183 protein-coding genes, 3 pseudogenes and 2 riboswitches (2 of these 188 only partly in view) are annotated in these 230,686 nt (G+C 56.4%); of the genes and pseudogenes, 151 read left to right on the forward strand and 35 right to left on the reverse strand.

Annotation, left to right across the window (positions count from 1 at the left end):
• The 8 genes from ACFSKT_RS01900 to ACFSKT_RS01935 all read left to right on the forward strand — a co-directional run.
• Positions 1–507, forward strand: the 3' end of a protein-coding gene (locus ACFSKT_RS01900; protein WP_377720113.1) for a GGDEF domain-containing protein. It extends 579 nt beyond the left edge of the window; the window shows 507 of its 1,086 coding nt (coding positions 580–1,086); its start codon lies off the left edge, out of view; its stop codon occupies positions 505–507.
• A 64-nt stretch (positions 508–571) separates the two neighbouring features.
• Positions 572–3,472, forward strand: coding sequence for a bifunctional diguanylate cyclase/phosphodiesterase (locus ACFSKT_RS01905; RefSeq protein ID WP_377720114.1), 2,901 nt, complete (start codon positions 572–574; stop codon positions 3,470–3,472).
• A 1,273-nt stretch (positions 3,473–4,745) separates the two neighbouring features.
• A complete protein-coding gene (locus ACFSKT_RS01910) occupies positions 4,746–5,657 on the forward strand; it encodes a hypothetical protein (RefSeq protein ID WP_377720115.1) in 912 nt (303 codons plus the stop codon).
• Positions 5,658–5,685: 28 nt separating this feature from the next.
• Positions 5,686–6,429 carry an ABC transporter ATP-binding protein gene (locus tag ACFSKT_RS01915; RefSeq protein ID WP_377720116.1) on the forward strand — a complete coding sequence of 248 codons (744 nt, stop codon included), beginning with the start codon at positions 5,686–5,688 and terminating at the stop codon, positions 6,427–6,429.
• The gene (locus tag ACFSKT_RS01920) at positions 6,422–7,186 is read left to right on the forward strand and encodes an ABC transporter permease (RefSeq protein ID WP_377720117.1); all 765 of its coding nucleotides are present in this window, start codon (positions 6,422–6,424) and stop codon (positions 7,184–7,186) included. Before ACFSKT_RS01915 ends, ACFSKT_RS01920 begins: the two co-directional genes overlap by 8 nt.
• A 101-nt stretch (positions 7,187–7,287) precedes the next feature.
• Positions 7,288–8,814: a sensor histidine kinase gene (locus ACFSKT_RS01925; RefSeq protein WP_377720118.1), complete on the forward strand. Its 1,527-nt coding sequence runs from the start codon at positions 7,288–7,290 to the stop codon at positions 8,812–8,814.
• Positions 8,811–9,512 carry a response regulator transcription factor gene (locus tag ACFSKT_RS01930; protein ID WP_377720119.1) on the forward strand — a complete coding sequence of 234 codons (702 nt, stop codon included), beginning with the start codon at positions 8,811–8,813 and terminating at the stop codon, positions 9,510–9,512. Before ACFSKT_RS01925 ends, ACFSKT_RS01930 begins: the two co-directional genes overlap by 4 nt.
• 176 nt (positions 9,513–9,688) lie before the next feature.
• Positions 9,689–12,649, forward strand: a complete 2,961-nt coding sequence (locus ACFSKT_RS01935) for a carbohydrate-binding protein (protein WP_377720120.1) — start codon at positions 9,689–9,691, stop codon at positions 12,647–12,649.
• Positions 12,650–12,798: 149 nt separating this feature from the next.
• On the opposite strand, the gene ACFSKT_RS01940 is transcribed toward ACFSKT_RS01935, so the two are convergent.
• A complete protein-coding gene (locus ACFSKT_RS01940) occupies positions 12,799–14,598 on the reverse strand; it encodes a cache domain-containing sensor histidine kinase (protein ID WP_377720121.1) in 1,800 nt (599 codons plus the stop codon).
• Between the two features lie 16 nt (positions 14,599–14,614).
• A complete protein-coding gene (locus ACFSKT_RS01945; RefSeq protein WP_377720122.1) occupies positions 14,615–16,189 on the reverse strand; it encodes a response regulator in 1,575 nt (524 codons plus the stop codon).
• Between the two features lie 306 nt (positions 16,190–16,495).
• Here ACFSKT_RS01945 and ACFSKT_RS01950 point away from each other — a divergent pair, with 306 nt between their 5' ends.
• The 12 genes from ACFSKT_RS01950 (at position 16,496) to atzF (ending at position 37,047) form a co-directional block, all read left to right on the forward strand.
• Positions 16,496–17,380: an ABC transporter permease gene (locus ACFSKT_RS01950; protein WP_377720626.1), complete on the forward strand. Its 885-nt coding sequence runs from the start codon at positions 16,496–16,498 to the stop codon at positions 17,378–17,380.
• A gap of 31 nt (positions 17,381–17,411) precedes the next feature.
• Positions 17,412–18,302, forward strand: a complete 891-nt coding sequence (locus tag ACFSKT_RS01955; RefSeq protein WP_377720123.1) for a carbohydrate ABC transporter permease — start codon at positions 17,412–17,414, stop codon at positions 18,300–18,302.
• A gap of 154 nt (positions 18,303–18,456) precedes the next feature.
• Positions 18,457–20,109, forward strand: coding sequence for an extracellular solute-binding protein (locus ACFSKT_RS01960; protein WP_377720124.1), 1,653 nt, complete (start codon positions 18,457–18,459; stop codon positions 20,107–20,109).
• A 72-nt stretch (positions 20,110–20,181) separates the two neighbouring features.
• Positions 20,182–22,254 (forward strand): alpha-galactosidase, encoded by a 2,073-nt coding sequence (locus ACFSKT_RS01965; RefSeq protein ID WP_377720125.1) that lies wholly within the window; start codon positions 20,182–20,184, stop codon positions 22,252–22,254.
• A 219-nt stretch (positions 22,255–22,473) separates the two neighbouring features.
• Entirely contained in the window at positions 22,474–23,022 is a 549-nt protein-coding gene (locus ACFSKT_RS01970) for a hypothetical protein (RefSeq protein ID WP_377720126.1), read from the forward strand.
• A 553-nt stretch (positions 23,023–23,575) separates the two neighbouring features.
• Positions 23,576–25,807 (forward strand): Calx-beta domain-containing protein, encoded by a 2,232-nt coding sequence (locus ACFSKT_RS01975; protein ID WP_377720127.1) that lies wholly within the window; start codon positions 23,576–23,578, stop codon positions 25,805–25,807.
• Between the two features lie 480 nt (positions 25,808–26,287).
• Entirely contained in the window at positions 26,288–28,021 is a 1,734-nt protein-coding gene (locus tag ACFSKT_RS01980) for a S41 family peptidase (RefSeq protein WP_377720128.1), read from the forward strand.
• A gap of 341 nt (positions 28,022–28,362) precedes the next feature.
• Positions 28,363–28,467: riboswitch (guanidine-I (ykkC/yxkD leader) on the forward strand.
• Between the two features lie 119 nt (positions 28,468–28,586).
• The gene (locus ACFSKT_RS01985) at positions 28,587–29,945 is read left to right on the forward strand and encodes an APC family permease (RefSeq protein ID WP_377720129.1); all 1,359 of its coding nucleotides are present in this window, start codon (positions 28,587–28,589) and stop codon (positions 29,943–29,945) included.
• Between the two features lie 98 nt (positions 29,946–30,043).
• Positions 30,044–30,172, forward strand: a riboswitch (guanidine-I (ykkC/yxkD leader).
• Positions 30,173–30,224: 52 nt separating this feature from the next.
• The gene (locus ACFSKT_RS01990; protein WP_377720130.1) at positions 30,225–30,941 is read left to right on the forward strand and encodes an urea amidolyase associated protein UAAP1; all 717 of its coding nucleotides are present in this window, start codon (positions 30,225–30,227) and stop codon (positions 30,939–30,941) included.
• A 21-nt stretch (positions 30,942–30,962) separates the two neighbouring features.
• On the forward strand, positions 30,963–31,613 hold the full coding sequence (locus ACFSKT_RS01995; RefSeq protein ID WP_377720131.1) for an urea amidolyase associated protein UAAP2: 651 nt from the start codon (positions 30,963–30,965) through the stop codon (positions 31,611–31,613).
• A gap of 32 nt (positions 31,614–31,645) precedes the next feature.
• The gene (gene uca / locus ACFSKT_RS02000) at positions 31,646–35,290 is read left to right on the forward strand and encodes an urea carboxylase (protein ID WP_377720132.1); all 3,645 of its coding nucleotides are present in this window, start codon (positions 31,646–31,648) and stop codon (positions 35,288–35,290) included.
• A complete protein-coding gene (gene atzF / locus ACFSKT_RS02005; RefSeq protein WP_377720133.1) occupies positions 35,287–37,047 on the forward strand; it encodes an allophanate hydrolase in 1,761 nt (586 codons plus the stop codon). The genes uca and atzF overlap by 4 nt, the downstream gene beginning before the upstream one ends.
• A gap of 109 nt (positions 37,048–37,156) precedes the next feature.
• Here atzF and ACFSKT_RS02010 read toward each other — a convergent pair whose 3' ends face one another.
• On the reverse strand, positions 37,157–38,320 hold the full coding sequence (locus ACFSKT_RS02010) for an ATP-binding protein (RefSeq protein ID WP_377720134.1): 1,164 nt from the start codon (positions 38,318–38,320) through the stop codon (positions 37,157–37,159).
• Positions 38,321–38,653: 333 nt separating this feature from the next.
• Here ACFSKT_RS02010 and ACFSKT_RS02015 point away from each other — a divergent pair, with 333 nt between their 5' ends.
• The 12 genes from ACFSKT_RS02015 (at position 38,654) to pelA (ending at position 54,082) form a co-directional block, all read left to right on the forward strand.
• Positions 38,654–39,349: a Na-translocating system protein MpsC family protein gene (locus tag ACFSKT_RS02015; RefSeq protein WP_377720627.1), complete on the forward strand. Its 696-nt coding sequence runs from the start codon at positions 38,654–38,656 to the stop codon at positions 39,347–39,349.
• Between the two features lie 117 nt (positions 39,350–39,466).
• Positions 39,467–41,185: a hypothetical protein gene (locus ACFSKT_RS02020; protein ID WP_377720135.1), complete on the forward strand. Its 1,719-nt coding sequence runs from the start codon at positions 39,467–39,469 to the stop codon at positions 41,183–41,185.
• A 258-nt stretch (positions 41,186–41,443) separates the two neighbouring features.
• On the forward strand, positions 41,444–42,190 hold the full coding sequence (locus tag ACFSKT_RS02025) for a YheC/YheD family protein (protein WP_377720136.1): 747 nt from the start codon (positions 41,444–41,446) through the stop codon (positions 42,188–42,190).
• Positions 42,191–42,322: 132 nt separating this feature from the next.
• Positions 42,323–43,489, forward strand: a complete 1,167-nt coding sequence (locus ACFSKT_RS02030; protein ID WP_377720628.1) for an NAD(P)/FAD-dependent oxidoreductase — start codon at positions 42,323–42,325, stop codon at positions 43,487–43,489.
• On the forward strand, positions 43,467–43,760 hold the full coding sequence (locus ACFSKT_RS02035; RefSeq protein ID WP_377720137.1) for a hypothetical protein: 294 nt from the start codon (positions 43,467–43,469) through the stop codon (positions 43,758–43,760). Before ACFSKT_RS02030 ends, ACFSKT_RS02035 begins: the two co-directional genes overlap by 23 nt.
• A gap of 131 nt (positions 43,761–43,891) precedes the next feature.
• Positions 43,892–44,857, forward strand: coding sequence for an acetylxylan esterase (locus ACFSKT_RS02040; protein ID WP_377720138.1), 966 nt, complete (start codon positions 43,892–43,894; stop codon positions 44,855–44,857).
• A gap of 144 nt (positions 44,858–45,001) precedes the next feature.
• A complete protein-coding gene (locus ACFSKT_RS02045; RefSeq protein WP_377720139.1) occupies positions 45,002–45,229 on the forward strand; it encodes a hypothetical protein in 228 nt (75 codons plus the stop codon).
• A 204-nt stretch (positions 45,230–45,433) separates the two neighbouring features.
• Positions 45,434–48,241, forward strand: a complete 2,808-nt coding sequence (locus ACFSKT_RS02050) for a glycoside hydrolase family 2 TIM barrel-domain containing protein (protein WP_377720140.1) — start codon at positions 45,434–45,436, stop codon at positions 48,239–48,241.
• Positions 48,242–48,474: 233 nt separating this feature from the next.
• Positions 48,475–49,092 carry a stalk domain-containing protein gene (locus tag ACFSKT_RS02055; protein ID WP_377720141.1) on the forward strand — a complete coding sequence of 206 codons (618 nt, stop codon included), beginning with the start codon at positions 48,475–48,477 and terminating at the stop codon, positions 49,090–49,092.
• 208 nt (positions 49,093–49,300) lie between these two features.
• Positions 49,301–49,477, forward strand: a complete 177-nt coding sequence (locus tag ACFSKT_RS02060) for a hypothetical protein (RefSeq protein ID WP_377720142.1) — start codon at positions 49,301–49,303, stop codon at positions 49,475–49,477.
• Between the two features lie 288 nt (positions 49,478–49,765).
• Positions 49,766–50,644 (forward strand): helix-turn-helix domain-containing protein, encoded by an 879-nt coding sequence (locus ACFSKT_RS02065; RefSeq protein WP_377720143.1) that lies wholly within the window; start codon positions 49,766–49,768, stop codon positions 50,642–50,644.
• A gap of 81 nt (positions 50,645–50,725) precedes the next feature.
• Positions 50,726–54,082 (forward strand): pectate lyase, encoded by a 3,357-nt coding sequence (pelA, locus tag ACFSKT_RS02070; RefSeq protein ID WP_377720144.1) that lies wholly within the window; start codon positions 50,726–50,728, stop codon positions 54,080–54,082.
• A 195-nt stretch (positions 54,083–54,277) separates the two neighbouring features.
• Here the strand turns inward: pelA and ACFSKT_RS02075 are convergent, their stop codons facing one another.
• Entirely contained in the window at positions 54,278–55,369 is a 1,092-nt protein-coding gene (locus ACFSKT_RS02075) for a PRK06851 family protein (RefSeq protein ID WP_377720145.1), read from the reverse strand.
• A gap of 352 nt (positions 55,370–55,721) precedes the next feature.
• Here ACFSKT_RS02075 and ACFSKT_RS02080 point away from each other — a divergent pair, with 352 nt between their 5' ends.
• From ACFSKT_RS02080 to ssuD (ACFSKT_RS02110), 7 genes are all read left to right on the forward strand, one after another.
• Entirely contained in the window at positions 55,722–56,750 is a 1,029-nt protein-coding gene (locus tag ACFSKT_RS02080) for a leucine-rich repeat domain-containing protein (protein ID WP_377720146.1), read from the forward strand.
• A gap of 70 nt (positions 56,751–56,820) precedes the next feature.
• Complete coding sequence (locus ACFSKT_RS02085; protein ID WP_377720147.1) at positions 56,821–58,002, forward strand: serine hydrolase domain-containing protein; 1,182 nt, start codon at positions 56,821–56,823, stop codon at positions 58,000–58,002.
• 214 nt (positions 58,003–58,216) lie between these two features.
• Complete coding sequence (locus ACFSKT_RS02090) at positions 58,217–58,795, forward strand: TetR/AcrR family transcriptional regulator (protein WP_377720148.1); 579 nt, start codon at positions 58,217–58,219, stop codon at positions 58,793–58,795.
• A gap of 223 nt (positions 58,796–59,018) precedes the next feature.
• Positions 59,019–59,837, forward strand: a complete 819-nt coding sequence (locus ACFSKT_RS02095; protein ID WP_377720149.1) for an ABC transporter permease subunit — start codon at positions 59,019–59,021, stop codon at positions 59,835–59,837.
• A 24-nt stretch (positions 59,838–59,861) separates the two neighbouring features.
• A complete protein-coding gene (locus ACFSKT_RS02100) occupies positions 59,862–60,944 on the forward strand; it encodes a taurine ABC transporter substrate-binding protein (protein ID WP_377720150.1) in 1,083 nt (360 codons plus the stop codon).
• A gap of 35 nt (positions 60,945–60,979) precedes the next feature.
• Positions 60,980–61,825: an ABC transporter ATP-binding protein gene (locus ACFSKT_RS02105; RefSeq protein WP_377720151.1), complete on the forward strand. Its 846-nt coding sequence runs from the start codon at positions 60,980–60,982 to the stop codon at positions 61,823–61,825.
• 30 nt (positions 61,826–61,855) lie between these two features.
• Positions 61,856–62,983 carry an FMNH2-dependent alkanesulfonate monooxygenase gene (ssuD, locus tag ACFSKT_RS02110; protein WP_377720152.1) on the forward strand — a complete coding sequence of 376 codons (1,128 nt, stop codon included), beginning with the start codon at positions 61,856–61,858 and terminating at the stop codon, positions 62,981–62,983.
• A gap of 81 nt (positions 62,984–63,064) precedes the next feature.
• On the opposite strand, the gene ACFSKT_RS02115 is transcribed toward ssuD (ACFSKT_RS02110), so the two are convergent.
• Positions 63,065–63,685: a TetR/AcrR family transcriptional regulator gene (locus ACFSKT_RS02115; RefSeq protein WP_377720153.1), complete on the reverse strand. Its 621-nt coding sequence runs from the start codon at positions 63,683–63,685 to the stop codon at positions 63,065–63,067.
• Between the two features lie 269 nt (positions 63,686–63,954).
• Here ACFSKT_RS02115 and ACFSKT_RS02120 point away from each other — a divergent pair, with 269 nt between their 5' ends.
• From ACFSKT_RS02120 to ACFSKT_RS02135, 4 genes are all read left to right on the forward strand, one after another.
• Positions 63,955–65,409, forward strand: a complete 1,455-nt coding sequence (locus ACFSKT_RS02120) for a 4-hydroxyphenylacetate 3-hydroxylase family protein (protein ID WP_377720154.1) — start codon at positions 63,955–63,957, stop codon at positions 65,407–65,409.
• An 18-nt stretch (positions 65,410–65,427) separates the two neighbouring features.
• Positions 65,428–66,594 (forward strand): FMNH2-dependent alkanesulfonate monooxygenase, encoded by a 1,167-nt coding sequence (gene ssuD / locus ACFSKT_RS02125; RefSeq protein WP_377720155.1) that lies wholly within the window; start codon positions 65,428–65,430, stop codon positions 66,592–66,594.
• Positions 66,595–66,650: 56 nt separating this feature from the next.
• A complete protein-coding gene (gene sfnG, locus ACFSKT_RS02130) occupies positions 66,651–67,727 on the forward strand; it encodes a dimethylsulfone monooxygenase SfnG (RefSeq protein ID WP_377720156.1) in 1,077 nt (358 codons plus the stop codon).
• 169 nt (positions 67,728–67,896) lie between these two features.
• Positions 67,897–69,216 carry an O-acetylhomoserine aminocarboxypropyltransferase/cysteine synthase family protein gene (locus ACFSKT_RS02135; protein ID WP_377720157.1) on the forward strand — a complete coding sequence of 440 codons (1,320 nt, stop codon included), beginning with the start codon at positions 67,897–67,899 and terminating at the stop codon, positions 69,214–69,216.
• A 27-nt stretch (positions 69,217–69,243) separates the two neighbouring features.
• On the opposite strand, the gene ACFSKT_RS02140 is transcribed toward ACFSKT_RS02135, so the two are convergent.
• Entirely contained in the window at positions 69,244–70,599 is a 1,356-nt protein-coding gene (locus ACFSKT_RS02140; protein ID WP_377720158.1) for an LLM class flavin-dependent oxidoreductase, read from the reverse strand.
• A 338-nt stretch (positions 70,600–70,937) separates the two neighbouring features.
• On the opposite strand from ACFSKT_RS02140, the gene ACFSKT_RS02145 reads away from it, so the two are divergent.
• The gene (locus tag ACFSKT_RS02145) at positions 70,938–72,677 is read left to right on the forward strand and encodes a CocE/NonD family hydrolase (RefSeq protein WP_377720159.1); all 1,740 of its coding nucleotides are present in this window, start codon (positions 70,938–70,940) and stop codon (positions 72,675–72,677) included.
• Between the two features lie 16 nt (positions 72,678–72,693).
• A complete protein-coding gene (locus tag ACFSKT_RS02150; protein ID WP_377720160.1) occupies positions 72,694–73,434 on the forward strand; it encodes an HAD family hydrolase in 741 nt (246 codons plus the stop codon).
• On the opposite strand, the gene ACFSKT_RS02155 is transcribed toward ACFSKT_RS02150, so the two are convergent.
• On the reverse strand, positions 73,403–73,678 hold the full coding sequence (locus ACFSKT_RS02155; RefSeq protein ID WP_377776296.1) for a hypothetical protein: 276 nt from the start codon (positions 73,676–73,678) through the stop codon (positions 73,403–73,405). The two genes, ACFSKT_RS02150 and ACFSKT_RS02155, sit on opposite strands and share 32 nt — an antisense overlap.
• Positions 73,679–73,799: 121 nt before the next feature.
• Here ACFSKT_RS02155 and ACFSKT_RS02160 point away from each other — a divergent pair.
• The 6 genes and pseudogenes from ACFSKT_RS02160 to ACFSKT_RS02185 all read left to right on the forward strand — a co-directional run.
• Positions 73,800–74,315: pseudogene (locus tag ACFSKT_RS02160) on the forward strand (ABC transporter substrate-binding protein); the annotation flags it as partial.
• 85 nt (positions 74,316–74,400) lie between these two features.
• Positions 74,401–75,069, forward strand: a complete 669-nt coding sequence (locus ACFSKT_RS02165; RefSeq protein ID WP_377776297.1) for an ABC transporter substrate-binding protein — start codon at positions 74,401–74,403, stop codon at positions 75,067–75,069.
• Between the two features lie 18 nt (positions 75,070–75,087).
• Positions 75,088–76,026, forward strand: coding sequence for an ABC transporter permease (locus ACFSKT_RS02170; protein WP_377720162.1), 939 nt, complete (start codon positions 75,088–75,090; stop codon positions 76,024–76,026).
• A 12-nt stretch (positions 76,027–76,038) separates the two neighbouring features.
• Positions 76,039–76,848 carry an ABC transporter permease gene (locus ACFSKT_RS02175; RefSeq protein WP_377720163.1) on the forward strand — a complete coding sequence of 270 codons (810 nt, stop codon included), beginning with the start codon at positions 76,039–76,041 and terminating at the stop codon, positions 76,846–76,848.
• 11 nt (positions 76,849–76,859) lie between these two features.
• Positions 76,860–77,900, forward strand: a complete 1,041-nt coding sequence (locus tag ACFSKT_RS02180; RefSeq protein ID WP_377720164.1) for an ABC transporter ATP-binding protein — start codon at positions 76,860–76,862, stop codon at positions 77,898–77,900.
• Positions 77,869–78,882: an ABC transporter ATP-binding protein gene (locus tag ACFSKT_RS02185; protein ID WP_377720165.1), complete on the forward strand. Its 1,014-nt coding sequence runs from the start codon at positions 77,869–77,871 to the stop codon at positions 78,880–78,882. Before ACFSKT_RS02180 ends, ACFSKT_RS02185 begins: the two co-directional genes overlap by 32 nt.
• Before the next feature lie 57 nt (positions 78,883–78,939).
• Here ACFSKT_RS02185 and ACFSKT_RS02190 read toward each other — a convergent pair whose 3' ends face one another.
• From ACFSKT_RS02190 to ACFSKT_RS02200, 3 genes are read right to left on the reverse strand one after another with little or no spacing between them, the layout of a single operon-like run.
• Positions 78,940–79,947, reverse strand: coding sequence for a MetQ/NlpA family ABC transporter substrate-binding protein (locus ACFSKT_RS02190; RefSeq protein WP_377720166.1), 1,008 nt, complete (start codon positions 79,945–79,947; stop codon positions 78,940–78,942).
• A gap of 41 nt (positions 79,948–79,988) precedes the next feature.
• Positions 79,989–80,651, reverse strand: a complete 663-nt coding sequence (locus ACFSKT_RS02195) for a methionine ABC transporter permease (protein ID WP_377720167.1) — start codon at positions 80,649–80,651, stop codon at positions 79,989–79,991.
• Entirely contained in the window at positions 80,641–81,672 is a 1,032-nt protein-coding gene (locus tag ACFSKT_RS02200; protein ID WP_377720168.1) for a methionine ABC transporter ATP-binding protein, read from the reverse strand. The genes ACFSKT_RS02195 and ACFSKT_RS02200 overlap by 11 nt, the downstream gene beginning before the upstream one ends.
• Before the next feature lie 441 nt (positions 81,673–82,113).
• Between ACFSKT_RS02200 and ACFSKT_RS02205 the strand changes: the two genes are divergently transcribed.
• The 14 genes from ACFSKT_RS02205 to ACFSKT_RS02270 all read left to right on the forward strand — a co-directional run bounded on the left by ACFSKT_RS02205 (position 82,114) and on the right by ACFSKT_RS02270 (position 99,845).
• The gene (locus tag ACFSKT_RS02205) at positions 82,114–83,520 is read left to right on the forward strand and encodes an LLM class flavin-dependent oxidoreductase (protein ID WP_377720169.1); all 1,407 of its coding nucleotides are present in this window, start codon (positions 82,114–82,116) and stop codon (positions 83,518–83,520) included.
• Between the two features lie 498 nt (positions 83,521–84,018).
• Positions 84,019–85,371 carry an outer membrane protein assembly factor BamB family protein gene (locus ACFSKT_RS02210; RefSeq protein WP_377720170.1) on the forward strand — a complete coding sequence of 451 codons (1,353 nt, stop codon included), beginning with the start codon at positions 84,019–84,021 and terminating at the stop codon, positions 85,369–85,371.
• A gap of 252 nt (positions 85,372–85,623) precedes the next feature.
• The gene (locus tag ACFSKT_RS02215) at positions 85,624–86,469 is read left to right on the forward strand and encodes an STM4015 family protein (protein ID WP_377720171.1); all 846 of its coding nucleotides are present in this window, start codon (positions 85,624–85,626) and stop codon (positions 86,467–86,469) included.
• 2 nt (positions 86,470–86,471) lie between these two features.
• Positions 86,472–87,692 (forward strand): STM4014 family protein, encoded by a 1,221-nt coding sequence (locus ACFSKT_RS02220; protein ID WP_377720172.1) that lies wholly within the window; start codon positions 86,472–86,474, stop codon positions 87,690–87,692.
• Positions 87,693–87,703: 11 nt separating this feature from the next.
• On the forward strand, positions 87,704–88,480 hold the full coding sequence (locus ACFSKT_RS02225) for an STM4013/SEN3800 family hydrolase (protein ID WP_377720629.1): 777 nt from the start codon (positions 87,704–87,706) through the stop codon (positions 88,478–88,480).
• Positions 88,481–88,523: 43 nt separating this feature from the next.
• The gene (locus ACFSKT_RS02230) at positions 88,524–89,897 is read left to right on the forward strand and encodes an STM4012 family radical SAM protein (protein ID WP_377720173.1); all 1,374 of its coding nucleotides are present in this window, start codon (positions 88,524–88,526) and stop codon (positions 89,895–89,897) included.
• On the forward strand, positions 89,894–90,778 hold the full coding sequence (locus ACFSKT_RS02235; protein ID WP_377720174.1) for an STM4011 family radical SAM protein: 885 nt from the start codon (positions 89,894–89,896) through the stop codon (positions 90,776–90,778). The genes ACFSKT_RS02230 and ACFSKT_RS02235 overlap by 4 nt, the downstream gene beginning before the upstream one ends.
• Before the next feature lie 69 nt (positions 90,779–90,847).
• Entirely contained in the window at positions 90,848–91,690 is an 843-nt protein-coding gene (locus ACFSKT_RS02240; protein ID WP_377720175.1) for a helix-turn-helix transcriptional regulator, read from the forward strand.
• Positions 91,691–91,787: 97 nt separating this feature from the next.
• Positions 91,788–92,777, forward strand: coding sequence for a quinone oxidoreductase family protein (locus tag ACFSKT_RS02245; protein WP_377720176.1), 990 nt, complete (start codon positions 91,788–91,790; stop codon positions 92,775–92,777).
• Positions 92,778–92,981: 204 nt separating this feature from the next.
• On the forward strand, positions 92,982–95,585 hold the full coding sequence (locus tag ACFSKT_RS02250) for a putative bifunctional diguanylate cyclase/phosphodiesterase (protein ID WP_377720177.1): 2,604 nt from the start codon (positions 92,982–92,984) through the stop codon (positions 95,583–95,585).
• Positions 95,572–96,834 carry an ABC transporter substrate-binding protein gene (locus tag ACFSKT_RS02255; RefSeq protein WP_377720178.1) on the forward strand — a complete coding sequence of 421 codons (1,263 nt, stop codon included), beginning with the start codon at positions 95,572–95,574 and terminating at the stop codon, positions 96,832–96,834. The genes ACFSKT_RS02250 and ACFSKT_RS02255 overlap by 14 nt, the downstream gene beginning before the upstream one ends.
• Positions 96,835–96,982: 148 nt before the next feature.
• A complete protein-coding gene (locus tag ACFSKT_RS02260) occupies positions 96,983–97,951 on the forward strand; it encodes a DNA polymerase beta superfamily protein (protein ID WP_377720179.1) in 969 nt (322 codons plus the stop codon).
• A gap of 15 nt (positions 97,952–97,966) precedes the next feature.
• Entirely contained in the window at positions 97,967–98,773 is an 807-nt protein-coding gene (locus tag ACFSKT_RS02265) for a DNA polymerase beta superfamily protein (RefSeq protein WP_377720180.1), read from the forward strand.
• 91 nt (positions 98,774–98,864) lie between these two features.
• Positions 98,865–99,845, forward strand: coding sequence for an aldo/keto reductase (locus tag ACFSKT_RS02270; RefSeq protein ID WP_377720181.1), 981 nt, complete (start codon positions 98,865–98,867; stop codon positions 99,843–99,845).
• A 64-nt stretch (positions 99,846–99,909) separates the two neighbouring features.
• Here the strand turns inward: ACFSKT_RS02270 and ACFSKT_RS02275 are convergent, their stop codons facing one another.
• A complete protein-coding gene (locus tag ACFSKT_RS02275) occupies positions 99,910–100,386 on the reverse strand; it encodes a DUF2975 domain-containing protein (protein ID WP_377720182.1) in 477 nt (158 codons plus the stop codon).
• 325 nt (positions 100,387–100,711) lie between these two features.
• Between ACFSKT_RS02275 and ACFSKT_RS02280 the strand changes: the two genes are divergently transcribed.
• The 4 genes from ACFSKT_RS02280 (at position 100,712) to ACFSKT_RS02295 (ending at position 106,154) form a co-directional block, all read left to right on the forward strand.
• On the forward strand, positions 100,712–102,127 hold the full coding sequence (locus ACFSKT_RS02280) for an alpha-L-fucosidase (RefSeq protein WP_377720183.1): 1,416 nt from the start codon (positions 100,712–100,714) through the stop codon (positions 102,125–102,127).
• Between the two features lie 440 nt (positions 102,128–102,567).
• Positions 102,568–103,530 (forward strand): ABC transporter permease, encoded by a 963-nt coding sequence (locus ACFSKT_RS02285; RefSeq protein WP_377720184.1) that lies wholly within the window; start codon positions 102,568–102,570, stop codon positions 103,528–103,530.
• Between the two features lie 15 nt (positions 103,531–103,545).
• Positions 103,546–104,454, forward strand: coding sequence for a carbohydrate ABC transporter permease (locus ACFSKT_RS02290; protein WP_377720185.1), 909 nt, complete (start codon positions 103,546–103,548; stop codon positions 104,452–104,454).
• A gap of 35 nt (positions 104,455–104,489) precedes the next feature.
• Complete coding sequence (locus ACFSKT_RS02295) at positions 104,490–106,154, forward strand: extracellular solute-binding protein (protein WP_377720186.1); 1,665 nt, start codon at positions 104,490–104,492, stop codon at positions 106,152–106,154.
• A 71-nt stretch (positions 106,155–106,225) separates the two neighbouring features.
• Here the strand turns inward: ACFSKT_RS02295 and ACFSKT_RS02300 are convergent, their stop codons facing one another.
• Entirely contained in the window at positions 106,226–108,517 is a 2,292-nt protein-coding gene (locus ACFSKT_RS02300; protein ID WP_377720187.1) for a helix-turn-helix domain-containing protein, read from the reverse strand.
• 150 nt (positions 108,518–108,667) lie between these two features.
• Here ACFSKT_RS02300 and ACFSKT_RS02305 point away from each other — a divergent pair, with 150 nt between their 5' ends.
• From ACFSKT_RS02305 to ACFSKT_RS02315, 3 genes are read left to right on the forward strand one after another with little or no spacing between them, the layout of a single operon-like run.
• On the forward strand, positions 108,668–109,702 hold the full coding sequence (locus ACFSKT_RS02305; RefSeq protein WP_377720188.1) for a carbohydrate-binding family 9-like protein: 1,035 nt from the start codon (positions 108,668–108,670) through the stop codon (positions 109,700–109,702).
• On the forward strand, positions 109,699–112,353 hold the full coding sequence (locus tag ACFSKT_RS02310; RefSeq protein ID WP_377720189.1) for a transglutaminase domain-containing protein: 2,655 nt from the start codon (positions 109,699–109,701) through the stop codon (positions 112,351–112,353). The genes ACFSKT_RS02305 and ACFSKT_RS02310 overlap by 4 nt, the downstream gene beginning before the upstream one ends.
• Positions 112,350–113,387 carry a glycoside hydrolase family 18 protein gene (locus ACFSKT_RS02315; RefSeq protein WP_377720190.1) on the forward strand — a complete coding sequence of 346 codons (1,038 nt, stop codon included), beginning with the start codon at positions 112,350–112,352 and terminating at the stop codon, positions 113,385–113,387. Before ACFSKT_RS02310 ends, ACFSKT_RS02315 begins: the two co-directional genes overlap by 4 nt.
• 3 nt (positions 113,388–113,390) lie before the next feature.
• Here the strand turns inward: ACFSKT_RS02315 and ACFSKT_RS02320 are convergent, their stop codons facing one another.
• Genes ACFSKT_RS02320 through ACFSKT_RS02330 form a run of 3 tightly spaced genes read right to left on the reverse strand, consistent with a single transcriptional unit; the run spans position 113,391 to position 117,144 of the window.
• A complete protein-coding gene (locus ACFSKT_RS02320; RefSeq protein WP_377720191.1) occupies positions 113,391–114,515 on the reverse strand; it encodes a Ger(x)C family spore germination protein in 1,125 nt (374 codons plus the stop codon).
• Positions 114,512–115,615, reverse strand: a complete 1,104-nt coding sequence (locus ACFSKT_RS02325) for a GerAB/ArcD/ProY family transporter (RefSeq protein ID WP_377720192.1) — start codon at positions 115,613–115,615, stop codon at positions 114,512–114,514. The genes ACFSKT_RS02320 and ACFSKT_RS02325 overlap by 4 nt, the downstream gene beginning before the upstream one ends.
• Positions 115,612–117,144 carry a spore germination protein gene (locus ACFSKT_RS02330; RefSeq protein ID WP_377720630.1) on the reverse strand — a complete coding sequence of 511 codons (1,533 nt, stop codon included), beginning with the start codon at positions 117,142–117,144 and terminating at the stop codon, positions 115,612–115,614. Before ACFSKT_RS02330 ends, ACFSKT_RS02325 begins: the two co-directional genes overlap by 4 nt.
• 224 nt (positions 117,145–117,368) lie before the next feature.
• Here ACFSKT_RS02330 and ACFSKT_RS02335 point away from each other — a divergent pair, with 224 nt between their 5' ends.
• A complete protein-coding gene (locus ACFSKT_RS02335) occupies positions 117,369–118,409 on the forward strand; it encodes a DUF5667 domain-containing protein (protein WP_377720193.1) in 1,041 nt (346 codons plus the stop codon).
• A gap of 207 nt (positions 118,410–118,616) precedes the next feature.
• Positions 118,617–119,585 (forward strand): DUF1835 domain-containing protein, encoded by a 969-nt coding sequence (locus ACFSKT_RS02340; protein WP_377720194.1) that lies wholly within the window; start codon positions 118,617–118,619, stop codon positions 119,583–119,585.
• Positions 119,586–119,678: 93 nt separating this feature from the next.
• Here the strand turns inward: ACFSKT_RS02340 and ACFSKT_RS02345 are convergent, their stop codons facing one another.
• Positions 119,679–120,626: a sensor domain-containing diguanylate cyclase gene (locus tag ACFSKT_RS02345; RefSeq protein WP_377720195.1), complete on the reverse strand. Its 948-nt coding sequence runs from the start codon at positions 120,624–120,626 to the stop codon at positions 119,679–119,681.
• Positions 120,627–120,750: 124 nt separating this feature from the next.
• On the opposite strand from ACFSKT_RS02345, the gene ACFSKT_RS02350 reads away from it, so the two are divergent.
• The 5 genes from ACFSKT_RS02350 to ACFSKT_RS02370 all read left to right on the forward strand — a co-directional run bounded on the left by ACFSKT_RS02350 (position 120,751) and on the right by ACFSKT_RS02370 (position 126,696).
• A complete protein-coding gene (locus ACFSKT_RS02350) occupies positions 120,751–122,313 on the forward strand; it encodes a spore germination protein (protein ID WP_377720196.1) in 1,563 nt (520 codons plus the stop codon).
• The gene (locus ACFSKT_RS02355) at positions 122,310–123,527 is read left to right on the forward strand and encodes a Ger(x)C family spore germination protein (protein ID WP_377720197.1); all 1,218 of its coding nucleotides are present in this window, start codon (positions 122,310–122,312) and stop codon (positions 123,525–123,527) included. The genes ACFSKT_RS02350 and ACFSKT_RS02355 overlap by 4 nt, the downstream gene beginning before the upstream one ends.
• Entirely contained in the window at positions 123,524–124,636 is a 1,113-nt protein-coding gene (locus ACFSKT_RS02360; protein ID WP_377720198.1) for a GerAB/ArcD/ProY family transporter, read from the forward strand. Before ACFSKT_RS02355 ends, ACFSKT_RS02360 begins: the two co-directional genes overlap by 4 nt.
• A gap of 141 nt (positions 124,637–124,777) precedes the next feature.
• Positions 124,778–125,449 carry a C40 family peptidase gene (locus tag ACFSKT_RS02365; protein ID WP_377720199.1) on the forward strand — a complete coding sequence of 224 codons (672 nt, stop codon included), beginning with the start codon at positions 124,778–124,780 and terminating at the stop codon, positions 125,447–125,449.
• A gap of 581 nt (positions 125,450–126,030) precedes the next feature.
• Positions 126,031–126,696 (forward strand): pectate lyase, encoded by a 666-nt coding sequence (locus ACFSKT_RS02370; protein WP_377720200.1) that lies wholly within the window; start codon positions 126,031–126,033, stop codon positions 126,694–126,696.
• Positions 126,697–126,787: 91 nt separating this feature from the next.
• Here the strand turns inward: ACFSKT_RS02370 and ACFSKT_RS02375 are convergent, their stop codons facing one another.
• Positions 126,788–127,429, reverse strand: a complete 642-nt coding sequence (locus ACFSKT_RS02375) for a cysteine hydrolase family protein (protein ID WP_377720201.1) — start codon at positions 127,427–127,429, stop codon at positions 126,788–126,790.
• Positions 127,430–127,736: 307 nt separating this feature from the next.
• Here ACFSKT_RS02375 and ACFSKT_RS02380 point away from each other — a divergent pair, with 307 nt between their 5' ends.
• The 11 genes from ACFSKT_RS02380 to ACFSKT_RS02430 all read left to right on the forward strand — a co-directional run bounded on the left by ACFSKT_RS02380 (position 127,737) and on the right by ACFSKT_RS02430 (position 141,742).
• Positions 127,737–129,359, forward strand: a complete 1,623-nt coding sequence (locus ACFSKT_RS02380; RefSeq protein ID WP_377720202.1) for a response regulator — start codon at positions 127,737–127,739, stop codon at positions 129,357–129,359.
• On the forward strand, positions 129,356–131,146 hold the full coding sequence (locus ACFSKT_RS02385) for a cache domain-containing sensor histidine kinase (protein ID WP_377720203.1): 1,791 nt from the start codon (positions 129,356–129,358) through the stop codon (positions 131,144–131,146). Before ACFSKT_RS02380 ends, ACFSKT_RS02385 begins: the two co-directional genes overlap by 4 nt.
• Entirely contained in the window at positions 131,143–132,147 is a 1,005-nt protein-coding gene (locus ACFSKT_RS02390) for a substrate-binding domain-containing protein (RefSeq protein ID WP_377720204.1), read from the forward strand. Before ACFSKT_RS02385 ends, ACFSKT_RS02390 begins: the two co-directional genes overlap by 4 nt.
• A gap of 205 nt (positions 132,148–132,352) precedes the next feature.
• The gene (locus tag ACFSKT_RS02395) at positions 132,353–133,864 is read left to right on the forward strand and encodes a sugar ABC transporter ATP-binding protein (protein WP_377720205.1); all 1,512 of its coding nucleotides are present in this window, start codon (positions 132,353–132,355) and stop codon (positions 133,862–133,864) included.
• Between the two features lie 27 nt (positions 133,865–133,891).
• Complete coding sequence (locus ACFSKT_RS02400; RefSeq protein WP_377720206.1) at positions 133,892–134,899, forward strand: ABC transporter permease; 1,008 nt, start codon at positions 133,892–133,894, stop codon at positions 134,897–134,899.
• A gap of 78 nt (positions 134,900–134,977) precedes the next feature.
• Complete coding sequence (locus ACFSKT_RS02405) at positions 134,978–136,003, forward strand: ABC transporter substrate-binding protein (protein ID WP_377720207.1); 1,026 nt, start codon at positions 134,978–134,980, stop codon at positions 136,001–136,003.
• Between the two features lie 168 nt (positions 136,004–136,171).
• Positions 136,172–136,402 (forward strand): hypothetical protein, encoded by a 231-nt coding sequence (locus tag ACFSKT_RS02410; RefSeq protein WP_377720208.1) that lies wholly within the window; start codon positions 136,172–136,174, stop codon positions 136,400–136,402.
• A 211-nt stretch (positions 136,403–136,613) separates the two neighbouring features.
• Positions 136,614–137,216, forward strand: a complete 603-nt coding sequence (locus ACFSKT_RS02415) for a hypothetical protein (RefSeq protein ID WP_377720209.1) — start codon at positions 136,614–136,616, stop codon at positions 137,214–137,216.
• Complete coding sequence (locus tag ACFSKT_RS02420) at positions 137,209–138,915, forward strand: GMC family oxidoreductase N-terminal domain-containing protein (protein ID WP_377720210.1); 1,707 nt, start codon at positions 137,209–137,211, stop codon at positions 138,913–138,915. Before ACFSKT_RS02415 ends, ACFSKT_RS02420 begins: the two co-directional genes overlap by 8 nt.
• Before the next feature lie 68 nt (positions 138,916–138,983).
• Positions 138,984–139,529, forward strand: coding sequence for a DUF3231 family protein (locus ACFSKT_RS02425; RefSeq protein ID WP_377720211.1), 546 nt, complete (start codon positions 138,984–138,986; stop codon positions 139,527–139,529).
• A 158-nt stretch (positions 139,530–139,687) separates the two neighbouring features.
• A complete protein-coding gene (locus ACFSKT_RS02430) occupies positions 139,688–141,742 on the forward strand; it encodes a methyl-accepting chemotaxis protein (RefSeq protein WP_377720212.1) in 2,055 nt (684 codons plus the stop codon).
• Positions 141,743–141,878: 136 nt separating this feature from the next.
• Here the strand turns inward: ACFSKT_RS02430 and flgB are convergent, their stop codons facing one another.
• Positions 141,879–142,286, reverse strand: coding sequence for a flagellar basal body rod protein FlgB (flgB, locus tag ACFSKT_RS02435; protein WP_377720213.1), 408 nt, complete (start codon positions 142,284–142,286; stop codon positions 141,879–141,881).
• Positions 142,287–142,491: 205 nt separating this feature from the next.
• Between flgB and ACFSKT_RS02440 the strand changes: the two genes are divergently transcribed.
• A complete protein-coding gene (locus tag ACFSKT_RS02440; protein WP_377720214.1) occupies positions 142,492–142,974 on the forward strand; it encodes a DUF2975 domain-containing protein in 483 nt (160 codons plus the stop codon).
• Positions 142,975–143,063: 89 nt separating this feature from the next.
• On the opposite strand, the gene ACFSKT_RS02445 is transcribed toward ACFSKT_RS02440, so the two are convergent.
• Positions 143,064–143,789, reverse strand: a complete 726-nt coding sequence (locus ACFSKT_RS02445; RefSeq protein ID WP_377720215.1) for a C40 family peptidase — start codon at positions 143,787–143,789, stop codon at positions 143,064–143,066.
• Between the two features lie 274 nt (positions 143,790–144,063).
• On the opposite strand from ACFSKT_RS02445, the gene ACFSKT_RS02450 reads away from it, so the two are divergent.
• Positions 144,064–145,701, forward strand: coding sequence for a cellulase family glycosylhydrolase (locus ACFSKT_RS02450; RefSeq protein ID WP_377720216.1), 1,638 nt, complete (start codon positions 144,064–144,066; stop codon positions 145,699–145,701).
• Between the two features lie 82 nt (positions 145,702–145,783).
• On the opposite strand, the gene ACFSKT_RS02455 is transcribed toward ACFSKT_RS02450, so the two are convergent.
• Both ACFSKT_RS02455 and ACFSKT_RS02460 read right to left on the reverse strand, forming a co-directional pair.
• Complete coding sequence (locus ACFSKT_RS02455) at positions 145,784–146,176, reverse strand: DoxX family protein (RefSeq protein WP_377720217.1); 393 nt, start codon at positions 146,174–146,176, stop codon at positions 145,784–145,786.
• Positions 146,177–146,303: 127 nt separating this feature from the next.
• Entirely contained in the window at positions 146,304–147,203 is a 900-nt protein-coding gene (locus tag ACFSKT_RS02460; RefSeq protein ID WP_377720218.1) for an aldo/keto reductase, read from the reverse strand.
• A 241-nt stretch (positions 147,204–147,444) separates the two neighbouring features.
• On the opposite strand from ACFSKT_RS02460, the gene ACFSKT_RS02465 reads away from it, so the two are divergent.
• The 18 genes from ACFSKT_RS02465 to ACFSKT_RS02550 all read left to right on the forward strand — a co-directional run bounded on the left by ACFSKT_RS02465 (position 147,445) and on the right by ACFSKT_RS02550 (position 169,234).
• Positions 147,445–148,137 carry an ankyrin repeat domain-containing protein gene (locus tag ACFSKT_RS02465; protein WP_377720219.1) on the forward strand — a complete coding sequence of 231 codons (693 nt, stop codon included), beginning with the start codon at positions 147,445–147,447 and terminating at the stop codon, positions 148,135–148,137.
• Between the two features lie 266 nt (positions 148,138–148,403).
• The gene (locus ACFSKT_RS02470; RefSeq protein WP_377720220.1) at positions 148,404–150,659 is read left to right on the forward strand and encodes an ATP-binding cassette domain-containing protein; all 2,256 of its coding nucleotides are present in this window, start codon (positions 148,404–148,406) and stop codon (positions 150,657–150,659) included.
• A gap of 62 nt (positions 150,660–150,721) precedes the next feature.
• Complete coding sequence (locus ACFSKT_RS02475) at positions 150,722–151,093, forward strand: iron chaperone (protein ID WP_377720221.1); 372 nt, start codon at positions 150,722–150,724, stop codon at positions 151,091–151,093.
• Between the two features lie 235 nt (positions 151,094–151,328).
• Positions 151,329–152,105: an SMI1/KNR4 family protein gene (locus ACFSKT_RS02480; protein ID WP_377720222.1), complete on the forward strand. Its 777-nt coding sequence runs from the start codon at positions 151,329–151,331 to the stop codon at positions 152,103–152,105.
• 87 nt (positions 152,106–152,192) lie between these two features.
• Complete coding sequence (locus ACFSKT_RS02485) at positions 152,193–152,372, forward strand: hypothetical protein (RefSeq protein WP_377720223.1); 180 nt, start codon at positions 152,193–152,195, stop codon at positions 152,370–152,372.
• 204 nt (positions 152,373–152,576) lie between these two features.
• Positions 152,577–154,208, forward strand: a complete 1,632-nt coding sequence (locus ACFSKT_RS02490; RefSeq protein ID WP_377720631.1) for a glycoside hydrolase family 13 protein — start codon at positions 152,577–152,579, stop codon at positions 154,206–154,208.
• Positions 154,209–154,418: 210 nt separating this feature from the next.
• Positions 154,419–156,023: a response regulator transcription factor gene (locus ACFSKT_RS02495; protein ID WP_377720224.1), complete on the forward strand. Its 1,605-nt coding sequence runs from the start codon at positions 154,419–154,421 to the stop codon at positions 156,021–156,023.
• A 15-nt stretch (positions 156,024–156,038) separates the two neighbouring features.
• Positions 156,039–157,895, forward strand: a complete 1,857-nt coding sequence (locus ACFSKT_RS02500; RefSeq protein WP_377720225.1) for a sensor histidine kinase — start codon at positions 156,039–156,041, stop codon at positions 157,893–157,895.
• A 33-nt stretch (positions 157,896–157,928) separates the two neighbouring features.
• Positions 157,929–159,296 (forward strand): ABC transporter substrate-binding protein, encoded by a 1,368-nt coding sequence (locus tag ACFSKT_RS02505; RefSeq protein WP_377720226.1) that lies wholly within the window; start codon positions 157,929–157,931, stop codon positions 159,294–159,296.
• A gap of 191 nt (positions 159,297–159,487) precedes the next feature.
• The gene (locus tag ACFSKT_RS02510) at positions 159,488–161,137 is read left to right on the forward strand and encodes a type 2 periplasmic-binding domain-containing protein (RefSeq protein WP_377720227.1); all 1,650 of its coding nucleotides are present in this window, start codon (positions 159,488–159,490) and stop codon (positions 161,135–161,137) included.
• Between the two features lie 217 nt (positions 161,138–161,354).
• On the forward strand, positions 161,355–162,212 hold the full coding sequence (locus tag ACFSKT_RS02515) for an ABC transporter permease (protein WP_377720632.1): 858 nt from the start codon (positions 161,355–161,357) through the stop codon (positions 162,210–162,212).
• 22 nt (positions 162,213–162,234) lie between these two features.
• Entirely contained in the window at positions 162,235–163,137 is a 903-nt protein-coding gene (locus ACFSKT_RS02520; RefSeq protein WP_377720228.1) for a carbohydrate ABC transporter permease, read from the forward strand.
• Between the two features lie 205 nt (positions 163,138–163,342).
• Entirely contained in the window at positions 163,343–164,608 is a 1,266-nt protein-coding gene (locus ACFSKT_RS02525; RefSeq protein ID WP_377720229.1) for an FAD-binding protein, read from the forward strand.
• A 331-nt stretch (positions 164,609–164,939) separates the two neighbouring features.
• On the forward strand, positions 164,940–166,649 hold the full coding sequence (locus ACFSKT_RS02530; RefSeq protein ID WP_377720230.1) for a methyl-accepting chemotaxis protein: 1,710 nt from the start codon (positions 164,940–164,942) through the stop codon (positions 166,647–166,649).
• 17 nt (positions 166,650–166,666) lie between these two features.
• On the forward strand, positions 166,667–167,722 hold the full coding sequence (locus ACFSKT_RS02535; RefSeq protein ID WP_377720231.1) for a sugar ABC transporter substrate-binding protein: 1,056 nt from the start codon (positions 166,667–166,669) through the stop codon (positions 167,720–167,722).
• 184 nt (positions 167,723–167,906) lie between these two features.
• Entirely contained in the window at positions 167,907–168,227 is a 321-nt protein-coding gene (locus ACFSKT_RS02540; RefSeq protein WP_377720232.1) for a PadR family transcriptional regulator, read from the forward strand.
• A complete protein-coding gene (locus ACFSKT_RS02545) occupies positions 168,214–168,816 on the forward strand; it encodes a DUF2812 domain-containing protein (RefSeq protein ID WP_377720233.1) in 603 nt (200 codons plus the stop codon). Before ACFSKT_RS02540 ends, ACFSKT_RS02545 begins: the two co-directional genes overlap by 14 nt.
• Before the next feature lie 88 nt (positions 168,817–168,904).
• Positions 168,905–169,234, forward strand: a complete 330-nt coding sequence (locus ACFSKT_RS02550; RefSeq protein ID WP_377720234.1) for a hypothetical protein — start codon at positions 168,905–168,907, stop codon at positions 169,232–169,234.
• A 270-nt stretch (positions 169,235–169,504) separates the two neighbouring features.
• Here the strand turns inward: ACFSKT_RS02550 and ACFSKT_RS02555 are convergent, their stop codons facing one another.
• Positions 169,505–171,502 (reverse strand): methyl-accepting chemotaxis protein, encoded by a 1,998-nt coding sequence (locus tag ACFSKT_RS02555; RefSeq protein ID WP_377720235.1) that lies wholly within the window; start codon positions 171,500–171,502, stop codon positions 169,505–169,507.
• 367 nt (positions 171,503–171,869) lie between these two features.
• Between ACFSKT_RS02555 and ACFSKT_RS02560 the strand changes: the two genes are divergently transcribed.
• A complete protein-coding gene (locus ACFSKT_RS02560; protein ID WP_377720236.1) occupies positions 171,870–173,216 on the forward strand; it encodes an LLM class flavin-dependent oxidoreductase in 1,347 nt (448 codons plus the stop codon).
• 39 nt (positions 173,217–173,255) lie between these two features.
• A complete protein-coding gene (locus ACFSKT_RS02565) occupies positions 173,256–174,272 on the forward strand; it encodes an ABC transporter substrate-binding protein (RefSeq protein ID WP_377720237.1) in 1,017 nt (338 codons plus the stop codon).
• A gap of 71 nt (positions 174,273–174,343) precedes the next feature.
• Here ACFSKT_RS02565 and ACFSKT_RS02570 read toward each other — a convergent pair whose 3' ends face one another.
• The 3 genes from ACFSKT_RS02570 to ACFSKT_RS02580 form a co-directional block, all read right to left on the reverse strand.
• Positions 174,344–174,799 (reverse strand): DUF3231 family protein, encoded by a 456-nt coding sequence (locus tag ACFSKT_RS02570; RefSeq protein WP_377720238.1) that lies wholly within the window; start codon positions 174,797–174,799, stop codon positions 174,344–174,346.
• Between the two features lie 240 nt (positions 174,800–175,039).
• Positions 175,040–175,990, reverse strand: a complete 951-nt coding sequence (locus tag ACFSKT_RS02575) for a C40 family peptidase (RefSeq protein ID WP_377720239.1) — start codon at positions 175,988–175,990, stop codon at positions 175,040–175,042.
• Between the two features lie 497 nt (positions 175,991–176,487).
• The gene (locus ACFSKT_RS02580) at positions 176,488–177,684 is read right to left on the reverse strand and encodes a helix-turn-helix transcriptional regulator (protein ID WP_377720240.1); all 1,197 of its coding nucleotides are present in this window, start codon (positions 177,682–177,684) and stop codon (positions 176,488–176,490) included.
• A 246-nt stretch (positions 177,685–177,930) separates the two neighbouring features.
• Here ACFSKT_RS02580 and ACFSKT_RS02585 point away from each other — a divergent pair, with 246 nt between their 5' ends.
• Positions 177,931–178,866, forward strand: coding sequence for a putative bifunctional diguanylate cyclase/phosphodiesterase (locus ACFSKT_RS02585; protein WP_377720241.1), 936 nt, complete (start codon positions 177,931–177,933; stop codon positions 178,864–178,866).
• Between the two features lie 65 nt (positions 178,867–178,931).
• Positions 178,932–180,443, forward strand: a complete 1,512-nt coding sequence (locus ACFSKT_RS02590) for a sensor domain-containing diguanylate cyclase (RefSeq protein ID WP_377720242.1) — start codon at positions 178,932–178,934, stop codon at positions 180,441–180,443.
• A 58-nt stretch (positions 180,444–180,501) separates the two neighbouring features.
• Here ACFSKT_RS02590 and ACFSKT_RS02595 read toward each other — a convergent pair whose 3' ends face one another.
• Genes ACFSKT_RS02595 through ACFSKT_RS02605 form a run of 3 tightly spaced genes read right to left on the reverse strand, consistent with a single transcriptional unit; the run spans position 180,502 to position 184,129 of the window.
• Positions 180,502–181,602 carry a Ger(x)C family spore germination protein gene (locus ACFSKT_RS02595; protein ID WP_377720243.1) on the reverse strand — a complete coding sequence of 367 codons (1,101 nt, stop codon included), beginning with the start codon at positions 181,600–181,602 and terminating at the stop codon, positions 180,502–180,504.
• A complete protein-coding gene (locus tag ACFSKT_RS02600; RefSeq protein ID WP_377720244.1) occupies positions 181,599–182,699 on the reverse strand; it encodes a GerAB/ArcD/ProY family transporter in 1,101 nt (366 codons plus the stop codon). Before ACFSKT_RS02600 ends, ACFSKT_RS02595 begins: the two co-directional genes overlap by 4 nt.
• Positions 182,696–184,129, reverse strand: coding sequence for a spore germination protein (locus tag ACFSKT_RS02605; RefSeq protein ID WP_377720245.1), 1,434 nt, complete (start codon positions 184,127–184,129; stop codon positions 182,696–182,698). The genes ACFSKT_RS02600 and ACFSKT_RS02605 overlap by 4 nt, the downstream gene beginning before the upstream one ends.
• 123 nt (positions 184,130–184,252) lie before the next feature.
• Here ACFSKT_RS02605 and ACFSKT_RS02610 point away from each other — a divergent pair, with 123 nt between their 5' ends.
• From ACFSKT_RS02610 to ACFSKT_RS02625, 4 genes are all read left to right on the forward strand, one after another.
• Positions 184,253–185,374 carry a GerAB/ArcD/ProY family transporter gene (locus tag ACFSKT_RS02610; RefSeq protein ID WP_377720246.1) on the forward strand — a complete coding sequence of 374 codons (1,122 nt, stop codon included), beginning with the start codon at positions 184,253–184,255 and terminating at the stop codon, positions 185,372–185,374.
• A gap of 1 nt (position 185,375) precedes the next feature.
• Positions 185,376–186,962 (forward strand): spore germination protein, encoded by a 1,587-nt coding sequence (locus ACFSKT_RS02615; protein ID WP_377720247.1) that lies wholly within the window; start codon positions 185,376–185,378, stop codon positions 186,960–186,962.
• Positions 186,963–186,974: 12 nt separating this feature from the next.
• On the forward strand, positions 186,975–188,198 hold the full coding sequence (locus ACFSKT_RS02620) for a Ger(x)C family spore germination protein (RefSeq protein WP_377720248.1): 1,224 nt from the start codon (positions 186,975–186,977) through the stop codon (positions 188,196–188,198).
• A gap of 105 nt (positions 188,199–188,303) precedes the next feature.
• Positions 188,304–188,828: a hypothetical protein gene (locus ACFSKT_RS02625; protein WP_377720249.1), complete on the forward strand. Its 525-nt coding sequence runs from the start codon at positions 188,304–188,306 to the stop codon at positions 188,826–188,828.
• Between the two features lie 81 nt (positions 188,829–188,909).
• Here ACFSKT_RS02625 and ACFSKT_RS02630 read toward each other — a convergent pair whose 3' ends face one another.
• The gene (locus ACFSKT_RS02630) at positions 188,910–189,212 is read right to left on the reverse strand and encodes a hypothetical protein (RefSeq protein WP_377720250.1); all 303 of its coding nucleotides are present in this window, start codon (positions 189,210–189,212) and stop codon (positions 188,910–188,912) included.
• 245 nt (positions 189,213–189,457) lie between these two features.
• Between ACFSKT_RS02630 and ACFSKT_RS02635 the strand changes: the two genes are divergently transcribed.
• The 10 genes and pseudogenes from ACFSKT_RS02635 to ACFSKT_RS02680 all read left to right on the forward strand — a co-directional run bounded on the left by ACFSKT_RS02635 (position 189,458) and on the right by ACFSKT_RS02680 (position 200,961).
• Entirely contained in the window at positions 189,458–190,957 is a 1,500-nt protein-coding gene (locus tag ACFSKT_RS02635) for an alpha/beta hydrolase family protein (RefSeq protein WP_377720251.1), read from the forward strand.
• A gap of 122 nt (positions 190,958–191,079) precedes the next feature.
• Positions 191,080–192,312 (forward strand): NAD(P)/FAD-dependent oxidoreductase, encoded by a 1,233-nt coding sequence (locus ACFSKT_RS02640; RefSeq protein ID WP_377720252.1) that lies wholly within the window; start codon positions 191,080–191,082, stop codon positions 192,310–192,312.
• Between the two features lie 178 nt (positions 192,313–192,490).
• Positions 192,491–192,574 (forward strand): annotated as a pseudogene (locus tag ACFSKT_RS02645) (MarR family winged helix-turn-helix transcriptional regulator); the annotation flags it as partial.
• 95 nt (positions 192,575–192,669) lie between these two features.
• Positions 192,670–193,128 (forward strand): hypothetical protein, encoded by a 459-nt coding sequence (locus ACFSKT_RS02650; RefSeq protein ID WP_377720253.1) that lies wholly within the window; start codon positions 192,670–192,672, stop codon positions 193,126–193,128.
• 462 nt (positions 193,129–193,590) lie between these two features.
• On the forward strand, positions 193,591–194,877 hold the full coding sequence (locus ACFSKT_RS02655; RefSeq protein ID WP_377776298.1) for an IS110 family RNA-guided transposase: 1,287 nt from the start codon (positions 193,591–193,593) through the stop codon (positions 194,875–194,877).
• 1,351 nt (positions 194,878–196,228) lie between these two features.
• Positions 196,229–198,019 carry a hypothetical protein gene (locus ACFSKT_RS02660; protein WP_377720255.1) on the forward strand — a complete coding sequence of 597 codons (1,791 nt, stop codon included), beginning with the start codon at positions 196,229–196,231 and terminating at the stop codon, positions 198,017–198,019.
• A gap of 167 nt (positions 198,020–198,186) precedes the next feature.
• Positions 198,187–198,669: a hypothetical protein gene (locus ACFSKT_RS02665; protein WP_377720256.1), complete on the forward strand. Its 483-nt coding sequence runs from the start codon at positions 198,187–198,189 to the stop codon at positions 198,667–198,669.
• 259 nt (positions 198,670–198,928) lie between these two features.
• Positions 198,929–199,438, forward strand: coding sequence for a DinB family protein (locus ACFSKT_RS02670; protein WP_377720257.1), 510 nt, complete (start codon positions 198,929–198,931; stop codon positions 199,436–199,438).
• 145 nt (positions 199,439–199,583) lie between these two features.
• On the forward strand, positions 199,584–200,033 hold the full coding sequence (locus ACFSKT_RS02675) for a cell wall hydrolase (protein ID WP_377720258.1): 450 nt from the start codon (positions 199,584–199,586) through the stop codon (positions 200,031–200,033).
• Between the two features lie 253 nt (positions 200,034–200,286).
• Positions 200,287–200,961, forward strand: a complete 675-nt coding sequence (locus ACFSKT_RS02680; protein ID WP_377720259.1) for an SDR family NAD(P)-dependent oxidoreductase — start codon at positions 200,287–200,289, stop codon at positions 200,959–200,961.
• A gap of 252 nt (positions 200,962–201,213) precedes the next feature.
• Here ACFSKT_RS02680 and ACFSKT_RS02685 read toward each other — a convergent pair whose 3' ends face one another.
• Complete coding sequence (locus ACFSKT_RS02685) at positions 201,214–201,978, reverse strand: DeoR/GlpR family DNA-binding transcription regulator (RefSeq protein ID WP_377720260.1); 765 nt, start codon at positions 201,976–201,978, stop codon at positions 201,214–201,216.
• 240 nt (positions 201,979–202,218) lie between these two features.
• On the opposite strand from ACFSKT_RS02685, the gene ACFSKT_RS02690 reads away from it, so the two are divergent.
• Positions 202,219–203,262: an oxidoreductase gene (locus ACFSKT_RS02690; RefSeq protein WP_377720261.1), complete on the forward strand. Its 1,044-nt coding sequence runs from the start codon at positions 202,219–202,221 to the stop codon at positions 203,260–203,262.
• A 21-nt stretch (positions 203,263–203,283) separates the two neighbouring features.
• Positions 203,284–203,613 (forward strand): heme-degrading domain-containing protein, encoded by a 330-nt coding sequence (locus ACFSKT_RS02695; RefSeq protein ID WP_377720633.1) that lies wholly within the window; start codon positions 203,284–203,286, stop codon positions 203,611–203,613.
• Between the two features lie 237 nt (positions 203,614–203,850).
• On the opposite strand, the gene ACFSKT_RS02700 is transcribed toward ACFSKT_RS02695, so the two are convergent.
• Complete coding sequence (locus ACFSKT_RS02700) at positions 203,851–204,774, reverse strand: NADP-dependent oxidoreductase (RefSeq protein WP_377720262.1); 924 nt, start codon at positions 204,772–204,774, stop codon at positions 203,851–203,853.
• A gap of 202 nt (positions 204,775–204,976) precedes the next feature.
• Between ACFSKT_RS02700 and ACFSKT_RS02705 the strand changes: the two genes are divergently transcribed.
• From ACFSKT_RS02705 to ACFSKT_RS02745, 9 genes are all read left to right on the forward strand, one after another.
• Complete coding sequence (locus tag ACFSKT_RS02705) at positions 204,977–205,558, forward strand: TetR/AcrR family transcriptional regulator (RefSeq protein WP_377720263.1); 582 nt, start codon at positions 204,977–204,979, stop codon at positions 205,556–205,558.
• Between the two features lie 303 nt (positions 205,559–205,861).
• The gene (locus tag ACFSKT_RS02710; protein WP_377720264.1) at positions 205,862–206,848 is read left to right on the forward strand and encodes a sugar-binding protein; all 987 of its coding nucleotides are present in this window, start codon (positions 205,862–205,864) and stop codon (positions 206,846–206,848) included.
• Complete coding sequence (locus ACFSKT_RS02715) at positions 206,845–208,311, forward strand: sensor histidine kinase (protein ID WP_377720265.1); 1,467 nt, start codon at positions 206,845–206,847, stop codon at positions 208,309–208,311. The genes ACFSKT_RS02710 and ACFSKT_RS02715 overlap by 4 nt, the downstream gene beginning before the upstream one ends.
• Positions 208,304–209,875 (forward strand): response regulator transcription factor, encoded by a 1,572-nt coding sequence (locus tag ACFSKT_RS02720; protein WP_377720266.1) that lies wholly within the window; start codon positions 208,304–208,306, stop codon positions 209,873–209,875. The genes ACFSKT_RS02715 and ACFSKT_RS02720 overlap by 8 nt, the downstream gene beginning before the upstream one ends.
• A gap of 260 nt (positions 209,876–210,135) precedes the next feature.
• Positions 210,136–211,245 (forward strand): D-xylose ABC transporter substrate-binding protein, encoded by a 1,110-nt coding sequence (xylF, locus tag ACFSKT_RS02725; RefSeq protein ID WP_377720267.1) that lies wholly within the window; start codon positions 210,136–210,138, stop codon positions 211,243–211,245.
• Positions 211,246–211,333: 88 nt separating this feature from the next.
• Complete coding sequence (locus ACFSKT_RS02730) at positions 211,334–212,845, forward strand: xylose ABC transporter ATP-binding protein (RefSeq protein ID WP_377720268.1); 1,512 nt, start codon at positions 211,334–211,336, stop codon at positions 212,843–212,845.
• Positions 212,846–212,919: 74 nt separating this feature from the next.
• Positions 212,920–214,032, forward strand: a complete 1,113-nt coding sequence (locus tag ACFSKT_RS02735; protein WP_377720634.1) for a sugar ABC transporter permease — start codon at positions 212,920–212,922, stop codon at positions 214,030–214,032.
• A 157-nt stretch (positions 214,033–214,189) separates the two neighbouring features.
• Entirely contained in the window at positions 214,190–215,596 is a 1,407-nt protein-coding gene (locus ACFSKT_RS02740) for a hypothetical protein (RefSeq protein ID WP_377720269.1), read from the forward strand.
• A 420-nt stretch (positions 215,597–216,016) separates the two neighbouring features.
• On the forward strand, positions 216,017–217,681 hold the full coding sequence (locus ACFSKT_RS02745; protein ID WP_377720270.1) for a galactose-binding domain-containing protein: 1,665 nt from the start codon (positions 216,017–216,019) through the stop codon (positions 217,679–217,681).
• 256 nt (positions 217,682–217,937) lie between these two features.
• Here ACFSKT_RS02745 and ACFSKT_RS02750 read toward each other — a convergent pair whose 3' ends face one another.
• Positions 217,938–218,153 carry an alpha/beta-type small acid-soluble spore protein gene (locus tag ACFSKT_RS02750; protein WP_183601611.1) on the reverse strand — a complete coding sequence of 72 codons (216 nt, stop codon included), beginning with the start codon at positions 218,151–218,153 and terminating at the stop codon, positions 217,938–217,940.
• Between the two features lie 402 nt (positions 218,154–218,555).
• Between ACFSKT_RS02750 and ACFSKT_RS02755 the strand changes: the two genes are divergently transcribed.
• A complete protein-coding gene (locus tag ACFSKT_RS02755) occupies positions 218,556–221,081 on the forward strand; it encodes an Ig-like domain-containing protein (protein ID WP_377720271.1) in 2,526 nt (841 codons plus the stop codon).
• A 195-nt stretch (positions 221,082–221,276) separates the two neighbouring features.
• Here ACFSKT_RS02755 and ACFSKT_RS02760 read toward each other — a convergent pair whose 3' ends face one another.
• Complete coding sequence (locus ACFSKT_RS02760) at positions 221,277–222,134, reverse strand: AraC family transcriptional regulator (protein ID WP_377720272.1); 858 nt, start codon at positions 222,132–222,134, stop codon at positions 221,277–221,279.
• A gap of 179 nt (positions 222,135–222,313) precedes the next feature.
• Between ACFSKT_RS02760 and ACFSKT_RS02765 the strand changes: the two genes are divergently transcribed.
• The 7 genes and pseudogenes from ACFSKT_RS02765 (at position 222,314) to ACFSKT_RS02795 (ending at position 225,989) form a co-directional block, all read left to right on the forward strand.
• Entirely contained in the window at positions 222,314–223,057 is a 744-nt protein-coding gene (locus tag ACFSKT_RS02765; RefSeq protein ID WP_377720273.1) for a phytanoyl-CoA dioxygenase family protein, read from the forward strand.
• A gap of 56 nt (positions 223,058–223,113) precedes the next feature.
• A pseudogene (locus ACFSKT_RS02770) lies at positions 223,114–223,566 on the forward strand (sugar phosphate isomerase/epimerase family protein); the annotation flags it as partial.
• Between the two features lie 43 nt (positions 223,567–223,609).
• The gene (locus ACFSKT_RS02775) at positions 223,610–223,903 is read left to right on the forward strand and encodes a hypothetical protein (RefSeq protein ID WP_377720652.1); all 294 of its coding nucleotides are present in this window, start codon (positions 223,610–223,612) and stop codon (positions 223,901–223,903) included.
• Between the two features lie 167 nt (positions 223,904–224,070).
• The gene (locus tag ACFSKT_RS02780; protein ID WP_377720274.1) at positions 224,071–224,391 is read left to right on the forward strand and encodes a hypothetical protein; all 321 of its coding nucleotides are present in this window, start codon (positions 224,071–224,073) and stop codon (positions 224,389–224,391) included.
• Positions 224,392–224,476: 85 nt separating this feature from the next.
• The gene (locus ACFSKT_RS02785; protein WP_377720275.1) at positions 224,477–224,884 is read left to right on the forward strand and encodes a MerR family transcriptional regulator; all 408 of its coding nucleotides are present in this window, start codon (positions 224,477–224,479) and stop codon (positions 224,882–224,884) included.
• Positions 224,881–225,480: an NADPH-dependent F420 reductase gene (locus ACFSKT_RS02790; protein ID WP_377720276.1), complete on the forward strand. Its 600-nt coding sequence runs from the start codon at positions 224,881–224,883 to the stop codon at positions 225,478–225,480. Before ACFSKT_RS02785 ends, ACFSKT_RS02790 begins: the two co-directional genes overlap by 4 nt.
• Positions 225,481–225,572: 92 nt before the next feature.
• Complete coding sequence (locus ACFSKT_RS02795; protein ID WP_377720277.1) at positions 225,573–225,989, forward strand: copper amine oxidase N-terminal domain-containing protein; 417 nt, start codon at positions 225,573–225,575, stop codon at positions 225,987–225,989.
• 77 nt (positions 225,990–226,066) lie between these two features.
• Here the strand turns inward: ACFSKT_RS02795 and ACFSKT_RS02800 are convergent, their stop codons facing one another.
• Positions 226,067–226,399 carry a hypothetical protein gene (locus ACFSKT_RS02800; RefSeq protein ID WP_377720278.1) on the reverse strand — a complete coding sequence of 111 codons (333 nt, stop codon included), beginning with the start codon at positions 226,397–226,399 and terminating at the stop codon, positions 226,067–226,069.
• A 291-nt stretch (positions 226,400–226,690) separates the two neighbouring features.
• Here ACFSKT_RS02800 and ACFSKT_RS02805 point away from each other — a divergent pair, with 291 nt between their 5' ends.
• Positions 226,691–227,008: a hypothetical protein gene (locus ACFSKT_RS02805; protein ID WP_377720279.1), complete on the forward strand. Its 318-nt coding sequence runs from the start codon at positions 226,691–226,693 to the stop codon at positions 227,006–227,008.
• A complete protein-coding gene (locus ACFSKT_RS02810; protein ID WP_377720280.1) occupies positions 226,962–227,891 on the forward strand; it encodes an NAD(P)-dependent oxidoreductase in 930 nt (309 codons plus the stop codon). Before ACFSKT_RS02805 ends, ACFSKT_RS02810 begins: the two co-directional genes overlap by 47 nt.
• 416 nt (positions 227,892–228,307) lie before the next feature.
• Here the strand turns inward: ACFSKT_RS02810 and ACFSKT_RS02815 are convergent, their stop codons facing one another.
• Positions 228,308–229,699 carry an aminotransferase-like domain-containing protein gene (locus ACFSKT_RS02815; RefSeq protein ID WP_377720281.1) on the reverse strand — a complete coding sequence of 464 codons (1,392 nt, stop codon included), beginning with the start codon at positions 229,697–229,699 and terminating at the stop codon, positions 228,308–228,310.
• 120 nt (positions 229,700–229,819) lie between these two features.
• Between ACFSKT_RS02815 and ACFSKT_RS02820 the strand changes: the two genes are divergently transcribed.
• Complete coding sequence (locus tag ACFSKT_RS02820) at positions 229,820–230,257, forward strand: GNAT family N-acetyltransferase (RefSeq protein ID WP_377720282.1); 438 nt, start codon at positions 229,820–229,822, stop codon at positions 230,255–230,257.
• Between the two features lie 142 nt (positions 230,258–230,399).
• Positions 230,400–230,686, forward strand: the 5' portion of a protein-coding gene (locus ACFSKT_RS02825) for an isocitrate lyase/PEP mutase family protein (protein ID WP_377720283.1). Its footprint extends 484 nt past the window's final position; 287 of the gene's 771 nt are visible here — the first part of the coding sequence; it begins with the start codon at positions 230,400–230,402; the stop codon falls past the right edge of the window.

A 230,686-nucleotide genomic window follows, 5' to 3' on the forward strand; every position in this document is an offset into this window, starting at 1 on the left:
ATGGAGAAGCTGAGCCGGATCGATTCGGCGACGGGACTGTACAACCACCGTTCCTTCCATGAGCATCTGACCAACGTGCTGGCAGTGCCCGAGGCTCATACGCTCCACGTGCATCTCGTTCTGCTGGATATCGACAATTTCAAGCGGGTGAACGATACTTACGGGCATGCCGCCGGCGATACGGTCATTCAATACGTGGCCGGGCAGCTGCAGGCTTACCAGGATGCCGACGATTTCGTATCCCGATACGGAGGAGAAGAGTTCGCCGTGCTCAGCGTCGGCAAGCATGCGACCCGGGTCGTGGAGCAGATGGAGGCGATGCGGCAAGCCATCTCCGAACGAACGCACGAGCAGTTGAACGGAGAACCGGTGACGGTCAGCATCGGGGTGCGGAAGCTAGACGCCGGCATGAGCCGGGAGGAACTGTTCCATCAAGCGGACATGGCCCTCTACCAGGCCAAACGATCGGGCAAAAACCGGACGATCGTGGCTGGGAACGAACGATAATAGACAACCAGAACCATCGTCTCTTTCGCAGGCGAGAACTTCAGGGATAAGGGAGAATACCAACTTGCGCGTTCATCAACATGACTATCAGGATCAAGAACGCCTTAGCGAATGGATGCGGGCGCAATCGTTCGGCGAGACGAGCGCGATACTCGTTCAAATCTTCGCGTCCGCGTCCCGGAGTCAATCTCTCGAGCCCATCGCGTCGCTCATTGGATCGCGCTTGCCCGGGGCGGCGATTATCGGGTGCACGTCGGCTGGGGAAATCATGGATGGCGGCGTCCGTGAACAGGCAACGGTCGTGTCCATTACGGAATTCGAACGGTCGAGTCTCGTATCCGCATCGGTCGAGGTTTCGCCCGGCGCGAACGAGTATGAAGCCGGCCAAAAGCTGGCACGCCAATTAAGCCATCCGGACATGAAGGCGATGATCGTCTTTACCGGCGCCATGGACAATTCGGATGACTTCCTGCAAGGGATCGGCGATATCCACCCGGATGTCATACTCGCCGGGGGCGTTGCGGCCGAGTTGGACGGCGAGCGGATGCTGATTATCGGACCAAAGGCAATGCGAACAGGCGCAGTCGGCATATCGCTGGCCGGTCGGGACTTGCAAGCTGCGAACGCGTACAGTCTCAGCTGGAATCAAATCGGCAAGCGCTACACCGTCACGCAAGCCGAGGGCAAACGGCTCTATCGCATCGACCATAAGAACGTCATTCCGCTCTATCGCAAATATTTGGGCGAGGGCATCGCGGAACACATCGTGGAGAAGAGCAAAAACTTCCCGCTGATCGTGCAAAAAGAGGGCATCGAGATTTGCCGGGATATTATCGCGGTGCATGAAGACGGCTCCGTCACGCTGTCCGGCAACGTCCGGAACGGGGACGTGGTCCGATTCGGCTTCGGCGACCCCGAGCTCATCATCGATCGTTCGAAGCGGCTGGTCGAGCAGCTGATGGATATTCCGTCCGAGGCGATCTTCATTTATTCCTGCGAAGCGCGGAAGAACTTCATCTTCCATTCGATCGGCTATGAAATCGAGCCGCTGCAGCAGCTGGCGCCTTCGGTCGGATTTTTCACGAACGGCGAATTTTATCATCATCAGCAGTCCAACATCGTGCTCAACCACTCCATGACGCTGCTCATTCTGGCCGAGAACGACGAGCCTCGCCGGCATGCGCCGCCGGAGGAGGCGGCGCGTCCGCTGCAATGGGGAGAGCTGGACGTGCTTAAGGCCATGTCCAATCTGGCTCAAGTCTCGACGGATGAATTATTCGAGCTGAATGCCTATCTGGACGAGTCCGAGCAGCGCTACAAGTCGCTGGTCGAATACAACCCCGATATCGTGTATTCGGTTAACGCGAGCGGCGAGTTCCTCACGAAGAACCGGAAGTTCCAGGATATCCTCGGCTATCGCGATCATGAGGTGCAGTCGCTCTATGCGATCATAAGCGATGCGGATCAGTCTCCCATGAAGCAAAGCATCGCGCACGCTTATGCCGGCAAGCCGCACACGTTCGAGACGACGCTGATCCATCGGGGCGGGAGCGCCATTCCGTTCATGATCATCAATATCCCGATCGTCGTGAACGAAGCCATCGTCGGCGTCTACGGCATTGCCAAAGATATCTCGGCGTGGAAAGAGGCGGAGAAGCGCATTACGCACATGGCGTACTATGACACGCTGACTGACTTGCCGAACCGGATGCTGCTGCATCAACGGATGGACGAGCTGTTACTGCAATCCGATGCCGACGGCCGGATGTTCGCGTGCATGTTCCTCGATTTGGACAACTTCAAAGAAATCAACGATACGTTCGGGCATTTCGCCGGCGATCGGCTGCTGCAGCAATTCTCGCATGATCTGCTGCGCATGCTGAAGGAGCGCGGCATTGCGGCGCGTTTCGGCGGGGACGAGTTCGCCTTGCTCCTGCCGATCGCAAGCCCGCGGGAAGCGGAAGAGATGGCCAAGCGGATCATCGGTTATTTCGAGAAGCCCGTGGAGGTCATGGATGTCGAGCACTATATTACGGTCAGCGCCGGCATCAGCATTTATCCGCAGGATGGCGACACGTCGGAGAAGCTGCTGAAGAATGCCGACATGGCGATGTATAAGGCGAAGCAAGCGGGCAAAAACCGCTTCGAATTCTACAACAGTGAATTTTGCGACCTGATGGTGGAGAAGCGCGCGCTCGTGGGCGAGCTGCGCAAAGCGATCGCCGAGGAAGAGCTCGAGGTGTATTACCAGCCGCTGTTCGATCTCAAAAGCAAGAAGCTGATCGGCGCCGAGGCGCTTGTGCGCTGGTTCCACAAGGAGAGAGGCGCCATCGCGCCTTCCGTGTTCATCCCCGTCGCGGAGGAATATGGCCTCATTGACCAATTGGGACGTTGGGTGCTGAAGACGGCGTGCCATCAGCTTGTCGCGTGGCAGCACCGCTATTCCCCGGACCTGATCATGTCGGTGAACGTGTCGTATCAGCAGTTCGGCCGCTATGATTTCGTGGCGTGTGTCCGTGACGTTCTTCACGCAAGCCGGATCTCGCCGCAGACGCTGCATCTGGAAATTACCGAGAGCACGGCGCTGATCGATTTGACCCATACGAAATCCGTCCTGCTGCAATTGCAGTCCATCGGGGTATCGATCGCGATGGATGACTTCGGCACGGGATACTCGTCGCTCAGCTGCGTCAAGGATTTGTCGATCGACAAGCTGAAAATCGACCGTTCGTTCATTACGAATATTTCGACGGACGAACGGGATGCGGCCATCGTCAAGACGATCATCGCGCTGTCGCGCAATCTGCATATGAAGGTGCTGGCCGAAGGCGTCGAGACGCCGGAGCAGCTGGCGAAGCTGGCCGAATTCGAATGCGATGAAATACAAGGCTTCTTGTTCAGCCGTCCGCTTCCGGCGGAACGGTTCGAGTCGCAATTTCTAGGCCGGACCGAAAACCTTTCATGATGCAGGTTATATGCAGTAAATTGGATCAACCTAAGACCGTTCGAACCGAGCAAAGCGCTCCTCGAACGGTTTTTTCGTTTGGGGTCCGGAATCGCCAACGCATGAACATAATCTAAACAATCTCGTCAGAAATACGAGGCGTGACGCATACATATGAGATGTATTCCCCCATCACGGGCGCTGGGCGCCATGATGAAAGGAGAGATCAGCAGCCGATAGGCGAGGACAACGACGTTTAGTCTTGCAAGCGATTCCAAGCGAGTCCAACCGCAGCTAGCGAGGTTCTGGCGTCCCAAATACTTACAAAAGGTGGTTAAAGCATGAGCTACGACGAACTCCTTCTTCTATTCCTCAAGGCTCTGGCCGAATTGCTCGCCAACTAGCAATTGCAATCGGTGAACGGGATCGATCCAATTCGATGAGAGTTTAGCGCATGAACGATTGGTTTGAATAGGAAGTACTACCCAAGACCGCTTCGACGATCGCGTTGAAGCGGTCTTTTTGTTTAGGTAAATTGCCATGTGGTTGAAACATAGAGCGTGTCCGCGGGAGCGGACGAAAGCGAAGGGTCAGCACGCAACCGCATCAAGCGCGCAAGCCTGCAGGATACCGCCCCAAGGCAAACCGTAACGAACGAAGCTCGAACAAAAGCCTGTCCAAAGGACAAGCGGGCTGCGCACGATAGGACACATCGAAGACGGCCGCGAACCGAGTCACGCTTATTTCGGGAGTCCAGAGGGAAACGATCGGGTTGAAGTATCCGCAGCCTTCGGTTGTTGTGCAGACACAACGTTAGCTTTGTCCGTCAGGACAAAAGCGTGCTCCGCTCGAAAACGCCCGCCGTCCACTACCCCTGCATGTCTGCTCGAAAACGGGAGTCCAGAGGGCGAAGTCCTTTGGAACTCCCTCGGCGGAGGGGCAATGCTGTGAGGTTAAGAAATAACGTCGGGTGAAGCCACCCGTGACCTATAGTTGACAGGCTTATGTCCTAGGATGGACTTCAAAATCCACGGAAGCTTTGTCCGACAGGACAAAAGCGTGCCCCGCTCAAGCCAAGCCGCCGACCGCGAACAATTGAGGCTGCACGAAGAAGGGAGTCCAGAGGGCGAAGTCCTTTGGTTCCCCTCAGCGGAGGGGGAAGGGGGAGGAAGATTTATACTTTTTTAAGACTTTCCTTAGAGGCGCTTTAGAGGTGCCGGTTATTCTGTTAACAGCGGACGGAACGCAGAGCGCGCAACCGGACGCGGGATGAATAACGAGGAGGAAGGTATACATGAAGAAGAAATGGATGATCGGAACCGGAATCGGGATTGGCGCGGTCATGCTGCTGGCGAGCGGGTTATCGGCAAGCGCGGGCACGTCGGGGTATGAAGCGTACAAGGATGCGCTTAAGCAATCGGGCTCGATTACAAGCATCGCGGGCGCGGCATCGTTTCAACTAACGGACAACGGCGCGACGTTATTTAGCGCAAGCACGACCTTTAAAGGCGACAAGGCGAATGGTGCGGGCAGCGCGAGCGTGCAGATGACGAACGGCAAGGAAAGCAAGTCGATGAACGTCTATCATCAGGGCGGCCAGACGGTGCTGAAGAAAGGGGACAGCGAGATCTATCAAGTGATCGAAGACGATGGCGAGGAATCGGGGGATAAGGTCGCGCGCGAAGAACATGCCATGCACGGCAAGCACGCGGAACTGGCCGAGAATGTCATCGATACGCTGGTCGGCCAGCTTCGCAATCAAGTGACGCTGACCGAAGGCAAGGACGGCGGCAAGCAGGTGGCGCTTCACCTGAATAGCGCCCAGATCCCGGCCCCGGTTCAAGCCATCGGCTCCTTCCTGGCGACGGCAGCCGCCGAGCATCACGATGAGATGAACGAAGCGAACCGGGAAACCGGCACGGCGCATGAGCTGGACGTGGAGCTCCCAGAACTGGTGGATGACGTTCGCGTGACGGCCATCAATTTGGATGCGGGGATCGATAAAGACAACTACTTAACCGGCCAGACGGCGGAGATCGTCGTATCCGGCAAAGACGCATCAGGTAAGAGCCATGAGCTAAAGGTCGAGCTGGCGCTGGATGTCACGGATCGGGAGCAGGTAGTGCCGGATACGGTGGATTTGACGGGCAAGCAAGTCGAGACCGTGCAGCCGGATGATGCCGAGCATCACGGGCACGGCTGGTAATTACGCCTAAGAGAGGAGCGATTGCGGCATGGAACCGGTCATGATCATCAAGCAGGTCACCAAGCGATACAAGGGCGGCGGCGGCATCTCGGATTTTAGCATCCAAGTCGGCAAAGGGGAAGTATGGGGGCTGTTCGGCCCGAACGGAGCGGGGAAGACGACGCTGCTGAAAATCCTGACCGGTTTGTGCCAGGCGGACAGCGGCAGCGTCGAGCTCTTCGGCCATGACGTCCGGGACCGATTCGAGTCGGCGATGTCGCGCGTCAGCTGTTTGATCGAGACGGCCGACGCTTATGAATACATGAGCGCCGAGCGCAATTTGAAGCTTGCGGCCCGCTTTTATCCGGATCTCCCGAAGGAGAGGATCGGCGAGGTTCTCGAGCTGGTTGGATTGTCGAACGAGAAACGCAAGAAAGTATCCGGGTTCTCCCTGGGGATGAAGCAGCGTCTGGCTATTGCGTCGGCGCTGCTTGCAAGGCCCGCGCTCATCATTCTGGATGAGCCGACGAACGGGCTGGATATCGACGGCATGCTGTGGCTGCGCGGATTGATTGCCAAGCTGGCGCGCGAGGAGGGCACGACATTCCTTATTTCCAGCCATGGCATACAAGAGATGGAGCAGGTGTGCACACATGCTTGCATGATCGCCGGCGGTACGCTAATGAAGCAGGGGCCGATTTCGGAGCTGACCCATGGCGGCGTGACGCTTGAAGCGGCTTATATGTCGGCCATCCATCATCAGGCGAAAGGAGAGGCGATGGCCCATGTCTAGCTATACCGCGAATGTACGCAACGAGATCGAGAAGCTCTTCGCCATGAGGAAAGTCCGATTGCTAATCGGGCTCACCGCGCTCGTCCCGATTGCGGCGGGCGTGCTGCTGGGCGGACTGAACGGGCAGACGGGCGTCAGCTTCATCGGCTCCGGAGGGGCGGCCGGATTGCCGCTGCTCATGTTGGATCTGCTGGCCGTGCTATGGCTGCCGCCGGTGCTGTTCATGCTGACGGCCGATATCTTCGCCGGCGAGAAGACGGCCCGCACGATGAAGCTCGTCGTGACGAGGCCGATCGCCAGGTCGGCGGTCTATGCGTCCAAGTTGACGGCGGTCGCGGCGTTCTGTCTGCTCTTGCTCGGCGAAGTGTGGCTCGTCTCGTGGCTGACCGAGCTGTTCACCGGAATGGGCAGCGGCGCTTCTGCGCTCGGGCTCATGCACAGCTTGGGTGTGTATTTGGCGGCCTTCGTCCCGATGATGGTGCTCGCGCTCATCGCCTCCTTCGTCGCACAGTGGTTCGCAAGCGGCACGGGTGCTTTCTTGTTTCTCTTGTTCCTCTATCTCGGCGGGAAGCTGCTGCCGCTCGTCTACCCTTCGTCTTCGGCGTGGAACGTCTTCGCCCAAACGGATTGGTATCGGCTTTGGCTGGGCAGCCTTCCGTCGGTTCAACATGCGATCGCGCTATTCATGTTCTTGCTGGCGCACGGTATAATTAGCTATGCGGCGGGCTGGTACAGGTTCGAGAAGCAATCGTTCTGACGCCGCGGCTGTACCGGAGGAGGGTATCCGCCGATACGCAGCCCAAGAACGGCAACGAGACCCGGCACGCGGGTCGGCGGCCGCCCAAGGAGTAGGAACCTATGTCGATCCGGTTAAAATTGCTCTTGTCCTATATCGCGATGATTTTCGTGCCCGTCGCCCTGTTCGTCTTGGCGATGATGGGACTATTGATCATGCTGTACAGCGAGAAAATCGGCGTCGATCCTCCGTTCAAGATCGAATCCGTCGAGCGAATGAAGGCGTACCATGCGCGAATGGAGGAGCAGGAACGGCATTTTTCGGGGCTGTCCTACATGTTCGATTATGATCCCGTCCTGTTGGAGGACCGCGACTATTTGCGAAAGATCGGCGATAAGCTGCATGCGGTGAACGCCGTCATCATCATCGAGAAAGAGGGGCAATTCACGTATGTCTCTCCGCTCGTGAATAGCGCGGTACAATCCGAGCTGCTTGGCAAGCTGGGCACCGAACCGAAGGACGAGTGGTCCAATCCGGAGTTTACCTTGAATGATCGCGACTATTCGGTCTCTCGGGAGTCCGTCACGTTCCAAGACGGCAGCGCGGGCGAGGTCTACTACGTGGCGGATATTACCGAGTTCAACGGACTTATTCATTTCTTCTTCCCGATCGCGGCGCTGTCGCTGATCGGCGCCGTCGTGCTGACGAACGGCGTGCTCACGTATTTCGTCTCGCGAAGCATCATTCGTCCGATCAAGGCGCTCAAGCTTGCGGCCGAGCATATCAAGGAAGGCGATCTCGATCATCCGCTTCAGATGAAGAAGCGCCGGGATGAGCTGGGCAAGCTCGGCGGCGCGTTCGAAGAGATGCGCCTGCGTCTGAAAGAGTCGATCCGCGTCCAGCTGCAAGTGGAGGAAGACCGCAAGGCGCTGATCTCCAGCATCTCCCACGACCTAAAGACGCCGATTACGGCGATCGCGGGATGTGCGGATATCATGCGGGACGGCATAGCCGACACGCCGGAGAAGCAGTTGAAATACATCAACATGATTCACCGCAAAGCGGCCGACATGGACCGTATGATCGAGGAGCTGTTCTTGTTCTCGAAGCTCGATCTGAAGAAGATTCCGTTTCACTTTCTCCCGGTCGACCTGACGGCGTTCCTGGTCGATTGCACGGAAGAACTGCGGCTTCAGAACGAAGCCGGCACGGGTGACCTCGAGATCGCGTTCGAGCATCCCCGCGGCGGACCCGTATTCGTGATGGCCGACAGGGAGAAGCTGAGCCGGGCGATCATGAACATCGTCGAGAACAGCTTGAAGCATATGGAGAAGCCGGCGAGGAAGCTTGCGTTCAAGCTGGAGACGGGTCGAACCGCGAATAGCGGGGGCATCGTCACGGTCAGCATCGCGGACAATGGACCCGGCATCGAACGCGAGGCGCTTCCGCACATATTCGAACGATTCTACCGGGCGGACGAAGCTCGCACCTCCGAGCGCGGAGGGAGCGGCTTGGGGCTGGCCATCGTGAAGCAAATTATCGAAGAGCATGGCGGCCGGGTCTGGGCGGACAGCGTCCTCGGGGCGGGCACGGTCATCTCGTTCTCGCTGCAGATCCAGAACTACGACTTGCCGGGAGGGGCGCAATGAAGACGATACTGATTATCGAGGACGACGCGGTCATCGCCGAAGTGCAGAAGGATTACTTGGAAGCCAGCGGCTACGCCGTCGACATCGCGGCCACCGGCGAGCTCGGCCTTCAGAAAGCGATCGGCGGCGACATCGACCTCATTCTGCTCGATTTGATGCTCCCCGGCGTCGACGGCTATGAAATTTGCAAGCAGGTGCGCCAGGTGAAGCACATCCCGATCCTCATGGTATCCGCCAAGCGGGAGGAGATCGACAAGATCCGCGGCCTCGGCTTAGGCGCCGACGATTATATTTGCAAGCCGTTCAGCGTCGGCGAACTGGTCGCGCGGGTGAAAGCCCATCTGAACCGATTCGAGCGTCTCACGTCGCAGACGAATCCGGCCGCGTCTTCGCCCAAGGACGAGCTGCGGCTCAATGGCTTGACCATCGACAAGCTGGCGCGCAAAGTGTTCGTCCGCGAGCGCGAGGTGACGCTGACCACGAAGGAATACGACCTGCTGCTCTACATGGTGTCGCATCCGAATCGGGTGTTCCGGAAGGATGAGCTGTTCGAGCGGATCTGGGGCTTCGACGCCATCGGGGACAATGCGACAGTCACCGTCCATATCAGCAAGCTGCGGGAGAAAATCGAGCATCAGCCGTCCAAGCCGCAAATGATCGAGACGATCTGGGGCGTCGGCTACCGCTTTAACGTATAGCGGCGCAACGAGCGGTAATCGCAAGTAAATAGAGATGGCGCAAAGGAGTCTTGCTTCGGCAAGACTCCTTTATTTTGCGTTATGATTCGGAGGATTCTTGGATTGTCCGGGGGGATCGCGTTCCGTTACAGTTGACATGTAACAGGGAAGCACCAACCCACGAAAGGAGAAATCCCATGAAGAAAACGCTTACGTTGTGCTTGGCGCTGCTGCTAGCGCTCTCCGCGGCAATGGGGACGGCCGGTTATGCGGAAGCGCCGCCTGCGTCCGGCGAGGAAGCGGGTTCCGGCGCCGCCGAAGCTCAAGCAGACGCGATCGGGACCCGTTATGAAGCGGAGGCCGCGGGCAATGCGATGACCGGCAACGCTTCGGTAGCCGATTGCGCCTCCTGTTCCGGGGGCAAGAAGGTGGGCGGGTTGTATCAAGGCAGCTCGCTGCGGATGACGGGCATTGAAGTCGCGGAAGCCGGGTCTTATTATGCCGTCATCGCTTATATCTCCGGAGACCCGCGCAGTGCGGACATCAGCGTGAACGGCTCGGCCACGAAGCATGTCGAGTTCGCGAAAACGCAGGATTGGAACACGCTCGGCACCCAGACGGTCATGTTGGACCTGAAAGCCGGCGCGAATGAGCTGACGTTCGCGGACGGTAACGGTTATTCGCCGGATATCGACCGGATCACGATCGTTCCGGCCGCCCAAAGCTACGAGGGCGAATCCGCCTCGAACACGCTGAGCGGCAATGCCTCGGTCAACGATTGCGCCGCTTGCTCGGACGGCAAGAAGGTCGGCAATCTGTATCAAGGCGCAAGCGTGCGCGTGAACGGCATCCGCGTTCCCGACTCAGGGGCGTATGAGATTACCGTTCACTATGTGTCGGGCGATCCGCGCTCGTTCGCCATCAGCGTGAACGACGGGCCGGCGCAGAGCATCCTGTTCGCGAAGACGGCGGACTGGAATACGGTCGGCACCCAAAAGGTCAGCGTGACGCTGCAAGCCGGCGACAATAGCGTCCTGTTCGCCGACGGCGGCGGCTATGCCCCCGATTTGGATAAAATCACGGTCGCGCCGCTGGCCGGCGAAGTCGTGGCAGGCTGCGAGCAGGCGGCGGCCGACCCGCAGACGCCAGCCGGCGATCCGGTAAGAGCGCAAGCGTTCGGCGGCATCACGGTGAAGGAATATGCGGACCGCGTGCTGATCGAGCAGGGGGCGTACGCGGTTCTTTACGAGTTGGACAGCGGCCTGGCTTCCTACGGCTGGAACGGCAACACGATCGCCAAGGGCATCTACAGCAAATTCGGCGAGCTGGCGAGCAGCTGTTTCGGTGAGCATCGGTTCGCGATGGACGAGGTGAAGCCGATATCGGACGGCTTTGGCAGCGGCATCGAAGTGGCGTTCGCCAGTTACGAAGCGGGCAAGCCTACGCTGCGTCAGGTATACGCCTTTTATGCGGGGAAGCCGTTCTTCCTGACGCGCACGGTGGCGAAGGGAGACGCGGAGCTTGCGTCGAATTACTTCGCGCCGGTCGTCACGAACACGAAGGGCGGCATCGACATCGGCAGCGACGGAGATGGACGCGTGTTGGCCGTTCCGTACGATAACGATATGTGGGTGCGTTATCAAGCGGTGCCGATCAACGCGTCCGATACGAGCTATGAGGTGACGGCCGTCTATGACAATACGACCCGCGAAGGCCTCATCCTCGGATCGGTCACGCACGATACGTGGAAGACCGGCATCGATTTTATCGGCGAAGCGAACAAGCTGAACTCGCTTCGCGTATACGGAGGAGCCTCTTCCGCGAAGACGCACGACTCGCAGCCGCACGGGACGGTGTCGGGGGCCGAGCTATTGTCGCCAACCGTCTTCGTCGGCTATTATGACGATTACCGGGACGGCTTGGAGGCGTACGGGAAGGCCAACGCGGTCATCGCGCCGCCGCTCGCCTTCGCCTCCGGCGTGCCGCAAGGGGTGCCCGTCGGCTGGAACAGCTGGGGGGCTCGCGGCAGCTCGCTTTCCTATCAGGACGTCATCGATACGTCGAATTACTTCAAGAAACAGCTCAAGGCGATGAAAAACGACGGCGTCACCTATATCAACATGGATTCGTATTGGGATAATCTGAACGACCGGCAGCTGGCGGACGCGGTGGCCGCGATTCGCGCGAACGGCCAGAAGGCCGGCATTTACTGGGGGCCATTCGTCTACTGGGGCAATAATATGGCGCAGGTCGTGGAGGGCTCCTCCTATACGTACGGCGATATATTGCTGCGCGACGAGAACGGGAATTTGCTCCCGACGCTGGACGGCGCTTACGCGGTCGACCCGACGCACCCCGGCGCGAAGGAGCGAATGGATTATTTTCTCGGCAAATTCGAGCGCCTAGGCTTCGAATATATCAAGCTCGATTTCCTGACGCACGGCGCGCTGGAAGGGAAGCATTACGATGCCGCCGTGCAGACGGGCACGCAGGCGTACAACGAAGGGATGGCGTACGTAACGGACGCGGTGGGCGATTCCATGTTCGTCAGCGCCTCGATCGCGCCGCTATTCCCAAGTCAATACGCGCACAGTCGCCGAATCGCGACCGATACGTTCGGCAGCATCGGCGATACCGAGTACCAGCTGAACGCGCTGACCTACGGCTGGTGGCAGAACGGCACAATCTACCGCTATACCGATCCGGACCATATGACGCTCGCCCGGGCGGCGACGCTTGAAGAAGCGCGCAGCCGCGTCAATTCGGCCGTCATTACGGGCACCGTGTTCCTCGGTTCCGACGACGTGAACGATCCGAAAGCGCAAGGCTATATGCAGGCGCTCTATGCGAACAAAGCCGTGCTCGCGGTCGCGAAGAAAGGCAAAGCCTTCCGCGCGATCGAAGGCGACACGGGCGCGAAAGCGGCGGAGAGCTTCGTGCTGAAAGACGACGGCGCGTATTACGTGGCGGTGTTCAATTATGGCGGCGAGGCGGCGGAGAAGGCGGTTTCGATGGAGAGAGCAGGACTCGATGCCAGCCGAACGTATAAGGTGACGGACCTTTGGAGCGGAAGGATATCGAACGTCAAAGGAACGCTTAACGTCACGCTCGGCGCGGCCGAATCGAAGCTGTATAAGCTGACGCTTCGAACGGATTGAGGCTCACGCGCGAGTCCGAACGCTGGGAGATCGATAGAAGCAGCATGAAGCAGGTGTATGCTCCGAAGAAACGCGAAAAGGCAACCGATCCTAGGATCGGCTGTCTTTTCGCATATAAGGCTGCTGCGCGCGCGAAAGGGCAGTGTAGTTCACTTCAATCCGCTTAGCGGAATCCGGATCTGCACCGTCGTGCCAATGCCGAACCGGCTATAGATCTGAACGCCGTACGCTTCGCCGAAGGCGAGCTTGATGCGGGCGTCGACGTTGCGGATACCGTAGCCGGAGCTGCTCTCGCCGTCCCATTCGGGCTGCAGCAGCGCGAGCTTCTCCGGCCGCATCCCCATGCCGTCGTCGATGACGTGCAGGACGAGCACGTCGTCTTCGACGCGAGCCTTCAGGATGATGTTAATGCCGGCTTCGTCATCCCAGATCGCATGGTTGATGACGTTCTCGATGAACGGCTGGAGCATCAGCTTCACGACCGGATAGGGCGAAGCCGCCTCGTCGATCTGCTCATGAATATGGAGCAAGCCTTGGAAGCGCAGCTGCTGAATGGCGATGTACGATTTCGTCAGCCGAAGCTCTTCGCCGAACGTAATAATGCGTTTGCCCTTGTTGAGCGAGATCCGGTAGAACTTGGCGAGATGGCCGACCATGTCCTGGATGCGCGTATCCTGGCTGCGGATGGCCAGCGCCGAGATGGAGGCAAGCGTATTGTACAGAAAATGGGGGTTGATCTGCGCCTGCAGCATGTTCATCTCGGCTTCCTTCTTGGAAATTTCCTTCTTGTACACCTCGTTGATAAGCGCCTTCATGCGTCCGGCCATCTTGACCATGGCGAAGGAGAGCTGACCAAGCTCGTCGTGCGACGGGTTGCCCGGCCGGACGTCGAAGTCCTCCCGCTCGATTCGACGCGTCATGTGAAGCAGCCGTTCAATCCGCTTGGTGAACAGCCGGGCCATCGCATAGATGAGCAGGATGGCGACCAATCCGGTGACGAGACCGACTGCGGACAAGCGGGAGAAGGCGCGCTTCACGTTGCTCATCAAGCTGTCGTAGGAGACGACCGACACGGTCTTCCACCCGTTATCGACCGAGCTGAAGACGACGTAGACGCGCTCGCCGTCATAGGTGCCGAAGTAGCTCCCCGTCGCGCCTTCGCCCTGATCGCCGTGCAGCCGCTCGTACAGATTGCGGCCCAGCAGCGATTTGTCCTTGCCGGATATGATCGTCCCGTCGTCTCCGACGATGAAGACGTCCTTGTTGACGTTCTCCTTCTCCATGAGAGCGAAGATATCCGCCTCGGGGATATCGAGGGTCAAGATCCCGTAAGGGTAGTTCAGGCTGTTGTTGTCCAGCAGCCGGGCGAGCACGATCCGGTTCGGCTTGCGTTCCTCGATCCCCTGGGCGACCGCTTCCTTGGACGGATTCGTCTCGCCCATAACGGTGAAGGTCACGGAGCCGTAGGCTTTCTCGACCGCTTGATACCACGCATGCCGCTTCATCGCGTCGTCAGCTCGCCGGATGAACACCTGATCGGCCGGCAAGGTCGGATTGGTCGAATAAATGACGACGTCCGCGATGTCCGAATTCGTCGCGAGCACGTTATTGAACGTGTTGTTGATATATTCGTACGCCTCGAGATACCCTGTACCGCTGGAATAGTCGTTCGTCAGCATCGTTTGCAGCCGCCGGTCCAAATACAGCGAGGAGGAGATCTTCGAGTAGGCGTCGAGCTTCATCTTCAAATTCGCGCTCACCTGGCCGGTCGTGCCGGCCATGGAGTCGTACATTTGGCGGGTCAGCTCGGTGCGCATCGTCTCGTACGAATAGGCGGCGAACAGCAGGATCGGGCCGAGCGAGACGAGGCCGAGCAGCGCGAACAGCTTGTTCCGAAGGCGCATATGCCGAAAAGGCTTCGTTAACATGGCGATGAGGACGGGCGGCATAAGCGATTCCTCCGAATCAACAGATTTGTTTGCGGTAGCTGTTCGGCGTCAAGCCTGTCGTCTTCTGAAACACCGAGCAGAAGTAGGAGACGTTCTCGTAGCCGACGCGCGACGAGATTTCATGGATCTTCAGCGATTTGTCGGCGAGCAGGAGGGCGGCCTGCTTCATGCGCATGTCGGTGATCACCTCGAGGATCGTCTGCCCGGTCTTCTCCTTGAAGAGCGAGCGGATGTAGTTCGGCGACAAATACACGTCACGGGCGATGTCCTCGACGGTGAGCGGCTTATGGTAGGACGACGCAATGATCGCGCGAATGCGGCGAACGACCTGCTGGTGCCGGTCTTTGTCCTTCTCCGACAGCGCCATGACGAGCCGGTGACAGACATCCCGCGCGTGCGTCTCGATGTCCGACATCGTCACGTTGTCGTTCATGATCGTCCATTCGCTATTCGTCAGCGACAATGACTGCTCCTTCACCGCCGCGCCAAAATGCTGCAGCACGCCCGATACGAGCCTGACCGCCGCCGAGCGGACGAGATGCCGATGTACGCGTCGATCGCGCAGTTCCCGGAAAAAACTCGCCACCTCGGTTTCCGTCTCTTCGGTCTGCTGATGGCCGATCGATCGGCACAGGCGCGCCTTCGTCTCCTCGATGTCGATCTCCCCGGTGACGAGCTCCGGCAGTCGATCTGCCGCTAGCAGCGATCCGGCGCCTTCGTAGAAGACGTGCTCGTAAGCCTGCCTTGCTTCGCGGAACAAGGCGAAGGCGTCCTCCAAGCGTTCGCCCGACCGCGACAGTCCCACCGTCAGCTTAATCGGAAAATCCTCGGCCAGCAGCTGCTGCAGCCGCTCCCATACGGCCTCGTCCGCCTCGTCCGTTTCCGAACGGAAGAATGCCGCGTGCGAGCCGGCTTCCCAATCGAGACAGCGCCCTTGGAAGCCGAGCGCGCGCAAATTCCGGAAGAGCGCTTCGCGCACGCTGTCTCGAAGCGGATCAAGAACGGGTCTGCCTGCTTCGGTGGCTTCTCTAATGTCATCGTCATGATCGATCGTAAGAAAAGCGGCCCGGTAAGACGAGAACTGCGGCAGACCGGCGCGATCCAGCTGGTGCAGCCGGGCCGCAAGCAGGCTTCGCTGTTCCGGCGATTCCTCGGTCATCAGCTGGCGGAGCAGCTTGTCTTTGGCCATCTCCTCGGATTGCGCGTTCAGCTTCGCTTCCTCGCACTTGACTTTCACTTTCTCCATTAACTGCGTCAGTTCTTCCAAGTCGATCGGCTTGAGCAGGTAGCCGGAGGCTTCGACCGCGAGCGCCGTCTTAATATATTGGAACTCGTCGTGACCGCTCAGGAAGACGATCTTCACCTTCTTGTCATGCTGCTTCGCGCGCTTGGCGAACTCCAGGCCGTCCATGATCGGCATGCGGACGTCGGTCAGAATAATGTCGGGGGAGAGCCGCTGCATCAGCTCGAGCGCCTCTCGGCCGTTCTTCGCCGTGCCGATGACCCGAATGCCCATGGATGCCCACGGCACATTTTCTGAGAACGCTTCCAATTCGAGCTTCTCGTCGTCCACGATCAAGATCGTATACATCCTTTAAGCAGCCTCCTCATGCCGGAATGTTGGCGGTGGTATGTTCTCTTCATTGTAGTGCGCGTGCGGTATTTCAACAATGCCCGCCGGGAAACTCCATCGGTTTGGGGCATGATTCGGCGGATGTTTGCATAGAAGGCGCCTTCTTGCCTCCCCTATAATGAGAATCAATCCAGCACGCATCACACTACATAAGGAGGGGCGGCAATGAACACAGCGGCGAACACCGCGGCGATCAGGCCGAAGAAGACGCCGTCGGAAGGCGGCAAGCCGGGCGGCATCAGCAGGCGGCTCAGGCAGCAGAAAATGCTGTGGCTGATGATCCTGCCCGCATTCGTCTGCACGTTATTATTCTCGTACGGTCCGCTGTTCGGCCTGTACATGGCATTCATCAACTACCAGCCGGGCGGTCCGTTCCTCGAATCGTTCTTCAAGAGCGAGTTCGTCGGCTTGCAGTGGTTCGAGTACTTCTTCACGAACGGCGACTTCTGGATCATCATGCGCAACACGCTCGCGCAGAGCCTGCTCAGCCTGCTGTTCGGGTTCCCGGCGCCGATCCTGCTGGCGCTGGCGATCAACGAGGTGAAGAGCGGGGCGTTCAAGAAGATTTTCCAGACCGTCTCGTATTTGCCTCACTTCATCTCCTGGGTCATCGCGGCGAACATCATCATTACGCTGCTGTCCTCGGAAGGCTTGGTCAACAAGCTGCTCATGCTGCTGCATCTGACCGACGAGCCGATCGCGTTCTTCCAGAACGGCCATTATTTCTGGTGGATCATCGCGTCGTCGAACACGTGGAAGGACATGGGCTTCAACGCGATCATGTATTTGGCCGCGATCGCCTCGATCAATCCCGAGCTGTACGAGGCGGCCAAGGTCGACGGCGCTTCCCGGCTGCGCCAAATGCTGCACGTGACGCTTCCGGCGCTCAAGCCGACGATCGTCATTCTGCTCATCCTGGCGGTCGGCGGCGTGCTGAACGCGGGCTTCGACCAGCAGTACCTGCTGCAGAACGACTTGGTGCTCCAGTATTCCGACGTCATCGATACGTACACCTACCGGTACGGCTTGCAGAACGGCATGTTCTCCTATGCGTCGGCGGTCGGACTCTTCAAATCGGTCGTCGCCTTCATCTTGGTGCTGACGGTCAATCGCATCGCGAAGAAAGTGAACGATCAATCGCTGTTCTGACGCGACATTCGGCTACGAAAGGAAGAGAAGCATGAGAAGCAGAACTTGGGGAGATGCCGTCTATTCGGGCGTCGTCTACGCCTTCTTGATCGCGGTGCTGCTGGCGACGTTCTATCCGTTCTGGAACGTGCTGGTCTTGTCGGTCAACAGCGCGTCCGATACGATTAAAGGCGGCATATACTTCTGGCCGAGGGAGTTGTCCTTCACCAGCTACCGCGAAATTTTGACGGACAACGAAATATTGCATTCCGTCGGGGTGACCGTGGCCCGCACGTTGATCGGGACGCCGCTGACGGTGATCGTCATCAGCCTGCTGGCGTATCCGCTCAGCAACCGAGAGCTCGTGCTCCGCAGGCCGGTCACCTTGTATTTCATCTTCACGATGTATTTCAGCGGCGGCTTGATTCCCTACTACATGATTCTGAAAGGCCTTAACCTGATCGATTCCTTCTGGGTGTTCATTCTGCCCGGCTTGATGAACGTCTTCTACATGATCCTGATCCGGACGTATATCGAAGGACTGCCGGGCGAGCTGGTCGAGTCGGCGAAGATCGACGGCGCGAACGACCTACATATTTACTTCCGCATCATCCTGCCGCTGACGCTGCCGGTGCTCGCGACTATCGCGCTGTTCACGGCGATCGGCCACTGGAACGCCTGGTTCGATTCGTACGTGTTCACGTACAATCCGGATCTGAAGACGCTTCAGGCGGTGCTGGTCAAAATCCTGAATCAGTACCAGACCGGCAGCATGGTATCCGACGCGCAGAAAATGGCCGACTCCGCCAAGCGGCTGGCCGTCTCGTCGGATACGATCCGAATGGCCGCGACGATGGTCGCGACGCTGCCGATCGTGCTCGTATACCCGTTCCTCCAGCGGTATTTCGTGAAAGGCATGACGCTCGGCGCCGTGAAAAGCTAATGCCGCGGCTGTCTTGGACGTCTGGAGAGGGGGGATGCCGGCCGGTCGGCTAGCGCATAGTGGAACATGAATGGACACGGGGTCAGACGCCAAAGCTTGGCTTGGACACGCCTCGCGGAGGCTCAGCACGATATGAACAGGGGGATGAAAGCACATGACGAAATTACGGGTACTATCTGCCGTGCTCTCGGTTGCGCTGGTTGGCTCGATGCTGGCCGCATGCGGCAACAACGCAGGCAAAAACGGCAATAACGCGGGAAACAGCGGCGGGAACGCGGGGACGGCCAACAACGGGGCGGCTAATGGCGGGGCAAACGAGACAACGAAGCCGTCCGAGCCGATCACGCTCACGTTCTTCGATCAGAATACGGGCGAAGCGTTCACCAATCCGGTCGCCCAAGAAATTATGAAACGGACGGGCGTGAAGGTCGAGATTCAGCAGCCGACGGGCAATCCGGCGGAAAAGCTGAACCTGATGCTGGCCAGCGGCGACCTGCCGGACATCATTCTGATGAGCCGCGGCGGCGATCTCGTCAACAAGTACATCGCGGCAGGCGCCATCATACCGCTGAACGAGCTGCTCGATAAATACGGGCCGGACGTGAAAAGCCAATACGGCGATATTTTGAAGCAAACGCGGCACACGGACGGCAAAAACTACTACCTCTCCAACTGGTACGGCCTCGATAACGATCCGGTGTTCGGGGTGCAGATGCGCAAGGACATCTTGAAGGCGCTCGCGCCGGATAAGGCCGATGGCGGCCAGCCTTTCACGACCGACGAATTCGAAGCGCTGCTGCGGAGCTACAAGGAGAAATATCCGACGGTGGACGGCAAATCGTCCATTCCACTTACGCTGAACGGCGAGAATATGGGCGCGGTGCTCGGCACGTTCAAGGGTATGTGGGGGATGAAGACGTATTTCGAGGATAACGGCACGCTGAAGTTCGACGTGAAGGACCCGAAATATCGCGAGATGATCCTGTACATGAATAAGCTCTACCGCGATGGCTTGATCGACAAAGAATGGGCCGTCAGCAAGACGCAGACGTGGGAGCAGAAGATTGCCAATGGCATCGTCTTCTCCACGCCGGCCGCCTACTGGGATCTGGGCAACGCCAACGGCGCGCTCAAGAAAGCGGGCGGCGCGGACAGCCAGCTGTTCGCGTACAAAGTGGTCGCCCCGGGCGTCGATCCGGCGAAGACGACCTTCGGTCCGCGGAGTCCGCTCGGCTGGGACGCGATCGCGATCACGAAGAACAACAAGCATCCGGAAGAAACGATGAAGTTCATCAACTACCTCGCGAGCGAAGAAGGCCAATACCTGCTCATGTGGGGACTCGAAGGCACGAATTGGGACATGAAGGACGGCAAGCACGTGCCTCGCGAGGAGCTGCTGAACGGTCTCAAGGAAGACTGGGCGGCCACGACCAAATCGACCGGCGTCCGCTACTGGACTTGGTTCGTGAAGAACGGCGCCGGTTCGGACGGCACGCCGTACGACATCGGCCGCTACAACCGCGGCGAAGTCGATCAGATGGCGATCAAGAACCTGCTCGACTCCGTCTGGGATACGTCGCCGTTCGACAACCTCGGACCGGAGGGCGGCACGCCGGAATCGCTGAACTATCAGAAGATTCAAGACATCATGAAGCAGTCGCTGACGAAAATCATCATCGCGGGCAGCGAGGCCGATGCCAATGCCGGATTCGACGCGATGCTGGCCGCGATGAAGGCGGCGGGCGACGAGAAGGTGGAAGCGGTCATTAACGACAATTACAACAAGCGCTTGGAGCTGTGGAAATAAACGAATCGGGGGCACAAGGATTTCGGCTTGGCCCCTTTTTTATTCCGATAAGCCGCAGAGGAGGAGAAGCGTATGAGCAAGAACGGGCAAAACGCGGGTGTGGGCACGGTGACGGACGAGAACTCGGTCACGGTGAACAATGGCATCGTGAGCGTCACGGTCCGTCTGACCGAGGGGACGTACGAGATAAGCTGGCGTAACGGAGACCGGATTAAGGGAGCCGAAGGGAAGGTGAAGCTGAAAGAGGCGCTGCGTGGCACGACGGACTATGTGCGGCATGAAGCGCGTATATCGGAAAGCGAGGACGCGCTTGGGCGGGGGATAACGGTAACGGTGCTGCATGAAGAGACGGGCTTTCCGTCGCTGGAACAGCAGTTTACGGTATATGAAGGAGAGCCGTATGTCTCGGTTCGGATCGCCGCGATCGGCAGCGGTGCCGAAGCGCGTACGAATTACATGGCTCCGCTCGCCGTTCAGGGCAGCAATGGCGCCGAGGTGCGCGCAGCCGGCGGGGTAGAAGAGCTGCGAGCGCTTCGCGTTCCGTTCGATAACGACAAGTGGGTGCGGTACGAGTCGACGCCGCTGCTGTCTGGCGTAGCGATCGAGAGTTATGAAGCAACCGCAATCTACGCACCGGCTTCGCGGAAGGGGCTCGTCGTAGGTTCGCTTACGCACGACACATGGAAGACGGGCATCCGCATCGCGGCCGAGGAAGGCGCTTCGAGCGGTGCGATCGCCCTCGAAGCTTTCGGCGGCGCGTCGGGCGAGCTGACGCGGGATTCCATCCCGCATGGAGAGGTTGCGGGTGATCGCGTGAATTCGCCGCTTCTCTTCATCGGATCGTACGCGGATTATCGCGACGGACTGGAAGCGTTCGCGCAGGCGAACGCGAAGCTGGAACCTGCGCTCGATTGGGCGGGCGGCGTCCCGTTCGGCTGGAACAGCTGGTCGGCGGCGGCGGATAAGCTGGATTACGACTTGTATGTATCGACGTCGGATTTTTTGCGGACGCTCCATGCGACGGGCTTCCATAACGACGGCGTCGTCTACGTCAACTTCGACTCCTTCTGGACCAGCTTGTCGGAGGATCAGCTTCAGGATGCGGTCGCCCATGTGCAGGCGAACGGCCAGAAGGCGGGCATCTATTGGACGCCGTTCACGTTCTGGGGGCATGACGCATCGCAGGCGGTCGAAGGGACGAACGGCGCCTATTCCTATGACGATCTACTGCTGCGCGATCGAGAAGGCAGCGTACTGCCGAGCCTCGACGGCGGTCTGTCCATCGATCCGACGCATCCCGGCAACCTGCTGCGAACGGAATATCACCTCGCCCGATTCGTCGATTGGGGCTTCGAATACGTGAAGCTTGATTTCCTCGGACACGGCGCCGTGGAAGGGAACCATTACGATCCAGCCATCCGTACCGGCATCCAAGCCTATCATTTCGGCATGGCGGCTATTCGCGACAGGCTCGCGCCGGAGCGGATCGGACGTCCGTTCCACATCAATCTATCGATCGCGCCGCTGTTCCCGTATCAATATGGACATAGCCGCCGCATTTCGTGCGATGCGTTCGGGTTGATCGGCGACACCGAATATATGCTGAACGCGTTGACCTACGGCTGGTGGATGAACGATGCGCTGTATCGGTACAACGATCCGGATCATACGGTGCTGTACAAGAGCTTCAATCAAGAAGCGACGGCGCACCACGAAGGGCGCAGCCGATTAACGGCCTCCGTCATCGCCGGCACGGTCATGCTGCTGGGCGACGATTACCGGAACGAAGAAGCGCGGAAGCGGGCGGAAGCCTGGCTGGCGAATGAAGACGTACTCCGACTGGCTCGTCTAGGCCGCACGTTTGCGCCGGTGGAAGGCTGTGCCAATGCAGGCGCGGCGGATGCGTTCACGCTCAGGACCGCCGAAGGCGATTCCAGCGTCTTGTATGTTGCCGTGTTCAACTATGATCAGGATGCAATGGCGGAGAGTACGGTGTCGTTCGAGCGGCTGGGGCTGACGGACAAGACGGGGAACTATCGGGTTCGCGAGCTATGGTCCGGCGAGGAATGGATCGCGGCAGACGAGCTGCGCTTGTCCCTGGAAGCGATGGAAGCGAAGCTGGTGCGGATCGAGTTCGACAAGTAGGGAGGGTTTAGGGGCAAGGATCGGCTCAGAGGGTGTCTCGAAAGTCATCGCAAGATGGCGCCGGGACACTCTCTTTTTTTCTTGAGGCGACATGGTTTAATTCTACTATTCTCAACGCCGAATCCTATTCAGACAGAGGAAGTCATGCTATAAGTGTAAGTGAGCGCTGTAACGGGCTATTTATTCATCCGCCAAATGCTATAATAAGGGGCAAATGAAATGAGAAAAGCGATCTACCTCTTGGTGTTAGGACTTGTGGTTATGACGGTAGCTGCCTGTTCAGAAAAGGTTCAAGAAGGCGGGCCGAGCCAACTGGAGACCTATGTTACTTCACTTGAAGAGTTAACAGCTAAAGCTAGCGATATCGTCGAAGTGGAAATACTGGATCAACAGGAGACGATCGAATACGGGGGCGTTGTATTCACCGTTTCCTCGGCGAAGGTGATCTCAACGCAAAAAGGTCCCTTAGCTTCTGGGGCGATCATGAACGTGCTGGAAACGGGCGGGGTCATGTCCAACGGCCAAGAATTTAAATTCAACGGGATTCCGGTCGCCAAGAAAAAGGAGAAATTATTCCTATTCCTCGAAACTTATCAAGGACCCATTACGCAAGATGCCTACGTTCCAATTGGCGCCTATCAAGGGAAGTTCAAAGTCGAGAATGACAAGGTCATTCAGCTGACGCCATCGGAGGAGAAATTGAAAGATTACAAACCGGTCAAAAAAGAAGACTTTAAAATAATAATCAAGGAAATAATAGTAAAATAGCACGTCGCTGCAAATGAGCATCGACCACTCGGATGACCTGGAGGAGCAGCGTCCGTAAGGTCATTTTTTGTGCAGCGTAAATTTTTGTTAAACCTGTTGCGCTTTTCGAAAAGTATGCCATAATAGATACAAAACGTATCATTTTCTTGCTCACCTCGCAATTTACCCGTGGTTTATGATTGTTCTCGCTTGTCTCCCGCCGCTACGTGCCCATCTAGCAGATCACAGCTATTCCCAACGCTTTTTTCATTTGCTTGGTCCTCGATTTGTGCTCGCATGACTGCATGATCCCTCTTGATTCGCGTGACCTTCGATTGATCAATACCCGCACTATGCCCTAAATCTTCCTCCATCCCTTCTATATCTACGTCCTTAGCAAGTGCCAAACACTCGCATACCCGACATGTTTCATCGATCAGTCTGATCGATCCATCCCAATGGTTCAGCGCCGTCCCTATGAAAGGAGGTGGTATTTGTTCCGAGCACCTATTACGATTTCCGCGCTGCTGTCGTTGTGTTTATTTTTAACGAAATGAATGGAGGAGCTTGACTCATGCATCGGTTACCCCTGCTTCAACCTCGCGGAAGGTTCATCCGCAAACTCAGCACCGCCATGCTGGCGGCATCGCTTGTCCTGCCGGCATTCGCCTCGGCGGCGAACGCAGACGAGACGAACGGTCACATCTCGTTCGCGTACGGCGACTATGAGACGTTCGAAAATAACGGTTCCGTGGCCGTCACGATTACTCGCTCCGGCGGTGCCTCGGGCGAAGTGACCGTGGATTTCTGGGCGGAGAGCGGATCGGCTGCGGCTTATGATGATTTTTACCCGGCTGCCCAGACGATCACCTTCGCGGACGGCGAGACAAGCAAGACGGTATACGTGGATCTTGTCGATGACGGCGTGCCGGAGGACTATGAAGGATTCTCCGTCTATCTGGGCAATCCGACCGGCGGCGCGACGACCAATGAGGACGAGTACGCGTATATCAGCATTCAGGATGACGACAACTGGCTCCCTGACGGACCGGGCGTGCTCTCTTTCCAATCCGGCGCCTATACGGTCAACGAGAATGACGGCAATGTCAGAGTCGAAGTCGTGCGCACGGAGGGTTCGAACGGTTATGTCACCGTCAACTATACAACCCGAGGCGGCACGGCCGTTACGGACCAAGACTTCACCGAGACGATGGGTACGCTGACCTTCCAGACCGGAGAGGCCTATGCGTATATTGACATCCCGATCCATAACGATATCCGTTTCGAAAATCCGGAAACGTTCACCATCGAATTGTATGACGCGACCGGCGATGCCGGAATCGGAGGCGGCACGACGACGGTCACGATCAACAGCGAAGATCCGGACGTGCCTTATAATCCGGGCGTGTTCGAATTTGCCGTAGCGGAGACGCAAGTAAACGAGAACACGCCGGATGGCGGCGTATGGTTCGATATTACGCGGACGAACGGCTCGGACGGCTATGTCGAGCTCGATGTGACCTACAATAACGGAACGGCCAATAACGGCTGGGACTTTGAAGGGTACAACGAGACAGTCGTGTTCCTGCCGGGCGAAACGACCAAAACCGTGTCCGCTTCGATTTATGATGATTGGGATTCCGAGGGCAACGAATATTTCACCGCGACGCTAAGCAACCCGACTAACGACGCGACTCTCGGCGAGAAAGCGACAACGAAAATCCGCATTATGGACGACGAGCCGTATACGCCGAAATATGGGTCCTTCGAAGTGCGTCAGATTGACTCGAAGTTCCGCGAAGATGGCGGGCAACTGTATGTGAACGTCTTCCGTAACGGCGGCGCGGATAGCTACGCGACGGTCAACTACACGATCACCGGCGGCACAGCGGCTGGGCAGGCGACCGAAGGCTCCGACTACGAGGGCACGAGCGGGACGCTTGTTTTCCCGCAGGACGAAACGTTGCAGAACATCTACATTCCGATTCACGACGACCAGCGTTTTGAAGGCGACGAGAAGCTGACGATCACGCTCTCGAACCCGACGGGCGGCGCGACGATCGAAGCGGGAGGACCTGTGACTCGCACGATCGAGGACAATGACCCGCAGCCGGAGCATCCGGGCGAGCTGCAATTCGAAGGAGCCGAGTATAGCGTGAGCGAGGGGGATGGCTTCATCGACATCACCGTGCAGCGCGATAACGGCATTGACGGCGAAGTCGCGGTCGATTACGAGGTGGAGAACGGCAGCGCGATCGGCGGGGAGGATTTCGAGACGGTGAGAGGCACGTTGGTGTTCGGTCCCGAGCTTCGCTACAAATCGATTCGGATCCCGATTCATAACGATGCCGCGACTGAAGGAGACGAAGTATTCGCCGTGCACCTCATGAATACGAGCGGTGGCGCAACGCTTGGCCAGCAAGCTTCGGCTCTCGTGTCCATCCTCGACAACGACGCGCCGGTACCTAGTCTGATTCAAGTCGAGAAAGCAGGCGTCGACGCGAAAGAAGAAAGCGGCACGGTGAAAATCAACGTCGTCCGCACGGGCAACACGGCTGCCGCGGCAGCCGTCAACTACCGGACGGAGAACCTGATCGCGAAGGGCGGTCTGGATTATGTCGCCGCATCCGGTACGCTGCATTTTGCGCCGGGCGAGACTGCGAAGACCATCACCATTACGCTGAAAGACGATAAGCTGATCGAATACGTGGAGAATTTCCTCCTCGTCCTGTCCGGGCCGTCCGAAGGCGCGACGCTCGGCGAATCCAAAGCCTATGTTTATATTACGGAACGGGACTTCTATTAATCGCGTCGCCGCGATAGAGCCGTGACTTAACCGAGTTGGAACCCCGTCTGATCACCATTGACTGACGACAAACGTGCCGTTTTCCGGGGGGAATAGGCATGTTGTCCAACTGCACAGACCAGCTTCGACGTTCGCGTTGAAGCTGGTTTTGTTGTGAATTGGGACGCGAATGAAGGGGGGGAATCGATAAAGAGGCTAGGGTGCCACGGTCCGCGATATCTCGATAAAAGTCGTCCATCTACGATAATTAATGACATGAAACGATAGAGAGAGGATTCATGCTCAGATGTTATTAATGGCGTTAATTACCTGCCATTCATGACGCGAAAGAAGCGGTATTTAACAGTATTAATTATTCGAGTTGCGCGTGTAATGGAGTTTCCGCTTGCCATTGTCAGTCGGGAGACCGATGATTAAAGCGCCGTAATCCGTATAATCAGGAACAGATTGGATTTACGCGAAGGCGAGAGGAGATCCGATGTGACGACTATTTGGGGATTGGCCGACTCCGTGAAGTGGCTGACTGGTTACCAGGCCGCGATGATGTTGATCTGTCTACTGACGCTCGGCACGAACGCGTTCTCGAATCGTTCGCGCTGGCGGGTACTGGATTTCGTACCGCTTGCCGGATTACTGGCGGCGCTGCTCAGCTATGCGAGCGGGGATGCCACGCTGCCGTCGCTGGTTTTGTACGGGTTGACGATCCTTTTGTTTCTGTGCACGATGCGTCGGTTGTGGAAGCGCCCCTACGTCAACGCCAACGATGCGGCAGCTATGCAAAAGCAAAAACGTCGTATTTGGTCATTCCTGCGATTAATCGGCGCTCTTTGCGCCGTTCTGCTCCTCCTCCTCGTCCTTGCCGCAGCCGGGGAAATGCGTTTCAACGCGAAATCTGACTTTAGCCGGTTAACCTATTCGGTTGCTTTCGATCAGCTGCATGATCGATTAAAGCGGGAGTATCCGTTCGGGGAATGGAAGGGAATCGATTGGGACGCGATGCAGGCCGAATACGAGCCGCGTTTTGCCGAAGCCGAGCGATTAAAGGATTCCAAACGTTATTATCTTGCGCTTCGCGAATATTTGCACGAATATCGGGACGGCCATATCGAAATCGAAAATGACGAACTGCTTAAGAACAACCAATTCTTTCGGGAAGAGGCGGGAGGCGGATTGGGCATTAGCGCGCTGCAGTTGGACGACGGCTCCGTGCGCGTACGTCTTTTGTTGAAAGGCAGCGAAGCCGAACGCGCCGGTATCCGGCTGGGCGCGGAGCTGCTCAAGTGGAACGGCGAACCGGCCAAGGACGTCTACGCGCGCGCGGCATGGAGCGACATTCCGCCGTCTACGACCGACGTGCTGCGGGAGAATCAAGGGCGATTCATGACTCGGGCCGCAATCGGCCAGACCGTCGAAGTCGAGTACCGCAATATAGGCGATTCAACCCCGCGCATCGCCACGCTTACAGCATACGATGACGGCTATGAGACCTTGAAGCAGACGCGAAAGAAGCTGACGCCGGACGATCTCGCGAAGCCGTCGATCGAATGGCGCATGCTGGATAACGGATATGGTTACGTGAGGGTGAAATATTTTCTCGCTACGGACCGCTATCCGAAGCCATGGAAGCTGCTGGAGCAAGCGCTTCAGGATTTTCGTGAAGGGGAGGCGAGGGGCGTCATACTCGATCTGCGGAACAATCCAGGCGGAGATGACGAACTTGCGGCGAGAGTGGCCGGCTATTTTGCGGATGTACCCGATCATTACGAGACCGTGAGTTATTACAATCGCCACACAGGCTCGTTCGCTGTGAACCGCATGGAGTCGATCCGTATCGAACCGGCGGACGATTCCTATGACGGCAAACTCGGGATCCTGATTAATAGCAGGACGGCAAGCTCCGCCGAGGGGGTGCCGATGGCACTGAAAGGGCGGTCGAACGTCGTCATTGTCGGTTATACGGCCACCTCGGGGTCCTTCGGCGTCCTGTCGAGACCGATCCGGATCGTCATGCCCGGCGGGTACGAGCTGGTATTCCCTGACGGCAGATCGCTTGACGAGCGGGGGACGATTCAGCTGGAGAGCAACGGAGACGGCAGCGGAGGCGTTGCGCCGGATATTCGAATTCCGCTGGACGCGGACACCTTCGCAGAAAGCTACGTGCAAGGGCGGGACGTAGAGCTTGAAACGGCGATCCGGGCGCTCGAAGCGCGTTGAACCCTGTTGGATGCGTTGAACGCATCCAGACCGATCAAAACGCATCGATTCCCGTTGAGCTGCTTTCATTCTACGGCATTTGAACCTTGATTCACACAGATCCACAACCGCTGCCTAACCAATACCTTTTTAACGAACCCTCGATAATTCGAGGGTTTATTTGCGTTTGACTCCCGCAAGGAGTTGTATCGACCGGCCCCTCATGTCAGCTATAACTACATTAATGCGCACGAAACGAAAAATTAACGCTTGAATTCCGAAAAAAGTATGTTATATTAACTAACATGAATATTTAACCAGCCCGAATGCTTGTAAGCTTTCCTCATTCGGCCAACTGCATAATCATTGTTTTCTAGGGTTCCGCGGTCATTATTTGGCCGGTCAGGTCCGAGAGAAGACGCACGGCTTCGCGGCTGTGTCCACGGAGGGATAAAAGCCCGGGAGGATATGTTACATATCTTCCCGCGGCTTTTTTCTTTTTTCAAGAGTGGTGAATACGCGGGCGCAGGACACGGTATTGTGCCACTCTGTTAGAGAAGCAATAGATCGGAAGGGGAAATTGGGGATGAAACAAGAGGTTACGCTTCGTCAGTCGCTTACGCTCGTTCAGGTCGTGGCCTTGGGATTGGCCTGGATGACGCCGATGATTTACTTCTCGGTATTCGGCATCGCGTATGACGCATCGCAAGGCATGATTACCGAAGCATATTTGCTATCGGTCGTGGCGATCTTCTTCACGGCCTACAGCTACAGCATCATGGCGAGAATCTTCCCGGGATCGGGCTCCTCGTATACGTACGTGAAGCAGTCGCTGCATCCGATTCCTGGCTTCACGGTCGGATGGGCGATCCTGCTCGACTATCTGTTCTCGCCGATTATTGCGTGCTTGACGTTCGGCATCTATCTGAACGCGCAGTTCCCGGCTGTACCGGCCTACGTGTGGATCGTGCTGCTGAACATCGTGCTCGCGGTCGTCAACATCGCCGGCATTAAATTTTCCGCCAGCCTCAGCAAGCTGTTCGTGCTGTTTCAAATTCTGTTCATCGCATTCTTCTGTACGTACCTCATCCGCGGCTTCGACGGCTTCGCCGGCGTCGTCCAGCCATTCTCGAATCTGGACGTCGGGCTGCCGACGATTCTGGCGGGCGCCTCGATCATTTGCTTCTCGTTCCTTGGGTTCGATACGGTATCGACGCTAGCGGAGGAGACGATCAACGCCAAGAAAACCATACCGCGCGCGATCATGCTCATCATCCTCATCGCCAGCATTTTGTACGTGGCGACCTCGTATCTCATCCAAATCACGTATCCAAGCTTGACGTTCGTTAATCTGGATTCCGCGGGCTTCGAGCTGATGAAAATGGCGGGTGGCGCGACGCTCGGCGCGATCTTCACGACGGTGCTCATCTTCGCGATTTTCACCCAAGGGCTCACGTCGGTGACAAGCGTATCCCGACTGTTGTACGTCCTCGGCCGCGACTCCATCCTGCCGAAACGGTTCTTCGGCGCGCTCCATCCGAAATACCGGACGCCGGTCAACAACATTGTGCTCGTCGCGATCGTGTCGCTGCTGGCGCTGGTCATCAGCTTGGACATGGCGGTCAAATTCGTCAGCTTCGGCGCGCTCACGTCGTTCGCGTTTGTCAATATCTCCGTCGTCGCAGAATGTTACATCAAACGTAAGCTTCGTTCGCCCAAGCAGACGATTCAATACTTGATTTTCCCGCTTGCGGGCGCCTCGTTCATCATCTGGCTCATTACGCTGCTCGACGCGAACGCCTTGATGCTCGGTTGTATCTGGCTGGTCGCGGGATTGGCGTATTTCCTGTACCGCACCAAGCTTTCCGGGGCATTCCGCACGGGATCGCAGCTGTTCGATGGAACCGCGTCAATCTCCAATCACGAACAAAGAAAATCTGTGTAAAGTATATTGACACGAACGTAAGCCGCCCCTATACTAAACGCATGTTAGAAAATATGACAACTAAATCAAGGTTCTTGCCGGCACCATCGGTCAAGAACGCCAAAGCTGTCTAGGGTTCCGTTGACGCGGCGCGTCAAGCCTGGTCCGAGAGACGGCGTATGGGAAGCGCGCTGGCATTGCGGCGGACGCGAGACCATATGACACGGAAGGACAAAAGCCTGGGAGATCATTCTCCCGGGCTTTTTCGCATTCATTGGACGAATCCGAAAGGGGTAGAGGATGAACATGATCTGGAGCACGGTTATCGAGGCAGGGGGCAAATGGTCGGGACGGATCAGCCGCGGGAAGCTGATTCGCTTCACGGCGACGGAGGCCGGCGCCAATCTGGCGCTGATGCTCTACAATGCGGACGATCTGACGGAGCGCTACAACATGCCGGACACGCTGAAGGCGCAATATACGGCGCATTTGACGGCGGGGCATACGCTGATGAGCGACAACGGGCGCGTGCTGGCTGGCATCGTCCAGGACGATCTGGGCTGGCACGATACGATCAGCGGCTATACGACGAGAGCGCAGACCGACGCGAAATACGGTAAGACGACGTACCAGCAGCTTCGCAACGAGTGGCTGCGCAGCGGGCAGGAGAACTTCGCGGTCGAGCTGACGCGCAGCGGTCTGGGACTGCGGGATATGATGCCGGTCGTGAACTTGTTCTCGAAGGTGTACTGCGACGACGATGGCGCGATGCGGCATGTCCCGGATCATTGTCCGGCCGGCGCTTCCGTCACGCTGCGCGCCGACATGGACGTACTGGCGGTGCTGTCCAACACGCCGAACCCGCTCGATGCGCGGACGCGATATCCATCGGTGCCGGTGAAGATAGAAGTGCTGGAAGCCGAACCGATGCGGGATGACGATATTTGCCTGAATCATCGGGACGAGAACCGCCGCGCTTACGAGAATACATGGAGCTATTACGCGTTGATCAAATAGACCGATCAGGAGGGGACGACAATGGGAGCGTTCAACCGAGTTGAAAGCCATCGCAAGCCGGAGCAAGCCATTTACGAAGAGACGGTATTGGCCGGAGACGGATGGATGCGCGATCTGGAGCCGGGTCAGGTGCTGCGGATCGTGGATGTAGAAGGCAACCAAGCCGCGGATACGCTGTTCTACGACGCGGATCATCCGGAAGACCATTACGCGGCGGCCGCGACGATCGCGCGCCAAGGCAATATTTATTTGACGGCCGGCTCGGTGCTGATCGCGGAATCGGGCAAGGAGCTGGTGGAGATCGTCGCCGATACGTGCGGGCGGCACGATACGCTGGGCGGTTCATGCTCGGCGCAAAGCAACACCGTCCGGTACGCGCACGAGAAGCTGCATATGCACAACTGCCGGGATACCTTCATGCTTCAGCTGGCGAAGCGGGGCGGCGAATACGGGAAGCGGGACTTGTCGCCGAACGTTAATTTCTTCATGAACGTGCCGGTGACGCCGCAGGGCGGACTGAAGTTCGACGACGGCGTATCGTCGCCGGGCGCTTACGTGGAGCTGCAAGCCCGCTGCAGGACGACGGTGTTGATCAGCAACTGCCCGCAGCTCAACAATCCTTGCAACGCGTATAATCCGACGCCGATTCAAGTGCTCATCTGGGAACGTTAACCATCACCGCAGGGGAAGAGGAGAGGAATGCCATGTTTACAAAAGTACTGATTGCCAACCGGGGCGCGATCGCCGTCCGCATCGAACGAACGCTGCGCAAGCTCGGAATCTCGTCCGTTGCCGTCTATACGAAAGCCGACCAAGATAGCCTTCACGTGGATTTAGCCGACGAAGCGGTCCTCCTCGGCGACGGACCGGCCAAAGAAAGCTACTTGAACGCGGAGCTTATTCTTCAAATCGCGAAAGAGCGCGGCGCGCAGGCGATTCATCCCGGCTACGGCTTCCTGAGCGAGAACGCGGAGTTCGCCCGGGCGTGCCGGGACAGCGGGATCGCGTTCATCGGCCCTTCCCCCGAGCAGATGGAGGCGTTCGGCTTGAAGCATTCGGCCCGGGAGCTGGCCATGCGAGCGCAGGTGCCGCTGCTGCCGGGGACGCCGCTCATTACGGAGCTGGAAGACGCGATCTCGGAAGCGGCCGCCATCGGTTATCCGGTCATCCTGAAGAGCACGGCGGGCGGCGGGGGCATCGGCATGCGGGTGTGCGCGGACGAAGCCGCGCTGCGCGCCGCTTTCGACAACGTGCGTCATTTGGCGGAGACGAACTTCAAGAACGGCGGCTTATTCCTGGAGAAATACATCGGCAAGGCGCGGCACGTCGAAGTGCAAATTTTCGGCAACCGCTTCGGCGAGGTCGTTGCGCTCGGCGAGCGCGACTGTTCCGTGCAGCGCCGCAATCAGAAGGTCGTCGAGGAAAGCCCGGCGCCGGATTTCCCGCAGGAGGTGCGGGAGCGGATGCTGGCGAGCGCGAGACGGCTTGCCGCCGAAGCGGGCTACCGGAGCGCGGGCACGGTCGAATACCTCTACGATCCGGCCAGCCGCGAGTTTTATTTCCTCGAAGTGAACACGCGCCTTCAAGTCGAGCATGGCGTGACCGAAGAGGTGCTCGGCATCGATCTGGTCGAATGGATGGTGCGCGAAGCGGCGGATGAGCTGCGGGATCTGGAGTCGCTGGTTCCAGCCGCAAGCGGACACAGCATTCAAGCGCGCGTCTACGCCGAGGATTGCCTGCAGCAGTTCCGCCCGAGCGCGGGCCAGCTCGATCGCGTGCAGCTGTCCGGCTTGTCGCGGAACGAGACGTGGGTGCGGGACGGCATCCAGGTGACAACGCTGTATGATCCGATGCTCGCCAAGATCATTGTCCATGGGCAAGACCGGTTGGACGCGATCGAGAAATTGAAGCAGGCGCTTGCGGAGACGCGGTTCTACGGGGTGACGACAAACCTGCAATACGTGCAGGCGCTGCTCTCCGAACCGGGCTTCCGGAACGGGGACGTGTTCACGCAGCTGCTGAACGATTTCGCGCCGGCCGAGCATGCGATCGAGGTATTAGACGGCGGTGTGCAGACGACCGTACAAGACTGGCCCGGCCGCGTCGGATATTGGGATGTCGGCGTTCCGCCATGCGGTCCGATGGATCCGCTCGCGTTCCGAACCGGCAATCGGCTGCTCGGCAACCCGTCGGAGGCAAGCGGACTCGAGCTGACGCTGCGCGGCGGATCCTACAAATTCCGCGACCGGATGTGGTTCTGCGTCACTGGCGCGGACATGAAGCCGACGCTGGACGAGGAGCCGGTCGCGATGTACGAACCGGTGCTGGCCGAACAAGGACAGGTGCTCGCCTTCGGCGAAGCGAAGGAAGGCTTGCGCGCGTATCTGCTCGTCTCCGGCGGGTTCGACATGCCGCATACGCTCGGCAGCGCGTCGACGTTCACGCTCGGCGGCTTCGGCGGTCACGGCGGACGCGCGCTGCGTCCCGGGGATGTGCTCGGCGTCCGCGCGGGAGCGGCGGGGGAGCCGGCCGCTGCGTCCGGTCTTGCCGTGGCGAGCCGGCCGGCCATTGCGAAAGAATGGACGATCGGCGTCATCCCGGGTCCGCATTGCACGGGCGAATTTCTGAAGCCGGAATACTTGGAACAGCTGGCCGCCACCAGCTTCGAGGTACACTTCAACAGCTCGCGGACCGGCGTGAGGCTGATGGGCCCGGCGCCGCTGTGGGCGCGGGAGGATGGCGGCGAAGCCGGCTTGCATCCGTCCAATATCCACGACAACGCGTATGCGGTCGGCACGCTTGATTTGACCGGCGACATGCCGATCCTGCTCGGTCCGGACGGACCAAGTCTCGGCGGCTTCGTCTGTCCGGTGACGACGGCTTCGGCGGAATTCTGGAAGCTCGGCCAGCTGCATCCGGGCGATGCGGTCCGCTTCCGGCTCCTGACGCTGGAGCAAGCGGAAGCGCTGAGAAGCGAGCAGGAGAATTACCTTGCGTCGATCGGGCAAGCCGGCGTCGAGGAACAAGCAGTCGCGGGGCTGCCGGAACAGGCGGCCGGGATCACCCCGGATTATCCGGTACTGCACCGCGAATCAGACGGTCGCAACTTCCCGATCACGATCCGATGCAGCGGGGACGAGAATTTGCTCGTCGAGTACGGCTCGCTCGAGCTCGATCTGCTTCTCCGATTCCAAGTGCATGCTTTAATTGAAGCTATCCGGGAGCAGGGGACGATTCCCGTTCAGGATTTGACGCCGGGCGTGCGTTCCGTGCAGGTGCACCTCGACCCGACACGGATCACGGTGAAGCAAGCCGCCAAGCTGCTGCTCGAGCTGGACGCCAGCCTGCCGCCGCTGACCTCGATCCGGGTGCCGTCGCGCATCGTCCGGCTGCCGCTGTCGTGGGATGACCCGGCGACGCAGCTGGCGATCGACCGTTACCAGCAGAACGTCCGTCCCGACGCGCCGTGGTGCCCGAGCAACTTGGAGTTTATCCGCCGCGTGAACGGGCTCGACAGCATCGACGACGTGCAGCGGATCGTGTTCGACGCGAGCTACCTCGTGCTCGGTCTCGGCGACGTCTATCTGGGCGCGCCGCTGGCGACGCCGATCGATCCTCGCCATCGCTTGGTGACGACCAAATACAATCCGGCGCGGACGTGGACGCCGGAGAACGCGGTCGGCATCGGCGGCGCCTACATGTGCGTCTACGGCATGGAAGGGCCGGGCGGCTATCAATTCGTCGGGCGCACCATCCAGATGTGGAACAAGCTGCGGACAACGAATAGCTTCGCGTCCGGCAAGCCTTGGCTGCTCCGCTTCTTCGACCAGATTCAGTTCTATCCGGTGAGCGCCGAGGAGCTGCTCGTCCTCCGCGAGGATTTCCTGCGCGGACGCTACGAGGCCGACATTACGGAGACGACGTTCGATTTGGGCGAATACTTGCAATTCCTCTCCTCGATCGAGGACAGCGCGGATGCGTTCCGTGCGAAGCAGCAGCAAGCGTTCCGCGAGGAGCGGGATAATTGGAAGGCAATGGGGCTCGCGGAATACGTATCGGAGCAAGAAGCGGGCAAATCCGAGAGCGTCGAGGAGCTGCCGGAAGACGTCGACGCCATCAACTGCTCGATGCCGGGCAGCATGTGGAAGGTGCTCGTCGCGCCAGGCGATCGCGTGAAGAAGGGCGACACGCTCGTCATCGTGGAATCGATGAAGATGGAATTCTCGCAGAACGCGCCGTTCGACGGCATCATTCATTCCGTACACGTGAAGCCCGGCGATTCGGTGCATGCCGGTCAGTTGATCGTCGGCATCGCGAAATCCGCGGAGAAGGAGCTGGCAACCGTATGAGTATGTTAACCCTGCCTATGGAGCTAACGATCGCCTCGCTGAAAGAACGCTATGCGACCGGCGCGCTCACGCCAGCCGATGTCGTGGCCGAGATCATCCGCCGCTCGCAGTCCGACGCGGAGATGAACATCTGGATCACGCCGCCGGATCTCGCCTGGATTCAACCTTACCTGGACCGCCTGGAAGGCATGGACCGCGAGCAAGCGCCGCTGTGGGGCATTCCGTTCGCGGTGAAGGATAATATCGATCTTGCGGGGGTGCCGACCACCTCGGGCTGTCCGGACTTCGCCTATGTTCCGGCAGCGCACGCCGCCGTCGTGACGCGGCTGATCGAAGCTGGCGCGATTCCGGTGGGCAAGACGAATCTCGATCAGTTCGCCACCGGACTCGTCGGGACGCGCAGCCCCTACGGCGAGACCCATAACGCACTGCGTCCGGAGCTGATCAGCGGCGGCTCCAGCTCGGGCTCCGCCGTCGCCGTCGCCCGCGGGCAAGCGGTCTTCGCGCTCGGCACCGACACGGCCGGCTCGGGCAGAGTGCCTGCCGCGCTGCACGGGCTTGTCGGTTGGAAGCCGAGCCTCGGGGCATGGCCGGTCAGCGGACTCGTGCCCGCGTGCGAAAGCTTGGACTGCATCACCGTCTTCGCCCATGGGCTGGACGACGTGCTGCAGGTCGATCAGGTCGTTCGCGGCCTAGATCGCGACGATCCGTGGTCGAGGGAAGTTCCTTTCAAGACGAGCGGCAGCCGCAGACTCCCTTCGACGATCTATTTGCCGAAGGGGCCGCTTGAATTTTTCGGTCCGTACGCCGATGAATACCGGGCGCAATGGGATCGGACGCGGCAGCGGCTGCAGCAGCTGGATATCCCCGTCGCCTATATCGATACGGATCTATTCGCCGAAGCGGCCGCGCTATTATATGAAGGGCCTTGGGTCGCCGAACGGTGGGCGGCGCTCGGGGCGTTCGTCGAATCGCATCCGGGAAGCACCTTCCCGGTGACGGAGCAGATCCTTCGCTCGGGCGAAAATCCGATCCATCATGCATCATCCTTGTTCCAGGCGCAGCATCGGCTGCAGGACTATAAGAGAAGGGCGCGCCAGCTGCTGGAAGACGGCGTGCTCGTCATGCCGACGGCCGGGGGCACGTGGACGCGCGAGCAGGTCCGCGAGGAACCAGTCGCAGCCAATCGCGCCATGGGCTTATACACGAACCATTGCAATTTGCTCGACCTGTGCGCGGTCGCCGTTCCGGCCGGAGAAGCGGCCGCCGATGTGCCTTTCGGGATCACGTTGTTCGCGTTGAGCGGTCAAGAAGAAGTGCTCGTCGCGCTGGCGGAGCGGCACGAACGGCGGGAAGCCGAGCCGATGACGCTCGTCGCCGTATGCGGCTTGCACATGAGAGGGCTTCCGCTCGAGCCGCAGATGCTGGCGCATGGCGCACGTTTCGTCCGCGAAGCGCTGACCGCGCCGACATATTGCCTGGCGAAGCTGCCGACACAGCCGGCCAAACCGGGCTTAATCAAGCAAGGCTTCGGCGGCGCGGCCATCACGCTCGAGGTATGGGAGATGCCGCTGTCCCGATTCGGCGCCTTCGCGGCCGCTATTCCGGCACCGCTCGGCATCGGCAAGGTAGAACTCGAGGACGGCACCGAGGTGCCCGGTTTTATTTGCGAAGGCTACGCCGGGCAAGAAGCGGAGGATATCACGTCGTTCGGGGGCTGGAGAGCGGCGATTGCAGCGACCCTTCGGATGTCGTAACAGCGAATTGGCCGCGGTCCGATTTCGGGTTTGGTTTGGACGAAGCAACAGCAAAGGGATGTCCCGTCATCTTCGATGGCTACAAGGACATCCCTTTGCTATTTCCGGGTCATGAGCTTGTCCGGTCATCCGCAGCGTTCCGGTCTGTTACCGTAGGGAATTCTACGCTGAACACCGTGCCATCCGCGCTGGTCTGCACGGTTATAGCGGCATGATGTCGTTTGGCAATATCGTAACAAATGGCTAGTCCTATGCCGGTCCCGTTGGGCTTTGTGGTCACGAACGGCGTCCCGAGCCGCGAAGTGATTTCTTCCGGAATGCCCGATCCTTCGTCGGTCACCCGAAAGCCGACAGCAGCCGGTGTCATGAAGGTCTCGACGGCGACCGTGCCGCCGACGGGCGTCGCTTCAATCGCGTTGCGGACTAGATTCAGGAGCAATTGCTTGATTTCCTTCTCATCCATCTGGATATCGGGTATGTTCACGAGTCTAAGCGATAAATGTTTCCGTGTGAGAAAGGCATCGTTATCTAACAGAGGCGAAAGCTGAGCGATTACCTTCGCGAGATTGCCGTCTTCCAGTTTACGCGCGTGAAATCTCGTCAGGGACAGATAGTCGGATATGATCTCGTTCGCCCGTTCGAGCTCGTCCAGCAGCATGCCGAATAGTTCGCGGTCTTGGTGATAGCCTTTTTTCAGCCGCATTAATTGCAGGAAGCCTTTGACGGTCGTCAAGGGGTTGCGCACTTCATGGCTTATGCCGGCGGCCAATTGGGACACGTGTTCCAGCCGGTCCAACCGCTCAAGCTCGACCCGAAGCAGGTTTTGTTCGATGCGGCTGCGGCGTTCCTCCATGATCAGCTCGGTAATCTCCTCGGATATCGAGACGGCACCGATCACCGCCCCCGCGGGATCGAGGATCGGTTTGCTGTTCCACACCGCGATTTTTCGCGTGCCGTCCGGCCATTCCAGCTCGACGATTTGTTTATTTGCTTTCCGCTCGGCAATCGCCTTTTGCAAGGAGAGCTCCTCCGGTGGAATTTCCTTTCCGTGCAAGTCGTATGTCCTGACCGGAGGCGGCGCATCGGCCGTCATCGAGAAATTAGCGCCTTCGTCCACGCGGAGGAACGCCGACGCGGCGTGATTGTGCAAAATGGTTTTGCAGCTGGAGTCGACGGCGACCGACACGCCGCTGGGCAGCGCGAACAGCTCGGACATGAAAGACGCCAGAGATTGTTCGTGCAGGATGATTGGTTTGGAAGAGATATCGTTCATCGTCACTTGCCTTTCCTAAAAAATAAAAAGCCAAAATAGAAGCTGAAAGCTTCTACTTTGGCTTATGTAGCAGCGCAATCTTGGATCGATTGTCTGAAGCATCTTCCAAATGGCGATATGGAGAATTTTGTGTTCCAATAATTGTGAATAGACGTGCATTGTAGATATTGGCTTCCATCCAATAATCCTTCCTCATCGTACTCGACAATCCGAACAAATTCAAGACCTTTGGATAATTGAAGCTCTGGTTATTCAACCATGCGAATGGATATGATTAACACAGGTTGAGTCGACGTTAATCGGCGGACGCAAGAAGGAGGTCGAGCAAGCTTGATGCAGGAGAAAGACGCACAGCTGCGCTTAATGGAAATCAGTACATGGGTTAGCAAGATGCTGAGGAAAAATTTCGGCCGTGGACCGGAAACTTGTCAAGCCTTCCTCCGCCACCCTTATTTAACGGTAACGATACGCGGCTTCTTGTCGCCCATGGAAGTGATTTTACTGGAAAACGGTCACCTCGACAGCATTGAATCTTCGCGCCGCATCGTCATGAACAGCGTGCTGAATCAGCTGAAAGGCGTGCTCGAGGTTGAATTTGACCAAGATGTCCTGCACTTTTATCATGATTGGAATTTCGAGCGCAATACCGGCATGATCATCGCGGTATTCGAGGGTAGTGCGGCGGAGGACGACAATGCGGCAGACCCCTTCCCGGAACGCGAAGCATTGACCGCGGAAGCGGCCCGAATCAGCCTGTTGGTAGAGAAAACGCCCGAACGAACGGAAGCGTACCGGATCACGCCGAAGTTATATTTGGTCAAACGAACCGGCATTCTCGTGCCCATTGAAAAGGCGTTGATCGCCAAAGGCTATCAGCAAGCGCTGCTCGTGACGAAAGACGAACTGGAGATTTCTTATTTTCGGCGGGAAGGGCGGTTCGAGGAAATCTTCCGTCAGAGCGTCGCGGAATTGTTCGTGGATTGGAATTTCGCCGAAGACAACAGTTTATTAGGCATCGTGTTGGCGTGAAGCCTGGCACGCGGCTTATCTTGTTAACCGGAAATTCAATAAGCCGGATGGAACTTTTTCATACAGGCTGCGTTATACTCCTAATTAGCGCACATTAATCGCTAGGGGAGAGATGGTATGTTTTTCTGGTTTATTGTGTTCACGATCGCCTCACTGCTGCTGACGCCGACCTTATGGATGAGGCGCCTCTATGGCTGGCAGGCCGTCAAGCTGGTGCTGGCCTTCGTGTACGGCGGCATCATCGTCGGGTATTTATGGCTCATGGATCAAACGGTGAGCGCGGTCGTCATGCAGCTGACGTTCGTCTATCCGATCATCTTGACGATCGATCTGCTGATGTTGATGGCGGGCGGCCAGGCGCGTGCTGGCAAGAAAGGCGTGAAAGAAGCAGGCAACGGCGTCGGTCAGTGGGCATTGATCGGGTATAGCGTCGCGGGTATTCTGTTCGCCGGCTGGATCGTCCTCGCCCTGATCTATCCGTTGTTCGTGAAGGACGACCTGTACAAGATCGTGCAGGCGAAGGAAACCGCGGACAAAATCGCGGCCACCGACATACAGCATATTCCGACCGTGCCGAAGGAAACGGCGGGCTACGTGGCGGATAAGCTTATCGGCGGCATTCCCAAAGCATCGTACTATCAGCTCGGCGAGCTGACCCGGCAGAAGATCGGCGACGAAGAGTTCTGGCTCGCTCCGATCGAATACAAAGGCCTGTTCGAGTCGTGGAATGCCAAATCGCTGCCGGGCTTCATTAAAGTAAGCGCGGAGGACAAAGACCGGCCGGCGGTGTTCGTCGACCGGGACAGCTTCACGTATTCGCCATCGGCATTCTTCGGCGATGATCTGATGCGGAAGGTGCGCAGCCAATATCCGAGAGATATCCTGCGCTTCGCCGGTTTCGAGCCGGATGAGAACGAGAAGCCGTACTGGATCGTATCCTACGGCCATTACAACAATTTCCGCAGCGGCTTCGAGCTCGACGGCGCGATTATCGTGGATGCCAAGACGGGCGCGATGACCAAGTACGGCCTAAGCGAGCTGCCGGATTTCGTGGATTTCGCGGTCCCGGCTAGCGTAGCGTTCGACTACAACCAGTGGCACGCGAAATATAAGCACGGCTGGTGGAATACGCTGTTCGGCAAGAAGGACATCTATGAGGTGACCGAGTGGGATACGGGCGAAGAAGTGATCGGCCTGTTCGGCCCGGATAACCAGATGTACTGGTTCACCGATCATACGACGCGCGGCACGAACTCCATGGTCGGCTATACGCTGATGAACGGCCGCACGGGCGAATACACGTATTACACCGGCACGAAGGGAATGTCGGACGGCAAGGCCGCGATCGAAGCGGTGAACAACACGTTTTTGAAGGATGCGTGGACGGGCACAAACTCGATTCTGTACAACATCTACGGCGAGGAAGCCTGGTACATCCCGGTCATCGATACGAAGGGCGTCCTTCGCAAAATCGCGATCGTGAACGCGCGCAATACGCAGATCGTGGCCTACGGCGATTCCAAGCAGAATGCCTTCAACAGCTACAAGGTGCGCATGGCCGCAAGCAAGAACAGCTCGAACGTGGCGCCGACCGATGCCGCGAACAAGAAGGAGATTACCGGCAAAGTGCTTCGTCTGGGCGAGATGACCGTCGAGAATATCACGCTGATCCAAATTTTGCTCGAAGGCAGCGACAAGGTATACATGGCCAACCCGCAGGCGATCATCTATGCGCCTTTCCTGAAGGAAGGCGACACGGTACGCTTGACGTATACGGATACGGAAGAGCAGATCGTATCCATCGATCAGCTGTACAACGTGACGCTCGGCAAATAACCAGCCAACAAACGCAAGGGGGTTTCCCTTTTGGTCATCTTGCATGACGAAAAGGGAGCCCCTTCTTGTATTTTCGGCGAGAAGCCCCCGCGCCTATCGTACATGAAGACAGAGAGAAGCGTTGATAGAGCCCTTAATAGAAGCCAGGCTCTCATGGCGACCTGGATTGGCATATATTCACGGTTTCTTTACCTATTAGTCTAGTAACAGCAACGATTCCCTCGCATAGAATGCGACATAAGAAGGAGGGATGATGCTTTGAAAGACAGCAGTTATATCGGCAGCAAATGGAAAAAGACAGTGGTCATTGAGAAGGAACCGCGGCTGGCGCCTTTTATCCCGGACACCGTCAGAATGAACGAGCTCAGCTTGCGTTCCATGCTGGATCAATATGGGATGGTGTACGTCAAGCCGGTGCACGGGACATATGGCAACGGCGTGATGCGCGCGGAGAGAAGACGGTATGGGTACGCGTATCAGTTAGGCGAGAAAATGAGCGAGCACGATTCCTTAAAGTCCTTGTACGCGTCCATTCTAAAGGATACCGGCGGGAAGAAATATTTGGTCCAACGCGGCATTCATCTGCTCCTTCATAAAGGACGGAAGTTCGATCTTCGGGTCATGGCCCAATTATCGCCGCAAGGACAATGGGAGACGACGGGCGTAATCGGAAGGGTGGCAGCGGAAGGGAAAATCGTGACGAATTACCATAGCGGCGGCGAGCTCGTCCCCGCCGAACGGCTGCTGGAGCCATACACGGATCAGGTCCGCGAGAAGTTGGCGCAGCTGGCGGAATTAGGCGTGATTACCGGGCAAACCCTACAGCGCAGGTTCCCGGATGTGTACAAAATCGGGTTGGATATCGCGATGGAGTCGAATTTAAAGCCCTGGATCCTGGAAGTGAACACAAGGCCGGATCCGTATATTTTCAGGAAGCATCCCAATCCGAAGGTGTTTCGCAAGATTCGCAAGTACGAACGGGCATATACCTCCAAGAAGCTATAATGGGAAAGCTCCTTTGTTCGCAGAGGAGCTGCCCGCATGCGCCTCGAAGATCCGGCCGTTCCATTCGCCTTTTTCTATTTGCGCGCATTCTCGCTATAATGGAAGGAACGCGCAAGAGAAAGGACTGACAGCATCATGAACGTTATTGTCGTCGGAGCGGGAATCGCCGGCGCATCGACCGCCTACCGGTTAGCGAAGCTGGGCGCAGAGGTTCTCGTCATCGATCGGCGGGATGTCGGACAGGCGACGGACGCGGCGGCCGGCATTATATGTCCCTGGTTATCCCAGAGGCGCAATCAAGCGTGGTACCGGCTGGCGAAAGCCGGCGCGCGGTATTACCCCGTCTTAATCGGGGAGTTGGAACGCGAGGGCGAAACCGCAACCGGCTATGCGCAGGTCGGGGCGCTCAGCATACATGCCGATTCGGACAAGCTCGGCCAAATGGAAGAACGTGCCGCTTCGCGCAAGGCAGACGCGCCGGAGATCGGCACGATAACCCGACTGGACGAGCTTCAGACCCGCGAACGCTTCCCGCTGCTCGCGGAAACGTATGCTTCCGTTCATATTAGCGGAGCTGCCCGCGTGGACGGACGCGAGCTGCGCGATGCGCTGCTGCGCTCCGCGCAAAGGAACGGGGCGAAGTTCATCTATGGCGACGCGAAGCTGGAACATCAAGCGGGCCGCATAACCGGCGTTACGGTGGGAACGACTGTACATACGGCAGATAAGGTCATCGTGTGCGCGGGCGCATGGGCAGGCGAGCTGATGCGGCCGTTAGGCTTGGATTTTCAAGTCAGGCACCAGAAAGCGCAAATCATGCACCTGCAGGTTGCGGACGACGAGCGCAAGACGGGCAGTTGGCCGGTCGTCATGCCGCCAACCGATCAATACATGCTCGCCTTTGACCAGGGGCGGATCGTCATCGGAGCCACGCACGAGAATGACGCGGCGGGCTATGATACGCGCATCACGCCTGGCGGCATGCACGAGATTTTGAGCAAAGGATTGCCCCTTGCGCCAGCGCTATCGCAGAGCACCCTCCAAGAGATTCGAGTGGGCTTCCGGCCGTTCGCCGCGGATTTCCTGCCGGTCATTGGCAGCGTTCCGGGCTGGGAGGGACTTCTGGTCGTCAATGGGCTGGGCGCGTCCGGCTTGACGATGGGCCCTTATATCGGCAGCCAGCTGGCGAAGCTCGCGCTCGGGCATGAGACGGAGATCGATCTCGCGGATTACGACCCGAGCAAGGCGATCACAACGACGAACGAAGGGGCAACCGATGGAGAACCTGAACCGAATTAATATCTTCCGCTATTTTAAATATTTCGCGATCCCGATCTTGGTCGTCTTGGTTGGCGGCACGTTCTTCCTGCAGTCGAAGACGAACCAGACGAAGAAGGCCATCGACGCCCAATTCGCCGGCTGTACGGACGTCTCCATCGTAGGCGCGCCGGCGAATCCGTCGATCGTCAGCGCTTGCGGCAGCACGTACACGGTTGAGCTATCAGACCGTTGGAACCCGTTCAGGCAGGTGAGCGTGAAGGAAAGCGTCGAGCAAAGCATCGCCCCATAAGGAGACGAGCCGGGAAGAGCCGATCTTAAACCCTATGGCAGGAAAGCCAACCGTGCGTGTGGAAATTTACGGTAGCCGACATGGAGAGCCATGGTGCAGGCGCAGCAACGCATGTGGAGGAGGATCGCCGAATGGGGTATTTGGAAGCTGCCACGGAAACGTTATTCACGTATTTTCCGAAGCTGACGCGCAAGGACGATTTCGACGCGTTCTGGGAAGAGACGATACAAGCCGCACGGGCGGTGCCGCTTCGCCCCGTCGTGAGCGAAGTGTCATATCCGGTCAAGCACGCGCGCGTCTACGATCTGCAATATAATGGAATGGACGAAACGCCGATTCACGGCTGGTATATCGTGCCGACGTTCTTGAATAAGCCGCAATATCCGTGCTTGATCCATTATCATGGATTCTCGGGCAGCCGCGGAGAGCCCTCCGAACTGATGCATTGGGTCATGATGGGCTTCGCGGTCGTGTCCGTCGATTGCCGCGATCAAGGCGGCAAGACCGGCAGCCGCGCGGCGACGACGAGCGGCTTCTCCCTGAACGTGGCAAGCCGGGGCATCCACGACAAATCGGAATATTATTACCGGTACGTATACATGGACTGCATGAAGGCGATCGATTTCGCCTGCTCGCGGGACGAGGTGGACGCCTCGCGAATCGTCGTGGAGGGCGCGAGCCAAGGCGGCGCGCTGGCGATGGCGATGGCGGCGCTGGACGACCGGCCGCAGGTCGCGCTCGCGGACGTGCCGAGCAACAGCAATCTCGCGCGGCGCGTGGAAGGGCTGCACGGCGCGTTCGCCAGCGCCGCGGAATACATCAAGCGCCATCCCGAGCAGCTCGATCTCGTTCTCGACCAGCTCAGTTATTTCGATACGATGAATATGGCGGATCGAATCACCTGCCGCGTCCTCGCCTCCGTTGCGCTGAAGGACGAGATTTGTCCGCCGGAGATGTATTTTGCCACGTACAACCGCATTCCCGGCGAGAAGGAAATCCGCATCTACCCCTTTAACGGCCATGAGGGCGGCGGCGCGTTCCAGACCGAGGAGAAGCTACGCTTCCTCGAGAAGTGGTGCGGGGATTGGTTTGCGTAACGGGCTTCCTTCGCCGGTCGAAGCCGAACGTCATCGAGCGTGTCACCTAATGACATAACCGGTGACCGGGCGTCACTTCCGCGGCGCGGCGGCATGATGTACGATCGAACCAAGACATCATGCCGGATGAAGGGGGCGAATGGAATGAAAGCGAATGTTTGGCAGAAGGAAGGCGTTCGGCGCACGGCGCTGGCGTTGTTCGCGGCGGTTATGGCAGCCGTCGCCATCGTAGCGGCAGCCGGTCACAGCTACCAGGGCGATCAAGCTATCCCAGAGCATGGCGGTATCGGCACGCAGCAGTTGCGAGCGAATGACGAAGGCGTTCAAGAGGCGCGCCGGCTTATTGTGTATCAAACGACTAGCGCCGCATAAGCATAACGGAATAAGCAGCACCGCCATCAATCCGCCCCTCGTGGCGGATTGTTTGTTTTCGCCTGCAGTCGCATTTCCACTCCAGTCTTGCACTTCACCGATTGTGCATGGAGAAATCGACTAATTTACGCGGTATTATCACCATGTCCGGCTATGCTATAGTTGTCGCATTCAAGCCGATATTGGACAGAGGACGTGAAACCGATGATTGCTACGATTAACCTGGACGGCGTATGGGAGTTTCAATTGGACGGGGAGAAACAAGGCCGCCGGCTGCCGATGAACGATACCATCGCGTTGCCGGGCACGACTTCGTTGGCCAGAAAAGGAGAGCCGAACGAAGCCGCGCATGCCGACTGTCTGACCGACGAATATGCATTTGAAGGTTGGGCGTGGTATGCGCGAGAGTTCGAGGTCCCGGCCGAATTAGCGCATGCGAGCGCGATGCTTTACCTCGAGCGTACCCGCGTCACGACCGTATGGATCGACGGCCAAGAGCTTGGCTCGCAGAATAGCCTGTGCGCGCCGCATGTCTATTCATTGACGAACCGTCTGACGCCGGGCGCGCATACGATCACGATTCGGGTAGATAACACGGATTATCCCACCAAGGGCGGGCATATGACGTCACGCGATACGCAGACGAACTGGAACGGCATTACGGGCCGGATCGAGCTGCAATTTCTTGGTGAAGCGCATGTGGAAGACATCGCGACCTACCCGAACGTCGAGAGCAGGACGGTGACCGTCAAAGGCAGACTGATCGGCGCCAAGGAAGCGCAGCTGACCGTGTCGGCGGTAAGCTTCAATGCTGCGCGCGAGCATGCGCCGGAAGCCCGCGCATATGCGATTAAAGCCGGGGAATTCGAGCTTGCGTACCCGCTCGGGGAGGAGGCGCTGCTCTGGAGCGAGTGGGAGCCGAATCTGTATAAGCTGCGGCTTGAGGTGACGCAAGGGGATTCGACGGCGGATATTCACGAAGAGACGTTCGGTCTGCGCGAATTCAAGGCGGAAGGCGGCGCGTTCACGATCAACGGCGCGAAGACGTTCCTGCGCGGCAAGCATGACGGCCTTATCTTCCCGCTGACGGGGTTTGCCCCGACGTCGGTCGAGGAATGGCTGCGCGTGCTCGAGATCGCCAAATCCTACGGCATCAATCATTACCGGTTCCATACCTGCTGTCCGCCCGAAGCGGCCTTCGAAGCCGCGGATCGCCTTGGCATCTATATGGAACCGGAGCTGCCGTTCTGGGGCACGGTGACCGACGAGACGTACGACAACCACAATGAGGCGGAGCAGCGCTATTTGATCGAAGAAGGCTATCGCATGCTGAGGGCGTTCGGCAACCATCCGTCGTTCGTCATGATGTCGCTCGGCAACGAGCTGTGGGGAAGCAAGGAACGGATCGACGGCATCCTGAAGGATTACAAGGCGTTCGATAGCCGTCCACTGTATACGCAGGGCTCCAACAACTTCCAATGGGTCCCGGTCATCCTCGAGCACGAAGACTTCTTCTGCGGCGTGCGCTTCTCGAAGGAACGGCTGTTCCGGGGCTCGTACGCGATGTGCGATGCGCCGCAGGGCCATGTGCAGACGGGGCCGCAAGGCACGATGATCGATTATGATGATCAAATCATACCTCCGTCTCAGCCGGACAGCTCGGCTGCCGACGGGCATACGGGCGGCGGCGAGATTCAAATTCAATACGGCACCGAAGCGAAGACCGTGCAAGCGGATGCCGCCGAAGGCGTCATCGTCCCGCAGGTTCCGGTCATCTCGCACGAGATCGGACAGTATCAGACGTATCCGGATTTTAACGAGATCGCGAAGTATACGGGACCGCTCAAGGCGCGAAATTTCGAGCTGTTTCGGCAGCGGCTGGCGGACAAGGGACTGGACCATCTCGCCGAGCAATTCCATGCGCATTCCGGTCGCGTCGCGGTCGAAGCGTACAAGGAAGAGCTCGAGGCGGCGTTCCGCACGAAGCATCTGGCCGGCTTCCAGCTGCTAGACCTGCAGGATTTCAGCGGACAGGGGACGGCGCTCGTCGGCGTGCTGGACGCGTTCATGGATTCGAAAGGGCTCATCTCCCCGGAGGAGTGGCGGACGTTCTGCTCGGATGCCGTGCTGCTTGCGCGATTCGCCACGTACAATTACGCGGCGGGCGAGCGTTTCGAAGCCGCGCTGCAGCTCCGCTATATGAGGCCCGAGCCGCTGCAAGGATTTACGCTGAGCTGGGAGCTAACTGCGGACGGCGAGCGTCTCGCGGCGGGCGAAGCGGTCGCATCGGCGGGGGGAGCGGGCGACTTCGTCGAGATCGGCCGCATCGGGTTCGATATGCCGGATGTGCCGATGATGACGAGGACGACGCTGTCTATGCGCATCGAAGGAACGGATATCCGAAAGTCGTACGACCTATGGATCTATCCGAGCGGCGTCGCGGTCGACAAGAGCGGCGTGAAGGTGTTCGAGGATTTGACCGACGAAGCAGCCGCGCTGCTCGAGCAGGGCGGGCGCATCGTGGTGATCCCCGATCCGAATCGGCTGACGAACGCGATCGAAGGGACGTATTGCGTCGACTTCTGGTGTTACCCGATGTTCCGTTCGATCTCGGAGAGTATGAACAAGCCGGTCCCGGTCGGCACGATGGGCCTGCTGATCGATCATGAACATCCGGCGTTCGGGCATTTCGCGAGCGAACCGCATGCCACCGAGCCGTGGCGTCGCATCGTGTCGCATTCGCGGTCGATCATACTCGACGGCACAGACAAGGAGCTGCAGCCGATCGTGCAGACGATCGACAACTTCGAGCGCAACCATAAGCTCGGGATGATGTTCGAATGCAAAGTCGGGGCAGGCAGCCTGCTCGTCTGCGCGGTAGATGCCATGCTCGCGGGCGAGTCGACGGAAGGCCGTCAGTTCCTTCACAGCTTGTTCGAGTACGCAAAGTCGGAGGCATTCCGGCCTAGGGCAGAGCTGGAATTGGCTAAAGTAAGGGAATTGATTCGATAAACGAGCACGCTTGTCAGAATAGGCGACTGCAGCCGGGTAACGCCGGAAGCAGTCGCCTATTGTCGTGCAACTCGGTATATTCGAGGAGGACGCATTCGTCAAAATGCGACATGAGCGTGACGAATTTAACATTTTATGTCTGTGAAATTAGCTGAAAAGTCTCTTTTGACGAAGTGCCGTTTTCCATGAAAATGGTACATGTTGCTTAAGTACAAGTCACAGGAGGATGAACCATGAAGAAACGTTGGATGGCGGGTATGCTCGTCGCCGCAGGACTGCTCGTGCCTGCGACCGTGTGGGCGGCAGGCGCGCAGATCAAGGCTCAGCTGGCCCCGCAAATTATGATGCTGCTGGAGGGGAGGGCGATCGGAATGCCATCGGATGCCCCGATTACGTACAATGGCAAAACCTATGTGCCGCTCCGGCTCGTCAGCGAATCGCTCGGCTATGACGCCAAGTGGGACGGCAAGAATAATACGATTGCCATAACGGCGCCGGAAGAAGATTATCCGCTTATTAAGAACGATGCGGTCGAGATCTTGACGACGGAAGGCACGCATGAATTCATAACGTCGCTCAACAGCGAGTTCTTCCTTGGCGGCATTAATTTGGACTTCTCTTACACGCTGACCAAAGACGTCTCCCGCCCGCCGGTCATCGTGATGGAAACGCTCAATAAAAACCATACGGTGCTGGCGAGCGAGACCAAACTGCTGAGGACGAAAGCCGGCACGTACACCGACTTCGTCATCGGCGAGAAGAACCGCCTTCCTTATAGCGTCAAGATGGCGCGCGAAGACGTCATCAAGCAGATGGCCAAGGATTATTACTATCGCATTACGATCAAATAGCCGAGCGGTCCGAGACCGCGGCACCTGTTTTCCCGCTCGCCAAGTTCCCGTTCAGGGAACTTTTTTTGTTGGACAGCCGGCTATATGTCACACCTCGGCATGACGGCGATGACAAAAGTCATGACGCCGCGTAACTTCCGCGAGGCTGGCGGTTCCTCTATGATAAAACTAGAAAACTTGAAGAACTCGCATAAGGAGGAGGATCGCTATGTTGGCAAATTCGGTGAAAAATGACGCCATGCGTTGGGTCTGGCTGTTGCTGTTCGCGGCGCTCGCCGCTGTGCTGGTTGCATGGACGTTCGCGGCGCTTCAGCCGCCGGCTTTCGATGACGGCGTGGAAGTGGCGCGTAGAATCATCGTTTATCAAACCACAAGCGCGGCGTAATTCGGTCGGCTGCCGGATATCGCGGGTCAGCATGATGGTTCGCCCTTCGGATAGATCAGATTTTTCCTCGCAATACCGCCTCTCCTCGATCTTTCGGAAATCCGCTCATGCAGCGGATTTTTTTCTTTTCGCGGAATGCCTCAAGCGGCGCCTGCCAAAATAGCAATCCATGCCTATGAATACGACAAACGGTGCATATATCGAACGCGTCGAGTTGTGCTAGAGTAAGTGGTACGCAAGTGGAGAATTCAAAATGATTGCGCTTACACCAAGACGAGGAGGTAGCTTATGAAGCTGAAGCGGGATCTGGCGATACTGCTTCAACGGAACGATTTCTCGATGGCGTGCAAGACGGATCTCAAGCATCCGAAGCACTTCCATTCCCATCCGGGCTATGAATTGGTGTGGCTGCAGGACGGCGCGGCCCAATACATCTTCGAGGACAAAATCTATCCCATGGCCAAGGACTCGCTGCTCGTATTCAAAAGCTCGTCGCTGCACAAAGTCCACGTGCCCGAGGGACGAAAGTATGCACGGGTTGTCATTCAATTTACGCGCAACTTCTTCGGCTTCGAGCACGAAGCGCTGGAGGAATTCCAGCGCATTCTGGAGCGCATGAGCGCGCCGCATACGCTGCTACAGCTGCAAGCGGAAGCAGCGGGCGCGCTGCGGGGAATCGTCGAACGGCTGATGGCGGAGAACGCCGGCGACGATACATGGGGGAAGAAGGGCGCCATTCAGATTCATTTGCTCGAGCTGCTGCTATTCCTCTGCCGGTCGATGCGGCGGGAGACGGGAGTTGGCGATCGGCTCGACCGCGGTACGGACAAGGCGGTGCTGACGGAGAACATCCTCCTGGAGCTGAATGCCGCCTGGAACACGAATTGGAGCCTGGATGCGCTGGCGAGCAGGCTTCATATGAACAAGTTCTACTTGTGCCACTTTTTCAAGAAGGAGCTGGGCGTGACGATTCAGCAGTACATCCTGCAGAAGCGGTTCCACGAAGCGCAGAAGCTGCTGATCAACACGGACCTGCCGATTCGGGAAGTCGCCAGCCGGGTCGGATTTGTAAGCGATTCGAATTTCATACGAGGGTTCAAAAAGCATCTCAACACGACGCCGAAGCTCTTTCGCGAATCGGCCGAAGCGCAGCACTACAAGCTGTGAACGCGGCGGGACGAATGGCAAGCCGCGCAGCATCGACGTCAGGCAGCATGCGACTTATCTCAATTATGGAAGGGAACCGTTATGAAACGAATAAAGCTTGCAGGCAAAAGCGCGTTTGTGGCCGTATTCGCTGTCGCTAGCGTGGGGGCTGCATTTACGGGCGCGCCGGAATCGTCGCTGGCGGCGGATGAATACACGAAGGTGAGCGTGCTGCTCGAAGCCGAGAAGGCGAATACGCTTCAAGGCGTCATTATCGATACGAAGCATGCCGGATACACCGGGACGGGCTTCACCGATTTCAATCCGAACGTGCCGGGCGGTTATTTGGAGTGGAAGGTCGACATGCCGGCGGCGGGCTCGTACACGCTTGAATTCCGTTATGCTCACGGCGGCACTGACAAACGTCCGGCCCAAATTTCGGTCAACGGCGCGATCGCCGATGCCGAGCTGGCCTTCGACCCGACGGGCGGCTTCGATAAGTGGCTGACGACCAAGACGCAGGCGACGCTCAAGGCGGGAGAAAATATCATCCGCGCGACGGCCGTCGGAGCAAGCGGCGGCGGGAATATCGACAGCCTGCGCATCCATAACGAGCCGGCTGGCGAGGCGGAGCAAGTGGAGCTGCAAGAAGCGGACGTGACCGAGCTGGTCAGCGGACTTCAATTGAAGCAGCTGAAGCAGCTCGGCGTGATTGCGGACGGTGCTCCCCAAGATAGCGAACCGCTGTCGCGTCTAGCGTTCATGTCGCTTGTCAACGATACATTCGGCTTCGTGAAGGAAGAGCGCTTCAAAGGGCTAAGCACGGAGACGAGCGTCTGGGAGGTCTCGCTGGAAGAATGGTATGCCTACGTGCTGGAGGCCGCCAAGCAGGCAGGTTATATGCAAGGTCTGCCGGATAACACGATCGCGCCGGATAAGCCGATCAGCCGGCAGGAGGCTGCCGTCGTCCTAGCCGGTCTGCTCGACCTGGCGCCTAACGAGTCGGCCGCCGAGCGTTTCGGTTCCCTGCCGAAGTGGAGCAAGGGCGCGATCGGCGCGATGGCGTCCCAAGGCTATATGTCCGCTGCCGGCGGCGGCTTCGGACCGGCGAAGGCGCTGACGTTCGGCGAGGCTAGGACGCTGATGGCCCGTATTGCGGCGGATCACGATGTGGAGGCCGAGCACGCCGGCATCGCGGCGGTTCAAGCGATCAGCGGCAATCAGCTGGTCGTGACGCTGAACAGCCGGTTCAGCGACTTTGACTACTCGGATATCGCGATCAGCGTGCCGACGGGAAGCTGGGCTTCGCTCACGCCGAACTTCGCCAAGCTGCGCATAACCAAAGCCGCTCAAGGCGTGAACCGCTTCGGCCAAACGGTGCTTGTCCTCCAAAGCGCGGATGCGTGGGATGTCAATGCGACGTACCAGTCGCCGCAGGCGGACAAGAAATTTACAGGCGATCTTGCGCAGGCGGTGAAGCAGGCGGACAACATGCTTACTTGGCAAATGGAGCATGGCGGCTTCTCCAAAGCGATCGACTATAGCAAGCCATGGGACGGCAAGGCCAAGCGTTCGGAGTGGCTGGGACCGAGCGGCGAAGAGCTGGGGATGATCGACAACGACGCGACCGTGAAGGAGCTTCGCTTCCTGGCGGAGGTGTACAAGGCGACCGGCGACGCGAAGTACAAAGCGGCGATCGAGAAAGGCATCGCGTTCCTGTTCTTGCTGCAGACCGATTCGGGCGGCTTCACGCAGGTGTATCCGAAGCGCGGCATTCCGGGCGAACTCGAGCAATATTCCGACTACGTCACCTTCAACGATAACGCGATGATCAATGTGCTGGAGCTGATGGACGAAGCGGCGAACCGCAGCTACCCGTTCACGGGCGACCTGATTAGCGATGAGCTGGCGGCGAAGCTGAGGCAGTCCATGAATAAAGGCGTCGATTACATCCTCAAGGCGCAGATCAAGGTAGACGGCAAGCTGCTCGCTTGGTGCGCGCAGCACGACCCGGTTACCTTCGAGCCGAAAGGAGCGCGCAGCTACGAGCATCCTTCCTTGTCCGGCTCGGAATCGGTCAGCATCGTGCGCTTCCTCATGAGTCGGCCGGTTCAGACGCCGGCGATCAAGGAGGCGATACGAGGCGCGCTGACGTGGTTCGACGAGGTGAAGCTGGAAGGCATTCGCTACGTGAGCGGCGATCCGAACGGGGTCTATTTCGTCCCGGACCCGAAGGCGACGACGTGGTATCGCTTCTATGAGATCGGGACGAATAAGCCGATCTTCTCCGGCCGCGACGGCGTCATCAAATCGACGATCCAAGAGATCGAGAAGGAGCGCAGGGACGGATATTCGTGGGGCGGGAGCTATGCCAAGCAGCTCCTTGCGACCGCAGCTTCGACGGGCTACTTCACGGGCGGCATCTATGCCGAGATAAAGGGACAGAGCAGCAAAGACGCGAATAACCGGACGCTGCGGCAGGGCGCTCTTCACCGGGCGACGAGCATCGCGGCGCAGATGGCCCGCATGCAGAGCGAGTTGGTCGTCTCGGCGGACGGCAGCGGGGATTACAAGACCGTCCAGGCGGCGATCGACGCCGTGCCGGCCGGGAATATCCAGCCGGTCACGATCCGGCTGAAGAACGGCATCTATAAGGAAGTCGTCAAGATTCCGAGAGAGAAGCCGTTCATCGCGCTGGAAGGCGAAGACGCCGAGAAGACGGTCATCACGTTCGACAATTACGCCGGACGGAATAATGGCGCCGGCGGCACGTTCGGCACGAGCGGCAGCGCGACCGCGTTCATCCAGGCGAATGACGTCAAGGTCCGCAATATCACGTTCGAGAACAGCACCGACGAGAGCAAGGTGACGGAAGCGAACAAGCAAGCCGTCGCCATGAACGTCAGCGGCGACCGGATCTCGTTCACGAACGTGCGCTTCCTCGGCAACCAGGATACGCTGCTGACGAACGGGGGCACGCAGTATTTTAACAAGTGCTACATCGAAGGCGACGTCGACTTTATCTTCGGCGGCTCCCGCGCCGTCTTCGACGAATGCGTCATTCACTCGCTGGATCGCGGCTCGGATTCCAACAACGGGTATATTACCGCCGCGAGCACGCTTATCGACGAGCCGTACGGTTACCTCATCCTGAACAGCAAGCTGACGAGCGACGCGGCGCCCGGCACGGTCCATCTCGGCCGACCGTGGCATCCGAGCGGCAATCCGAACGCGATCGCGAGCGTCGTCTACATGAATACGGAGATGGGCGCGCATATCAAAGCGCAGCCGTGGACCGACATGTCCGGCTTCTCGTGGAAGGATGCCCGGTTCGCCGAATACAAGAACACGGGTCCCGGCGCGCTCGTGAACGAATTCCGCAAGCAGCTGACCGACGCGGAAGCGGCCAAGTGGACGATTGCGAACGTGCTGAAGGGGTGGAATCCGAAGGCGGGCTAAGCGGCGCGCGCGACAAGGTTTATTCGCGGTTGGCCAACCACAATCAATCTCTAATTTACACAATAAAGGCGCCACGGGGATTTTAACCCCTGCGGCGCCTTTCGTCGTTCTTCTCGGTTGACGGCGGCAACCTTCAGCAGATTGGCGGTACCGTCTTATTGGAGGTCGGGTTTGCGCTTTCGGCGCGTGCGGAGCTTACGGATCGAGCAAGCTATCGAATTCGTCCTGAAGGCGCGCTCCGATGGCCTCGATGACCGAGAAGTCCGTGGCTGCCGAATAGAAGCTTTTTATTTGCGCGTCGAGCTGCTCGGCTGCTGCCAAAAAAACGGTCGCTTCCTTCATTTTCGACGCATAGCGTTCTTTGATCTCGGCAAGTTCCAGGGCATATTGCTCGTCGGTCCCGGGCGTCATGGCAAGCGCATACATGTCGAGGACCTCATCTCCGTCACGGTCCGGGAAATATTCGTGGGGCGCCGTGCTGTCGAAGATGGCCGTGCTCAGCTCGGGAAAAATCAACATATCGAGGCTATTCGGATCGAGACCGCAATGGAAGACCCGCACGTCGACGCCTTTCTGCTCCGCGGCGGACGCAAGCTTCTTCAGCAGGGTGGATTTGCCGGAGCCGGGTCTGCCTTTGATGAAGATCCGCCGCCGGAGCGATGCGGTTAAGCCAGGGATAAAATCGACTGCGCCTTTCGGCGTCGCCGCCCCGAAGAACAACCGGCGACGTACGGTCGGCGCGTCGTGTTCATGCCCCGCGAACAGCCCCTCGATCAGTTGCCCCGCGATCTCGTTCGCTTTCTCGAAATCCATGCTGTCGATATAATACCGCTCCCATTCGTCGTGAATCCGCAGCGCGGCAGCGTAGCCTTCGTAAGCGTTCGCATACGCATCGGCAAGCTTCTCCTCAAGGCCTTGGATCGTCCCCAGATGCTTGGCTAAACGGCCTTGGTCGACTGCGTCCGCGACGCCGACCGGGATGATGACTTGCGCGGTCTGGTCCGTGATCCCCTCGCTGGCGCGGCCATCGATAATCCCGATCTTCACATCCGTCGCGATCAGACCGTCCAGTTCGCCTGGACGAAGCGGGGAATGGAAATAATCCAGCTGCTTCCCTTGTTCCGTCAAGCGGTCGGCCAGCCTTCGAATGATCGTCGATTTTCCCGTACCGGGAGGTCCCGTCAAGACATAGAGCCGATTCAGTCCTTGAAAGGCGGAATCATGCAAGAAATGGGCGCCGCGAGCGGTATTGCCGCGGGCAAAGTAGTTGGCAGATTGGTCGGTCAACCTGAACACTCCTTTGCGCTTCCAGAGGGTCGATGCAGCCGGCGCGGGCGATGCGAGACCATCCGAATAAGCGTTCGTGGGATAGTAGCCTACGTTCACTATATGTCATGACGTGTCAGGTGTGAATGTGTTCGCTTGCCAATTCGCTCGTTCATTGACTGGGAGTATGCGAAGAAGATCAGGGATACAAGCACGAATAATCAGCGAAATTTTTATATCAAAGAGAGAAGATTTTGGATTGACGCTTCTAAAGCTTGGGAGCAAAATGGACAATGAACGAGGAAAGATTTAGTTTGTGCACCCGAGATGCGCCTTTGGCGGCGCTATATGAGCAAGGAGTGATTGGCCCCTAATGTACGAGCATATATCACGTGATCGCGTTCAAATCGGGCGCGCATTGACCGAGGATGAAATCGATGAGTTGGTTCAAAATCCGGAGCTGGTCTATGTGCAGTTCTCGGAACAGCCGGAAGCGCGTATTTTGGACGCGTTGAACGAGCGATTGTTCGCCCGTCGCCCGGATGTCTGGCTTCGCGTATTCGGCTCTTATGCCGAAGCGGCCGATTTGGGCTTTCTGGAACGAATGCAGGCCGTCACGCAGTTATCGCTGGACTGTCTGCAGGAAGTAGCCAATCTGGATGCGGTCGCCAAGTTAAGCAATCTGAAAGCGCTTAAGCTCGATATTTATCAACTGAGTAGTTTGGATGTGCTGTACGCGATCCCCGAATCGCTCGATTGGCTGCACATCGGCAAGACGAAATCGAAAAAGCCGGACCTCTATGCCATCCAACGTTTCGGCCGACTACGGACCCTGGAGATTTATGGACAGAGCAGGAATATCGAAGCGATCCGGTACTTGAAACAACTGGAGACCCTCGCGCTCGGTTCAACTACGCTGGACGAAGTGAGTTATTTGGCTCTTCTGCCCAAGCTCCGGTCGCTGGAACTCTCCAACCTGGCACTACGGGACATGAGCGGTCTTGCGGCCTTGACGGGACTCGAGCAGCTTAAACTTTGGAACGTGAAATTGCCCAGTGATCTCGCGTTTATCTCCGGCTTGAAAAGCCTGAAGGGGTTGACGCTGGAAGCCATGTCGACCGTGGAAGAGCTGCCCGCGCTCTCGGCATTGCCTGACTTGCGAAGCGTTCGGCTTGAGAACATCAAGACGCTTCGACGGTTGAATGAATTGGAAGCCGCCCCTGCGCTGGAGCAATTTATGCATGTTTCCGTCGGAAAAATGAATCCGGAGGATTACTTGCCCGTCCTGCGCAATCCGAGCGTGCAACGCGTCAACGTCGGTTTTCAATCGCAGAAGAAATACGAATCGTTCGAGAAATTGGCGCTTATGCACGGGAAGACGCCGCGGAGCTGGTTCAAGTAAGTTTCAAGATGGAAGCTGATTCATGAATCGAGCCTTCTACAACACGGGTCAACCAAAGGAGAATGTCCACATGTTGGATTCAACCGCAATCCGTCAGCTGAAAGCCGCGTTAAGAGCGGGCATCGAGAACAAGGAGGTAGCGGGCGCCAACCTGCTGCTGCTTAAAGAAGGACAAGAGGTATTCTATCACGAGGACGGGTTCGCCGATTTGGAGCGGGGAACGCCGATCGCCAGAGATTCTATATTTCGGTTGTATTCGATGACCAAACCGGTCACCGCCGCGGCCGTCATGATTTTGATGGAGCGCGGCTTCATCGATCTGCTTGATCCGGTGAGTAAATACTTGCCGGGGTTTCGTCATCAGCGGGTGGAGGTGGATGGAGAACTCGTGCCGGTTCGGCGGGAGATGAATGTCCGCGATTTGCTCACCATGACCTCGGGCTTAACCTATGGCGGCGATCATCGGGCGGGGCGGGAGACGGCGGCGCTCTTCCGGGAGATCGAGACGGAATTGTTGGGCGAGCGACCGATCGGCACCGTCGACGCGATGAATCGGCTGGGCCGATGCGCGCTCGCTTTCCAACCGGGCGAAACCTTCGCCTACGGCACCTCGGCGGACGTGCTCGGCGCGATCGTGGAGGTCGTAAGCGGCATGCGCTACGGCGAGTTTCTGCAGCAGGAGCTGTTCGGACCGCTTGGCATGAAGGACACCGGATTCTGGCTGCCCGAGGAGAAGAGAGGCCGGCTCGCTCGCACTTATGCAGACAACGGGCAAGGCGGGCTGGAGCTGTATACCGGCAATCATTTGGGCATCGTGCATCGAATGGACCGCGATCCGGCCTTCGAATCCGGCGGCGCGGGGCTGGTCTCGACGATCGACGATTACGCCCGATTCGCGACCATGCTGATTAATGAAGGGAGCTTGGACGGCAGCCGAATTTTGCGGCCGAGGACGGTTCGCTACCTCGCGTCGGCCGGCTTGACGCCTTCGCAGCGGCAGACGTTCAACAAAGACTGGCATTCGCTTCAAGGCTACAGCTATGGTAATCTCATGCGCGTGCTGACGGACGTCGGGCAAGGAGCCGGACTCGGCTGCGAAGGAGAGTACGGGTGGGACGGCTGGCTGGGCGCGTATTTCTGCAATTTCCCCGCCGAGCGCCTGACCTTCCTGTTCATGATTCAGAAGAAAGACGCGGGCACGACGGCGCTCACCCGCAAGCTGCGCAATATTGTGCTTAGTTCGTGTGAATAGAGATCGCCTTCGCGGAGTGATCAGAACCGGATGCGCAGCTTAAGGGTTCCGGCTGCGCCTCGCAGTGCAAAGGATGTTCGCCAGTTAGGCGTCATCCTTTTTCTTTGCCTGCACCCGCACATGATTGAAATTCACACTAATCGCATGGGGATTATAAAATTAATTATTGACTACTAAACCGTCCAGACCGTATAGTAAACCAGGAGGTGCTGCCATGAATCGAAATTCCAAGCGCGACAAGATTCTGATGGTCGCCTGCAGGCTCGTCCGAGAGATGGGCGCTTCGCATCTCACGCTGGACGCGGTCGCCCGGGAAGCGGGAGTCAGCAAAGGCGGCTTGCTCTACCATTTTCCGACTAAGGAAGCGCTTATTCAGGCCGCCTTGAACGACTTCTTGGACCGATTCGATTCGGACACGGACGCGGAGGCGACGCGCAATACAGCGCTGAACAACGGATGGGCGCAAGCGTACCTCATCCAGACGTTCGACATCAGCAAGGACGATCTGCAGATGAGCTTCGGCATTTTGGCCGCCGCCGCCAACAACCCGGACCTGCTTGCGCCGATGCGTCAGCGCTATGACCTGTGGCAGAGCCGGATGACCGCCGAATGCAAGGATCCCGTGGAAGCCACGGTCGCCCGTCTAGCCGCCGACGGCTTGTTCTTCTGCGAACTGTTCAATTTCGCTCCGCTGGAAGGCCAGCTGCGGGCGGACGTGCTCGCATACCTCCTTACGAAGGTCGAGAACAAGCGGCCGGAGACGCGAGAAGCGAATCAGATTTCACAACCATGAACGCGCTATACCAACCCCCTACACGTTTCATTAACCTCCACCTGACGACAGGAGAGACGATCGCACGCACCGGGCCCTATGAAAGGCCGAACGTTTCGATTGGATGCACTCGACTTGTCGTCTGTACCGATAGTTTCCTCTTCGATTACAGTCCAATTCGATTCCCGTACGAACGATACCGCCGCCTTTCATCCCGTCTGCAAGTTCAACCCGAGGGAAGGAAGTGAAGGTTATCGATGCTAAATTCGAACGGTCCGCGGCAATCCGGACCGGTCTAAGAAGCGGCTCCTACGCAGCCGTATCCGCGTTATCCGTCGGCGTCGTCTTCGTCGCTTGGTGGCTTGCGAGCCGCAACGGCTGGGTCAATCCGTTGTTCCTGCCATCGCCCGCCGACGTCTGGTCCGCCTTCGTCTCCATGGCGCGGGAGGGCTACAAAGGAACAGGGCTGCTGGCGCATATCGGCGCAAGCTTACAACGAATCGGGATCGCGCTTGCGCTGGTATTCGTCACGGCCGTGCCGCTGGGCATTCTGTGCGGCCGAATTCGGCTTCTGCGCGCGATTTTCGATCCATTCATCGAGTTCTATCGACCGCTGCCGCCGCTCGCGTATTATTCATTGCTCGTGCTCTGGTTCGGCATTCAGGATACGTCCAAAATCATTCTGTTGTTCCTGGGCGGATTCGCGCCAATGTTTATCGCCGCCGTCTACAGCGCGCGCCGGATTCCGGTCGATCGCATCAACGGGGCCAAGTCGCTCGGGGCCAAAAAAATCAAGCTGTATTTGTTCGTCATCTTCCCTTCCTGCCTGCCGGATCTATTGACCGGGCTGCGAACCGCGGTAGGGGTCACATATTCCACGCTGGTCGCGGCGGAAATGATCGCGGCCGTATCCGGTATCGGCTGGATGGTGCTGGATGCGAGCAAATATTTGCGAAGCGACATTATTTACGCCGCCATCATCATTATGGGGATCATCGCGATTCTCATCGATTCGGCCATTCGGGCGCTGATTAAGCGCGTATCGCCGTGGATTGAACATTAAAAGCATTTAGGAGGATTCATGTCTATGAATTTGTATTCTTTGCGGACGTCACGTCTGGCAACAATTTTCATTTTGCTCGCGCTTATTATGATCACCGCCGCGTGCGGCAGCAACGCCGCGAACGATCCGGCAAGCGACAACAACGCGGCCGCCTCTAACGGTTCCTCCGGCGGCGACGAGCTTCCGGCAGAAATCCGGATCGGCTACCAGGTATCGCCGAACGGCGAATTGGTCGCGAAGGCGCTTGGCCTTGCGGAGAAGAAATTCCCCGACGTCAAGATTTCCTGGCTCAAGTTCGATTCCGGACGCGACGTGAACACCGCGGTCGCCAGCGGCAGCATCGACTTCGGACTCGTCGGAACCCCGCCGGGCGCCTCGGGCATCGCTCAGGGCTTGCCGAACAAGGTGTACTACATTCACGACGTCATCGGCGAGAGCGAAGCGCTTGTCGTCCAAGAGAAGTCCGGCATTCAATCGCTGCAGGATCTGACGGGCAAAACAATTGCCACTACGTTCGGCTCGACATCGCATTTCAGCCTGCTCTCGGCGCTGGAGCAAGCGGGCGTCGATCCCGCCGGCATCAAGCTCATCGATATGCAAGCGCCCGATCTGCTCGCGGCATGGCAGCGTGGGGACATCGACGGCGCGTACACGTGGCAGCCGGTCCAATCGAAGCTGCTGGCCGAGAAGGGCAAGGTCGTCGTCACCTCGAAGGAGGTCGCGGACAAGGGCGCGTTGACGGGCGAGTTCGGCGTCGTGCACGACGCTTTCATCGCCAAATATCCGAATGCCGTCAAACAATACATCGACGTGCTCGACGAAGGCACGAAGTATTACCGGGATCATCCGGAAGAAGCCGCCGAGGCGTTGTCCAAGGAGCTGGGCTTGACCCCGGAAGAAACGTTGAAGGCGATGAACGACATCACCGTCTTGGACAAGGCGGCGCAGTCCGATCCGAAATATCTCGGCACCCCGGAGCAGCCCGGCGAGTTCGCGGCGCTGCTGAAGCAAACGGCGGATTTCCTCGTGGAGCAGCAATCGATCAAGAGCGCGCCGGAGCTGGACGTCTTCCAGAAAGCGCTGCTGAGCGACCTGTACGCCCAATAATGAGCGCGATTCGGCAAAGAAAGGCGGAATGAACCATGAGCGTAGCGGAACAAGCCCCGCGCGCGGGTGTCGAGCTGACTGAGGAGCCGCCGGCGGCAGCTATACCCGATCCGCGATCCGGCATCCAACTGAAGGAGTTATCGTTAGCCTATCGCCAAGGAAGCGGCGAGTTCCGCGTCTTGGAGCGGATCGATCTTACGCTGGCGCCGGATGAGTTCGTCTGCGTGCTCGGCCCGTCCGGCTGCGGCAAATCGTCGCTCCTCAACATTATCGCCGGCTATCTGAAGCCCTCCGGCGGCACCGTCGCCATCGACGGGGAACTGTATGCCGAACCGTCGCCCCAAGTCGGCGTCGTGTTCCAGCATGCGAATCTGTTCCCTTGGCTCTCGGTAGCCGGGAATGTCGAATTCGGACTGCGGATGGCCGGGCTGCCAAGGAAGGAACGGCGAGAGAAAGCGGCCCGCTACATCCAGATGGTCGGGCTCGAGTCGGCAGCCGCGCGGCTCCCGCACCAGCTGTCCGGCGGCATGAAGCAGCGGACGGCGCTTGCGCGGACGCTGGCGACCGAACCCCGCATCGTGCTCATGGACGAACCGTTCAGCGCGCTCGACGCGCTGACGAGGGAGTCGATGCAGGAGCACGTGCGACGCATCTGGCGGCAGACGGGACGCTGCTTCTTCTTCATTACACACGACGTCGACGAAGCGCTGCTGCTCGGGCGTCGGATTATCGTCATGCATCCGAATCCCGGCCGCATCGTGCAGGATATTATCAACCCGCTGTTTCGCGGCGAGGAAGCGGACGATGCGAAGGCGCTGCGGGCGGACAAACAATTCGCCGAATTGCGGGAGCTTTTGGTCGGTCTGATCGCCGGCCGTTAAACCAAGACAGTAGAGGAGACAGCGGTTAGCATGGAAATGTTTTGGTATTTGCCCACGATGGGGGATGGAAGGTACCTAGGTACGACGCGCGGCGCCCAAATTACCGACCTGCATTATTTTCGGCAGATCGCCCAAGCGGTGGATCGTCTTGGCTTCACGGGCATGCTGGTGCCGACCGGCCATGCCTGCGAGGACGGCTGGGTCGTCGCGTCGGCGCTTATTCAAGCGACCGAACGGTTGAAGTTTCTTGTTGCCGTGCGGCCGGGAGGAACATCGGTGAGCATTGCCGCCAGGATGGCCGCTTCGTTCGACCGGTTGTCCGCGGGCCGTCTGCTCATCAACGTCGTCACCGGCGGCGATCCGGTCGAAATGAAGGGGGATGGCATATTCCTCCCGCATCGCGAGCGGTACGAAATCACCGATGAATTTCTCCAGGTGTGGAAGCGGCTGATGACCGGCGAGAGCGTGACGTTCCAAGGTAAGCATATTCAAGTCGAAGGAGCCAAGCTGCAGTACGTTCCGTTCAGTCGGCAGTCGCCGCCGCTATTCATCGGCGCTTCCTCCGAAGCCGGGCACGACGTGGCCGCCAAGCATATCGACACGTATTTGACGTGGGCGGAGACGCCCGCGATGGTCGCCGAGAAGATCGCCGACGTTCGCAAGCGAGCCGACCGTCTAGGCAGAAGCGTCAGCATCGGCCTGCGCGTGCAGATTATCGTCCGCGAGACGGCCGAGGAGGCTTGGGAGGCGGCGCGCAAACTCGTGCAGTACGTAACCGAAGAGGATGTGGCGGAAGCGCAGTCGGTGCTGGACCGGTTCGATTCCGTCGGTCAGCGGCGGATGACCCAGCTGGTGCGCGAGCATCGCGACGCGCAGGAGATCAGCCCCAATCTATGGGCCGGCATCGGCCAGGTCAGGGGCGGCGTCGGCACGGCGCTGGTCGGCAGCCCCGACGAAGTCGCCGAGCGGCTGAAGGAATACGCCGACCTTGGCATCGACAAGTTTATTTTGTCGGGCTACCCGCACTTGGAAGAGGCATACCGAGTGGCAGAGCTGTTGTTCCCGCGGCTGCCTGTCGCGTATTCGCAGCTTCCGGCCGATCCCGATTGGACGCCGATGGGGGAGTTAATTGCCGAGAACCGGAAACCGAAGCCCTAAGGGTATTCGGCGAACTAACCACATATCGCGTGGACATGCGAACACGCAATCAAGAAGAGCCGCAGCGATGCGGCTCTTTTGTCATGCCGTGGACTCCGCATCGTCGATGCCCATGGAGCGGTAAACGCCGAGCAAGGCGAGTCGCGTCAACTGAAGCGCCATATGGCGAGGGGAATACACGGTGTTGTCCGACAGCCACTTATGAAGAATGCCGGCGGTCGAGCAGCTCACGTAATCGAGCAGCAGGTCAAGCGGGACTTGCAGTTTCTGGTCCAAGCCCAGCTTCGATAACCGTCGGAAGAATCCGTCCCGAATGACGGCGTGGAGGCGAGCGCGGAATTCGCCGGAAGGATCGTTCGCGAGCATGAGGCGATAGAAGGCGTCGCGTTCGAACGTATGATCGAACAACGCCTCGAAGATCGGATCCGATTCGCGGAAGGCGGGGCTCGAAGGCGGAGCGCAAGCGCCGGCCTCGATTCGTATCTTCAACGCGTCGAGATTGTCCGCGACGAACTGCCGCATCAGGTCATCTTTATCGACAAAGTGGGCGTACACCGTTGATCGGTTAATATCGGCTTGCTCCGCAATATCGACGATGCTGATTTCGGCGTAGCTTTTGCGATTCAGCAGGGTCAAGAACGCCTCGAAGATCATCGCGCGCGTGCGGCGGATCCGGCGATCCGTTCCTTTGGCCGGGTTCATATTAGGCACACCTCCAAAACAACAGTTCGGATCTATATGTTGGTTAGGCAACAGATGGTTGAAACGGCGATGGATGCAAGACCCGTCGTCATTGCGCTTGCGGTTGTGGAATATGTTCGCGATACCCGACGAATTCGGCGCGACTGTCCGTTTTCCGGCGAATCCGGTTCGATTGATTGTTGCTGGATTTCGGATAATAGCTATCATAATGAATTAAGTACACCAAATCAATCGGAAAAGTAAAAATAATCAACGAAGGAGCATTCAACTTGCGAGGATCCCGATTTGTAGACAGTCTCGACGACGGGCGAACGGTATGGCATGAAGGCAAGCAAATATCCCGCGTGGCGGAGCACCCGGCCTTCAAAGGCACCTTGAGCACCATTAAGTTGCTGTTCGACATGCTGGACGATCCGCAGCGCCGCGACCTTGTCGGCTACGCGGTGCCGGAGCGGGAGCATTATGCTCACAGCGCTTTTCTTGTCCCTTACACGCACCAAGAGCTGGCAAAGCGAAGCCTCGCCTTCTCGACCTGGTCCGCGGAGACTTTCGGCATGATGAGCCGGCTGTCCGATTATGCGCGGTCGATCGTGACGGGATGGTACGCGGCGCGCGGGGAGCTGTCCGCGCTCGATCCGCATTTCGCCTCGAAGATCGCCGCCTATTACGAGGAGGCGAGGGACCGCGACCTGTTCCTGACGACCGCGATCATCGATCCGCAAATCGACCGGTCCAGCGGTCTCGACGACCCTCGCATCGCGGAGCGTTTCCTGCACGTCGTGAAAGAAACGACCGAGGGCATCGTGGTGCGCGGCGCCAAGATGATCGCCACCGGCGCGCCTTACGCCCACGATTTCGTCATTTCTTCGTTCCTGCAGTTCCAAGACAACCACCGCGACCATGCGCACGTCCTGATCGTCCCGGCCAATTCGCCGGGCTTGCACATCGTGTGCCGGGAGTCCTTCGCGGACGACCGGCGGCAGAATCACCCGCTTAGCGCGAAGTACGACGAGATGGACGCGGTGCTGTTCTTCGACGACGTCCTCGTGCCGTGGGAGCGGGTGCTGCTGCACGGCGATTCGTCGAAGGTGCTGGCGCTGCGGGCGAACAAAACGGTGAACGGCCTCGCGTTTCACCAGAACGTCGTGCGTTTCGTCGCGAAGCTGGAGTTCGTGACCGGGCTCGCGTTCGCGGTCGCCGAAGCGATCGGCGCAGCCGGATTTCTCCATATCCAGGAGAAGCTCGGCGAGCTGCTGACCCAGATCGACGTGATCAAAGCGCTCATGTTCGCCGCCGAGGCGAAAGCCGTGCCCGATCCGTCCGGCGTGCTGGTGCCGGAGCTGTCTTATATCGAGTCCGCGCGAAGCTTGGGAACGAAGTACTACCCGCGGGCGATCGAAATCCTGCAGCAGGTCGGGGCAGGCGGATTCGTGCAGACGCCTTCGGGAGTCGAGGATTTCTACGGTCCCATCTCCGGGCTGATGCACCGCTACTTCGAGGGAGCCGGCGTAAGCGCCGAGAAGAAGGTCGGGCTGTTCAAGCTGGCTTGGGACTTGATCGGCAGCCCGCTTGGCGCCAGGCATCTCTTATACGAGCGGTTCTACGCGGGCGATCCGGTCCGAGGCTTGGCGAATCATTACAATCGCTATGATAAGACGTCGCTGACGGAGCCGATCTGGAAGCTGCTGAAGACCAACAGCCGGGGCGAGACCGCGCCGGCCTAAACGAGGAGGAGAAGACGAATGGAAATCTTTTGGTTCATCCCGACCCATGGAGACGGCCGTTATCTCGGAACGAGAGAAGGCGCCCGCGCGGTCACGTATCAATATTGCAAGCAAATCGCGCAGGCGGCCGACGAGTTGGGTTACGCGGGCGTGCTGCTGCCGACGGGGAAATCGTGCGAGGATGCCTGGATCACAGCTTCGACGCTCGTGCCCGCGACGGAACGGCTGAAGTTTCTCGTCGCGATACGGCCGGGCCTGATGTCGCCGACGCTGGCGGCGCGGATGGCCGCCACGCTGGACCGCTTCTCCAAGGGCCGGCTGTTGATCAACGTCGTCGCCGGCGGAGATCCGGTGGAGCTGGCCGGCGACGGTTTGTTCTTGGCGCACGACGAGCGTTATGCGCTCACGGACGAGTTTCTGACGATCTGGCGGCAAGCGCTCGAAGGGGAGGACGTCGAATTCGAAGGCGACCACCTTCGCGTGGAAGGCGGCAAAGTGCTTTATCCGCCGGTGCAGAAGCCTTACCCGCCGCTCTATTTCGGCGGATCGTCCGATGCAGCGATGGAGGTCGCGGCCGGACATGTCGACGTGTATCTGACGTGGGGAGAACCGCCGGATCAGGTTCGTCGCAAAATCGAGCGGATGCGCGAGTTGGCGGAAGCGCGGGGGAGAACGCTTCGGTTCGGCATCCGGCTTCATGTGATCGTCCGGAACACCGAAGCGGAAGCCTGGCAAGCGGCGGACGAGCTGATCGCCAACCTGGACGAGGAGACGATCGCCTCCGCGCAGCGCATATTCGCGCGCATGGATTCGGAAGGGCAGCGGCGCATGACCACTCTGCATAACGGAGATCGCGGCAGTCTGGAGATTAGCCCGAACCTATGGGCGGGCATCGGGCTGGTGCGCGGCGGGGCCGGGACCGCGCTCGTCGGCAGTCCGGAGCAGGTAGCCGCCCGCATGAAGGAATACGCGGAGCTTGGCATCGAGACGTTCATTTTGTCGGGATACCCGCATTTGGAGGAAGCGTACCGGACGGCGGAGCTGCTGTTCCCGCATTTGCCGCTGAACGGCTTGGACGACGAGCGGGGACCGGCGTTCATAAGCCCCTTCGGCGAGATGATCGCGAACAACGAGCTGCCCGGGCAGCGAAAGCCCGCGACGACGGCTGCGCCGGCCGGAAGCTAAGCGGCCGCGGCCGCGCGATCGAATTCATCCATCAAAATGAAAAAGAGGTGCATGCGATGTCGTTGCAATTTGCTTATTGGGTACCGAACGTAAGCGGCGGACTCGTGATTTCGAAGCTGGCGCAGCGAACGGGCTGGTCCTTCGAAGACAATGCGCGGTATGCGAAGTTAGCCGAAGAAGCCGGCTTCGATTACGCGCTGCTGCAGACGCGGTTCATCGCCAGTTACGGAGCGGAGAACCAACTGGAGGCGATTACGCTCGCCTCGGCGCTCGCCGCGGTGACCTCCAAGCTGAAGCTGATCGCCGCCGTGCTGCCCGGATTATGGCAGCCGGGCCCGGTCGCCAAGGTGATTACGACGCTCGATCAGATCAGCCGCGGCCGCGCGGCGGTCAATATCGTCAGCGGCTGGTTCAAAGGGGAGTTTCACGGCTTCGGCGAGCCATGGCTGGACCACAATGAACGCTATCGCAGATCCGAAGAGTTCATCCGGGTGCTCAAGCAGCTGTGGACGCAGGACGAGACCGATTTCCGCGGCGACTTCTACCGGATCAACGGCGCTCCCCACAAGCCCAAGCCGTACGTCGTGCCGCCGGTCTTCCAAGGCGGGAACTCCGCCGCCGCGCGCGAGATGGCGGCGCGCGTCTCGGATTGGTACTTCATGAACGGCAACACGGTCGAGGGCTTCCGGGCGCAGATCGAGGATGTGACGAGGCTTGCAGCGGCGCACGGCCGGAAGCTGAAATTCGGCGCCAACGCTTTCGTCATCGTCCGGGATACGGAGGAAGAAGCAAGGCAGGCGCTGCGCGACATTATCGCGCATGCCGATCCGGAAGCCGTGGAAGGCTTCCGCAGCCAGGTTCAGTTCGCCGGCCAGGCGTCCCCCGAGCGCGAAGGAATGTGGGCGAATTCGAATTTCGACGATTTGGTGCAATACAACGACGGCTTCAAGACGGGCCTAATCGGTACGCCGGCGCAGGTGGCCGACAAAATCATGCAGTTGAAGTCGATCGGCGTCGACTTGGTGCTGGCCGGCTTCCTCCATTACGAAGAGGATATCCAAGCCTTCGGCGAGAAGGTGCTGCCACTCGTGCGCGCCAAAGAAGCGGAGCTGCTCGAAGCCGCTTCCCGGTAGGAACGAAAGAGGGTTGACAAAACGGGGCATCGTTGCCATAATAAATCACACTTAGCCGCTTGGAAAAATATGTTTTGATTCCGTTGACCAGTTTACTGGAGACCGACGCGCCGCCCGACATAAGAGGGATGCGTTCGGTCTTATTTCATTTCAGGGAGATGATGGGGATATGAGCGAACAACAGCAGGAGCGCAAGTGGAAATTCGATACGCTGCAAGTCCATGCGGGCCAGCAGGCGGATCCCGCCACGGGGGCGAGGGCGGTCCCGATCTATCAAAGCACCTCGTTCGTCTTCAAAAATACCGATCACGCTCGCGCGGTAATCAACTTCGAGGAGCTGGGGAACGTCTATTCGCGCATCAGCAACCCGACGAACGAGGTGCTCGAGCAGCGGATCGCCGCGCTCGAAGGCGGCGTCGGCGCGCTTGCCGTCGCCTCGGGCTCCGCGGCCGTGACGTATGCGATCATCAATCTCGCCGGCGCGGGGGACGAGATCGTGGCGGCCTCCACGCTGTACGGCGGAACGTACAATCTGCTCGACGTCACGCTGCCGAAGCTCGGCATTACGACGTCGTTCGTACAGCCGGACGAGCCCGAGCGCTTCCGCGAAGCGATCAACGAACGGACGAAGGCGATATTCATCGAATCGATCGGCAATCCGGGCTTGAACATTCCGGATATTCGGGCCATCGCGGATATCGCGCATGAACGCGGGATACCGCTGATCGTGGATAATACGTTCGGCACGCCGTACCTCCTCCGTCCGCTGGAGCACGGCGCGGACATCGTCGTACATTCCGCGACCAAATATATCGGCGGGCATGGCACCTCGATCGGCGGGCTCATCGTCGACGGCGGCTCGTTCGACTGGACCAACGGCAATTTCCCCGGTTTCACGGAGCCGGACCGCAGCTATAACGGACTGCGCTATGTCGAGAAGTTCGGCGAGCTGGCCTATATTACGAAGGTTAGAACCCAGTTCCTGCGGGACATCGGCGCGACGATCAGCCCGTTCAATTCGTTCCTGCTGCTGCAGGGACTCGAGACGCTGTCGCTTCGCGTGGAAAGGCACATCGGCAACGCGAAGCGCATCGTCGCGTTCTTGAACGCGCATCCGGACGTAGCATGGGTCAACTATCCGGGACTTCCGGACAATCCCTATTACGAGTTGGCGCAGCATTATTTCCCCAAAGGGCCGGGCTCGATCTTCACGTTCGGTTTGAAGGGCGGCTACGAAGCGGCGGACCGGTTCATTAACGCGCTGGAGCTGTTCTCGCATCTGGCCAACGTCGCGGACGCCAAATCGCTCGTCATCCATCCCGCCAGCACGACGCATGCCCAGCTGTCGCCGGAGGCGCAGCAGTCGGCCGGCATTACGCCGGATCTCATCCGGCTGTCGATCGGCATCGAAGATCCCGACGATCTCATCGCCGACTTGGAGCAGGCCATTCGCCGCGCTGCGGTCCCGGTCGAGAGCGCGGGCGCTTAAGTCGTTCGGCACGGCCAATGTACCGCGCTACGTTGCGGGCGATTCGGCGAACCTGCTTGCCGCATGGCGGTTAGGCGGCGTCCGCAGACCGATATGTCCGCGAAGCGTGTCCGCTTCGTATTCCTCGCGGAACAATCCGCGCGCCCGCAAGATCGGCACGACATGACGGACGAAGTCGTCGAGGCCTTCCGGCAGCGCGGGAGCCATTAACATGAAGCCGTCCGCCGCGCCGCCGCGGAACCAATGCTCGAGCGTATCGGCGATCTTCTCCGGCGTGCCGACCAGGTGGTCGCCGGAGAACGACCCGATGATAAGCGAGTAGATTTCCCGCAGCGTCGGATTCTCGCGGGCGATAACGGGCTGATGCTTGCGGTAATCGGGATTCGCCGCCTGCAGCGCGTCGAGCCCGGCCTCCTGGGCGGTCGTCTCCGGCGTGAACCCGCTGAAGTCGAGTTCCTTGAAATAGTCGGCCAGGAAACCCAGAATCGTATCGTCGCCAAGCAGGGCTTCCAACGCTTTCCGCTTGGCGATCGCCTCTTCCTCGGTGGCGCCGATAACCGGCGAAATCCCCTGCAGAATATACACGTCGTCCGGGTTGCGTCCCGCCTCCGCTACTTTCGCTTTGAAATCCGAATAGTAGAGTCGGGCATCCTCGAAGTTATATTTAATCGCGAAGACGACCTCGGCGAACCGGGCGGCGAAACGCTGACCGGCGTCCGAGTTGCCCGCCTGCACGAGCAGCGGGTAGCCCTGCGGCGATCGGGCGATATTGAGCGGTCCTTCGACCGCGAAAAATTCGCCGCGATGACGAAGCCGGTGCAGCTTGGACGGATCGAACAGCTCGCCGCTCTCCTTATCGAAGAGGAACGCATCATCTTCCCACGAATCCCATAGGCCGATCACCGCGTCCGCGAATTCGGTCGCCCGCCGGTACCGATGCTCAAGCTCGAAATGGCGCTCTCCCCCGAAGTTGCGGGCCGTATTGCCGGACAGGTCGCGGGTGGTGACGATGTTCCATCCGGCGCGGCCTTTGCTGATCCGGTCGGCCGATAGGAGCAGCCGCGCGAGATTGAACGGCTCGATATACGACGTCGAAGCGGTCGCGACAAGTCCGATCCGCGAGGTGGCGACGGCGAGGGCGGCGATCAGCGTTATCGGCTCGAAGCGGTTCAGGATGTTCGGATGAGACTGTTCGTTAATCGCGAGGCTGTCCGCCAGAAAGACGAAGTCGAACGCGCCGCGCTCCGCCGTTTTGGCCAGACGCACATAATAATCGATGTCGATGCTGGCTCCGGGCAGGGCATCCGGCAGACGCCAAGAGGCGGCGTGCATGCCGGTGCCGACGAGATAGGCGGACAGCTTCATCTGGTTTCGTTTGGTCATGAGAATCGCTCCTTCGTTCGGAATGAAAATGAAAAGAGACGCTTCCGCATAGGCGAAGGCGTCTCCAGCGATCTGGTAGAACAAGGGAAAATATAAGTTAAATAAAATGCTAAAGCTGCGCGTAGGGAATGTCAACTCGTTGTTTTCAAATAAAGTGTTGGAAGATTCTGTAGATGCATGATAGTATTAGGGTAATGCCGATTATTGTAATCGGAATAATACATAATTCACCAGTCGACTGGAGATGTCTCCTTCCCGTGATCGTCGCGATCCGGGGAGCGGCATCTTTTTTTATTTTTCGGTTCGATTGGCATTTCGGCAAGGGGGAGTCGCCAGCTATGTCCACAAGCGCATTCGTTGACGTGATCGTCGAACGGGATGTTCCCGTACCGATGCGCGACGGCGTCCGGTTAAGCGCGGACGTGTACCGGCCCGCGAAGGGAGGACCCTGCCCGGTGCTGCTGCTCCGGACGCCTTATAACAAAGCGGACGCTCAGACGATGAACTACGCGCATCCGCAATGGTACGCCCGCCGCGGCTATGTCGTCATCGTTCAGGATACGCGGGGAAGATGGACGTCCGAAGGGGAATTCGCCCCTTACGAGCACGAAGCGGCGGATGGATACGACACGATTGAATGGGCGGCATCGCTGCCATTCGCAGAGAAAAAGGTCGGCATGTACGGTTTCTCGTATTGCGGCGCGGTCCAGTGGCTGGCAGCCGCGGAGGCTCCGCCGCATCTGGCCTGCATCGCGCCCGGCATGATCGGCTCCGACGCCTATCAGGGGAAGACCTACGCGAATGGCGCCTTCGCGCTTGCCGCCCTGCAATCTTGGGTGCTGTTCGCGGCGCAGGATACGGCTCTCCGGCAGGGGAGGGGGGACTGGGCTTCGGAGCTGTCCGCTCATTATGCGGGCATCCACGGCTTCTACAAGAAGCTGCCGCTGAACGAGCCGCCGGAACCGATGAAGGAGCTGGCGCCATATTATGCCGATTGGCTGCGTCGCCCGCTAAGGGACGAGTATTGGGCAGCGCGTTCCCTGCGCGAGCGGTATGAGTCGATCGACGTGCCGGCCTTGCATATCGGCGGCTGGTACGACCTGTTCATCGAAGGGACGCTCGAGAACTTCAACTGCGTCCGCAGTCGAGGCGCGAGCGAGCATGCACGCGAGCACCAATATTTGTTTGTCGAACCGTGGTTTCACATGCCCTGGTCGCGATACGTCGGCGAGCTCGATTTCGGACCGGAAGCGGCGAACCGCATCGACGCGCTGCAGCTGGCTTGGTTCGACTGGTGGCTGAAGGACATCCGACCGGATAACCCGCCGCCGAAGGTGCGCTATTTCGAGATGGGCAGCAACGTGTGGAAGGAGGCGAACGACTGGCCGCCGGAGCGGGCGAGCCGAGGGGAGGGGCGAGCCGCTTATTATCTCCGCAGCGCATGCCGAGCCAACTCCGTCAACGGAGACGGCGCGTTGTCCGAGCACCCGGCCGGCGAAGAATATCCGGACGTATTCGTGTACCATCCGTCCATCGCCGTTCCCGCGATCGGCGGCCGTTCGGGCGCGGTGCCGGAGTTGACGCCGATGGGGCCGAAAAACCAGCTTCCGATCGAAATTCGCAACGACGTGCTCGTGTATACCTCGCCTCCGCTCGACGAGGATGTGGCGATCGCGGGCGAGATTACGCTCGAGCTGTACGCCGCCACGACCGCCGAGGATACGGATTTCGTCGCCAAGCTGGTCGACGTGCATCCCGACGGGCGCGCGTACAACATTACCGAAGGCATTATCCGGGCGAGCTACAGGCACGGACTGGACAAGCGCGTGCCCGTGCCGAGCGGGGAGACGGTGCGCTATGAATTTTCGCTCGGTTCCGCCGCCGCGGTATTCCAGAAAGGGCACGCCATCCGGCTGGATGTGACGAGCTCGCTCTTCCCTACCTTCGACCGCAACCCGAACCGGATCGCCAATCCGGGCGAGGTGACCGAAGCCGATTTCGTGACGGCGACCCAGACGATCTATCACGACGCGGAACGCCCGTCGCGGGTGTGGCTCCCGGTCGTGACGACGTCATGAAAGGCGGTACGCGGCGATGAAGGTGCGCTACATCTGGTTCGACTTAGGCTACACGCTCGTGTATCAGGACAGGGAGAAGGTATACCGCGATTATCTTCTGGCTCAGGGCATCGATATCCCGCTCGCCCGGATCGAAGAGGCATATCATTTGGCCGACAAGAAGTTCATGCGTCAGTATCCGGGCGCGCTTGGCCAAGAATGGGACAGCTTCTTCCCTTGGTACCTCGGCATGCTCAACTATTCGCTCGGCGTTCGCTTCCCCTTGGCGGAACAAGCGGCCGCGTTGAAGGCAGGCGAGCGGCGTCAAGGCCCGCGCTGGCGGGCGTATCCGTTCGCGCCCGGCGTTCTGCAATGGCTGAAGGAACGCTCCTATGGGATCGGTCTGATCAGCAACTGGGACCAATCGGCAAGAACCGTGTTGAATGAGACCGGCTTGGCTCGGTATTTGGACCATGTCGTCATCTCCTCGGAAGTTCAAGTGTCGAAGCCGGACGAACGCATCTTCCGTCTCGCCGCGGAAATCGCCGGCGCGCGTCCCGAGCAATGCCTTTACGTAGGCGACAATTATTACGACGATGTGGTGGGCAGCGCGCGCGCCGGCATGGCGGCTTGTCTCGTCAACCGGTTCGGGCTGCTCGGCATCGAGGAGCTGCCGGCGGTTACCCGCATCGATTCGGTGGCGGAACTGCCCCGTCTGCTTGCCCATGCGGGCGATAGCAGGCCACTTATCCAACCAGAGCGGAGGAATGTAAATTGAAGAAACCATACACGGCCAGACATCTATTCGTCATGTTGACCTTGATCGCGATCATGCTATTCGCCGCGGCTTGCGGCGGCAATAACGACACGGGCAACGCCGCGAAAGAGACGCAGGCGGCACCGGAGTCATCGAACCAAGCTGCCGAGAGCGGCGGGGAGAAGGAGGCGCCCGCCGCGGAGCCATCCGGCGAGGCAGGCGCATCGGGAGGGAAGAAAACCGGCGGGGACGTCGTCGTCATCATCCCGCAGGATCTCGATTTTCTGGATCCGCATTTGGCCGTCGCGGCCGGGACGAACGAAGTGCTGTTCAACATTTTCGAAGGGCTGCTCAAACCGAACGAGAAAGGCGAACTATATCCGGCCGTGGCCGAATCGTACGAGGTTTCTCCGGATGGCTTGACCTATACGTTCAAGCTGCGCGGCGGGGTGAAATTCCATAACGGCAATCCCGTTACCGCCGAGGACGTGAAATATTCGTACTCGCGCATGGCCGGGATCGGGGCCGAGAAGCCGCTTCAGCCGCAGTATGCCGGCATCGCTTCGGTCGATGCGCCGGATGCCTCAACCGTCGTCATCAAGCTCAAGCAGAACGATTCTTCGTTCTTGACGGCGCTGACGGGCGCGATCATTCCGAACGGGTACGAAGACGGCAACAAAAATCCGATCGGCACCGGACCGTTCAAATTCAAAGCGTATTTACCCGGCCAGAAGCTGTCCGTCGAGAAATTCGCCGACTACTACGTGAAGGATGTCCCGTCGCTGGATCAGGTCGAATTCCGCATCATTACGGATCCTGAAGCGTCGCTGCTGGCGCTGAAATCGGGCGAGGCCGACATCTATCCGCGGATCGGCACGGAGCGGCTGGAAGAGTTGGGCGATGCGTTCAACGCGGTCAGCGGTCCGCAGAACCTGGTGCAGCTGGTAACGTTCAATATCGCCAAAAAAACCGTTCGACGACATCAAGGTGCGCCAAGCGATCAACTATGCGGTCAACAAGGACGAAATCATCGAAGGCGTCGCGATCGGCAAAGGGACGAAGCTCGGCTCCAATCTAAGCCCGGTGCTCGCCAAATATTATCAGCCGGGTCTCGAGGATCTGTACGCGACCGATATCGAGAAGGCGAAAAGCCTGCTGGCCGAAGCCGGCTATCCGGATGGCTTCGAGACAACGCTGTCCGTGCCGTCCATCTATCAATTCCACGTGGACACGGCTCAGGTCATCGCGCAGCAGCTTGCGCAAATCGGCGTCAAAGTCAACATCGAACCGGTCGAGTGGGCGGTCTGGCTGGAACGCATCTACAAAGGCCGCGATTACGAGACGACGATCATCGGGCTGGACGGCAAGCTGGATCCGAATCAAATTTTGAGCAAATATTTGTCGGATGCGGACAACAACTTCTTCAATTATAAGAACGCCGATTTCGATGCGACGCTCAAGTCCGCCGTGACGGAAATCGACGACGCGAAGCGGGTGGAGCTGTACAAGAAAGCGCAGACCATTCTAGCTCAGGACGCGGCGGCGATCTATATCATGGACCCGAACCTGAACGTGGCGCTGGCCAAAAATTTGGCAGGCTACAAGCAATACCCGCTCTACGTCCAGGATTTGTCGACCGTATATTTCACGGAATAAGATCGGAAGTGACGGCACATGAATTATTACGCGCGGCGCCTCCTTACGCTGCTGTTGACGGTGTTGTTCGTGGCGGTGCTCACGTTCGCCGTATTCCGAATCGTACCCGGCAACCCCGCGCTTGCAATATTGGGACCGGAGGCGACGAACGACCAGATCGCGCGGCTTGAAGCCCAGTTGGGCACGGACCGCCCGCTGCCCGAGCAATTCGCCAATTGGCTGGGCAGCGCGGCCGTCCTGGATTTCGGCCAATCGCTGCGTTTCTCCGAGCCGGTGCTGGACCTGATCGCCAGCCGGTTCCCGGTCACGCTGTCCCTTGCGCTGCTGGCGCTCGGAATTACCGTCGCGACGGCCGTTCCGCTCGGCATTCTCGCCGCACGCTCGCGCGGCAAGCTAGCGGATATCGTCGTCTCGCTCTGCACGCAGTTCGGTCTGGCCATTCCTTCGTTCTGGACGGGCATCCTGCTGATCCTGCTGTTCGGCCTGACGTTGAAGTGGTTCTCGGTCAGCACGTACGTGCCCTGGTCGGATAATCCGCTGCTGGCTTTGAAATCGACCGTGCTTCCGGCCTTCGCCCTCGCGATCCCGCAGATCGCGGTCGTCGTGCGCTACTTGCGAACGGCCATGCTCGATCAATTAAACCAAGATTACGTGCGAACCGCCAAGAGCAAAGGGCTGTCGGACCGTTCGATTTATTACCGCCACGTGTTGAAGAACGCGTTGCTGCCGGTCATTACCGTCGTCGGCATCAATTTCGGCGAGATTCTCGCCGGCAGTCTCGTCATCGAACAAGTCTATACGCTGCCCGGGTTCGGGAGCCTGCTCATCACGGCCATCGGCAACCGCGACTATCCGCTGGTACAGGGGATGGTGCTCGTCATCGCCCTTATCGTCGTGTCGGTCAATTTCATCGTCGATCTATCCTATCGCTGGCTTGATCCGAAAATCCGTTATTAATCGAGGGATGCCATGAAGTCCAACTACAGCATCAATTTCCTGCTGGGCCTCTTCTTCGTCGCCCTCCTGGCGGCGCTGATGGCCCTTAGCTTCTTCTATACGCCGTATGACGCCAATGTCATGAGCATGAAAGAACGGCTGCACGGGCCTAGCCCTGCCCATCCGCTCGGCACGGACAATTTCGGGCGCGACGTGCTCAGCCGGATCATGGTCGGCGCTCAGACCGCGTTCCTCGTCGGCAGTCTGTCTACGATGATCGGGCTTGCCGGCGGATTCGCGGTCGGCACGCTCGCCGGTTATGCCGGCAAATGGGTGGACGAGGCGCTGATGCGGGCGACGGACGCGCTGCTCGCTTTCCCCGGCATTCTGCTGGCGCTCGTGCTCGTTACCGTCTTTAAGCCGAGTCTCTTCCAGACGATACTCGCGATCGGCATCTTGTCGGTGCCGACCTTCGCGCGGGTGATCCGCGGCGGGGTGCTCCAGCATCGCGAGGCGGAGTACGTCAAGGCGGCCAGAGGTCTCGGCGCCTCCCATTGGAACGTGATCTTCGTGCAAATCCTGCCGAATATCGCGTCTTCGATCGTGACGACGGCGGCCCTCAGTTTCTCGACCTCCATCCTCGTGGAAGCCGCGCTCAGCTATCTGGGGCTCGGCGTGCAGCCGCCCGATCCGAGCTGGGGACGGATGCTCAACGAAGCGCAAGGCTATATGGCCAAGGCGCCTTGGTTCACGCTGGCGCCGGGACTGATGATCACGCTGTCGGTGCTCGGGTTCAATCTGCTCGGCGACGGCATCCGCGATTTGCGGGACAAAAGAGTGTAGGAGGCGCGAACATGACGAAGTTTAACGCGGCGCAGGCAGCCAAGCTGCTCGATATTCGGGACGTATCCGTCTCGCTAAACGCGAGGGGGAAGCCGGCGCCGTCCGTTCTGGAGGGCATCAGCCTTGCGGTCGGGAAAGGGGAAATCGTCGGCGTGGTCGGCGAGTCCGGCTGCGGGAAAAGCGTGCTATCGCTATCCGTGCTCGGCCTGCTGCCGGGCGCGCTGCGTCTAAGCGGAGGGGAGATCGAGTACGCGGGCGTGCATCGGCTGGATCGTATGGGCCAGGACGAGCTGAGGCGCTACCGCGGCAAAGAGGCGGCGATGATCTTTCAAGATCCGATGAGCTCGTTGAATCCCGGCCTGACGATCGGCGCGCAGTTGACGGAGATGATTCGGCTGCATCTCGGCTACGGTCGCAAAGAAGCGTCGGAATGGGCCGGGCAGCTGCTCCATAAGGTTGGATTGCCCCGGCCAGCCTCGCTGCTCCGCGAATATCCGCACCGCTTATCGGGCGGCATGCGGCAGCGCGTCATGATCGCCATGGCCATGTCCTGCAATCCGGGGCTGCTCATCGCCGATGAACCGACGACGGCGCTCGACGTGACCATACAGGCGCAAATTCTGGAGATGATGCGAGGCATTCGGGAGGAGAACGGGACGTCGATTATGCTCATCTCCCACGATTTGGGCGTCATCGCGGACATGAGCGACCGCATCGCCGTCATGTACGCCGGACAGATCGTGGAGGAGGGGGATGCCCGGGATATTTTCGACCGCCCGGCGCATCCGTATACGATCGGTCTGCTGAACGCGATACCGTCCCCGGCGAAGAAGCGCGAGAAGCTGTTCGCGATTCCGGGCACGGTTCCGGCGCTGGAGGAGAGGGGGCGGGGGTGCCGATTCGCTCCCCGCTGCCCCCATGCGGAGGAGCGATGCCGCGCGGAAGCGCCTCCGCTAGTTCGCGTACGGCATGAGCATAGGGCCAGATGCTTCCTGGCCGAAGAGAAAGGAGCGACCGCGCATGAACCGATTCGTTCCGGAGCCGTTGGTTGAGCTGGATCGGCTGTCGATGCATTACCGCGTGCAGGGCGGCGATCGCTCGGGGCGTCTGCTGAAGGCCGTCGACGGCTTCTCGCTGTCCATCTCGCCAGGCGAGACGGTCGGCCTCGTCGGGGAGAGCGGATGCGGCAAGTCCACCGTCGGCCAAATCGCCGCGCGGCTGCTCGAGCCGACCGGCGGAAGGCTGCGCTACAACGGAGCGGAGATGACGAACGCATCGTCATCGGAACGCAGAACGCTTCGCAAGCAGATTCAATACGTATTTCAAGACCCGTATTCGTCGCTGAACCCGAGCTTCCGCATCGGACGGCTGCTGGAGGAGCCGCTGCGCTTCAATCGGCTGGACGGCAAGGAAGAGCGGAAGCGTCGCGTTCATGCGATGCTGGAGCGGGTAGGGCTGGATGCCTCTTATGCTCGCCGGTATCCGCACGAGCTGAGCGGCGGCCAGCGGCAGCGGATCGGCATCGCCAGGGCGCTCATGGTCGACCCCGCGTTCCTCGTGCTGGACGAGCCGGTGTCCGCGCTCGATGTATCCGTGCAGGCGCAAATTCTCAATTTGCTCAAAGAACTTCAAGCGGAACGCGGCTTGACGTATTTATTCATCTCGCACGACATGAACGTCATTCATTATATGAGCGACCGCGTCGCGGTCATGTATTTGGGGGAGCTCGTGGAGCTTGCGGACGTTGATGCGCTGTTCGACGGACCGAAGCACCCCTACACGCAGGCGTTGATTTCGGCAATACCCGCCTCCGGATGGAGAGAACGCCGCAGTGCGTCTATTCAGGCGTTAGGGGAGCTGCCCAGCGCGCTGTCGCTGCCGCCAGGCTGCCGGTTTCAGACCCGGTGTCCGTTCGCGCACGATCGCTGCCGCAGGGAAGCGCCCGCGCTCGCGGAGATCGGGCAAGGGCATGCGGCGGCATGCCATCTCTATGAAACTCCGGGCGAGTCAACGCTGCAAGCTGCCAATCGTTGAACGCAAGCGAATAACCGAGCCGGTAGCCGGCTCGGTTATTCGCGATAAATTCGATTCTTATTTGGCCGCGCCGGCCTTAATATCGGCAATTAGCTGATCAAGCGTAGATTGCAGCTGCTCGACGGGGACGTCGGTGACGAAGCTGGCGCCGTTCGTGTCTTTCTTGACCGTCTCGATCACGTCCGCTTCTTGGTAGAGCTTGGCGATCGTCCGATACGTCTCGTTATCCTTATCCTCGGCGCGCGTCGCGAAGACGTTAATGTACGGGCGCGTCGATTCCGCCTGCGGATCGTCGTGGAAGATGGCGTCGGACAGCTGCAGGCCCGCTTGACCGGCGATGCCGCCGTTAATAATGGAACCGGCTACATCCTTGAGGACGCGAGGCGTCTGTTGGGCGACGACCGGCACGATTTCGATCTTGCGCGTATTCTCGACGATATCGTCCGGGGTACCGTATAGGCCGACGTTCTCCTTCAGTTTGATGAGGCCGGCTTGCTGAAGCACGAGAAGCCCGCGTCCTTGGTTGGCCGGATCGTTCGGGATGGCGATCTTGGCGCCTTCCGGAATATCTTCGACCTTCTTGTATTTCTCCGAGTACAGGCCAAGCGGCGCTACGACCGTCGAGCCGATCGGCACGATGTTCAGGTTATGCTCGATATTGAATTGACTCAAGAATGCGAGATGCTGGAAGGAATTAATGTCGACTTCTTTGTTCGCGAGCGCCAGGTTCGGCAGCGTGTAATCGGAGAATTCGACCAGCTCGATCTCGATGTTACGCTCGGCGGCTTTCTTTTTGAGGAGCGGCCATGTTTCGCCGTCGGAGCCCGTGACGCCAACCTTGACTTTGACGGGCTCCTGCGGTTCTTCTTTCTTCGTCTCTTCTTGAACGGGGGCGGCGGTCTCTTTCGCTGCGTTCGCGTCGGCAGCGGCAGCGGTTGAGGCTGCATCCGAAGCGGCCGCATCCGTGCCGTTGTTAGCCGGTTCGCCGCTGCTGCCGCAAGCGGACAGAAGCCCGATGACGAGCACGAGCAGGAGGGATAGAACGAACGTTTTTCTTTTTCTCATGAATAACGACTCCTTTAAGATGGTGTAATGGCGGAAGCCGATCATCGGCGCAGGAAGTAACGCGAAATCCGGTTGCCGATAAATTGAGCGACCTGCACGAGCAGAATAAGGACGAGTATCGTGACGAGCATGACGGAACCGTCGAAGCGCTGATAGCCGTAGGTCATCGCCAAGTCGCCGAGACCGCCGCCGCCGACCGTACCGGCCATCGCCGAGAAGTCGATCAAGCCGACCGTCATGAACGTCAAGCCGAGGATCAACGGACCTAGCGTCTCCATAATGAGGACGCCGAAAATGATTTGGAGCGGACTGGCGCCCATCGCCTTGGCCGCTTCGATAATGCCGGGGTCGATCGCGACCAGGTTGTTCTCCACGACGCGGGCGATGACGAACGACGCGACGAGCGTCATCGGGAAGATCGCCGCCCACATGCCGATCGTGGTGCCGACGACCAGCCGGGTCAGCGGGCTGATGGTGACCAAGAAAATAATGAACGGTATGGGACGAATGACATTAATAAGCAGGTTAAGCAGTGCGGAGACGAAACGGTTCTCCAAGATGTTGCCGCGGCGGGTGACGAACAGCAGCAAGCCGATCGCGATGCCGAAGATGCTGGAGAAGAGCAGCGTGAACGCGACCATGGTCAGCGTCTGGCCCGTCGACTCCACGACGCGCACCCAGAACGTGCTCCAATCAACTTTCATGATCGATGACCTCCCGAACTTCCACGGTTTGGGCGAGCTGCGCGACGAGCCGGTCGATGGAGGCTAGCTCATCCGCGGGCTGGAATTCGACGATCAGACTGCCGAACAGCTGACCCTTCAGCTCCTGAATGCTGCCGTAGACGATGCTGAAATCGACGTTATGCTGCCTCGCGGCGCGCGAGAGGACGGGCTCGCTCGTCGCGCCGCCTTTGAAGACGAGCCGGTACAGCTTGCCTTGATGCTTGCTTTTCAACGTTTCGAGCAGCTTGGGCGAGAGCTGGTCGTTCTGCACCGAGCGGATGAAATTCGCGGTGGCCGGCTGCTTGGGCGATGCGAAAATGTCGTATACGGAGCCTTCTTCGATCACCTGTCCGTTCTCCATGACGGCTACCCGGTCGCATATGCTGCGGATGACGTGCATCTCGTGCGTAATCAGCAAAATCGTGATGTTGTACGCTTCGTTAATCCGTCTGAGCAGCTTCAAAATTTCCCCGGTCGTCTCCGGGTCGAGCGCGGAGGTCGCTTCGTCGCAAATGAGGATGTCCGGCGAGGTCGCGAGCGCCCTGGCGATGCTAACGCGCTGCTTCTGGCCGCCCGAGAGCTGCTCGGGATAATGATCCGCTTTGTCTTCGAGCCCGACGAATCGCAGCAGCTCCTCGACGCGAGCCTTGATTTGCGCTTTCGGCGTGCCGGCCAGCTTGAGCGGATAGGCGACGTTGCCGAAGACGGTGCGGGCGTTGAACAGATTGAACGTCTGGAAGATCATCCCGATGCGTCGTCGCAGTTGACGCAGCTCTCGCGGCTTAAGAGCCGTGATGTCCTGGCCGCCGACGATGACTTTGCCGCTCGTCGGCGCTTCGAGCAGGTTAACGAGCCGCAGCAGCGTGCTTTTGCCGGCGCCGCTGAAGCCGATGATGCCGTAAATCTCGCCCTGCGCGATCGAGAGCGACACTTGGCTGACCGCCTGCGTATGATTCTTTTTGCCCGTAAAGATTTTCGAGACGGCCTCGAAGCGAATCATGCGATGGTTCTCCCCTTTAAGCTGCAATTTGGTCTTGAAATAATTCACATGTGAATACTTGGGAATATGCGTATAAAAAAACGGCCTCTTCCTTCGGGAAGAGGCCGTCAATCGGAAGCGGCTCCTTCTGGTTCGAAGAGAAGGGAGTCACAGTTCTGAATGATCAGTCAGCTGTTTGCGCTGCGCATGCGCGGCGCGAATATGCGATTTCGAAGCTTGCCACTAAATATAAGGCGTCGCCTCGGTAACTGTCAACCATAATTTGTGAAATGAATGATAATTAAATGGTTAAAGCAGACATTTATATAAGAATTTTCATTGATTTAATAGAATTTATTTGCTTGACAATGTGAAATTATGGATGATAGATTATCGTCAGTCTTCATAATAACAATAAAACACATGGGATAAATATGCTTTAGACGGGAGGATGAAGCGGCGGTGACGAAGCAAATTCGCATGAACGTCTTTGATATGACCAGCGCGATGCACAATTCGCATGGGCTGTGGAAGCATCCGGACAATGCGCGCGCGACCCGATACAAAGACGCGGATTATTGGGTGGAGCTCGCGCAGCTGCTGGAGCGGGGGAGATTCGACGCCTTGTTCCTGGCGGACGTGATCGGAGTATACGACGTGTATCGCCAAAGCAAGGATCCGGCCATCCGGGACGCGGTGCAGGTGCCGCTCAACGATCCGGCTTTTGTCATTCCGGTCATGGCGCACGCGACCCGGCATCTTTGCTTCGCCCTGACGGTCAGCACGACCTACGAACATCCTTATGCGCACGCGCGCCGGATGAGCACCCTCGATCATTTGACGAAGGGACGATTCGCCTGGAACGTGGTGACGTCCTATTTGCCAAGCGCGGCGCGCAATTTCGGCCATGCGGAGATGATGAGGCACGACGAGCGGTACGCGATGGCCGAAGAATTTCTGGAGGTTAGCTACAAGCTATGGGAAGCAAGCTGGGAGGACGACGCGATCGTGCGCGACGCGTCGCGAGGCGTCTTCGCCGAGCCCGCGAAAGTGCATGACATTGGCCATGACGGCCGATATTACCGCGTGCGTGGACCTCATCTTAGCGAACCTTCGCCGCAGCGAACGCCGGTCATCTACCAGGCAGGCGCATCCGAGAAGGGGCGGGATTTCGCCGCCAAGCATGCGGAATGTCTCTTCGTCGGCGGTTCCTCGCCCGGACGGGTCAAGGCTTCCATTCAAGACATTAAGGATCGGGCGGTCGCATACGGCAGAAATCCGGATCATATCCAAGCGTTCACGTTCCTGAACGTCGTCGTGGCGGAAACCAGCGCGGAAGCCGAGGCCAAGTTCGCGGAGTACGCGTCCTTGTGGAGCGGAGAGGCGGCGAAGGCGCAATTCGGAGGCTCCAGCGGGTATGATTTGTCGCAATATAGCGACCTGGACGCGCCGTTCGAGTATAAGCATACGGAGCATGGGCAATCGAGAGCCGCTTCGTTAACGAAAGACCAGCCTCGCCGATTGACGGTGCGGGAAGCGCTCGGCACGTTCGAACGGCTGGACCGCAAACAGACGATCGTCGGCAATCCGCAGGAAGTGGCCGATCGCATCGAGCGATACTTCGACGAGAGCGGGGTAGACGGGTTTAATTTGGCCCATTACATCTCGCCGGGCAGCTTGATCGATTTCGTCGAGCTCGTCGTCCCCGAGCTTCAGCGCCGCGGCCGTTACAAGACGGAATACGAGCCGGGCACATACAGAGAGAAGCTGTTCGGGCAAGGCAGCCGTTTGTTGTTCGCGGATCATCCCGGGGCGGGATACCGGAGGAACGACGGCAAGGCGGAGATCCCGCAAGGGGGCGCATCGTAAGAGAAAAGGGGAAGAGCGAAGCGAGGGGAGCTCGGCATGACGGCACCTTTGGTGCTCCGATCGTTAGATGTTAAACGAAAGCATCAGACGCGCGCCCGATAAGGGAACGCGTCTGTTCGGCGTCTAGCTACTCTCGTTCAGCCGAAACACCGACGGATCGGGATCGACCCGGACGAACTGGGCAACTCTAGATACGGCGAACAACCGGCCCCACTGATCGAGGGCTGCGAAGCACTTTAGTACGCACCTTCCCTCTCGCACGTACATATTTTGAGACATGCATCTCGGAACTAACGGCCGGCACTCGGGTATATCCTGCATGCCGGCTTTTTGCCGCTTTGTTCGATGTTGATGAACGATGCCGCCGGGAGCGGCTATTTATCGAATCGAATTCCATTATTTGCAACTTTTGGGCGATGTCTGCGTCTGATTGAGTGGGGCTCGCCTGACCGGTACCAACGGATGATAATGATGACGAGAAGGTGCGTGATGTGAAGCGTGAAGCGTGTATCGATACATAAAATAATTGCGACCGCGGCGGCGTCAGCGCTGCTTGGCACGGGGCTCTTGGGGAATGCGGTCCCGACGCTCGCAGAGCAGCCTGTTCTCTCGCGGTCTTCGGCAATCGGGGTCGAGACGATCACGCAGGCAAAGCCGGCATGGAGCATTCCGCTCGCGACGTTCAGCGAGTCGGGATGGCCGCGAACGGCCGCGATCGCCGAGGAGGGGCGCGTGTTCGCGCTCATCGGCAGCGGTCAGCTGGCAGCGTATGACGGCACGAGCGGCAAACGATTGTGGACGTTCGGCCATAGCCTGAAGCCGCTGCTAACGTATGATCAAGGCATGATCTACGGTCTTGCCGCCGATGGTTCAATCTACGCTGTGACGTCTGGCGGCACTCGGAAGTGGGCTTCAGCCATAGGCGCCAAGAGAGCGGAACGAATTACCGTAACGGGCGACACCGTCTATGTCATGCAAAATCTCGTCTTCTATGCGCTTGAGAAGGCGACGGGCAAGCTGCGCTGGAAGGTGGTCAAGAAGGCGGAAGAGTACTACCTCGCTGGCTACCCGGAAGTGTGGGAGACCCCAGACGTTGTCCTGCGCAAGTATTACGTGGATGGCGTGCACTCGTCGTCTCAGATTAATGCGTTCGATAAGAAGACGGGCAAGATGTTATGGTGGTCTCCGGACATTTACGATGTGCTCGATAGAAGAGAAAATCTCGTCTACGTTACGCCAGACTTATTCATGCGTGACGATCTGTCAATCAGCTACGTGAGCATCTATGCACTAGATGTGAAGACAGGTAAAATCATGCAGCAGCGAGAATACAAATGGAAGCCGCAAGTCACCTCGCAAAACCCGTCCGGCCTCGGAGGCAACAGAGGCACCGCTTTTATTGACGGGGACGCGCTCTATATTTTTCAGGACGACATCGTCGCGCAATACGACTTCGCCGCCTATAAGCCGGACAACCAACCGGTCAAGCGCTGGAATGCGCCGGATCCGAACCAGTATTTCCCTCTCTACAAGCTGCATGAAGGGCGATTGCTGTACCAGAACCAGCACGATAACTCCATCGGCATGATGAAAACGGCCAATGGCGGGTTCCTCCGGACGACGTACGGGGTGAACGTCGTGCAGACCGACTTGTACGGGAATGGATTATACCTGGGTCTGGCTGACGGCACGCTCAAAGCCTACGACTACACGACCACGAAGCCGGTGTTCAGCATCCGGGCGGGCGACGGAAATTTCGAGCCGACGTTGAAATCCGGCAGCATGCTCTACGTACGATCCGGCGGTATGCTGCTCGCGGTGAAGCTGCCGGCGAGCTTGACCAAGAACTAGAAGAGAAGTTTAGTATGAACGAGGACGCGAACGAACGGCATCGATTGCCAGCGGAAGATCCATCATTATGCTCAAGCTTTAAGACATATCCTGGGCTCCTGTTAGATGCAGGGGCTTATTTCCGCTGACTCCGCGCCATTCATCTCGACGAACGATTGACGGGTACTACCGCAAATGATAGGTTAAATTTGGAACTTCGCGACCGAAGAGGTCAAGCGGGAATCGAATCTGAATCATATGGAGGCGTAAGACATGTCCGAGAAGAAACTGGCGATCGAATACGATCAATATGAGAGCGGCGAGAAAATAGAAGATTTGCTGGAGGCGTTGGCGGCAAGTCCGGAGAGCAAAACGTTAACAAGTCTGGTTATCGGCGATTGGGGCGGTTCCTACGAGAATGATTCGAGTTCGGTCGTTGAGACGCTCGTCCGTCTGCGCGGCGAATTCCCCGCCTTGCGCAAGCTGTTCATCGGGGACATGACATTCGAAGAATGCGAGGTATCCTGGATCAATCAGTCGAATCTGGGGCCGCTGCTCGAGGCGTATCCCGAGCTGACGTCGCTCACAATTAAAGGCAGCACAGGGCTGGCGCTGGATCCGGCGCGGCACGAGAAGCTGGAGGAGCTGGTCATTATTTGCGGCGGACTCGGCAAGGACGTGCTGGCGAGCATCCGTGAAGGTCATTTTCCCAAGCTGAACAAGCTGGAGCTGTACCTCGGCGTGGACAACTACGGATTCGACGGCGGACTGGAGGACGTGCTGCCGCTGATCGAGCCCGGCAAATTCCCTGAGCTAACCTACCTAGGCTTGAAAGACAGCGAGATTCAGGACGAGATCGCGATCGCGGTCGCGGATGCCCCGATTCTGGATCAGCTCCATACGCTCGACTTGTCGATGGGGACGCTGTCCGACAAGGGCGCCGAGGCGCTGCTCGCAAGCGATCGCGTGAGGAAGCTGAAGCATCTCGATCTGAGCTATCACTATATGTCGGACGAGACGGTCGCGCGTTGGCAGGCATCCGGCATGAGCGTCGACGTCGGCGAGCAGCAGGAGTCGGACGACGAGGACGATTGGCGTTATCCGGCGCTCACGGAATAGCGATGGATTCGATGATTATCGTCGGCAACCCCGATAATAAGCGGACACGCGGCGTGCAGGAGGCAAGGCGGGCAGCGGGGTTGCCGCCTGCCTTGGTCATGCCGTATATGGAGCTGCTGGAGGGAAAGTCGATAGGGGAACAACTCGCGCGGGCTGATTCGTTCGAAGAAGCCGGCGCCCCGCTCATTCGCATCGACGCCCCGGGCGAGCATTTCGAGGTGGAGCGCGGGCTGATCGCGCTCGGCGCGCCGGATGCCGAGGACCAGGACGACCGGCTATTGCCGCTCCGGGAGCTCGTCGTCCCGCATCCGCTCAGCGTGCAAGCGGCGAGCCGCTTGCGCGAGCATACCGGCCAGCTCTATCACCCGTCCCAATGGTTCCGCGGTTACGCCCGGCTGCTCGCCAGCATCGAACGGGACGCGAGGACGCGATGGCCGGAGGCGCGATTCGTGAACGAACCCGCGGCCATCGCGGGCATGTTCGACAAGCGGCACGCGCACACGCGGCTCACGGAGGCAGGGGTGGCGGTCCCGAGACGGCTGGCGGAGCCTGCAGAGCTGCCCGATTACGAGGCGCTGCGCGAGATGATGCGGGCAAGACGGATGCCGCGTGTATTCGTTAAGCTGGCGGCCGGATCGGGGGCATGCGGCATCATCGCCTACCAAGTGAATCCGGCCACGGGCGCGGAGATTGCGATCACGACGATCGGCGTGGAGAACTATATCGCGAAGCCCCCAGTCTACTATAATGCGCTGAAGCCCCGCCGCTGCACGGACTCCGCCATCATCCGGCAGATGATCAATTGGCTGCTGCGGCACGGCTCGCATGTCGAGCAGTGGATCGCGAAGGCGGCGGTGAACGGCAGGCCGTTCGATATCCGCCAACTGGTCGTCGGCGGCGAAGCCTGCCACAGTCTAGCCCGGATCAGCCGCACGCCGTTCACGAATTTGCATCTGCGAAGCGAACGCCAATCGCTGGACGAGATGGGGCTGCGGCCGGTGACGGTGCAATCGGTCCGGGAGATCGCCGAGCGGGCGACGGCGGCTTTCACCGGCGCGTCGGTCGCGGGGGTGGACGTCTTGTTGTCCGCCGGTTCGCTTCGGCCTTACGTTCTTGACGTCAACCCGTTCGGCGATCTGCTGTACCGCGTCTCGCACGAAGGGCTCGGCACCTATGAATGGCAAATCAAACAGCTTGCGCGGCAAGAGGAGATGAATGCTTGACCAGTCTGGATATGAACCAAATCGTCGGCTCGCACGATCTGGTGATGATTACGCTCGATACGCTCCGGTATGACGCGGCCGTGCTGGAAGAGGCGAACTGTCCGAACCTATGCCAAGGCGGCGGATGGGAGAAGCGCCATACGCCAGGCAGCTTTACTTATGCGGCGCACCATGCGTTCTTCGGCGGCTTCCTGCCGACGCCGGCAACGACGGATAAGTCGCAGCATGTGCGACTGTTCCATTCCGCGAATACGGGACTGCGTACGCATCCGCACACCTGGCTGTTCGATACGCCGGATCTCGTCTCCGGCCTGCAAGCGGAAGGCTACCGGACGATCTGCATCGGCGGCGTTATTTTTTTCACGAAGAAAGTGCCGCTCGCCAAGGTGCTGCCCGGCTATTTCCAGGAGAGCTACTGGCGGATGACCTTCGGGGTCACCAACCCGCGCTCGACCGAGCATCAGGTGAATCATGCGCTGAAGCTGCTGGCCAAGACGCCCGAGCACGAGCGGCTGTTCCTGTTCCTGAACGTATCGGCGATCCACGGCCCGAATCATTATTTCGTCCCCGGCGCGAAGCATGACTCGGTCGACACGCAGCGGGCGGCGCTGCGTTATGTCGACGGCGAGCTAGGACGCTTGTTCGATGCCCTCAAAAAACGCGAGCGGCCGGTATTCTGCATGGCGTTCTCCGATCATGGCACCGCTTACGGCGAGGATGGATACGAAGGGCATCGGCTGGCGCACGAGGTCGTCTGGAACGTGCCGTACCGGGAGTTTATTCTATAATTGTCATCAGCACGAATAGCATCTGAAGAGGGGGAGGTATCCCATGTTCACGAATCCACGAGCGTTGCCAAGCGTGCCGGACACGCATAGGGAAGCGGACCGTCTGCGCGAGCGGCTGAATGCCGACCCTTACCGGTCCTATTTATACGCCTACCCCCACAAGACGGCATATCGTCCGTTCGACGAGCCGATTCCCCTCGAACGGCTGTGGGAAGCGGAACGCGCGGACACGTTCTTTCTCTACATGCACATCCCGTTCTGCGGCGCGCGCTGCGGGTTCTGCAATCTATTCACGCTCCCGGACAAAAGCGCGGACGCCCACGAACAATACGTGGACGCGCTGGCCCGGCAGGCGAAGCAATGGGCGCCGCACGTGAAGCGCCGCCCGTTCGCCCGGTTCGCGATCGGCGGCGGAACCCCGACGCTGCTCGCTCCGCGGCAGCTGGCGCGGCTGTTCGAGCTCGCCACGGAACAATTGGGCGTCGATCTTGGCCTTGTTTCGATTTCGGTCGAGACCTCGCCGGAGACGGTGAGCCGCGAACGGCTTGCGATCTTGCGCGAGCATCAGACGGACCGCGTCAGCATGGGCATCCAAAGCTTCGTCGAAGCCGAAGCCGCGGCCATCTACCGGCCGCAGAAGCCGGACGAGGTCGAGCGTGCGCTGACGCTGCTTCGTTCGTACGATTTCCCGATCCTCAATCTCGATTTGATCTACGGATTGCCCGGCCAGACGGTCGATTCCTGGCTCTATTCGCTGGATCGCGCGCTCGCTTACCAGCCCGAGGAGATCTTCCTCTATCCGCTCTATACGCGGGAGCACACGATCGTGAAGCCTTCGCAGGTCAAGGAGAGCGGCACGGACTTGCGAATGGCCTGCTACCTCGCGGCGCGGGAACGTCTCCTGGCGGCCGGCTACCGGCAGTATTCCATGCGCAGGTTCGCCAAAGCGTCGGCGGCATCCGCCAAGACGATGCTGCCCTACGACTGCCAGGAGGAAGGGATGGTCGGGCTCGGGTGCGGCGCCCGCTCGTACACCCGCGACGTGCATTATGCGTCTCGGTATGCCGTCGGCCGGAAGGCAACGGCGAGCATTATCGCCGATTACGTGCAGGCCGACCGTTTCGACACCGCCGATTATGGAATCGTGCTGAGCCCGGAAGAACAGCGGCGTCGGTTTATTCTGAAGGCGATTCTGCATGCCGATGGGCTGGATTTGTCTAGTTACGAGGCGCGGTTCGGTTCGGCGGCGCCGGACGATTACGCCGAGCTGGGCCTGCTCACGGAAGCTGGATTAGCCGTGTTCGAGGCAGGTCGATTGAAGCTGACGGATGAAGGGCTCGCCTTGTCGGACGCGATCGGCGACTGGTTCATTTCGCCGGAAATCCGGGCAAGGATGGAAGGATTCGAGATGCGATGAAGGCGGTTCTCTATTACCGGGGAAGCCTATCTTCCTGCAATTACGATTGTCCCTACTGTCCGTTCAGCAAAAATAAAGACAGCGCCGCGACGCTGGCGAAAGACCGCGAGCAGGTGCTTGCCTTCGTCGATTGGGTGAAGACCCAGCAGTCCGCCGGTCATCGGCTGTCCATTTTCTTCAATCCTTACGGCGAAGGGCTGATTCACCGCTGGTATCGGGAAGCGATGGTTGAGCTGTCCCATCTGGCGCACGTCGATAAGGTGGCCATTCAGACGAATCTGTCGGCAAAGCTCGAGTGGACGGACTTGCTGAACCGCGATAAGGCGGCGTTCTGGGCGACGTATCATCCTGGCCAGACGGACGAAGCAAGATTCATCCGGCAATGTCTGCAGCTGCATGAACGAGGGATCCCGATGAGCGTCGGCACGGTCGGCGTGCGCAGCGCGTTCGACGCCATCGCTTCGCTGCGGCGAGCGCTGCCGTCCGAATTGTATCTGTGGGTGAATGCCTATAAGGACAAAGCGAATTATTACTCGGAAGAAGACCGCGTGTTCCTGCGCGGCATCGACCCGCTGTTCGAGCTGAATGCGACCGACTACGAGAGCGCGGGCAAGCGGTGCGGCGCCGGGCTGGACGTCTTTTACGTGCAGGGACCGGGTTTGGTCAAACGCTGCTACAAGGACCGCCAAGTCATCGGGCATTTGTATCGCGATGGGCTGGAGGGACTGGCACGGGAGCGGCTGTGCCGGATGAACGCCTGCGACTGCTACATCGGCTATATCCACATGCCGGAGCTGCAGCTGCGCGACACCTACGGCGACAAGCTGCTGGAGCGGATCGCGAATCCGGCGGCGCGCGCGGCAGACCAAATTGCCCGCTGAAGTTTGCGACTGGAATTGCCGTATTCGGGTCACGTGCGGCCGATCCGGCTGAACTATAGGAGTGGTAGAATGGCGTTAGCGAATCAGAAGAATAAAATTCTCGGGCAATTTCTGAAATCCCGCCGCGAGCGGATGAATCCGGACCGCGTCGAGATGGCCAGCCGATACGGCAGACGAAGAACGCCGGGATTGCGGCGGGAGGAGGTCGCTCAGCTGGCGGGCGTCAGCATAACCTGGTATACGTGGCTTGAGCAAGGCCGAGTTGCGTTCGTATCCAGGGAGGTCATCGACGCCGTCAGCAGGGCGCTGCAATTGTCCGCCGAGGAATATGCCCACTTGCTGCGGCTTGCGAATTACGAGAACGCTTCGAACGCGAGGCCGAGCGAGGACGGCGCGAATCTCGAGCTCCAGCGTCTCCTCGACCAGATGGTTTATCCGGCCATTGTCGCCAATCATCGGACCGAGGTGCTGGCCTATAATCGGATGGCCAACGAGGTAATCGCGGATTTTGACGCCATGCCGCCCGAAGAACGCGTGATGACGCGGCTGCTCTTCGCCGATTCGAACATGAACGAACAATTGGTGAATCGGGATGAAGTCCGGAACTATACGATCGGCGTCTTTCGCATGAACCATGATCAGAAGCCCGACGATCTCTGGTTTGAAGCCTTCGTCCGGGAGATGTGCATGAAAAGCGAGGAGTTCGAGCAGAAATGGCGGCTGCACGACGTTCGGCAGAAGCAAGCGATCTTGTTCGCGTTCGATCATGCGGAGCTGGGGCGGCTGGACTTTCAATTGAATTCATTCTCCAATATTAACGGCAATCCGGATCTGCATTGCTGCATTTTCGCTCCCGCAGCCGGCACCGATACCGCGCGCAAATTAGCCGATTTACGCCATTCCGCGAATTAGCCTGTTAGTCTGGATACCTGCATAACCGCAAACTGGCTGCCTCCTTGGATGAGTTCTATAATCAACTCATTCCCATCCACCAAGGAGGCATTTTCCAATGAAATCCATTGTTATCGATCAACCGGCAGGACCCGCAGGCTTGCGCTTACGCGAGCTGCCCGATCTGCAGCCCGTACCGGGCATGCTGACCATCGACGTCGCGTACGCGGGGGTCGGTTATTTCGAAGTGCTGCTCAGCCGCGGCGAATTCGACGCCTTCTTCCCGATGCCGCTTACGCCGGGGCTCGAAGTGTCGGGCTATGTCCGTGCCATCGGGGAAGGCGTAGAAGGATTCTACGTCGGCCAGCCCGTCGCCGCGATGACGCTCCATCAGATGAACGGGTATGCCTCCGTGGCGAATGTCCGGCCGGATCTCGCGGTTCCGCTCGATCAATTAGGCGCGGATTTGGATTTGGCGACGGCGGCTGCCGCCATCGTCAATCTCACGACCGCGTATCTGGCCATCCGCGACGTCTATCGGTTGCGTACCGGCGACGACGTGCTGATCCATGCGGCGGTCGGCGGCTTAGGCGGGTTCTTGGGCCAAGTGGCGAGACACTTCGGCGCCGGCAAGGTGCTCGGAACCGTCGGTACAGCCGAGAAAACGAAGCTTGCCGCGAATTTCGGGTATGACGAATTGTTCCTCCGCGCCGAGTTTGCCGAACAGACCCTTCGCGCCACGGGCGGGAATGGCGTGCATGCCGTATTCGACCCGGTCGGAGGCGCGATGCGCAAACAGAGCTTGGACGTGCTTCGCCCGCTCGGGGAGCTCATCGTGGTCGGCAACGCGAGCGGCGATGAGGATGTGCCTCATTCCTATAACGGCATCTGGTTATCCAATCGGAAGATCGCCGGATTCACCTTGGGCGGGTTGAGCGACAGCAACCCGATCGAGACCGGGCAAGCGGCGAAGGAGGCGTTAAGCCTGCTGGCAAAGGGTGAGATTCATGCCGAGATCGAATCGGTGTACCCGATGGAAAAGGCGGCCGAGGCGCTGGCGCGTCTGGAAGAAGGAAAGACGGTCGGCAAGCTCGTGCTGCAAATGTAAGGTCTAACCTGTCTTTGAAGGACACAAAGCCATAATACCTAGAATGAATCCGCTCGTTGGGCGGATTTTTTTGTGTTCGCTCCTTTCTTGGCGGGAGACTCTTCCGCGCGACGTTGTGCATCGGCCACACCAAATTTTGTCTGTTATAACCGTGGTCTGAATGCCGATATATAGAAGAGATATTGCCAAAGGAAGTGAACAACAATGAGTGACTTCCAAACCGCGGGCCGGCGGTTGCTTCGAAAGAATGTCGCTTCGGTCCTGCTTGGACTGGCCGCCGGGCTGACCTTGGCGGCGCCTATCCACCTTGTGTTAGGCATCAAGATATATTTGGCCAGCCTGTTCTTGTATGCCGCGCTCCAGGTAGGCGGCTGGCAGCGGGCGGCGGGCATCGCCGTGATCGTGCATGCTGCTGCGGTGACGCTTCAGTTCGAGTCTGTCCTTCAGGCTGTACTGTCAATCGTAGAGATCTTGGGCGTGATCCTGTGGACGTTTCGGAAGAATAGGGGGTATTTGACGTCCGTCATCCTGTTCTGGCTCCTCGCGGGGATCCCCTCTTTACTCCTCATGATCGCCTTGACGGACAATACATTAACGCCGATGTTCCTGCTTCTGTTGGTCGTAATCGTGGTGAACGCGATGTTTAATGCGCTGGTCGTCGACGTTTGCACTAGGTATGTTCCCTATTTGAGATCGAAGGGCGCAGGCCGCATCCGATTGGCTCGCGTGATGATCGATTTGATGGTGTTCAGCATTATCGCATCCTCTTTCTTGTTCATCATAAATACCGGCCATATCGCGAAACGGAACATGATAAACGAGATGAACGATCAGGCCGCGTTAACGTCATCGCTTATCGAAGAAGCTTATCAGCAATGGTCCGACGACGAGAAAGAGGCGTTCGAGCTCCGAAGCCTGCTTCAAATCGGCTATTTTCAGGAGATCATCCGCCAGGCATCCGGCACGACGATCGATCAAGCGGCCTTATTTGATAACAATGGGGCCATGGTCCGCGCCATGAATTTCGAAACAACCCATCAGGCGCTGTTGTGGCTGGGCGATGGGAAATGGGATCCTTTAACAAGCGAGCTGTCCCGATGGGAATCGGAGGAACCGTTGTCGAAAATGCCGGACACTTACCGCAGAGACGCGGCATACGTGTATCGGCTGGATTTAGGGTCGCATACGCTCTTGCTGCGGCTGTCCACCGCGAAGTATGAACAGGAGGCGGTCAGTTACTTTCTGGCCCAGTCGGTCAACGTGCTCTATATCGCCCTGACCATCGGTTTTCTTGCTTTCTTCCTGCATCGGTTCGTCATCCGGTCGATTCGCTTGCTCGCGGCCATAACGACGGATTTGCCGCAGCAGATCCGCTCGGCCAAAACGACAGCGTGGTTCGATTCGAATATTGAAGAGATTTATATCCTTGTCCATAATTTCTCTTTCGTGACGGAGAAGCTGAAGCAAATGCTCCGGGAGTTTAAGAACCTGGCGCATCACGACCCATTAACGGGTCTGGCGAACCGTCGGCATTTCAACGAATTCGCGCATGAAGAATTGGATATGCGGAACGGGTCATTGGAATCGGCGGCGTTCATGTATATCGATCTGGACCGGTTCAAGCCGATTAACGACAAATACGGACATGCTGCCGGGGACGAACTGCTCGTGCAAGTCGCGAACCGGTTGCGGGAATTGGCGGGGGAAGAAGCATTCATTGCCCGGCTGGGCGGCGACGAATTCGTGATCGTCCTGCAGAATCGGGCTGAGGCGGACGTTCGGACGCTGGCCGAGGCGATCCGCGCGGATCTTCTTGAACCGTTCGCTTTAACGCAAGAGGAGGTCACGATCGGCGGTTCTATCGGAATTAGCTTGTACCCGCAAGATGGAAATCATGCGGAAGCTTTGATCAAACATGCCGATATCGCGATGTACGTAGCGAAAGAGAAGCGGGAAAGCTGTTTCGTCTTTTACGGCGAAATTAAATCGCGGCCGATGACCAGACTATTGAATCTCAAGCACGAGCTCCCGCTCGCCATCCAGCAGCAAGAGATCATGCTCCATTATCAGCCCATCATCGACGTGCAGACAGGCCGAGTGGTGATGATGGAGGCGCTCGCGCGCTGGTATCATCCGGATCACGGGTACATTTCCCCGCTGCAATTCATTCCGGCCGTCGAGGAGAACGGAATGATGGGTGTGCTCGGCGAGCACGTGCTGCAGCTCGCCTGCAGGCAAGCCAAGGCTTGGATGGACGATGGGCACGCCGCGGTGAAGATCAGCATCAATTTGTCCAAGTCCCAACTCGCCCACGAAGCGATCGCAGATCTCATCGAGCATACGCTGGCGGAAACGGGCTTGTCCGCGTCCATGTTGAACATCGAGGTGACGGAGGAGGCGTTCGCGCAAGACCTGGATCAGGTCGTCGCCACGCTGCGCCGGCTTCGAGCGCAGGGTATCGGGATATGGCTGGACGATTTCGGGACGGGCTATTCCTCGCTTCATCTGCTGGATATGCTGCCGATCGACGGTTTCAAGCTTGATCGCGATTTTGCGCGGCGCATTTCGGCGGAAAGCCGGTCGTTCGCCATCGTCAACCATATGACGAATTTGGCGGCGGAGCAGGGCTGGCAGATGATCGGAGAAGGCGTCGAAGACGAAGAGGCCGGGCTCCGGCTTACCGAAGCCGGATGCCACTTGCAACAAGGCTATCATTATGCCAAGCCGATGAGCGCCGATCAGCTTAAGGCATGGTTGGCAGAACAACAGGGGAAGGCTAAAGAGGGAGATGCCGATGAAACGAACTAAACAAAGGACGAGCCTGCTGCTCGGCTTCGCGCTGCTGGCCGGCTTAGCCGCGGCGTTCGGCATCAAGGGCGCCTCCGAATCATTCTCTGCGTATTCGCCGATACCAGCCGCCGCGAAGGAGCTTGCTGCGACGAGCAGCGAAGCGCCGGTCGAGCTCCGCATCTTGGCGGTCATATCGCCGGAAGAATGGTTGATCGCAGAGTACGAGAGGCTATATCCGGATCGCAAAATCGTGTGGGAGCAGGCGGCGATTGGCGAGGATTTTATCCATAAGCTGGCGGCTGATCCTGCTCCGGATATCATCATCGCCGAAAACGCGCAGGCGAACGATCTTGTCGCGTTTGATCTGTTCGAAGACCTCGGGCAAGCGCCATACAAGGCTGCAGAGCGCATTCAGAACGATTGGTTCAATGGATTGACTTTGTCGCCGTTTCGTTCGCTGGACGGCCAATCGCTGATTGCCATTCCGAAGGACTACCCGATGATGGGCACGTTCTACCGGGCGGACATATTGGCGCAATATGGCTTTCCTGCGGAGCCGGAGGCGCTCGCGACTTTCATGGAAGACCCGGCCAATTGGCTGCGGATGGCGAAGACGCTCCAAGCCGCTGGACACTCCATCATGACCAACGGTACGGATATTCTGAACCTCGGCGCGGCAGGCAAAGGGTTTTTCACGCCACAGGGCGGCTACGCGCGGAATACCCCCGACTTGATACCGATCGCGTCGGTCATGTTGGAAGCCGAACAAGCTCAATTGCCGTCGTTCCTGAACATGTGGGACGAACTCGGACAGCAAGCAATCCGCGACGAAAAGCTGATCATGCTATATATGGGCGAATGGGGCGGCGACCTGTTGAAGGAGTGGGATCCCGAGCACGCGGATCAATGGGCATTCACGAGACTGCCGTTCAATGCTTACGCGGTTCATGGCGGCACGTATTACGCCATCTTGGAGGCAAGCGCGAACAAAAAGGCGGCATGGGACTACATTCGGTTATCGTTGGAGCAGGAGACGAATTACCGTGAAAACCGGCCCGGTTGGAAGTGGATGGCGGAGATGAACGATTATTGGCCATCGCCGCTAGCCGGGACAGCCGAGGAGATCTGGTACAAGCACATGTATGAACCTCGTCCGGCCGGTTTAACGGCGACTCAATTGTTGAGCGCAATCAAGGCACGCACGATGGAAAAGCTGGGGGGCGAACTGCAGGTCCTGCGGGAGGTCGTCCAGACGCACGGGGAATAAGTTCGGACTTCTTTAAATCCTATTGAAAAGAACCGCTGCCAGCTGCAGCGGTTCTTTTTTGTTGGACCGAATTTTAAAAAAAGGAACCGGTCGGGGACTATGGAATAAGTATGGAGCCCTAAAACAAGCGTAGGAGGCCGATGATGCGATGGTGAAATACAATCAAATGTCAGCTGAAGAGCTCCGGCTCTATTTCGAGCCGCAGACGATACTGCGCACGATTACGGGTTCGACGGCCTACGGGCTGAACACGGCGACCTCCGACGTGGATGAGAAGTCCGTCGTGATTCTCCCGAAGCGGGATATCTTCGATTTGTCGCAAGAGTTCGAGACCGTGGTCGCCCATGCGCCGGACCATGAATATCACGCGCTCAAGAAGTTCATGAATCTCGCCAACACGCAAAATCCGACGGTGCTCGAAATTCTGTTTACGGAGGAACGGTTCGTCACGAAGATCATGAAGCACGGCGAGGAGCTTCGCAAGCAGCGTGATCTGTTCCTGAGCGCCGCCTGCTTCGACAGCTTCGGGGGCTACGCGCGCCAACAGCTGATGCGGATTAAGAGCGGTCTGGGCCGGGCGACGATCGAGGACAACGTGACGCATCTGACCGAGACGCTGGAGCGGATCATTCGAACCTTCGACCTGCATTATCCCGGATATCAGGACGGCGTGTTCGCGATTCGCGGGGTCAAGGTCGACGACGATGGCAAGGCGGCGATCGAGCTAACCGTACATTACGAAGGCCTGGAGCTGAAGCAGCTGGCTGGCATGACGGCCGAGCTGACGAACGCGAGCAAGAACTTCAATAAGATGGGCGCGCGCAACAAGCGGCCGGAAGAGAAGCTCGAGAAGCATGCGATGCATTTGATCCGCTTGTTGAAGATGGCGATCGAGGTGCTGACCACGGGCAGGCTGCATGTGTTTCGGGAGAAGGATCGGGACGAGCTTCTGAGCATCAGGCAAGGAAACTATTCGTGGGACGAGATCTTCGAGATGGTGGCGGAGCTGGAAACGCGGCTGCGGGCGGCCAAGGCGGCGACGGTACTGCCCGCTTCGACGGATGCCCGCAAGATCGGCGAGCTGTATACCGATCTCATGCTGGACTGGTACCGTTAAGGAGGAGGATCGTCCATGCTCGAAGAGGCGCAGCGATTCATCGCGAACAAGACCGGATCGGCCGAGCTGGCGAACGGACTCATCTATGTCTGCCAGGCCGGTTCCGTCATTAGCGGGACGAACGACGAGACGTCGGATCTCGATCTTCGGGGCATCGTGCTCTTGGACGCGAATGATGTGCTTGGACTGAAAAGTTTTGAGCATACGAAGCTTGTCGGGGGAGCGGGCAAAATCAACGCGGCGGATGATCTCGACATCGAATTATTCAGTCCCCGCCACTTGATCAAGGAAGCCTATTACGGCGAAATGGTGCCGTTCGAAATGATGTACGTGTCCGAACGGTTCCAGCTGCTTCGCGACGAGCGGGTCCTGCCGATTCTGGAAGCGCGCGAACTCTTCCTGTCCAAGGCGCTGGTCAAGCGATATATCGGCTTCATCAAAGGGTGCTGCAAGCGCGCATTGGTGCCGGCCGCCAGTCTGAAGCGTCCGGACAAAATCGCGCGCGTCGAACGATACGGCTACGAGACCAAGGAAGCGATGAACGCGATCAAATGCTCGCGCCTCATGATCGAGCTTCTGGATACCGGCGACATCCAGCTCTATCGCCGCGACCGCGAGGAGCTGCTGGATATTAAGCGCGGTAAATATAAGCCGGCCGAATATCTCGCCATCATCGACGAGTTGATCGTGGAGCTGGAGTCCAAGCTGCAAGCAAGCGTTAAACTTGACAGCCTGCCTGACTTTGAGCGGGTGAATGCTTTCTTGAAAGCGTACACGATGCGGATATACAAGCTTGGTTATCTCGACAACGCAGGTGAATAAACCGAATAAGGCTTGACTTGGAGTGAACTCCAGATGCGATAATAGCTGCGCATGCATCACCATCTTCGATTTGGAAAGCGAGGAAAGATCTGTGGAATACGTGAAACTCGGCAATACCGGTTTGGATGTCTCTCGGATTTGCCTGGGCTGCATGAGCTTCGGCGATGTCGAGCGTTGGAACCATCCCTGGCTGCTGGACGAAGAGAACAGCCGTCCTTTGATAAAGAAGGCGCTGGATCTGGGCATTAACTTCTTCGATACGGCGAATATCTATTCCACCGGGGCGAGCGAAGAGATCGTCGGCCGCGCGCTCAAGGATTACGCGAACCGCGACGAGGTCGTCATCGCGACGAAGGTGTTCTTCCGGATGAGTCCGGGACCGAACGGCGCCGGGCTGTCCCGCAAAGCGATCCTGAGCGAGATCGATAACAGCTTGAAGCGGCTCGGGACGGAGTATGTGGATCTGTACCAAATTCACCGCTGGGATTACAACACGCCGATCGAGGAGACGATGGAGGCGCTGCATGATGTCGTGAAAGCCGGCAAAGCCCGGTATATCGGCGCTTCGGCCATGTACGCGTGGCAGTTCCAGAAGGCGCTGCACGTCGCCGAGCGGCATGGCTGGACCCGGTTCGTCGCGATGCAGAATCATCTCAACCTGATCTACCGCGAAGAGGAGCGGGAGATGATGCCGCTGTGCAAGGAGGAGAAGATTGCCGTAATCCCGTACAGCCCGCTCGCATCGGGACGGTTGGCCCGCGAATGGTCTGTCGTCACGCCGCGCTCCGAGACGGATCCCGCCCAGAAAATGAAATACGACGCGACGGCGGACATCGACCGCGTCATCGCGGACCGGGTGAGCGCCATCGCGGAGCAGCGCGGCGTACCGCGCGCCCAAGTCGCGCTGGCATGGCTGCTGCAGAAAGAGCCGGTGACCGCTCCGATTATCGGCGCAACCCAGATCGCCCATATCGAAGAAGCGGTCGGAGCGCTCGACGTCACGTTAACGCCGGAAGAAATCGCGTCGCTCGAAGAGCTGTACGTGCCGCATAAAGTGGTCGGCGCGCTATAATCGCAAGCCAGTAATATGAACAGTAAAGAGGTGCACCGAATGGGTGCGCCTCTTTGTCGTCGCTTCATATGATGGCATCGTTCTCGGATTTGAACGCGATGGCCGATTGCCAAACCCGCTGAAGCACGAAGGCAAATACCCCGATAACCGCGGAAGCGAAGATGATGATCAGCCCGAGAGCGGCGAGACCTGGCGCATCATCGTCCTGTGCGATCCATAATAAGAACGGCATGATGGCCGCAAACAAAACACTGATCGCCGCTGCGCAATTTCTTATTTTCTTCAGCCTGCTGATCGCGTTTTCCGAGAACGCTTGGTTCCTGTCAATCAATCGCAATAACTGAAAAGCCTGATGCAGCGCAATGAAATACGGCAGCGCCGCCGCGTAAATGCCGATGAAGACCGGATATAGCCAAATAGCCGGAAAACGGTCGGTCGCTTCGTTTGCGATCGATGGCAAGCCAATGAAGCACAAGGCTGCTATCGGAATGGCCATGGCTATAACCACTGCTTTCAAAAAGAACGTAGCTCCTCGTTTCATGATCAATACCTCGCTTCGGATTGTCTTTTTAATCTAACACATCATTTATCGTAAATCAATATATTTAGATTGTTATCTAATATGGAATTGTCGTTTTATCGTGCTTTGGCGACTATACAGATCAAAATCCACATGTTGCAATTGAAGAGAAGTCCACATCCTCCACCTGTCGCATGGCTAGTCCAAAGGAAAAAGCATACCCGCCGAAAATCACACATTGAGCGGTGAGGGGGCGCTCGTTATGCTCATGGAGAACATGCCTGCAACCAGACGTCAAACTTAGAATCAGCGATAGACAAGGAAAAAGAAGCAGGGAGGAAAATCCATGAGCGAGCATACCGCGCAGCAAACAACCGAACAGGAGGAGCAGCGCCCCAACCACGAGGTCGCGCAAGGCGTACACAATTTCAGCAGCGAGGCCCAATGGGTGAAGCCGGAGGATCCGCTGCTGCTCGAGCGGCTGGAATGGTTCCAGGATCAGAAGCTGGCGCTCATGATGCACTGGGGGCCATATTCGCAGCTGGGACTGGTGGAGTCGTGGGCGCTGAGCGACGAGGACGGTGATTGGTCGCGCAGCGACATCGATTGGACCGATGATATGGAGGACTTCAAGCGCCAGTACTTCGACCTGAACAAGACCTTCAATCCGATCCGGTTCCAGCCCGACGCATGGGCGGAGGCCGCGGCCGAAGGCGGGTTCAAGTACCTCATCTTCACGACGAAGCATCACGATGGGTTCTGTATGTGGGATACGCATACGACGGACTATCGGATAACCGGACCGGATACGCCGTTCCACGCGCACCGCTACGCCGATGTGTGCCGGAATTTGTTCGACGCGTTCCGCTCGCATGGGCTTGCCATCGCGGCGTACTTCTCCAAGGCGGATTGGCATACGCCTTACTACTGGGCGCCGGGCATGGCGCGCGGCCGCCATATGTGGCGCGGGCCATCGTACGATCCGCAGGCATACCCTTGGCTGTGGGAGCGGTTCGTGCAATTCACGCACGAGCAGATCATGGAGCTGATGACCCGCTACGGCCGCATCGACGTGCTGTGGCTGGATGCCGGATGGGTCAACGCCGAGCGGCGGGGACAGGACATCCGGTTGGGCGAGGTAATCGGGCGCGCGCGGGAGAAGCAGCCTTGGCTGCTGTCGGCGGACCGGACGGTGGGCGGACCGTATGAGAATTACGTGACGCCGGAGCAAACGATCCCCGACCGACCGCTGCACGTCCCATGGGAAAGCTGTATCACGATGGGCAACTCGTTCTCCTTCGGCTACGGCGAGCGGTATAAATCGACTCGTCAGCTGGTACATATTCTGCTCGAGGTCGTGGCCAAAGGCGGCAATTTGGCGCTGAACGTCGGACCGCAGCCGGACGGCCGGCTTCCCGCGGAAGCGATGCGGCGGATGAAGGAGCTCGGCGTCTGGATGAAGCGTTACGGCGAAGCCGTCTATGGGACGCGGATCTGTGCGCCATACTTCACCGGCTCTTGCGCGTTCACCCGCAAGGGAGAGACGGTATATGCCTCGTATTTGTATCCAAGCGAGGACACGCCCGTACCGGATTACGTGCCGCTTCCCTATAGGGAGCCGATCGCGTCGGTGGAACTGATCGGGCAGACGGGCCAATTGGACTTCACCCGGACGGAGGACGGCCTACTCGTCAAGCTGCCGCTCGGCGAACGTACGGGAATTGCGCCGATCGCGCACGTGTTCCGGTTGACAAGACCGTGAGAATTAATAGGTAGACATGTCGCCAGACATCATCAACAGCCGGTCATTCCGATCGGCTGTTTTTGTTCGCTCCTGCGCAGGCCGGGAGTTGAGAGATCCAGCGTCGTTTGGCTTTGATATGTGAAATTCGCCATCGCATACCTTACATGCCATTTGCTTTGATCCACCTTTGATAACGCATACACTCGCGCAGACCTCACATTGTTGTTTTTGCCCAGCGAGCATTTCATCGCAAGAACGGCGCAAAAACAACACACGATTCGATTGTCAGACGGAAATGCAATTCGTACCAATGACGCTGTGTTAAGCGGTTTCAAAGCAAATCGAAAATGACATATTTACCGGCCTTCATCCGGTCGGCTACTGTTAATGGTGTAAGCGTCAGACAAGTTTACACGACGCACTCCAGTTTGCGACCAACCGATGAGAGGAGTGATCCGATGCCGAATACGAATGCGGCCGCAAGCGGCGTCGCGCTATCGAGTCCGGCGAAGACGAGGAAAGGGACTTGGAAGAAAATCGCGCGCAATTGGGAGCTGTATCTGTTTATCGCCCCCGCCTCTTTCTACTTTCTTATTTTCTCGTACGGCCCGATGTACGGCATCCAGATTGCGTTCAAGAGCTACATCCCGACCAAAGGCATATTCGGAAGTCCATGGGTCGGCTTCGATCATTTCGTCCGGTTCTTCCAATCGTACTACTTCTGGGACTTGATCTGGAATACGCTGAGCATCAGCCTGTACGAGCTGGCCGTCGGGTTTCCGATTCCGATCATCCTGGCGCTGGCCTTCAACGAGGTGAGGAACGGCTTCTTCAAGAAGCTGGCGCAGACCGTGACGTACGCGCCGCACTTCATCTCTGTCGTCGTCATGGCGGGGATGATCATCTCGTTCCTGTCTCCGTCGACGGGCATCCTCATCCGGATGATCGAATGGCTCGGGTTCACGGCGCCTGACCTGCTTACGGATCCGCGATGGTTCAAGACGATGTACGTGCTGTCGGGCGTCTGGCAGAGCGCCGGCTGGGGGACGATCATTTATTTGGCGGCGCTATCGGGCGTCGATCCGGGATTGCACGAGGCGGCGATCATCGACGGCGCTTCCCGCTTCCAGCGCGTTCGCCACATCAATATCCCGACGCTGCTCCCGACGATGACGATCCTGCTTATTTTGAACATGGGCAGTCTGTTCGGCGTCGGGTTCGAGAAAATCCTGCTGCTGCAAAATCCGCTCAACATGAGCAGCTCGGACGTCATCTCGACGTACGTGTACCGATCGGGTCTGGTCGATGCCCAGTACAGCTTCTCGACGGCGATCGGCTTGTTCAACTCGGTCATCAACGCGATTCTGCTCGTCGTCGTCAATCAGATCGTCCGACGGACGAGCGAGAATAGCCTGTGGTAGAGAGGAGGGACGCGCATGCTGTCCGGCGTCAGAGAAACCAAACGCGATAAGCTGTTCCTATTCTGCAATACCTTGTACGTGCTGATCGCCTTCCTGATCGTATTCTACCCGGTCGTCTACATGGTGAGCGCTTCGATCAGCAATCCGAAGCTGGTCGCCTCGGGCGAGATGTGGCTGTGGCCAAGGGACATCACGTTCGACGGGTACAAAAGGGTGTTCGCCAACTCGAATATATGGGTGGGCTATACGAACACGCTGATCTACACGATCGTCGGCACCGCCATTAACCTACTCGTCACGCTGCCCGCCGCCTACGCGCTCAGCCGGAAGGATTTCGTCGGCCGCCATTTCTTCACCGGCATGTTCATGGTGACGATGTTCTTCGGCGGCGGCCTCGTGCCGACTTATCTGCTCGTGAAGCAGCTCGGCATGATCGATACGATGTGGGCGATCGTCATCCCGTCCGCCGCGTCGATCTGGAATATCATCGTCTCTCGCACGTTCTTCCAAAGCTCCATTCCAAGAGAGCTGCAAGAAGCCGCGCTCATCGACGGAGCTACCAATATGAAGCTGTTCGTCCGGATTGTTCTGCCGCTGTCGATGCCGATTATCGCCGTCATGGCGTTGTTCTACGGCGTCGGCAACTGGAACAGCTACTTCTCGGCGTTGATCTACTTGAACGATGCCGCCAAATATCCGCTGCAGCTCGTACTGCGCCAAATCCTCGTGCTTCAGGAGATGGGCGCGCAGGGCGGCGGGGCGATCGACGCCTCCACGGCGGCCGCCATGAACACGAAGGCGGAGATCGCGGCGCTCGTCCGCTACGCGGTCATCATCGTGGCGACGCTGCCGGTCATCCTGATTTATCCATTCCTTCAACGCTATTTCGTACAGGGTGTTATGATTGGTTCTATTAAGGGCTGATCGTTGCCATAACCAATTTCGAGGGGGAGATTACGATGAAACATCTTCGCAAAGCCTCATTCGCGCTGCTCTGCGTCACCTTGACCGCTTCTACGCTCGCGGCCTGCAGCTCGTCCAACGAAACAGGGAACAATGCCGGCTCCGGCAAGGCGGACGCGCCGAATGCGTCGGAAGCGTCCAACGGGGCAGGCGCGGGGAACGCGGAAGGCGTCAAAGGCGTCAACAAAGAAGGCTTCCCGATCGTGGAGGAGCCGATCACGCTGACGATGATGTCGCAGGATGCCGGGGTGGCGGACTGGAACAGCATGATCGTGCTGCAGGAGATGGAGAAGAAGAGCGGCATCAAGTTCAATTACCAGCTGGCGCCGATCGACAGCTTCGCCTCGAAGAAGAACCTCGTTTTCGCCAGCGGCGACCTGCCCGACGTCTTCTACGCGGCCGACCTGACGCCTGCCGAGCAGGTCACCTATGGGACGCAAGGCGCCCTGATCCCGCTCGAGAAATATATCGACGAAGGCTATGCGCCGAACATCAAGAAGCTGTTCGACGAGAATCCGGACGTGCGCAAGTCGTTCACGACGCCGGACGGCCATATGTACGCGCTGCCGTTCGTCGACCTCTCGGCCGTCTGGTACCGCAGCCCGATGTGGTATAACGGGAAGTTCCTCAAGGCGCTGAACGTCACGGAGCTGCCGAAGACGACCGATGAGCTGTACGCCTTCCTGAAGCGCGTCAAGACGGAGGACCCGAACGGCAACGGGAAGCCGGACGAAATCCCGCTCACGTCCGTCAAGCTCGACGATCTGCGCATGTTCTTCTTCGGCTTCTGGGGCATGTACGACGAGACGATCTATGCGGACAAGGACGGCAAAGTCCACTATTCGCCGCAGGAAGAGGGCTATAAGGGCTACTTGACCTTCTTGAACAAGCTGTGGAACGAAGAGCTGCTTGATCACGAGACGTTCTCGCAGACGTCCGATCAGAAGAAGGCGAAAGGGCAGAACAACCAGATCGCGTTGTTCAACGACTACTTCCCGTACTTCACGCTGGGCGGCGAGCCGAGCGGCGACAATCCGCTCATGACGCCGGTCAAGAGCGAGATCGAAGGCAGTCCGGTATACGGCAAGCATCCGGGCATGTCCGCCAACGGCACGTTCGCGATCTCGAGCAAGAACCCCGCGCCGGAAGCGACGATGCGCTGGATCGATTACCTGTACAGCTACGAGGGCGCGACGTTCTTCAACCAAGGACCGGAGAACACCCTCTGGAAATACACGAACCCGGATACCCGCGAGAAGGAATGGCTGCCGGTGCCGGGCGGCGGCGACCGGGAGGAGTACCGCGGCACGATTACGCCGAACTTCGGCATCCTGACGCCTGGCGTCAATACGGGCGAGCTGGCCAAAGGGCTGCGCAGCGAATTCGACGACTGGATCGACAAGGAGACGCAGGAGAAGCTGGCGCCGATCGGCAAAGCGCCGTTCCCGAACGTGTACTTAACCAACGACGAGCAGACCGAAGCTACCGCCTTGCTGTCCGATCTGGATACGTACGTGCTGCAGATGGAAGCGAAGTTCATCACCGGGCAAGAGCCGCTCGCGAGCTGGGATAAGTACGTGGCGCAATTGAAGCAAATGGGCAGCGACCGGATCGCCGAGCTGTATCAAGGCGCTTACGACCGCTGGAATACGGGCAAATAATCACGTCGTACGCGAAGACGAATAGCCAGCCGTTCGGATGCAATACCCTGGCGGCTGGCTTATTCGATTCCTCATGCTTCTTCGGCCTCGCAGTCGGCATGGACCGAACCGGGCGGGGCGAATTGCTTGCGGTATTGGCCCGGGGTCAAGCCGGTCTCCTTCTTGAACTTGCGGATGAAATTCGGCGTGTCCACGTAGCCGACCTTCACGATGATGTCCTTGAGCGGTTCGCTCGTCGTCTCGAGCCGGTGCTTCACCTGCTCCATGCGCTTGTGCCACACATAGTGGACGAAATTGACGCCTCGTTTCTCCTTGAACGAGCGGCTCACGTGGGAAGGGGAGATGCCGAACTCGAGCGCGACGCTCTCCAGGCTCAGGTTCATATCCGCATAGTTCGCGTCGATGTAGGCGGCGATCCGGTCGATGACGGTCTGCTCTTCCTTCTGATGATGCTTCTCGACTTGGCTGCAAATTTGCGACGCGAGATGCAGCAGGGCGCGCTCCAATTGTTCCGGCGAAGGATGGAGCATGGCGTTCGGCGAGATCTCCTGCGCCATCCGGTGATAGCCCAGCTCCGACGCCGTCTTCAAGATCGTGTTCAACAGGTCGAAGGACATACAGCGCTTCAGCAGCGCGGACAGCTCCGCGGACTGCATATCGCGAACAGAAGCGTGGATAATTTGGGCGGTGACGTCGTAGCTGCCGAGCTTTAAGCTCTGCGAAAGCTTCAGCAGCGTGCCCGCCGGAATCCAGAACGCCTGATCCGGCGCATGCGACAGCTTCCCGAAGTAGGTGATGGCGCCGACGCCCGGTTCCTGGCGAAGCTCGAACGCCGAGCAGGCTTCGATGTAGGACTGGTTGATCTGATCGGGACTGTCGTAGCTGTTGCCCACGCCGATGATCGGCACGACTTCGAACGATGCCAGCAAACGGTCGCGCACGGCTTCGGCGATCTGCTGCAGCGGTGCGAATTCGTCGGCGTCGGGAGTCGGGTCGAAGCTGACGATAAGACCCAGCTGATCGAGCTGCGGCAGCTCGACGCCGTACCCGTGCGCCGAGAGGGCAGGCAGCTCCAGCTGATCGAGCAGTTTCGTCAATTGTCTGCGCGTCTTGATGCGATCGGGATCCGTATGCTCCCAGCCGATGACCAGGACGACATGGCGGCCGCGGTCGAAGCGGAGATTGAGCGCTTCCTGCAGCTCGGGCGTCAAGCTTTGGGCGTGGCCGTGCTTCAGCAGCAGGGACAGCACGTGATTGCGGGCGAACGGCTCCTGCAGGTCGACGCGCGAGCTGTATTCCCGCAGCGCGGTGCCGATGCGCTCCAGCTCATTGCCCGCTGGCGGCCGGGCGTCCGGTTTGCGATTCGGTTTGGCTCTTGAGGACGCCAGATCGACCAGCTTCGAGATCGGCCTGTATTGCATGCGGGCCATGAAGAGCGCGATCCCCGCCCCGGCAATGACGACGAGCGTGAAGAGCATCAGGATGATGCTGCGCACGTGCAGCACGCTGCCGAAAAATTGCGCGCTCGGCATCGCCGTCACGTACGTCCAGCCGTTCATATCGGATTTGACCGACACGATCGAATGGGCTTTGCCGTTCAAGCTGCGCTCGGTGATGCCCTGCGGCAAGGCGGCGAATAGAGCCGATTCCTCGGCGGAGTCGAGCGCCTCGCCTTGGTGGTTGTCGATCAGCACGCGGCCTTCGTTATCGAGTATGTAAGCAAGTCCCTGGTAGTTGCCGAGTATGGTATCGATCAGGCCGGCAAGCTCGGCTTCCTGAATCAGATACATGACGGTGCCGTGCGGATTCGGATTGTTGGGCGTAATCGGATTCAGATAGGCGAGCATCGATTCCTGGCGGCCGTTCGGCTTGCTTACGATGTCGGCCGGACGCATCGTCGGATACTTCACGCTGTTCAAGTTCTCGAAGAGCGTATCCTTATCCCAATTCCGGAAGCTGGTGTGATGAGCGAACACCTCGTAATCGTTCAAGCCTTTGCTCGAGTAGATTTTGTGGTCCTGATGAAAATACAAGTAGATTTCGCCGATGATGGAGCTGGTCGCCTTGTATTGGTCGAGGGCGGCGATGGCTTCGCCGCTCGTGATGGGGTCTCGCACCCGGTAAGGCGTCAAGCGTTTGTCGTAGGAAATGCGGGAGGCGATCTCGCCGAGCTCCTTCATCCGCCCGTCGATCACGACCTTGGCCTGCGATAATTGGGCAAGACGGGATTGTTCGATTTCGGAGCGCAAATTCGAGAGGGCATTGTGGTAGATAAGCGCGGTCAGACAGATGAGCGGAAGCAGCAAAATAAACAGATACGACCAAATATAGTTCAGAAATAGCTTCGATTTAAAGTAGGTCATTCTTCTTCAGTCTGCCTCCTTTGTCGAATCTCATATTCGTTTATGTTTACATGATAGCAACAATTTGGAGCGTTGAATATACCACAAACTGGTATAAAGTAACGACGTGTATCTATAAAGTTACGACAACCGAATCGGGGAGGAACGACCATGAACCGTAGCGGAGTACCGGTTCCGCGCATCGTCTACAACCCTAAACATTACATTTGCAGGCGCGCAAAAGAGGCGTTAACGCTGGACGGCCGGCTCGACAAGCCCTTCTGGGCAGCGGCGGAATGGACGGACGATTTCGTCGATATCGAAGGCGAGCTGCGGCCGCTGCCGGCGAAGCGGACGCGGGTCAAAATGCTGTGGGACGACGACTGCTTTTATGTTGGCGCCGAGCTGACCGAGGATCAAATATGGGCGACGCTGCAAGAGCGAGATTCGGTCATTTTCCACGACAACGACTTCGAGATCTTCATCGATCCGGACGGCGACACCCACCAGTACTACGAATTCGAGATCAACGCCTTGAATACCGTGTGGGATCTGCTGCTCGTGAAGCCTTACCGGGACGGCGGTCCTGCGGTGAACGGGTGGGATATCGGCGGACTGCGGACTGCGGTCCATATCGACGGCGCGCTGAACGAACCGTCGGCCGATAACCGGATGTGGAGCGTCGAGGTCGCGATGCCCTGGTCCGCCCTGCGGGAATGCGCGGCGCAGACCCGTCCGCCGGCTGCCGGCGAATTCTGGCGCGTCAACTTCTCCCGCGTGCAATGGCAGGCCGACGTGCGCGGCGGGCAGTACCAGAAGGTCATCGAGCCGCGAACCGGGAAGCCTTATCCCGAGGATAACTGGGTATGGTCGCCGATGGGACTCGTCAACATGCATTATCCGGAGCTGTGGGGATACGTCGTGTTCGCGGACGACGATGGGCCGGAGACATTCGAGCTCCCGGCCGACGAGACGATCAAGTGGGAGCTGCGCCAACTCTATTACGCGGCTCGCAACTATTATGCGGACCATGGCAGATTCCCGGAAGACATGCGGCAGATGATGGGGGACGAACCGCGCACGATCGAGCCCTTGCTGGAGTCGACGAGCGGCCTGTTTCAAATCTCGGCCGCCTCGGCGGACGGCGGCGCAATCTATTGCATTCGCGAGGACGGCAAACTATGGAAGGAGTCGATCGACCGATGACGATGGTGCACCAACCCGTATTCTCCATGGATCAAGAGACGATGGCCAGAATCGAGCGGAAGTTCCAAGCGAAGCAGGAGCTGGCGAAGAATAGGGCCCGGCAGCTGTTCGGCGTATTCGGGCAAGAGCTGACCGCGGAAGAGAGCTGGGCGCTCAAATTTCTGTTCGCCTATATGCCGGTCAACGATCTGGCCGATTACGAAGGCGAGCTGTTCCTGCGTCATGTGCGCCGTACGCTCGAGATTCGCGAGCAGATGCCGTGGGGGCCTCGCGTCCCCGATCATCTGTTCCTTCATTTCGTGCTTCCGTACCGGGTCAACACGGAGAATATCGAAGATTCCCGCGGCATTCTTCATGCGCAGCTGGCTGAGCGGACGAAGCGTCTCACGATGGCAGACGCGATCTTGGAGACCAATTATTGGTGTCACGAGAAAGCGACTTACATCGGCAGCGATCTGCGGACGCTCTCGCCGCTGTCGATGATCCGCAATGCGCGAGGACGCTGCGGCGAGGAGTCGACGCTGGCGGTCGCGGCGCTGCGCAGCATCGGCATTCCCGCCCGCCAAGTGTATACGCCTCGATGGGCGCACTGCGACGACAACCATGCCTGGGTCGAAGCGTGGGCCGACGGACAGTGGCATTATTTCGGCGCATGCGAGCCGGAGGCCAGGCTGGATCAAGGCTGGTTCACGCCGCCGGCGCGCCGGGCGATGCTGGTGAACACGCGCATCTTCGCGAACTATGAGGGCCCCGAAGCGGTCACGCTCGCCGACGATTGGTTTACGGAAATCAACCTGCTCGCGAATTATGCCCGCACCAAGTCGATTACCGTCCGCGTTCTCGATGCGCAGGGCCGTCCGGTCCCCGGGGCCGACGTCCGCTTCGAGGTGTACAATTACGCGGAGCTGTATCCGCTGGCGATCCTGCCGACGAACGAGCAGGGAGCGGCGGTCTTCATGACGGGTATCGGCGATCTCGTGGTCCGCGCAGTGAAGGCGGGCGCGTGGGGCGAGGCGCTGCTGCCTGCGTCGCAAGTCGACCGCATCGAGCTCGTGCTGGATCAGACGGAGCAGCCGAGCGGCGCTGCGCTCGATCTGGATCTGGCGCCTCCGCCCGAGTCGGAAGGCGAACCGCTGGAACCGCTGAGCGAAGAACGGCTCGCGCGGCATGACCGCCGTCTCGAAGAAGGGACGAAGCTCCGCGCCGCTTACGAAGTGACGTTCATGCGCGAGGACGAGGCCGCAGTGCTGGCGGACGCGGTGGGACTGCCTGCGGAGCGGGTATGGACGCTGCTTCGCAAAGCGCGCGGGAATGGCCGCGAGATCGCCGCCTTCATCGAGGAGAGCGCTGCGCCTTATGGCATCTGGACGCTGCGGCTTTTAGAAAGCCTGAACGAGAAAGATCTTATCGACGCGAACCGCAGCACGCTGCTCGATCATTTGGAAGGCGCGCTGGCCGTTCGCGGCGAGCTGCAGGACGAGGTGTTCGAGCGTTACGTCTTATGCCCGCGCGTCCAATACGAGATGATCGTTCCGTATAAGCGGTATTTCCAAGAGGCGTTCACGGCGGCAGAGGCCGAAGCATTCCGCGCGGATCCCGGTCGAGCGGCCCGCATGCTGGGCGAGACGTTCGAGCTGTGGGAGGACCTGCCGAATCTGAAAGGGAAGGGCAACCCGGTCGGAACCTACGAGCTGATGCGAGGAGACGAGGTATCGCGAGACATTCTCTTCGTCGCGATAAGCCGCAGCCTCGGCATTCCGGCGCGGCTGCATCCGAGCGAGCAGAAGCCGCAGTATCTATCCGCGGACGGCGGTTGGGCGGATGCCGCTTTCGCGGTAGAAGGTGGAAGAGGCGGGCACGTCGCGAATGCGTCCGGGACGATCGTGCTGTTGAAAGACCTGCATGCGGACGACGCCGCGCCGGTCGCTTCCTATGCCGAGAATTTCAGCTTCGCGCGGTTGGAGAACGGCGTCTACCGGACGCTGCTGTTCCCGCACGGCATGACCGACGTATACGACAAGCCGCTGGAGGCGGAGGCGGGCGCCTATCGGCTCATCACGGGCGTTCGCATGAAGAACGGCGCCGTGCGGGCGCGGCTTGCTTATTTCGACGTTGTCGCCGGCGAAGAGACGCGCGCTGCGCTCGTCTACCGGACGGCGGCGATCGACCTGCCGGATCTAGGCGCCATAGCGGCGGAGCGATGGGTCACGCTGCCGGACGGAACAAGCCGGCGGCTCGGCGAGCTTATCGGCGAGCATGGCGCGATCGCCGCCTGGATCGAGGCGGAGCGAGAGCCGACCAAGCATCTCCTGCGCGAGATCGGCGAGCTGGCGGCGGCCTATGAACGGACGGGCGTGCCGATTGTCCTTATTGCCGACGAGTCGCAATCGGGCGGCGCGCTGGCGTCGAGCCGTTATCCGGAGCTTCCTGCAGGCACGGTACTCGTCGCGGCGCAGGGCAAGGATGCCTTGCCGGCCTTCGCCGCGCAGCCGCCGGCCAGCGAAGCGGGCTATCCGCATCTGGCCGTCCTTGACCCTCGTCAGCGGATTCGTTATGCCGCTTCGGGCTACCGAATCGGCACGGGCAAAGAAGCGCTGCAGGCGCTAACCCGCGTGCTGGAACGCGAAATACAAGGAGGGGAACAAGGATGACCAAACAAGGATACATCGTGGCCGGCTATGTCGGCGATGCGCAGCTGGCGGAGATTACAGCGGACGCGCTGAACAAACTTACGCATGTGAACGTGGCGTTCGGCCATGTGCGGGAGGACGCGATTACGACAGCGCATATGAAGCATCTGGACCGGCTGCCCGGCATCAAACGCGCGCATCCGGATCTGTGTCTGCTGTTATCTGTCGGCGGCTGGAGCGCGGGCGGGTTCTCGGAGGCGGCCTCGACCGAGGCCGGACGCAGAAGCATGGCCGAATCGGCGGTCCACATCGTACGCGAGCATCCATTCGACGGGATCGACCTAGACTGGGAGTATCCGTGCTACGGCGAGGCCGGTATCGGCGCAAGTCCGGCGGACCGCGGGAATTTCACGCTGCTGCTGAAGGAGATCCGGGAAGCGCTGGACCGGCAGGGCGCGCAGGACGGCCGCCGATATTGGCTCACCATCGCGGCGGGCGCTGATCAATATTACGTCGACGGGACCGAGATGGAGGAAGCGCAGCGGTATTTGGACTTCGTCCAGCTGATGACCTACGACATGCGCGGCGGCTTCCAGATTCTAACCGGCCATCATACCAATCTGTACACGCCGACCGGGGACTTGTTCCGGATTAGCGCGGACGCTTCGGTGAATCTGTTCCTGCGCGCCGGGGTGCCGAAAGAGAAGCTCGTCCTCGGCGCGGCGTTCTACTCCCGGATGTGGCGCGAGGTGCCGAACCGGAATCAGGGCTTGCATCAGATGGCGGGCACGACAGGCGGCTACGGACCGGACTTCACGAAGCTGGCGGCCGAGTTCATCGACCAGAACGGGTATGTCCGCTACTGGGACGAGGAAGCCTGCGCGCCGTATTTGTTCAACGGCGACACCTTCATTTCCTACGACGACGAGCAATCGATCGGCCGCAAATGCGAATATATCCAGGCGCGCGGCCTCGCGGGCATCATGTTCTGGGAGTATGCGTGCGACGAAACGCACCGGCTGCTGGACGCCATGTATCGCGGACTTCGGGAGTAACGTTCATTCGATCGCCCCGATATCCGTTAGCACGATGTTCACCTGGATGTTGATTTCGGCTTTGGCGAACTCGTCGACCCAGTGATCCTGAACGCGTTTAAAGTACGCGTATTCGTGGGCTCTTGCGTAATCGCCGAACCCCACGGGGTCAAGCCGCTTCTGTTGGAATTTGCTTATTAACGCCACCAGCAGCTTGCGAATTTCCGCGCTGCACGCGGCTTCAATCTGCGCTTTCTCGGCGACGACGTCGATTGGAAACAAAATCTCCGTCAGGTTCACCGGCATCTTCACCGAGATATCATACCGAAGTTTATCCGCCTTGCGCGCGACTCGGATTTTCGTTTTCGTTTGTTCCGCGCTGAAGCTCAGAACATTGGCCGCCCCGGGTTCTACGACCAGATGCTTCGGTACCGGAATGGTTAACCGGAATTTGGCGGCGTTCTTTCGCAGCAGGCGAAGCAGCATCGCCTCCTTGCTGGTCAAGGAGGCTGCATAGCGGCCATCCGGATCGAGCAGGGCGGTCCGATTCAGCTTCAGCTCCGGATCCATCGTGATCTGAGGAAGCGCGGGCGTCTGTCCTTTATCGAGCAGCTCGCGCTGCAGCTGCTGAAGCGTCGTCACGACCGTCTCCGCTCGGGTATCGGTCGAATCCAGCATGCCGAGCAATTGAAGCGGCAGAATCGGTTTATCGGGGGGATGATAATCGAACAATTCGTCCAGTTTGCCGTCGAAGACCAGGATGCGGGAAGTCACGGGATTGCGCCCGTCTCGGAAAAACACATCCAAGTAGCGATCCCATTCTTTTTTGTGCTGGAGAAGCGCCTTGCTGACGACGAGAACCTGAAGCTTTCTCGCTTGAAAATTGCCCACGGAATACGCATCCGATTTCAGACGACCCTCTCGGGGCGAGATGGACGAAACGACGATCTCCTGGGTTTTCTTCCTGGCATTCTTGCTGAAGTTCGGGATCGAGCTGTAGACCAGCAGGTTACCTTGCTCGTCGCGGTCGAACCCGAGTACTAACGAGAAGGAGGCTTCCTCCATATCCAACCGGTCATAACAGCCGCTAAGCAGCAGCGTAAAGGGAATGATCAGCATGGCTCGGATCCATATGCTCGTCACGCTCATGTTTCATTCCGTCCTTTCCGCAAGCGAACATAAATCCAGAGGAAGACGAGCATGCAGCCAGGGAATACGTATTCGATGGCAATCCCGGATGCGCCGAGCAGCTGGCTGATGTTCTCGAGCTCGTCGTAAGTCGGCAGATAGAAATAGGTGCTCGCCGCAAACAGAATCACGATGCCTCTCAAATGCGGACGGTGTTCCTGCTTGCCCCGGATCCAGGTCGTGCAAAACACCGCGAAATACAGCGGGGGGATCCAGGCCAGCGAAAAGATGAAGGCATAAAACGCTATAAACAAGCCTTCCACTTGTTCGATGAACGACAATTCGATGGATTTCAGCACATAGATCGAAGGTTGATGAATCAGTTTGGCTTCGTCGGGACTCAGAAACATAAAGCATAGGAGCGTGATGAACAGATAAGACAGCATCGTGATGCCGTTCGCGATAAGAAGCCCGGCAGGCGCGTGTTTTTGATGGTTCAAGAAGGGATAAAGAATCACGGAGGATACGAATCCCAAGAAATAAAAGAACGTGCCCGGCACGGCCGATAGGATGGGCTGCCAGCCTTCTTTGAGGACGGGCATCAGGTAGAGCGGGTGCAGATTGTCCACGGTGTACAGATAGACGAACGGAATCCAGATCGAAATCAGCACCGCAAACTCCGCGTATCGGCCGACGATCCGCAGACCGTTCCGGGCAATCGTGTACGTTGGCAGCATGAGCATGAGGGCGAGCAGGAAAGCCGGCGTCTCGGGCAGTAGGCGCCCTTTAATCAGACGAACTGTATAAATCAACCCGTCATAGGCATACAGCAGAAAATAGAGGGCGAATAGGAAGGCGGCGGCTCGGCCGGCCCACTTGCCCATGTAGTGCGCGAGCATATCAAAGATCGTGCCTTCGGGAAACCGTTTCATCAGCCGTATCACGACCAGACTCGCGAGCATCGTGACCAGACCGCCGATGACGATCGAAATCCAGCCGTCGGTCCCGGCTTCCGTCGCCATCAGGGCAGGCAGCTCGATGAAGCCGAAGCTGACCGCCATCCCGAAGTTGATCATGATGTACTGCAGCAGCGTAATGTTATTTAAAGCGTATTTCTTCACTTCCCATCACCTTCAGGTTGATTATCGCCTTGCCGGGTGGATTGAACGGCGCGCGTGCTGAGCGGTCGCTTGGTCATGGTCCACAGCGGGGCGCGCACGAGCGTGTCTTTCCAATCCGACAGGCGCAGGGGGGCGAATGGACTGCCGAACGGCGTTCCCAGCGATTCTAACGCGATCAGGTGACCGGTCAGCACCATGAAGCTGACGACGATCCCGAACAGACCGAACAAGGAAGCGGCGATCATCATCAGGAAGCGAATGAGCCGCACGCCGGCGACCAGGTCGTAATTGGGCAGAATGAACGACGCGATGGCCGTAAAGGCGACGACGATGACCATGATATTGCTGATTAAACCTGCCTGCACGATCGCCTGGCCGATGACGATGCCGCCGACGATGCCGACCGTCTGTCCGACGGGAGCCGGCAGCCTTACCCCGGCCTCGCGCATCATTTCCAGCGTAATCTCCATGAAGACCGCCTCGATAAACGGTGAAAAAGGGACGCTTCCCCGATATTCCCCGATGGTGAGCAAGAGCTTCACGGGAATTAATTCGAAATGATACGACGTAATCGCGATATAAAAGGCCGGCAAACTGATCGCGACGAAAAACGCGAAGAAACGAAGCATGCGCATGAAAGTCGCGATCGACCAGCGCGTGCTGTAATCGTCAACGCTTTGAAAAAACGAGGTGAAGGTGGACGGGCCGACGATGACGCTTGGCGAGCGGTCGACGAGGACGACGATCCTTCCTTGCGCGACTTGGGAAGCCGCGGTATCCGGACGTTCCGTGAGCATGAGCTGGGGGAAGGGGGAGAAGGGGTTGTCCTCGATCAGCTCCGCCAGTTCCCCGGTATTAATGATGACGTCGACATCGATTTGCCCGATTCGCTCTTCCAGTTCGCGAAGCACTTCCGGATGCGCGACATCGGCCAGATAGACGATGCCGACTCTGGTGTCGCCGCGCCGGCCGACCTGGTGATTGCGAATCTTCAACTCCTGATGGGGGAGATAGCGTCGGATGAGCGCGATATTCTGCTCGATGGACTCGACGAACCCCTGATGCGCGCCTTTCAGCGAAGCTTCCATCTGCGGGTCTTCAATCGCCCGCTGCGGCCACCCCTCCGTACCCAGCATGATAGCATCCGAATGACCGTCGATGAATAAGATGCTGCTGCCCTTCAGAATCGCGCTCGTAATCGGCGCCCATTCCCGCAGCTTGGCCATTCGGCCCACCGAGACGGCGTGGATCGCCAGTCCGTCCGTTCGATTCATCAGCGGTTTGATGACATTGTTGTTAATGGCGTTCTTATCCGTAAGACCCTCGATATACACAAGCGATGCCCGCTCGCCCGTATCGCGGGGTGGGATGTGGCGTATATTCAAATCGGGCGTATCAGTGAACAACCGCCCGAGATGCAGAAGATTTTGCTCCAAATCGTGCGAAATGGGTGCCGAAGCAGCGATGGGCGAGGAAGCGGAAGACTTCGTCGAAGCGGCGTATTTATTTCGGCCAAACCAGGATGTGATCCCCACTGTTCATCCCTCCCTCACTCCAGAAATCATTTCCTTTCCCGCGTGTTTATATGCGAGGTCGGCGCGAGCGCCATGGCTTCAAGACGAGCGCATCGCGGACAACAAACGAAGAGGTAGATTTTAGATTCATAGCCCGAACCCCCTCAAAAGCAAATCGCCGTCCGTATACTTAAGCAATGCTGCAGCACACAAACTAACTAGATCGGATGGATGCACACATGCGTACAGGAATCCAAACTATAATAGCCAAAACAACCGTTGCCAGTCTGCTCGCGTTTTCCTTCGGAACCGCTTCGGCTTGGGCGGACGAGACCGCAATCCAAACGACGGCGACGACGGACGCCGCAACGTCGGCAAGCGTGGCCGCGGCCGAAGAGGAAGCGCCTTCCTTGCTGCCCGGCGAATTCTTCTATTTCGTGAAAACGATGTATGAGCGCATTCAGCTCGCGTTCGCCAATGACGATATGGAAGAAGCGATCCTGCTCGCGCAATTCGCCCAGGAACGATTGGCCGAATCAGCCGCCCTGCTCAAGGAAGGAAAGACGCAAATCGCCGAGGAAACGCTCCAGCGCTCGCTCGCGGAGCAGCAGCTTGCGGTCGAGACCGCCGCTTCCGTCGTAGGCGCGGAACCGGCGGAAGCCGAGGCGCAGGCGGTTGTTACCGCGGCGACCGGCACGGAGACCACAGTTAGCGCGGTGGACGTGGAGACGACTTCGGCCGCAACGGCTGCGATGCCAGCAGCAGCGGAAACGACTTCAGGTGCTGCGGATGACGCTGAGAACGTAGACCCGGAAGTAGCCGACAAAGTCAAACACTCGCTTCAACACAATATCGTAGCGCTGACCGCCGCCTTGGAGCACGTGAACAATCCGAAAGCGCAGCAGTCGCTGCTGAAGAATATTACGAAGTCTTTCGCGCATCTGGAGAAGAAGCTGACCCGGATCAGCGCGAAGACGGCAGCGTTAGCGACATCGGAGACGGTCGACGCCGAAGCTGAGACCGTCGCGGAAGTCAACGAAGCCGCGACCACAAGCGCGGTACAGGCTGCTTCCACGGTCGTCCAAGGCACAGTCGGCGCGACGATCGCCACGGAGGCGGATGATGCGAAGCCGAAGCAGCAAGAGAAGAAACAGAAGCCGAAAGTGACAAGCGAACAGAAGCGTGCAGACGAGAAGCAGGCGGACAAGGCGTCGAAGTCGCAGGGCAACCAAGGCAAAAACGACGCAGCCGGGCAATCGCATAAAAAAGAGACGAAATAGTCGACGCGACGTTTTCGCTCCATAGCATGCCAAGCTCAGCCCGAGGGCCCGCGAGAAATCGCGGGCTTTTTCTTGTTTTCTCATCGTGCAAGCCTTTATAAGTGTCGTGCTTGGACTCGGACATAAGTCGGCTCTTGCTCATCGGCCAAGTCTCCAGCAAAATAAGAAGAGCTACATCTATCGCCGCTTAGCCAAAGGGGGAATAATGTGCTTCATATCGTCAACGGCGATGCGTTCGGCAGCAAGCTGAAGCAGAGCCGCATTCCGGGAGAGGTATTGGTGTGGCGTGAAATTTACACGGTGGGACCGGTATTCGCCGAACCCTCGGAGCAAGGGAACCGCGCCATTCGCGCCGCCTACTTGGAGCAGGCGATCGGCGTTCCGCAGGCGGAGTTCGTACGGCATAGCGAAGAGCAGGAGCGCACGCTGGCGAGTTTCCGGGATTACGGCGAGGTCGTGCTGTGGTTCGAATATGATTTATTCGATCAAACGATGCTTGCTTATCTGCTGCGCTGGTTCTCGGAACAGGAGCTGGGCGAGACGAAGCTGAAGGAGCTCTCGATCGGCGCGTTCCCGGGCATCGAGCGTTTTCGGGGACTGGGTCAGCTGAGCGTGCCGCAGCTGGAGACGCTGTCCGGCGCGTGGCAAGCGGTCTCCGACGAAGAGCTGGAACTTGGCGCGCAGCTATGGTCGGCTTATACGGCGGACCATCCGGAGCAACTCGCCGCGCTGCTTCGGGGCGATACCTCGGCGCTGCCCTTCGCGCGCGAGGCCTTCCGCGCGCATCTGTCCAAGTACCCGTCGGCCGCTAACGGGCTCGGAGCGGTTGAACAGTCCACCTTGGACGCGCTGACGGAGCAACCGAGCAATCCGATCGACTTGTTCCGGATGATAAGCGAGCAGCATCACGTACTCGGCATGGGAGATTTGGAGTATTGGGGCATTCTAAGAGAATTGGCTGCAGGCGAGGAGCCGCTGGTCCGAATCGACGGTACGGCGGCTCTCCCGGACTTCCAAGGGATGCCGGACGACTTCGCGTCGAATCAGATCGGCGTGACCGAGCTTGGACGCCGCATCCGTGAAGGAAGAGCGGACCGAATCGCGCGCTGCGGCATCGATCGATGGTATGGCGGCGTGCATCTACGCGGACGAGAGGTTGCGTGGCGGCGGGATTGATATCGGATAAAGGAAAAGGAAAGGATGCCAACCCGGTTCTATCGGAGAATGGCATCCTTTTTGTGATCGGCTACGCGAGGAGGAATAGCCGTTCTAGAAATACTGATACGTCTTCTTGCCCTTCGCCTTGGCGCGGTACAGCGCATTGTCCGCGTTCTTGATCAGCAGCTTCAAATCCTTGTCGCCTTCGTCATGATACGTCGCGATGCCGATGCTGACGGAGATCCGGAATTCGTCCAGATGAATATTCCATGCCGACAACTCCCGTATGAGAGTCTCCGCGTGAGGGCCTAACTGGTCCGGTTCGGTCAAGCCGCTGAAGTGGATGATGAATTCATCCCCGCCGAGACGGACCGCGAATCCATCGATGTTCGCCATGTAGGCTTGGATCCGGTGCGCGACTTCCTTCAGGACGAGGTCGCCCATCTCATGGCCGCGCAGATCATTCACCTTCTTGAAGCCGTCCAGGTCGAGGAAGAAGACCGCGCCGCTCGCGGGCGTCTGTTCATCGAAGTATTTGAACAAATATTGCCGGTTGTATAAGCCGGTAAGCGCATCCCGGAACGCCATTCGCTCCAGATCGAGATAATACGAGAACATCTTGGCGATGCGCTGGAACATGCGCACGCTCCGCTCGTCGAACGTGGCCGCCTCGGGATGTACCGCGCATAACGTGCCGAATACGTCGCCGGTCGGCATGACGATCGGGACGCCTACGTAGGAATTGATCCTCGCTTCCCGCAGCGTATCCCTTACCTCTTCGAGACAGGGCTCCTTGCTCATATCCGGGTAAATCAACGGCCGCTGCTGGGCGAAATTCACGCGTCTGCAGACCGTCCCCGTTAATTCCACCGACATGCCTTCTTCGATCAGGCTGCCCGAATTGTCGTCGAGCACCTTTAGAATCAGCTGATGCGTCTGCGTCATCGCGCTCAAGAAGATCAGCTTGTCCGGCATGAATTCGTTCGCCAGCTGCAGAATATCGTTCGCCATCTCTTCGAAGTTGCTGTACAGATTCAGTTCATGGACGGTTATGGCCATGAGGCTCACTCCTTTACATGGAAACATACGCCCATCCATTATAGCGGACGCCACGGGTATACTGTATAAAATAATTGCCAATCAAACAAAATAACGGAAATACGTAGGACAAGGTGATGCGAGCATGGTCTTTCGAAGAAAGATTCGGCAGGCCGGAACCGATTCATCCGCGGCCGGCGGGTCGGACGCGCAGCCTGCAACGCCGGTGTATCCCGCCCTAGACCGGAATATCGAATGGATCGAGAACGCCGTCGGCCGCAGCGCGGATCTCGTCATTCGGGCGGTTGAATCGCCGCTCTCGCCGAACAGCGTCATCATGCTCGCTTATATTGATGGGCTCATCGATCAAGCGGCGATCAACTCTCACATCGTGCAGGCGATTCAGAAAGAAGCGATCCCGGATGCCCCGGTCGACATGGATGCACGGATGAAACGGCTGGCGCGCGCCATCGTATCCTCCGGCGCCATCCATTCTGGCGCATTTCTAGAGAAGGTCGTTCACGACATGCTGAACGGCATGTGCGCGATTTTCGTCGATCAAGCCGGCGTCGCTCTCCTAGCCGAAACAACCGGAGGCGAGCAGCGCGGCGTGGAGGAACCGAGCACGCAAGGCGTGCTCCGCGGTCCGCAGCGCAGCTTCACGGAGAATATCCGGACGAACGTATCGCTTGTTCGCAGAATTATACACGCACCCGAACTTCGCTACGAAGAACGCCTGATCGGCAGGCGTACCCGGACTCGCGTCGGTCTGCTCTTCATGCACGGCATCATCGATGATCGTATTCTACAGGCGGTCCGCGACCGGCTGGCGGCCATCGATCTGGACGGCGTGCTGGAGAGCGGATACATCGAAGAATATATCCAAGAGAAGACGCTGACGCCGTTTCCGACGCTGATGAATACCGAACGGCCTGACGCCGCCGCCGGCGCGCTGCTCGAAGGACAGTTCGCGATCATGGTGGACGGCACGCCGTTCGTGCTGCTTGGTCCCGTCACGTTTCATAAATTTTTTCAATCGCCCGAAGACTATTATCAGCGTTTCGATATCGCGACATTCCTTCGTATGATCCGATATGGCGGATTCATCATGTCCATGCTGCTGCCGGCCGTCTATATCGCGGTGACGACGTTCCATCAGGAGACGCTGCCGACGCTGCTGTTGATCAGTCTGCTCGGACAGCGGGAGGGGATTCCGCTCCCGGCCCTCGCCGAAGCCTTCCTGATGGAAATCACGTTCGAAGTGCTGCGCGAGGCCGGCGCCCGGATGCCGCGCGCCATCGGCCCGGCCATCTCGATCGTCGGCGCGCTCGTGCTGGGACAGGCTGCCGTGCAGGCCGGGCTCGTGTCGCCGGCGATGATTATTATCGTGGCGTTCACCGCCATCTCCAACTTCGTCATGCCGCAGCTGAACATCGCGATCGCCGCGCGCTTGATTCGGTTCGCGTTGATGCTGGCTGCCGGCGCGCTCGGGTTCTTCGGCATCTTCGCGGGGATTGTGGTGATCGCCATCCATGTAACCAGTTTGAAGTCGTTCGGCGTGCCTTACATGGCCCCGCTGGCGCCCTTCGTGCCGGCCAGCATGCGGGATACGCTGATTCGGTCGCCGCTGCGGTCCATGCGCAAGCGTCCGGTCGTTCTTCATGCGCAAGACGAGGAACGCCGGCCAATGGAGGAGGAGAAGCCATGAAACGATCGAGCCTGGGATGGAAGCTTGGCTTGACGATCCTCGCAAGCGTTTTGCTTGGCGGCTGCTGGGACCGCAATGAGTTGAACGAGCTTGGCATCATCTCGGCGACCGGCATCGATTGGGCCGACGGGAAGTGGATCGCCACCAGTCAGATCGTCCTGCCGCTCAGCACGATGGGTGAAGGGACGGGCAAGCAATTAAGCGTCGCGCCAGTCGACGTATTCTCTACAGAAGGTGAGGGCATTCGCAACGCCTTCCGGAAGGCGTCGCTCGAAACGACCCGGAAACTCTATTTCTCCCACAATCAAGTCGTGATTATCGGGGAATCGGCAGCGAGGCAGGGCTTCGATCCGCTGCTCGACGTGTATTTGCGCAATATGGACGCCAGGGAAGACGTGATTATGTTCCTGACGGCGGGCAAGGCGAGCGATATCCTTCGGCAAATCTCGCCATCCGAATGGAATCCGGGCAACGGACTGCGCAAATTGATCGAGGCGGAGGACCAACAGACATCGCGGATGCGCGCCATGAATATCTTCCGCGTCATCTCGGAGCTGCTCGGCCCGACGCAATCGACCGCCATTCCGGAGATCCGACTCTCCGGCGATCCCGAGACGCTGAGCTCGGTGGACGCGCTGAAGCGGGCGAAGCTGGACGCGAGATTGAAGCTCGGCCGCGTCGGCATCGTGAAACGCAACAAACTCGTGGGTTGGATCAAACTCGAGGAATCGTACGGCATGATGTGGCTCTCCAATCACGTCCGCAACGGGTTCGTCCCTTATAATTGCAAAGGGGGTAAAGGCGTTCGGAGCTCCAGCTTTCGGGTCATTCAAGCCAAGACGAAGGCGACGCCGTATCAAGACGGAGGCCGGCTGCGCATGAAGGTCGAGACACGGGTGGAAGGCGCCATCGAGGATTTCGCCTGCCCGGACGACCTGTCCAAGCTCGATGTCGTCGACCGGCAGGAAAAGTATGTCGAAGAGGGGATCACGCTGCTGATGGAGAAGGGCTGGAAGGCGTTGAAAAAGCTGAAGACGGATCCGATCGGATTCGGCACCTGCGTATATGAACGTTATCCGAAGCTATGGGCGAAGGTCAAGGATGACTGGGACGAACAGTTCGCGAAGCTGGATCCCGAATTCCATGTGGTCGTGCATATCGAAGGGACGGGGAGCAGCAATCCATCCATTGCTTCCTATCAGCGGAAGCCATGAGCGCGCGCGTCCCAAATGCCGCGGAGCCGATCGGGAACATTCAAATGGCAACGGCGATGATCGTGTTCGAGATCGGCAGCACGCCGATGTTTCTGCTGGCCCGCGACGCCGGACAGAACGCCTGGATCAGCATGGCGGTCGGCGCGGCCGCCGGGACGCTCGTGATTCTCGTCTTGTTGCATCTGCAGCGCGTCTCCGGCGACCAGGATTGGACCGAAATGCTGCTAAGCCGGCTCGGCAAATGGGGCGGGGGAGCGCTGGCCGTCCTATATGCGCTCATCTTCGCTTACGAGTCCATGCGCAATGTGCGGGACTTCGGCGCCATGGCGAACGGAACGATCCTGCCTCAGACGCCGATATGGATCGTAATGCTGATCGTGGCGGCCATCGCCTGTTACGCGGTTGCCAAGGGGATGAACGTCGTATTTCGGACGATCGAGTTGTTCTTCCCCACCGTTGCGCTAAGCTATAGTACGGTCGCCTTGTTTTTCTTTATATCGGATTTGCCCCATGCGCACCGATTGCGGCCCGTCTTGGATCAAGGCATCGGACAAGTGCTGAAGCACGCGCTGCCGGAGCTCATCTCTTTTCCTTTCGGTCAAGTCGTCGTGTTCCTGCTCTTCTGGAAGCACGCGAAGGAGCCGCGGCGCGCAATGAAAGTCAGCTTGACCGCTTATGGAATCGTGTCGTTGTTCCTGACCGCCATGAGCGCGCTCACCCTGTCGATTATCGGGGCCGATGTCGCCAAGATCGTCTCGTATCCGTTTCTGGAAGCCGTCCAGCTCATCCATATCGCGGATTTTCTGGAGCGGCTTGATATTTTCGTTACGTTGGTCATCTTTTTGGGTTTGTTCGTGAAGCTGTCGATGTTCTACTTGGCTTCGAACGTCATCGTGAGCCGCCTGACCGGTTTATCCCCGCGTACATGCGCGATTGCGATCGGCCTGCTCATCTTCGGGGCCTCCTTCTTGGAGCCGAGCCATACCTTCCATATTTGGCTCGGGTTAAAGGTGCAGCCGAAATATGCTTGGATTTATCAAGTCGCGATCCCGTTCCTGATCCTTGTCTTGACGCTGTTCGCGAAACGAAAAGCCAGCCGCCCATCGTGACGCCAATGGCAACGATAGCTTATTGATCGGATAGAGTTACAAGTTGTTGGCAGGTATGATGAGGCGATATTTGCCGCACAGTACGATATGGGGCATAACGAATTGGCACGGATGCCATCAAGATCGAAAGGGGATTCGAGGATGCGAACCTATCGTTGGCTAACTCTGGTCGGAGCGCTCGGATTGACGATGCTTTCGAGCGCTTGCGGAAGTTCGGGAGAGGAAGGAGATCACGAGGGACATCAAGTAGGTCAACTGCAAGAGAAGCAGGCGCCAATGCGACAAGCGGCGACGAACCATATGCAAGCGAAACAACTGCAAACGCCGAACCGATCCTCCTACCAAATGAATGCCGTCAACAATCCGGCCGCGGGCCAGCGCTCGGCCGCGATCCAGCGCGTGATCAACACAGGCATGAAGTACAGAGGTACCCCGTATGAGTTCGGCTCCAATCGTTCCACGACGAGAACATTCGATTGCTCCGATTTCGTGAAGCATGCCTTTGCCGAAGGCGCCGGCATCAAGCTGCCCGCCGATTCTAGACAACAAGGCGCGTATGTGCGCAACATGGGAACGGCCAACACGAATTGGCGTGCGCTCAAGGCTGGCGACGTCATGTTCTTCAGCAGTCCGGGCGTGAAGATTACCGGAACTAACCGGTATAAAATTCGCATTACGCATGACGGTATCTACATGGGGGACGGGCGAATCCTGCATACGTACTCCAAGGAATCCGGCGGCGTCCGCGTCGATACGATCGCGGGCACCCAGTGGGAGAGACGTTTCCTGTTCGGTGGCTCGGTGATTCGATAGAAGCATGGAAGGTGATCCCGTTACGATCAAGCCGTGCGCCTGCGGCTTTTTTGTTTTCGTCAAATGAAGCAGTTCGGCTTGGGCTCGTCGAACGAGGCAAGCGTCCAGAATCGTTATTTGTAGACGGGCTGACCATCTGGTCAGCCTTTATTGATGGCGTAGCATTCTGGGTCCCGCGGCATGCGAGAGACCGATACGGAAGAACTAGTCCCAATTAAGGGGGTCCAGCGAGCAGCGCTTATTCGGAGCAACCAATAAAATGGGAATTTTGCTGGCAAATGTAACTAGTTGTCTGCCATTCCAGGAGAACGATGCAAATGCATTTTTGCGTATTCTAATGAATAATATAATCATTAATCTTTGGCGTAATTTATCGAACATATTTCATTCATTCGTGTTAATTTGATTTGGTATACATTAACAATTGGGAGATTGTTACTATTCCATCCTGCAACAGGGCAATGATATATTGTAAGCGGATACAATGTACCGTGCGCACGGACAGATCCGCATGAACAGGAGGCTAGAACGGCCGCTACCATGCCTGGTCATCCATCTCTCATATAGGCGGTGTTAATAATATGAAGAAGTTATTCGGTTGGGTGTTAACGATGGGGTTGATCGTCTCATGTATGCCGGCTCAGCCGGCGAATGCCGCGACAACGGTCAATTCGACCATTATCGTACCGGCGGGGACGACGTACGACGGCTATGGCCAGACCTTCGTCGCGAACGCGAGCACGCTCGGCGACGGCAGTCAAGCGGAAGGCCAGAAGCCGGTATTCCGCTTGGAGGCGGGCGCGACGCTGAAGAACGTCATTCTCGCCGCGCCGGCGGCCGACGGGGTGCATTGCTACGGCAGCTGCAACATCGTCAACGTGACCTGGTCCGACGTCGGCGAGGACGCCTTGACGCTGAAAGCATCCGGCACGGTGAACATTACCGGGGGCGCGGCGTACAAAGCGTACGACAAGGTGTTCCAGCTGAATGCGGCGGGCACGATCAATATTAAGAATTTCAAGGCGAACGACATCGGCAAGCTGGTGCGCCAGCTCGGCGGATCGACCTACAAGACCGTCATGACGGTCGACAACTGCGACATTTCCAACGTCAAAGACTCCATTCTGCGTACCGACAGCACCGTCAGCACGGGCAAGATCACGAATACCCGTTATTCCAAAGTGCCGACGCTGTTCAAGGGCTTCGCATCGGGCAACACGAGTCAATCCGGCAATACGGCTTATTAAGTACAACGCGAAGACCGGCTGTCCTATGGACAGCCGGTTTTTCCTTTCGGTCGAAGTTCGCGCAAGCGGCAGTCTGGCGCCATTCGCGCCGTTACGTGGTAACGAGCTGCGGAGCCTGCGCGCCTTGCTGCTGCCAGAAGGACATGATCTGCTTCGTATCGGCCACCATGCCGAAGTACGTATCGACCGTCTTCAACGTCATCTCGTGTTCGGCTTGCGTAAACGCGGCGCAGGCATCCTTCACGAGCACGATGCGGTAATCCAGCATGAAGCCGTCTCGCGCCGTGGATTCGACGCACAAATTGGTGCTGACGCCGGTCATGATCAGCGTCTCGATCCTCATCGTCTGCAGCACGGAAGCCAGCCTCGTATGAATGAACCCGCTGTATCGATGCTTCTTGACGACGGTCTCGTTCGGCAGCGGAGCCACCTCGTAGAATTCCGCTCCCCAGCTGCCCGTATGGCAGATCGGATTGACCCCGTCGGCGAATCGGGATACCCAGACTTCCGAGTCGGTCGCCTTCTCATGGTTGGTCTGCAGAAAAATAACGGGTACGCCGTGTTCCCGAGCCGATGCCAGCAGGCTGTGCAGCTGGGGCATCATCGTTTTGACGGCGCTCACGTCGCTGCCGATTTTCGCGATCGCGCCATCCGGATGGCAGTAATCGTTCTGCACGTCCACGACGATAACCGCCGATTTCTTCTGCGCTAAGTTCGCGATTAATTTCTCCAAGCGCTCACCTTCTTTTCTTAGGTTCATGTCGTTCCGTACAGCTTATTTTTCCATGCGTGCGCGATTATTATGACTTCCTTTTCCTTGCCTTGCGCGGGAAGGATAATGTTGGCAGGCTCTCGAATAGTACTCGCGGAACATGGCGCGGACGACGCGCCATGTTCCGCGAGGCGGACGAAGCGCGAAAAGGAGGATATGAGATGGGCATCGGAATCATGCACCCGCCGTTCTCGGATCGACATGCGGAATCGCCTGCCGACGAGAGGGAAGCTATGGCGTATGGCGGGAACGGGCGGGGTGAAGCGTCGTGTATAAGCTGATCATCGTCGATGACGAAGCGCTCGTGCGCGAGGCGATCCGCGAGCAGATGGACTGGGCATCTCTAGGCTTCGAGTGCGTTGCGGATTATGAGGACGGGGAAGAGGCGCTGGAGCACATCGGGGAGCAAGCCCCGGACGTTGTGCTGACCGATATTTGCATGCCGTTCATGGACGGGCTTGCGCTGACGCGCGAGCTGGCGGCGCGTCATCCGGAGACGAAGGTGCTCATATTGACGGGGTTCGACGAGTTCGATTATGCGCGGCAGGCGGTGGAGCTGCAAGCGTTCGATTTTATTTTGAAACCGGTTACATGCGCGGAGCTAACCCGCGTGCTGTTTCGATTGAAAGACGAGCTGGACAAAGATCGGGCGCGCAAGGACGATTACGAGCGGCTGCGCAAGGAGATGAGCGAGAGCTTGCCCGTGCTTCGCGAACGGTTCCTCGAACGACTGGTTACTTCGCGTCTGCCGGAGAGGGAGATCGCGGAGCGATGCGCGTATTTCGATCTATCCTGGAATGGGGCGTGGATGGCGGCCGCGCTATTCGATCTGGAAGCGTTGGGCGAGGAAGCACGAGTCACCGTTCGCGACGAAGAGCTGCTCCGCTTCGCGCTCTATAATATCGCGCAGGAGCTGCTCAGCCATCGCCGCGGAGCGGCCGTCTTCCGCGACCGGAACAATCACGTGCTCGCGCTGCTGTCGGGCGAGGACCCCGATGCGCTGCAAGAGGCCGCCGCCGCGGCCGCCGCGGAGCTCCAGTTAGCCGCGGATCGTTATTTGCCCGTGCGGATCTCGGCCGGGATCGGCCGGAGCATCCATGGCCTCGCGTCCGCGCATCTCGTCTATGATTCCGCGTTGTCCGCGCTCGACTATCGTTTCGTGCTCGGTCGGGGATCGATTATTCGCCTGACGGACATGGAACAGCGTTCGCAGCCGGCTTTTGCATCGACGCTGGCGTGGGAGAAGGAGCTGATCGGCAAGCTCAAGACCGCCAGCCCCATAGAAACGGATGAAGTCGTGGCGCGTCTGTTCGCCGCATTTCGGGCGCAGGCGTTCACCGCAGAGGCGTGCCGCATCTACGCGCAGCGCATCGCGCTGGCCATGGCGCAGACCGTGTACGAGATGGACGGCGCGTCGGACATCTTGCTCGGCGATGCGGAGACGCCGCTGTTCGCGCCGTCCACATTCGGCTCGCTCGGCGAGATGGAGCAATGGATGAAAGGGCTCTGCCGGCAGGCTGCCCGATTGATCAGCGGGGCGCGCGAGGATTTCGGCGCCAGTCAAGTGGCCAAGGCAAAGGCATTCGTGGATGCCCGCTATGCCGATCCGGAGCTGTCGCTCGGCTCCGTATGCAGGCACGTCGCGATGAGCGCGAGCTATTTCAGCACCTTGTTCAAAAGCCACGCCGGACACACGTTCGTGGAATATTTGACCCGCGTTCGGATGGAGCAGGCCAAGGCGCTGCTGAAGCTGACGGGCAAGAAGAGCTCGGAAATCGCTTACGAAGTCGGGTACGCGGACCCGCATTATTTTAGCGGCGCCTTCAAACGACATACCGGGATGACCCCGACCGAATATCGGCAAAGACTCGCCGAGGAGACCGGCTCATGAAGGTGATGCTGCGTTCCCAGCGGCCTCGCAGCATCCATGCGAATTTGTCGCTCGCGTTCGTGCTGCTTATTCTTGTCACGGTGCTGGTCATGAGCATCATCTCGTATTATTTGTCCAAGGACGCGGTTCAGGATGCGACGCAAGCCTATACGACCGAGTTCATGAAGCAAGTGAACGCGAATATGAAGACATATGTGAGCGGCATGGAGCATATTGCCGGACTCGTCGCGGGAAGCCGGCAGGTGCACGATTATTTGTCGGCGGATCGGTATCCGACCTTGGATGAGGAGAAGAAGGCCAGGGAAGGGGTGTACGAGTATTTGCATGCTATGGTGGCCACGCGCAACGACATCGTTTCCGTCAGCTTGTTCGGCGAGGACGGCCGATTCGTCTCCGGCAGCCGGGAGCTGGAGGTGAATCCCTTCGTCGAGCTCCGCGAGCTGAATTGGTACAAGCAGGCGAAGGCGGCCAAAGGCGCGAACGTCATTTCGTCCTCGCATGTCCAGCCGATCTTCCTCGACCGCCATGTCTGGGTCGTCTCCATGAGCCGTGCGCTGTACAGCAAGGAGAACGGCGAGCCGCTCGGTGTTTTTCTCGTCGATCTGAACTTTAGCGTCATGAACGACATGTTCGCGGATATCCAGTTGGGCAGCCGGGGCTACCTGTTCGTCGTCGACAATAGCGGCAAGCTCGTCTACCACCCCCAACAGCAGCTCGTGTACAGCGGATTGAAGACGGAGCAGATCGACAAGGTGCTGCAGGTGGGCAGCGGCAGCTTCTTGATCGGGGAGGGGAGCGCGCGCCGGATGTACACTGTCCAGGATTCGGGCTTCGGATGGAAGCTTGTCGGCGTCAGCTACGTCAGCGAGCTTGTCGGCAACAAAGAACGAATGGGGATGTCCTTCTTCGCGCTCGGAGCGGTGTGCATTCTCGTCTCGATCGTACTGTCCGTCATCTTGTCCAACCGGCTGATTCGGCCGATCACCCAGCTGCAGCGCTACATGAAGGAGGTCGAGAAAGGGAACTTCGATATTCAAGTTCCGGTCCCGTTCTCGATCGAGATCGGCCGGCTCGCCCGCGCGTTCAATCTGATGGTGGAGCGGATCAAGGAGTTGATGGTACGGGTCGTGCGCGAGGAGGAATTGAAGCGAACAAGCGAGCTGAACGCGCTGCAGATGCAGATCAATCCCCACTTCTTGTACAACACGCTCGATTCGATCGTCTGGATGGCGGAGAGCGGCAAGGATCAGGAGGTGGTGCTCATGACCTCCTCGCTGGCCAAGCTGTTCCGGGCTTCCATCGGCAAAGGCGAGGAGCTGGTGACCGTCCAGACGGAGCTCGATCACATCGCCCATTACCTCACCATTCAGAAAATGCGCTATAAACGTAAACTGGACTATGTCATCGAAGCGGACGAATCGATTCTGGATTGCCTGACGATCCGCGTCGTGCTGCAGCCGCTCGTCGAGAACGCGATTTACCACGGGATCAAAAACAAACGCGGACCGGGCATGATCCGGATCACGGCATCCGAGAACGGCGGGGACGTTACGCTCCGCGTGGAAGACGACGGGATCGGCATCGACGGCGCGCGGATGCGCGCGCTGCTGGAAGGAAGCGACGCTTCAGGGCCGAAAGGCGGCGTCGGCGTGCGCAATGTGCATGAGCGCCTGCGCCTGCAATTCGGCGGCCGCTACGGTTTATCGTTCGACGGAGAGCTCGGGCAAGGGACCGTCGCGACGGTCCGTATTCCGCAACGAACGCGCGGCAAGGAGGAAACGAGATGAACCGGACTTGGAAACGCGCGGCAGGAATGCTGCTGGCTGTCGCCGCGTTAGCGGCCGCGGCGATCTGGAGCGGCTGGCTCCCTTCGCCGGTCGGAGGAGGACGAACGCAGCCCCACATGATCTTCGTCATCAAATCGGTCGATCCCACGATCGAATTCTGGCAGGTGCTCCAGGACGGGATCCACGAGGCGGCGAATGAATTCGGCGTCCAAGTCGAGATCGTCGGTCCGGATAACGAGACAGACGTGGAAGGGCAAATTCGAATCCTGGAGCAAGCCGCCTCGGATCGGCCCGACGCGATCGTGCTGGCGGCGACCGAACTGAACCGGCTCGTCCCGGCGGCGCGTCAGGCGGTGGATGACGGCGTGGAGCTGCTCACCGTCGATTCCGGCATCGAGCCCGACTTAGCAAGTACCATGATCGCCACCGATAACGTCGCGGCAGGGAAGGCCGCCGGCGCGGAGCTGCTCTCCCTGCTGGAGCGCCCGTCCCAAGTGGCGATCATCAGCTTCGTCCGCAATTCCGCCTCGCAGCTCGATCGCGAGCAGGGCGTCAAGTCGGTCTTGGCGGCGCATCCGGACATCGAGCTGCTCGGCACGTATTATAGCGAGGGCTACGAGCAGCGCGCTTACGAGACGACGCTTGCGCTGCTGCGCGCGCATCCGAACCTGCGCGGCATCGTCGGTCTGAACGAGCCGTCATCCGTCGGGGCGGGGCGGGCGATCGACGAGGCCGGGCTCGCGGGGCGTGTCAAGCTCATCGGCTTCGACAGCTCCGAAGCGGAGGTGCGACAGCTCGAGCGGGGCATCATGCACGCGACGGTCATCCAGAAGCCGTTCCAGATGGGTTATTTAAGCGTAAAGACGGCACTCGAGACGCTCCGAGGCAAGCGCGTCCCGCGGCGGATCGATACCGGCTCCGTCGTCGTGACCAAGCGCAACATGTACGAGGAGGAGAACCAGAAGCTGTTGTTTCCATTCGTCAGGCGGCAGCTGCCCTAAGGCGTGCAAGGAATAGGAACTATTATTGCAAGACCCATGAAGCTCGTCGGGGATCCGGCGGGCTTCTTCTTTGCGCGTTAGGCTATATCGATCGTCATCCTCATCTGCGTAAATTTTTCGACTGTTTCAGGAAGAAATCACATGTAAGCCTTTTCACCTAACAGGTACAGTATAGCTATGGACGCGGATGAAAGGAGTGGCATGGATGAGCGAAACGGACGACGCGCTCGTGCGGATGGAGGGGATCGAGAAGCATTTCGCCGGCGTACATGCGCTGAAGGATTGCCGGTTCGAGCTGCGGGCCGGCGAAGTGCACGGGCTGGTCGGCGAGAACGGCGCCGGGAAATCGACGCTGATGAAGGTGCTGACCGGCGTGTACCGACCGAATGCGGGAATGATCCGGGTCGGCGGGCGCGACGTGCAATTGAGCGATCCCAAGGCGGCGCAAGCGCTTGGCATCGGCATGATTCACCAAGAGCTGAACTTGGCGCCGGACCTGACGGTGGCGCAGAACATCTTCATCGGCCGCGAGCCGCGCCGAGGATTCGGCTGGTTCCTGGACGACAAGACGATGAACGAACGGACGCGGGAGCTGCTGGCCGGCATGAATCTCGACATCGATCCGCGCGCCCCGGTAGCCAGTCTTACCGTCGCCAAGCAGCAGATGGTGGAGATCGTGAAGGCGATCTCGCTCGACTCGAAGGTGCTCATCATGGACGAGCCGACGGCCGCGCTCAGCGATGCGGAGATCGAGGAGCTGTTCGTCGTAATCGAACGTCTGCGCGGTCAAGGCGTCGGCATCGTATACATCTCGCACCGGATGGCGGAGCTGCAGCGGATCTGCGACCGGATCACGGTCATGCGAGACGGTCAATACATGGACACGGTCCGGGTCGGGGAGGTCACGGTCGAACGTATCATCGCGATGATGGTCGGCCGCGAGCTGTATCCATCCGAGAAGACGGAGCATGCCGGCGCGCAAGCCGATATCGTCCTCGAAGTTAAGGGACTGCGGCGCGGCCGCGCGCTGCGGGATATCGATCTGCAGCTGCGCCAAGGCGAAATTCTCGGCATTGCCGGGCTCGTCGGCGCCGGCCGCACGGAGCTTGCGAGGGCGATCTTCGGCGCGGATCCGATCGACGGGGGCGAGCTCTATATTCGCGGACGGCGGGTTGCCATCCGTAGTCCGCACCAAGCGGTTCATCACGGGATCGGCTATCTGTCGGAGGACCGGAAGCAGTACGGATGCCTGCTGGACATGGACGTCAAGACGAACGTGGCGATTGCCTCCATGCCGCGATACGCGCAAGGAGGCTGGATGAAGGACACGGAGATCGAACGCCGGGCGTCCCTCGTTGTCGATCAGCTGCGCGTGAAGACGCCGAGCATCCATCAGCCGATCAAGTATCTCTCGGGCGGCAACCAGCAGAAGGCGATCATCGGCAAGTGGCTGACGCGGGATTGCGATATTCTCATCTTCGACGAGCCGACCCGGGGCATCGATATCGGCGCGAAGAGCGAAATCTACAAGCTGCTCGACCAGCTCGCCGGCGAAGGGAAGTCCATCATCATGATCAGCTCCGAGCTGCCCGAGATCTTGCGGCTCAGCCACAGAATTCTCGTCATGTGCGAGGGACGCATCACGGGCGAGCTGACGAACGACGGCAGCGTTACGCAGGAATCGATCATGCATTACGCGACTCGCCGGATTGGCTAAGATCGAACCATAAAGGAGTGTGTGTTTATGAAAGATACGGCGCTGGTCACGCAGGGCGGCAAGCGCGCGCTGGGCATCCCGCCGGGGCTGCTGCAGCAAGTGCTCGCCTTCGGCAGCTTGATCGTGCTCGTGCTGGTGTTCTCGCTGGCCTCCGGCAACTTCTTTCAATTCTCGAATATCGTCGGGATTCTGCTGTCGACGGCCGTGATCGGCGTCCTGGCGCTCGGGTCGACGTTCGTCATCATTACCGGCGGCATCGACTTATCCGTCGGCACGGTCATGACGCTGAGCGCCGTGATGACGGGCGTCTTCATCACGTTCTGGGGCTTGCCGGTACCTCTCGGGTTACTCGGCGGCATGCTAACCGGGGCATTATGCGGGATGATCTCGGGCGTGGCGATTGCCAAAATGAAAATTCCGCCGTTCATCGCGACGCTGGCGATGATGATGATCGCCAAGGGACTCGCGCTCGTCATCTCGGGGACGAAGCCGATCTATTTCACCGATCACCCGGCATTCGGCGAGATCGCGCTCGGCTCGCTGCTGGACTCGGTCATACCGGGCTTCGCCATCCCGAACGCCGTCCTCGTCTTCTTCGTCGTCGCCATCCTCGGCGCAATCGTGCTCTCGCGTACGATCATCGGCCGGTATAACCTTGCCATCGGCAGCAACGAAGAGGCGACGCGACTATCGGGGGTCAACGTGACGTTCTGGAAAATCGTCATCTATACGATGACCGGCCTCTTCACCGGACTGGCCGGCATTCTGATGGCCTCCCGGCTCAACTCCGCGCAGCCCGCGCTCGGCATGGGCTACGAGCTGGAGGCGATCGCGGCGGTCGTGATCGGCGGAACGTCGCTGAGCGGCGGCAAAGGGACGATCGTCGGCACGGTCATCGGGGCGCTGATCATGAGCGTGCTGACCAACGGCCTGCGCATTTTGTCGGTGCCGCAGGAATGGCAGACGGTCGTCGTCGGCTTCGTCATCGTGCTCGCCGTCTATGCGGACATTTTGCGTCGACGCAAGGCTGTATGAGCGTCGCGATGTTTCGCCCGGAATCTTCAAGAAGTAAGCGTTTCGCCAATTCATTGTGAACATAGGAGAGATGAGGCCATGAAGAACATCCGATTGAGAAAAGCGGCGGTCTCGCTGCTGCTCCTTGCGGCGATGCTGACCGTCAGCGCTTGCAGCGGCAATAACGGGGGCGGCGCGGCCGCAAATGGGGACACGAACACGCCAAGCGAGCCGGCGACCGCGGAAGCGACTGCCGACAAGCTGTATATTCCGGTCATCTCCAAAGGGTTCCAGCATCAATTCTGGCAGGCGGTGAAGATCGGCGCCGAGAAAGCCGCGGCGGAGTTCAAGGTCGAGATCACGTTCGAAGGTCCCGAGACGGAGCAGCAGGTCGACAAGCAGCTGGAGATGCTGCAGGTGGCGCTCGACAAGAAGCCGAGCGCCATCGGCTTCGCGGCGCTCGACAGCCAGGCTTCGATCCCGCTGCTGAAGAAAGCGCAGGACGCCGGGATTCCGATTATCGCTTTCGATTCCGGCGTCGACAGCGACATCCCGGTCAGCACGGCCGCCACGGACAATAAAGCGGCTGCGGCGCTGGCGGCCGACAAGATGGCGGAGCTGATCGGCGGCGAGGGCGAGATCGCGGTCGTCGCCCATGACCAGACGAGCCGCACCGGCGTCGACCGGCGCGACGGCTTCGTGGATCAGATCAAGGCGAAGCATCCGAATATGAAGGTCGTCGACATCCAGTACGGCGGCGATCATCTGAAGGCCACCGACCTTGCGAAGGCGATTATTCAGGCGCATCCGAACGTCAAAGGCATTTTCGGCACGAACGAAGGGGCGGCCATCGGGGTCATCAATGCCATCACCGAGCTGAAGCTGGGAGGCAAGATCACGATCATCGGCTACGACTCGGGCAAAGCGCAGATCGATGCGATCAAGGAAGGGAAGATGGCGGGCGCGATCACGCAGAATCCGATCGGCATCGGCTATGAGACCGTGAAGGCGGCGGTACAAGCGGTAAAGGGCGAAGCGATCGGCAAAACGATCGACACCGGTTTCTACTGGTATGACAAAACGAACATCGACAGCGACGAAATCAAAGCCGTGCTGTACGAATAACCGGACAGGGCTTGCATTCCGAATGCAAGCCTTTTTCCGTTTTTTTTCGCGAGCCAATCGGTTAAGACAGCTTGTTTTCGGGTAAAGTCGATTTGCATTGTGATGCAACCTGATGTACGATTACCTTCTGTATAGAAAAGAAATTCACGTGATTGCGGAGGACGAGCAATGAGCAACCAATCCATCTTAGCACCAGGACAAGAACTAATTACGGATAAAGATTTCGAACTAGCGATCAAACACAAGGTGAACGTTATCGTCACGCAGAACGGCGTGCGCCAGCGTCCGGTTACGAACCTTAGCGCGTACAACACGACGACGGCGACGCTGTCGGACGGGAAGCGATTCCTCAGATCCGCGCACAAATTCAATACGTACAGCGAAGAGAACGCGAAGTAGACCGAAGAAGGAGGAAGCGCTCCTCCATTCTCGGCAGATTCACCCTTAAGAAGCCGCAGCCATGCGGCTTCTTTTGCTTTTACTGGTGGCGATGCCGCCCCGTATCCGAACCTGTCGGTCCATGCCTGCTGCAGCAACAGGCATACTGCGCCGTGCGCGCCAATATTACATAGAAGGAAGCGATGGCCCGAAGGAGGCTGGACGACAAGCGATGAACGCCTATACGCAAGCGACGTTTCAAGCCGTCGTGGACGCGATCTTTCCGATCGGAAGGCATCCGGGACAATATGCAATCGAGGCATTCGTGCGCCAACAGATCGACCGCTCGCAGTTCATTCCGGCCGGTGACGATCCCCCAAGCCCGATCGAGCCGTTATCGTTCTCCACGGCCAAGCTGCTCGATATTGGCGCGTCGGCGTTGATCGAGAGAGGACTGGCGACCCATCCGATCCAACGCGGGCGATACCCTGGCGGCGGCTGGTTCGCGAGCCTGTCGCGAATCGATCGACTGCGCGCCATTACGATATTGAATCAGGTGGCCGTACCGATGGAATCGCTGCCGATCCCCTATCGCGACAATCCCGGCCTGGTCCAAACGATCATGGATTCCCTCCATCAGCTGACCATGTTCGGTTACGACTCGGAGTGGATGGGCTGCGGCACGACGCGGCTGCTGCCGCCGAATGAACAGCGCGTCGAATATGTCCCGCCGTCATGGTGCCAGACCGGCTATCCGGGTCCCGCATTCGGCTACCGCGCGCTTCGCTGCAGTTCTACGGCCGCAGCATGGCCGAGGGGGAACGGTCATGGGTAAACCGGACGTCATCGTGATCGGCAGCGGGGGCGGCGGGGCCGTGATTGCCAAGGAGCTCGGCGAGTTAGGACTGGAGGTGTTGGTTCTGGAGGCGGGCCCTTGGTATGGCAATGCCAAGTGGCCGGAGCCGAACAAGCACGGCGGGGCGGCGAGCAGCGTCAGCCCGCGAGACTTGGATATCGCGTTGTTGCGGGAGCAGTACACGAAGTACGAGGGAGAGATGAACGACCTAATTACCGGGCGGCTGCGATGGGGACCGGCGGACCGGAACCGTCCGCCGTGGTTCCGGAACTTGAAGCAGCGCGGCTTCGTCTGGCAGGCAGCCGGCGTCGGCGGGACGACGCAAGTCTATTTGGCCAACTCGCCGCGCGCCTTCCCGAGCGCCATTAACGGAATCTGGCCCTTCTCGTATGAAGAGCTGATCCCGTATTACGAGAAAGTAGAGGCGACGCTTCCGGTCGCGTTCGCCCCGATTACGGCCAAGGAAGAGCTCTTCATGTATGGCGCCAAGAAAGCCGGCTGGCCGCTGATCCCGACGCTGAACGTGACGACCCCGGGCTATCGTCCTCAGCCTAACGCCATCCTTCCGCCCAACAGCCATCTCATGAATCCGTCTTATTCTCTGGAGCAGCTGTCCCATACGGAAGGCTGCACGCTCGCCGGCCATTGCATCAACGGTTGTCCGCACGGCCCTTCCGTCGATCGGGTTGCGAAGCGCTCTACCAACGTCAGCTACATCCCGCTCGCGCTGCGCACCGGCCGGGTGACGGTGCGACCCAACGTCTTCGTAACCAAAGTGTTGACGGAAAAACGTCCCGCGGGCGAGCTGTATGCAACCGGCGTGCAGGTGCGGGATACGTGGACGGGAGAGACGGAGGAGCTGCGGGCCGCCGTGATCGTCATGGCGGCCGGCGCGATCGAGACACCGCGGTTATGGCTCAATTCGGGGCTCCCTGACAATGGCTGGGTGGGCAAAGGTCTCGTGAACCATTATTTCGATTGGGTGACGGGGCTATTCGACGAGCGCGAATTATGCTCGATTCTCGGGAGCCCGTCCACCGATCCTTTTGTCGGACACACCTCGGGAGCCAGGCTGGATATCCCCGGCTTAGGGTCGATGATCGTGACCGGATTAAGTCCGGGCTTGACGAGCTCGATGAGCTTCGGGCTTAGTCAAGCGGGCTATGCCGACCTGCATCCCTATGCGGCAGCGCTTCCGGCTTACGCCCATGGCTGGATCGTCGGGACGCAATGGCGGGAATGGATGTCCCGCTACCGGCAGACGCTGAGCATCGCGATTTTCACCGAGGAAGAGGTGGACCGGCGCAACGGGGTATCGCTTGATCCGCTGTTGAAGGACGAGAACGGGCAGATTCCGCTCGTACGCTATATGCCCGGACCGATCGCCATTCGCAACCGGGAAGCGTTGGTCCGAATCGCGGTCGATCTGCTGCGCCAGGCCGGAGCGCGCGACATTCACCGAAGCGATTGGCCGGCTTCGCTCATGATTCATATGGAAGGCACGATGAGAATGGGCGAGATCGTCGATGCGAACGGCGAAGCGCTGCAGGTCGGGCGACTGTATATCGCCGATAACAGCGTGCATGTCAACGGGTTGGGCGGCGTCAACCCGACCCTGACGACGCAGGCGCTGGCGACGCGAACCGCGGAGAAGTTGGTGCGCAAATACTTCCATTAAAGGAAATGGTTCTGCATAACGGGAAGAACTGACGGGAACCTTAACCGTAAAACTGGAGATGCAGCGCAATGAACTTGCTTGAATTATTGAAAGATGCGATCCATCCGTTCAGCGACGGCAAGAAGCCGCCCCTGCACGTCGGAGAGGTGATGAACCTCTGGTTCTATCTGTCCGCCACCGAGCAGACGCTGCGCGGGGAACAGGTATCGCTGAATACCGTGCAGGATGCGGAACTGAAAGATAAAATCGAAGACGTCATCCACAACGTCCATCTCCCGATCCGGGAGGAATTGCAGGAATTCCTGAGCAGCGAGGGCGTACCGCTGCCGCAGTCGACGCCGGACAAATCGCTTGGCGATTATCGCGGCATCCCGGAGAACGCCAAACTATCCGACGAGGAAATCGCGAGTCTCCTCAGCTTCAATATCGTCCTGGGCATCAATTACGCGTGCCGAGGCTTGACCGAGGCGGTCCGGCCGGACGTGGCTGCGATGTTCGCCAGATTCCAGATGAAGAAAGCCTCGTTCGCGCTGACGTTCCGACAGTTGATGATCGAGAAAGGATGGCTGCTCGTGCCGCCCGCCTATCATGCGGGCACGGAGCTTCGCCCCTAACTTTAGGCCGCAGCAGAAGTCCGCTTACGGATGCAAATCCGGAGCGGGCTTCTTTTTTTTGCGTGTCTCTCGCTAAACAATTCGAGACGCATGCCGATATAAAGTAGTGATGCTTCGAATTCGTGTCCGGAGCAAAACAACTTAGGAGGACTAATGAGATGAAGAAACGTGGATTACTCAATCGAATTCGAAATATATCGCTCAAAGTCAAGCTGCCTGCGTTAATTAGCGCACTTGTGATCATCGTGCTTGTCGCCACAGCCACGATCACTTATTTCTTTGCGTCTGATCTGCTTATGCGTAAGAGCAAGGACGAGATCGCTGGGGTCGCGGATCGGATGGCGGAAGGGCTGTGGACCGCTATCCAGCTGCAAGAGCAATCGACATATTTGGCGTCCGACCACAATTCCTATCGCAAGCTGCTGGAATTGCGCAATGCCAAAACCATGAGCGATGCCGAGTTTACCTCATCCTCCAATAGCCAGTATGCTGAAGTAAGCGAATCCTTGAAGCGCAGCCTGCAAGGGACGCGCGGCAATGATTCCTTCTCTATCATCGACATCGAGGGAACCGTAATCGCCACGACGGCGTCGCCGTTGTTAGGGCAAAATTTCGCCGAATTCGCCTACTTCAAAGAAGCGATGTCCGGCAAAACGGCCATCTCGGATGCGATCAAGTCCGAGAATAAGGTCCTGATCGTCTTCGCCAATCCGATCAAAGACGCCAACGGCAATGTGCTCGGCGTATTCACGTCGACGGTGAACGGCGATTTCTTCACGGAGAAGTTCAAGGACATCCACATTAACGGCGAAGGCAGAATCGAGATTCTTAGCCGCGACGGCACGTTCCTGTACAATTCCATGAACCCGGAGACGGTCGGCGTCTTTATCGGCGATCAACCGGGGCTCAAAGAGTTCCTCGCCGACCGGGCCGTGGGCGAAATCAAAGTATCGGAAATCGATATTAACGGCGAGTTCTATCATACCAACCGGATACCGAACGCGGATTTCGTCATAACCGTCATTGATTCCTACGCCGATATCAACCGGCCGATCCAGGACATGACCCTCAAAATGCTCATCGTCACCGTCGTGGCCGTACTCGTCGCCGTTGCGTTCGGCATCTTGATGTCACGCTATATCACGTCGCCAATTTTGCGTCTGACCGGGCAATTTAAGCAATTAGCATCCGGCGACCTGACCGTGACGGCGCAGGGCAGCTATGACAGCGAGTTCAAGGATTTGGCGGACAGCTTCAACGCCATGGTGGCGCAGAACAAAGAGCTCATTACGAATATGAATCAATCGATCGCGATTCTGGGCTCCAGCACGAGCGAATTGGAAGAATCCTCGAAGAAAACGGCGCAGTCGGCCAACGAAACGTCCGTGACCTCGATGGAAATCGCGAAGGCGATGGAATCGCAATCGCACGAGACGGAGACGATTGTCGAGAAATTCAACGGCTTCGGGGATAAGTTCGCGACGATGAGCGACAATGTCCAATCCGTCCGCGGCATGGCGGAACAGATCGTGACCGTGTTCCACGATAGCAACAAGGTCGTGGACGATCTGACGGACAACAATGCGAAGAACGAGCAAGAAGTCCAGAAGATTTCCGAAATTACGGCCAAACTTCAAGTCAGCTCGAACAATATCAGCCAGATTACCGGCGCGATCAGCCAGATCGCGGGGCAGACGAATTTGCTAGCCTTGAACGCTTCCATCGAAGCGGCGCGGGCGGGCGAGCATGGCCGGGGATTCGCCGTCGTGGCTTCGGAAATTCGCAAGCTGGCGGAACAAAGCTCGAAGCAATCGAGCCAAATCAACGAAATCATCCAACAGAATCTCGCGTACGTGCAGGAGAACAACCAGAGCGTAATCGAAATTCAGGAGATCGCCGCCAAGCAGGACGCGTATGTCCATCAGACGCGGCTCGCCTTCCAGACGATCTTGGACAAGGTCACGGACATCACGGCCCAGATCAAGGCGATGGCGGACGAGGTGGCCCGCATGGAGCAGGATAAGGAAGAGGTGCTGCATTCCGCACAAAGCCTCTCGGCTTCGGGCGAAGAGGTATCCGCGTCCGTCGAGGAGGTCAGCGCGACGATGATGGAACAATCGGAGACCGTTCAGCAGCTGGCGCTCATGGTGGAGACCATTGACGCCCTCACGAAAGAGCTGGCCGAATCCGCTTCGAAGTTCAAAGTCGAGTAAGGCGCGCAGCACCCGTTGTCGGCGAAAGCGCAGCTCGCAGCCTCTGACTGAGGCATTACGAATAAAAAGAAGTCATGCGAAGAAGGCAGCCCGCGATGGGCTGCCTTTTGAAGTTGGAGTGGCGGTATTAGCGGAACTACCTCAGATCGGCGAGCAATTTTTTGTACTTATTATAATGGCCGCTCACTTTGTCGATCATGAAATGATAGGCGAGCTGATTGCTGGCCAAGTTCGCCATTTCACCGTCGATGTCGACATTGTTGCCATTGTTGTTCATGGCCGTCGTGTGATCCTGCACCGTCTTATACGGAATAACCGACGTACCGGCGCGAAGCGGAAGATGCTGCTCGTGTGTCCGGTTAAGCTGTACGCGCCCGGTCTGGCCGCCCTGGATCAGCTTCGCCAGCTCGTCTTCGAAGACGACCTTCTGCGCCTTGTAATTCGGCGTATCCGCGTTGGCAATGTTCGCCGTAATCGTCTTGTGCTTATGCTCCAGTATACCCAATAACGCTTCGTTTCGTTTGGAACTATTGCTCACAAACATGTACCAGCCACCTCCATACCCCATGCTTACGGGAAGAAGGCGGGCGTGTTTCACTTTTTTTGTCGAACTTGCACGACACGCGAATACGCCTCGCGTCAGAGAATAGGAAACAATAATCACGTATTCTTTTGCAATGTAAATATATTGTTTTGCAATAAATATTGTGATAAATTCAAATCAGAAATCATGAAGCGGGGTGTAACTTTTGAGTCGAGGCTCTATCTTATTTCTTAAAGGCATGGTCATTATGTTCGGCATGGCGGCGCTTGTGGTATGCGTCGTGTTCTTACCCGCGGTGGCCGCTCGAGATGCGGCCGCGCATCCGGACACGGCCTATTTGCAATACCCGTTCTTGGCGGGGTGTTATGCCTTAGCGGTTCCGTTCCTCATCGCGCTGGTTCAAACCTATCAATTGCTAAGCTATGCGGAACGTAAGCGCATGTTCTCGGCCAAAGCGGTCCGTGCGCTGAAAGGCATCCAGTATTCCGCCATGCTGATTTGCGCCGTCATCGCGGCAGCCGTCCTCTCCATCATGCTGTTCATCCGTAACGAGGACATTACCCCGTTCATCACGCTGGGAGTCGTGGGCACGTTTATATCGATCGTGATCGCAACCTTCGCCGCGCTGCTCATTCGCGTCCTGAAGGATATCCTCGCGCTGAAATTCGAGAACGACTTGACCATTTAATGGCCAGCAGCGCCAAAAGCAGCAGCACCCACGCAGGCATGCACGGAAGCCTGAAGGATGCTGCTGCTTTTATTTTCGATCCGCACGATTTACTTTTGGTCCAACACGGTGCCTCCCATGTAGAAACGCCACTGCAGATGATTGCCGAACACATTGTCGATGCGAACCCCGCCGGTTCGCGGCGAGGCAGTATGAATCATTTTGCCGTCCCCCAGATAGATCCCGCAGTGGGATACCGCTTCGACGGATTTCGATACGCCCTCGTACTGAGCCGGATTGCCACCCCGGAACGAGGTGAAGAACAGCAGGTCGCCGCGACGCGCGTTGTTCAAATTGTAGAAGACGCGATTGGAGTAGGCTTGCACGTAACGAGCCTGACTGCGCGAATCGAGTGGTAGATCCATGCCCAGCCCGGATAAGAATGCCCACCGGGTGAAATCCGAGCAGTCGAAGGAGGTGGGGTCGCTCCGGTCCGAGCCGAATTGATAGGGCGTGCCCATGAATTGCGACGCCGTTCGGATGGCGTTCTCGGCCAGACTGCCGTTAATCGGGCTAATCGACGGGTTCGGGAAAACTTGCGTCATGGCGGATTGCGCCATGAACGTGCCTCCGCCGAAAGACGGTTGGCCGATGCCTTGATCGCCCCGCTTCAAATCGACGTCGTCGTTAATGACGTAGGGGTCTGAAATCCTTTCGTCGGTGACGCCTTGCGTGTGAAGCTGATTCCTTAAATTATCCGCATCGCTCCGGCCGCCGCACGCGGACATAACGAAGGTGAACCCGAGAATTATCGCTGCTGTTGCTATCCATCTCATGGTGTAACCGCTCCCTGTACGATTTTTCTACAGTTTGCCTCATTGCGCTGATTTCCATTACGAAGAATGCGGGCCTAGCGCGATGTAAGCCCTTACAAATTTTTATATGATTTTTGTGGAAATTAGTGGGGTAATTTTTCCCGATTAATCTCGTTATAATCTTGTTGCAACTTTGTTAATGAATCCAATCATTTCACAGGAAAGGGGGAGAGGGCAGCATCATTGGCGGAAACTGACCAACCAAATACGAACTATGAACGGAGGAATTGACTTGATGACAACCATGAACGCAACGATGAAGGCTAACTTCAAATTGTGCGGGATCTACCTGCTCGCCGCAGTCCTGATGCTGGGGACGGCCTTGTCCAGCTGGAGTCCGTCCGCATCGGCGGCACCCGCGATTACTACCGATTTCGCGTCGCTTAACGCATCGCAAGTGGTGTTCGAGATGGGCGCGGGCTGGAATTTGGGCAATCAGCTCGAAGCCAGCGTAAACGGCACGCCGAGCGAAACGGCGTGGGGCAATCCCGCCGTCACGCAAGCGCTCATTCAGAAGGTGAAGGCGGCGGGCTTCAAGACGATCCGCATCCCGGTCTCGTACTTGAATCATATCGGCGGCGCGCCCAACTATACGATTAATGCCACATGGCTGAACCGGGTGAAGACCGTCGTCGACTATGCCTACAACGAAGGCCTGTACGTCGTCATGAACATTCATGGAGACGGTTACAATTCCGTAGCCGGCTCTTGGCTGCTCGTGAACGGGAGCGATCAGGCTATGATCAAAGCCAAGTATCAGAAGGTATGGCAGCAGATCGCGACGACGTTCGTCAATTACGACGAGCGCCTCATTTTCGAATCGATGAACGAAGAGTTCGACGGCACGTACGGTACGCCGAACACCGCCTACTATGCCAACTTGAACGCGTACAATCAAATCTTCGTCGATACGGTCAGACAGACCGGCGGGAACAATGCGACCCGGTGGCTGCTCATCCCCGGCTGGAATACGAACATCGATTATACCGTGGGCAACTACGGCTTCGTGCTTCCGACGGATAACTATCGATCCTCTACGATCCCTAGCTCCGAAAAGCGAATCATGATCTCCGTTCATTATTACTCCCCATGGGACTTCGCGGGCGAGGAATCCGGTACGATCACGCAGTGGGGCGCAGGGGCGACCAACCCGGCCAAGAAATCGACTTGGGGACAAGAGGATTACCTCGAGGCCCAGCTGAAGTCCACGTACGATAAATTCGTCACGCAGGGCTATCCGGTCGTGGTCGGCGAGTTCGGTGCCATCGACAAGACGGCGCACGATGCCGCCAACAACGCCTATCGCGCGACGTTCGCCAAGGCGGTCAGCGCCACGGCCCGCAAGTACGGCGCCGTGCCGATCGTCTGGGACAATGGCCATAATGGGCAATACGGCTTCGGCTTGTTCAACCGGTCGACCAACGCCGTAACGCAGCAGGGGATTATTGACGCGATCATGAGCGCCATGAACACGAACAAGCTGAAGAATGCAGCGTCGAGCCTGTACGCGGACGGCATGGGGCGGACGACGAATGGGTCGAACGCGGGGCAATGGGGAGCCAGCTCCGGCAGCAACCAACAATGGGTCATGGAGTTCTACGGCAGCTATTATAAAATAAAAAATACGGCTACCGGCTTGTATCTCGACGGGATGGGCCATACAGCCAGCGGCTCGATCTGCGGCCAGTGGAGCAGCGGCACCAGCGCCAATCAACGATGGGTGCTGGAGGCGTACGGGAGCCATTACCGCATCAAGAACCTGGCTTCCGGTCTCTATCTCGACAGCGGCGGCAGCACCGCGAACGGCGCCGACTTGAAGCAGGCAACCGCGAGCGCGTCGGCCAACCAGCAGTGGCAGCTCGTGAAACCGTAATTTCATCGAAACAAGGTGAACCGACTGCGCATTCAGCGAACGATAAAGAAGGGACGATCCGATTGGATCGTCCCTTTCGCCGTTAATTGGAGGCGAAAAATTGCTTGATCCGCGGGTCTCTTAGCCATAGGCCGCCCCATACGAATAAGGACAGATACACCGAGAACAACGTATGGGAGAACAACGGATTGTCCAGCCGGACATGCGTGGCGATAACGCCGCCATAATAGCCCGTGAGCAGGATCGCGCCGAGTATAGCCGTGCGGGGGATGGCGTAGAGCAGCGTCGCGACGAGCCCCAGTAAGGCTATGATCAGAAGATGATGCTCCTCGAATCCGAGACTGACCGTGCTCTCGACTACCGACTCCGGTTTGAATAACTTGCCGAGACCGTCTAACAACATGAACGCGATTACCAGTCCGCTTAGCACGTACGATGTCCATTGCCGGCCTTTCGATATCTTATTATGCGCCATTATGATCGAACCTCCATCCAGGTATGTGTGATGGATACATCGTAGCATGGCGAGGGCGGGGCGGTTTCTTCTCGATTGCGGCATTGCCGCAGCCTCGAGTCCTATGGCGGCATGGCGGCGCATACGACTAAGACGTTGCTATGATGCCATCGATCCGCTTCTGAACCTCTGCGTACACATCCGCCGGCAGCTTGCCTTTGGCGGCGAATCTAAGGTTATCCGCCAGATGCGCCGGATTGATCGTGCCGACGATCGTCGTGTCCATGTGCGGATTCGCCAGCGTGCAGCGCAGCATAAAGCCGGTTCTCGTCTCGCCCTCGTCCAGCAGCTCGTCGAGGTTGGCGCGCTCCCAGATGGCCCAGCGGTCGGCCGCTCCCCGGCCATGTCCAGGCTCGCCCTGCCCGACGCCGCCGCGAATGATGACGCCGGCTCCGCGTTCGCTGGCCTTGGCGATCCAGGGTTCATGCTCCCGTTCGAGCGCGGAGTAGGGGATCTGGAACGTATCGAATGCCTCCCAATCGATAAATCCGGACAAGTTCGGCTGGTAGGAGGAAATGCCGATCCATCGCGCCTTGCCCGAATCTTGAATCTCCTTCAGCGCGTCGATCAATCCGCCTTCCTCGGCCTGACGGACGGTCGGACCGTGAAGCTGCAGCAGATCGACGTAGTCGGTATTCATCCGGCGCAGGCTCGTCTCGATATTGTGCAGCACATTGTCGCGGGTCCACACATGCGGCGTCTCGTCGTGGTCGCCATGGTCGACCAGCGTGCATCCGCATTTGGTCGCCAGAATAAATTCGTGCCGCCGATGGCTGATATGCTTCCCGATCAGCTCTTCGCTTCTTCCGTAGTCATAGGAGGTGTCGATGAAATTAATGCCGGCGTCGAGCACCGTGTTCAAGATGCGCGCCGAATCCTCATCCGGCACCGGCCGGCCGTTCCATACGCGCGGTCCGCGGATTTCCATCGCGCCGTAGCCGAGCTGCGACACGCGAAGACCGGTTCTGCCCAGCGTTCTTTGTTCCATCTTTGCATGCTCCTCTCACATTTTGGAAGCGGTAACGATTCTCGGGAATATCATAGTGCATGTTCGGATTTCGAGCAACGCTTTTCTGCGCTCCGGCCGGGCGGGACATCGACAGGGAGAGATATAGGCTTTCGGGAATGTTTACATTCCGTTTCGATTTTGTTTATACTTAACTCCCGAATCGTTTAGCATCATCCTCTATTCTATTTATAGAGCCCATACCTGGAGGAGAATAATAGCGATGCGAAAATGGCTGTTCGTATGCTTAGGTTGTCTGCTCATCCTTCAAGGCTGCGCGGATGCGGGAACGAATGTTGGACACGAAACGGAGGGGACGAATATGAACCGGTTACTTCTTCAAGCTGTGGACCGTCGTGATGCGGATGCCGTCGCGAAGCTGGTGCAAGAAGGCGCTGACGTGAATGCGCAGGACGCCAAGGGTAGGACGCCCGCGATGATCGCGACCTACAACAACGACCCGGCAACGGTACAAGCGCTCATTGACGCCGGCGCGGACGTCAACATCCAGGATGAGATTCGCAACACGCCATTCTTATATGCCGGCGCGGAAGGATATCTCGAGATTGTGAAGCTTACCATTCAAGCAGGCGCGGATCCGGCTATTACGAATCGATTCGGCGGAACCGCGTTAATCCCGGCTTCCGAACACGGCTATACGGACGTGGTGCAAGAATTGCTGGCGAACACGAACGTCGATGTCAATCATATAAATAACCTCGGATGGACGGCATTAATGGAAGCGATTATTCTGAACGACGGAGGTCCGAAGCAGCAGCAGACGGTCAAGCTGCTCCTCGATCATGGAGCAGACGCGAATATTCCGGACCATGACGGCGTGACGCCCTTACAGCATGCGAGGGATAAAGGGTATACGGAAATCGAACGCCTCTTGCTTGAAGCAGGGGCGAAATAGGCTCGTCGGTTAGACATCTTCATGGCGTTGCAGGCTCTTTGGCTTGCGACGCTATTCGCGTTATCGTGCGAATACGAGGCGTTATACGTAGGCGATGTTTCAATGGGGCATAGTAGCAAAGTTAACATGGATCGCGACTGGACTAACGGCTGAGCGGAGTTCGAAAATGAAGTTGACACGACGCAGAGCGGCATCTTATGATCTTATCGTCACCAAAAGGTGTCCAATTGGATAATCCAACCTACATATCCGAATGGAGGTATGATATGAACGAAACAAATCAGGAATATATCGTTATTTCGGGCGCGAGAGAGAACAATCTCAAGAATGTCTCCCTGCGGATTCCGAAGCGGAAAATCACGATTTTCACCGGCGTCTCCGGCTCCGGCAAGTCCTCGATCGTCTTCGATACGATCGCCGCGGAATCCACGCGGCTGCTCAACGAGAATTTCAGCATGTTCGTACGCACGTTCCTGCCGCGCGTCCCGCAGCCGGACACGGACGCGATCGAGAATCTGAGCATGGCCGTGATCGTCGACCAGAAGCGGCTCGGCGGCGGCTCGCATTCCACCATGGGCACGATTACCGATATTGCGCCGATTCTCCGCTTGCTCTACTCCCGGGTGGGACAGCCCCATGTCGGCGGCGTGAACATGTTCTCGTTCAACGATCCGCAAGGCATGTGTCCCGAGTGCAACGGGCTCGGCCGGAAGCTGGGCGTCGACATGAGCAAGGCCGTGGACATGTCCAAGTCGCTCAACGAAGGGGCGATCATGCTGCCGGACTATTCGGTCGGCGGCTGGGAGTTCAACATGGTCGTGCAGTCGGGCGAATACGACCTCGACAAGAAGCTGAGCGATTATTCGGAAGAGGAACTGGACAAGCTGCTGTACGGCAAGGCCAGGAAAGTGCAAATGGATTTCGCCGGGAAAGCGATGAATATTACGGTAGAAGGCGCGATCGAGAAATTCACCAACAAATACATCAAGCAGGATGTCAAAACAAAGTCCGAACGGACCCAAAAGACGGTCGCGCCTTATATAACGGAAGGCCCGTGCTCCACCTGCCGCGGCGCGAGACTCAGTCAGGCGACGCTTGGCTGCAGGATCAACGGACGCAACATCGCGGAGCTCTCCTCGATGGAGGTCGGCGAGCTCATTCGCGTCGTTCGCGAGATCGACGACCCCGTCGCCGCGCCGATCGTGAAGTCGCTGACGGAGCGGCTGCAGCATCTGGTGGATATCGGCCTCGATTATTTGACGCTCGACCGCGAGACGGACACATTGTCCGGCGGCGAATCGCAGCGCGTCAAAATGGTGAAGCATCTGAGCGGCAGCCTGGTGGACGTTACGTACATATTCGATGAACCCAGCGTCGGCTTGCACCCCCGCGACGTCCACCGGTTGAACGACTTGCTGCAGAAGCTGCGCGACAAAGGCAATACCGTCATCGTCGTCGAGCACGATCCGGACGTCATCAAAGTGGCGGACCATATCGTCGACGTCGGACCTCACGCGGGCAGCCGCGGCGGAACCATCGTCTATGAAGGAAGCTACCAGGGACTGTTGGAGTCGGACACGTTGACCGGCACCCATATGAAACGCCCGCTTCGGCTGAAGGGCGATTGCCGCAAGCCTTCTGGCAAGCTCCCCATCCAAGAGGCGAAGCTGCATAATCTGCGGAACGTGAGCGTCGATATTCCGACAGGCGTGCTGACCGTCGTGACAGGCGTCGCCGGCTCGGGGAAGAGCACGCTGATTAATGAGGTATTCCTCAGCAGGCATCCGGATGCGATCGTCATCGACCAATCGGCGGTTGGCGTATCCACGCGCTCGAATCCCGCGACCTATACGGGCATTATGGACGACGTGCGCAAGGCGTTCGCGTCCGCGAACAAGGTGAATCAAGGCTTGTTCAGCTTCAACTCCAAAGGCGCCTGCGAGAACTGCCAAGGACTTGGCGTCGTCTACACGGACCTGGCTTTCCTGGACAGCGTGAAGCTGCCGTGCGAAGTATGCGGAGGCCGTCGCTTCAAGGAAGAAGTGCTTGCCTATAAGCTGAACGGCAAGTCGATCGCCGATGTGCTGGAGATGACCGTGGAGCAGGCGCTGGAATTCTTCGAGCTGAAAGAGGTCGTGCGCAAGCTGCAGGCGATGAGCGACGTCGGTTTGAACTATGTCACGCTCGGCCAGCCGCTCAGCACGCTGTCCGGCGGCGAATGCCAGCGGATCAAGCTGGCGAGCGAGCTGCACAAGAAGGGCAGCATCTACGTGATGGACGAGCCGACGACGGGACTGCACATGTCCGATATCGGTCACCTGCTGGAGATTATGAACCGCCTCGTCGATGCCGGCAATACGGTCATTGTCATCGAGCACAACCTGGAGGTCATCAGTCAGGCGGATTGGATCATCGACATGGGACCGGACGGAGGCAGCAAGGGCGGCCAGGTCGTGTTCGAGGGCTTGCCATCGCAGATCATTCAGGCAGAGCAGTCGATCACGGGCAAGTACTTGACGTAATTAGAGATCGGACGGGCTGCCGGCCGAACCGGCGGCCTCCGCGTGGTGGAGGAGGAATGACCATGGATGCCTTCGCGGAATTTATCGCGAAAATCGATCACCCGCTTCATCGGGCGCGCACGGAAGAAGTGTTGAGTTGGGTGAATCGACAATTTCCGAAGTTGGAGACGAAAGTCGCATGGAATCAGCCGATGTTCACCGATCATGACACGTATATCATCGGCTTTAGCGTTGCCAAGCCGCATATGGCCGTCGCGCCGGAGCGGGCCGGCATTCAGCGGTTCTCGGCGGATATCGTTCAGGCGGGCTATAAACATACGAATGAATTGGTGCGAATCCCGTGGGGGATTCCGGTCGACTTCGATTTGCTGGAGAGAATGATCGCGTTCAATATCGAAGACAAGGCAGACTGTTCGACGTTCTGGCGGAAGTAACGCCGGATATCGAGTCGGAAGCATATACCTAAACAGACGAATCCGCTCGCGAGAGCGGATTTTTTGACTTTGCGAGCAGGCCGAACGCTTCCAATTTGTGCTACTATAGAGATGCTACAAGTTGTATAGTAGCCTTCCTTTGTCGTCCGAGATCAGCTTTTGAGGCGCCATATCGAGCTTGATCACATGCGTTCAGCGTAGGACGGCAACTATTCCATTTGAAGCGGGGATGCCAGTGGAGAACAGGTACGAATCATTGGAAGCTATTCTTGCCAAGATGCGGGTCGCAATAGAAGAGGCGGTGGATCGAAATCCTGATTATTACGCGAAGTATCCGATGTATCTGATAACGGAAGCAGAGGAGCGGGACATCCTTCGCGTGATCGATGAATGGCGTCTTCCGGAGGAATACATATCCTTCTTGAAGCATTATGTTCCCGTATCGGTTGCCTGGAGCAACGACCAATATATGAATCTCTATATTTATGGAGCCAAGGATCTGCTGCCAGGCCAATCCGGTTACAACTATAATCACGTGGCGGACGAAGCCATCGCGGATTGGCCGATCGATTATCTAGTCATTGCTTCGGACGAAGGCGATCCGTATTGCATCGATCTTTCTAGAGGAGATACCGTCATCTTTACGGCAAGGCATGGAGCAGGCGCATGGAATTTTTCGGTTGCCTACGATAATCTTAAGGAGTTTCTTCGAAGCGTCTTACTTCCGAGCAGCAACGAGGAGAGCAATGAAGACGACGAGGTCGAACCCTATGACTATTACAAGTTGATCTTAACCGGTCCAGGCGCCAATAAAGTAAAAACATTGGCGTACATCAAAAAAAGGTTCTCTTGCGATTTTGCGCAAGCCAAAGCTTATCTAGAGCAACTGCCGCTCCCAGTTTATAAGGGCATTGAAGAGGGCGTAGTCAAAGTAGAGGATCAACTGCTGCTCATCGGCGCGGATTATGAGAAGCACAAAATAACTTGGGAAGAATTCATTGTTAGTCCATAAATGGAGTGGACATAATAGTTGGGGTTAACGACTGCCAATAACAGGGCGTGTCAGATCATCTCATTCAAGAACGGAGGCATAACGTACATGGCGGACAAAAAGCTCTACTATGCATTCGAGGATCCATCCGGCAACGCGATCGAATTTCGGGCCACCAGTTTGCAGCAGGCGATGGTGATGAAGAAGAAGAAAGCGGAGAAGCTGGGCATCGACAAGGATGCTTTCGCGCTTACGAGCATACACCCCAAAAAAGACCAGCGCGCATAAGCGAATCTCATCTCGATCGACTTGAAAATCCGCGAAGCATGCGGATTTTTTTCATGTTCAATGCTCAAAGAGCCGCCCTGGAATCAAATTTACGATGGCGGAATGGACGAAAGGTGCAAGTTCGCGACGAACCCTGTATAGTAATCAAGCAACATCCCTGCAAGAAGCAGCAGACAACGAGAGAGAAACAAGGAGATTTGGATGATGGAGAACAAAAAGTGGTGGAAAGAAACGGTCGTGTACCAAATTTACCCTCGCAGCTTCCAAGACAGCAACGGCGACGGGATCGGCGATCTGACCGGCATATTGAACCGGCTCGATTATTTGGAGAAGCTCGGCATCGGCGCGATCTGGCTCTCCCCGGTCTCCAAGTCCCCGCAGGATGACAACGGCTACGATATCTCGGATTATCAGGATATCGACCCGATGTTCGGTTCGCTGGACGATATGGACGCGCTGATTCGGGAAGCGGCCAAGCGCAATATTAAAATCATTATGGACCTGGTCCTGAATCATACCTCGGACGAGCACCCCTGGTTCATCGAGGCGAAGCAGGGAAAGGACAACCCTTACTACGACTATTATGTATGGCGCGACGGCGTTCCGGGCACGCCACCGAACGAATTAGGCAGCATCTTCGGTGGATCGGCTTGGGCGTATGTGCCGGAGCTTGGCCAATATTACTTGCATCTGTTCTCCGTGAAGCAGCCGGATCTCAACTGGGCGAATCCGAAGGTCCGGGAAGAAATCTATCGGATGATCAATTGGTGGATCGACCGCGGCGTCGGCGGCTTCCGGTTGGATGTCATCGATCTGATCGCCAAAGAGCCGGACCGGCTCATTACCGGGAACGGACCGAAGCTGCATGACTATATTCAAGAGCTCAGCCGGCGCACCTTTCAACGGGCGGATCTGCTCACGGTCGGCGAGACATGGGGCGCCACGCCGGAGATCGCCAAGCTGTTCAGCAACCCGGACGGCTCCGAATTCTCGATGGTGTTTCAGTTCGAGCATATCGGACTGGACGAGCAGCCGGGCAAGAGCAAGTGGGATTTGGCGCCGCTGGACTTCATGAAGCTGAAGGCGGTGCTGTCCAAATGGCAGACGGAGCTGAAGGGCGAGGCGTGGAACAGCCTGTTCTGGAACAATCACGATCTGCCGCGGATCGTCTCCCGGTGGGGCAATGACGGCGAGTACCGGGTAGAGTCGGCCAAGATGCTGGCGACTTTGCTGCATGGCATGCAGGGCACGCCGTATATCTATCAAGGCGAAGAGCTCGGGATGACCAACGTGCAATATCCGATCGAAGATTACCGGGATATTGAACTGCTCAATCTGCATAAGGAGCGGACGGACCAAGGCCATCTGCACGAAGACATCATGGCCTCGATCTATGCCAAAGGCCGCGATAACGCGCGCACGCCGATGCAATGGGACGCGACTCCGGAGGCGGGCTTCACGACGGGCACGCCGTGGATTCGCGTGAATCCGAATTACGTCGGCATTAACGCGGAATCGGAGCTTCAAGACGCGAACTCGATTTTCTATCATTACCAGAAGCTGATCCGGCTTCGCAAAGAGCACGAGGTCATCGTCTATGGCGATTACGAGCTGCTCTTCCCGGAGGACCGGAATCTCTTCGCGTATACGCGCTCGCTGGAAGGCGAGACGATTATCGTCCTGTGCAATTTCTACGGCGAGCAGGTGCCATTCACGCTCCCGGAATCGCTGTCCGGGGAGAAGGAGCTGTTGATCGCCAATTATGACGACGAGCTGCCGCCGCTTGCGCTTCGTCCTTACGAAGCCAGAATGTACCGGTTGAACCGCGCAAAATAAACGTCGTTGCTCCAGAAGCGTGCAGAGGTGTCCCTTCAGTCGTCCAAGATGACGAGGGGCGCCTTTTTCCTATCCCCGTGAAAGCGAAGATTCCAATGATCTTCTCCTTTTCTAATGAAAATCCCCAGTTCTTGCATTCCATGCGGCAGCCGATCATTTTACAATATAGGGAGAGCGCAGCTGTCGATACTTCGTCTAGGGGGTTAACGCGTGTCTACAGAGTCCATTGAAATCTTGATCGTGGATGACGAGCCGAAGCAGCGCCGCGGACTGGCCGCCATGGTCAGATCGCTGCGTCCGGAATATCGGGTCCATGAAGCGAAGAATGGCAAGGAAGCACTGGAGCTTGCCCACCGCAAGCCGCTCGATATTGTCTTTACGGATATCCAAATGCCGCTCGTGAACGGAATCGAATTCGTGGAGCATCTTCATCAAGACGGCACCAAATTGCCGAAAGTCGTTTTTGTAAGCGTATACCATGAGTTTGGCTATGCCCGGCAAGCCATGCGGCTTGGGGCGAAAGACTACCTGGTCAAGCCGGTCAGTCCTGCTCATCTCGAGCCGGTGCTTGCGCAGCTGGAGCATCAAATCCGGCAAGAAATGATCGAACAGACGACGGCGGACAGCCTGTCCCGGCAGCTCGCGCAATCGAAGACGGTCTATATCGAGCAGTTGCTGTACCGATGGATGACCGAGGAACTGCCGCCGGCGGAACTTCGGGAGGCGCAGGCGGCGTTCAAGGCGGCGGGACCTGGGACGGTCATGCTGTTGGAGACGGGCGCTTCGATGGCTTCGACCGCCGACCAAGAATGGAGACAGATGCTGAAGCGGGCTATCTCGCAGACATTGGGAGGACTAGCCGATCTCATCGTCCTTTCGCCGGAACATGAGAAAGACCGCATGTTCGTGATCGCCGAATGGAAGTACGTCGATGCGGAGGGAGAAGGGCTGGAGAAGCTGCGCGCCGCGCTCGCCCAGCTCGGTCAGCTGTATAACCGCGCAATCGGTGCGGGCGTGGCGCGTTCAAGCACTTGCTTGGGCGCGGACATACGCGATTGCTGGGAGCAGGCGCAGCAAGCGGCGCTCTACCTGTTCTATTATCCGGAGGGCACATGGTTGACGGCTGAGGCGCTTGCATCCCAGCTATCGAAGGCGGACCCTGCGGCGGCCGCAGCCAAAGATTCGCAATCCCTCGAGGAAGCGGTTACTAGCGGAAACATCGAGCTGGCGACGTTAACGTTAACGGCCATGGTGGAGCAGCTGGCTGCCGGCTATCCGCCTCCTTTTCGGTTCAAATGTGCGCTGATCCAAATGCTGCTCACCTGTCTGAAGCGCGCGGAGCTGGTGATGGAGGATGCGGATTACGGGCGGTTGGCGGCTCGGATCGACCAGGAGATTGTAGCCGTCAAGTCGTTTCGCGATGCGAAGGCAGCCGCGGCCCGTCTGCTGTCGGATATGATCCGCCAGATGAAGAAGGATAAGGGCGCACGGAGCGAATGGATCATGCAGAAGTGCAGGGAGTACATGGAAGCGCATCTGCACGAGGACATCGGTCTTGATGCGATGGCGCAGCGGTTCTATTACAACGCTTCGTATTTCAGCATTCTGTTCAAAAATCATTTCGGCGTGTCCTTCACCGACTTCCTGGTCAAGACGCGCATGCAGCGCGCGCGAAGCTTGCTGCTGCAGTCCGATCAGAAGATCGCCGACATTGCGAAGGCAGTCGGCTATAAAGATATCAAGTATTTCAACAAAGTATTCAAGAAAACGTTCCTGCACTCGCCGGACGAATTCCGCCGGACGTTCACGTCATAACTGCCGAGGCCCATCATGCGCATGCTGCGTTTCCTGTCCCATCTCGCCGCGAACGCGAAGTTTCGCCTTAAACTGATCGTGTCCTATTGCCTGCTCGTCACGTTCATCATCTTGATTCTCGGTTTTGCCTATCATCAGATCAGCGCGCGCAACATGCTGCGGAACGTCCAGGAGAGTCTGGGCAATATCGTGCTGAACAATAATCAGCTGCTCGACGAGAAGCTGCGCGACATTCATGCCAAGAGCGAGGTATTGCCGATCGATAACGATCTGTACGAGGTCATCGCGAAGGTCGATCCGCACGACAATGAATCCCAGCTCAAGGCCGATCGCCGGATTACCGCGATCTTGTTCCAATATTTCGGCGGTGATGCGGATATCTATTCGTCGTTCATCCTGACGCCCGAATATACGTACGGCAACGCCGAGCGGATGTACGTGCCGCCGGAGGGCTTCTTCCGCTCGGATTTGTACCGCGCATCGATCATCTATCAGGGCGATCTGGTCTGGGTGCCCACGTATTCGTTCGCGGACGCGTTCGGCGAGCACGAGATGACCGGATTCCCCTATGAATACGAGAAGCTGATGTCCGGGGTGAAGGAGCTGAATTTGACGTATATCGACGAGCAGGGCGTCTTTCATTCGCTGCCGCCGGACCGGACAAGACCTGTTCTGATGCTGAGCTTCCGAACGGATTACGTGGAGAAGCTATTCGCCGACTACGTGCACAGAAGCAAGCTGCAGGGACTAACGTACGGCATCATTGATTATTCCGGCTCGGTAGTCGTTGCTTCGGACGCGAAGCTGGCGGGCACTCGTCAGGCCCCAGCCTGGCTGAAGGAAGCGTTCGAGATGAAGCAGGGCAGCTTTCAGAAGGTCATCGACGGGCGCAAGCGACTCATCGCCTTTCACCAAATGGAGAGCACCGGATGGATGTCCTATATCGAAATTCCGGTCGAGGACGCGCTGCAAGGGCTGGAATCGATTCGTTCGTATTCCGTTCTATTCCTGGCCGCGATGCTGCTCGTCTCCGCGCTGCTCGCGTATATGCTGTCGATCTACATTACGAAGCCGATCATCCGCATTAAGAAAGCGATCAAAATGATGGAGCGCGGCAATTTCCGGGTGCGCATCCCCGAGCACGGACGCGACGAGCTCGGCGAGCTGATCCGCATGTTCAATCAGATGAACGGGCAGATTCACGCGCTGATCGAAGAGAATTACGCCTCCAGACTGCGGGAGAAGGAATCCGAGCTGATGGCGCTGAACCTGCAGTTGAATCCCCATTTTCTCTATAACACGTTAACGACGCTGTATTGGATCGCCGTCGAGAACAACCAGCACGAGATGAGCCGGATCATGCTGAATCTGGCCGAGATGCTGCAGACCTCGACGCGCAATAAGAACGAGACTTGGCCGCTTGCGACCGACTTGGACTGGCTGAACAAATACGTCTATATCATGTCGAGCCGGTATGAGAACATGATCGAGACGCGCATGGAAGTCGACGAGACGCTCCTTGGCATGGAGGTGCCCAAGCTATTCCTGCAGCCGTTCGTCGAGAACGCGATCATTCACGGTCTTGCGGAGCGGGAATCGGGCGGCATCATCGTGATCAAAGGCTGGAGCGGACCGGATGCAATCTGCTTCTCCGTCGAAGATAACGGGTGCGGCATCTCGAAGGAACGCCTCGATAAACTGAAATCCGGGGAGGTGCGTTCAACCGGCATGGCGAATGTCGAGAAACGGATCAAGCTGCTCTACGGCCCCCTGTACGGCTTGGATATTCAGTCCGGCAAGGAGGGAGGAACCCGGGTCCTCATCCGGTTAGGCCGGCACCCCGATCCCGGGTCGGCGACGCAAGTCTCTTAATAGGAAAGGGCCAAAGGAGGCGACCCGACCACAATGAAGCGAATAGCGGCACTTCTTGGACTGGGACTTGCGCTGATAACGGCCGGCTGCCGGCAGACGGCGAATATGCCCGAGCCGCATATCGGCTATGCGATCAAGGGGGGCAGTCAAGAACCGGTGACCTTAACCTATGCCTCCTGGGGATCGGTGAACGAGCGCAGGGCGCAGGAAGCCATGGTCCGGAAGTTCATGGATAAGTATCCTTGGATTACGGTGGACTACATGTATGCGCCGGGCGATTACGTCACGAAGCTGACGACGATGTACGCCAGCAATCGCGCGCCGGACGTGTTCATGCTGTATAAGCATACGGCGCTTCAATGGGCGGAGCAGGGCAAGCTGTATAACTTGAATGAATTTCTGGCGACGGATCCCGACATTAACGAAAGCTCGTTGATTCCGAACGCGATAATATCGTGGGACCAAGGGAAGGTAGCCGGCGTGAAGGTGACGGAGGAGGCTTTCGCGCTCTATTACAATGCCGACCTGTTCAAGGAAGCCGGGCTGTCGCCACCGCCCGTGAAGGCCGAGGAAGCTTGGGACTGGGACGAGTTCGTGCAGACGGCGAAGAAGCTGACGATCGATCGCAATGGCCATAATGCGCTCAGTCCCTCGTTCGATCCGAACCACATCGAGCAATTCGGCGTCCGATTCAATACGTGGATGTGGCATTTGTTCGTCGCGTCCAACGAGACGAGCATCATCTCCGCGGACGGAAGCCGTATGAATCTGCAGGATCCGGCGGTCATTGAAGCGGTACAGAAGCTGGCCGACCTGATCTATGTGCACCGTGTGGCGCCATCGCCGCTGCAGGAGAAGAATTTGCCCCAGCCCATGCTCGCCCTGCAGAGCAAGAAGGTCGCGATGGATTTGGACGGCCAGTGGATTCAGCTGGATCTGGGCACCGCTGGCGTCAATTACGGCGTCGGCGTGCTGCCGAAGTTAAAGAAAAGCACGACCGTCCAATTCGGCGAGCCGATCGTCATGTCCGCATCGACGAAGCATCCGCTCGAAGCATGGCTGTTCTTCAAGTGGCTGATCGATGCCGAGCATGCGATCGACATGCATGCCAGCGGGCTTTGGATGCCGCTCTTGAAAGACTATTACACGAAGCCCGAGCTCATCACGAGGTGGGCGGACGAGAAGCCCGGACATCCGGAAGGGTACGAGGATGCGGTCATGCGGCAGACGCTGGAGAACGGCGTTAATTCGTACGACTACTATTTGAAGAACATCGAGAGCATCAACGCCATCCTTCTTCCCGCGCTGGATCTGGTGTTCCTCGGGAAGAAAAGCGTGAAGCAGGCGTTCACCGATGTAGCGGAGGAGATCGATGCCGCGTTTATAGGGACGTATCCATGAGGGGGATGAACAAGGACAACGATAAATTCAAAGATCGACGTAACCGCCCATGCTGCATGGGCGGTTTTTTCATCCAATCATTCTCCCTTAAATCCAATCATTTTCCGAATTGTCGCCCTTTGAAAGCGCTTGCTAAGATGGGGAGGTCAAGCGAAAGCGATCACGATTATCGAGAAAAAGGGGATACCGCCATGAGAAAAGTGTTATCACTGGCCCTAGCCGCAAGTCTCTCCGCAGCTGCCATATCCGGCTGCAGCGGCAATAATGCGAATGCGCCCGAAGGCAATACGGGCACGAATGCGCCGACCGGCAGCAATTCGTCGTCCGGCAAAGTTGTCAAATTAACCGGCCTCATTACGAAGCATCCGCTGACGCAGGAGCTGGCGAAGATGGAATGGCTGCAGCAGGCAGAGGAGCGCGCGGGCGTCGATATCCAGTGGCAGGAGGTGACGGCGGATTGGGATCAGAAGAAGGGCGCGCTGCTCGCCGGCGGCGACGTGCCGGATCTGATCATCGGTCCGAACGCGATCACGGATGCCGATTTCGCGCAATTCCCGGGTTTGTTCCAGGATTTGAGCGAGCTGGTCGCAAGCGATGGCCCGAATGTGCAGGCGATGTTCAACGACAAGCCGGAGACGAAGGTGATCGCCTCGCAGACGGACGGCAAAATCTACGGCTTGCCGAAGTATCAGCGCTTCTGGCCGGCCACAGTATCCAGGCAGTACATCAACCAGACGTGGCTCGACAATCTCGGACTTGCGATGCCGACGAATTGGGATGAGCTGTACGACGTGCTGCTCGCCTTCAAGGAGAAAGACGCGAACGGCGACGGCGATGTGAACGACGAAATTCCGATGGATTTCGCGCCGGTCGGCACGGGCGGCTTCGGCTTCTTCCATCCGACGGTGCTGCTCGGCAGCGAGGGCATCACCCTTACGAACGGCAGCGGGCAAGGCTATTTCCTCGAGGACGGCCAGGTGAAGAACTTCTTTGTCGACGAGCGCTATAAGAATCTGGTCCACTTCTTGAACAAATGCTTCGCGGCCGGGCTCATCAGCAAGGAAGTGTTCACGCAGGATTATACGAAGTTCCAATCCGTGGCGCGCGGCACCGGCGACAAAGCGAAGGTCGGCTTCACGTGGGGCTGGGAGGTGACGGACCGGTTCGGGAATACGCTCGCGCCTCAGTATACGTCGATGGCGCCGCTGAAGTCGTCCGCGAGCTCGACGGCCCAAGTATCGTGGGACTACGACTACGATACGCTCAACTACGGCGTGAACATGGTCACGATGTCCGCCAAGACGAAGGACAAGGCGGCCGCAATGCGCTTCATCAACGAGCTGTACGATCCGAAGGTCAGCATGCAGGTGTTGTTCGGCTCGCTGGGGACGAACATCAAGGACAACGGCGACGGCAGCTACGCCGTGCTGCCGCCTGCGGACGCCGCCATGGACCCGGGCACGTGGAAATGGACCTCCACCTGGGCGGACAACGGGCCGATGTATATCGCGGACAGCCTGAACCTGACGCTCGGCACGGATATGCAGTCGGTCGGCAAGCAGACCGAGCCGATCATGCCGACGATCGAGGCAATCGACAAGGAGAACGACGTGCTGCCGAGCATGTTCATCAAGTACAGCGCCGCGGATAACAGCATGATGAGCTTGAACAATACGAACCTGATGAACCTGGCCATGGCCAAATTCTCGCAATGGGTGACGAAGGGCGGCATCGACAAGGAGTGGGACGGCTACGTGAAGAACGCGACCAAGACCGGACTCCCGCAAAATCTCGAGATCATGCAGAAATACTACGAGGATTATAAGGCTAGCCAGAAATAAGCGAACACGTCGATTTCGAAGGATTAGGGATGCTTGCTTCCGCTTCGCCGCAGAGGGGCATCCCCCTTCACGAGGGAGTGATCGAATGTCTATCCGTTCCGCTCAGGGAGCCGGCCATAAGTCCGAGCTAGCCCTTGCGCGCAATAAGCCCGAGTCGAGACTCGTGCGCAAACAGACGGTATTCAACACGTTCCGGCGGGACTACCAACTTTGGGTGATGGTGCTGCCGGCCGTTATCGTCATTGCGTTATTCAATTACGTGCCGATGTACGGGATTCAGCTGGCGTTCCGCGATTACGATTTCGCCAAGGGACTGACCGGCGGGGAATGGCGCGGCTTGTACTACTTTAAGCAATTTATCGACAGCTATCTGTTCGTCGACATCATGAAGAATACGATCACAATCAGCCTGGCGACCATCCTGATCGGATTTCCGGCCCCGATCATACTCGCGCTCATTCTGAATCAGCTGCGCTGGAAGCGGGCGAAGAAGGTGCTCCAGACGACGGTCTACCTGCCGCATTTCATCTCCATCGTCGTCATGGTCGGCCTGCTCAACGTACTCCTGTCGCCGAACACCGGCATCGTCGGCTATCTCATGGCGTCGCTGGGCTTCGGGGATATGAATCTGCTGGCCGACGTGAATACGTTCGTGCCCGTCTATGTCATCTCCGATATTTGGCAGCACTGCGGCTGGAACAGCATTATTTATTTGGCCGCCTTGTCCAGCGTCGACCCGCAGCTGTACGATTCGTCCAAGATCGACGGGGCGAGCCGCTGGCAGACGATCAAGCATATCGATTTGCCCGCGCTCGTACCGACGATCATCATCCTGTTCATTCTGACGATGGGCAATGTGCTCGGGACCGGCTTCGAGAAAATTTTCCTCATGCAAAATACATTGAACTTGCCAGTATCCGAGGTAATCGCCACCTATGTGTACAAAATCGGGATCATCTCGAATCAGATCAGCTATTCGTCCGCGATCGGGCTGTTCAACACGGTCATCAACTTTATCTTCCTGTTCGCGACCAACGCGATCTCGAAGAGAGTATCCAATACGAGCCTATGGTAGCGGGGTTTAGGAGGTGAATGCAATGGATGCAATCCGCGCGAAGAGCCGGCCGGCGAATGATCTCCTATTCGACGCCGTCATCGTCCTTTTATGTTTGTTCGCATTTTTGATCGTGGCCTATCCGCTGTATTTCGTCGTCATCGCTTCGGTCAGCGATTCCACCTTGGTCGCGACGGGGAAGGTCACGTTGTTCCCGAGAGGGTTCAGCCTGTTCGGCTACAAGGAAATTCTGAACGATTCCCGGATCTGGACAGGATACGGCAATACGATCCTCTATACGTTCCTGGGCACCTTCGTGAACCTGTTGTTCACGCTGCCGGCGGCGTACGCGCTGTCGCGTCCCGAGTTCAGGGCGAGGAAGTTCATCATGTTCGCGTTCGTCATCACCATGTTCTTCAACGGCGGCTTGATCCCGACGTATCTGCTGATCAAAGGCTTAGGGATGACGAACACGATGTGGGTATTCATCTTCCCGTTCTGCGTCAACGTGTTCAACCTGATCATAACGCGCACGTTCTTCGACAATTCGATTCCGAAGGAGCTGTACGAGGCTGCTTCGATGGACGGCTGCAGCCACTTCCGCTTCTTCTGGAGCGTCGTGCTTCCGTTGTCCAAGGCGGTGATTTCCGTCGTCGGCCTGTATTATTTGGTCGCGCATTGGAATGACTTCTTCACGGCGCTCGTCTATGTGCGGGACAATCATCTGCAGCCGCTGCAAATCGTCCTCCGGGATATCTTGCTCTCGAACCAGGTGTTCTCGAGCGGCGCGGGGACGGGTGGCGCATCCGGCGGATACGCGCAGCGCTATGCGGATCAGATCAAATACGGCGTCATTATCGTGTCGACGCTGCCGATTCTCGTGGTGTACCCGTTCATCCAGAAATATTTCGAAAAAGGCGTGTTGATCGGTTCCGTGAAGGGCTGAATCTCATCGACATCAGCCGCTAAGCCCGCTTCGCTCGGAGAGCGCAATGGACTCGAGAAAAATCTCGAGCCTATTGCGCTTTTTTTTTGGCCTCCGCTAGCATTTGCGAGATTATAGTCTTGTTAATAAGATCAGAAATTAGTTAATATATTCGTATATGCAGGACTGAATGATTCATAGGCGAAGCCAAAGGAGTGCCATGCAGATGGAAGACAAGTACAATTGGGCCGGGAACTACCGCTACGGTTCGTCGGAGCTGCTTGAACCCGAAAGTCTGGAAGAGGTCCGCGACATGGCCGTTCGCGCCAGCCGCATTCGCGCGCTTGGCTCGCGCCATTCGTTCAACGGCATCGCCGATACCGGCGGCAGCCAAATCTCGCTTCGCAAGCTCAACCGGGTCATCGCGCTCGATCGTGAGCGGATGACGGTCACGGTCGAAGGCGGCATTCGGTACGGAGATCTATGCCGTTACCTAGAGGATCAGGGATATGCGCTGCACAACCTGGCGTCGCTTCCGCACATCAGCGTGGCCGGCGCCGTGGCGACGGCTACGCACGGATCGGGCGACCGGAACGGAGGGCTGGCGGAAGCGGTACGCGCCATCGAGCTGGTGAAGACGGACGGCGAGATCGTCGTCCTTACGCGCGGCGCGGATCGCGATTTCGAAGGGGCGGTCGTCGGGCTCGGCGGACTGGGCATCGTGACGAAGTTGACGCTGGACGTGGTGCCCGCGTTTCAAGTGAGCCAGACCGTATACGACCAGCTGCCCTTATCGGCGCTGGATGACCGCATCGAAGACATTTTCTCGGCAGCCTACAGCGTGAGCCTGTTCACGGACTGGACGAGCGCCGCATTCAATCAAGTCTGGGTGAAGCGGAAGGTCGAGGGCGAAGGAGCGGAGGCCGCGGCATCGGCCGATTTCTTCGGCGCTCAGCCGGCTCCGGTCAAGCGCCATCCGGTACCGGGCCAGTCCGCGGTCAATTGCAGCGAGCAGCTGGGCGAGCCGGGGCCATGGCATGAGCGTCTGCCGCATTTCCGCATGGACTTTACGCCGAGCGCCGGCCATGAGCTGCAGAGCGAATATTTCGTGCCGAGGCGGCATGCGCTCGAGGCTCTGCGCGCGCTGGACCGGATCCGCGAGCGAATCGCGCCGCTGCTCTTTATCTCCGAGGTTCGCACGATCGCCGCGGACACCTTCTGGATGAGCCCGTGCTACAAGCAGGACAGCGTTGGCCTGCACTTTACGTGGAAGCCGGATTGGGAGGGCGTGCGCGAGGTACTGCCGCTTATTGAGCGCGAGCTGGCTCCGTTCGGCGCGCGCCCGCATTGGGCGAAGCTGTTCACGATGGAGCCGGAGCGGGTGCAGGCGCAGTACGAGCGTCTGGCGGATTTCCGGCAGCTGCTGGAGCGTTATGATCCGGCCGGGAAGCTGCGTAATGCGTTCATCGATTCGTACATCATGCAGCAATGAGGAGGGAAGTCGCATCGTTGATCGATGTGGCTTTTTTTTATTTCGGGTGAATGTTTGCCTCATCTTGTTCATAGCAACATTTCGATAGATGCTTACGACTAAATAGAAACTCAACGCCATAGTCAAGCCGTTGTCCATATTGGAGCCGCGGCTTGTTTTTGTTCATACATTCGGTTTCATGAGGAGACGACGTGTAATTAAACCCAAACAAAGTACGATTCAATTAACCTAACTATCGATCAAAAGCACCCTCAGGAATCATCTACAATGCAGAGGTTCATCATCAACAACATCCAAATCCAAGTGCCATGAAAGATGAGGGGAGCTTATTGTGAAACTATCCGTCAGATGGAAGACACTCTCGATTGGTGGGAGATATGGGTTAATCTTTAGCATCGCGATGCTCTTGTTCATTATCTCCGTCATCATGACCATTTTGTTTCTCAACAGCACGCATGAATCGATCGAACAAACCAGCAACGAGAATGAAGTTGTCATTAACGTATCCAATCTGATGTCGCTTTATCAAGAAAAGTACTTGTCCATCCCCGAGTATATTTTGGATGCGAACAATGAAAGACTGCTGAGCTACTTGCAATTAAGCGATCGGTTCGTCGATAGCGCCGACTTGTTGAACCAGTATCTGACGACGCCCGAGCAAGTGCAGTTGTTCCATCAGATCATCGAAAACAATCATACGCTGGACGAATATTTTTTCAGTCAGATCGTGCCGAATGTGAAGAATATCAACACCTCCAAATTTCTTGAACTCCAAGAAACGGCTGGTCAATATAAAGAAAGCACGATGAAATTAGTGGATGAACTCAAACAAGCCGCGACGGATTCCAACCGTCGATCGATCGACAAGTCCCAAGACAATATTTTCAATACCATACAAACGCTCGTGATTTCGATTGTCGTTTCGCTGTTTGTCTCAATCGTTCTGATGGTTCAGGTCACTCGTTCCATCCGTATACGTCTGGATCAAGTCATTGTTGCGAGCAATGCCATTGCGAATGGGGATTTAAGCGTCGCGGAACTGGACGATCGCAGCACGAATGAGATTGGCCGCTTGTCCCATTCCGTCAATCACATGAAACGGAGCCTTAGCGAAATGATTGACGAGATTGCCGGTTTATCGAAGCGTGTGGGGAAGGAAGCGACGGATTTAACGACCAACTCCAACCAGACGCAAGAGCAGAGCGAGAAAGTCGCCGTAACCATCGAGCAGATGGCGACGGGCTCCAATCATTTGGCTCAAGAAGCGAATACGATCATGGAGAACCTGAAAGAGTTTTATCAAAAAATTATGGAAGCCAAGTCCAATGGAGATAAACTCGTGCATTTCTCGCTCGAAGTGATGCACGTTTCCGCCGAAGGCAATTCGCACATGCAGGAATCGTTGGGACAAATGAACACGATTAACGAGAACGTGCAACAATCCGTGCTGAAAATAAGCGAGTTGGAGAAGAAAACGCTCGTGATTGCGGACTTCGTCGACGTGATTCGTTCCATCGCCGATCAAACCAATTTATTGGCGCTCAACGCATCGATCGAAGCGGCTCGCGCGGGAGAGAGCGGGCGAGGCTTCGCGGTCGTGGCGAACGAGGTTCGTTCTTTGGCCGAACAGGCGAACGCGTCTTCGGATAGCATCAAGCGAACGGTGGACGAAATCAATGCCGAAATTTCAAAGTTAACCAAGGAGCTGCATGAAAGCTTCCAAGAGGTCCATAAAGGCAAAACGCAAATCGAAACGACCGGACACTATTTCGATAATATCAACGACAAAGTCCGCACGATGTCCAATCGTATCGAAGAAATCTCGACCACAATGACTTTCCTTGAGCAGACAAGCGTGCAGATTAATCATTCCGTCGAGCATATTGCCGCGATATCGGAACAGTCCGCCGCCGGCTCCGAAGAAATTTCCGTCGCCGCAACCGAGCAGAGCCATGCCATTCTTCAGGTATCTACCGGCGCGAAAGAACTTTGGCAGCTAGTCGAGCGAATGAACAAGCTTATTACTCGTTTCCACATTTAAGAGGGGAGATCACATCCATGAGAAGAATACCGGCGATCATTGCTTCTGTTCTCCTTCTAGTCCTGCTGTCGGCTTGCGGCAGCCAAGAACAACAAGCCGAGTCAAACCATCCTAAATATAAGCTTCGGTCAGACCAGGACGCCGTCTATGTCGGTTTTGCGCTGGATACGCTGCAAGAACAACGATGGTATCGCGATAAAGACGCCTTCGAGAACAAGGTCAAGGCGCTTGGCGGCAATGTGAAAACGTTGGCCTCGAACGGCGATCAGGAGGTTCAGCTTCAACAAGTCAACCTGCTGATCAAGGAAGGCGTGGACGTATTGGTTGTCGTGCCCGTCGATGCGGTGGCTTCCGGCGAAATCGTTACGATGGCGCACGCTGCCGGAATTAAAGTCGTTTCCTATGATAGACTCATTCTAAATGCGGATCTCGATTATTACGTATCCTTCGATAATCATAAGGTGGGTCAGCTTCAAGCCCAATATATCGTGGACAAAGTCAAGAGCGGAAATATTGCCTATGTCGGCGGTTCGCCGTCGGATAACAATGCGAAGCTTATACGCGAGGGAAGTCTCGACGTTCTCCAGCCGCTGATCGACAACGGCTCCATCAAGCTCGTATACGACAAGCTCACCGACAGCTGGTCGGGCGATATTGCCGCTCAGCAGATCAAAGCCTACTTCAACCAGGGCGGCGAACGTTTCGACGGGATCGTGACCGGCTATGACGGATTGGCTCGCGGCGCGATCGAAGCCATCGGGGACCAAGCAGGCGCAATCCCGGTGTCCGGGCAGGATGCCGAGCTGGATGCCCTTCAACGCATCATGAAAGGCACCCAAACGATGACGGTATACAAATCGCTCACGTTGATCGGCGAACAAGCGGCGTCGCTTGCCGTGGAGATTGGCAGCGGCCAAACAGCCGAGACGACGACGACGATCGATAATGGGGAGAAGAAAGTGCCGGCAATCCTGTTAGAGCCCGTTGCCGTAACGAAAGACAATATGGAGGAGACCGTCATTAAGGACGGGCATTATACGAGCGAACAGATTCATCAACCCGCCAAACCATAACGCTGCCGAACAGCGTCTGACAGGGCTTTCCCTGTCGGACGCTTTTTTTTGTATGCGGAATGAGCCAGGTACTAAACGGTATCATGCCCAATATTTAATATACAGTTGAAATGTATAGTTCAACTGTATATAATTGAATTATATAGTTCAACTGTATAGCTAAAAGAGAAGAGGGAAGCGCCACATGAAACATCCGCTGCTGCCGCTGTCGGAAACGATGCATTATATTTTGCTCTCGCTTAAGGAGCCGCTTCACGGGTACGCGATCATGCAAACGGTCGAGCAATTAAGCGAAGGGACCGTCAGTCTGGCGGCCGGAACGTTGTACGGGGCCGTGGAGAACTTGAGCAAGCACGGCTGGATCGAGCCGGTACCAGGCGAGACGGGCCGCCGTAAAGTGTACCGGATCACGCAGGAGGGACAACGAATCCTGGACATCGAGCGAAGAAGGATCGAGCATCTGTTATCACTATATGAAACGAGGGATCCGCATGAAAAAGCGTAGATGGTTCATTGATGTGATGAAGGAGGAGAAGTGGCTGAACGATCGCCTGGCCGAAGGGTACGCATGTCGGCGGGTCGGCCGGCTCGGCGGATATACCTTTGAGCCTTCCAGCCGCAAGATGGTGATCCGTCTTGACTATCAGAATCGCATGCATGCGGAGAAGTATGAGGAATATAAGCTAACCTATGCGGATTTCGGATGGACCCTTCTAAAGGGCAACCGTTGGGGGAGCGTGCAGTATTGGCAGAAGCCTGCCGACGGACGCGACGAGATTTTTTCCGATGCCGGATCACTGTCAGCCTTCTATAAACGTCTCACCCAATATGCATTGAGCATGGCGTGCCTCTTTTTCGTATACGCCTTTGTCGTATACAACGGCAATCTGGTTGCCGCGCTATTTGACATCAAAGCGAGCTATCTGACGGAAGGCTTGTGGGAGATGGAGGGTCATTCCTTTTGGCGCGCTTTCCTATTCGAGACCCCTTTCGCGATGCTGCGATTTCTGCCGACCTGGATATTTGTGCTCTGCTTCCTCACGTGCCTTTACAGCTATTATCAATACGAGCAGCAGAAAAAGAAATACGCGTGAAGCGCTTGACCGATTGTTTCATGACTTCACGCGGCGGTTATGGTAAGGGAAACGGGGGAAAATCCCCAGAACGAAGAGGTGAGTGACGATGAATGCAATTCTGATTATCGTTGGTGTCTCTGTGTTCGTGGTTGTGGCCTTCCTTCTATTCCGCACTAGCCGCTGGACGACGGTTCTGACCGCGCCGGGAAACCAGGCAGAGGAATTACAGAATAAACACGCGTATTTGCACGGACGGGGCATTCGGTCCCGGATCCGCGAGCAGGACGGTCAGCCGGTATCCGGCTTTGCCGCCGGTCCGACAAGCCATCATGCGGCCGTGAGTCTGCAGGTCCATAAGGATGATGTCCAGCGCGCCAAGGAAGCGCTGGTGGATTACACGCACGAGCGCCATACCTCGCATTCGCCATTATTATAGAGCAGCAGGAGAAATGCAGTTTTTGTCTAAATAACCGTCGAGGATAAACATAGCGTTGTTAAAGTCGCGCAGCTGCGACTTTTTTTTTCGGAGCATGTTACAAACGTGGTTGTCCACCTCCTGATTGCCCGTAGCAAATAAAGGTTCGATAAGAAAATAGCAAAAGGTTAAATAAATCCTCAACTTGCCCGCTTCCCGCGGTGTACACTTACAAAGATCAATCCGACGCAACTGAAAGAGGCCAGCAAGCGCTGGCCTCATAAGTGCGAATTAAATTTTGAATTTCGTAACGGCGGCCAGCAGCTGCGCGGCGGTTTCCTCCGTACGCTGCATCAGTCCTGCCAGTTGCTCCGACTGAACGCGCATATCCGAAGTCTTCTCGGCAATATTTTGCGTGCCTTCCGCATTCTCGTTGTTGGAGAGCGTGACCTCTTCGATCGACCGAGCCACGTTCTGAATCGAAGCCAGCAGCTGCTCGGCCGTTGCACTGAAGTCCGTGACAAGCGATTGAACCGATCCGGCATCTTTATAATATTGCTCGCCGTTGGCAACCATCGCATTGTAGTCTTGGATGACGGTCTCATCGATGAACGATAGTGCTTTTTCCGAGCTCTTCGTCAGCGCTTGAACGGAAGTCATGACCAAGCTGGCGACGGTCTGGATCTCGTTGGCCGTCTTCGCCGAATTCTCGGCCAGCTTGCGGATCTCGCCCGCGACAACCGCGAAGCCTTTGCCCGCTTCGCCTGCGCGCGCGGCTTCGATGGCGGCGTTGAGGGCAAGCAGATTCGTTTGGCCCGTAATCTGAAGAATGGAATCCGTCAGGACGTGAATTTGCTCCACCGCTTTGGCCTGTACCATTGCGGCTCTCGATTCGCTCTCGATCGAGCCGCGAATGTCGTGCGCCGAATCACGGGAAGCGACCGCCGAATCCTTCAATTGCTGGGCGCGAACCGCAATTTCATCGGCCATCGTAGAACCGTCTTGCGCTTTCACCGCGATGGATGTCACCGCGTCCTTGATTTCGGAGGAGGTGGCATTCATATCATGAGCCATTGCCGCCGTTTCTTGCATGCCGGCCGACATTTGTTCGGTTGTTCCGGATACGTCTTCCACCTGAGAAGCAAGCGAGCTCATGCTGGCGGAGGATTGGCCGATGAAAGTTTTCACGTTCGTCGTTTCGTCAATGACTTGACCGAGAACGGTGCGAATGGAAACCGACATTTTGTCGACCGACTGCGCTAGATGTCCGATCTCATCCTTCCGCTTCAGTATTCTTGCCGGCAGCGCATGCGTGAAGTCCGCCTCGGCCATGACGTTCAAGAACTCCGAAAGACGCTTGATCGGTACCGAGATGAACCCGGCCGTATAAATCGAAATCAACATAACCAGCACGACCGTAAGAAGGATCAGTACGGTGGTCTTATCCAGGCTGGAATGCAGCTCTTCGAACACTTCGCTTTCAGGAACCGTCACCATCACTTTCCATCCTGTAGTGGGGACCGTTGCGAAAGCCGCGATTTTATCTACGCCATCATCCGTCGTGTAAGTTTCGACCCCGATTTCCTGTGCATATACGTCGTCATACGCCTCGATTGCCGACGGGCTGACCGTCTCTTGATAGGTCTTATTCACCTTTTCCGCTTCCGGGTGATGCATGAAGACGCCATTGCTGGAGAGCAGGATTCCGTAACCGGTTTCACCCACTTTGATGTTCTCGAAATTGCTCTTGATCGATTCCGCGGAGACGATGTCCACAATCACGCCTTGGAATTGATTCTGCGCATCGAAGTAAGGGACGGCAATCGTGACCCCGAGCTGCTCGATGCTCCGAATCATGAGCAGGTCGCTTACGGCAGGTTTCTTCGTTTCTTTCGCTAGCTTGAAATACTCGCGGTCCGACACATCCGTGTACTTGCCGGTGCCGTCCGGGATTTTACCGTTCGCGTCCGTCACCAGGGTCATTGCGACCTGCGGATCGGTTGCGACGATCGGCTGAACGGCATTATATTTGCCCATTTCGTCCAGCCCGCTGAAGTCGGGGGTGTTCTGGAGCACCTTCTGAATCATGCTTATTTTCGTATTGAGCCATAGATCCGCGGCATCCGCGTTGCTCTTGGCAATCCCGATCTCTTGATCGTTAATGCTTGTCGTAAGTTGACTCTTAAACTGGCTCATCTGAATGGCCGCAAGCGTGACAAGCGGAAGCAGCGTGAGCGCCAAAATCATCATGGTTAACCGGAAGCGTAAGCTTCTGAGATTTTTCTTCAACCAATATCACTCCTATTAATTATGAATGCCTCTCTCTTAATAGGTTATCGACGTTATTCGACATAATGTTCTGTAGTAAAGAAATCCATAAGCAAGATCGGCAGGGGCATCAAGCCTTTTTATTAGAGCGCGATGAAAAGAAAACGGATTGACATTTCCAATATCAATGTTAATATAATCCCATTGGTATAGTTGGTTTTAACCATTGGCTGACCGTTCAACCGGAAGCTCAGCGGACGAATGACGTTTCGATGTCATTACCGCTGAGCTTTTTTTGGTTCATCGATGCCGAAGGCCGAGATAGCAGGAAGGCATTGAAGCAATTAGTGAGGCTTCTCCACTAAATAAGAAACTAGGAGTGGTAACGATGGCACACAAACAAATGAAGCTCGGCGCATTCTTTAATCTTCCGGGACATCACGTGGCCAGCTGGAGGCATCCGCTGACTAAGGCTGACAGCACATTGAATCTTGCGTACTTACAGGAGCTCGCGCAGCTCGCCGAGCGGGGCAAATTCGATATGATCTTCTTCGCCGACGTGCTCGGGCTCCGGCCTTCGGGCAATCAGTCCGCTTCGGCCATCAAGCTGGATCCGCTGATCATCCTGGCGGCGCTCGCGTCCGTCACGCGCCATATCGGTCTGACGGCGACCTTGACAACGACATACAACGAGCCTTACCAAGTCGCGCGCAAGTTCGCGGCGATCGATCATTTGTCTGGCGGCCGCGCGGCGTGGAACGTGGTCACCTCCGCCAACGACAAGGAATCGGTGTTGTTCGGCAAGTCGAAGCACCTGGAGCACGCACGTCGCTATGAGCGCGCGGAAGAGTTCGTCGATGTCGTCAAGAAGCTCTGGCTATCGGTGGAACGAGAAGCGCTTGTCTTGGACAAGGAGAAGGGCCAGATTCTGGACGTCGAGAAGCTTCACCCGCTGGATCATGCAGGGGAATGGTTCAAGGTGGAGGGCCTGCTGGATGCGCCTGCCACGCCGCAAGGACATCCCGTCATCGTGCAAGCAGGTTCTTCGGAGTCGGGGAAGGAGCTGGCCGCGAAGACGGCGGAGGTGATCTTCACCGCTTGGCAGACGTTGGAGGAAGCCCAAACCTTCTATCGGGACGTGAAGGGGCGTCTCGCCAAATATGGCCGCAAGCCGGATGATCTGAAGATTATGCCCGGCGTCTTCATCACGGTGGCGAAGACGGAAGCGGAAGCGATCGCCAAGCGGAAGGAGCTGAACAGCTACATTTTGCCCGAGGTTGGGCTGGAATACTTATCCAACTTCATCGGCACGGACCTCAGAGGCTACGACGTCGATGGGCCGCTGCCGGCATTCGTGGAGAACGAGGACAAAACGAACCCGCAGATTCGTTCGAATCTGATCCGGGCGCTGGCTGAACGCGAAGGATTGAAGACGATTCGCGAAGTATACGAGCAAATCGCAGGCGCGCGCGGGCACCGCGAGATCGTCGGCACGCCGGCGCAGATCGCGGATCAACTGGAGGAATGGTTCCTGAACGATGGGGCGGATGGCTTCAACATCATGCCGCCGACGTTCCCCGAGGGGCTGCGCGACGTCGTCGAACTCGTCATTCCGGAATTGCAGCGTCGGGGACTATTCCGTACGGAATACGAGAGCGATACGCTGCGCGGCAATCTGGGGCTGTCCGTGCCCGTTCATCCGGATCGCAAGCAAGTGCAGCCGGCACGTCTATAACCTACATCGACACCATTCCACGTAGTCAGGAGAACTCATATGCGCAAATCATGGATGAGCACGACGGCGCTGATCGCGTCAGTCGGAATATTAGGAGCGCTTCTGGCAGGCTGCGCGTCCGAAAGCAAAGCGACAGCGGAAGAAGACAAGGTGCTTCAATACAATTCGTCGCCGGGCAGCGTGTCGTTCCCGGAACTGGCCGAGGATCTCGGCTATCTGGGAGAGGTGAAGCTGGAGTCGATCGGCACCACGACCGGCGGTCCGGAAAGCATTCAATTGACGGCCACGAACCAGACGGACTTCGGCTCCGCGTTCAACGGGGCGATCATCAAATCGATCTCGCAAGGCGTCAAGATCAAGTCCGTGATCGGTTCCTACGGCAGCGACAAGAATACGTATATCGGCGCTTACGCGCTGGAGGGCAGCTCGATTCGGACGGCCAAAGACTTTATCGACAAAAAAGTGGGCGTGAACACGTTCGGCGCCCATCTGGAGTTCGTGACGAAGGATTACTTGCGTGAGGGCGGCTTGTCCGAGGAGGAAATCAAACAGGTGACATTGATGACGGTCCCGTTCGCGAACGCGGAACAGATTCTGCGCAACAAGCAAATCGACGTCGTCTTGCTAAGCGGAATCGCCAGGGACCGCGCCTTGGAGAACGGAGGCCTCGTCGGGATCTTCAAGGATATCGACGTGTACGAGGAGGAATTCACGGCGGGCGACTATTTCTTCACGACGGCGTATATCAAGAACAATCCGAACACCGTGAAGCAGTTCGTCGAAGGGGTCGCCAAAGCGATCGAATGGGAACGGACGACGCCGCGTGAAGACGTGATCAAGCGCTTCGAGAGCATCGTGGAGAAGCGCGACGGCAAGGACAAGACCGCTAATCTGAAGTATTGGAAAAGCACGGGCATCGCGACGGAAGGCGGCGTCATTGCGCCGGATGAGCACCAGAAGTGGATCGATTGGCTGGTGGCGACCGGGGAATTAAAGCAGGGGCAAGTGAAACCGGAGGATCTGTACACGAACGAATTTAACCCGTACGCCAAATAACCGGAACAAGCAAAAGGCGGCCGTATCTCCGAACGAGGGAGTACGGCCGTCTTGTTGCAAAACCAGCAGGTTTACGACTTGGCCAAAGCCTCCCGGTCTGCGGCTTGAGGCGGCTGTTCGAGCCAACCGTGCTCAATCATAATGTTGGCGCCATCCTCCACATAGTTTCCGACTTCGAGCATCAGCCGGCCATACTTGGAGGCGACGTCATGCCTGGCGCTCATCGACAAGGCGTTGCCATAGGCCCGGATTCTCACCGTAAACATATCCATCTTGTGGAACATCATCAACCGATCCGAGAACGGCGATTGCGTGTTATTCAGCACGAGCGGATCGAGCGACGGCGGCGCGGACAGGAAATCCGCTTGGAGGATCTTCGTGAATAAATTGTAGTGCTTGGTCGCGATGCCGAGTCCTCGGAGAAAATAGTCACGGACCTCCGGCAATTGCGCGCCTTGGCTAAATCCGAGCAGCACCGCTTTGCTGGTCGCGTTATTCTCGGTATTGTGCCGATATACGTCGCCCATAACTTTCCTTGTTCCGCTGCGGTTAACTTCTGATCCGTATCGCTATGGTCGCCATGAAGCAGCGGGATTTTTTCGATCAGTTTCGAGAACGGCATCTGAGCGCTCCTTCTTCCATCATTACAAGTTATGTTTTGTAACCCTCCGTATGATTATTCTTGCCCCGCCATGAAGACCAAGCGACGGATCAGAAAGAGCCCAAATCTGTGATAGATTTGGGCTTCTCGTCTTTATGGCATCGATCTAGAATACGCTGCCGCCGAACAGGAAGCGATATTCCCAAGCCGTGCCGGCAATCTCGTTCGTGCGTACGCCGCCCGACGCGGTCGAATAGGTGTGCAGCACCTGGCCATTCCCCAGATAAATCCCCACATGCGTAATGGTCGCCGTCGACTTGTCCACGTCGGCGTAAGCGGAAGCCGTCGAGCCTTGATAGTCCATGAAGAACATCAGATCGCCGCGCTTCAGCTGGCTCCAGTCGGCGGTAACGGCGCCTCTGTCCTGCACGTATGCCCCTTGACCGCGGGAATCCGATGGCAGAATGATGCCCGTGCCTTCGAAGAACGCGGTGCGTACGAAGTCGGAGCAGTCGAAGGTCGTCGTCGTACTGCGATCGGAGCCGAATTCGTATGGCGTTCCCCAATATTTCATGCCGGCTTCGATGACCGATTCGATCGCGGCCGCCGGATCCGTAATGGCGGAAGCCGGATCGTAAGTGGTCGAAATATACTGCGCGCTGGAGCTTACGTAGCCAACGACGCCGTTCGAATCTCTCACCTCATACCAGTAGCTGTTCGGCTGACTGATGACATTGACGCGTTCGCCGGTTTGCAGGTAACGAATGCGGGCAGCGGATGTCGAAGGCGACGTGCGGAACGAGACGGAGGCTTCGATGACGGCGTTCGTTGGCTCTTCATCCTTGTGGAACTCCACGTATTTGGCGTTGGACGATACGTAACCGACTTGTCCGCTGCCATCGCGAACTTGAAGCCAGTAATCGTTGTATTCGCTAAGGACGGTTAAGTTCTCGCCTGTCTTCAGATAACGGATCACGGTCGAGCTAGTGGTAGGCTGCGTGCGGAAGCTCACGGATGCTTGTACTTCCGCCGTGCCGGTAGCCGCGCTTGCGGCGAACGGAAGCGCCAAGGATGCAGCCAAAATCGAGACCATCGTCATTGCTGTAAATTTCTTCATGGTGTTAATCTCCTTGTTATTTGGTAGGGGATGAGGTCGGGTTAGCATGCGTTATCGCAGGGATTGCGATATCTGACACGACGATTGTACGAAGAGGGATGCCAAGTGTGGTATCGACCGCTTGTCCTATCTTCCTGGAGCGGGGTAGTCGGGAGGAACTATCCCAGATCGCCTCGCAACACGACATCCGCATCGGTCCGGGCTTGCCGAGCCAATGCGGGGCATTTGGAGTTCACTCGTTTCTTGGTCGTTTAGACCAGCACGAGAACGCCGCTTAAGCTCGAACTTGCGACCTATCGGGTAACCATGAAGCGCCGACGGATGTAAATAATGCCTTTTATGCCTATGCGCGCAATCAGGCGAATTGGCGAATCCTACCGCTTCGCATTCGACATAAAACCTTAGTTTCGTATCCATGACATTTGTTCGATTGCTGTAAAATCGGACGTCACGTTTTTCGCGCACAAAAATAGGCGGCCGTCTTGGGAACGGCTGCCTTATTGATTTCGGTATTCGAGAGGGGTACGGCCGGTCATTTTTTTGAACACCTTCGAGAAATGATTTTGGTAGTCGAAGCCGACGGCGATCGCAATTTCATGAATCGGCATTTGCGTATCGGTTAGCAGCCGTTTGCTTTCGGCGATTCGAATGGCGTTCAAGTTTTCGTTAAAGGACATGCCGGTTTCGCTATTGATTTTGGTCGAGATGTAGGAGGGATGCTTCCCAAAGTGATCCGCGATGTGCTTCAGCGTAATCTTCTCGAAAAAATGCTGATGCAGATAGCGGACGATCTCCTTCATGAGCGCGGAATAGTCGGAATTCGCGAATTGTTGAATAACGGTGGTGAACGTGAGAATCATTTCTTTCATCAGCAGGACGATCTCCGCCCGGGTACGCAGGTTTTCCGCCCGCTCCACGAATTGATAGCTCACTTCTCTGGCATATTCATTCTCGGCTCCGTTCTCGATCGCAATCATGCAGATGATGGCGCAGGTTGCGATAAAGTGGTTTTTGGCCGACCGCAAAATGTCTCCTTTCGCCAACGAAAAGCGATTCACGCCTTCTTGACGAGCGACCATATCGTTCAAATAGCCTTCGACGTTCGGAAGATTGCCGCTTAGCATTTTGGTTTTTAACTCATGGTACTCCTCGTAGGTGATATGCAGCGGCTCTTGCTTGTAGTAAAGCTGAAAGAGGGAGATCTCGCGGGCTCCCGGCTTCTCGGGTTGACGCGAAACCATGTGTACGACCGGCTGGGGAATGGTCGTGTTCTCATCGGGCAAATACGTCCAATACAATAAACGGCCCAGGTACACAAGCTGTTCTTTTGGTGGCTCCGGAATCGGGATGTGCGGTTTGGGATCGGACAAGGCCTCCATGGCGATCGGTCCCATAATAACGATTCGATGCTGTTGTTCAAGGTCGTCATAAATCCGCAGCGCATGATACAAATGCGAATTCGGCGTACAGCACGTGTAATAATCTTGACTGGTCGACTTCATCTCCTGATGGATTTCCTCAAGGATAGACTGCGTATTAGCGAATAACAGACGACGTTCGTAATCCACGAACGAGAACAGCAGCCCAAGTTCGTCGTCGAAGCCGGCAACATCGATGCCGGTAACCATATATAGCGCTCTTGCTTTCTCTTCGATCGGCATCATAAACGGTAAATTCCCCACCTTACGCTTCATGCTTCCGCATCTTGGCATGTGAAGCTGATATCCAAAACAAGAGGAAATACGCAAAGGCGATGTTGCCGATGGGCTACAATGAGGCCATGAATATGACTGCATGAACGTGGATAGCGCCCGGGCAAACAACTGTCCCATATTTTGTCCACGAAGCGGTTATTCCATCATGAACGCTGATAGCAAATTAAGGTTCATCACCCTATTCAATAAATTAAATCAAATAGGATCAAGCGGAGGGGGAGCAAGGTGACTAGCATAACAAAAGAACGGAGATGGGAACCAGCTGTTTGGGAGCGTTCCTATCACAAGGTGCTCGAATTGGGAGAAGCGTTAAAAAACAACGAGTTCATGCTGGTGTATCAACCTAAGCATAACCTCGCGAAGAATAGGTTCACCGGCGTGGAAGCGCTGCTTCGATGGCCGCGTCGCCGTCAAGGCCAAGTGCCCATTGACAAGGTCATTGATTTGGCGGAGCGATCGGGAATGATCGTTCCGATCGGAGAATGGGTGATACGCACAGCCTTGAAACAAGTCAAGTTGTGGCAGGATAACGGACTTACGATCGATATTTCAATCAACGTCTCCCCGCGACAGCTAATGGAAGAAGGATTTGCCGCCATGATTGCGGACGTCGCGAAGGTAACCGGCGTAGATCCGAGCCGCGTTGAATTCGAAATTACGGAACGGATCGCCAGCGACCCGGAGCAGCTGCTAGCCGTAATAGGCGAAGTGAGGGCGATGGGGTTTCGCTTCAGTCTGGATGACTTTGGGACAGGGTATAATTCGCTCGCGTATTTGGGCAGCATTCCGGTCGATACTTTGAAAATTGATCAGCGATTTACTCGCGAATGCACCAGCAGCATCCCGAAAGCCGCCATTATTAAATCCATCATCCAGTTAGCCAAAAGTCTGCGGCTTCAGGTCGTCGCTGAGGGCGTGGAAACAAAAGATCAGCTTCAATTTATGCAAGAGCACGACTGCCAGGTGCTGCAGGGCTACTTGTTTAGTAAACCGATTTCCGCAGCGGCGATTGAAACGTTAATGGCGAATCAGAAGATGGAACAGACCGAGCCGGAAGCTCCACCTAGCTGCATACATTGCCACGCCGTCCTTATTGATGATCGAACTCATAACGAGCAGGTTTGCCACGCATGCGTGCGCAAGCTGCTGCTAGGCAAGTAACCGGCCTTGCGAGTGTAGACTGATGAAAGGCAAGATGAACAATGAAATTAAGGATGAAAGTTTTCTTGGTTATCACATTTTCGATGCTTGCTTTTCTGCTCTTGCTGAATGGCGTTTTTAGTCCGGCCTTCATCCAAGCATCCATCGAGATGGACAAGAACAATATGATGCACGAAGAGAAGCGGATTCGAAACAAAATTCAGGCGGACTTGGAAGGAATGGCAAGAACGAACCGCGATTGGGCGGTTTGGGATGATTCCTTTTTATTTTTGAAGGGGCGCCAACCGGATTTCGTTCAGGTTAATCTTCAGGATGAAACCTTTGATAACAATCGGGTCAACTTTATCCTGTATTTCGACGGCAGGCATAAGCCGGTTTACCAAGGCGCTTACGATATTTACATGCATAAGAAGCAGGTTCTGCATGACGACTTTTACAAAGCCTTTATGCCAATCGTTCAATCGGACGAGGATTCAGAACGAACGTTCATGATTCATACGAGCCATGGTCTAGCGATGGCCGCAGTGAATGAAATTTTGACAAGCAACGGAGAAGGACCATCGGCCGGCACGCTCATCATGGGAAAATACATGAACAGCGAGTATATCGCGGAAGTTGCTCAAGCGTTATCGCTGAATGTCAGCTTGCGAAAAGGCGGAGTAGGGAGCGGAGAGAAATCTGGAGACAAAACAAGAGTGGTGAGCGAAACGATAATCGAAAGCGAGATCCCGCTGCTCGATTATGGTTCGCGCTCGGATTACAGCTTGATCCTGCAGGGCGATCGGCACTTTTATCAGGAAAAGAAAACCGCGATCCACCATTCGCGCATCTTCTTGTTTGCCGTTAGCATCCTGTTCATCCTGCTCATTCAATTTTTGTTGGAGCGCTTGATCCTCTCCCGAGTCTACTGCTATTCGCTGCAGCTGAACGCCATTCAGAAGGATAAAAATTTCAAGGCTCGCATTAAGTCGAACTTGAGCTTCAGAGACGAGCTGTCCCGCTTGGAAAGATCCATCAACAAGATGCTTCGCTCACTGGAGGCCAAACACGACGAGATCATGGCACTTGCCTTACACGATACGTTGACCCATTTACCCAACCGCATTTTATTAGAGAAGGAATTCAGAGAACGCACCGAATCTCAAGAAGGCGTGGCCATATTGTTCATCGATCTGGATGGCTTTAAAACCATCAATGATACATGGGGGCATGAAGCGGGAGATGCCCTGCTTCAACAGGTGGCCAATCGCATTCAGTTGACCATCGAATCCCATTCAACGATGGCAGCTAGATTCGGCGGAGATGAATTCGTCATTTTGTCGAGGAAAGACGTTGACGTCTACAGTCTGGCCCATCGATTATTGAGGTCGCTTGAGCAAGATTTCAACCTCGGCGCGCAGAGGGTTCAGATCACCGCCAGTATTGGTCTAAGCGCATCGCCCGATGACGGAACGACGTTAGACGACCTGATCAAAAAAGCGGACAGCGCGATGTATGAAGCCAAGAGGATCGGGAAGAACCGTGTCGTTGTATACCGGAATCAGGTAACGAGCAGCGGGAATACACACCTTCAATAACGAATTGAAGCAAACAGGTCGCCATCCAACCAGGATCAGGCGGCCTGTTTGCTGCTCCTTAATCCAGAATCGCCGTGTTCATGATTTTTACATGAACGATCGGCTTTAGATTAAGCTTCGGATAGGCCTCCCGCCAATGAAGTGTTTTGTACACGTCCGGATGGAAGGCCGCGACCTCATGGCCCAGCTGCAAGAAATCGCAATTCGCCTTTTGGAGAGCGGCTAATACTTGACCCATTTTCACCGCAAGATCCGCCTCTATTATGGACTCCGTTTCGTTCAGATGGGCATCCGTATGTTTCTTAAGTCCGTCTCCATCCACCACTAATTTAACTTGTAAGTCTAAGGAAATCGTAATTTCGCGGAGCTTGCCCGAATCGGTTCCGACTTTAATTCTTCGTTTGGATTTCTGTACAAGGACCGAATAGGAGCGGCCTTTCCACTGTCCGGTTATCAGTTGTAATTTGCCTGGCGTACCATCCATCAGAGCGGCAAGCAGCGTATCCTCATTATTCAAATTGATTCCGGTATATCTCCCGTTACTGAACAAAGCGGTACCGGAAAGACGCGCTCCTTCCTTATAAGGCTCCAATCGGCTGAGCGCGAAATCGTTCATGAATTGATTGCCGCCCAGAATGTAATGAAGCAGCTTATTGGAGGGAGCGGTCCCGAAGCGAATCTGATCATCAAGGAGTCCGATCAGCAAGTTCGAGATGGTCTGGTCTTTCAACCTGTTTTTGGCCAGCAGCTTCGAGAGATCCCCGTCATACATCGCCAGATAAGCGTATAACGGATTGGAAGCAAATTGACTGGCAATATCCAGATGCTTCAAGGGTTCATCCTTGGCGAAGCGCCGGCTAATCAGATACAGCCGCGTCTCAAGGACCGAGAGAACGCCGGGCAGCTCTTTGTTCGTCTGGGTTACCGCGTCATAGAGATTGACACCCGATGATTCCACGTATACGGTGGCAGGTTTCCCTCCCCCCTGGTTCGCTTCTTGTACAGAGGAGATGACATAGTTGACCTTGAGCTTCTTGCTCTGGCCTTCCGCGTAATCGATCCCGATGACATCGATAAATAGCAGATTATTCAATTGAATCTGGTCCCAGCAACCTGTAAGCGTAAGGCAGAGGAACAGCGCCGCGATCGTTTTTTTCACAGCTGTGACCTCCCGATCCTTCTCATGCCGGCGATGAGGAGCAGCAGTAGAGGCAGGACGATGACCATGACAATGGCGAGCTGGTCCTGAATAGAAGCCATGCGCAGGATATCGCCGCGTCTCGTCAGAAAGAGACTACCTGCAAAGCCAACGCCAACGATCGCCCATACCCAGAAGGCTTGCTTGCCTAATCCCGCCGTTCGTACGTGCTGAAAGGCTTTGGACGCCAGGAAAAAGTACACATAGATCGTAGCCGTGACGACGCAGACATAAATGACAAGGAAGAGGTAATCCAGGCTTTGCAAAATTTGAATGCGATAATTTTTCAAAATAAACACGATCGGCTCGGGCACAATCAACAGCTGCTTCGGGCCGAACATCGTCGTGCAGACGAGGCAGACCGTCACATAAAAAACGATCGCGCAGGCGTTCGCGGCCAACATCGCGATAAGCACCTTTTTCTTGCTGCTCGTCTGCACATAGGGATAGGCATACAGCAGAAGATCATAACCGAGGTAAGCGCTGAATGAGGCATAGGCCCCTGTCATGATCGGACCCCAGCCATTCGATATCACAGGCAGCAGATGCTTGGGCTCCAGCCCGTAAATACCGCTGCAAGCAATAAGCAGGAAACAGATAACCGGGAAGATGAGGAACGTTTGCGAAATAAAAGCCAGTCTCTTCAGAGAAGAAACGGCCGCGTTCCCGCTGACGATGAGCAGCATCAGAAAGATGAGCCACCTTGGCGTCATCATAAATATCCAACGTTTCAAGATGTCGGTATAAAGCGCGGTTAAAACAAGTCCGGAATAGGCGTAGTAGCACCCATAGAGCATATTGAGCGTTGCACCGAGCGGCCGGCCGATCACAGCACGGGAATAGGCATAAATATTCCGGTTCGGAAATCGGCTCCCGAGCCACCAAAGCAACAGAATACCCGCTTGCGCCGCAGCGCCGCTAATCAGAACGGCAAGCCATGTATCATGTCCGGCTTTCTCGGACGCAATATGAGGCAAGGATAAAACCTCGATACCAAGCTGTGCCATAATGGTGAGCGTGAACAGCTGTCTTGCGCTGATCGGTTCTTCTTTGCTCATTTCTTCCAACTCCTTGGATGACGTAGCCTCATACGGTTTCTCGGTGCGGTCTGATCCGGCCTTTGGCGCAAGTTCCAAATCGGCGACCGGATCAACGTATCTTTGAATTCGCTTAAGGCGAAGGGCGGCGTAAAGTAAGGCTGCCCCATCATGCTCATTTGACACAAGTAAATGACAATCATCATGAAAAAGATGACTAGACCAAACAGTCCCAAGAACGACGATAGGAGCACGGCCGGATAGCTAAGCAGACGAACGGCGCTGCTCATCTCGTAGGATGGAATGATAAAGGAAGCCAGACCGGTCATAGCAGCGACGATCACCATCGTATTGGAGGCTAAATTCGACTGTACGACGACGGTTCCGACCACAATGCCGCCCACGACGCCGATGGCTTGACCAACGGGACTGGCCAAGCGCACGGTGGCTTCCCGTAAGATTTCAAGCAGCAGCATCATCGCGATCGTCTCGAAGATCGGCGGGAAGGTCACGTATTTGAGCGAGCTCTGCAGCGTATTGGCGAAATTAATCGGCAGCAATTGCGGGTTATAGGAACTGACCGAGACATAGAATGCGGGCAAACCGATCGTCAGCAGGAAACAAACCAGACGGAGCAGCCGGTAGAAGCTTCCAAGCAGCCAGCTGATATGATAATCATCCGGGCTTTGAAAGAAGGACCAGAACGTCACGGGTAACACAATCGAGTCCGGCGACCCGGAAGTGACCACGACGATTTTCCCCTCCATAAGGTACGATCGGGCGCGATCGGTCCGTTCGGTAATTAACAGCTGCGGGAACAAACTGAATTTGGTCTCCCGGACCAATTCATCGAGAAATCCCGGCGCATCGAGATAATCAATGTCGATGCTTTGGAGCCGACGGTCCAGCTCCTCCAGGAAGCATAGATTGGCGACCGATTTGATATACATGACCGCCACCTTCGTCTTCGATAAGCGCCCAAGGGAATAGGAGTTGACGACAAGATCCGTAGAGGGGATCAGCTTGCGCATCAGGTTCAGATTCGTATCGATATTTTCAATAAAGGCTTCATTCGAGCCGCGCAGAATACGCTCGTTCGTCGGAATATTAATGGAGCGTCCCTTTTTCAAATCGGCGCCAAGCAGATAGTATCGGCTCTCTCCCTCGCGGTGGAGGACCGTTTTGCCATGGACGATGGCTTCAAAAGCTTCCTCCATATGCTCCGTCTCGGTGTAATCCAGAATCGAGACGACCTCCCGAACCGGATCCGATGGACGAGCAAGCAGCGGTTTCAGGATGAAGTCCTGCACAAGGGAAGAATCTACCATGGTTTCGTAATAATACAGCCGGTATTCCGTTCCGCCGACCGATAGCGGCTTCGCTTGAAAATCGCTTTGCCCTAAAAATTGCTCCTTGAAACATTGCTCTGAAGCCGCGACATAAGAGGTCACAGGTTTCACCTCCCGTTTCAGTGATTTCCTTAATTTAACCAACCTCCGGCGGGACATGCATGGAACTGCGCCCTTTTGTTCAAATTAGCTAATACCTGAAGGTTCAGAGAAGGGAGGTGCGAAATGGTTACGATCTCGAAATCGCAGCTAGCCGCGCTCATTTTGATGTTCCAGATCGGAAGCACCCCCTTATTCCTCCTTGGGAAAAGCGCGGGCGTCGATGCCTGGATCGCCATCCTGATCGCCATGGCCGCAGGGTTATTGCTGCTCCTGCTGCTGCTGCAGATCCACCGCCTTGAACCGGATAAGGAATTGATCGAGATTTTCTTTACCTATTGCGGGAAATTCATCGGCTATGGGATGGCCGCGGCGTACTTCTTTTACTTTTCGTACAAATCGATTCGGAATGTGAGGGAATTCGCCGAACTCATCGGCTTGTATATGCTGCCGAAAACGCCTTTGTGGGTGCTGGTCGGCTGCATCATCCTCTTGGCAAGCTATGCCGTGTGGCAAGGGTTGGAGGTGATCGGGAGGGTCATTCAGATTCTCGTTCCATTGATCCTGATGGTTTACGCTTTTTTCTTTGCGATGATCTATGGAACGGGCTTAATCAACATTCACCGAATCCAGCCGGTGTTGGAGAATGGGATATTCCGCGTCTTGGAAGCATCGCTGCCGGAATTGGTCTCCTTTCCGTTCGGGGAGATGGTGCTGCTGCTCATGTTTTGGAAACATGTGACTCCCAAAGCAGACGTCGTCCCGGTTACCATTCGATGGTATTTGATCACAGGTATGATCACCGTCTGCACGAACGTGATCATCTTGGCTTGTTTGGGACCATTATCGCAGATGAGCGTCGCTCCCTTTATTGAGGTCGTGAGTCTGGTGCGATTCAAATCGTTCCTTGAGCGACTCGACCCGTTCGTAAGCGCGGTATTGTTTACAGGGGTCTTTATTAAATTAACCCTCTATTTCTTGGGCGCTTCATTCGTCTGCAAGCATCTCGTGAAAATGAGGACCTCGTTCATCATCCTTAAAGTTGGCGGCGTGATCTTTGTCGGGGCGCTTATGTTCCGCAACTATTTGCAGCAGAATTGGATCGGACAAAGACTCAACCTCAACTACCATTTCCCCCTGTTCCAAATCATACTCCCTTTGTTGTTGTTGGCCATGATGGTCATCCGACACCGTCTGCGCAACGGCGGGAAAAGAAAAGCATCGGAGATTCGCGAGGGGGGTGGCTAAAATGTCGACATTCTGGAAACGCAACAACCGGACGAAGGCGCAACCACAAAGACAAGCGCAGTCCGCAGCGGGAAATGACGAAGCAATGCATCCGATATCTGCTCAATTAGCGTCGAATGTCAGTTGGCTCTGTACGCAGCTCGGCGCAAGCGCGGACATCATCGCGCGCGAGTTCGCCGCTCCGGCATCCGGTATTGAGGGGACGCTCATCTACATTGACCACCTGGTGGACAAGCAAACGGTCAACCAGAATATCGTACATCCGCTCTTATCGGAAATCGGGCTGCATGCGGAGCTGCGGCCTACGGACGGGATGGGGCTGCTCAAGAATAAGGCGTTAACCGTCGGACATATCCGAGAGATTCACAACCTGAATGAAGCGCTCACGCAAATTCTGGAAGGGAATACGGTCATTTTTCTTCAAGGGTGCGAGTCCGCGATCGCAGCGACTTCATCGGGCGGCGAGAAGCGGAGCGTGGAAGAACCGAAGACCCAGACGGTCGTCAAAGGACCCAAGGAGAGCTTCACGGAAAGCATGGATACGAATCTGTCCTTAATTCGTCGCCGCCTCCGATCCCCTAATCTCCGAATCGAGTTCAGGCAGATCGGAAATCAGACGAAAACCAAGGTCGCGGTTCTCCATATGAATGGGATCACGGATTCGAAGGTCGTGGATGAAGTAATGTCGAGGTTGGACCGCATCAATACCGACAGCATACTGGATAGCGAGTATATCGAAGAATTTATACAAGACGCTTCGTTTACCCCGTTCTCGCTGATGCTCAGCACGGAACGACCGGATGCGGTATCCGCAGGCCTGCTTGAAGGTCAATTTGCAATCATTGTTGACGGTGCGCCGTTCGCGCTCCTCGCGCCGGTCACGTTTAACAACTTCTTCTTCTCAAGCGAGGATTATTATCAGCGATTTGATATCGCGACCTTTCTGCGATTCATCCGCCTTGGTGCTTTTTTCGCCTCGCTGCTCATTCCGTCTTTGTTTATTGCGCTGACTACCTTCCATCAGGAGATGATTCCTTCGCCGCTGCTCATCAGCTTGGCCGCGCAGCGGGAAGGCGTCCCTTTCCCGGCGTTCGTCGAAGTGTTGATCATGGAACTTACCTTCGAAATATTACGGGAAGCTGGCGTCCGAATGCCCCGCGCCGTCGGCCCGGCGATATCGATTGCCGGCGCGCTCGTGATTGGACAGGCCGCGGTGCAAGCAGGCATCGTATCCGCGGCATTGGTCATCGTCGTGTCCTTTACCGCCTTGGCGAATTTCGTGATTCCCTCCGTCGATTTGTCGAACTCGATGCGTATCGTCCGCTTCATAATGATGATGCTTGCGGCTACGCTTGGATTATTCGGCATCTTATGCGGAATGATGGCGCTTCTTTTTCACTTGGCGAGCCTGCGTTCGTTCGGCGTTGCCTTTCTTCAACCGTTATCTCCGTTCAAGACGGATAGTTGGAGAGATTTATTTATTCGCATGCCGGTATGGAGAATGAAGGAACGGCCGATCGGAGAGTCTGGCAATCAGAACCGGCAAGGGGCGAATCCGTCTACTTCGGAACCGCGACAACGTGAATAGGAGGCCCTTATCATGAATGACTGGCGCCGTCTGCCTCGTCGACTTGCATGCATCATATTGACGGCCATTTGTTGCCTGTTGGTCACAGGCTGCTGGGACAGCGTGGAGCTGGATCGACTCGCGTTCACCGCGTCGACAGGCATCGACTATAAGGACGGCAAGTGGGTCATTTCCTACCAAGTCGTCGTGCCGTCCGCCATCTCCCCGGCTGCGGTGGGAGGACAAGGCCGGATTCCGTTCGCCGTCTATACAACGTCGGGAAGAACCATTCGCGACGCGTTATGGCGCACGCGCTACGAAAGCTCGAGGGGCCTCTATCTCGGGCATACCCGGACCCTTATTATCGGCGAGTCGGCGCTCAAGCATGGGGTTTCTCAGCTTATGGATTTGTATCTTCGCAATTTGGATACCCGCGAAACGGTAAGCGTGCTTGCAACGAGCGGGGAAGCGCGTCAAATCCTAGGTCAGCTGATGCAGTTCGAAGTTTTGCCGGGCGAAGGGTTGGAGGACATGATCGCCGGTGAAGCGAACGAGGAATCCGTGCTCCCGTATGTGACGATCCATACGCTGGGAATGTCTTTGCTGGGAACGTCGCGAAGCGGGGTAGTGCCGGAGGTGATCATCTCCGGGTCGTCTCCGCTCACGAAGCTGGAGGAGATGAATCAATCCATTCTACCCTCCCAGCTCAAACTTGGACGATTAGAAGTGCTCCACCATGACAAACACGCCGGTTGGCTGTCCCAAAAGGAAGCGTTCGGGCTTGGATTTATGCGCAACGAGATCAAGGCTACCACGATTGCGTTCTCCTGTACGTCTGGCGGGCGAAAGCCTAACTCGACCTTTCGTCTCCTACGCAACAAGACGAAGTTATCGGTGAGCAAAGCAGACGGCCGCTTTAACGTGAAAGTCCTTGTCAAAGTCGAAGGGGATTTGCGGGAGACGGATTGTCCGCTTGACTTTAACGAACCGAACGCGGAGCGCGAAATGGAGAAACAATTGGAGAAAGACATTTCGGAACAAATCTTGAATTCCTGGACGGCCATCAAAAAGCTGAAAACCGACGTGGTCGGAGTCTCCGATCTTATTCACCGGAAATATCCGAAGGAATGGCGTGCGATGAAGTCCGATTGGGAACGCGAATTCGTGCGCATCGACATTCATCCCAAGGTCGAGGTGAAGATTAACCATACGGGGTTGACGTTAAAATCGTACAAAAAACAAGCCGAAGAGGAATGACCAAACACCCGCGTGCTCCCGTCTGTGACTTGTTTCACGGCGGTGTTGGCATGCGGGGATGTATACTGGTGTCATCATGCAATCCTACTTCGGAGGTGGATAACGATGAACCTTGCAGCCTATCATGCCGAATCGAATCGAGCCATGCCGAACGCCAGCTTCCATCGATCGTCGGCAGGCGTCAAGCAAGCGCATGCCGACCGCTTGAAGCGCCGCGTGGACGAGGTCTACGAGATGAGCGTCCGCCTAACATCGGCGAACTGCCGCTATCAAGTACTGGAGACGTTGAAACAATTGAGAGAGGAAGCTGTCGAGTTAGCCTCGGAACTATCTCGCCATGCGGCAGCTGAGAACCAAGTCTGGCTGATGCATCTTGCCCATGGTCCATCGCTTCGTCAGGATGCCGCGGGTTTGCGGGCCATTCGCGATCTGGAGCGGGAGCACGTGCTTGCACTTGATTTCATCGGAACCTTCCTCGAACAAAGCGATCTCGAGCTGTATTTGCTGGATAGCGGCAAAGCGGGACATGACTATGCGAAGAACGAACGGTTGAAGCACTTGTCGGACAACCTGACCCAAGCCTGCCTGATCCTGAAGGCGCGTTTCTCGGAAGAGGAAGCGCTCGTATAGCGATCATGACCTATATAACGCCATAACGCGCCCCTTCCCGGAACAAGTCCAGGAAGGGGCGCGTGCAGCTTCGCGATTTTATTAACGGGTTACTAAGTGTTCCAGAATGGCCCGAAGTTCTCCATCGTGGAAAGCCTCGTCGTCGTGCTTGGCGCCCTTGATCTCCATCTTGGTAATATCCAATTTGTAGGGTTCTTCGCCCGGACGCGAACGAAAAATGAGTTCCCGTTCGTTCGCTAGGTCGACTTTATAACCCAGCTCCTCGAAAGATGCTATGAAGTCCGAAATTTCAGGCTGCTTATCCTCGGGAATCATCGCTAACGTGCGATATTCTTTCGTTTGTCCATCCTTGATCAACTTAAAGTGGAACAAGCATTCCTTCATGGAGACGCTCCTTTTTCTATTTATTATACCCCACCTAGGAATCTTTTATGTACCCATACGGCAGCCGGTTTTTTCATATGTCTGCCTGTCGTTTGGGGCGCATGCCTCTATTAATCAGTCTCCTTAACCGCAATTTCAATGACAAAATTGTAAGGTTCGTCGTAAGGCAAATCGATCGCTTCGCCCAGCCTGGCAGGATAAGATTGGAGCAAACGAAAATAGATAGGTGGAGAAGGAGACTCGAGATGAGGCTGTGCGAGCAATTGCTATTATTGTCAACCATCGGCTTATTTGTTTTAACCGTCCTGTTCAAAAAAGGACTGCGCAGTATTCCCGTATTCGCTGCTAGCGGGATCACCACGCTTATACTGGTCATTCATTGGACGGTGGAAGGATACAGAGTCCAGCTATTGTTCCTGTATGGCCTCACGATCCTCTTTTTAGTCTTTTCAGGGTACAGCTATTTGAATACAACCGGCCTAACCAAAATCCCGCGATTCCTGTTGGGTTCAGCCTATTCCGTAATGGCGGTCATGCTGGTCGCAACTGCGGGTTTGCTGTATGTTTTTCCTGTATTTAAACTGCCTGATCCTACTGGTGAATTTAAGGTAGGCACGCAAACGTTTCATTTCGTGGATCCCCATCGGGAAGAGATGTTCGACGAACCCCGTGACGGCAAGCGAGAATTGATGGTTCAGGTCTGGTATCCGGCTCAAGCTGGCACCGGCAACTACGCGCCCTTTGTTCCCGATCCCCGGATATTACGCTATATGGCCGCGGACTATGGCCTTCCCGGGTTTACGTTTCAACACCTCAAGTACATATCCGGTCATGCTTATGAGGGAGCCGAAGTCGCTTCGGCCCAGACTTCATACCCGCTCATCCTTGCGAATCCGGGCAACGGCTCATCCCGGTTCCTCCACACCTCGCAAGCTGAACATCTCGCGAGTCACGGCTATATCGTGGCCGTGATCGACCACACCTTTAATACATTTGCAACCGCGTTTCCGGATGGACGAATCACGACTGGCACGACCAATGACTTATTCTCGCCTGACGATGATTACCGGACGAGCAGCGGCAATCGCGATAAGTTGGGTGAAGTGCTAACCGAAGATGTGACGTTTGTGCTGGACCAATTCGAGCGCCTTCAATCAGGGCAGATTCCAAGCGATCTTCAAGGGAGGGTGGATCTCGGACATGTCGGGGTGTTCGGTCATTCCATCGGCGGAGCGACGGCCTATGACGCCGCTTACGATCCGCGAATCGCGGTCGGCATCGACCTTGATGGAGGGCTGTATCGACTACGCGACAGAGAATCTCTGCGAAAGCCGTTCTTGTTCATCCACTCGGCAAGCTATTTCGAACAATTAGAAAGGGTGATGGCTAACCGCGTCTATACGGACGCAGAGCTCAGCCGCATGGGTTCGACAAGAGCGTGGGAGGAGCAAGTTGCGGAGGATAAAAAATTGGAGCTTGCGCGGATGCGCGAAACGGTCGACGAAGGGGGACAAGTCCTTTATATCGCCAATACGGAGCACATGAATTTTGCCGACGTACAGTTCGTCTCTCCGATGTTCAAGAGGCTGGGCATTACAGGAAAGCTTGCGCCCGAAAGAGCGAGCTCGATTGTTAATGCTTATATGCTGGATTTCTTCGACAAGCATCTGAAAAATCGAAATGGAATGTTAATGAAAGGACCGGATCGCCGCTTTCCGGAGGTGAAGTTCGTAACCTCGCCATGAGGCGCCTTAAGTCCGGTGAACTGTAATTCCATGACAGATTCAGTGACGCCCTGTAACTGTTCGGACGACAATCCAGAGGCTACAATCAAGGGAAAGAGGATCATCATGGGAGGAACATTTGGATGCGGACAACATTTGACGTCATTATCGTCGGCGCGCGGGTAGCAGGCTCGACGCTGGCTTATGAGCTCGGGAAGGCCGGGTTCGACGTGCTGCTGCTGGAGAAGGGCACGCTGCCGAGCGATACGCTTTCGACGCACAATTTCTTCAGTAATTCCGTCGCGATGCTGCGGGAGATGGGCGTTATGGACCGTCTGCTCGCGACGAATACCCCACTATATAAGCGGGCTTATATCGAGTTCGACGATGCCGTGATCGACGGCCAATACCCGGAGGTTCATGGAGAAAACGCGTGCTTCTGCATCAAGCGGACGTATCTGGACCATGCGTTGTTCGAGGCGGCCACCGCGCAGGCGGGCGTGACGGCCATTCAAGGTTTTCGGGTGACCGATCTGATGCGCGAGGATGGCCGTGTCACCGGCGTGACGGGCGTGCGCCGTGATGGCGGCACCGAGTCCTATACGGCACGGCTTGTCGTCGGAGCGGACGGGCGCCATTCGGTCGTCCGTTCGCTCGCCGGCGCGAAGCGGCTGCAGGCGGTGCCGACCGACTACGCTTCCTACGTGGGGTATTTCTCCGGTTATGCGCAGGAGGGCGAGCCGTGCGTGGAATTCTATAAGAAGGGCGACCGTATCGCCATTGTCTTCCCGACGAGCGATGGCCAGCACGTCGTCGGCGCGATGTTCCCGCTGACGGATCACGCGTGGGTCGATCGTTTCAAGGCGGATGCGGAGAAGGGGTTCCGCGAGCTCGTCGCGAGCGGGCTGGCCGGGACGCCGCTTGCCGAACGTCTTCCGGTCGCTGCGCTCGCCGGCCCGGTCCGCGGACTGCTCGGCTATGACAATGACTGGTTCGAGGGCATGGGATCGGGCTGGGCGCTTGTCGGTGATGCGCTCTCGTTCAAGGACCCGGCGGTCGGGCAGGGAATGCACGACGCGATGTATGGCGCGCGTGTCCTGACGCGCATTTTGGCCGCGAGCACCGACTGGCCTGCGAGCTGGGGCGATATGGCAGCCGCTTACAGTCAGGAGCTGGAGGCGAAGATGATGGCGCGCTTCGGCATGGCGTGCGAGATCACGAAGAACGTCCCGGTAACGCCGGAGCAGCAGATGGTCAACCGGCTGATCGGCTCGCACCCGGAAGCGACGCAGGCGTTCCTCGGCATCTACAACTACGCGAACGAGCCGGAAGCGCTCGGCATGACGATCGGCCGTCTGCTTCAGCCAATGGAATAGTCGCTGATCCGTACAGCGGACGCGTTTAACTTCGAGAAACAGTGTGTGGTGGCAAATACTTATAGGCTTAAAAGTCGCGAAGCTGCGGCTTTTTTTTACGTTCAAAAGCGAATGACAAGAACATCGATCGTGTGCCGATGGATTCCGTTATTCGGGGAGATGACCTAATTTATGCATCAACTTCGTTCGGTGGTTGTATTCTTACGGACCAACTAACGCAGCGACCTTAGCGGAATCAACTGCAATGGATCGTAGGACTATGATCGACTCTCAACCTGGAAGAATGCAGAACTACGGGTCTGCAACAGTACGCCCCTGGTTTGCGTCTATTATGGATGATGAAAAGGGGGATTGATCATGAGCCGGGCTCTTGGTTTATTGTTCTTGACTATTTTTATTTTGACGGCATGTGACAATGGCGCCGATACGAGTTCCCGTGAAGTGAATGACTCGTATAAGTCCGAACATACTTCTAAGCAAATGGAACCTTATAATTTCCAAAGGGAGCAAGTCGTCAGAGTGACTATTTACCTTGGCGGCTCGGATGAAGTTGTTGCTGACATCAAGGAGTCTGACAAATTGGATGAATTATCGATCATTCTTGAGGGTGCCCCTGCTTTTTCGGGAGAAGCCCCCTCTGATTGGAACCACTCAATTGTGATTAAGTCCATGTATGGGAGTGAAAGAAGGCTTGAGGTAACAGGCAATGGGTACGTCTTTATCGACCAGACGTTACAGGAGGCCTATTCACTGGATAAAGAGAGATTCAACGACTTTCTTGGTGGATTTGAAACCACAATTGGAGACCCCGATTAGCGGATTCAGCTAACTGGAGACGAGTTCAAGCATGACACAATGGCGGCCGGCCTTGGATCGGCCGCCATTCGTCGTTGAACTAATGGGTAGGTTAGTTTAATAACAAATGGTAGATGTGGCAGTATTAGGTTGGTTGTAGAGGAGTTGATGATGATCTTTCAAACCTTAGCAGGGCAGCTATCAGTTGTAATCACCTTTGGATTTGGGGCGTTGTTAATCGTACTTTTCCCTATAATAAAGAAGGAAAATCGATTCTTTGCATGGCTTAGCTTAATTGCGGGGGTTATAGTTTGGTTGCTCCTATTGTGGTTCACATTTGGTAATGAGTCCGTAAGGTATCAAATTCTGCATCATGGATTGAAGTAAACAATCCTGTAGAGCTTAAGAAATGAGCTTTGTAAAAAAGGGAGCGCCTCGGTATGATGGGTTTGTCGACAACACATCAGAGGAGGCGCTCTTACGATGAAGTTTAAGCAAATAGATGCACAAAATCAACGGGTCGAACAAATTACCACCTCGCATCTCGTCGTAGGGATCGACATGGCGAAAGAAACGCATGTTGCACAGGCTACGAATTTCCGCGGAGTTGTGGTTTCGAAACGCCATCTCTCATTTACCAATAGTATTGAAGGGTTTGAAAAACTGAGCCGCTGGATGAGTGAATTACAGCAGAAACATCGATTGAAAAGGCTCATTATTGGCATGGAACCAACCGGGCATTACTGGTTTAACTTGGCCAACTGGTTATCAGATAAAGACGTACACGTGGTCATGGTTAATCCAGCTACGACGAAAAGGAATAAAGAAAATCGAGACAATAGCCCGTCAAAGAATGACCCAAAAGATGCACTTACCATCGCAGATTCCGTTAGCCGAGGCTTCTACTACGAGTACACACGTCAGTCACTTGTGTTCCAGCGTTTGCGGACAATGATGAGTGACCGAGAATTTTGGGTGGCGAATAGTGTACGGCTCCAAAACCGTATCGTACGCTGGCTGGACATCCGTTTTCCGGAGTATCCGTCTGTATTCAAAGACTGGACCTGTAAGCGTTCATTGGCGACTCTCAAGACCTTCCCTTGCCCACAGGATCTTGAAGAGTATACCGTATCGGATGTCATTAGCGCTTGGCGAGTCCATATGCAGCGTGCCGGAGGCACTACGGGGATCGAGAAGGCCGCTCAGCTGATCGCACATGCTAAACGAAGTGTTGGAGAACAAGCTGCTGTTGAAGAAGCGAAAGCAGATTTAAAGCGGCTCATTGAAGAGTTTGAGCGCGTAACCACGATGCTTGAACAGATCGAAAAAGACATCGAGGCACTGCTTTCAGAGATTCCGACGGCACAGCAACTTCGTACCGTAAAAGGACTCGGGAAGATTTTTACCGCAGCCATATTAGCTGGTACAGGGGATCTTAGACAATACGCGCACGGACGTCAGGTGTTACGGAAGGCTGGCCTTAACTTAACCCAAAGCACGTCCGGAAAGCGAAAAGGACAGATTGTTCTTTCTAAACGAGGAGACTCCGCCTTGCGAAAATATCTCTACCTCGCAACGGTTCAACTCGTGTGGAATAACCCTGTTTTCCGCCATCTGCATGAACAAAATGTACAAGAAAAGAAGATGAAAAAGCAGCAGTCTATCTTTAAGTTAATAGGGAAACTAGCAAGGATCCTAGTTGGTATTGTTCAACGAGGAGAACAGTTCACGCCAGAGAAAACTGTTTTGAATTGGACTGAAGCAGCTTAGTTTACGAAGGTACATCACGTATATTGACTCGTTCGCGGGATTTCACAAAGAAAGCACGGAGGACCGAATTCGTCTCCCATAAGGGCTAAGACCCATCCGCTAAACGCGATCGGTCTCCACACCTTGGACAAGTATAACGAAGGATTGTAAGGGCAATGACCCGTTGAGTCATAAGAGGGTGAACGCCAAGGGATTAGTGGAGTATGCGTGCAGTAGAAACCAATTGGGGAATACTTCCTGATAGTCCTCTATTTTCCGCATGCCCAGCCCGCCACCTCAACCGTGTTCATCTGTTCTCTATCCTAAGATTGATCTGATCTAAGGTGATGAAATCCTGCGAATGAGTGAGTATATGTGAGATAAACCCTTAAAACCGAGGGACGGGAGACGATAGCTTAACAAGACATTAGTGGACAGAGCGGAGGATATTATGGAACATGAATGGTATTGTCCTGCTGTCATGAAAGTAATTGATGAGGGACTCTGCTGGGAGTACTTTTATTCCGAGCGAGGAGGACCTATCGATACTGCGACCGAACTACGAGAGTGGATTAAACGTACGAACAAATTCAGTAATATTAATCATTTTCAAGAAGTATGTGAAAAATGTGTCCACAAACAAGGGTGATTTCACCTTCGAAGGCGGAAATAGCCGTTAAACTAAAGGAGAACGATAGAAAAAAATCATTTACAGCAAAGCTTTTTAATAAGGGGGATATGCATGAAGTGTTCTGAGTGTGGATATGAGCATAGTCCAAATGCCGAGAATTGGATTTTTCTTGAAGATGCTACCTATCAAATAAAATCCAATATATTTGATGCTCAGATGCTCAAGGAAATGGCGGAGCATGCATTATCATTAAACCCAGATCAGAGTGCTATCTACATTGACACATGTCTAATAGATACTCAACCCTGTATGTCATGTCAAATGCAAAATGTAAGAATTTCCAAGAAGGAGATTGAACAGAAGTATTATGATGAAGGGTTGGACATCCATTATTTCTTTTAAAGAAAGTGAGATTTAAGCTGTTTTCATCAAAAGTTTAGTGAGCAGTAATTAAGCTAACGAGGAACGATAGTTCAACCAGAACAGGGAGCAGGCCGCCGCGGGACTGCTCCCTGTTCCATTGAAGTAACGTGCAGGATACTTCCATTGTTAACTGGGCATAACAATACCAAATTTTGCACATATATTTTCAGTGGTTAAAGAGGAGCGCCTTTTGAAACACAATCTTAATTCTAATTTTACTCATTGCTATCGGCTTAACGGTCAAATAAAGATGAAAATGAGATTTAGTGACACTTGGTCAGACCCTAATTCAGTAATCGAGGAGTGGCGTATAGCGGAATGAAAAAGCGTTTGTTCTTCTTTATCATGATTATGTTGATGGCAAGCGGATGTTACGGACCAAAGGATGGAGAGGGTATGCTGGAAGTGGCGAGTAATAATCCATTATCACCGGCAATCGTGTTTAACGGCGAAATCTCGCCCGCACAGGACCCAAACACGTTTCCGGTTCCGGATGGCGTCACATCCGTCGTGGTGGAAGATAAGAAGAGCGGATCGATCGTCAACCATATCGAAGAAGGCGAGAAAGTTCGTGACTTACTGGACGGACTTAGGGAAGCAGCAGAGACGTCTGTTTCATTGGAATCCGACTTCACAGGCTCAAAGTATATCATTCATTTAACGGGAAGAATGGCCGCATCGAAGGGCTTCAGCTACGAGGTCGACGACATGCGTGCCACGGATTCGATTGATGCCAGCGTGAAGGTCTACGCGGAGGATGCGTCGGGGCATTACCGCGCCTGGTCGATGCCCAGTCGATGGATAGAGCGGCTGCTTAGCGGCCCCTCAGTGGCGGATGAAGACGATTCGAGTAAACCATATTTATACGTCAGTTCGTTCGATAACAGCGGCAGTGTTTTGGTGATGTCGAATAAAGATATCCAACGATCATCTGTCTCAGCCGCGATCGACTCGACATTATTTTCAAGCGGTTATCCTGTGGGAATATCCCCCGCGTATCACATCTATTGGAGCGACCCTAGGAGGTTTGTCGTCCGTATAACGGATTGGAAGTCAGGTATGAACGTACGGTTCCGGTTGGACGACGTGATGACGGAGACAGGCGAAAAGTTCTCAGACGAGGAGGTGCCTAATCGTAACACCGCGGTCGTGTTCGGTCCATTCTCGGCGCACCGATTGCGGTGGATCGGCGCTGAGGGGAACGTGGGGAGCGAGCTTAGCCTGGACCGTCCGGCGCTGCTTCTCCAGCCCATCCGCGTGGATGCGGCGGAAACATACGCCATTATGGCGTATCATGCAGATGGGAGCACGACGCTGATTCGGTTAGACACGATGGAACGGAGAACGATCAGGATCACCGAATGGCCAGATCATGAGGAGCCCTTCGGGAATAACTATGGCACGAATGTATTGTTTGGTGACGTTTTGATGGGAAAATCGACTTATGCCGTTTACGGAAATCGAACAGTATATCGGATCGATCTGGAGGAGGGGACAGCGACGAAACTGTACGTCTCCGCTCGTCCAATCTACGGAGTCGCGATTTCGCCAGAAGGCAAGCGTGTTGCGATCCTGAGCTCGTCCGATAAATACCTTGGCTCATTCGCTGACTTAACATTGCTTAAGACTGACGGCAGTGTCGCTTCCAGATGGGAAAAGGCGGCTTACGCAGGGCACAGCGACGGCTTTCTATTCGTCTATCCGATGGCCTGGACCGACGACCATACGGTCGCGCTGCCGTGGATCGGAAACGGAAATGAAAGCTTTGTAAGGGGCAGAGTCTTATTAGATATACGGGACGGATCCTCGATAAAGGTTGCTGACGCTGAATTGCCCGCCGATGCTGCGGCACTACTCCGGCAGGCCGCGGGCAAGGCGATTGAGGTCACCCGAATTCTGCCTCAGCCGGAGGGAAGGGGCAAGTTGATCGCCGTTGAGACGACCGATACTGGGGCGTGGTTGATCGATAGGATGAAGAAAAAGGTAACCTTCCTGGGACAGAGCCATCTACTGAAGTGGATCGATCACGACGTAATTGCCGTTTTCGAAGAGGGAAGGGAACGAATATACGATATAGGTATGGATACAGGGCAGAACGAAATAAATTAGAAAACATACAATTCAACTGAATGTAAGAACGATAGTTCAATCATGTCACAGCGGCGGCCGGCCATTACAATCGGCCGCCGTTCGTCGTTGAGCTATTGGGTCGTTTACTGCAACAATCATAAGACTGTTATCGCACTTGTAAAATAATGCCACTTGGGGGGAGAGGTATGAAAAAGATTTTGTTTATTACATTATTCAGTTTTGTTTTGCTGACTGGATGCGGAAAGGGAACGACCCAAGAACTTACAGGAAACCAACCGCCTAAAGCTGAAATACAAATTGGCGATAAAGTATACGAAACAAAACTTGGCACATATTGCTGGTCATCAAAAAATCAAAGTACATGTGCAGATTCAATTGGTCCTGTTGAACTCTTAAAGAACGAAAAACCAATAATAGTCCCTCCTGGAGCAGTTATAAAGTTTGTAATGAATTATAAGCCCCTACCGAATAAATCCTTTGTCGAGCAAATGACCGAAGACCAAAAAACAACGGAAGTAGCTGTAAATGATGATACTTTTCAAGTACCTATCCAAAAAGGAATCTATTACTATTCATACGGCGTGTGGTGGATGGATGAGATAAAGCCCAATGTATCTCATGGAGATGCTTTTTATAATTTTGTTTTGGAAGTTGCCGAAAAGGATTAAACTATCTGGGAATTATAGCTCAATAAACAACCTAGATGAAGCTGCCGCTGTGATCGGTAGCTTCATTAAGTTAACAAGCAGTTTAGCGTGGCCGCTAACCATCTAAGTGGCTGTTTACTCACAATTGTTGGAAGGAAAGTTTTATTCTTTCGCGAATTCATTAGACATGCCAGAGTTGCGAATTTCGCAAAAAAATTGCGGTAGATCAGTGGAAAGAGCATTTTAGTTTCCTATATCTTCTTATGAAAGGTGACCAAAGATGAACCAAAAACCGTCAAAAGAAGAATACGCCGGGGACGCCGGCGAGTATATCCGGTTGGTGCCGGAAGGTAACCTTATCGACATTCTGCTCGCCCAGGAAAAACAAATGACCGAGCTGCTGGCATCGTTAACCGAAAGCCAGAGCGCCTATCGGTATTCGGAAGGTAAATGGACGCTGAAAGAAGTCGTGGGCCACATCGCAGACAGTGAACGCGTTATGACCTATCGCCTGCTCCGATTTGCAAGAGGGGATCAGACGCCTCTGTCCGTTTTCGACCAGGAATTGTTTATTCCACCTTTCGAAAGCTGGACAACCGCGCAAATGGCCGAAGACTACCGAGCCGTACGGCAATCGACGATCACACTCCTGCGCGGGTTGCCGACGGAGGCGTGGTCCCGCAAGGGTACAGCAAACAACGTAAGCATCACGGTACGCGCCCTCGCTTACGGCATTGCAGGACACGAGCTTCATCACGTGGGGGTCATCCGAGATCGTTACTTGAGTTAGATAGTATACAAACACAGCGGCGGCCGGCCTTCGATCGGCCGCTTTTTTTAGTTTTGACACCCTGGCACACATGTGACCCGAACGCCAACGATCATTTTGCCAAAAAGTGAATATAGTGTGTTAACCAGTTAAAGGGGGTTTTGCCATGGGTGCAAGGGTTAAGTATACATCGTCTGACGTTGATTTGTTGGCGCGGCTGATGAGGGGCGAGGCACAGGCGGAAGGCGAAAAGGGGATGTTAACGGTTGGCGCTGTCGTGATCAATCGGGCCGTAGTCAGGTGTTCGGACTTCAAGAACGTCAACAATATTAATGATGTTATTTATCATTATATGGATGGCGATGCCATGTTCGACGCCATATTAGAACCCGATTTTTATCTGAAGTCTCGGGAACGAGAGCGGCGGTTAGCTGAACAGACCATAAAAGGCTGGCGAGAATGGCCTTCAAAATACTCGCTGTGGTATTTCAATCCGTGGGGGCCAACAACGCAAGCTTGCCCCGCAATGTGGTACGGTCAACCGCTCGCGGGTACTTGGAAAAATCATTGTTTTTACCAACCAACAAGCGCGGAATGCGCGGAAATTTACCGATAAAAAACTTTATAAGGGCGAATGCCATAAGGCACTCAATACCTATCTCAGAACGTTAGTTCAGAGCCGTACAGGAGCAGTTTGCCGCCGCGCAGCTGCTCCTTCTGACGTTGCGCGAACAGGGCAGGATATCGAAAAAAAGCACCATTGCATATTGAGTTGAAGTGGTTGACGAATCTGTTTATTTCGATATTATTAGAAATATAGATGTACCATATTTATGCAGTGAAAATACAAGCAGAAAGAAGGCGTGGTAATGATAAGCCATAAACCTCTGTTAGTCATCGTCGGTTCTGGACCGGGAGTAAGCGCCGGAATTGCCAAGAAATTCGGAAGCAATAATTTCCGAGTGATTCTTATTGCAAGAACCGAATCCTCACTACAACGCAACTTGGAATCTCTTCGACAGTTACAAATTGAATCGTACGGAATTACTGCAGATGCATCCGATCCTGATTCATTAAAAACCGCCTTTACTCAGATAAGAGGTTCATTTGGAGCCACCGATGTTTTGGTATATAATGCGGCAAATATTGTGCCAGGTGATCCCCTCTCGTTAACTGAACAGCAGCTCATTGAAGATTTTAAGGTAAATACCGTTGGTGCATTGACCAGCGCTCAACAAGTCATTCCGGATATGGTCGAACGTAAACAGGGGACGCTTTTTTTCACAGGGGGGGGTATTGCGCTGATTCCGAATCCACTCTATACCTCTTTATCCATCGGCAAAGCAGCGATTCGCTCGCTTGCACTTTCATTAGCGGAGACATTGTCCCCTTATGGAATTTATGTAGGCCAGGTTCTAATCGCTGATCACGTCAAAAAAGGGACATATTACGATCCAGATCGAATAGCCGATGTGTACTGGGAATTATTTAACAAAAAGACCCAGCGGGAGTATTTGTTTACGGAAACTAACGAGGAACGCTAGCTCGATCATGTCGCAACGGCAGCCTGGCCTATCGATCGGCCGATATTCGTCATTGAATACAGACGAACAACCGGATTAGGGGTTAAGGAGGCACTCGCTGCGAAGTCGACTCTTTATCGCTAGGGCGGGTTTTGGGGGGATCTGTGGGGAGGTCAGCAAACGAGCAGAGCTGCTTAAATATTCGAGCTATATGTGAGAGAGGGGAACCCGCCTTAACAGCAGGTTCCCTGTTTATTGTTCAGATGATAGGTGTCAAAGAGAAGTTGGCGCAACGACCACTTGAATCTCAAATTCGTTAAAAATTTTAACAAATGGCGCCTTCGGTTCGGCATCGGTGATAAGCATGTCGATCGCATCGAATGGACAAACGCGGTGGAAGAGATTTTTCTCGAATTTGGACGAATCTGCTAGCAGAATGACTTGATTCGCACGTTTGATCATCTCCCGCTTCAAGTAGGCTTCCTCCACAGTAGGGGCGAATAAGCCTTCGGCAGTAATGCCGCATGTGCCCAGGAACAGCTTATCCACCCTGATTTCACTGAGCATCTCAATCGTACGAGGGCCAGAGGCGTAGCGGTGCCAGGTGTTGACGACCCCGCCGAGCAGATGGGTCGTTGTCTGCGGCTTGTCACAGAGTACGGCTGCGATGTCGATGGAATTCGTGACGACGACATTATCCGTCGTGGACATGAACTCCGCTATATATTGCGTGGTCGTTCCGGTATCCAGCATCAAATAATCGCCGTCTTGGATGAGTGACGCTGCTGCGACTGCAATGGAACGCTTGCTTCCGGAATCCGTCAGCCGTTCCTTATAGCTGCTGATGTGCTTCGTCATGGAAGGCAGGATCGCGCCGCCACGCACGCGGACGATGAGGCCGTCCGTTTCCATTTTGACCATGTCGCGCCTGGCTGTATCATAAGAAACCTCGTATAATGCGCAAATCTCTTCCATGCTTATTTTTTGATTTATTTTCAAATAGTCCACGATCGACTTGATCCGTTCCTCTTGATTCATGCTCTTGCCCACCTTATCCGCATCGTATTCCTCATTATATGCATTCGACAGATTTGAATTCAAGTGTAATCCGAAAAATACGCGGTTTATACTTATGATTTTACATGAATATATGCATTTAACTAAGCCATTCACTTGAATTAATAAGTGTAATAATTATATTTGTATTGAAAAGTTGCAAACCACCACTTATACTGGGGATGCAAACGCGCGAGATAAATAGGAGAAGGAGAGAACGTTATGAACAAGGTTAAAGTGGGGATCGTCGGTTTCGGATTATCGGGACAGGTTTTTCACGCGCCAATTATTCAAGCTGTAGATGGAATGGAGATCGTGAAGGTAGTCTCCGGTAATCCGCAAAAGGTCAAACAGCAGCTGCCTCACACGGAGGTGGTCGGTACGATCGACGAACTGCTGCTGGATGAGGCCATTGATCTTGTCGTGATCACGTCGCCGAATCAAACGCACTATCCATATGCGAAGCAGGCGCTGCAGGCAGGCAAACATGTTGTGGTCGAGAAGCCCTTCGTTATCCATTCGGAGGAGGCGCGCGATCTGATCGAGACGGCAAGCCGGCACAAAAAGCTGCTCAGTGTCTATCAAAATCGGCGGTGGGACAATGACTTTCTGACGTTGAAGCAAACGATAGAATCCGGTGTTATGGGGGAGATTGCTCACTATGAGGCGCATTTTGACCGCTACCGTCCGCAAATAATGGACAGATGGAGGGAGCAGGAAGGTCCGGGCTCCGGCATGCTGTATGATTTGGGCGCGCACTTGATTGACCAAGCGCTGCATCTGTTCGGCAAGCCGATCCGTGTATATGCCGATGTGTTCCCGCAGCGGGCAGGCTCCAAGGTCGACGATTATGTTCATCTCGTGCTCCATTACGACAAGATGCGGGTTATTCTACATAGCGGCTCGCTCGTTACCCAGCACGGTCCGAGGTTTCAAGTGCATGGCAGCCAAGGCAGCTTTATCAAATACGGACTGGATTCGCAGGAGGATATGCTTCGTCAAGGCGGCTTGCCGGGTCAGCCAGGCTGGGGTGCGGACAGAGAGGAATGGTATGGTGAGCTGACGCTAGCTTCCGATGGGACGATGCAAACGGAGAAGGTGAAGACGCTGCAGGGCGGCTATGAGCGGTTCTATCAGGGCATGCTTGCTGCCATCACGGATCATGCGCCTGTACCGGTTCAGGCTGAGGATGCCCTGAATACGATCAAAGTCATTGAGCTGGCCATGCAAAGTAATGCGGAGAAAAGAACGGTTCCCTTCGCGTAATGGTCGCTGCTAGAGAATGACATAAGCAAGGGCGAGCAGCGCCTTTTTCACCATGCTTTGCCTGGCACCTCGAAGGACAATGAGGAGTGGGTCCAGCGTAAGAACCGCGTTGTACGTCATTTTCTACACAGTTCAGTGTATATGGGAACGTATTACAAGCTGCACAATACCGATATTCTGCAAAAATCCGGTCTAGATCCGGCACAGTACGCCACCCACGGCGGCGCATTTCCGATTATTGTCCGCAACACCGGCGTCGTAGGCACGGTTACCGTCTCCGGCTTGCCGCAAAGGGAAGATCATGCGTTCGTGGTCAGCATGCTTCGGCGGTTTTTGAATATGGAGCTGTAATGGATACACACCGATAAAGCGGGAATGTCCGCAGCACGAGAGGCCGCTTAGTAAGGCGTCTCCTAGGTTCACACTCGACCGTCATCTCGGTTGTGGGCTCACGATAAGAACGGGAGTTGCATGGGCAGCTCCCGTTTCATTTCTTTCTACTAGTGCTCACCACGAAAAAACCTCCGCGGCCGTCTTGATAAGCTAGCGTATCCGCCGAACTGCAACGGGTAATTTGGGCTTCCGCCGTTACACACGGATGACGATTTTTCCGCGCGCCCGTCGGCTCTCGCTTTTTTCATGTGCCTTGGCCGTTTCCTCAAAGGGGAACACCGAGTCGATCGTTACGTTCAATCGTCCGTCGTCTACCAGGCGGGCCAACTTTTCCAAATAAGCGGCAGCGATCGGTGGATACTGCACCTCATGTACAGTAACGGACGCCTTCGCCGCCTTTTCGGGCGAGTAATGCCCCCATGCAATCGGTACGAGGCGTCCCCCTGGCTTCAGGACATCCAACAGCCAATCCCCCTTGTCGCCTCCGGCCGTATCAAGGACAAGGTCCGCGCTTTGTTCGAACTCCGGCAGAAGGGCGGCCGTGTAATCGACGAATGCGTTAACGCCGAGTTCCCGCAGATATGGCTCATTGCGCGCGGAAGCGGCTCCGATGACACGCGCCTCCTTCCATTGGGCCAGCTGGACGGCCAGGTGGCCGACGCCTCCTGCGGCGCCGTTGATTAACACCGTCTGGCCCGCCGCTAACTTCCCTTGTACGAACAGCGCATGCCAGGCCGTAAAACCGGATTGAGGTAAAGCCGCAGCCTCAATGAAATCAGCCGATTCGGGCTTGAACGCCAATTGCCCGGCCGGCACGGCGACATATTCCGCGCAACCCCCGCTATTGACGGTCATTCCATAGACGGCATCGCCAGGGCGAAAGCCCGTAACCCCCGTTCCTGTGCTGGCAACAACTCCCGATACGTCCCAGCCAGGGATATAAGGAAGTCCGAGCCGGTCGCCGGCCAAGCCTGAACGGATCTGCCAATCGCCCGGATTGACGCCGACAGCATGAACGCGGACGAGAACCTCCTCTTTACCCACTGCTGGAACGGGCACTTCCTCGCAGCGCAATACGTCCGGCCCTCCGAAAGCCGAATACCGGATCGCTTTCATCATCTTCGCAACTTCCATCGTCATAATCGCTTATCCCACTTTCAATGTGTTGTATAAACGGGCCCCGTTCCCTACAATTGTATTAAACCCGGACATAGGAAACGACGGACAATACAGCCCAAACATCGGTTACCCGACACATCGCCGATTTTGTCGGGGGAAGGGGCAGAGGAGCGTAGACGTTCAAGCGAGGAGCGGTGGTAGCATGGAAACCGAGCGAAATGAAACAGATCGACGTCGGAAGCGGTCGCAGCTGCTGCTGAAGCAAGCATTCGAGGAATTGATGCGGGAGAAAGGGTTCACCGCGATGACCATCCAGAATATAACCGACCGGGCGGATGTGCACAGGGGAACGTTTTACGCTCATTTCCCGGACAAATTCGCGCTGCTGGAGCATTCCATTCGCGACAAGTTCCATACTGTGCTAGGCAGGGAGATGCCGCCGGATACCGATTGGGACCCAGATCATTTGCGCGTGCTGGTCCGAACGGTGCTGGAGCACGTCCGGCTGCTATATGGTCGTTGCAGCCCGGTCGATACGTTCAATCCGCTGTTCGAGCGGTCGATTCGCGACGAGCTGGCTGCTCTACTAAAGCATTGGTTCGAGCAGCTTCGGGCGGATCAGGCAGATTGGGCCGTACACGTAGATACGATGGCGCTCATGACGAGCTGGGCGATCTTCGGTGCCGCGGTGCAATGGAGCAAATCTAATGAGAATATAAGCGTGGACGAAATGACCGACCGCGTATTGGCTGTGCTGGCAGAAGGCGCGGGCCGCATTGCATGAATTCGATAAACGGGATGCATGACCGTCAACCATCAAAAGTCGAATAAGGGTGACTGGTGAACGCATGTTGCCTTTAGCAAAACATGTAATCGATAAAAGATGGGGGAGTAGTTTGCCGAGGCAGCTGCTCCCTGTCTTCCTAAGGGCAGCATGACGTTTCGCAGCTGCAAAGCGCTCCAAGCCGATGCGAATGGCAATTTTGTGCAGATAAAGGATAAAAAAATGCTGTTCCATGACGCAGCCTCCATTCTTGTATCCGCTTACAGCCCCCGTTATGATAGAGGGATAACGAGGTGAGGGATAATGACGGACAAAAAGTGGATGGCTGTCAGCTTTCTGGTGCTGGTTGTCTTTACCTACTTCTTAGTCAGCTTCGTGAGCCAAACGATGACGATCAAGCATATCACCGGACGGCTGAAGGGAGATCCCCAATTGACGATGAGCGAACGCCATATCGTGTTGGTCGAGCAGGAGCAGGGGCACCCGTATTGGCAGCTGGTGGAGCGGGGGGCGACTGATGCGGCCGAAGCGAACCATATCGCAATCGAATGTATCGGTCCTGTCCGGAACAATATGGCGGAGCAGCTGAAGCTGCTGGAGAAGGCGATCGCCTCCAAAGTCGACGGCATTATCGTGCAAGGCTTGAACCATGAACAATTCACGCCTGTCATCAACAAAGCGGTAGAGGCGGGCATCCCGGTCATCACCGTGGATGCGGATGCGCCGAGCAGCAAACGGCTTTCATTTGTGGGCACGGACAATCTGGAGGCGGGCAAGCGTCAAGGGGAGCTTGTGGTGCGGTCAACCGGGGGTACCGGGAAGATCGGAGTCATCATTGGCAGCGATAAGGCGGAGAATCAACTGGAACGTCTTGAAGGCATCAAGCACGTCATCGGCGAGTATCCGGGACTGCATATCGAGGAGGTCCGGTCGTCCAACATTTCGCTCATCGAGGCGATCCAACAATCGGCCGAGATGCTGCAGCGCAACCCGGAGATTACGACGATGGTCGGCACAAGCGCCACGGATGCGCTGGGCATCTTGCAGGCGGCGAAGAGCTTGAAGCGCAGCGATATTAAGATTATCGGCTTCGACGATCTGCCGGAGACGATCGAGGCGATCCGCAGCGGGGACATCGTCGCCACCATCGTCCAGCAGCCCTACCGGATGGGCGAGCAGTCGGTGGAGCTGCTGCAGCGTTATTTCAATGGAGACGCCCTATCGAACGAATACTTTACCCGCGCCGATATCATGGATGCGGCCGCTGTGGCAGGAGGCATGAATCCGTGAGCATCCATAAAAAAATGTTCATCTTCATTCCCATGCTCGTCCTCCTGATGAGTTTCGTCTCGTACTTCCTGTTCAATAGCAGCCGGAACGTGCAGGAAAGCTACTCCCTTATGATGAACCGTGTTCTTCTCTACAAGCAGGTGTCCCGCGAAAGCAAAGAGGTCATGCGGTATTTGAACCGATATGTCATTCAGCTGGATGCGGAGAGCTATTCCGATTTGGACCGGCATACGAAACTGCTCCGCGAGCTGCGGGGAGACATCGGGCGGCTGGAACGAAATGAGACGAACGTGCTGCAGGTGGAAAATTATTTGAATATGTTGGATACCTTCCTGGACCAGACCTGGGAACTGCTGACCAACATGGATCAGGATTCAAGGATGAAGGCCGGCGCCTATATCCAGGCAGAGCAGACGGCCGGGTTTATCGGGGAGGACGGTCAGGCGCTGGTCGATCTCGAGCTTGAACATTACCGTCCCGTCTACGAAGATATGATGCAGGCGAACGAGCGGATCAACGAACTCGGCGTGTATTTGGTGTTTACGGTGGGCTTGCTCAGCTTCGTGATTGCGCTCTGGCTCTCGACGAGCATCAGCATCCCGATCCGCCGGCTTGTGCTGACGGCGAAGCAGATTTCGAGGGGGAGGCTGGACACAAAAGCACCGGAGCTGCGCACCGGCGACGAAATCGGCATTCTGGCCCAAACGTTCAATCAGATGCTGGACAATATGCAGGATTTGATGGCGAAGAACGTGCAGAGCGTCGAGAAAGAGCGGCTGGTCAAGGAGCTCGAGCTGAAGATGCTGCAAAGCCAGATCAATCCGCACTTTCTGTTTAATACGCTGAACGCGATCGCGAAGCTGGCCTATATCGAGGGCGCCGAGAAAACAAGCGATCTTACGGTGTCCGTATCCCGGCTGCTCCGGTACAACCTGCAGAAGCTCGACCATCCGGTGACGCTGTGGGACGAGGTAGAACATGCGATGGAATATGTGGCGATCCAGAAAGCCCGCTTCCGGGAGCGAATCCGTTTCGTGACGGACATCGATGAGGACGCCCTCGAACAGACGGTACCGTGCCTGACGCTGCAGCCGATTCTGGAGAATGCCGTCATTCACGGCATAGAAGACATGGAGGAGGGCGCGGAGCTTAAGCTCGGCATCTATCGGGAAGAAGCCCATATTACGGTGGAGATTACGGACAACGGGGCCGGGATGGACGAGCGGAACCGGCTCAAGCTGCTCGATTCGTTAGCGGAAGACGTGCCTGCTCCGCATCGCGGCAAGCGGGAGACGACCGGACTCGGGACGGCGAACGTATTTAAGCGGCTGCATCTGTTCTATGAAGGCATGGAACGGATTGAAATCGAAAGCGAACTAGGCGAAGGGACGACGGTCCGGTTTGTTTTGCCTGTGAGAGTACCTATCTCCCCTAGGAGAGCTGAAGAGGTGAGCCATGTATAAGCTGCTAATCGCGGACGATGAAGCGCTGGAACGGGAAGGCCTGGAGATGATGACGAGGCGGATGATGCCGGACCGCTTCTTGTATTTCCATGCGGAGAACGGGCGCAAGGCGATTCAATTGGCGGAGGAGCACCGCCCGGATTTTATCTTTATGGATATTAAAATGCCCGGTATTCACGGATTAGAGGCGATCCGCGAGATCCGCAAGAGGCACCCGCAAACCCGGATCATCCTCGTCACGGCCCATGACTACTTCGCCTATGCGAAGGAGGCCGTCTCGCTCGGCGTGAAGGAGTACCTGCTTAAGCCGGCCAAGCGGGAGGAGCTGCTCGACGTGTTGAACCGGCTGATCGCGGAGAAGGAGGAGGAAACGCACAAGCGGGTAGAGGAGCTCGAAATCCGGGAGAAGCTCACGCAGCTGCTGCCTCTCGTCGAGAACGAGATCACGCTTATGCTGATGATGGATTCCGTCCACGATACGGACGCGTCGGCGCTGGCCGAGATGACCGCCGTCCACTGGGACAAGGGGTATGTCATGGTGCTCTACTTCCCTTATCGGGAGGTGAGCTGGGAGGCGGTGCAGCAGGTCCGGAAGGAGCTGCACGAAAGCTTCAAAGCTTATGCCAAGGCTCAGCTTCCCTGCATGGTCAGCCCCATGGTCAGCAACCGCATCGGGGTGATGGTCCCGGCTGGTTCCCAAGGCGCCGGCTTCGCACAGCGGGTGGAGTCGGTGCAATGGGGGGAACGGTTCCTTCACTTTATCGAGACGAGGTTTGGATGGCGGCCGGTGATCGGCATCGGTCCGGTAGGGGATGGTTTCGATGGTCTGCGCTGCTCGTATCAAGCGGCTGTGGCCGCGGCTGCCGACCCTCGGGCGCCCGGCCGCATCCGTCATTCCGAGGATATGCGGCAGAGCGGAGACGGGGATGACGCGAATTGTCAGGACGAGGAACGGCGACTGTTGGATGCGCTGGCCAGACAGCAGAAGGAGGAGGCGCGCGCGCGCTTCGCGCATCTGCTGGACCTTCTCTTGGGGTCGGCATCCGCTGAACCCGAACCCGTACGGGCCAAGAATGGAGTTTGCGCCATACTCGTTACCGTAAGCCGCCAGCTCGGCGTGCCGCTTCCGAAGCATTTCCTGTCAACGCTTGCGGAGGCGGAGGAAGAAGGCGTGCTGCGCCAGATGGCCTTCGATCAGCTGGAGCTGATCCTTGCGGCACAAAGCACAGAGCGGGAGCATAGGCAAAGCCATGTCGTGGAACGGGCGAAGCATTATGTCAAACAGCGGTACAAATCGGATATTTCGATGGAGCAGACTGCCGAATCGGTCAATTTAAGCCCGTACTATTTTAGCAAAGTGTTCAAGCAACTGACGGGGGAGAACTTCATTGACTATTTGACCCGGTACCGGATTGATGAGGCCAAACGGCTGCTGGGGGACGAAGCGCTCAGCTTCAAGGAAATCTGCTACGAGGTCGGCTATCGGGATCCGAATTATTTCAGCCGGATCTTCAAGAAAACGACCGGCGTTACCCCGACCGAATACCGGCAGCAATTATCGTAAATCGTGAATGTCCTTGCCATGCGGCAGGGACTTTTTTATTGCCAAGATCTGAATTGAAACGTCTGCGCCAAAAAAATGCTAGCGCTGAAAATCAAAATGGTTCCGCTTTCATCACGTGCCTAATCTGTGCTGCTACGTGCCAATTCTGTGCGGACCGCCGTGGTATCGAGCGGCTTCCGGGCTTGCTAGAATGGGAATGCAAGATGGGAATGCAAGTGAACGAACCCGTCGCGATTTATCGAAAAAGGGGAGACGTTGGCATGAGCAAATGGGGCAAACAAACAGGGATCGGTCTGGCCAGCATGCTGTTGGCTGCAGCGGTTACGGGATGCGGTATTGTAAGCAACGATGAAGGTACGAAGGGGCAGACGTCGTCCAATCAGCCGGCCGCGGCAAAGGCAGATGACGAAGAGCTCGTCATCGGGATGTCGATGGATACGCTGAAGGAGGAGCGCTGGCAGAAGGACCGGGATATTTTCACCGCCAAAGTAAAGGAGCTTGGCGGCGAAGTGAAGGTATTGGCGGCGAACGGCGACGACGCTACGCAGATGAGCCAGGCCGAACAGCTGATCTCCCAAGGGGTGGATGTGCTGGTCGTCATCCCGCATAATGCGGAGGCGATGGCTCAGATCGTTGACAAGGCGCACAAGGAAGGGATCAAAGTCATCTCCTATGACCGGCTTATCAAAAATTCGGACGTCGACTACTATATCTCGTTCGATAACATCCGCGTAGGCGAAATGCAGGCCAAAGCCGTCGTCGATCAGGTCGGCAAGGGCAACTTCGTCTACATTGGCGGGGCGGATACCGATAATAACGCCCATATGTTCAAGGAAGGCGCAATGAACATTTTGAAGCCGCTGCAGGACAAAGGCGACCTCAAGATCGTGTATGACCAGTTCTCCAAAGATTGGCGGCCGGAAGAAGCGCTCAAAAATATGGAGAACGCGCTGACCGCGAACAAGAACGACATTCAGGCGGTCGTAGCCGCGAACGACGGTACGGCGGGCGGCGTCATCCAGGCGCTGTCTGCGCAAGGGCTGGCGGGTAGAATTCCGGTATCCGGGCAGGATGCGGACTTGGCGGCCGTTCAGCGCATTGCGGAGGGCATGCAGACGATGACGGTCTATAAACCGATCAACGCGATCGCGACCAAGGCAGCGGAGATGGCGGTTACCCTGGCGGAGGACGGCAGCGTGGAAGGCGCCGAGAAGACCGTCAACAACGGCAAAATCGACGTCCCGTCCATCCTGCTGGATCCGATCGCCGTCGATAAATCGAACCTGCTCGATACGGTTATCAAGGATGGGTTCCACAAGCTGGAGGATGTGTACAAGAACGTTCCGAAGGATCAGTGGCCGAAGCAGTAGTAACATCCAAGGGGAGGACGCAGCGCTAGGCGGATTCGCCGTCCTCCCTCTTTGAATTTAAATGTTTGGATCGATAGGGGCTGGGCGCATGGTTGTTTTGGAGATGAACGAAATCACGAAGGAATTTCCCGGGGTTAAAGCGTTAAACGGCGTGAATCTGAAGCTTGCAAAAGGCGAGATCCATGCGCTGTGCGGGGAGAACGGAGCAGGCAAATCGACGCTGATGAAGGTGCTCAGCGGCCTGTATCCGGCAGGCACGTATACCGGGGAAATCAGAATCAACGGGCAGCGAAAGGAATTCCGGTCGATCACGGATGCGCAGCAGTCGGGGATCGCGATCATTCATCAAGAACTCGCCCTGGTCAAGGAGATGTCCATCGGCGAGAACATCTTTCTTGGCGCCGAACCGGTCCGACGCGGCGTGATCCAGTGGGATGAGCTGTACCGTAACGCTTCCGATTGGCTGGAGCGGGTAGGGCTGCGAATGAATCCCGATACGAGAATCGGCAGCCTTGGCATCGGACAGCAGCAGTTGGTGGAGATTGCCAAGGCGCTGTCCAAGCATGCAAAAATTCTTATTCTGGATGAGCCGACCGCCGCGCTGACCGAAAGCGAGGTCGACATCCTCATGGGCATTATGAACCAGCTTCGTGCGGAAGGGGTATCCTGTATATATATCTCCCACAAGATGCCCGAGGTATTCCGCTTGGCCGACACCATTACGGTCCTCCGGGACGGCCAGACCATTGCGACGTTGGACCGCAAGGATACGAACGAGGACGAGGTTGTGTCGCTGATGGTAGGGCGGGAACTGACGGAGCGTTATCCCCGCGTGCCGCACCGGCCGGGGGATGTTGTGCTGGAAGTGGCCGACTACTCGGTCTGGCATAAGGAGAAAGCCAAACAGAAAGTGATTCACGATGTAAGCTTCACGCTGCGCAAAGGCGAGATCTTAGGCATTGCCGGCCTGATGGGCGCTGGAAGGACGGAGCTGGTGACGAGCCTCTTCGGCGCTTACGAAGGCCAATCGGAAGGGGAAGTTCGAATCAACGGCCAACCGGTTCGCATTCGCTCGGTCTCCGACGCGATAAAGGCCGGCATGGCGCTGGTGACAGAGGACCGCAAGCGCCAGGGGCTCGTATTATCGATGGACGTCAAGACGAACACGACGCTTGCCACCATGAAGCGGGTATCGAGCTTCGGGATGATCAATGGCAATGAAGAGATAAAGTGGGGCCAGAAGTACGTGCATGATCTGAAGACCAAGACGGCTTCGCTGGAAACGCCGGTCGGCACCTTGTCAGGCGGCAATCAGCAGAAGGTCGTCATCGGCAAATGGCTCATGTCCGAACCGACGATTCTCATCATGGATGAGCCTACCCGCGGGATCGACGTCGGGGCCAAATACGAAATCTACAGCCTAATGAACCAGTTGGTTGATCAAGGCGTGGCGATCATCATGATCTCGTCGGAGCTTCCGGAAGTACTCGGGATGAGCGATCGGATACTGGTTATGTGCGAAGGTCGGTTCGTCGCAGAGTTGGATTACCGGGAAGCGACGCAAGAGAAGATTATGCTGGCCGCCACAGGAGGGAAGTAACCGTGCAACCTAATTCGCAAACGGCAGATCATGCCGCGGACCTTACGCCGGCCAAAGTCAAATTGATCGGCAAAATGGATGTCCGCGCCTACACGATGGTCGGCGCCCTGATCCTCATTTGGCTTTTATTCGGACTCATGAACGATACGTTCCTGACGCCGCGCAATTTATCCAATTTGTTTACGCAAATGTCCGTTACCGCGATACTGGCCATCGGGATGGTGCTTGTTATCGTGGCCGGCCATATCGATCTATCCGTCGGCTCGATTGTCGGTCTAACGGGCGGGATCGCCGCGATCATGAGCAACTGGTGGGGGATGCCTACCGTCGTCGTCATCGCCGGAACCTTGGCGGCCGGGGTGGCGCTCGGCCTGATCCAGGGCTGGCTTGTCGCTTATAAGGCTGTTCCGGCCTTTATCGTCACGCTTGGCGGGATGCTCGTCTTTAGGGGCGTGTTGATGGGCGTCACCCATTCGACGACGATCTCCGTCTCCGATTCGGCCTTCGCCATGCTGGGCAATGCTTATTTTGCTCAGACCTTCGGCTGGCTGCTGGCTGCGGCCGCCATTATCTGCATCGTCTGGTCATCGTTGAGGAGACGCGCCTCGAGGCTGAGGTACGGCTTTACGGTGGCGCCGCTTACGATCGATCTGCTGGTTGCGGCAGGCGCAAGTCTGCTTGTGATCGCCTTCGTAACGGTCGTCAACAGTTATAAAGGCATTCCATTCCCGATCATTTTCGTTATCGTGCTGGCCGTTATCTTCTCCTTCATCGCCGCGAAGACAACGTTAGGCCGCCATATTTACGCCATCGGCGGTAACGCGGAGGCGGCACGTCTGTCCGGCATCAACATTCAGCGCAGAACGCTCGGCGTCTTCGTCTTCAGCGGCTTGCTGGCCTCAATCGCCTCCATCGTGCTAACCTCCCGTCTGTCATCCGCTACGATATCGGCCGGGAACATGGCGGAGATGGATGCGATTGCGGCATGCGTCATTGGCGGCACCTCTTTGATGGGCGGCTCCGGCAAAGTGACGGGCGCCATTATTGGCGCACTGGTGATGACCTCGCTCGATAACGGGATGTCGCTGATGGGGCTGGAATCGTTCTGGCAGTACGTCGTGAAGGGAAGCATTCTTGTATTTGCGGTCTGGCTCGATATCGCCAACCGAAAAAAAGCGGGGAAATGATATGTTGTTGGCCGGGGGCTGCTTTATGCGAAGCAGCTCCTTTTTTGTGACCTCGACCTCATTAACGCAACAGGCGCCGAAATTCGTTGACGAATCTATGAATCTGCTATATTTTCAGATAGGATTACATGATGGTACAAGAAAATGGGGGAACATCTTGAGCGAACAGAAGGAGAACCAGAGTAGACTACACAAGCTTGCAGGATGCATAGCCGTCCTTGGGTTAGTCATCGTTGTATTGGGTGGATGCGGAGATAAAACGCCTTCCTCCGTCCAGAATGAGAAAGCAGGAGAGCAACTGAACATGATTGTTGATGGAACTCAAGTTGATTCGGAGCTAGAACCAATTAAGGACGGAAGAAGGTGGTATCTGCCCCTCGACCCGGTTGTCAAGGCTATGGGATGGACGTACAAGCATGAAGCGGATAACTCCCTTGCGCTCTCCTACAGCTGGTCGGACCCGGAATCAACATGGTCGAGACAGAGTACAGGAACCTGGCTGCATGACGAATGGGAGGATGCCCTCCGAATGGTTGACGGACACATCTATATCCATTCGAAGCGATTCAGCGAAGTGACTGATGCAGAGGTTAAGATTGATGCGGCAGCAGGAACCATCCAGGTGAAATCCAATCCAAATCCGGGTGTGGTCACGGAAGCTGAACTAGAGGAGCAACTCGCCATGCAGTCGAAGCAGGAGGCGACCGCTGAAGAGACGATGAGCGCCGAAGAAAGTGAACAGATCAACTACGGGAAATATACAGCGCCGGACATCCTGAACGAACTGTATACGTTAGCAGATCAGCTCGAAGCAGAGGGGTTGTCGCTATGGGACGAGCTCGGGTTCTACGGCGGTTACTACCAGAGCGAGTACAGGAACACGCCTTGGGATGTCATCACATTTGGTTGGACGGGGGGCGACGGCGAGCATTACGGTTTTCTGACCGAATTTGGGTCGATAGCCGATCTGAATGAAGCACCCATTGTGAGGGTTTCGCCTATGGGCGGGGACGAAGCCGGAGAAGTGATCGCCAATAATATTAGAGAGTTCCTACGCATGAAATCGATAGATGATACACTGCTGTATTCTTCGTACGAAGACGAAGCGGCGTACAGAGCCGAGAAAAAGCAAGAAGAGGCCGATCTGGGTGAGTGGGCGCCAACCGAAGCGGACAAGTCTGTCAGACGGCAGGTCATGTCCAGAATGGTCGACGCGCTTAACCTTCCAGAAATTAGCCCACCATACTACACCTACCTTGACCGAGTGAAGGCAGAGCGGGAGAATCGGATCGTCGTAGCTACACCTGATGGACTTGGAGTTACCAATGTCCACCCGCAAGATGAGGGAAAGCAGCATGAGGCGCTTTTGGTCGACGATGATCTGGAAGCTGAAGAGCTGCAGGCCTATTTGGAGCGTGCTACCTATGCCGGCAAGCTGGCCTTGCTCCGGTCCTTCAATGCGAAGGACTTTAACAGCGAGGATATCAGAGGAATCATTGTGCAAGAAATGACCAGCCTCGGTCTGACCGATGAAATCGCCAGGATGAATGCATCAGCCTGGTAGTCACAACACCTTAAGTCCACCAGCATCAGCTGCCGGTGGGCTTATTTCTTTCGTATTTCCTCAACGGGCAGTCGGCATGTTCCGGTCGCTGACTACTTGCATCTGGCTGTTCAACAAGCATATTGGCGCTATCCGATGACAGTAAGATCGTGCTGGTAATTAATCGTATTAGCCAAGAAATGGTAAAGGGATCAAGCTACAATAGAGATGTGGTAAGCTGCAAATGGTGGTATCTAAAGGTATGCAAAGGTGACTTGAAATTACGTCTAGGGGGAGGTCGATACACCATACGGACATCGCAATAAAGCTGCAGCGGAGAGCTGTCATTCGAACCATTCGGCAATGGGACGTACAGGCCATGTCGCACCTGCGATTGTATCCGTCTTCATTTTCAATCAGATTGTAAGGAAAGGGATGAGAATGATGTTAACAAGAAAAAGAACAAAATCAAGAAAAACACTTGGCGCCTTGGCTGGCGTATTCGTACTGGCTGGGACACTTGCGGGCGTACCCTCATTGAATACGCAGGTTCACGCGGCTGCCACCAACGTAGCCTATGGCAAGAGTGTAACCGCAAGCGATACACTGGCGGGTTCATCTTCCGTAATAACAGATGGCGACACCAATTCGAATAACTTTGTTGGGGTTACACAAAATGTACAATGGATTCAAATTGATTTGGGGCAATCTTACAGCTTGAATAAGATCAATCTTTGGCACTATTTTAACGATGGAAGAACGTACCGCGATGTCATTGTCCGATTATCCAATGATCCAAGCTTTAGTACCGGAGTCACCACCGTCTTCAATAATGATACGAATAACAGTGCTGGATTAGGGGCGGGGAGTGATGCTGAATATGCCGAAACTTCCGCTGGCAAGTCGATCACCTTTGCTGCAACAAGTGCAAGATATGTACGATTATATTCGAACGGAAGCAGTGCCAATGTCTACAATCACTATGTAGATGTGCAGGTATGGACAGCGGATGGGGCTGAGCAGGCTACATTTTATAAAGATATCAATTACGGCGGAACTTCAGCTGGATTAGCAATTGGAAACTACACGCTTTCACAATTGAATAGCGCAGGGATACCAGATAACTGGACCTCTTCCTTGAAGGTTCCGAGTGGCTGGACGGTTGAAGTTTATGCCGATGATCATTTCCAGGGAACAAAGTGGACGTATACGGCGGATAGTTCATGGGTGGGAACGGAAGCCAATGATAAAATGTCTTCGGTGAAGATTTATAAAACCCCAACAACCCCATTACCCACAACCGGCGTTATGTTTGATGATTTCAATTATTCCAGTTCAAGCGATGGCAATTTAACGGCACATGGCTGGACGGTCTATAATGGAGCAGGCCCTGGGCCAGCGGGTTCTTCTTTTTCGAGCAGCAACATCTCCTTCTTAACGGATCCCGGAAATTCTGCAAATAAGCTGATGAGACTCCAAGCAAGTACGGATGGTACAGGCGCCGGAACAAGTCAAGCCGAAATCTATACCTCGAATCGAAAATATAATAGAGGCACGTATGCTGCAAGAGTTAGGTTTACAGATACGCCGATCTCAGGAACTGACGGCGCTGGCATCAATGAAACATTCTTTACCATCTCGCCTTTAGAGGGATATAGAGATCCGAATTATAGCGAATTAGACTTTGAGTACTTGCCAAATGGGGGCTGGGGCGCAGGCCAGGGGATATGGACCACTTCTTGGCATACCTATACGGCAGATCCTTGGTATAAGGATGGCAGCTCTAAGTTTGGCGCGGGATCCTATGCAGGCTGGCATACGCTGGTCATGAATGTAGCCAGCGATGGAACCTCTTCCTACTTTATAGATGGAGTCAAATTCGCGCAGGATACGCCATACTACGGTCCTAGAAAGCTGATGAGCATTAATTTTAACTTATGGTTCATCACGGGGGTAGGGGAAAATCCATTAATTGCAAGCACTTATGTTGAAGATGTAGACTGGGTGTATCATGCAAAAGACAATGCGCTTTCACCTGATCAAGTGAATACTGCCGTACAGAGCATGCGGTCAAATGGAACGACATTCACGGATAGTGTAAATTAACTTCTCTTAATGGGGACTTCGATATCGTGACAGGAGACATTGAGAAACTGTCTGGCCGTCCACCGCAATGTTTGGCGTCAATCCTGGCCGCCGCGTTTCAGTAATTTGTTATCAAACGCGTTAAGGAGTGGACCTCCGGAATTGGCGTTGATACACACGAGAAATGAAAAAAGAAGCATCCCTTCGAAAGTAGCCAAACGCTACAAACCGGGATGCTTCTTTTGTTTAGTAAGAGGAGGAACTCGTTGTACCTGATTTAGAAACGTCCAGCCAGCTGCTGCTCTGCAATTTGAACCAACTTACGCGTGATGTAACCACCGAGTGAACCTGCGTCGCGAGTCGCCATGTTTCCATAGTAGCCATCTGCAGGAATTTGAATGCCGAGCTCACGGGCAACCTCGTACTTCATTTGATCCAATGCTGCTGTCGCTTGTGGCACTACGAGGCTGTTGCTGCTTCTGTTGTTTGCCATGGGATGTCACTCCTTCTGAGAGATTAATGGTAATTTGTCAACCTAAGCGGCTATATATACGCTGTGTATTCCATGTAACTTTTACCAGTGAAGCGGTTGTCTAAAGCATATGGATTTGCGGCGAAGCGATAATCATCAGCTTATCTCGTACTCATAAGCCCAGATACGTATCGTGGAAACCGCATAACAACGGGATTTCAGCTTATAAATGGCCAAATGATTATATATGGAATGCAAGAAAACGCCTACGCTTAGGTCGTTAAGACAGCGCTTACAAGTTGGCCGATTTTTGATGCCGTCAACCAACACTTAATGGAAGGGAGGAAGTATAGCAGGACTGCGCTCGGATGGCAGCAGGTTAGCTGCACGAGTCAAGCAGGATCCTGTTATACGAATCAACAGATGAAGCGTAAGAATCCCCGTACGAAAAGGGCAATCACCGTCATTTCCTGTCTATCGCTAGCGCTTTCCGCTAATTTGTATTTCCCCCATGTTACGGCAACTCTACAAGCAGAAGAAGTCCAATCTAAGGATGCACAAGTCCTGGCTTTCCCCGGTGCAGAAGGAGGCGGGGCTTATACCAGCGGCGGCCGGGGCGGTGATGTGTACCTCGTAACCAACCTAATGGACTATGGTTCAGGTGAGCCTCCCATTGAAGGCTCTCTCCGTTATGGGGTCGAATCCACCCCTAAGGAAGGACGGACCATTGTGTTCCACGTGTCGGGCACCATTGCGTTGAAGAACTCCCTCAGACTGAATAACATCAAGAATCTGACCATTGCCGGTCAAACTGCACCGGGGAACGGCATTACGCTAGCCGGCTGGGACACCAATATCAGTAACTCCGAGAATATCATCATCCGCTATATGTCTTTCCGCCCCGGTGCCACAAATGTGTTCAACGGCAGTGATTCGATGGACGCTCTGTGGGGAAGGGATAACAAACAGTTTATGATCGACCACTCCTCCTTCAGTTGGAATACGGACGAGACCCTGTCAACCTACCGGGGCGAAAATGGCACCATTCAATGGTCCATCATCTCGGAGAGCTTAACCCTGTCGGGGCATTCCAAGGGTCGACATGGTTATGGCGGGATTGCAGGAGGGGATAAGACCACCTTCCACCATAATCTCTATGCGGGCCATACTTCACGCAACCCGAGACTGGGAGGTGGATATGCCGGCAAAGCGGATGCCGAACATGTTGCCGTCGTGCAATTTTCGAATAATGTCATCTACAATTGGGGCTTTAACACCATTTATGGCGGCGGCTTCAACTTTACGAACTACATGAATAACATTGAAATCGCTGGACCGGGCACACGGGACAATGTGGCCGACAGGGTCATCGATGCAGGCGAGGCTGGTAAGCTCGGAGGTTTCTATATCAATGGGAACCGGATCAACAATAAGCTGACAGGCTTGTTAGACGGCGCATCCACATTCGTAAAACATTCAGGCGACACTGAGGGGCCGAACCAAACCTTTTATCGAACGGAGCCTTACCTCTCAGCAGATAGCACAGGAAAGAATCACGGCTTAACCAATCCAGGATTTGACGCGTATGTGCGAAGCGGGGTGAGGGCTGCTGACGAGAAGCTGCTGACTGATATCCTCACACGGGTCGGAGCAACCTATCCGCGACGGGATGCAATCGATGCCAGAATCGTTGCGGAAGTGAAGCAAGGCTTAGGCCGGTACATCAACACCGAGCATGAGGTTGGGGGATATGTATCGGGCTTCGGGATAATCGAGGAGCAGCGCCCTTCTGATTTCGATACCAACCTGAACGGAATAGCGGACCATTGGGAGAAGGAGCAAGGGATCTGGGGGAACGCTGACGCCTACAAGACCATTACGGAGAACGGTTACTCCTGGCTCGAGCGATATATCAACGGACTGGTAGATATGGAGCATATCGCCGAAAATCCGGAGGCCAAGCTGGCTTCTCCTGCGAACAATGCTCAATATGACCTAGGTAAAGCAGTACCGGTGGTGATCAAGGCTTCCTCCAATTTTGGGCACAACATAAGTAAAGTAGAGGTGTACAACGGTTCGCAATATTTGGGGGATGCCAAGCTTCACGGCGGCAGCTATGTATATACCATTCAAGGGCTTCAAGACGCGTCCTACTTTATCTCTGCCAAGGTGATAGATACGGAGGGCAATGCCACCCAAACCACTGCTGCGCGGATCCATATCAACGCCGACCATAAACGGTCAATTGAAGATGGCTGGAAGTCAGCGGATATCGGCAGTCCGGATGTCAAAGGCTCCGCGAGCCTGATCGACGGCGTAATGACGGTCAAAGGCAGCGGCAAGCTTGGGAAACGCGAAGGTGCCGTGGAAGGTTCGAAAGAGGCGGATACAACCAAGGACGACTTTCACTTTGTCTACCAGGAAATGACCGGGGATCTGGAATTTACCGTGCGGCTGGATGAAATCGGCTCCGTAGATAACCACGCCTTCACAGGTCTGATGGTTCGTGATGCCTTGACGGATCGTAGTGCTGCTGCGGCGTTGGGGCTCTCCTGGGTAAAAATATCCAAGTCTTCCCCCTGGTCCGCGTATCTGGCCGGAAGGGATACGAAGGGCGGCAGCTTTAACGAAATGACGGAAACGCTGGACAGTGTCGCCAATGCAGCCAAGGCGGGTATACAGCTGGTGGCGGACATTCCGTTTAAGCTAGACGGGGTGGAGAAGGGGTACTGGCTGAAGTTGGGCCGTAAAGGCGACACCTTTTATGCCTACGGTTCCTTGGACGGTCAATCGTGGACCGCGATCGGCGAGCGGACCATTCCGATGAAGAAGAAGATTTATGTTGGCTTCGCCGTTGATAGCAATGATGTGGCCAACGACCTCGACCAGCTGAACGATGCCAAGTTCTCGAGCATCAGCTTGAAGCGTGGATTTGAACCGAAGCAGTAAAAAGGCAGAGGAGGACGCAGCCCAAGCGAGAGCGAAGGGCGCGTCCTCTTTCTTTCCCAAAATATGAGGAACGTGAACTTGCCAGATTGCTTAATTTCCCCCAACTCCCGGGGGAATCTGGATCCAAGCTTACCATCTTCTAAACGTCGATTACCTGCTGTTCCACGACACGATCATCTTCGCTATTTGCCCGGCTTAATTGCGCGGGACTTCCTTCTTCGAGGATATATCCGGATTCCGGATAGTAATCTCCCGCAGCCCCTGCCATGTATGTTGACGGATTTGCGTGGCCGTAAGACCGGTCGCTTGTTTGATGTGCCTGGCGAAGTGATGACTCGTCTTAAAGCCACAGCGTTCGGCAATTTCAGTGACGTTCAAGCCGGTATGAACAAGGAGGTCCAGCGCTCGGTTCACCCGCAAGTTCCACAAGTAACGGATGGGGGTGTCGTTCTCATATTGCCGGAATAAGCGAACGAGATGCTCACAAGAGACGCCCGCCTGCGCCGCCACATCGGACAACGCGATTTCGTCGGCATAGCGTTCTTTCATCCAAGCAATCGCTTTGTAGACGGAGGAATGTTTCTCACGGTCGGACAGACGCATTCGTTCTAACGGATATAGCTGAAGCGCTGCCAAGCCCAAAGTGCGAAGCAGCGGATCATCCGGCAAGGCGCTGTGCTGCAGGGACAAGAGAAGATCGGTCAAGCGGTTCATCTCCTCGGTCAAAGGAAGGACAACCGGCAGGTTGGACATAAAGGCAAGAGCGTCTTCCGATAAATCCCGCACATGAACGGCAATCCACCGGTGCCAGGTTTCTTCCTGATCGGCGAACGCAAACGTTTCTTGTTGGCCGGGCATTAATTTGACGACATGACCGGGCTGGACGCGCAGCGTCTGTCCGTCGATGACGATCTCCATCGTGCCGGTATACAGCATGACCAATTGAATGTCCTGCTGGATGCGGGGACCGAAGCGGCCGCCAGGCGGGTAGACGACCGTTCCGGCAATGACCGAATCAATCTGTTCCAGTTGAACGGGAATCGCTTCAGACATCATCGCAGCTCCGTTTCTGTTCATTTTGGCAAGGGTGAATGTTGGCACCATTGTATGTTCCCGAAAAGGCTGATGTCAATAACAGACACAGATATGATAATTGCAGTCATTGTTGCGAAGGCGCAGCGGCGGTAAGCTGTTCCTAGCAAGGAAACCTTTTTGTCATGGAGGGAGTCATTATGAATAAGACTTATGCGCCGCCGTTACAAGTGTTACGTCAAGAGGACATTGATTTTTTTAGGGAGCAGGGGTATTTTCTCTTCAAGAAAGGCATGAGCGCGGATCTGATTGATGCCTTTAATGGACACATTTATGATATCCGCAACCAAACTCCGATGCCGGACTGGGCAGCTGTAGAGGAAAGCAAGAAATATTCGCTTCGCCTGTTCAATCCGCATAAGCATGATAGCTTCTCCCGGCAGCTCATGAAGCATGAACTTGTCAGGGGATCGCTGGCTCAGCTGATGGGAAAGGAAGCGGTGTGCGTACAGAGCATGTATTTCTACAAGGAGCCGGGTTCCCCCGGGCAAGCCTCGCACCAGGATTACTATTACATTAAGAACGATCCGATGACGATGATCGCGGCCTGGACGGCCATGGAGGAATCGATCGACGAGGAGAACGGCTGTCTCTGGGTCATGCCGGGTACGCACAAGCTTGGTCTGCTGCCCCATGGCGCCGTCAAAAATATTGAAGAGCATGAATCGTGGACGGAGGAGACCGAAGGCGTCGACACGAGCAGGCAAATCCCCGTCTTGATGGAGAAGGGCGATATTCTGTTCTTCAGCGAGCTGCTCATTCATTCCTCGAACAAAAACAGAAGCCAAAACCGTTGGCGCCGTTCGTACGTGTGCCACTATATCCGGGAGGACTCCAACGTGCTTCACCGCGAGGATTTGCGTCAGAAATACCCGCTTTATTAATCGGGCAATGGGGGTCAAAACGGATGGAACTGTTAAGCTTCAAAGCGCTATGGGGAATGGAAGGTGCTTACGAGGAGCAATTCGCGCGGATCGCCGCGGCGGGCTATGCCGGCGTGGAAACGGCTTTGCCCCCTGTGGGCCAGGAAGAGGAGTTCCGAGAACTGCTGGTCCGTTACGGTCTCGGATTTATCGCGCAAGTCTTCACGGACGGAGACCATGCCGATTCGTTCTTCCGGCAAGTGGAGCGTGCAGCACGGTTCGCTCCGGTCAAGATCGTGTCCCATAGTGCTCGAGACTGCATGACGGAGGATGAGCAGGACCGATTCTTCGCATCCGCGCTGGAAACGCAGATGAAATTCGGCATTGAGGTCGGTCATGAAACTCACCGGCAGCGGGCGATGTTCACGCCATGGACGACGGCCCGAATTCTTCGTAAGTTTCCGGAGCTGAAGATAACGGCTGACTTCAGCCATTGGGTGAACGTATGCGAATCCGATCTGGCCGATCAGGAAGAGGCGCTTGCGATTGCGATGGACAGGACGATTCACATTCATGCAAGAGTGGGGTACCCACCCCGAAGGGCCGCAAGTGCCTCATCCCGGCGCCCCCGAGTACCGCCAAGAGCTGGACTTGCATCTAAGATGGTGGAGAGCCATACTGAACCGTCAGGCTTCGGAAGGCGCTGCGCAAGCTACGTTCACCGCGGAATTTGGTCCGCCAGGTTATATGCATACGCTTCCGTTCACGAACGAACCGGTCGCCGATTTGTGGGAGGTCAACCGCTGGATGGCAGAACAGGTCTCTGAGCTTGCGAAGGAAATCACGATTAAGCGTATAAGTGATTAATGAGCTGAAGCGAATTCGCGAATAAACTTGAATTGATATAATATACGGCCAACGGAATATCTGCTTTACCTGGAGGAGCCTGTCACCAAGGGTGTGCCGTGTCTATGCACGGTGCTGTTGGTAGAGGCTTCTTTTTGTTGTCTTCATTGCCTTGTAGGAGGACTGTCATGGCAACCATTTATCGCAATCAGCGAGGGAAAGATACGCTGCTAAGAAGTTATGAGCGATATCTATCGCTGCTCCCGGTGCACGTTAAGCGGACTTATGTGAAGACGCGTTTTGGAACCACGCATGTGCTGGAATCGGGATCTCCCGAGGCGAAGCCGATCATCGTGCTGCAAGGCGGCAACTGCATCAATCCCATGACGTTGAATTGGTTTGCGCCTCTGCTGGAGAGGTACCATATCATCGCACCAGACACAAGAACGCGATCTATAAGGTCTGTGAGGTTCAAGTGGTGTATTACAAAAGTCCTGGTGAATAAATGATGAGACCGTAAATCGGGTATTGACCTGGAGTCGTCTCCAGCCAATAGAATAAAAATATACAGAAGCAGGGAGGAGTGATAAACCGATGTATTCGATCGGGCAAGCGGCGGAGTTGACGGGTTTCAGTATCGATACGCTCAGGTATTACGAGAAAATCGGCTTGACCAAGCCGCCAATGAGAAAGCCAGGGGGGCTGAGGTCGTATAGTGAGGACGACGTGCGGCTGCTTTCTTCTTTGCACTGTCTCAAAAGGACGGGGTTATCACTAGGAGAAATGAAGACGTTTCTGCAGGAAGGACGCTGCTTCGCGAATCCTATTTTCCCACTAAGCGACGACGATAAGGCGGCCATCGCAGACCGAAAACAAATTCTTTCAGAACATCTGGCCAGAATGGAAGCGCAGTACTTAGCGCTAGCGAACGTGATCGGACAGACGAGAGAGAAGCTGGATTTCTACACTAAGATATTGGAAAAGGAGGCCGCGATGGAATGAAGATCGCTTCGATTGGTTCGGGGAATATGGGCGGAACACTAGGTAAAAGATGGGCAGCTCTTGGGCATCGCGTAATGTTCGGCTCGCGGAACCCATATAGCGAGAAGATAAGGCTCTTGTTGCAGGATGCAGGTGCGAATGCGCAGGCCGGAACGATCAAGGAAGCGGTAGCGTTCGGTGAGATAATCCTGCTAGCCGTGCTGCCCGATGATGTGGAGCACGTCCTGACCGAGGCGGGGGATCTGGATGGAAAGATCCTCATCAATTGCACCAACCGATACGACGGCAAGTCCGCTGATGCGGGGGTCCGGCGTCTGGCTCAGAATGCGCGCGTCGTCCGCGCTTTTCACACGCTGCCTTGGGAAGTGCTTGCGAACCCGCAGTATGAAGCGGGCACAGCCACGGCATTCTTGAGTGGGGATGACCCCGAAGCTGTAGCCGCTGTTTCCAAGCTGACAACCCAGTTGGGACTAGATCCGGTAGATGTCGGTGGTCCTGACGGTATGGCGAAGGTGGAGACTGCGATCGGGACGATTTGGGGAGTGCTGGCTCCCAAGTTCGGGCGGGAATATAGCCTTAGCGTGCTCAGGCGTTAAGGCCATGAAGCTATTCCTCCCAACAGCATAATCTACTATTTTCACCAACACTTTCTCTTTCCTGCTATAATAAGAGACTGATTTGAACAACATTGTTTATCGCGTTTACTGACCCTTATGCCAAAACAGTCCCAGCACCTCAGCCGCCGCAGCAGCCGCTGGAGATTGTAGTTACACTTGACGGTAGACCCATGTATCTCACCAAGGCGCCACTGCTGAGTCAGGGATCTATCTTTGTGCCGATGCGTGAGTTGTTCAGCCGGTTGGGAGCCGATGTTTCATTTGACACCAAGAAGAAGCTCGTCATTGCTCAGAAAGGCAATACGAAGATAATGTACCGTTTGGGTGATGCACATGCGACCATCAACGGGAAACAGGTTCGCATGGAGGCTGGATACCGTACACTGAACAGTCAAGTATATATGCCGCTTCGATTTGTAAGTGAGGTTTTCGGCTATAAGGTCGTTTATGACGGCTCGTTATTTGTCGTCAAGATTACAACATGGTAGATGAAGAGCCCGGGCCGAGCGCCGGGCTTTTTTTTGAGCGAGATGAATCCTTCAAATTGAAGGGAGTGCAGGTATTCTTAAAGCGGCCACCTTTGCTCAACGAAATAATAGGAGGTCAAGAGGATCGCACAACACAAAACAAGATAATAACCTAACCTTATTTTCAACTTTCTGTACACGTAACGGTTGCCAAAATACAAGCTAGAAAAAAACCAACCTAATAAAAGCAGGGTCAACAGGAGAACAATGATAAAAACACTTTCATCACCACGAATATCTGCTCCATCTTCGTAGCCCAAAAAGCTAGAAATAAAATATAGACAGGTGGCGGTGATCTTCACAATGATGGGGATGGTAAACGTTAGAGCCACATTTAGCGTGATTCCAATTAAAGCATAAGGAAACTTCATTTTTTAAGGATTTCCTCCCCGTTAAGAAAATCGGTTATTATCCAAGAGACAGTGCGAACGACTATGTGTCTATAGATCTATTATAAGGATTCCCCGCTTCATATGAAGCGAGGCTTTTTGGTGAAATAGTGAGGCCTGGCGATCGGGGCGCCGAGAGTGTACTTTACTGATCCGGTATCAGCGGTTGCCCTTTGGACTGGCGATCCGTAGCGTGTATGTTCGCATGATGGGCGAATGCCTATGGTATAATTTACATAGTTTTACATTTGGGAATCCGAAGGAGCGAGCAGTTTGCTGGTCGGAAGCAATTATTTATCTTTATGTGAAGAGTCGGAGGCCAATAGAGAGCGGTATCGCGAGGAAGCGGAGCGGCATGTCGCGACGCGGGAATATACGACGTACAAACGATACGATCTGACGCCTTATGATTTCGAGCGGAAGCGAGAGCCGCGCGACATGCGGGTTACGCATCCTAAGGGAGCGACGGCATACGACTTCGAGTATAAACAGTTAATCGATCTGTTCCTGGAAAATCCGGACCGAACGATTCGGGATGACCTTCATGCGCATGGAGCGGTGCAATGGAGCGCCGGTCTGTCTCATAGATGAGAGCATTATTCTGTCCAGTGCCGAGGAGGAGCGGCTTAAGCACAGCTTTACGATCCGATACGTCTCCCCCTCGGAGACAGACTTAACCAAGTTCAAGCAATGCGACGCTTTTCTCGTTCACAGCTATTTCCCGCATGCGCTATTGGCGGCTTTGCAGAGATGCAAGTATATCGGGGTGAGAGCCCACAATGCGGACTATGTGCCTGTACATGTTTTGCCGGATCCTTTGACCGTCATTGCGAACATCCCGCCAGTGGCGCAGCAATCGGTAGCCGAGCATGTGCTCGCCATGATGTTCTACCTGAGCAAACAGTTGGGACTAGCACGGGATCATACACTAGCCGGGCAGTGGAGAAATGAACTGAAGCCAGGTATGGAACTGTATGGACGGAAGCTTGGCATAATCGGGAACGGCGAGATCGGACAAGCGGTGGCACGACTCGGTACGATGCTTGGTATGGACGTGCTGGCGGCGGATAAGCAGGGAAGGACGACACCTGGAGGATATCCGCTTGAACAGGTGTTACGAGAAGCGGATATTATTTCCTTGCATCTACCTGCAAGGCAGGAGAATGCCAACTTTATCGATAGGCAGCGGATACAGATGATGAAGAAGGGCGCGGTATTAATTAATACCGCGCGCGGTTCCATACTGGATTACGATGCCTTGGAGGAAGCCATGCTATCGGGACATCTGAGAGGAGTTGGCCTGGATGTCTATCCCACGGAACCTCTACGAACTCCGCTGGCCCGTTTTCTGTCGCTGCCTAACGTGATCTGCACGCCACATACCGCTTACTATACAGATCGAACGATGGAACGGATGAACCGACATCTGATCGACAGAGCAATTCACTATTTCGATAGTCTAATTGACGGATAGGGTGTTTTTCAAACCTTCATAACATCGTCCTTAGACACCTGCTGAGTGTTGCCGTAAGCGGGGGATTAACCCTGCTTATGGTGGTTTTCCTTGAATTTATGCTGGCGCTGTATACGGATGACCCGCAAGTCATTCAAAATGGCGAACATTTTTTAAGATTGGAATCAGTTTCGTTGTGACCGCAATCACCTTTATCTATGCTTCAATTCTCTGAAGCATAAAGCGTGTCAAACTCCCGTGGTATGCTAGCGCCTGTGCGCTTTTACTCAATACAGGTTTGAACTATGTGCTGATTTCAGGGGAATTGGGTTTCCCTGCGATGGGGGTTACGGGGGCATCGTTTATTCTCCCTAAATTTGTAGGGGATCTATGTAAATAAAACACACTTGTCCATTGAACTTACTGGGAACGATAGCTTAGAGCCACATAGCGGCTTTCCATCGCGGCAGCTGCTCTTTCTTGCTATTTTCCTGGATGAGTTGGATACACCGAGCAATTTGTTCTACCCCTTGCGTGATCAGGTTTTCCTCCACTTGAGAAACACTCAAACGAAGCATATTTTCCTTTCTGTATTCGGGTAAAAACATCCTTGTTGAATCATCTACAAAGATATTCTCTTGTAACAATAAATGAACGAGTTGTTTAGCCTTTATCCGTTCAGGAAGAAATACGGTTAAAAAAAATCCTGAAGTAGGTTTTGAATAGAAAGTATCAGGAGGTAAATATTGCTGGCATGCCTCTTGAAGGAACTGCATTTTTCTTTGATATCGTTCTCTAATTTTTTTGATATGCGCATTGAACATACCGTTTTTCAAGTAAATTTCCAATGCTCCTTGAGAAAGAGCCGAGCTATTGAAATCTGCACTAAATTTGTATCTCAAAAAGGTGTTAACCATTAAAGGAGGCAATACCGCTACTCCAAGTCTTAATCCCGGAAGCATGATTTTGGAGAAGCTCTTCATATATATGACTCTGCCGGAAGGATCATAAGCGAACATTGGATCAGATTTCGGATTCGGATCAAGTGAACCCAAGTAATCATCTTCAACGATGTAAACATCGTATTTTTGTGCTAGCTCTACAATTCTCTTCTTTTGTTCGTTTGTATAGCTGTATCCGAGCGGATTATGAAACCTTGGTACAGTATAAAAAAATTTGATTTGATTGTTTCGGAATATAAATTCTAAACGGTTCAAATCAATTCCATCTCTTGTACGATCAATTCCGAAGGCAGTTTTATTATGAAGTTGAACGGAATCGATAAGACCAAAATAGGTAGGTTGTTCTAGTAAAATATTATCTTTTCCATTTGGAAATGGCATGGACACTAACAGATTAAGAGCTTGTTGGGATCCCGATACCATAAACAATCGCTCCGGAACAGTGAATACCTGCAAGTCCTGTAGATGTTTAACGAGTTGGAGGCGAAGGGAGTAGAACCCCTGTTGATCCGAGTAATTAAACAGTTCATCTTTGTACATGTCGATAGCTTGGTTTAAACAATGCTGGAAGTCTAGGTAAGGCATTGCTTCTTTATCCGGACCAGCAGACAAAAAATCAATCTTCTTGTTCATGATATCGGAATGAGACGATTGAGATTCATTTACGACATAATATCCACTTTTAGGAACAGAATAAATCAGATGTTCTTTTTCTAATTCGTTTAAAGCTCGTATGATCGTATTTTTACTACAACTAAAGCGTTCGGACAATTGCCGAATCGAAGAGAGTTTATTCCCTGCTCTGAGCTGTCCGCTTGTCATTTGCCCCTTAATTACATCCATGATTTGTAAGTACTTTGTATTCATTAGAGAAAGACCTCTTTTCTGTACCTGTACAGATGAATATAATCACCATATATTTACTTCTTAAGTGTAAGTATACTCTAAGTGTACGGATATAGATGTATAAAACAAGGAGGTACAAATATGGAATGGCACAAGGATAGGTATATAATTAGTTGCGGTTTCGAAAGAATGGATACCGATGCTGTATATGAGCTGCTGTCGAATAGTTACTGGGCTTCAGAGCGACCCAAGCATGTTATCGTTCAAAGTATGCGCAATTCTTTATGTTTTGGTTTGTTTGAATATGGGAAACAGATCGGTTTTGCAAGAGTTATTACGGATCACGTCGTTTTCGCTTGGGTTTGTGATGTCATTATTGATCCTGATTTTCGTGGAAAAGGACTTGGTAAATGGCTGTTGAATTGTATAGTTGAACATCCGGATTTGCAAGTGAAGACAACGGGACTTTTCACAAAAGATGCTCACACATTTTATGAGCAGTATAATTTCAAATCTGTGGATACCATGCAACGGGTCGTTCATGAACCTAAGTGTTGGGAACATTTTAAGCCCTGTTAACGCATTGAGTTCTAAGTAGGAACGTTAGTTCAAAGCCACCCAGGAGCAGTTTGCCGCCGCGCAGCTGCTTCTTGTGTCGTTGAGCTATCGGGAGGATGTCAGCATGGGGTGTCCTACTAGCATATATTGGGAGGAAGAGAATATGAGTAGAATGAAAGAGTTTCAAGGGCTACACGAATCGAATGATTTGCTGGTGCTTGGGAACGCATGGGATTTACCCTCGGCACATGTTCTCGAAAAGGCAGGTTTCAAAGCGATCGGGACAACGAGCTGGGGGATAGCCACTAGCTTGGGGTATTCGGACGGGGAAGCGATTGACTTCGAATTACAGCTTGCCGTGATTCAACGAATTGTTAATCATGTACAAGTCCCCGTCTCAGCTGATATTGAGTCCGGCTATGGACCTAACGATGAGGTAATTGTCAGCAA

It is taken from the genome of Paenibacillus xanthanilyticus (genome assembly GCF_042682185.1).
Lineage (GTDB): Bacteria > Bacillota > Bacilli > Paenibacillales > Paenibacillaceae > Paenibacillus_Z > Paenibacillus_Z xanthanilyticus.

Coding starts and splice junctions, on each gene's coding strand:
- ACFSKT_RS02190 (WP_377720166.1), bottom strand. CDS start 79,947: ATGAGAAAAAGAAAAACGTTCGTTCTATCCCTCCTGCTCGTGCTCGTC.
- ACFSKT_RS02180 (WP_377720164.1), top strand. CDS start 76,860: ATGACGAAGTTTAACGCGGCGCAGGCAGCCAAGCTGCTCGATATTCGG.
- ACFSKT_RS02745 (WP_377720270.1), top strand. CDS start 216,017: ATGATGTTAACAAGAAAAAGAACAAAATCAAGAAAAACACTTGGCGCC.
- ACFSKT_RS02665 (WP_377720256.1), top strand. CDS start 198,187: ATGAAAAAGATTTTGTTTATTACATTATTCAGTTTTGTTTTGCTGACT.
- ACFSKT_RS02510 (WP_377720227.1), top strand. CDS start 159,488: ATGAGAAAAGTGTTATCACTGGCCCTAGCCGCAAGTCTCTCCGCAGCT.
- ACFSKT_RS02395 (WP_377720205.1), top strand. CDS start 132,353: ATGAGCGAAACGGACGACGCGCTCGTGCGGATGGAGGGGATCGAGAAG.
- flgB (WP_377720213.1), bottom strand. CDS start 142,286: ATGTTTGTGAGCAATAGTTCCAAACGAAACGAAGCGTTATTGGGTATA.
- ACFSKT_RS02240 (WP_377720175.1), top strand. CDS start 90,848: ATGGCGTTAGCGAATCAGAAGAATAAAATTCTCGGGCAATTTCTGAAA.
- ACFSKT_RS02610 (WP_377720246.1), top strand. CDS start 184,253: ATGGTTACGATCTCGAAATCGCAGCTAGCCGCGCTCATTTTGATGTTC.
- ACFSKT_RS02540 (WP_377720232.1), top strand. CDS start 167,907: ATGAAACATCCGCTGCTGCCGCTGTCGGAAACGATGCATTATATTTTG.
- ACFSKT_RS02255 (WP_377720178.1), top strand. CDS start 95,572: ATGAAACGAACTAAACAAAGGACGAGCCTGCTGCTCGGCTTCGCGCTG.
- sfnG (WP_377720156.1), top strand. CDS start 66,651: ATGTCGTTGCAATTTGCTTATTGGGTACCGAACGTAAGCGGCGGACTC.
- ACFSKT_RS02305 (WP_377720188.1), top strand. CDS start 108,668: ATGAACCGTAGCGGAGTACCGGTTCCGCGCATCGTCTACAACCCTAAA.
- xylF (WP_377720267.1), top strand. CDS start 210,136: ATGAGCAAATGGGGCAAACAAACAGGGATCGGTCTGGCCAGCATGCTG.
- ACFSKT_RS02755 (WP_377720271.1), top strand. CDS start 218,556: ATGAAGCGTAAGAATCCCCGTACGAAAAGGGCAATCACCGTCATTTCC.
- ACFSKT_RS02735 (WP_377720634.1), top strand. CDS start 212,920: ATGGATGTCCGCGCCTACACGATGGTCGGCGCCCTGATCCTCATTTGG.
- ACFSKT_RS02390 (WP_377720204.1), top strand. CDS start 131,143: ATGAACCGGACTTGGAAACGCGCGGCAGGAATGCTGCTGGCTGTCGCC.
- ACFSKT_RS02650 (WP_377720253.1), top strand. CDS start 192,670: ATGAGCCGGGCTCTTGGTTTATTGTTCTTGACTATTTTTATTTTGACG.
- ACFSKT_RS02475 (WP_377720221.1), top strand. CDS start 150,722: ATGGATGCCTTCGCGGAATTTATCGCGAAAATCGATCACCCGCTTCAT.
- ACFSKT_RS01945 (WP_377720122.1), bottom strand. CDS start 16,189: ATGTATACGATCTTGATCGTGGACGACGAGAAGCTCGAATTGGAAGCG.
- ACFSKT_RS02565 (WP_377720237.1), top strand. CDS start 173,256: ATGCGCAAATCATGGATGAGCACGACGGCGCTGATCGCGTCAGTCGGA.
- ACFSKT_RS02705 (WP_377720263.1), top strand. CDS start 204,977: ATGGAAACCGAGCGAAATGAAACAGATCGACGTCGGAAGCGGTCGCAG.
- ACFSKT_RS02685 (WP_377720260.1), bottom strand. CDS start 201,978: ATGAATCAAGAGGAACGGATCAAGTCGATCGTGGACTATTTGAAAATA.
- ACFSKT_RS02320 (WP_377720191.1), bottom strand. CDS start 114,515: ATGAGCGTGACGAGCATATGGATCCGAGCCATGCTGATCATTCCCTTT.
- ACFSKT_RS02175 (WP_377720163.1), top strand. CDS start 76,039: ATGAAGTCCAACTACAGCATCAATTTCCTGCTGGGCCTCTTCTTCGTC.
- ACFSKT_RS01925 (WP_377720118.1), top strand. CDS start 7,288: ATGTCGATCCGGTTAAAATTGCTCTTGTCCTATATCGCGATGATTTTC.
- ACFSKT_RS02220 (WP_377720172.1), top strand. CDS start 86,472: ATGGATTCGATGATTATCGTCGGCAACCCCGATAATAAGCGGACACGC.
- uca (WP_377720132.1), top strand. CDS start 31,646: ATGTTTACAAAAGTACTGATTGCCAACCGGGGCGCGATCGCCGTCCGC.
- ACFSKT_RS02505 (WP_377720226.1), top strand. CDS start 157,929: ATGAAGCGAATAGCGGCACTTCTTGGACTGGGACTTGCGCTGATAACG.
- ACFSKT_RS02115 (WP_377720153.1), bottom strand. CDS start 63,685: ATGAACCCGGCCAAAGGAACGGATCGCCGGATCCGCCGCACGCGCGCG.
- ACFSKT_RS02620 (WP_377720248.1), top strand. CDS start 186,975: ATGAATGACTGGCGCCGTCTGCCTCGTCGACTTGCATGCATCATATTG.
- ACFSKT_RS02630 (WP_377720250.1), bottom strand. CDS start 189,212: ATGAAGGAATGCTTGTTCCACTTTAAGTTGATCAAGGATGGACAAACG.
- ACFSKT_RS02145 (WP_377720159.1), top strand. CDS start 70,938: ATGTCCACAAGCGCATTCGTTGACGTGATCGTCGAACGGGATGTTCCC.
- ACFSKT_RS02100 (WP_377720150.1), top strand. CDS start 59,862: ATGAATTTGTATTCTTTGCGGACGTCACGTCTGGCAACAATTTTCATT.
- ACFSKT_RS01930 (WP_377720119.1), top strand. CDS start 8,811: ATGAAGACGATACTGATTATCGAGGACGACGCGGTCATCGCCGAAGTG.
- ACFSKT_RS02455 (WP_377720217.1), bottom strand. CDS start 146,176: ATGGCGCATAATAAGATATCGAAAGGCCGGCAATGGACATCGTACGTG.
- ACFSKT_RS02465 (WP_377720219.1), top strand. CDS start 147,445: ATGCGAAAATGGCTGTTCGTATGCTTAGGTTGTCTGCTCATCCTTCAA.
- ACFSKT_RS02050 (WP_377720140.1), top strand. CDS start 45,434: ATGATTGCTACGATTAACCTGGACGGCGTATGGGAGTTTCAATTGGAC.
- ACFSKT_RS02290 (WP_377720185.1), top strand. CDS start 103,546: ATGCTGTCCGGCGTCAGAGAAACCAAACGCGATAAGCTGTTCCTATTC.
- ACFSKT_RS01935 (WP_377720120.1), top strand. CDS start 9,689: ATGAAGAAAACGCTTACGTTGTGCTTGGCGCTGCTGCTAGCGCTCTCC.
- atzF (WP_377720133.1), top strand. CDS start 35,287: ATGAGTATGTTAACCCTGCCTATGGAGCTAACGATCGCCTCGCTGAAA.
- ACFSKT_RS02355 (WP_377720197.1), top strand. CDS start 122,310: ATGAAACGATCGAGCCTGGGATGGAAGCTTGGCTTGACGATCCTCGCA.
- ACFSKT_RS02295 (WP_377720186.1), top strand. CDS start 104,490: ATGAAACATCTTCGCAAAGCCTCATTCGCGCTGCTCTGCGTCACCTTG.
- ACFSKT_RS02260 (WP_377720179.1), top strand. CDS start 96,983: ATGGTGAAATACAATCAAATGTCAGCTGAAGAGCTCCGGCTCTATTTC.
- ACFSKT_RS02700 (WP_377720262.1), bottom strand. CDS start 204,774: ATGATGAAAGCGATCCGGTATTCGGCTTTCGGAGGGCCGGACGTATTG.
- ACFSKT_RS02525 (WP_377720229.1), top strand. CDS start 163,343: ATGGAAGACAAGTACAATTGGGCCGGGAACTACCGCTACGGTTCGTCG.
- ACFSKT_RS01940 (WP_377720121.1), bottom strand. CDS start 14,598: ATGCCGCCCGTCCTCATCGCCATGTTAACGAAGCCTTTTCGGCATATG.
- ACFSKT_RS02670 (WP_377720257.1), top strand. CDS start 198,929: ATGAACCAAAAACCGTCAAAAGAAGAATACGCCGGGGACGCCGGCGAG.
- ACFSKT_RS02150 (WP_377720160.1), top strand. CDS start 72,694: ATGAAGGTGCGCTACATCTGGTTCGACTTAGGCTACACGCTCGTGTAT.
- ACFSKT_RS02155 (WP_377776296.1), bottom strand. CDS start 73,678: ATGATGACGACGACGTCCCCGCCGGTTTTCTTCCCTCCCGATGCGCCT.
- ACFSKT_RS01965 (WP_377720125.1), top strand. CDS start 20,182: ATGAGCAAGAACGGGCAAAACGCGGGTGTGGGCACGGTGACGGACGAG.
- ACFSKT_RS02445 (WP_377720215.1), bottom strand. CDS start 143,789: ATGAGATGGATAGCAACAGCAGCGATAATTCTCGGGTTCACCTTCGTT.
- ACFSKT_RS02285 (WP_377720184.1), top strand. CDS start 102,568: ATGCCGAATACGAATGCGGCCGCAAGCGGCGTCGCGCTATCGAGTCCG.
- ACFSKT_RS02015 (WP_377720627.1), top strand. CDS start 38,654: ATGCAGGAGAAAGACGCACAGCTGCGCTTAATGGAAATCAGTACATGG.
- ACFSKT_RS02580 (WP_377720240.1), bottom strand. CDS start 177,684: ATGAAGCGTAAGGTGGGGAATTTACCGTTTATGATGCCGATCGAAGAG.
- ACFSKT_RS01955 (WP_377720123.1), top strand. CDS start 17,412: ATGAGAAGCAGAACTTGGGGAGATGCCGTCTATTCGGGCGTCGTCTAC.
- ACFSKT_RS02500 (WP_377720225.1), top strand. CDS start 156,039: ATGCGCATGCTGCGTTTCCTGTCCCATCTCGCCGCGAACGCGAAGTTT.
- ACFSKT_RS01915 (WP_377720116.1), top strand. CDS start 5,686: ATGGAACCGGTCATGATCATCAAGCAGGTCACCAAGCGATACAAGGGC.
- ACFSKT_RS02775 (WP_377720652.1), top strand. CDS start 223,610: ATGCAAGAGTGGGGTACCCACCCCGAAGGGCCGCAAGTGCCTCATCCC.
- pelA (WP_377720144.1), top strand. CDS start 50,726: ATGAAACGAATAAAGCTTGCAGGCAAAAGCGCGTTTGTGGCCGTATTC.
- ACFSKT_RS02550 (WP_377720234.1), top strand. CDS start 168,905: ATGAATGCAATTCTGATTATCGTTGGTGTCTCTGTGTTCGTGGTTGTG.
- ACFSKT_RS02405 (WP_377720207.1), top strand. CDS start 134,978: ATGAAGAACATCCGATTGAGAAAAGCGGCGGTCTCGCTGCTGCTCCTT.
- ACFSKT_RS02010 (WP_377720134.1), bottom strand. CDS start 38,320: ATGAACGATATCTCTTCCAAACCAATCATCCTGCACGAACAATCTCTG.
- ACFSKT_RS02515 (WP_377720632.1), top strand. CDS start 161,355: ATGGTGCTGCCGGCCGTTATCGTCATTGCGTTATTCAATTACGTGCCG.
- ACFSKT_RS02820 (WP_377720282.1), top strand. CDS start 229,820: ATGGAATGGCACAAGGATAGGTATATAATTAGTTGCGGTTTCGAAAGA.
- ACFSKT_RS02675 (WP_377720258.1), top strand. CDS start 199,584: ATGGGTGCAAGGGTTAAGTATACATCGTCTGACGTTGATTTGTTGGCG.
- ACFSKT_RS02680 (WP_377720259.1), top strand. CDS start 200,287: ATGATAAGCCATAAACCTCTGTTAGTCATCGTCGGTTCTGGACCGGGA.
- ACFSKT_RS02230 (WP_377720173.1), top strand. CDS start 88,524: ATGTTCACGAATCCACGAGCGTTGCCAAGCGTGCCGGACACGCATAGG.
- ACFSKT_RS02035 (WP_377720137.1), top strand. CDS start 43,467: ATGGAGAACCTGAACCGAATTAATATCTTCCGCTATTTTAAATATTTC.
- ACFSKT_RS02750 (WP_183601611.1), bottom strand. CDS start 218,153: ATGGCAAACAACAGAAGCAGCAACAGCCTCGTAGTGCCACAAGCGACA.
- ACFSKT_RS01960 (WP_377720124.1), top strand. CDS start 18,457: ATGACGAAATTACGGGTACTATCTGCCGTGCTCTCGGTTGCGCTGGTT.
- ACFSKT_RS01950 (WP_377720626.1), top strand. CDS start 16,496: ATGCTGTGGCTGATGATCCTGCCCGCATTCGTCTGCACGTTATTATTC.
- ACFSKT_RS02365 (WP_377720199.1), top strand. CDS start 124,778: ATGCGAACCTATCGTTGGCTAACTCTGGTCGGAGCGCTCGGATTGACG.
- ACFSKT_RS02520 (WP_377720228.1), top strand. CDS start 162,235: ATGGATGCAATCCGCGCGAAGAGCCGGCCGGCGAATGATCTCCTATTC.
- ACFSKT_RS02470 (WP_377720220.1), top strand. CDS start 148,404: ATGAACGAAACAAATCAGGAATATATCGTTATTTCGGGCGCGAGAGAG.
- ACFSKT_RS02370 (WP_377720200.1), top strand. CDS start 126,031: ATGAAGAAGTTATTCGGTTGGGTGTTAACGATGGGGTTGATCGTCTCA.
- ACFSKT_RS02350 (WP_377720196.1), top strand. CDS start 120,751: ATGGTCTTTCGAAGAAAGATTCGGCAGGCCGGAACCGATTCATCCGCG.
- ACFSKT_RS02625 (WP_377720249.1), top strand. CDS start 188,304: ATGAACCTTGCAGCCTATCATGCCGAATCGAATCGAGCCATGCCGAAC.
- ACFSKT_RS02140 (WP_377720158.1), bottom strand. CDS start 70,599: ATGACCAAACGAAACCAGATGAAGCTGTCCGCCTATCTCGTCGGCACC.
- ACFSKT_RS02235 (WP_377720174.1), top strand. CDS start 89,894: ATGAAGGCGGTTCTCTATTACCGGGGAAGCCTATCTTCCTGCAATTAC.
- ACFSKT_RS02785 (WP_377720275.1), top strand. CDS start 224,477: ATGTATTCGATCGGGCAAGCGGCGGAGTTGACGGGTTTCAGTATCGAT.
- ACFSKT_RS02720 (WP_377720266.1), top strand. CDS start 208,304: ATGTATAAGCTGCTAATCGCGGACGATGAAGCGCTGGAACGGGAAGGC.
- ACFSKT_RS01975 (WP_377720127.1), top strand. CDS start 23,576: ATGCATCGGTTACCCCTGCTTCAACCTCGCGGAAGGTTCATCCGCAAA.
- ACFSKT_RS02660 (WP_377720255.1), top strand. CDS start 196,229: ATGAAAAAGCGTTTGTTCTTCTTTATCATGATTATGTTGATGGCAAGC.
- ACFSKT_RS02055 (WP_377720141.1), top strand. CDS start 48,475: ATGAAGAAACGTTGGATGGCGGGTATGCTCGTCGCCGCAGGACTGCTC.
- ACFSKT_RS02215 (WP_377720171.1), top strand. CDS start 85,624: ATGTCCGAGAAGAAACTGGCGATCGAATACGATCAATATGAGAGCGGC.
- ACFSKT_RS02635 (WP_377720251.1), top strand. CDS start 189,458: ATGAGGCTGTGCGAGCAATTGCTATTATTGTCAACCATCGGCTTATTT.
- ACFSKT_RS02615 (WP_377720247.1), top strand. CDS start 185,376: ATGTCGACATTCTGGAAACGCAACAACCGGACGAAGGCGCAACCACAA.
- ACFSKT_RS02690 (WP_377720261.1), top strand. CDS start 202,219: ATGAACAAGGTTAAAGTGGGGATCGTCGGTTTCGGATTATCGGGACAG.
- ACFSKT_RS02090 (WP_377720148.1), top strand. CDS start 58,217: ATGAATCGAAATTCCAAGCGCGACAAGATTCTGATGGTCGCCTGCAGG.
- ACFSKT_RS02430 (WP_377720212.1), top strand. CDS start 139,688: ATGAAGAAACGTGGATTACTCAATCGAATTCGAAATATATCGCTCAAA.
- ACFSKT_RS01910 (WP_377720115.1), top strand. CDS start 4,746: ATGAAGAAGAAATGGATGATCGGAACCGGAATCGGGATTGGCGCGGTC.
- ACFSKT_RS02360 (WP_377720198.1), top strand. CDS start 123,524: ATGAGCGCGCGCGTCCCAAATGCCGCGGAGCCGATCGGGAACATTCAA.
- ACFSKT_RS02195 (WP_377720167.1), bottom strand. CDS start 80,651: ATGAAAGTTGATTGGAGCACGTTCTGGGTGCGCGTCGTGGAGTCGACG.
- ACFSKT_RS01990 (WP_377720130.1), top strand. CDS start 30,225: ATGAACATGATCTGGAGCACGGTTATCGAGGCAGGGGGCAAATGGTCG.
- ACFSKT_RS02185 (WP_377720165.1), top strand. CDS start 77,869: ATGAACCGATTCGTTCCGGAGCCGTTGGTTGAGCTGGATCGGCTGTCG.
- ACFSKT_RS02760 (WP_377720272.1), bottom strand. CDS start 222,134: ATGTCTGAAGCGATTCCCGTTCAACTGGAACAGATTGATTCGGTCATT.
- ACFSKT_RS02225 (WP_377720629.1), top strand. CDS start 87,704: ATGAACCAAATCGTCGGCTCGCACGATCTGGTGATGATTACGCTCGAT.
- ACFSKT_RS02485 (WP_377720223.1), top strand. CDS start 152,193: ATGGCGGACAAAAAGCTCTACTATGCATTCGAGGATCCATCCGGCAAC.
- ACFSKT_RS02335 (WP_377720193.1), top strand. CDS start 117,369: ATGCGTACAGGAATCCAAACTATAATAGCCAAAACAACCGTTGCCAGT.
- ssuD (WP_377720155.1), top strand. CDS start 65,428: ATGGAAATCTTTTGGTTCATCCCGACCCATGGAGACGGCCGTTATCTC.
- ACFSKT_RS02730 (WP_377720268.1), top strand. CDS start 211,334: ATGGTTGTTTTGGAGATGAACGAAATCACGAAGGAATTTCCCGGGGTT.
- ACFSKT_RS02385 (WP_377720203.1), top strand. CDS start 129,356: ATGAAGGTGATGCTGCGTTCCCAGCGGCCTCGCAGCATCCATGCGAAT.
- ACFSKT_RS02345 (WP_377720195.1), bottom strand. CDS start 120,626: ATGGCCATAACCGTCCATGAACTGAATCTGTACAGCAACTTCGAAGAG.
- ACFSKT_RS02250 (WP_377720177.1), top strand. CDS start 92,982: ATGAGTGACTTCCAAACCGCGGGCCGGCGGTTGCTTCGAAAGAATGTC.
- ACFSKT_RS02420 (WP_377720210.1), top strand. CDS start 137,209: ATGGGTAAACCGGACGTCATCGTGATCGGCAGCGGGGGCGGCGGGGCC.
- ACFSKT_RS02815 (WP_377720281.1), bottom strand. CDS start 229,699: ATGAATACAAAGTACTTACAAATCATGGATGTAATTAAGGGGCAAATG.
- ACFSKT_RS02200 (WP_377720168.1), bottom strand. CDS start 81,672: ATGATTCGCTTCGAGGCCGTCTCGAAAATCTTTACGGGCAAAAAGAAT.
- ACFSKT_RS02280 (WP_377720183.1), top strand. CDS start 100,712: ATGAGCGAGCATACCGCGCAGCAAACAACCGAACAGGAGGAGCAGCGC.
- ACFSKT_RS02535 (WP_377720231.1), top strand. CDS start 166,667: ATGAGAAGAATACCGGCGATCATTGCTTCTGTTCTCCTTCTAGTCCTG.
- ACFSKT_RS02135 (WP_377720157.1), top strand. CDS start 67,897: ATGAGCGAACAACAGCAGGAGCGCAAGTGGAAATTCGATACGCTGCAA.
- ACFSKT_RS02780 (WP_377720274.1), top strand. CDS start 224,071: ATGGCAACCATTTATCGCAATCAGCGAGGGAAAGATACGCTGCTAAGA.
- ACFSKT_RS02425 (WP_377720211.1), top strand. CDS start 138,984: ATGAACTTGCTTGAATTATTGAAAGATGCGATCCATCCGTTCAGCGAC.
- ACFSKT_RS02560 (WP_377720236.1), top strand. CDS start 171,870: ATGGCACACAAACAAATGAAGCTCGGCGCATTCTTTAATCTTCCGGGA.
- ACFSKT_RS01920 (WP_377720117.1), top strand. CDS start 6,422: ATGTCTAGCTATACCGCGAATGTACGCAACGAGATCGAGAAGCTCTTC.
- ACFSKT_RS02415 (WP_377720209.1), top strand. CDS start 136,614: ATGAACGCCTATACGCAAGCGACGTTTCAAGCCGTCGTGGACGCGATC.
- ACFSKT_RS02655 (WP_377776298.1), top strand. CDS start 193,591: ATGAAGTTTAAGCAAATAGATGCACAAAATCAACGGGTCGAACAAATT.
- ACFSKT_RS02315 (WP_377720190.1), top strand. CDS start 112,350: ATGACCAAACAAGGATACATCGTGGCCGGCTATGTCGGCGATGCGCAG.
- ACFSKT_RS02810 (WP_377720280.1), top strand. CDS start 226,962: ATGCGCATGGAGCGGTGCAATGGAGCGCCGGTCTGTCTCATAGATGAG.
- ACFSKT_RS02640 (WP_377720252.1), top strand. CDS start 191,080: ATGCGGACAACATTTGACGTCATTATCGTCGGCGCGCGGGTAGCAGGC.
- ACFSKT_RS02410 (WP_377720208.1), top strand. CDS start 136,172: ATGAGCAACCAATCCATCTTAGCACCAGGACAAGAACTAATTACGGAT.
- ACFSKT_RS02265 (WP_377720180.1), top strand. CDS start 97,967: ATGCTCGAAGAGGCGCAGCGATTCATCGCGAACAAGACCGGATCGGCC.
- ACFSKT_RS02300 (WP_377720187.1), bottom strand. CDS start 108,517: ATGACCTACTTTAAATCGAAGCTATTTCTGAACTATATTTGGTCGTAT.
- ACFSKT_RS02400 (WP_377720206.1), top strand. CDS start 133,892: ATGAAAGATACGGCGCTGGTCACGCAGGGCGGCAAGCGCGCGCTGGGC.
- ACFSKT_RS02060 (WP_377720142.1), top strand. CDS start 49,301: ATGTTGGCAAATTCGGTGAAAAATGACGCCATGCGTTGGGTCTGGCTG.
- ACFSKT_RS02790 (WP_377720276.1), top strand. CDS start 224,881: ATGAAGATCGCTTCGATTGGTTCGGGGAATATGGGCGGAACACTAGGT.
- ACFSKT_RS01995 (WP_377720131.1), top strand. CDS start 30,963: ATGGGAGCGTTCAACCGAGTTGAAAGCCATCGCAAGCCGGAGCAAGCC.
- ACFSKT_RS02570 (WP_377720238.1), bottom strand. CDS start 174,799: ATGGGCGACGTATATCGGCACAATACCGAGAATAACGCGACCAGCAAA.
- ACFSKT_RS02575 (WP_377720239.1), bottom strand. CDS start 175,990: ATGAAGAAATTTACAGCAATGACGATGGTCTCGATTTTGGCTGCATCC.
- ACFSKT_RS02040 (WP_377720138.1), top strand. CDS start 43,892: ATGGGGTATTTGGAAGCTGCCACGGAAACGTTATTCACGTATTTTCCG.
- ACFSKT_RS02490 (WP_377720631.1), top strand. CDS start 152,577: ATGGAGAACAAAAAGTGGTGGAAAGAAACGGTCGTGTACCAAATTTAC.
- ACFSKT_RS02065 (WP_377720143.1), top strand. CDS start 49,766: ATGAAGCTGAAGCGGGATCTGGCGATACTGCTTCAACGGAACGATTTC.
- ACFSKT_RS02020 (WP_377720135.1), top strand. CDS start 39,467: ATGTTTTTCTGGTTTATTGTGTTCACGATCGCCTCACTGCTGCTGACG.
- ACFSKT_RS02105 (WP_377720151.1), top strand. CDS start 60,980: ATGAGCGTAGCGGAACAAGCCCCGCGCGCGGGTGTCGAGCTGACTGAG.
- ACFSKT_RS01970 (WP_377720126.1), top strand. CDS start 22,474: ATGAGAAAAGCGATCTACCTCTTGGTGTTAGGACTTGTGGTTATGACG.
- ACFSKT_RS02765 (WP_377720273.1), top strand. CDS start 222,314: ATGAATAAGACTTATGCGCCGCCGTTACAAGTGTTACGTCAAGAGGAC.
- ACFSKT_RS02310 (WP_377720189.1), top strand. CDS start 109,699: ATGACGATGGTGCACCAACCCGTATTCTCCATGGATCAAGAGACGATG.
- ACFSKT_RS02045 (WP_377720139.1), top strand. CDS start 45,002: ATGAAAGCGAATGTTTGGCAGAAGGAAGGCGTTCGGCGCACGGCGCTG.
- ACFSKT_RS02800 (WP_377720278.1), bottom strand. CDS start 226,399: ATGAAGTTTCCTTATGCTTTAATTGGAATCACGCTAAATGTGGCTCTA.
- ACFSKT_RS02245 (WP_377720176.1), top strand. CDS start 91,788: ATGAAATCCATTGTTATCGATCAACCGGCAGGACCCGCAGGCTTGCGC.
- ACFSKT_RS02545 (WP_377720233.1), top strand. CDS start 168,214: ATGAAAAAGCGTAGATGGTTCATTGATGTGATGAAGGAGGAGAAGTGG.
- ACFSKT_RS02170 (WP_377720162.1), top strand. CDS start 75,088: ATGAATTATTACGCGCGGCGCCTCCTTACGCTGCTGTTGACGGTGTTG.
- ACFSKT_RS01985 (WP_377720129.1), top strand. CDS start 28,587: ATGAAACAAGAGGTTACGCTTCGTCAGTCGCTTACGCTCGTTCAGGTC.
- ssuD (WP_377720152.1), top strand. CDS start 61,856: ATGGAAATGTTTTGGTATTTGCCCACGATGGGGGATGGAAGGTACCTA.
- ACFSKT_RS02600 (WP_377720244.1), bottom strand. CDS start 182,699: ATGAGCAAAGAAGAACCGATCAGCGCAAGACAGCTGTTCACGCTCACC.
- ACFSKT_RS02275 (WP_377720182.1), bottom strand. CDS start 100,386: ATGAAACGAGGAGCTACGTTCTTTTTGAAAGCAGTGGTTATAGCCATG.
- ACFSKT_RS02080 (WP_377720146.1), top strand. CDS start 55,722: ATGTACGAGCATATATCACGTGATCGCGTTCAAATCGGGCGCGCATTG.
- ACFSKT_RS02460 (WP_377720218.1), bottom strand. CDS start 147,203: ATGGAACAAAGAACGCTGGGCAGAACCGGTCTTCGCGTGTCGCAGCTC.
- ACFSKT_RS02710 (WP_377720264.1), top strand. CDS start 205,862: ATGACGGACAAAAAGTGGATGGCTGTCAGCTTTCTGGTGCTGGTTGTC.
- ACFSKT_RS02450 (WP_377720216.1), top strand. CDS start 144,064: ATGACAACCATGAACGCAACGATGAAGGCTAACTTCAAATTGTGCGGG.
- ACFSKT_RS02085 (WP_377720147.1), top strand. CDS start 56,821: ATGTTGGATTCAACCGCAATCCGTCAGCTGAAAGCCGCGTTAAGAGCG.